The sequence below is a fragment of the Arthrobacter crusticola genome, from assembly GCF_004357995.1.
Classification (GTDB): domain Bacteria; phylum Actinomycetota; class Actinomycetes; order Actinomycetales; family Micrococcaceae; genus Arthrobacter_D; species Arthrobacter_D crusticola.
Genome location: NZ_SMTK01000003.1, coordinates 1 through 224,507, shown reverse-complemented (window position 1 = coordinate 224,507; position 224,507 = coordinate 1). Strand labels below are relative to the sequence as shown.

The window sequence follows — 224,507 nt, the reverse complement described above, 5'->3', positions numbered from 1 at the left end:
CATGAATTTCTTTGAGCCAGATTTCCTGGTTTGCCGGCGTCCCCTTGAAGGCCCGCTCGCTGGTGGAGCGCACCTCATAGATCTTGAAGCCGCGCTTGTAGATGGCCCGGTTCTCGAGTTTCATGAGCCGGCGGGCCGCCTTATGGGCGTCGGCTCCGTGCGCGATCAGCGCCGACGCGCGCGGAACCTGCTGGAGGAAGCTCAGGAGCGGTTTCACACCGTCGGCGATCTGGTCCATCGACAGAGCCCGCTCCTTGCCTTCCTCAAGGAACCATGGGTAGGCGTTCCACGGCATGACCTGCTCGGGGCGCAGGCCGGCGGACTCGTAGATCTCGGCAATCCGCACGGAGGCCGGATCGTCGTTTTCGAACGAGACAAACCCCGAGGGCAGCGACGAACCGGGACTCGAGAAAAGACTGACGATCTTGCAGCCATCGACGTCATGCACCGGGTCGATGTACGGAACGGTTGACCCGGGCTTGAGGGCCCCGAGCGAATCGCACAGCCGGTTCACGTCTTCAATGTTGGGATCGTAGCGCCGCTCCCATTGCTGGGCCTGATAGGTGGGGTCCGCCATACGTTGTGCCAATTCAACCTCCTAGCGGACATCGCCTGGAGTGGCACAAACTTGTCCGCAGATCTCCAGTTTACGCCGCGGGGCGCGTCGGCCCGGCGCAGGGGCCATAATCCGCGCACCTCCGCGCCCCGGGGGCAGGACCGGGGCCGCCCTTCACCGGGAAGTACGGCGGCGTGTCGCGGCGGACACGCCGCCGTCCCGGAACTCATTTGGAGAGAGTCGGCCCGGCGTGAAGCGACCGGACGGAGTGCACTGTTCTCACGTTTGTAGATTACTGCTATCATGAGAAGATGCCCATGACATACGAGGGTGGAGCTCCGGTCATTCGGGACTCCCCGGCCCTGGACCTCGCGAACACCTACTTCGCGGTACGCGGGAAGCCCCGGGAGGGACTTTCGACGCCGGCCGATGTGGCGGCCTGGGTCCTCGAAGTGGCCCCTCAGCTCGACGGGATTGAACTGCCCGCCGAGGAGCTCGCCGAGGCCAGGGAAGGCGACCTCGCACTGTTCCTCGAACTGCGCAGCGCCGTGCGGACCCTCGCCGCCGACCTGACCAAGGGGCTCAGCCCGGCCGACGGGCCCGTCGCGGTCCTGAACCGCGCCGCCGCACTGGCGCCGGCATCCCCGGTACTGACCCTCACGCCGCAGGGCGCATTGTCGAAGTCCACCCGGGCCCGGAGCACCGCCCCCCGGGCGGCGTTGTCCGCGCTGGCCCGGGACGCCGCCGATCTGTTTTCCGGGGAGCGCCTGCACCAGCTGCGCGATTGCCAGGCGCCGGGATGTTTCCTGTTCTTCCTCAAGGACCATCCCCGCAGGGAATGGTGCACGCCGGCCTGCGGGATGCGAGTCCGCGCCTCGCGCGCCTATTACAAGCGCACCCATGCGGACGAGGTGCCCCCGGGCTCATAACCGCCCGGGAACACCGCATCGGCCATCAGGAGCCGTCGAGCTCCCGCCTTGAATCCGCCGCCGTACCGGCCTACAGCCCGTACTGTTCGAGGAGCCGCAGCCAGACCTCACTGACCGTCGGGAACGACGGAACTGCATGCCAAAGCCGCTCCAACGGTACCTCGCCGGCAATCGCGATCGTCGCCGCGTGGAGCATTTCAGCGACGTCCGGCCCGGCCAGGGTCGCGCCGATGATGACCCTGCGGTCCTCGTCGACAATCATCTGCGCCCATCCGGTGTACCCCTCGGAGTGGAGGGCGGAACCGGCCACTGCGATCGGCAGCGAGACCTCCGACGCGTTGACCCCGTCCTTCTGTGCCTGCTCAAGCGTGCGTCCCACCATAGCGATTTCCGGATCGGTGAAGACCACCTGCGGCACCGCATACGAGTTCGCCGTCGCGGCATACCTGCCCCACGGCTCGACGGCATCACCGAGGGTGCCGGCGGCACGGGCCGCGATGGCATCACCTGCGGCACGGGCCTCGTACTTGCCCTGATGGGTCAGCATCACCTTGTCGGCGGCATCACCCAGGACATAGAGCCAGTCCCCTGCGCTGCGGACCCGTCCCGTGTCATCCGAGGGAAGGCCCGTAGCGCTGAGCCCGAGATCCTCGAGTCCGAGCCCGTCCAGTGCCGGCCGGCGGCCGGTGGCCACGAGCAGCTTCTCGGACTCGATGGTGTCGCCGCTGTCGAGGGTGACCGACACTGCGTTTTCGCCGTTCTTGGCGACGGTCCGGACGCCGGTGTTGGTCAGGACGCGGACCCCTTCCTTTTCCAGGGCGTTCTTCACAATGTCGGCCGCCGGCGTCGGAAATTCCCGAAGGATCCCGCTGCGGGCAATAAGCGTCACCTTCGCCCCGAGCCGGGAGAAGGCCTGGGCGAGCTCGGTGCCGGCCACCCCAGCGCCGATCACCGTGATCGACTCCGGAACGTCCTCAGCGGAGACAAGTTCGCGGGTGCCCCAGAACGGAGTCTCATCGAGCCCTTCGATGGCGGGAACCACCGGCACGGACCCGGTGGCAATCACGACAGCCTGGCGGGCCTGGATCGTGGTGACCGTCCCGTCCAGGGCTGTGACCTCAACCTCGCGCTCTCCGGAGATACGTCCATGGCCGCGGGCAAGGGTGATCCCCTGCTGCGCCACCCACTTCGCCTGCCCCGAGTCGTCCCAGTTGGCCGCCATCGCATCGCGGCGGGCTAACACCTGGGCGGCGTCGAGTCTTCCGGTGACCGCTTCGCGCGCCCCGGGCAGGGACAGTGCGGCGGAAAGGGCGGCGCCGGACCGGATGAGCGCCTTGGACGGCATGCAGGCCCAGTACGAGCACTCCCCGCCGACCAGCTCCGATTCAACCAGCACCGCAGTCAGTCCGCCCCGAACCGCCCGATCGGCCACATTCTCTCCAACCGGGCCGCCGCCGATGACGACGACGTCGGCTGTCTTCACTTCAGTCACTTTTCATGCCTTCCACCATGTGGTGCCGGGAGAAACCGGCCCACCGGGCCCGCAATCGGGACCCTGATTTTTGTGCTGCCGCCCGGGAGATCGACTCCCTGCCGCTGTGGTACAAGCGCGGATCTTCAGCGCCCCTGGAACGGCAGACCGCACAGAACCTGCCCGTCAGGATGGAAAGGCCCGCTCCACAGCCAACCCCCGGAGGGGTTGTTTCGACGAGGCCTTCCGCATTCAGATCGTCTAACTGTTAGTGCGCTAAGCTTTATTCCGCAGGAAGTTTTTCTACCTCAGGATGGAGCCATGTCCGCCCCCGACGACGATCTGATGCTTGAGCGCCAGCTCTGCTTTGCGCTGTCCATTGCCTCACGGACGGTGGTCAACGCGTACCGTCCGGTCCTGGATAAGCTGAATCTCACCCACCCCCAGTACCTCGTGATGCTCATCCTCTGGGAGCAGGACAACCGGTCGCTGCGGGAGATCAGCGAGATCCTCATGATGGAACCGGCCACCATCTCGCCGATGCTCAAACGGCTTGAGTCCCTCGGCTACCTCACCCGGAACCGGGTGCCCGGGAACGAGCGGACGCTGGCGGTGCGCCTGACGGAGACGGGCACGGCATTGAGGGCGGAGGCCGTCGGCGTGCCGGGAACCATGCTGGAGCGGCTCGGGCTGACCCGGGACCAGGTCGAAGCGCTTAACGATTCAATGCGCGGGATCATCGCGGCAGCCACCCGGGCCGGCTCCACCGCCGGTTAAGGCCGGCGCGGGCAGGGCCCCTCCCGGCGGGTGTCAGCGCGATACCGGCTCCGTCGCCTCAAGCAGCCCGAGTTCGCTGCGCCGCGGCATCCCCTCCCAGTCTCCGGGCACCAGGCACGCGAAGGCCCCGGTGCGCACCGCCGTCAGCAGGCACTCCCGGGGCGTGAGCCCCCTCAACCGTTCGGCGAGATACCCGGCGACGAAGGCATCACCGGCACCGACGGTGTCGACCGGCTGAACGGGAATGGCGGCCTGTTCGAAATACACCCCGTCCACCAGGGCCACGCACCCCTGGCCGCCGCGCTTGACCACGACCTGCGAGGGCCCGAGCTCGGCGAGCGCGCCGGCGAGTTCCCTGGGATCCTCCGCCGGGCCCACCAGCAGGGCGGCTTCGTCGTCTCCGGCGAACAGGATGTCGGCGCTGCCCGCGAGACTCCGGAGCACGGGCGAGGCGACCTCGGGGCTCCACAGCGCCCCGCGGTAGTTGACGTCGAAGGACACGGTGGTGCCCGCTGCGCGCGCCGTCCGCACGGCGAGGTCGACGGCGTCGGCGGCCGACGCCGACAGCGCGGGGGTGATGCCGGTGACGTGAAGAAGCGCGGCGGCGGCGATCTCTTCCACCGGCACGTCGGCGGGGTCGAGGCGGGAGCCGGCGCTGCCGGCCCGGTAGTACCAGACCTTCTGGTTGTGCTGGGTACGCCGTTCCTTGATCATCAGCCCGGTGGGCGCCGCCGGGTCGCGGATCGCGCGCACCTCGAGGCCTTCGGCGCGCAGCTCGCGGACCACGAGCTCACCCAGGCTGTCCGCACCCACCCGGCCGAACCACGACACCGGGGTGCCGAGCCGGGCCAGGGCGATGGCGACATTGGATTCGGCACCGCCGATGCCCAGGCCGAGTTCGGAGGCGTGGGCCAGCGGCCCTGGCGTCTGTGCCCTCATCAGGGCCATGGTTTCACCGAGGGTGATGACCCCGCCGGACCCGGCGGGGCTCCCGCCGGACACCTCGGTCATTCCTCCGCTCCCTGCGGGGCGGGGGCCGGACGTGACCGGGCCACCAGTTCGGAGACCTCGCGGGCCCGCTGGATCAGGCCTGCCGGGTTTCCCCCGGCGAAGGCGTCCTGCAGGAGCGGTCCGCCGAGGCTGACGGCGAGCGCACCGGCCTCGATCCAGCCGGGCACGTCGTTGATGCCGATGCCGCCGCTGGGAATGACGGAAATGTCAGGGAAGGGCCCGCGCAGCTGGCCGATATACCCGGGGCCCACGGTGGAGGCGGGGAACAGCTTGACCGCCGTCGCCCCCGCGTTCCAGCCCGCCAGCAGTTCGGTGGGGGTCAGGCCGCCGGGGTAGACCGGGATGCCCCGTTCGACGCACAGGCCCACGGTGGGAAGGTCCATCACCGGGGTGACGATGTAGGCCGCTCCGGCATCGATGGCCCGGCGGGCCTGCTCGATCCCGGTGACCGTGCCGATACCGATCTCGGCCGCGGCGCCGAAGCGGTCGAGCAGCCGCGGCAGCTCCTCGAGGGCGCCGGGGGTACTGAGGGTCAGCTCGATCGAGGAGAGACCTCCGGTGAGGAGCGATTCGATCACCGGGGCGTACTGGTCCGCGTGGCCCGCGCGGAGCACCGCGATCACGGGGTTCCGGAGCAGATCCGGGCCGGCGGCGGGACGCTGGAGGGAGGCGGGGGAAGTCATCGGCCCAGCCACCCGCCGTCGATGGGAAGGATGGTGCCGTGGATGTAGTCGGCGGCACGCGAGGAAAGGAACACAACTCCTCCTGTCAGGTCGTCCGGTTTCCCCCAGCGTCCCGCGGGAATGCGCTCGAGGATCTGCGCCGAGCGGTTCCCGTCGGCCAGGAGGGCCTCGTTCATGTCTGTGGCGAAATAGCCGGGGGCGACGGCGTTGACGTTGACCCCCCGGCCCGCCCATTCGTTGCTCAGCGCCTTGGTCAGCTGCCCGACGGCGCCCTTCGACGCCGCGTACGCCGGCACCCGGAACCCGCCCTGGAAGGTGAGCATGGAGGCGAGGTTCACGATCTTTCCTTCGCCGCGCTCCAGCATGGGGGCGCCGAAGCCTTGGCACAGCTGGAAGACGGCGCGGAGGTTGACCTGCATAACGGTGTCGAAGTCCGCCAGCGGGAATTCAACGGCGTCGTGCCGGATCTGCGTGCCGGCGTTGTTGACGAGGATGTGCACCTCGGAGGCGGCCAGGGCGGCGGTGATCGCCCCGGCAATCGACTCCTCGCTGGTGAGATCCACCGGGACGGTGTCGATCCGGCGGCCCAGCCGTTCGGCGGTCTCCTCAAGTTCGGCGGATACGGCGCTGCGCTGCAGGGCGATGACGTCGGCCCCTGCCTCGAGCAGGGCCCGGGCGGTGGCCTGGCCGATGCCGCGGGAGGCCCCGGTGATGGCGGCGGTGCGCCCGGTGAGGTCGAAGGGATTAGACATGGGCCGCCCCGCTTTCTTCACCCGCGGACCCGACGAGGACCTTCAGGACCCCGCCGGCCGACATGGCCTTGGTGAAGGCCTCGGGCACCTCCCCTAGTCCGAAGACCTCGATGGGAAGCCGGTCCAGCTGCAGCACGTCGGCCTCGATCAGCCCCACGGCCCGTTCCATGTCCTGGCGTGTGTAGACCCGCACACCGAGGAGCGTCTGCTCGGAGAAGGTGATTCCCTGGAGGTCGAGCTTCGCGGGCTCCTTGTACACGCCGACGAGCACGATGGTGCCCTGCACGCGGGCCGCCCCCGACAGGGCGGCGGCGACGGAAGGGTGCGCCGCGGAGTCAAAGACGATATCGGCCCCGGCGCCTCCGGTCCTTGAGCGGACGGTGCCGGCGGGGTCCTCACCGGGTGCGAGGACCGGGAAACCGAACCGTCCGGCCGCCTCCCGGCGGTCCTCACTGGGCTCGATCAGGAACACCTCCCCGGCGCCGGCCTCCCGGGCCACAAGGGCCGTGAGCAGCCCGATCGGGCCGGCGCCGAAGACCGCCACGTGCTCACCCCCCGACAGCCCGGACCGGGCGACGGCGTGCACCGCGACAGCCAGGGGCTCGGCGAGGGCGGCCTGCCGTGCAGGCACCTTCGGATCGACGGGCAGGAGCGCCCGCGCCGGGAGGGCGATGTATTCGGCCAGCGAGCCCGGCGCGTCGATGCCGTAGAGGTTGAGGTTGGAGCACACATGGGAATTTCCGCTGGTGCAGGGGCCACAGGTGCCGCAGGCGATCAGCGGCTCCACCACGACCCGGGTTCCCTCGGCCGGGCCGTCCGGAGCGGCGACGGCGACCGTCCCGGTGATTTCGTGGCCCAGGATCAGCGGCGGAGCGGCCCGCGGGTGGGTACCGTGGTAGATGGAGAAGTCGGTGCCGCACAGGCCCGTGTACTCGACCCGGATCAGCGCCCAGCCGTCGGGCACCTCGGGCAGGGGAACCTGCTGCACCGCGACGGTCTCCGGCGCGGTGAGCACGGCGGCCTTCATTGTCGGATTGGAGGGGGTCATGAGAGCACTTTCGGGTTGAGGATATTGCGCGGAACGGTTCCGGAGCAGACATCGAGCACGTTCTCAAGGGTCCGGCTCTTCAGTTCGCCGTAGGACTCCTCGCTGTACCAGGCGGCGTGGGGCGTCAGGACCGCGTTCCCGAGGCCCAGGAGGGGGTGGCCCTCCGGCAGCGGCTCCTGCTCGAAGACATCGAGGCCCGCCCCGGCGAGCTGTCCCGACGCCAGGGCGGCAACCACCGCCGCGGTGTCCACGACCCCGCCGCGGCACGTGTTCACCAGCACCGCGCCGGGTTTCATGGCCGCGAGGGTTCCGGCGTCGATAAGGTGGTGCGTTTCGGTGTTCAGCGGCACGTGGAGGGAGACGACGTCGGCGCGGGCAAGGAGGTCCTCGAACGCGACGACCTCAACGCCGTCGGGGGTGACCGAGCCGGGGGTGAGCCGCGGTTCGTAGCCGATCACCGTGTACCCGATGCCGCGCGCCTTGCGGGCCGTGGCCGAGCCGATGAGCCCGAGCCCGACGATGCCGAAGACCCGGGTGGCGGTCCGGTGCAGCGGCCGCACCGGGGCCAGGCTGGAGTCGCCGGCGCGCATCCGCCGGTCGAGCTGGGTCACTCCGCGGGCCAGGGTGAGTGCCAACGCGATGGCGTGGTCACTGACGTCTTCGGTCCCGTAGTCGGGCACGTTGCACACGGCGACGCCGCGGGCCGTAGCGGCGTCGACATCGACCGTGTCAACACCCACCCCGTACCGCCCGATGGCCTTGAGTCCCGGAAGGGCGTCGAGCACCCGGGCCGTGATGGGGGCGTACTGCACCAGGATTCCGTCGGCACCCGCGGCTGCGGCGATGACGTCGTCCTCGGTGCGGCAGGAGGCCAGGGTGAGGCCGGCGCCGCGGCTGCGGGCCAGTTCCTCCTCAATGGCGATGGAGTCGTGGTCGCAGTCGGTGATGACGATTTTCAGCTGCTCGGACATCTCATCCCTCCACTGACTGGAATGCTAGTGCTTTTCCGCCGGGCCCGAACGCGGGGGGCGCCTTGACGACCACCAGCGCGACGGCGCCGAGAAGGGCCAAGCCCGCGGCGAGGGTGAAGGCTCCGGTCCAGGATCCGAGGTCCTCGATCAGGAACCCCGTGACGATGGGCGCAATGACCCCCGCCATGTTGGCGCAGAAGTGGACGAAGCCGGTGACCCCGCCGAGGCGGGCCGGGTGCACGGCGTCCCGCACGATGGCGAAGAACTGGACGTTGGCCAGGTAGAGCAGGAAGAGGACGACGGCGAACAGACCCACGGCGAAGGCAAGCGAGTTCACTGTCGCCAGCGGAATGCACAGGGCGCCGCTGACCGCGAGGAACAGTGCGGTGGCCCACTTGCGCACTGTGAGCGGCACGGCCGCCCGGCTGGCAAGCCGGTCCGAGAGCACCCCGCCCAGGGCCGTGCCCACGGCGCCGGCCACCCAGGGCAGGGAGCCGGCCCAGGCCAGCTCCTTGAGGTCGATGCCCTGGGTCTGCACGAGGTAGGTCGGGTACCAGGACAGGAACATGAACAGCATCCAGCTGAAACCGAAGAACGCGAGGGCGTTGGCGATGACCGCGGGCTGGCGCAGGTAGTAGGACAGCCGCGGGACGTCCTCGGAGGACACCTCGTCGACGGGCGTCCGGTCGGAGTTGATCAGTGCGAGCTCCTCGGCGGTGATCCGCGGGTGCTGCTCCGGCCGGTCCCGAACGATCCAGTACCAGGCGGCGGCAATGACGATGCCGATGCCGCCGAGCACCAGGAAGGGGACCCGCCAGTTGTTGTTCGACCAGATCAGCAGGGCGCTCACCACAGGGACGCCCAGTGCCGCTCCGAGCGGGTTGGCGGCGAAGGTCAGGCCCATCGCGGTGGCGTATTCGCGCCGTGGGAACCAGTTGCCCATGGTGCGCGCCGTCGTCGCCCCCTGCGGTCCCTCGCCGAGCCCGAAGAGCAGGCGCTGGAGGAAGAAGGTGGCGAAGTTGAAGCAGAAGGCTGCCAGTGCCGTGGCCAGGGACCACCACACGGCCGCGGCGGCCATGACCTTCCGGGAACCGTACTTGTCGGCGAGTGCCCCACCGGCGAAGCAGGCGGGTGCGTAGGTGAAGGCGAAGGCTCCGAGGATCAGGCCCATGGTGCCGGTGCTGAAGCCGAACTCGGAGATGATCAGCGGCGCCGCGACGCCCAGGGCCGCGCGGTCCCCGTAGTTCAGCAGCAGGACCGCGGCATTCGAGCCCATCACCTGCCAGCGCATGCCGGGCACGGGCTTAGAGAACGGGCGGGAACGGAACGGCGGGCGGGCGGGGGCCTGTGCGGCCGTCATGCACGCACCCCTTCGAGGGACGCGAAGTCCAGCTCGACGCCATGGCCGGGAAGTTCGGGCGCCACGGCGAAGCCGTCCTCGATGCGCAGCGGCGCCGCAAGGTAGGCGTCGAGCCCGAATCCGTGGGCCTCCATGTAGGTGCGGTTGGGCGCCGCGGCCAAAGCGTGGACCGTGAGGTCGTGCACCCCGTGCGAGGTGACCGGGAGGTTGTGCGCCTCGGCCAAGGCGCTGACCTTCCGGAACGTGGTGTAGCCGCCGCAGTTGCTGACGTCCGGTTCGGGGAACGTGATGGCACCGGCGGTGATGGCCTGCTGGAATTCGTAGAGGGTGTGGAGGTTTTCGCCTCCGGCGATTGGCTGGCGGCCCTCGCGGACAATGCGGGCGTATCCGGCGAAATCATCGGGAATTGTGGGTTCCTCGATCCAGACCAGGTTGAAGTCGGCGAGCGCATGGGCGGCGCGGATCGACTCGTCGACGCTCCACTTCATGTTCGCGTCGACCATCAGGGGGAAGTCCTCACCGAGGTGCTCGCGCATCCGGGCCACCCGCGCTACGTCCTCGCGCAGCTGCGGCCGTCCAACCTTCATCTTGATCGCGCGGAAGCCGTGCTCCTGGTAGCCGTCGGCCTGGGCGAGCAGGTCCTCGATCGGCAGCTGAAGGTCGATTCCGCCGGCATACACGGGCACCTTGGGGTCGAAGCCGCCGAAGAGGCGCCACAGGGGCTGCTGGGCCTTCTTGCCCTTGAGGTCCCACAGTGCGATGTCGATCGCGGAGATCGCCGAGGTCACATGGCCTCCGCGGCCCGCGTAGTGGAGGGCCCACCACATCTGCTGCCACAGCGATTCAATGCGGTCGGCGTCCTGGCCCTGCAGCAGGGGCGCGAGGTACCGGTCGATCATCACGGCCACGGCCGCGCCGCCGTGGTTGACGGTATAGGTGTAGCCAAGGCCCACGGCCCCGTCGCTGTCGGTCACCCGCACGGTGATGAGTTCAAAATCCAGCATCACTCCGTGCATGCTGTCGGTCAGCGTCTGCTGCAGGGGGATCCGGTAAAGGTCCGTCTGCATTGTTTCGACTTTGGCCATGGTCACTCCTTTGGACATGGGTACCGAGGAGCCGGCCATCCCCCGGAGGGCCGTCCGACGCCTAGAAAACCGGTTTTCTCCGGCGGCGTCCACCCTACGGTGATTCCCGGGTGAGGTCAACATCACACGCGCCGCTATGACAGAATCAGACTGCTGCATGCGTCGAAGGGAGGTTCAGTGCGCGACGCCGACGCTCCGCTTCACCCGAAACAGCGGTCCCGCCTTATTGACGTGGCCAACCATGCCGGTGTCACCAAGTCGGTCGTTTCCCGGGTCCTGAACAACGACCACACCCTCTCCATCCGGGAGGAGACCCGCACGCGCATCCTCGACGCGGTACGGGACCTCGGCTACCAGCCGCACACGGGCGCCCGTGCCCTGGCCGGTGCCAGCACCCGTGCCCTTGCCCTGCTCATCCCCGACCTCACCAACCCGGTCTACTCCCGCATCACCCGCGGCGCCGTGCAGCAGGCGCGGGTCCGTGGCTTTGCCATGCTGCTGGCGGAGGACTCCGCCGATCTAAGCGTGGACCGGCAGTTCGCCGACCTCGTGGCGAGCCACCGCGTGGACGGGCTCCTGATCGCCTCGGCGCGCCCCAACCACCCGCTGCTGGGTATGCTGCCCGATTCCCGGATTCCGCACGTGTTCGTGAACCGCGTGGTCGCAGGCTCCGGGCGGAACATTTCGCTGCAGATCGAGGCGGCCAGCCAGGCCGCCCTCGACCACCTGCTCGCGCTGGGGCACCGGCGGATCGGCCACGTGTCGGGTCCGGAGCAGCTCGCGCCGACGGTCAGCAGGCGGGCCGGGCTGCTCGGCGCCGCAGTGGCGGCAGGAATACCGGAACCCTCGATCGAGTCGGGCGAATTCAACGAGCAGGGCGGCTTCGCCGCTGCCACCCGGCTGCTGGCCGACCATCCCGACCTGACCGCGATCTATGCGAGCACGCTGAACCAGGCGATCGGCGTCCTCTCGGCCGTCCATGCCGCCGGGCTCCGCATTCCGGAGGACATCTCCGTGATCTCCTATGACGACCTCCCCCTCGCCGGGTTCCTCCACCCTCCCCTGACGGCCATCGCCATGCCGCTGATGGAGCTGGGGCAGGCGGCAGTTGACGCACTCTGCGCCCAGCTCGAGGGAGCACCCCCCGAGGATGTGCTGGTGCCGGGCGCGCCGGAGGTGGTGGTGCGCGGGTCCACCGGGCCGCCGCGTTCCGGAGCGCCCGCCGGCGCCGCAAAAGTGCCGTCTTAAAGCGGATCCCTCCTTCGGCGGCGGCCCCTCGGCGGCCCCCAGGCGCTAGTCTTAGCGCACCGGACCGAAGGGACTCGAACCATGACGAAAACGATCTATAGAGCCGCCTCCTCCCTCAACGGATTCCTCGCTGACGGGGAGGGTTCGATGGACTGGCTCTTCGCCGTGGATCAGCCGGAGCCCTACCACCAGGGGCACTTCCTGGACGGCATCACGGTGCTGGTCCAGGGGTCGAAGACCTATGAGTGGATGCTCGAGGCCGAGGGCGTCCTCGAGCGCCCCGGACGGTGGCGGGAGTTCTACGGGAACCGCCCCGCGTTCGTCTTCACCAACCGGGACCTTCCCCGGCCGGAGGGCGCCGATGTGCGGTTCGTCTGCGGCGAGCCCGGCGCCGTCTACCCGCAGCTCCTGGAGGCGGCGGGGGACAAGGACATCTGGCTGATGGGCGGCGGTGACCTCGCCGGCCAGTTCTTCGACGCCAACCTGCTCGATGAGGTGCAGGTGGCCATCGCCCCGGTCACCCTCGACGCCGGGGCGCCGCTGCTGCCGCGCTTTATCCAGTCGGACCGGCTCAGCCTGCGCAGCGCGGAGCAGCTCGCCCAGTTCGCCCACCTGACCTATGAAGTCACCCGCTGGCAGCCCCATCCCGCCTAGGCATCCACCCCACGGCGCCGGATGCCGCGCTTTTCCTGTGCCTTTCCTGCGGATAATCCTCTGGTGCCGCACCCTAGGCAGTCCGAGAATGGAGGGGGCGGCAGCGAACCTGCCCTCCGGCGGCGGCTGCGGCCCCGCTTTCGACAAGGGCAAAACCGGTGCGAGCCGGTGACGCAAAGCCACGGGGCCTTCAGGGTCAGCCGGGCTTCCGAACAGCAAAGGTCTCCCATGCACGACGCCACCCCGGGCACCGCCCTGCCCATCTCCCGCCGGTGGGCGGCGCACCTGCTGCGCACGCTCACCCTCTGCCTTACCGTCATTGTTGCGGTGCTCGGACCCGGGGCGCTCCAGCCGGTGCACGCTGCGACGGCCTCCATCTCCCTCAGCGCCTCCAGCGGGCCCGCCGGGTCGCTGGTCACGGTCTCCGGAACGGGGTTCCCCAGGAAATCGAAGGGCACCCTCACCGCCGGTCCGGCCTCCGTGCCCTTCACCGCCAGCGCGTCCGGGTCCTTCACCGCCGGCATTGTCATCCCCGACGCCGGCAGCCCGGTGCTCATTGAGGCGCGGGCAGGCTCGGGCCTCGCCTCGGCGCCCTTCACCCTGACCTATGCCCCGCCCGCCGGACCCGCCCCCGTGCCGGGTATCCGCACGGCGCCGCTGCGTTTCGGTGCCGGGACCCCCGGCGGTCCGATGGCCGGCGGTGAGCTTGACGAGGTGGCCGTGCTCGCAGGTGAGGCACCGTCGGTCGTCCTGTCCTACAAGGACTTCGCCCAGGCCCCGCCGCTGGCCGAGCTCGACGCCGTCCGGTCCCGCGGCGCCGTGACCCTGCTGACCTGGGAACCCTGGCTCTGGGGCGGCGGCACCGCCCAGCCCGCCTACTCCCTGGACCGCATCGCCGCCGGGGACTTCGACCCGTACCTGCGCCAGTGGGGCTCCGCCCTGGCCCAGTGGGGCCACCCGGTGATGCTGCGCTTCGGGCACGAGATGAACGGCAACTGGTACCCGTGGGCGGAAGGGGTCAACGGCAATGAGGCCGGCGACTACGCGGCGGCGTGGCGCCATGTGCACGACGTCGTGGCCGCCACGGGTGCCTCCAATATCTCCTGGGTATGGAATCCGAACGTCCCGTACTGGGGGTCGACGCCCCTGGACCAGCTCTACCCGGGAACCCAGTACGTCGACGCCGTCGCGCTCGACGGCTACAACTGGGGCGCCTCCGCCTCGTGGAGCACCTGGGTGGAGCCCGATGCCCTGTTCGGAGAAGGACTTGCGGAGCTGCGACGGCTCGCCCCGGGGAAGCAGATCCTGATCGCCGAGACGGCGTCGGCGGAGGCCGGCGGCTCGAAGGCCGCCTGGAACACGTCCCTGGTGCGCTACCTCGCGGCCCAGCCCGACGTCACGGCCCTGGTCTGGTTCCACTTCGCCAAGGAGACCGACTGGCGGATCAACAGCAGCGCCGGCTCCGCGGCGGCGCTGGCACAGGTGCTCGCGGCCCGGCCGATGGGGGGCTGAGCCGTCCCCGGGGCGGACTCACCTGCCGTCCCGGGCGGTCGGCCGGCGGACCGGCCTACCGGATTTCGTGAACTTTCAGTTCTGGACCCGTTCCGGGGCCAGCCGGTATCCGACGCCCCGGACGGTCACCAGCCAGGCGGGCTGGCGGGGATCTTCCCGGAGCTTCTTGCGGAGATTTCCGATATGCACTTCGACGGCCCGTTCGTCCACGTCGCTGACGTAAGCCGCGTCGCGGTACTGCTCGCCGCGCACCACCCGGACTAAATCGGCTTTGGTGCGGACCGAACCGCCGCTGCGCATAAGGTCGTGAAGTAAATCGAACTCGCTCCGCGTTAAACTGATTTCGGCGTCGAACAGTTTGGCTGTGCGGGTTTCCTGGTGGAGCACCAGGCCGTTGTGGCGCAGCACCGGCTGCTGCGGAGCCGTCCCCGCCTCGGGGGATGCGCCCGCCGGCCCTCCGGCCTCCCGCGGGCGCCGGAGCATGGCAGCGACCCGGGCCCTCAGTTCGCGGGGCCGGAAGGGCTTGGTGAGGAAATCGTCGGCGCCGGACTGCAGGGCCATGAGGGTGTCCAATTCATCGGCCCGTGCGGTCAGCATAATCACATAGCAGTCGCTGAACGCCCGGATGCGCCGGAGCACCTCGAAACCGTCGATATCGGGCAGTCCGACGTCGAGGGTCACCACCGTGGGGCTGTTGCCGCGCACCGCGAGGACCCCTTCGCGCCCCGTCGATCCTGAGTGAACCTCGAACCCCGACTGCTGGAGGACAGCGCTCAAGAGATTGCGCACATCTTCGTCGTCTTCAATAACGACGGCAGTCCCCTGCTCACCCATATTTTTCCTTTACGCCGGAGGCCGGGAGCCGTGAAACGTATTCACCATCCGCACCTTGAGACCCGTGATTGTTTTACAGGCTACAAGGGAAGTTCGTGTTAAGTAAGTTACGCAAGATTGCCGCAGTTTCTTTACCGAATTTCTGCACCTCGTTGGCCGTTCAGGAGCAATAATAGGGAAATGTCCTCTCTTCATACGGAACCCGCGCCTCCAGCCTTTCTGTATGAGCCTCCGCCCGTCGAGTCGACTCCGACCACGAAGACGAACCTCTACTTCCGGCGCCTCGGTCCACGGGTCCGGATCGGCCTATGCCAGCTGCCCCTGACGGTCATCGTCATCGGCATTGTGCTGGCCGCGCCCAGCGTCTGGCCGGGACTGCTCAACCTCCCCTGGTTCCAGCTTGGACTCGCCATCCATGCGGCTCTGTTCCTGGCGTGCTGGCTGATCCCCTGGGAGCGCCTGCCCCAGGCCGCCCCCCTGATCATTCCGGTCGGGGACATTCTGGCGATCGCCGTCACCCGCAACAGCGGGCTGGAAATCCTTCCAGGCCTCGGTGCGCTCGCCGTCTTCCCGGTCATCTGGCTGGCCGCCTCGGGCATCCTCGGCTGGCTGGCGGTGCTCATGAGCTTCGTCGGGCCCCTGCTGATCGTGGGGTTTCCGCTGCTGGCCAAGCTCCCGGACGTCACCGCGGCCGAGCTGAGCGGCACGGTCTTCCTCCCCGTGACACTGCTCTCGGTCGCGCTCGCGGTCCGCTTCGCGACCGCCAATGTGGCCCTGCAGCAGCGCCAGCTGATGAAGAAGGATGCCATCCTGCGCGAGCTGCTCAAGTCGAGCAAGGAGCGTGAGCGGCTCCTGCACACGGTGCTGGACACCATCGACGTCGGCGTCGTGGCGGTCAATGCCGAGGGCGAGACGATCCTCACCAACCACCAGCAGAACCTCCTCCACCGGCTCGCCCTGCCCTCCGGAAGCTCCGGCACCGACGAATCCGCGCTCGCACTGTTCGGCCAGGACCAGCGGACGGTCCTGCCGGAGGCCAAGCGCCCGGTGCGCCGGGCGGTCGACGGCGAGTCCTTCGCGGATTACCTGATCTGGATCGGGCAGGGCAGCGACCAGCGGGCCCTCTCCACGGCGGCGCGGGCCATGAAGAGCGACTCCGGCGAGTTCGGCGGCGCCGTCATCGCCTCGAGCGATGTCACCGGCCTGGTCGAGGCGATCGCCGCCAAGGACGACCTGATCGCCAACGTCTCCCACGAGCTCCGGACGCCGCTGACCTCGATCCTGGGCAACCTCGAACTGGCGCAGGACTCCGGCGACGAGGTGCCGCAGCGCACCGCCTACTACCTGGACATCGCCCACAACAATGCCGAACGCCTGCTCGAGATCGTCTCGGACCTGCTGCTGTCGGCCTCCGCCGCGCTGAGCATCCACCCCCGACGCACCGACATCGCGGGCCTCGTCGATTCCAGCGTCGGCTCGCTGAGCGCCCAGGCCCGCGCGGGAGGAATCGCCATCCGGGTGGACGTGCCCTCCCCGCTGTGGGCGCACACCGACCCGCAGCGGATTTCCCAGGCGATCGACAACCTGCTGTCGAACGCCATCAAGTACTCGCCGGAGGGCGGCACGGTCACCATCACGGCCCGGCCCGACGGCGACGAGGTGGTCCTGTCGGTCGAGGACACCGGCTCCGGAATGACCCCGGCGGACGCCTCGAGGGTCTTCGACAAGTTCTTCCGTGCCCGCTCGGCCCGGGAATCGGAGGTCCCCGGCACGGGCCTCGGGCTCTCCATCACCAGGGCCATCGTCGAGGGCCACGGCGGAACGATCTCCTGCAGCAGTGAACTCGGCCGGGGCACCCGCTTCACGGTCACCCTTCCCGATCACCCGGCACCGGCCGACCTCCCGGCCTAGCGGTGCCTCCCGGCGGGCCCCGCCACCTGCGGCCCGCCCTCCGGACCCGTCGGCGTCGGTGGCTGACGCCCCGCCGGAGCCCTCCGGCGCTCGGGTGCGATTGACGCCGGTTCCCGGTTTTGCAGTAGAAATGAGGGATGCAGTCCTCCCCCGTTCTTCACCTTTCACGTTCGGGCACAAGCGTTGTCCTCGACACCACCACCAACGGCCTCCCCGCGGTTCTCTACTGGGGCGAGGCCCTCGGAGACATCGCCGACGACCAGCTTGCCGCCCTCGCAGCGGCCCTCCGTCCGCAGCGGGTATCGGGCGGGATCGACATTCCGGCCCGCCTGACCCTCGTTCCGCAGGAGTCCTTCGGCTGGCAGGGAACCGCCGGCTTCACCGGGCACCGCGGCGGGTCCTTCATCTCCGCGGCGTTCACCACCACCGACCTGACGTCCACGGCCCACGACGTGCGGCTCACCGCCGTCGACACCGTCGCGGGCCTGACCCTCGAAGCCGAACTGACGGTGACCGAAGCGGGCCTGTTCCGCCAGCGCCTCGGCGTCGTCAACACCGCCGACATCGCCTACGAGGTCCGCTCCCTGCTGGCCACCTTCCCCCTTCCGGCCAGCGCACAGGAGGTCCTGGACACCACGGGCCGGCACCTGCGCGAGCGCAGCCCCCAGCGGCACGCCCTCACGGCGGGCAGCTACCGCAGGGAGAGCAGGAAGGGCCGCCCCGGCGCCGACGCGACCCTGCTGCTGGGCGCGGGCGAACCGGCCTTCGGGTTCCAGCGCGGCCTGGTCCACGCCGTCCACACCGCCTGGAGCGGGAACCACCAGCTCCTCGTCGAGAAGACGCCGACCGGCGAGGCCTTCCTTGGAGCCGGTGAGCTGCTGCTCCCCGGCGAGATCGTGCTCGCACCCGGGCAGCGCTACGACGCGCCCGAGGCCCTCGGATCCTGGGGCCACGGGCTCAATGAACTCGCCGCCCGCTTCCACCAGGAACTGCGGCTCCGGGACAACCACCCGCGGCGCCCGCGCCCGGTCACGCTGAACACCTGGGAAGCGGTCTACTTCGATCACAACCTCGAGCGCCTGACCCACCTCGCCGACAAGGCCGCCGCCGTCGGCATCGAGCGCTTCGTGCTGGACGACGGCTGGTTCTCGGGCCGCCGGGACGACACCGCCGGGCTCGGTGACTGGTTCGTTGACCCCGCGGTCTGGCCCGAGGGGCTGACCCCGCTGATCGACCACGTCCGGTCGCGCGGGATGGAGTTCGGGCTGTGGTTCGAACCCGAGATGGTCAACCCCGACTCGGACCTGGCGCGCAGCCATCCGGACTGGATTATCCAGGCCGAGGGCCGCCTGCCCGTGCCCGGACGCCAGCAGCAGGTGCTCAACCTGGCAAACCCCGAGGCCTACGACTACATCCTGAAGTCGATCGACGCGGTACTCACCGAAAACGACATTTCCTACGTCAAGTGGGACCACAACCGTGAGGTGCTCGACGGCGCCGACGCCCGCACCGGACACGCGGTCATCCACGAGAACGTCCTGGCGCTGTACCGCCTGCTCGACGAACTGAAACAGCGCCACCCGGGCCTCGAAATTGAAAGCTGCGCCTCGGGCGGGGCCCGCGTTGACCTCGGCATCCTCGCCCGAACCGACCGCATCTGGACGAGTGACTGCATCGATCCCATCGAACGCCTGCCGAACCAGAAGTACACGGGGCTCCTGGTGCCGCCGGAGCTGATGGGCATGCACGTCGGCGGGCCCGTCTCGCACTCCACCGGACGCGCGCACGGCCTGTCCTTCCGCGCCGCCACGGCCGTCTTCGGCCACTTCGGGGTGGAATGGGACATTTCGGACCTCAGCGCCGAGGACACCGCCGCACTGGCGGAGTGGATTGAGGTTCATAAGGCGTGGCGGGACGTGCTCCACACCGGGCACACCGTCTACGCGGACCTTCCGGACCCGGCGATGGACGTGCGCGGCGTCGTCGCCCGCGACGGCTCGTCTGCCCTGTTCGGCTACTCACTGACCGCCTCGAGCGCCAGCTACCCTCCGGGGCGGATCGTCTTTCCCGGGCTCGACCCCGAGGGCTCCTACAGCATCTCGCTCGCCGCGCCCCACCGCGAGCTGCCGGGAAACGGGCAGTCAGCCCTGGCCTGGGTGCAGGCGGCGGCCGAGGGCTCCCCACTGTCGCTCAGCGGGCGCCTGCTGGGCTCGGTGGGCCTTGAAGCGCCGGTGCTGTTCCCAGAGCAGTCGGTCCTGATCGAGCTCAGGCGGGCCGAGGGCTAGGCACTCCGGGAACTGCTCCCGTTCGCCGGGCCCTGCTCCGTCGGGATCGGGGTATGCGCCCGGGCCGGGTGCGTCCCCCGGCTGCATTCCGAGAATGTATCTGCCCGGTGAGCAATGCCGGTCAGTGGGCAAAACGGGTCAGCCCGGTACAACTGCCGGTGATCAAGGCCCGTCAGTGGGCAGAACCGCGCAACCCTGCACAACTGCCCACTGAACACACGCGATCCGTGCGCGAAGCGGCCCGCGGCCGCCAAAGTCACCCTGGGACGTCAGGAACCAGCAGAATGCCGGGGCAGCCGACCCGGCGCAGCGCAGCTCAGGCCGAACCGCGCCACATGACGACGGTCTCGAGCACGCGCGGCGAGCTGGGCAGGCCCATCAGCTGGGCGAGCACAAGTTCGGCGGCGGTAGTGCCGAGGAGCCCTGCCGGCTGGCGCACGGTGGAGAGCTGGGGCCGGCACCGCAGCGCCCAGCTGCTGTCGTCGAAGCCGACAATGCCGACGTCCTCGGGCACCCGCCGCCCGGCCTCCTGCAGCGCGGTCATGGCGCCGGCGGCCACCGCGTCGGAGGCGGCGAACACGCCGTCGATCGACGGGTCGCGGCGGAGCAGCTTCTGCATGCCCTCGAAGCCGGCTGCGTAGGTGTAGAGGGGGTACTCAACGACCAGACGGGGGTCGTACCGCTCCCCCATTGCGGCCCGGAATCCGGCCAGGCGGTCCTGGCCCGAGTCACGGTCCAGGGCGCTGGCGATCATGCCGACACGCTGGCGCCCGGTGCCGAGCAGCCTGCTCGTGATCGCACGTGCCGCCTCGACGTTGTCGATCGCCGCGTACGGCAGGTCGGGGGTGCCGTCGGGATGCCCGACGAAGGCGGCCGGCAGCCCGATGTCGGCGACAGCGGCAGCGATGGGATCCGAGGCGCGGGCCGACACGATGACGGCGCCGTCGATCAGGCCCCCGCGCAGATGGTCGGCGACCCGGTGGCTGTCGCGGTCGGAGTCGATAATGAGGGTCACCAGCTGGTAGTCGGCCTTGGAGAGCGCCTCGTTGGCACCCAGCAGGATCGAGCCGATGTTCGGGTCCTCGAACAGGAGCGAATGCGGCTCGTGGATGATCAGTCCGATCGCCCGGGACTCCTGGGTAACCAGGTTCCGGGCCGCCGTGTTGCGCACGTAGCCCACCTGGGCGATCGCCGCCTCGACGGCCATCCGTGCCTCCGCCGAGACGTATTTTTCCCCGTTGACCACCCGGGAGACGGTGCCCCGGGACAGCCCCGCGGCGTCGGCGACGTCGTTGATCGTGGCGCGCCGTGCTCGCATTCGGGTGAGGGACATATCTGTACTGTAGCCGAGCCTCCGGCTACTCGGAGGCAGCTCAGCCGTTGACAGCCTCCGGGGCCGTTGCTACGCTGTGAACGCTCCCAGAGATTGCAGAGGACTTCGGTTCCGCGGTTTCTGGGAGCGTTCACAGAGCGTTCAAGGCAACGAGGCCCCTCCTCGTCTTGCACGTGCAGAGCAAGCCGAAGGAGCAGGGTTGAACCTGAACAAATATCCAGTCACGGAGCTGTCCGGCAACGGAAAGCTCGTCTACGGCTGCGACTACAACCCCGAGCAGTGGAGCCGTGAGGTCTGGCAGGAAGACGTCCAGCTGATGAAGCAGGCCGGCGTGAACCTCGTGGCCATCAATATCTTCGGCTGGGCAGAGCTCGAAAGCTCGCCCGGGAACTACTCCTTCGAACGCCTCGATGAAATCCTCGACCTGCTCCACGAGCATGGAATCGGCGTCAACCTCGGCACCGGCACTTCCTCCACCCCCGCCTGGCTGACCACCCTTCACCCCGAGATCCTCCCCCAGTCCGCCGATGGCGTCCGGGCCTGGCCCGGCGGACGGCAGGCATGGTGTTCAAGCTCCCCGGTCTACCGCGAGCACGCCCTGCGCCTGGTCGAGCAGGTCTCCCGCCGCTACGGAGCCCACCCCGCCGTCCGGCTCTGGCACGTCTCGAATGAGCTCGGCTGCCACAACGCCCTGTGCTACTGCGACGTCTCCGCGTCCGCTTTCCGCGGCTGGCTCCGCAACCGTTACGAGACCCTTGATGCGCTCAACGCCGCCTGGGGCACCACCTTCTGGTCGCAGCGCTACTCCGGATGGGACCAGGTCCTTCCTCCGCGCACCACCATCTCCGCGTACAACCCCACCCAGGTTCTGGACTTCCACCGCTTCAGCTCCGATGAGCTGCTCGGTTACTACTCGGCCGAGGCGGAGATCCTGCGGCAGCACAGCACCGTGCCGGTCACCACCAACTTCATGATCACGGCCCACATCCGCACCCAGGACTACTGGTCCTGGGCGCCGCACATGGACGTCATCGCCAACGACCACTACCTCGACCACCGGCTCGAGGCACCGACCATCGAACTCGCCTTTGCCGCCGATGCCACGCGCGGACTCGCCCAGGGCTCGCCCTGGCTGCTGATGGAACACTCCACCTCGGCCGTGAACTGGCAGCCGCGCAACATCGCCAAGGCACCCGGGGAAATGATCCGGAACTCCCTCGCCCACCTTGCCCGCGGGGCCGACGGCCTGTGCTTCTTCCAGTGGCGCGCCTCCGTCCAGGGCAGCGAGAAGTTCCACTCCGCGATGCTCCCCCACGCCGGCACCGACTCGCGGGTCTGGAAGGAAGTCGTCGAACTGGGCGGCATCCTCGAACGCCTCACCGAGGTTGGCGGCAGCACCGTGACCGCCGAGGCCGCCCTGGTCTTCAGCTGGGAGGCCTGGTGGGCCTACGACCGTGAGTCCCACCCGTCCTCGGATATTGCCTACCTCGACCAGGTCCACGCCGCCTACAAGGCCCTGTGGGAGGCAGGCATCACCGTCGACATCGTCGCACCCGGCGCCGACCTCTCCGCCTACAAGCTCGCCGTCGTGCCCGGCCTGTACCTGGTGCGGGACAGCGACGCCGCGGCGCTGGCCGACTACGTTGCCGGCGGCGGCCACGCGCTCGTGACCTTCTTCAGCGGCATCGTCGACGAAAACGAGAAGGTCCGCACCGGCGGCTACCCCGGGGCGTACCGCGAACTGCTCGGCATCCGCACCGAGGAATTCCTCCCCCTGGCCCCCGGCGACACACCGCCCCTGGACAACGGCACCGCGGCGTCGCTGTGGAGCGAAGCGCTGCGCCTCGAAGGGGCCGAGGCAATGGTTTCCTTCACCGGCGGCCACCTCGCCGGCACCGCCGCCGTCACCCGCAACCGGCACGGCGCCGGCACCGCCTGGTACCTCGGAACCGCGCTCGAGCCGGCGGCGCTGCGCGAAACCCTCACCCAGGCCGCCGCCGGTGCCGGGATCACCGTCGCGTCCACCCCCGAGGGCCTGGAGACGGTCGTCCGCTCCAACGGGGACCGGAGCTACGTCTTTTTGATCAACCACTCGCACGAAGAACACAAACACGCAATCCAGGGCCAGGAACTGGTTGTCGGTGAGGAAGTTGCCGACGTCGTCGTGGTCCCCGCAGGCGCCGTACGGGTTGTCCGCACCTCCACCCCCGCCCACCCAACCAATGGCCTCCCCACGGGCTCAAAGGATGTTGAAAGTGACTAGTTCAAGCATTTCTCCGGCGCTGGCCAAGGGGGCGCAGAAACCCCGGAGAACCAAGACCTTCGCGGCCCAGCGCCGCGCCGTTCTCCTCTTCATCGCGCCGTTCGCCGTCCTGTTCCTGGCGTTCTATGCCATCCCGATCGTGTTCGCCGTGGTGCAGTCGCTCCTGACGGTGGAGCGGGAGGGCACCTTCGGGGCACCGCAGGAGGTCTTCGGCGGTTTCGTCCAGTACCAGCAGGTGTTCCAGAACACCGAGTTCTGGCGGTCCGTGGGACGGGTGGTCCTCTTCGGCGTCGTCCAGGTTCCGATCATGCTCGGCCTGGCACTGCTGTTCGCCCTGCTGCTGGACTCCCCGCTGCTGAAGGGCAAGAAGTTCTTCCGCCTCGCGTTCTTCGCCCCCTATGCCGTTCCCGGCGTCATCGCCGCGATCATGTGGGGCTTCCTCTACTCGCCGACGCTCTCTCCGTTCGGGCTGATCACCTCGGAGGTCAACGTCCTCTCCGCGGAGCTCGTGCTGTGGGCCATCGCCAACGTCGTCACGTGGGTGTACGTGGGCTACAACATGCTGATCATCTACTCCTCGCTGCTGGCCATCCCCACCGAAATCTATGAGGCGGCAAAGCTCGACGGCGCCAGCAACATCCAGATCGCCTGGCGCATCAAGATCCCCCTGGTCGTTCCGGCCATCATCCTCACCGGGGTGTTCTCGATCATCGGTACGCTCCAGCTTCTCGCCGAACCGCAGACGCTTCGCAGCTTCAGCTCGGCCATCAGCAGCACCTTCACCCCGAACCTCGCGGTGTACACCACGGCGTCGGTTCCCAACTACCACCTTGCCGCAGCGTTCTCCGTAGTGCTGGCCCTGGCAACGTTTATCCTCTCCTTCGTCTTCCTCAAGGCAACCCAGCGGAAGGTCAGCCAGTGAGCGCAGCAGCAGCGGCCCCAGTTTCCACCCGAAAGTCAATGCGCAGGGGAGACAGCCCGCGCGGGCCCCGGCACAGCATCATGTCCCGTACCGGGGCGATGCTCATCATGGGCGTCTTCACCCTGTACTTCCTCACCCCCATCTGGTGGCTGCTGGTCTCCTCGACCAAGACCGGCGGCCAGATCACCGGCACGGCGCCGCTGTGGTTCACCATGGAGTCGATCCCGACGTTCTTCAGCAACATCGGCAGGCTCTTCACCTACAGCGACGGCGTGTTCGGGCGTTGGCTGCTCAACAGCGCAATCTACGCCGGTCTGGGCGCGCTCCTTGGCACCATCATCGCCGCCATGTGCGGCTACGCCCTGGCAAAGTACGAGTTCAAGGGCCGCGAGGCCATTTTCAACATCGTGCTCAGCGGTGTGCTGGTGCCGGCCACGGCCCTGGCCCTGCCCCTGTTCCTGATCTTCAGCGAGGTCAAGCTCACCAACACTCTGTGGGCCGTGTTCCTCCCCAGCCTGGTCAGCCCGTTCGGCGTGTACCTCGCCCGCATCTACGCGGCGGCCAGCGTCCCCGGCGAACTGCTCGAGGCCGCCCGGCTCGATGGCTCCGGGGAGATCCGGACGTTCTTCACCGTGTCCACGCGCCTGATGGCGCCGGCCCTGGTGACGATCTTCCTGTTCCAGTTCGTCGCGATCTGGAACAACTTCTTCCTGCCCCTGATCATGCTCCGCGACCAGACCCTGTTCCCGGTGACCCTGGGCCTCTACGCGTGGAACAGCCAGATCAGCCAGATTCCCGAGCTGAGGGTCCTCGTGATTGTTGGTGCCCTCGTCTCGATCGTCCCGCTCATTGCAGCGTTCCTTGCGCTCCAGCGTTTCTGGAGCAGCGGGCTGGGTGCCGGAAGCGTCAAGTAGCTTCCAGCGCCAACACCTCCACCAACCCGCCCCGCGGCAACCGCCGCGTGGCAACCCCACCGATAGGAAAAGAAAATGCGCGCGCATTACGGAAAAGCCACCGCCGCCTTTGCCATGGTCTCAGCGCTCACCCTCGCCGGCTGCGCAGGCGGCGGCGGCGACTCCACGGCCGGCGGTGAAGGCGGCAGTTCGTGCGAGCCGTCGTCCGGTCCCGTCGACCTGACCTTCACCACCTGGGTTCCGGGCATGGACAAGGTTGTCGACCTGTGGAACGAGGAAAACCCCGACATTCAGGTCAAGGTGCAGACCGGGCCCAACGGCAACTCGGGCACGTACCAGAACTTCTTTAACCAGCTGCAGGCCGGCAACGCGCCGGACCTCGGCCAGATCGAGTACGACGCCCTGCCGAACTTCCGCGTCCAGGACGGCCTCGAGAACATCGCGGCCTGCGAGAACGTCTCCGACGCCGAGGACCAGTTCGTTGACTGGACCTGGGGCCAGGTGACCTTCGGCGAGGACGACGCCGTCTACGCGGTGCCCCAGGACAGCGGCCCGATGGCCATGTTCTACCGCAAGGACCTGTTCGAGCAGGCCGGCATCGAGGTTCCCACCACCTGGGAGGAATACGCCGCCGCAGCGGAGGAGATCAAGGCCCAGGGCTCCTACATCACCAACTTCCCCCGCGGTGACGTGAACTGGTTCGCCGGCAATGTGTGGCAGGCCGGCGGTCAGTGGTTCTCCAACGACGACGAGGGCTGGGATGTGAACCTCACCGGTGAGGAGTCCGAGCAGGTCGCCAACTACTGGCAGGACCTGCTCGAGAAGGACCAGGTCTCGACCCTGCCCTCCTTCTCGGATGAATGGAACGCCTCCTTCAACGAGGGCGACCAGTGGACCTGGATCTCCGCGGTCTGGGGTGCCTCAACCTTGGCAACCGGCGCCCCCGACACCTCGGGCAAGTGGGCCGTGGCCCCCATGCCGCAGTGGGAAGACGGCGGAACGGCCGCAGGCAACTGGGGCGGTTCCTCCACGGCGGTCCTGAAGGGCTCCGACCACCCGTACGAGGCGGCGCAGTTCGCCCTGTGGCTCAACACCGACCCCGAGGCCCTGGCCCTGGCGAACGAACTCGGCGGGCTCTACCCGGCCGCGAAGTCGGCCACGGACCTGGAGGCCTTCAGCGGCGGCGTTGAGTACTTCGGCGGACAGAAGATCTACGATGTGTTCGCAGAGGCCTCCTCGAACGTCGACCCCAACTTCACCTGGGGCCCGACGATGACCCAGACCTACACCGACGTCTCGGACGGTTTCGGCAAGGCCATCGGCGGCGAAGGCACCCTCATGGACGCCCTCACCGCCGGTGAGGAAGCGACCGTCGAGTCCCTGAAGTCGCAGTCCATCCCCGTCAAGGAGTAACGACCGGCCGCCCCGCGGCCAGCTCGACAGGGAGGCCCCGTCCCGGGGCCTCCCGCCTCCCGGATCACCACCTCCGCCGCACCGGCCGGGGTGGTGATCTGTTTTGCACGCAGTATCCCTGCCGAAACCTTCTCCCGCGGCCCTGCCTTAACGGAAGCACCTCCCCTAAACTGACCCTTGTGGTGACGCGCCGCGATTTTCTTTTGGGGGCCGGCCAGTGTGCGCTGCTGACAGCCGTTATTGGATGCGGACCTCCGGGAGGAAGCGTGCAGAATCAGGACAATCCGGCGCTGCTTTCGGCGCGGCCCGACCCGGACGCGCGGCACGACCGGACGATGAAGGGGGTCCATCCCCTGGGGCTTGAGCCACGGCGGGATCCCCTCGTGTACGTGCCCGAAGGTCTGCGGCCCGACCGGCCCGCTCCGCTGCTTCTTGCCCTGCATGGCGCGGGGGGTGACGCCGCCGGCGGGCTGGCCCTGCTGCGCCGCATCGCGGACCAGTACAACATCGTGGTCCTCTCCCCCGCCTCCCGGGGCTCGACCTGGGACGCCATCCGGGAGAGCTACGGGCCCGACGTCGGAGTCATCAACCGGTCCCTGCAGGAGGTCTTCGACCTGGTCGCCATCGATCCGTCGATGGTCGGGATCGGCGGCTTTTCCGACGGCGCCTCCTACGCCCTGGGACTGGGCCTGGCCAACGGCGGCCTGTTCCGGCGCATCGTCGCCTTCTCCCCCGGCTTCATCCCGCCGGCCCCGCGCAGCGGCGAACCGGCGATGTTCATCTCGCACGGCACGGGCGATACGGTGCTTCCGATCTCCTCGACGAGCCGCCGGGTCGTCCCCGCGCTCGAGCGGGAGGGCTACGAGGTGGTGTACCGCGAGTTCGACGGGCCCCACACCGTCCCGGCAGGCGTCGCTGAGGAAGCCGCCTCCTGGCTGAACTGGCACCAGCGCGTCTAGTGGGATCAGGGGCCTCATTACGTTCCACTGCGGCAGGGAGGAGAAGGCCATGAGCGGGGATCAGCGGCTCGAAGCTGTCGTTTCCGGTGAGGTGCAGGCGGTGGGCTTCCGCTACTGGACCCGGCTGCAGGCGGAGCAGCTCGGCCTCGTCGGCACCGCGGTGAACCGCGACGACGGCTCCGTGGACATTGTCGCCGAAGGACCGGAACCGGCGCTCCAGGAGCTGCTGCGCCGGCTGCGCTCGGGGAGCACCCCGGGCCGGGTGAGCGGCGTCGAGGCGGTGCTCACCGCCGCCTCCGGGGGACTGACCGGATTCCGCGGATACTGACCCGGCGCCGGAGGGCGATCAGGGCTGTGCGGTGTCCTCCTCCACGAGAACGGCATTGAGCGCAACGGCTGTGCGGTAGGCGTCCCCGGCGGCCGACATCAGCTGGGCAGCGGGATCGGTGACGTTGCCCACCGCCCACACCCCTGCCACGCTGGTGCGGCCCACCCCGTCGACGGCCACACAGCCGTCCGCGCGCAGCGTCCAGCCGAAGGCGCCGGTCAGCGCGGCATCCACCCGCGCCTCCGGTTCGCAGAAGAGCCCGTCGCAGGCCACGGCGGCCCCGGAGTCCAGCTCCACCGAGACCAGTCCCTGCGCCCCGCCGGCGAGGGCCTTCACCTTCCCTTCGATCACCGGAACCCCGCGCTCCTTGAGCTGCAGCCGGTCCTCCTCGGCGAGCCCTTCGAGGGTGTGAGTGAAAAACGCTACGTGCGGTGACCACTGGCGCAGCAGGAGTGCCTGATGCACCGAGGATTCGGTGGTCCCAAGGACGCCCAGACGGCGGTCGCGGACCTCCCAGCCGTGGCAGTAGGGGCACTGGAACAGTCCCCTGCCCCATGCCTCGTCGGCGCCCTCAAGGTCGGGCAGGACATCCTGCAGCCCGGTGGCAGCGATCACGTGGCGGGCCTCGAGCATCCGCCCGCACTCAAGCTCGATCCGCCAGCCGGTGTCCGTGCGCACCGCGGCCACTCCCGCGCCGTCGACCAGTTGCACGCCGTAGGTGGCTGCCTCTCGGCGGGCCATCGCCACGAGTTCGAGCGGCGGGGCGCCGTCCCGGGTGAGGAACCCATGGGCGGCTTCGGCTGCGGCATTGCGGGGACCGCGGGCGTTCACGACGGCGACGCCGCGCCGTGCCCGGCCCAGGACAAGCGCGGCGCTCAACCCGGCAAGCCCGCCACCGAGAATGACGACGTCGTGCGAGGAAATTGTAGGCATCCTCCATGTCTACCGGAGGGCCGGACAAAAGGCAGCCGGCTTATGATCCGCCCGGGCCCCCGGAAATTCCGCTTGACTCGCCCAGGGCAGCGGGCCGGTGCAGCGCCCGCACCAGGGACAGGAAGCGCTGGTTCTCCGCCAGGTCATCAAGCAGCACGGCCCGGCCCCCGGCGTCGGCCAGCGGGATGCGCCAGTTGGGGTATTCGTTGCTGGTTCCCGGCTGGTTCTGCGTGCGGCGTTCCCCGACAGCATCGGCGAGCGCCACGCCGAGCAGTGCCGACGGCGACTGCGCGATGAACGCATGGAGCGCCTCGACCGTTTCCTGGACCGATGCCTCCCCGCGGGGCAGCAGCCCCCGCTCGCGGAGCATGGCCAGGAAACTCTCCTGGACCGCCGAATCCGCTGCACGCTCCTCCTCGACGGGACGGCTGAGCAGCCCGAGGGACTCGCGCAGCACAACGTGCTCACCGACCAGGTAGCCGGCCGACGGCGGGAGGTCGTGGGTGGTCACGGTGGTAAGGCAGGCCCTGCGGTACTCCTCGGGGGGCCGCGGCCCGCTGCCGGTCTGCTCGAACCACAGGATGGAGGTGCCGAAGATGCCGCGCTCGGCCAGGTACTCCTGGACGCCGGGTTCAAACACGCCGAGGTCCTCGCCGACAACGAGCGCCCCCGCCCGCTCCGCCTCCAGTGCGAGGATCCCGATCAGGGCCTCGTGGTCGTAGTACACGTAGGCGCCACCGCCGGGCGCGGCGCCGGCCGGGATCCACCACAGGCGGAACAGGCCGAGAATGTGGTCGACGCGGATCCCTCCGGCATGTCGGAGGATATTGCGCAGCATGTCGCGGAACGCCGTGTACCCGGATTCGGCCAGCCGCTCGGGGTGCCACGGCGGCTGGCTCCAGTCCTGCCCGTGCTGGTTGAACATGTCCGGCGGCGCACCGACGCTGATCCCCTGGGCCAGCACGTCCCGCAGCGCCCACGCATCGGCGCCGCTTGGGTGCACCCCGACGGCGAGGTCGTGAACAATCCCGATTTCCATCCCCGCATCGGTGGCCTCCAGCTGGGCCTCCTGCAGCTGCTCATCACACAGCCATTGGAGCCACTCGTGGAACTCCACCCGCGCTGCCAGCCGCTCGCGGGCCCGGCGGGCCGCCGGGGAACCCGGCCGGCCCGCGTCCTCCCACTCGGGTGACCCGGGTTCCAGGGTTTCGGCCAGGGCGGACCAGAGCGCGAAGTCGTCGAGCCCCTGGCCCTGCCCGGCACAGTAGTCTTCGAAGTCGGACTGCCGCTGGGCGGGCCGTTCCACCGCAAAGATCAGTTCGAGCGCCGTGAGCTTTGCCGCGAAGGACGCGTCGCGGTCCAGCAGGTCCGTGGTGGTGTTAGCGGCTTGGAATCCGGCCGCGAGCCCGTCCACGGTCCGGCGCGATTCCGCGTCCAGCCGCGCGTATTCGGGGATGGCCTCGATGCGCAGGTACATCGGGTGGAAGAACCGCCGGGTTGTCGGCAGGTAGGGCGAGGGTTCGACCGGCGGTTGGGGCTCGGCGGCGTGCAGCGGGTTGACCAACACGAAGCCGGCGCCCTGTTCGGCGGCCACCCCGGCGAGCTGGCCCAGGTCCGCCAGATCGCCGATCCCCCAGGAGGTCGAGGACCGAACGGAGTACAGCTGCGCCATCAGGCCCCAGTTCCGAGAGTTCAGCAGCGCGGTGGTTCTCGACAACCGGTCAGGGGTGACCACCAGCGTGCAGCTTGCGGTGCGTTCGCCGGCGCGGGCGTGGAGGGTGTGCCAGCCGAGCGGCAGCGAGTGTGGGAGGGTGGCATTGACCCGCTCTATGGGAATGCCGTCGAGGGTGCGGAAGCCGGCCGGGCCCCCGTCAACGCTCCCGGTGTAGCGGAGCCCGTCCTCGGCGTCGACCCACACCTCGACGTCGGCGCCGGCCGGGATGGAGAGGGGGACAGGCTCCACGGCGCTGGCACGGACGACGACGACCGGCGGCAGGAGGCTGCGCCAGGGGGCGTCCTCAGCCTCGGCGAGCGAGGCGTCGACCGCCTCGGGGGTGTCAGCAGCGACGCCAAGCGCGGCAAGGACCGCCACGAGGGTTTCGGGCCGGACCTGCTGGAGCGACCCGTCCCAGCCCTGGAACGTGGCTCCCACCCGGTGCGCCTCGGCCAGCCGCTGCAGTGGGGTGGGTGAATGCAGGGGGACCGTTTCGGATGGACTCATTGTCCCAATGTAGGCGGGCGGACCCGGACCGCTCCACCCGACACAGGAGTTTCATCAGCCGACTTAGCATTTTCCCATACACTTCCCTAGTGACCATTTTTGAGCTACACAGCGAGACTCGACTCAAGCGCACCGTAACCGGGCGGCTCCTCTTTTTCTTCATCCTGGGGGACATCCTCGGCGCCGGCGTGTATGCCCTCGTGGGCGTGATCTCGAAAGAGGTTGGAGGAGCCCTCTGGGTGCCGCTGATGGCTGCACTGGGACTTGCACTGCTCACGGCAGGCTCCTATGCGGAGCTTGTGACCAAGTATCCCCGTGCCGGCGGAGCGGCAGTATTCGCCGAGCGGGCTTTCCGCCGGCCGCTCATCTCCTATCTGGTCGGATTCTGCATGCTCGCGGCGGGGGTGACGAGCGCGGCCGGCCTTGCCCTGGCGTTCACCGGGGACTACCTCGCCGCCTTCGTGGATGTCCCCGCAACTCCGGCCGCCCTCGTGTTCCTCGCGCTCCTGGGGCTACTTAACGCCCGCGGGATTCGGGAATCGGTGAAGAGCAACCTCGTCATGACCGTCATTGAGGTGTCCGGACTCCTCCTGGTGATCGGCCTGGTGGCGTTCTACGTCCTGACCGGCGGCGGCGATGTCTCCCGCGTGAGCGAGTTCACCCCGGGCGTCAATCCGGCCGCGGCAGTGCTCGGAGCCTCACTCATTGCGTACTACTCATTCGTCGGGTTCGAGGTGTCGGCCAATGTGGCCGAGGAGGTGCGCGGGATCAGCCGGGTGTATCCGCGGGCGCTCTTCGGCGCCCTGCTCACCGCCGGGGTCGTCTACCTCCTGATCGGCCTTGCGGCCTCCGCCGCCTTACCGGCGAAGGCCCTCGCGGGGTCCTCCTCGCCCCTGCTCGACGTCGTCGCCGCCACCGGGGCGGGCATCCCGCCATGGCTCTTCGGCCTCGTGGCGCTTGTCGCGGTCACCAACGGCGCGCTGCTCGCCCTTGTCATGGCCAGCCGCCTCACCTACGGAATGGCCGGACAGGGCCTGCTTCCTGCCGCGCTGGGACGGATCCTGCCGAACCGGCGGACCCCCTGGGTGGCGATCGTCGTCACCACGGGTGCCGCCATGGTGCTCACGCTCACGGGAGATCTTGCCTCCCTTGCCGAGACGGTGGTGCTGCTGCTCCTGTTCGTCTTCCTCTCCACCAATATCGCCGTCCTGGTGCTCAAACGCGATCGGGTGGAGCACGCCCATTTCAGCATCCCGGCCCTCATCCCCTACCTCGCCATCGGCTCCTGCGTCCTGCTGCTGAGCCAGCAGGACGGCGCGATCTGGCTGCGCGCGGCCATTCTGCTGGCGGTCGGGCTGGTGCTGTACGCCGCCGGGCGCTTCGTGGGGAGCCGCCGCAACCTCCCCGCCTGACGGCCCGGGTAAATGCGGCCGGGGCCGGCCGGACCGCATCCCTACCCGACGGTAACTTGTCGGCCCAGGTCCTTGCTAAGTTACTGCCCAGTAGTTTACAAATGTAACTTGAATCACATCGGTTCACCGTGTACGCCTCCAGCCCTCCTGGTTTGGGGCGTGCACGTACTGCTCAATGACGAGCGCACCCGGCACGCGATCCATCCGTCCGCGCCTCGTCATCGGCTCTCCCGATTCGAGAACGGACTTGTCGCACATGCTCAGATCCATCGCGCCCACCTCCCACCACCGCCTGCACGCGGTGGTGACGGTCTTCCTTTCCCTGCTCCTCGTGGCACTTCTCGCCTTCTTTGCCCTCTTCACCGGCAAGGTGGCCAACGGGGCCGGTCAGCTTTCCGAGGGGGCGGGGCGGGCCAACGACGGCTCGGCCGCACTCAGTGCCGGGGCAGCATCGGCGCGTGACGGATCAAAAAAACTGGCCGAGGGAACGGCATCCCTCGACAAGGGCACCGGCGAGCTCTCCAGCGGGCTGAAGAAGGCCGGAACCGGGGCAGCGTCCCTGTCGACCGGCGCCGCCGACCTCAACGAGGGAGCCGGCTCACTGAGCGCGGGCGCTGGTGCTGCGGCAACCGGAGCGGCCGAGCTGCACGCAGGCACGGCCCGGCTGACCGTCGGCGCGCAGAAGCTTGCCGACGGCACCGCCCAGGCCCAGGCCGGCGCGCAGCGGGCAGCCGACGGCGCCTCGCGGCTCGCCGCCGGCGCCGGCCAGCTGGCGGCGGGAACGCGTGCTGCCCTCGAGGGCTCCGCGGCCCTTGGCACGGGGGTCTCGGACATTATGGCCGAGACCGAGGTCTCGATCCCCGACGCCGCCCTGCTGGCCGAGGGGGCCGCCAAGACGGCGGCCGGAGCTGCGGCCCTGCGTGACGGCGCCGTCGAGCTCGACGCCGGTGTGGACCGGCTCAACGCCGGTACGATTCAGGCCCGGGACGGATCGGCCCAGCTGGCCGCGGGCACCCATGACCTCGTGGCCTTCGCGGAGGCCAATCCTCTCGTCCCCGTCGGCGCCCTGCTTGAGAAGCTGAAGACACTCGATGCCGGCGCAGGCGGCCTCAACGCGGGCCTGGTCGAACTCAGCACCGGGAGCGGCAACCTCGCGCTGGCCACCGAGCACAAAGTGGTCCCGGGCACCCAGGCCCTGGCCAACGGCACGGTCCTGGTCCACGAGGGCACCCTGAAGTCGCAGGCCAAGCTGAACCGGCTCTACACCGAGGGGCTGACCCCGCTCAAGGCCGGAACGGACAAGCTCACGGCCGGCATGCAGCAGCTCGACGCCGGTTTCCAGGGATCACCGGACCAGCCCGGACTGCTCAGCGGAGCGGGCCAGCTCGCCGCAGGCACCACCGCGCTCAACGGCGGACTGATGCAGCTGAATGCCGGATACCAGGGAACCGCCGTCGAACCCGGGCTCCTCGCCGGGGCCGGCCGGCTCAACGAGGGTGCGGCCGCATTGAGCGGCGGCAATGCCCGCCTGGCGGAGGGCGCCCTCAAGCTCGCCGAGGGATCGACGCAGCTCGCCTCGGGAACCAGCAGCCTGAAGGACGGCATGGGCAAGCTCACCGAGGGAGCCGCACGCCTCGACACCGGCGCCGGCGACCTCAATGCGGGTGCGGCTCAACTGGCCGACGGCAACGCCAAACTCGCCGACGGCGCCGCCCAGTTGGCCGAAGGCAACGGGAAGCTCGCCGAAGGGACCGAAAGGATGTCCGCCTCCACCTCGGCGATGACTCCGGCGTCCGTCGCCACCTCGCCCGGGATCCTTGCCGTGGCCCTGCCGCTGCTGATCCTGGCCGCCCTGGTGGCCATGATGCTCGCATCCCGTCCGCGCCGCTCCCACTAGGTCCGGCGGGAAAGCCTCCAAAGCCCGGCGGGGAAGGGACCGCGAGTGTCCCTCCCCGCCGATCGGCGTTCGGCACCAACAGCTCCGAAAGTCCATAGTTTAGGCAGTCCGCATCTCAGGAAATCCGAACCCGTGCCCGTCCCGTGCCGCTGACAAGGCGGCGGCACGGCCGGTTCCGGCGTCGAATCCCTTCCTCAGGCCGCCCAGGAATGCGGTGCGGGGCGGCGCCTCCCCGGCAGGGCATTGTTCAGCCTCCACTGGTGGATCCAGTCAGGCAGCACCAGGTCGGCCGGCGGACGCCCGAACTCCTTGAGGATCTCCTCGTTCTCGACCGGCCCGTCCGCGGACACCAGCCGGGTGGCGATGAAGGCCCGGGCATAGATTTCGCCGTCTGCCACCATGCGCTGCTCGAAGTAGACGGCGCGGTCGTCAAGGCCGATGATCCTCGTCTCGATCGAGTACCGCTGGCCCAGCCGGAGCGACTTGCGGAAGCTGATGGTCTCCCCCGCCGCCACCGGACTCCAGCCCCTGCGCCGCATCCTCGACCAGACCCCGCTGCGGACCATGAGGTCGAAGCGGCCGAGGTCCATGAGGGAGAAGTACATGCCGTTGTTGACATGCATGGCAATGTCAATGTCCGTCGGCAGGACGCGCAGCGGAAGGGAGGACCGCCCCCAGACATCCAGTGCGGGCCGGCGGCGTGAGGTCAGGAGCAGGAGGAGGGTGCGCAGGAGTAAGTGCATCGGGTCATATTACTAGCCGGTAACATCGAGTGTCACGGGCCCGGCGGAGGAACCCTCCGGGTCCGGCCGGCCCCGGGGAGACGGAACAAACCGCCGCCTCCATCAGTTGCGCCAGAGTCGACCCCGTCCATCCCAGGGAGCCCGTCCATGACCACCAGTACCCAGATCCAGCTGATTGCGCGGCCGGTGGGAACCCCCACCCCCGACGATTTCCGCGTCGTCACCGAGGAACTGCCCGCCCTCGCGGACGGTGAGGTACGGGTCGGCAATGAATTCATTTCCGTCGACCCGTACATGCGGGGCCGGATGAATGACACCCCCTCCTACATCCCGCCCTTCCGGCTCGGAGCGGTGATGACCGGCGGCGCGGTGGGGCGGGTCATCGAGTCGGCCGCGGATTCGCTTCCGGTGGGCACGCCCGTCCTTTCCTTCCTCGGGTGGCGCGACATCGCCCAGGGCCCGGCCGACCAGTTCACTCCCCTGCCCGAGACCGACCTCCCTCTTTCCGCGTACCTTGGCGCAGCGGGCATGACCGGCCTGACGGCCTATGCCGGCCTGCTGCGCATCGCCGGGCTGCGGACCGGAGAGACGGTGTTCATCTCCGGGGCCGCGGGGGCCGTCGGGTCCGTCGCCGGGCAGCTTGCCCGCCTCCTGGGCGCCTCGAAAGTCATCGGATCGGCAGGGTCGGCGGAGAAAGTGGCCCTGCTCAAGGACAGGTACGGATTCGACGAGGCGTTCAATTACCGGGACGGAGCCGTCGTTGACCAACTCCGCGCCGCGGCCGCCGATGGCATCGACGTGTACTTCGACAATGTAGGCGGGGAGCACCTGGAGGCGGCCCTCGACGTTCTCAACCGCGGGGGTCGGGCCGCCCTGTGCGGAGCCATCTCCGCCTACAACACGGAGGGTGAGCCGACGGGGCCGCGCAACATGGGGAACATCGTGACCCGGACCCTCCGCCTCGAGGGGTTCCTCGTGGGGCAGCATTCGGACCTCCAGCCCGAATTCGCGCAGCGGATGGCCGCCTGGCTCAGCGATGGAAGCGTCGTCTTCGATGAGACCGTCGTCGATGGCATTGAGAACTCGGTCCAGGCCTTCCTAGGCATGATGAAAGGCGCCAACACGGGCAAGATGGTGGTGCGGGTCTAGCCGACCTCAGGGCCACAGCCGGTCGGTCCGCCAGGAATCCCCGGTGCGGGTGTAGCGGAGCCGGGTGTGGCGCCGTTCGGGGTCCGCCTGCCAGAACTCGACAACTGCCGGTTCCACGGTGAACACCGCCCAGGTCTCCGATCCCAGCTCGGGCCGGGCCTCAAGCTGCGCCAGCTGCCTCCCGACGGCGGCCTCGACCGCATCGGGCGTCTCGAGGACCTGACTTTGCCGTCCGGCAAGCACCAGTGCCCGGGCCGAGGGGTGCCGACGCTGGAAATCCTTATCGTTTTCCTCGGGGCCGGCGACTCGAACGGCTCCCCGCACCCGGACCTGCCGCCCCAGCCCGGGCCAGAAGAAGGTCAGCGCCGCCGAGGGATTGGCGGCGAGCTGGCGGCCTTTGGGGCTGTCGGTGCTTGAGGCGACCGACCACCCCGAAGCGTCGACGTCCTTGAGGATCACGATCCGCGCGTCCGGGAGACCATCCTCGCCGACGGTGGCAAGGTTGACGGCGTGCGGGGCAAGAACCCCCGACCGGACGGCGGCCTCGAGCCACTCAAGGAAGAGCGGCAGGGGTGACGCCGGTGCCGACGCTGGCTCGAAGGACGGCATGTCCTGCGGGAAGACAGGAGCGGTGCGCAGGAGGTCGGCAGCGGGGGTCAGGTCGGTCATGCGGCCAGCCTAGCGGCACCGGCGGCACCCGGGGGAGGAGTTCACCGAGCGTGAGCCGGCGTGCCAATCCTCCCGCTCCGTCGCTAGAGTCGAACCATGACCCCGGAGGAGAACCAGTACGTCGGCCCGAGGGACGTGACCCGCTGGGTCACCCCGGCGGGCAGGTGGCTCGTGCGCATGATCTCACCGCTGGTGCGCTGGGTCGGACCGCACTGGGCCCTGCTGCTTATTCTGGTCATCGGTGGCGGCCTGGCCGCCGCCCTGACTGCGGCCTCCTCGGAGGTGTACGAGTCCGTCGTGGAGTCCGACGGTGTGGCGGCCCTCGATCAGCCGGCCCTTGACCTTGCACTGTCGCTCCGCGAGCCCTGGCTCGATACGTTCATCACCGGCTATACGCACATCGGCGGCCCGGTCGGCATGCCGATCCTCACGGTGGCGGTCATGACGCTGCTGGCGCTGCGCCGCCGGTCCTGGACCCCGGTCATCATCATCGCCGCAGCGGCCTTCGGGTCGCTGTTGATGACCATCGCTGGCAAGGAAGCCGTGGGCCGGCTCCGGCCACCCCTGGACGCGGCGGTCCCGCCCTTCGAAAGCTCCCCGTCCTTCCCCAGCGGACACTCCCTCAATGCCATCGTCATTGCCGGGGTGGTGGCCTACCTCCTCGTCCTGCGCCGGTCGCGAAGACGGCGCGCCCCCGTCCTGACCGTCGCTGCGGCCATCCTCTTCGCCGTCACCATGGGTCTGAGCCGCGTCTACCTCGGCCATCACTGGCTCACCGACGTTATCGTTGCCTGGACCCTCGGCCTGGCCTGGCTCGCCGTGGTGATCACCATGCACCGGCTGCTGCTGACGGTACGCCGCCGCCGGGTACCGGCAGAGCCGTGACCGGCCCTGCCGGCTCCCTCTTTCCACGGGAGCGCAAGGAAGTCGCGCCCGGGGCGGTGCACGTCCCGGACTGGCTCACGCTCGAGCAGCAGCAGGAGCTCGTGGCAGCCTGCCGCGGCTGGGCGGCGGGTCCGGTCCCAATGCGTGCGGCACGGATGCCCAACGGCGGTGCCATGTCGGTTCGGACGGTGTGCCTCGGCTGGCACTGGCAGCCCTACCGGTACAGCCGGACCGCCGACGACGCCGGGGGCGGCCGGGTCGCTCCATTCCCGGATGCCCTCGGCGTGCTGGGGCGGGCGGCGCTCGACGCCGCGTACGGCACGGGCAGCGGGGACGCCTACTCCCCTGACGCCGCGCTCATTAACTTCTATGACGCGGCGGCAAAGATGGGAATGCATCAGGACAGGGATGAGCGCTCCGACGCCCCCGTGGTGTCCCTCAGCCTGGGCGACGAATGCGTCTTCCGTTTTGGCAACAGCGAGAACCGGAACCGGCCCTGGCAGGACCTGGTGCTCGCGTCGGGCGACCTGTTCGTCTTCGGCGGACCGTCACGGTTCGCCTACCACGGGGTGATGGGGACCCGCGCCGGCACTGCCGATCCGCGCCTCGGACTCAGCGGGCGGCTGAACATCACGCTGCGGGCCACGGGACTTCAGCAGCGCTGACGGAGCGGGAAGGATTCCTGCGCAGTCACTGGTGCCGGGGAGTTACCGCCGGCCCTCCTGCGCCGCTGACTTGGCGGCAGAAATAACCTTGAAACGGCGGCGCTGCCTCGGCGGAAGCAGTGCGAGGTAGTGGGGGTTCGCCCGAAGGAACTCCTGAGCCTCGGGACAGTACGGCGTGATGGCCAGGCGGCGCCGGTGGGCGTTGAGCAGGACCGACTGCATGAGGAAGGGCTCAAGGCCCAGCTTGCGGAAACGCGGGTCGACCACCGCGTGCAGCAGCAGGACGTCGCCGCCCCTCATCTCATACTGGACGTAGCCGGCCATCACCCCGTTGCGGTAGAGCTCGAACCGGGAGAACAGCACATTGTCCCGGAAGACCTCCCGCATCCCTGCGGGCTCGGCCTGCGCCTCGACGGCGGACTCCCTCCGCTGCAGTTCCTCGACGAGCTCCTCGTACCGGTCCCGCGTCTCCATGGTCGGGTAATCGCAGTCGAGGAGCTGGTAGATCCGGTTGCACAGCGCACGAAGCTGCCGCGTGGGGACTTCGGAAAGATCGGCGGGGTACTCCGCGTCGTCCACCTGACGCGTGGCGCCGAGCGCGAGCCTGGAAATCCGCGGAAGCGACCCGGGGTCCGAGACAGCCGGACGGGTGCTGCCGGGGTGGTCCAGTACTTGGGCGTTTTCATCCATGGTTCTGCTCCACTGTGGTGGTTCCATGGCCTCCTGCTTGACCAGTCCGTGCAGTCTAGTAGAGAACCGGGAAAAGGGAAACCTCAGGGCACTGACGGTCATTTCGCCGTTTCAGCGACCCTCCACGGGGCGCCGCCCGTCCCTCGGACCGGCATTGCGCAGGCTCCTGTCCCCCGCGTAGTCTCTGGTGCCCAGCAGACGGCCCGGCACCAGCAAAGGCACTTCCATGCAGCCGAACACTCCTCCCGCCCTTCGACGCCGCATCCCCCGCACGGCCGACCTCGCCCCGCTCCTGCAGTTCCGCCGCCCGCAGTTCGGCACGGCGTCCCGGCTCCGGCGCGCCAACACCATCGAGGACCTGCGCGCACTCGCCAAGCGCCGCACCCCGACCGCGCCGTTCGACTACACGGATGGAGCGGCGGAGGCGGAAATCTCCCTGGCCCGGGCCCGCGACACATTCCATAATCTTGAGTTCCGGCCCTCCATCCTGCGCAATGTCGGGACGGTCAGCACGGCCACCCGGATCCTGGGCGGCACGGCCGCCCTGCCCTTCGGCATCGCACCGACCGGTTTCACGCGCATGATGCAGTCCGAGGGGGAGTACGCCGGTTCCCGCGCCGCCGAAGCCGCGGGCATCCCCTACACGCTCTCCACCATGGGCACCGCCTCGATCGAGGACGTCGCCGCGGCCGCCCCCGCGGGACGCAACTGGTTCCAGCTCTACCTGTGGACCGACCGGGACCGCTCCCTGGAGCTGATCGAGCGGGCGGCGGCCGCCGGCAATGACACCCTGATGGTCACCGTCGATACCGCCGTCGCGGGCGCAAGGCTTCGGGATGTCAGGAACGGACTGACCATCCCGCCGGCGCTGACCCTCAAGACGGTCGCCGACGCCTCCTACCGGCCGGGCTGGTGGTTCAACTTCCTCACCCACGAGCCGTTGTCCTTCGCCTCGCTGTCCCACTATCCGGGAACCGTGGCCGAACTGATCAACTCGATATTCGACCCGACCCTGACCTACGAAGACCTCGATTGGCTGCGCGGGGTCTGGAAGGGGAACCTCGTCGTGAAGGGCATTCAGACCCTCGAGGACGCCCGCCGGGTGGTTGACCACGGCGCCGATGGCATCGTCCTGTCCAACCATGGCGGACGGCAGCTTGACCGGGCACCGGTCCCCCTCCAGCTGCTCCCGCAGGTGGCGGACGAGTTGAAGGGCAGGACGGCCATCATCCTCGACACCGGCATCATGAGCGGCGGCGACATCGTTGCCGCGCTTGCCCTCGGCGCGGACTTTACCCTGATCGGCAGGGCCTACCTCTACGGCCTGATGGCCGGGGGCCGCGCGGGCGTGGACCGGGTCATTGAAATCCTGGCCGCCCAGACCGTGCGGACCCTGCAGCTGCTCGGCGTGAACCGGGTTGAGGACCTCGGCCCCGAGCACGTGAAACTGCCGGCCGGAACCTCCACGGGGCAGGAAGGTCTCAATTCCATCTCGAACCTCCGAAACCGGGGAGGAGGCCGCTAGTATTCGGAGGGTGGCCCGTGGGGGTGCGGGCCACACCAAAAGTCTGGGGAGACATAATGCAGCGTGAACGGGTGCGGTATCCGTTGAGCTACCGGCGTGCCCGCACCGCACTCTTCGCCGTCGGACTGTTCTGGCTGTGGCTGGGGCTGGGCAGCGCGGACTTCGTCGCCGGCCTTTCCGAATCCCCGATCCATGCCTTCATTGCCATCTACGCCCTCGCGGTGGCCGCCCTGGTCTCGCTTCCGGCGGCGCTGCTGGCAGGCGCGCGCATGCTGCTCGCCCGGCCCCGGCGGGCCGGCGAACTTCTCCACCTTCCGGTGCGCGGCGAGGCCTCCGACACGGCCCCCGCCCACTGGTGGTACGGCTCCAGGGCCTCCTAGCGGCGGGGCCCACCCGCGACCGCTAGCCTTCGCATTCGTTGCAGTAGGCCAGGCCGTTCTTCTCGAGTGCGATCTGGCTGCGGTGGCGGACCAGGAAGCACGAGGCGCAGGTGAACTCGTCATCCTGCGGCGGAATCACCTGGATCAGGAGTTCCTCGCCGGAAAGATCCGCCCCCGGCAGATCGATGCCCTCGGCCGTGTCACCGTCCTCAATGTCAACGGATGAGGACTGCGCACTGCTTCCACGGTTCGCCTGAAGCGCTTCGAGGGACTCCGCTTCCTTGTCCTCGTCGTTGTTGCGGGGTGCGTCGTAATCCGTTGCCATGGTGGAGCCGTTCTGATGGGGGTGTCGGAGCTGGGAAGCCTGTTGCAGCAACCGAGTCTAACGGGAAATCGGGATGGCTTTGACATGATAGGTGCTTTATGCCGGGATGCTTGTCATATTCACGGAAAAGGGGCCACGACAGATCCACGAGGCGCGCTGCCGAAGGGGCCAACAGCGCTCTCCCGGGGTCGATCCGGGGCTCCGCGCCCACGGAATGGACGCCTCGGCCCCCTCACTACCAGATGGTCTAGCATTGCGCTATGGCACAGCAGCGTCCCAGACCTTCATCCGGCTACTGGTACGCCCCGGAGCCGGACCTGGAGCGGGGCCTGGACGTCCTCAACGCGCTGCGGGACTACCGCAGCGCAGAGACCGCGATGCGGCGACGGACCCGGGATTCCATGGGAATGAACGAAACCGATCTGATCGCTGTCCGGTTCCTCCTGCAGGCCGAGCAGGCAGGTGAGCGGATCGGCCCGAAGGACCTCGGAGCGAAGCTTGGCATTTCCTCCGCCTCGACGACCACCCTCATCGACCGGCTCGTGGCCAGCGGACACGCCCGCCGGGAGGACCACCCCACCGACCGCAGGGCCTTGGTGATCCGGCCCACAACGGACTCCGATACCGAGGTCCGCGCCACCCTGGGCGGAATGCATGCCCGCATGATGGCGGTGGCGGCAGCGCTCAGCGACGCTGACGCCCGTGCGGTCATCGACTTCCTCACCCAGATGCGCGAGGTCCTCAATCAGGACGAGCACCAGGCCCCTCCGGTCGGAACCACGACGCAGGGCGCCACAGGAGGCACCGGCCCCTCGGCCTGACCCCGCCGCTGCACCCGGCCGGCTCAGCGCCGGTCCTGCGCTGTGCGGAAAGCTGACAGCAGGCCGGGCCACCGGAACGCGTAGGGTTAAGGAAGAGCCCGGCTGCTTCTCCCGGAGCGGGCGGCCGAATTGACCGGCAAGGGGGCATATGGAATCCGAGACGACCTACGGCGTCGAACCGGGCGAAGGATTCTACGCCTGGCCCCGGCCGCTGCCGCCGCCCGCGCTGCGGGTCCTTAAGAAGGGGTTGCTGCTGGCGGCCGCCCTGCTCACCGTCCACCAGTTCATCCCGGCAGGAAGCGCCGGATCCCTGGTGAGCGAGGTCTTCACGATCGCGCTCGTGATGTCCTGGCTGGCACCACTGGGCCGGATGTACACCCGGCTGGCCGGCCGCCGCGGCGACCGTTCCGGCTGAGCCGGACAGCGCGCCGCGCCCTGGCCGGAAGGGGCCGGGTCCCTGGTCAGCCGGGATCCGCCACCACCAGCAGCTCGCCCACCTGGCAGTCGAGCACCTCGCACACCGCGGCCAGGGTCGAAAAGCGGATCGCCCGAGCTCTGTCGTTCTTGAGGATCGAGAGGTTGACCAGGCTTACTCCGACCCGGCGGCTGAGCTCGGTCAGGGTCATCTCCCTGGCTTCGAGCAGTTCATCGAGGCGGCAATGGATGCGCTCCCCGGACTCGGCGGGCATCAGACCAGCCCGACGACGTCGTCCTGGAGCCGCCGGCCGCGGTGCACGAGCGTCGCAAAGAGCGTCATCACCAGCCCGATGACCACCGGAGTTGGGTTGAACTCAAGGAAGAAGACGGTCCGGTCGTCCGCCCCGGGGAACAACCCCGAGTACCCAACAAGCCGATCCTTCCCGGCGGAGCCGAGCGCCTGGGCCAGCGTGCCGGCGACCGCCACGAGGATGCCCACGACGCCGATGGCCCCTTCCGCACCCCGGGTGAACGTCCGGTCCGCCACGACCCGCCGGCACAGGACCCACACCATCACGCAGACGGCGACAACGATCAGGGCCTGGAGCCCGGCCGAGACGGCGAGCAGCAGGCCCTCGGTGGCGGGCACCGACTCGAAGTCCACCTCGACACTGCTGTAGCGCGCGCCCCTCACTTCCTCGATCACGCCGTCGATCCGGGGTGTGACGACATTCCGAAGGGGCAGGTCCAGGGTCACCGGCCCGGTAAGGAGGGCGCGGATCTCGGCGAGCGCGAGGGCCGTGGCCGCGACTCCAACAACGGCAGCCACGACCATCAGAAACATGGCCTCGACGCGGGAAACCGCCAGCGCGGGCTTCCGCTTCGGCCTCGATGGCGATTTCCGACCCGCTACTGCCATATCTCCACCCTTTATCGAAATTCGTTGTTTATGAATGTCGATAAACTAGCGCCGCCCGCAGCGGCCGTCAATAGCCCCGCGGCCGACGCACCGGCACGGGGTGATTCAGGGCTTGGCCAGGTACTCGTTGCGGACATCGATGAGCTTCTGAAGATAGGCAGCCAGGAAGACCCGTTCGGCGGCGCGCCCCAGCGGGCGCAGCGGCGCCGAGAACTCGATGCGGTCGATCATCACCGACCCACCGGGTTCCCCGCGGAATTCGTGCTCGTGCCGGAAGCTGCGGAACGGCCCCCGGACCTGCTCGTCAACGAACCGGTGAGGCGGCTCCATTTCGGTGATGCGGCTGGTCATGGAAATGGGGAGGCCGAAGTGCCACGCCCGCCAAGTCACCTGCTCGCCAAGGGAAATCGTTCCGGAGGTCACCCCTGCCACCGCCCGCTCCCGGGAGTGGGCCATCGATTCCCGGTGCGCATCGATGCTGCGGGACCGCTCAAATAGCTCCCGCACGGGCAGCGGCGAGCGGGTGGTGCGCTCGAAGTAGACGGTCATCCCCCGAGTATGGCATTCCACCCGGGCACACCCCGACGTGCTGTATTGTCCCGAGGAAAAGCGTTGATCACATGGGGGAAGTGCAATGGGGGTTGCCGTCAATGTCCGCGTGCCGGCGGGGTATTCAAGGCTGCTGGGGGTTCTGCTGGTTTTCGGGTTGTTGGGCCCACTGTCGGCGTGCAGCTTCTACCGGGACGTCCCGGTTCGCGATAAAACAGGCGCCGTGACTGAGGAGCTGGAAACGAACCCGTTCTCCATCACGACAGGTGACTGCATCATGGACCCGGGCGACGGCGACATCTACGAACTCACCGTGGTTCCGTGCACCGAGACGCACGACCTCGAGACCTACGCGGTGACCTATCTTCCCGAAGGGGAATACCCCGGCGAGGACGCGGTCCTCGAAGCCTCCGATGCCTTCTGCCTCGACGAGTTCGAGCGCTTCATCGGCCTTCGGTACGAGGAATCGGTACTCGACATGTACACCTTCTACCCCACGGATCAAACCTGGACCTGGAAGGGCGACCGGGAGGTTATCTGCCTCGCCGGCGAATATGAGGGGGCCTCGGCCCCGGGATCCCTGAAGGGCGCCGGCCGGTAACAGCCTGGATGCCATCATCCCGACCAAATGGCAAGGGGTGCCCCTCAGCGAATAGTTGGTGCGTTCCCTGAACCCTCCGGATAGGGTAAGGTCCGCAGGGCGGAGGCCCCTGCAGTCTGGGGAGTATTCGGTGCGTAAGGCTGAGAGCTGGCTGAAATCGGCTGCGGGAGCAGTGGCGCTGAGCGCGGTGATCCTTCTGGGATCCCCCGGCGTGAGCGCGTACGCCGTCCAGGTGGCAGCGGAAAAGGACGGGGGCGTGCCGCCCGGGCAGCAGAAGGGCCAACAGGAGCCGCCGGGTGAGCCGGCACCGCCCACCGATCCAGGGCCGTCGGATCCCGACCCCCAACCCACGACGGACCCTCCGCCCACGACTCCGGTGGAACCGACGACTCCACCGCCGACGCAAGTCCCCAGCCCGGAGCCGACGCCCGAGCCGACGCCGGAGCCGACGCCCGAGCCGACGCCGGAGCCGACGCCCGAACCGACCCCGGAACCGACGCCCGAAGCGCCACCGGCGCCCGCCCCGGTGGCACCGGTCGTGCAGCAACCGCCGGTTTTGCTGCCCGTGGTTCCCGCTCCCCAGATCCTCCCGGCAGCACCCGCCGCGCCCAAGATGGTCGTTCCGCCCAAGCTCAAGCCCAGCGCGCCCAAGTTTGCAACCGCACCCTTCGCGACGGCACCGTTCGCCAGCCAGCTTCCCGAAGGATCAGCGGCCCCGTCGGAGGAAGAGGCCGCCGAAGCGGCTGCGCCCGACACTGCGGCCGCCAGCACGGCGAAGGTCAGCCGGGTGGCGGGGATCGCCGGGACGCTCATCCTGCTTGCGGGCGCCGTCGTCGCTTTCGCCCGCCACCGGCCCCGGGACTAGCTGTACTGCCCGGGCGGGTTGGTGGCGTATCCGCAGGCGGGAATCCGCTGGACCTAGCGGTCTATTTCCTGCTGCGCGAGTGCCGCGAGGGATTTCAGGTTGGCTGCGTCTGTGTCGCTGAACGCCCGCGGCTTGTCGTCGATGACGCACAGGCTTCCGATCCTCCAGCCGCCCGGACCGGTCAGCGGGTGGCCCGCGTAGAAACGGATGTGCGGTTCCCCCTGGACCAGCGGACTTGAGCTGAAGAGGGCGTCATTGAGCGTATCCGGGACGACGAGCATCCTGTCGGCGCGAATGGTCTGGTTGCAGAAGGCGATTTCGCGGGGCAGGTTCTGGCCGATGGGCCCGGCGAGGGACTTGATGAACTGGCTGTCCCCGGTGATCAGGGCAATCGAGGACGAGCTGACACCGAACTGGCGTTGGGCGCGCCGGGTGATCCGGTCGAACCGCGGCTCCCCCGGGGTGTCGAGAAGCCCGGTGCGGCTCAGTGACGCGAGCCGCCGCAGCTCCGCTTCGCGTTGAACGGCCTGGATAGCGCCGGCGGTACCGAGGGTGCTGAGGGCCGGGTCGAGCCAGCCGCCGGGCTGGCCGGAATAGCCGGCGGCCGCCGACACCTCACCCGTGCTGTAGGGCGCCGGCTGAACAGTGGAGCCGCGGTCCTCGAGCATCTCATTGATGGCGTGGGCAACGAGGTCCCGCTCAAGGGAGGGCAGTACCAGGAGCCCGTAGAGGTAGGCCTCGACGTCGAGCGGGTCGAGACGGCCGCCCATCCCTGCGTAATTGAGCCACAGGTCATAGGAGTCAAGCCCGGCGGCCGACGCGCTTTCGATGCTCAGCCACTGCTGGGCATACCTGTCCATTGCAAACACCCGCCACCCCACCTTTCACTCCAGTAAAGTTTTGTCTATCCGTCAACCGTAACTGAAAGAGGGCGGACGGAGGAGAGAAAGCGGGAACGCGTCGCGGTCGGTGCCGTCACCCGGGGCCGTTCCCCCCGGCGCCTGCAGCGAAACCGTCAACTCTAGGGCTCCCGCCCGGAGCGGTCCATGACTTTCCTTTCCAGCCCCGACATGTACTCTGGTGCAGCGTCCATTCCTAGAAGAAAGCAATTCCCCCATGGCAACCGATTACGACGCTCCCCGCGTCGCGCAGGAAGACCAGCCGGCCAACGAATCGCTCGAGGCGATTCAGGCCCAACGCAGCGCCACCACGCAGACCGCGTTGATCGACGTCGAGGACGGCGACACCGCCGAGGGCTTCGATCTTCCCGGAGCTGTCGTCGATGACGAACTGCTCGTCGAGGTCGTTCCCGTCCAGGAGGACGAGTTCACCTGCATGTCCTGTTTCCTCGTCCACCACCGCAGCCAGCTGGCGCTGGAAAAGAACGGCGCCAAGTACTGCAGGGAGTGCGAAGGCTAAAGGCGGAGTTTCCCCGACCGGCCCCTTGCGGCGTCGGACCCGCGCCCATCCGGAGGCGGGTTCGGCGCCGAATTGTCAGTGGCAGCACATAGTCTGACTACGACGTTTAGGCCGGGCCACCGAGGAACACCATGAACACCGCCGTCCTTCCCGCACCGCAAATCTTCGATCGCCCCTGGACACGCGAGCAGCTTCTTGGCGCCGCCGAGGCTTCCCGGGAGTCCGAGGAACACACCGATTACCGCGGGGCCGCCCGGGCGATGGCTGGCCGAGGCCGGTCGGTGGACCTGCCCCGGATCAGGGCTTTGGTCAGCACCGTCATGGGCGGCACCGATGGGACCTACTTCATCTGCTGCTCCCTCTACGGCGCCCACCTGGCCATCAGCTTCCCCGAACTTTTCACCGACCGCCAACGCCAGCTGCTCCTGGCGCCGCTTGCGGCCGCCGACGCACTCGTGGGTTCAGGCGCGCTCGGGCGTGCGGCTTAGGCCTCCACTGTTAGCGTCAATCGCACCCGGCTTTGAGACCGGCTCCGTTTCCGGCACCGTCGTCATTTATCCGGGACCCTTCCCCGGGCCGGGCCGCTAGGTCCGCGGCGATGTCTTTGTGGGGCGGGCGCCAAAGCTCTCGGCCAGGTCGAAGGTGAAGTCGATGAGCAACCCGATCACATAGACACAGTCCCGCCGGTCTTCAAGCTCACCCTTCATTCTGGTCAGCGCGGCCAGCAGGTCCTCAGTGGACCGGCCGTCCTCAAGGTAGCGGTCAACGGCCGCGGCGAGGGCGGCGGCGCCCTCACCCTCTTCGATGAAACGGTAGGGCTCCCAGTTGAGATGGTCCCACTGTGACGCCAGCTCGTTGGACATCCATGGCACCCCGGCCTCCTCAGCGCGCGGTCGGACGGCCGTTTCGAGGACATCCCGCGTGCTGCTCACCTCGGCCATCACGCGCTCAGGATCCGGCGGCGTGAACGCTTCGAAGCGGTCGAGCGCCGTCCTGGCCTCCTCCACCGCCAGGCGCAGCCTCTCCTCGAAGCTGGGGCCCTCGTAGGGAGCCCGCCCCGACCCGCCGAGATCCAGCACCAGGGCGGAAACGTCGGCGTAGGCGCGGTCGAGCCGGTGGTGCACCCCGGCGACGTCCTGGTCGCCTCCGGCAAGTTTCCAGGCCTTCTCGTGAAGCGTGACGGCGGTGTCAATAGCCAGCATCCTGGCACTCACGGCGACGGCCTTCTTTGCCCTGCGCCCGGCCAGCAGCCGCACGCCGACCAGCCCGGTCGAAATCACCACGGTGAGGACCGACAGGGCCAGGACAGCGGGATCGCTGTCCTGCTCCCGCCCGGCGCTTCCGGACCCGCTCAACCTTGTCTCGGCCACGATGCCTCCTCGGGGTTTGATTGCACATTCTTTCACGCAATTCCATTACCCGGGAGGGAGGGCCCGAAAGCTTCAGCCGGAACGCGAACCCGTCCGGTCAGGCCGGAGCGACGACGTCGACGGTCGCGTGCCTCTTAGCCTCCTCCTGGAACGGCGGGGACCAGACCAACACTCCGTAGCGGCCCGGGGCGAGGTCGGCCGACAACGTGACCTGCATCGAGTAGCGGCCGTTCGCGTCGGCAGTGACCACAGGAGCATTAAGGAGGTCAGTATCGGTCTGGTACCGGAGTAGCCACACATGGATTTGTGCACCCGGTTCATAACCGCCTCCGGAGATGGTCCAGGTGGAACCTGCCATACGCTCCACCCGGGGCTCGTCAGCGGCGGTGGCGGGAACCAGGTCGGGGTACACCGGCGCGGGAGGCTGGGCCACGGGGGCTTCGGAGGTGGGCGCAGGGGGCGGTGTCCATGCCGCAGGGGCCTGTGGTGCTGTGGGCTGTGGTGCCTCCGGAATGAATGGTGCAGGGTCCGGGGCCGCCGGCGGCGCAGAAGCGGTGGCGGGTGCGGGCGGTGGAGCCGGTGCGGAGGACGGAACCGGCGGGGGAGTCGGGTCCGCGGACACGGCCGGGGCCTCCGGCTCCTCACTCTGAGTCGGGGGGACGGAGGAGGTCGAAGGTCTGGGTGCGGGACGTTCGGCGGGCCCAGAGGCGGTCGGTGCGGCGCACCCCGCCAGCAGCATCGCCGTGATTGAAAAGGAGAGGAGGAACCGAGTGTTCACTGTAGGCACTTTCATCTGGAAGGGAGGCCCCTCTGACAAACGGCCCTCCGCATCAAAGCGGGCGGAGGGATCCGAAACTCGTTGAAGCCCAATTGGGGCTGTTCCTGGCCGCCGCACACCGTGCGTCACCGTCCGCGGCTGCCCCCACAAGCCGCGCGATAGGAGGACCATACAGCCGCACAGCCACAAGCAGCAGGTGCTGCTGGTCACGGTCGTACAACGCTTTGCGAGTGCGCCTGTGACGGCCCCGGCCGGCGCCGATTTCCCGCCGCGGACGCATGCGCGGTCCGGAATCGACCCTCCCCGAAGGAATAGGTGGCCGCCGCCATTCTCCGCTCGGTATGGTGACGCTCTAGGGTCCAACGAGAGGAGATCCCATGCCCAGGGGAGACATTGAGACGTTCCACGACGTGGGCTTGTGGATGAACCGGCGCCAGGCGGTCGACGACAAGCCCTGGGGCCTTTCTGCCACCAAGGAGGAGGCGGCCGGGATCGGCCGGAGTGTCGCCAAGGCGGAGAAGGTGGAGCACATCATCAGGAATATCGACGGGACGATCGGGGAACGGAACTCCTACGGGAACGACCCCAGCAGCGTCAGCGGCTGAACGCTGCTGCCCTCGTGCCGCACGGCCGATACCGACGGGGCGGACACGGCTCGTTACCTGAGGATCGGCTCCTGCTGCATCGCCATTTCCTGCCGGAACTTATTGACGTGCTGCGGGCAGAAGGACGCGACACCGGCCCCGGAGATGGTTTTCAACTCCTCGGGGGTGTATGAACCTGATGCGTCCCCTGCACGGATCAGGCTGTTCGCATCCTGCGCGGCCCCGCCCTGGTCGTACATCCTGCAAAAGCTCATGGCGATGGTGATGATCTGGTCGCCCTTCATGAACTGCAGGTCGGGGTGCTCCCGGCGGACGTAGTCGAGGAACGCCTTCTCGTGCAGTTCCTCGTCCGTCAGCGCCGAGACGGCCACCTTGACCCCCGGTGTGAGGTAGTCGGCAGTCGCGTCTGTCCGGGAGTCGGCGCCGCACCCGGCGAGGAGAATTCCCGCGATGCCGAGCGCTACAACCGCGGGGTGTTTCAAGGGTCCTCCTAGGAAGTATTCGACTCTGATTCTAGTGCCAGGTCAGCGTGCTCCCGCTGCCTGTCGGCCATGAAGCCATCCCGCCGGGCAGTTCCGCGATGCCGGGCTTCGGCTTCCGGAAAAGTCTTCACTTGAGTTTCGTGTCGAGGACTGACGCGCCGCGTGAGATGCGGCACGCTGATCTTTCACCCTGCGTTCCCCGAAGGAGATCCGTGAAATCCCGCCACGCCACTGTCGTCGTGCTGACCGCGCTCGTCGCAGGTTCCGCCACGTCGTTACCTGCCCACGCCGCCGCGAAAGACCCCGGCTCCCCTCCCGCCGTCGCGCAGCACTCGCTGCGCACCGCCGTTACCGATGAGAACTTCTACTTCGTCATGGCCGACCGCTTCCAGAACGGCAGCACGGCCAACGACGACGGCGGACTCGGCGCCGATCCCTCCGTCTCCGGTTTCGATCCGACCCGGAAGGGCTACTACAACGGTGGGGACCTCCAGGGCCTGCTCAAGGAACTCGACTACATCCAGGGAATGGGCACCACGTCCATCTGGCTGACCCCGAGCTTCAAGAACCGCGCAGTGCAGCCCGAGGACAACTCCGCGGGGTACCACGGCTACTGGATTACGGACTTCACGCAGATCGACCCGCACCTTGGCACCAACGAAGACCTCAAAACGCTCATCGACGCCGCGCACTCACGAGGCATGAAGGTCTACTTCGACATCATCACCAACCACACCGCCGACGTGATCGGCTACGAAACCGGCGAGCGCGCGCCCTACGTCTCCAAGGACGAGGAGCCGTACCGCGACGCCGACGGCAACGAGTTCGACGACCGTGACTATGCGGGCACCGGCACTTTCCCCGCCCTCGACCCGGCGACCTCGTTCCCCTACGTGCCCGTGGTGCCGGAGGCCGACCGGGACCTGAAAGTCCCCGAGTGGCTCAACGATTCCACGCTCTACCACAACCGCGGAGACACGACCTTCACCGGGGAGGACTCCCATTACGGCGACTTCTTCGGCCTCGACGACCTCTCCACGGAGCACCCCCGCGTGGTCGACGGCATGATCGACATCTACAAGACCTGGATCGCCGACTTCGGTGTGGACGGCTTCCGGATCGACACCATGAAGCACGTGAACGACGAGTTCTGGCAGGCGTTCGGCCCCGAGGTGCTGGGCTATGCCCGGGAGCAGGGCAAGGACGAGTTCTTCATGTTCGGCGAGGTTTTCGACACCACCAAGTCCTTCACCTCGCAGTTCACCACCCGCAACAGGATGCAGTCCGTGCTCGACTTCCCGTTCCAGGCCGCCGCACGCGGCTACGCGTCGCAGGGCGCGCCGGCGACCGACCTCCAGAACTTCTTCGCCGGCGACGACTGGTACACGGATGCCGACTCGAACGCCTACAGCCTGCCGACCTTCCTCGGGAACCACGACATGGGGCGCATCGGCAGCTTCCTGGCCGCGGACAACCCAGGGGCCCCGGAGGACGAACTGGTGGCCCGGGACACCCTGGCCCATGAACTCATGTACTTCTCCCGCGGCAACCCCGTGATTTACTACGGTGACGAGCAGGGCTTCACGGGACCCGGCGGCGACCAGGACGCGCGCCAGACGCTGTTCGCGAGCCAGGTGCCCGAGTACCTGGACGATGACCTGCTGGGCACCGTGGCGACGCACGCCACCGACAACTTCGACGCAGACCACCCCCTCTACCAGAGCATCGCCACGCTGGCCGACGTCACCGCCGACCATCCCGCGCTGCGGAACGGCGCGCACCAGCACCGGTACGCGTCCGACGGCCCGGGCATCTACGCGTTCTCCCGCGTGGACGCCGAGAACCGGCGGGAGTACGTGGTGGCCCTCAACAACAGCACCGAGCCGCAGACCGCGGCGATCCCGACCTACGCGGTCAAGCGCAGTTTCAGCCTCGTGTACGGCGACGCCCCGAAGCGCGCCCGGTCGGCCGCCGACGGCACCCTCAGCGTCACCGTGCCAGCCCTGTCCACCGTGGTGTACGAGCTCTCCGGCGCGATTCCGCGCTCCGGCAAGGCCCCGGACATCAGCCTGCAGCAGCCCGCTCCGGCCGCCGAGGACAACGGCCGCATGAGAGTCGCCGCCGACGTCGCCGGTTCCTCCTTTTACGAGGTCACCTTCGAGGCCCGCACTCCCGGCACCGGGTGGACGAGCATCGGCACCGATGACAACGCGCCCTACAGCGTGTACCACGACACGAGCGCGCTGGCGGCGGGCTCCGTCGTCGAGTACCGCGCCGTCGTCCTCGACAACGGCCGCCACACGCGGACCTCCCCGTCGGCGTCGGCGGCCGTGCCCGCACCAAAGCTCACCATGGGGCTACCAGCCGAGGGCACGCAGGTGCAGGGTGACGTCGAGGTGACCGCGACCGCGAGCCCGGAGGACTCCGACTACGCCGTGACGCTCGAGCGGAGCGTGGACGGCGGTGCGTGGACCGCTATCGGCACCGACGACTCGTCGCCGACCTACACGGCCGTCGACGACCTGGCGGCGCTCGGGCTCCCCGAGGGGACGCAGGTGCGGTACCGGGCGGTGCTCGGCACCTCCGTCAGCGACATTCGAACCGTGACGGTCGGGTCGGTCATCGAGCAGCCGGACACGGTGGCGGTGGCCGGCAGCCTCGATTCCGAACTGGGGTGCGGCGCGGACTGGGATCCGGCGTGCGACCAGGCGCAGATGAGGTTCGACGACGCGTCGCGGACCTGGATCCTCGAGGTCGCCGACCTGCCCGCAGGCAGCTACGAGTACAAGGCGGCCCTCAACCGCAGCTGGACCGAGAACTACGGTGCCGGCGGCGGCCGTGACGGCAGCAACATCGCCCTCAACCACGCGGGCGGTCCGGTGACCTTCACCTACGACCACCGCACACACGTGATTACGACGCGCTGACCGAAGAGGACGGCGGCGGCCGGGACCTCAGGGTCCCGGCCGCTGTCATGTCGAGGCTCCCTGGCGCCGGCCCCTGCGCTTGAACGCCCGAAAGAGCCCGCGTCCCGTACTGGAGATGAGGAGCAGTGCGAAGGGAGAGTCGAGAACCCGCTGGAGTTCGGCTCAAGCCCGACAAGGGACACCACGATCCGCGGTAACAGTGGAGCTTAGGGGAATCGAACCCCTGACCTTTTCTCAGGGGACGGCTTAGTTCGACACTTGCCAGAGCCTGTCATTGTGCAGATAATCCGCGGAGTTTAGGCGTTTTCGACGACATGAATGCTCCATGACATGTTGAAGTTTTTCATCGTTTCCGTGTGGTAAACGTGTGACGGACCACGCCCTTTTTATGAGCCCCAGCGCCACGGGCTGCAACTACGTTTCCGTCGCCGGATCTCGGCCGGACCTGCCGCAGTGCGCGGGCCACCGCCTCGGCGTAACTGGCATTCTTGATCTATGAATCTCAACGAACGCATTACGGCGAGGCTCGACGCAGGTATTGACGCCAACGTGTTCGAGCGGTGTGCTCTGGCACTGATGGCGAACCACTATGAGAACGTGATTCCCATTGAAGGTGGCAGTGATGGAGGTCGTGACGGTGACATAATTGCGCCCATTGCTGACGAGCCCGACTCTCGCGGGAGGATTTTGGTGACGACGGGGGACCCCCTCAGTAACCTTAAGAGCAGCCATAAGACGTGGAGAAAATTCTGGGGTGCGGGCGAGGCGTTCCGGGTTGACCAACTCGTGATGATCACATCCAATAACCTTTCGGACACCAAGCGCCGCAACATCGAGACCTACTGCAGGACCCACGACCTCCCGGTTCCGCGCATATATGCAAGGCAGTGGCTGGTTGACTCCCTGCGCCGCGACCCGGACCTTCGTGTTGAGCTGACCGGGGTCCAGGGCCGTCTTGAATCGCTGACGGCCAAAGCGCCCGAGCCATCATCGTTCACCGGCCTGTTCGGGCGGGACGATGAGCTGGCGCACCTGCGCGCCGCGGTAATGCTGACGACCGACGTCTCGATAGTAGGGGTGCCTGGTGTTGGCAAGAGCCGCCTGCTGGCGGAGCTCGAAGGCAGTGTGCACTTCGTCGACCGCCTTGCCCGCGATCACCTTGTCGACGACCTGTTCGCCATAGAACCATCGACCGTGGTGCTGGACGATGCGCACCTTGACTTGGAGCTCCTCGAACAGCTGGTCCGCATTCGCAGCAAGGAACGGTTCGGCTTCACCATAGTCGCTGCGACGTGGCCGGGAACCGAGGCTCCGGTCGAGGCGCTGCTCAATGATCCGACGCGAGTCGAGGTGGACCGGCTTGCACGAGCCGCACTCGATCAGATGATCCAAGCGCTCGGAGTCCGCGGTGTCCGCGCGCGTTCATTAGTGCTCGAGCAGTCCGACGGCCGGCCGGGCTGGGCGGTTATTCTTGCTCGCTTGATTATCAACGGTGCAGGCGACGACCTCGCTACCGGTCAGTCACTTCTCGATCAGGTCGCAGGCCTGGCCACCGCTATCGCCGGCAGCGCCGTTCTCAATGACGCGCTGGCCTGCATCGCCGCACTTGGTGCAGCCTCCCTTGAGGACATCGAGGTTGTCGCGACCCATGCTGGCGTTCCGTATGCCGATCTAATCGCTTGGCTCGAGGTCACTGCCCAAGGAGGTCTCGTGGAGCGGACGAACGACAGGTGGTCTGTGCTCGCTCCACTCCGCTCGTTGATTGTCGCGTCGACCTTCTTTGGGGTACGAAAGCGAAGGAGTTGGGTCTCGTTCGCTGAAAAGTTTCCCCACGACGAGCGATTGGACCGCACAGTCCTCAATGTCGCCAACGATGTACCAGACACAGGGGTTCGGACGTTGGCAAATACCTGGTTCGCCGACATTGCCGCGAAGAAGGTCGATGAAATTCCTTTGGCTTTAGTCGAGATTTACAGTGGCATCGACGAAGCCTCGGCTGACCGCGCTGCCGTCCTCGCCCGTGCTGTCCTTGACTCGCCGCGTGAGCCTCAAGCCCTGTACGGCGATGTCAGCTACGACCCCTATGGCGCAGCTGCAGAGAGAATCCTCCGCGGCGCTTTCCGCCGTTCATGCTCCCGCGAGGCCTTCCGTGGCCTGCTCAACCTGGCACTCGCGGACGATCGGCCTCGACACCAGTATCCGGACCACCCGATGCGAGTCATTCAGGGCATGGCGCAATACCTCGACCCTGACCTAGGACCCGTTGATACCCTGCGCGACCGCATCCTAAAATATGCGCTGGAGTGGTTCGACGATGACCCCGACGAGGCCCGGTGGCAGGTATTCGCGGAGGTCGCGTATTACGTATTCGACCCCATTGTGGAGGGCAACTGGAGCGACCCGAGCAGCCATCTCTCCTTTACCATGTCGCAGGGCGTCATGACACCGGGGGCGATGGAATCGCTGCTCGCGCTATGGGACACGATCGATTCAAGGGTCCGCGGGGAGGCAGCTTCGAACATCACCCATCGCGCAGTGGCACAACTTTGCAAAATCTTTGATTCGTGGTCCGCGCTTGCCGGAGGCATCACCAACCATGCGGGTGGCGCCTCGACCGAGGACAGAGTTGTCGCCGCGAGTGGCGCCGAACTGGTGCTCAGCACTTTGAAGGTGCTGGCAAAACGCTTCCCAGCGGTACCGATTAGGGTCAACAAGCGAATCGCCCTCGTCTCAATGTGGAACGGTGGGCCTACGTCGTTGGAGGAGCTTCCGGTCGGCGATGATCGCCTCGCCCGCTTCGTGGGAGTGCGAGAGCCCGACGACGACGACATCGACGTTTGGAGTGCCGACCGCTGGGAACAGTGGACTTATCTGGCCCGTGAGCTGGACAAGCTAACTGCCGCGGAAGGCGTCGCTGAGTACCGCCGGCTTGTCGTCGAGGCATCGATTCTCGACGGCAACCATGAGGGTGCTCCATTCGCAGGCACGCTTGCCGAGCACGTAACCGACCCTGGTGCTTGGGTGCAGGCCGCGATTGAGGCGCGCGCGCGCCCGCTCATCGCACCGTTGATAGCCAAGGCTCGCTTAGATGGTGCCGATATCGGCGACTTGGTCATGTCGGCTCTCGAGGTGACCGAGCTGCGCCCCGAGGCTCTGCGCGCAATCATGTACGAAGACCGCGAGCTGGATGATGTGGCACGCACTGTCATCCGCGGTTTGACAGATGATGACGTACCGTTCATCGGCGACCTGTGGATCCATGAGTCGGTGACTCCAATCCTGCGCGAACTACTCATGCATACGCGCACGGCGGTACGGGCCCTTGCTGCCGTCACCTTCGGAGAGGGAGCACGAGGTCATGGACCGGCGTTGCCCGAGGAGCTTAGGCCGGCCTGGCGCTTGGCACTCGTCGGGGCTGTTCCCGAGCAGCTGCCACAGCGCTCACGATGGCGCCTTGGCGAGATGCTCAAGCACGCCGTCGCCACCGACCCCGAGCTCTGCGCAGACTGGTTCATCGCGAACGTCGAAACGGCTAAGTTCTCCTCGCGTGCGCGCCGACTGGTCGAGTCGTTCCCTGATGTGTTGCGAAACCTTCCGCGGGATCAAAAGCGGCGGATTGTCACGACCCTCGGTGCCGAAAAGCTAATTCACAGCGGTTACGCAGCAGACGTGCTCGGTGCCGACACGGAGCTCGCCTCCGATCTGCTGGCCGTGGGTGTTGTAGATGGAGCAGTCCTACTCAGATCGATGTCGGGCTACCGCGATCACACGGTCGAGGCTCTCGCACCAGTCCTCTTGGCTGCACACGTTGCTCCAAACCACATCGTCGCCCGGGCGCTTGGAGGGCGCAACTGGACTGGTCACGAGTCGGATGCGATTCTCAGTGACCTTAAGTTCTTCGCGACGTTAAGGGAGCGACAGCCCGAGCTTGCAGAAGTCTGCGATCTGGCAGCCGAAGAACTAGGTAAAGAACTCGAGGCCACACGGGCGAAGGAAAAGGAGGACCGACGTCGCGGCTGGTGAGTATCTGCAGGCAATGACTCTCACCCAGCGGAGCGACACCTTGCACTCACGAAAATCGACCGATTCGAGAGATCACTACCTGATGTCCTTGACATCATCGAGGACCTGACCAAGCAGATGGTCAAACTCAGCATGGAGGCCAGCGTGCAGGACTCCACCGGCCCCGTTGGCCGGCTGCTATTCAACGCCTTGCCCATCGTCCCCGAATTCGAGTCCGACCTCATCCGTGCCCACACCCGCCTGCAGGTCACCAAAGCTAAAGGCAGACCGCGCGGCCAACAACCCAAACCCAAAAGTTTCAAGGAGCCCACCTCATGTCCCTGCATAGGGCACGCCATCACCGAGATAGCGGAGCCGTTCAAGGTCGCCAGACCCACGGTGTACCCAATCCGGCAGCAGACACCTTACGCACCTTAGGAAGCATGAAAGGGCAATTCCGGTAGCGAAAGCTAAATTTTCTCGCGACGTGCCGAGTGAGCCTCCGAGTAGACGAACTATTTTCGGACAAGCTTGGAACCTACACAGGAGGCAGGCGTGCGGCTTGAGCATATTTCCATCACCGGGTTTCGTTCGATCGAGAGCCTGGAACATCTAAAAATCGGCGCCCCGACCCTTCTGACAGGTCACAACGATGCGGGAAAGTCGGCTTCTCTCGACGCTGTTCGTTTCTTGCTGAACGCCTATCCTTCGAATGACAGAGATAGAACCTACCTCTCTGAGGAAGATGCATCGCCCAACGAAAACGAGGCGGGCAAGGAATCTTCAGTCCGGCCGACCAACAGGGTCCCGCTTACGTGCGTCGAAGGGCAGTTTTTACTTGATGCAGAGGAACAAGTAGAGCTAAGTCTTCCAGCAACTATTCAAATCCGACGACGCTTTCAAACCGATGGACCCGCAGTCTACGAGAGGTTCTGCGAAGTCCCCCTTGACTCCCGACTCCGAGCTTTCTCAACCCTGAAAGTCGATGGCCTGAAGGACCTTGTCGCTGAACTTGGGTTAGACCCAGAGGGCAAAACAAAACCATTCCTACTGAAGTCACTTGAGACGGCCGCTGAGCTTGCTGAAAAGTTATGGCAGTGGGAACCAGTCCCGGCATCCCTAGTCAAGGCACTTCCCAAAGTCCTGAGCTTCGATCAGGCCGGTCAGAATGACGCTGAGCAGACAATTAAAGCCGCATTGCAAGCTGCATACGAAGCTCACGCCGGTCAACCGGACCTAAAGGGTAAGCTCGGCACGCTCGAAGTCGAGCTACAGGAAAAGCTCGCCAAGGACGCAGCTCAGATTCGCCAGCACATTATGGACAGATGCACTGACATCGGCCAAGTCACCATCGTTCCGGAAGTCAGCTTCACTTCTGGCCTTAAAGCAACTCAGGTCAGCGTGACGGCTAGAGAAGGAGAAGGTGTAAGGCTTGGCGAAGCGGGGGCCGGGAGAGCCCGACGCGTCGCCCTGGCTGTGTGGGAGTACACGCGGGGTTTGCTCGCTGGACCCGGTGTCGGAAACGTCGTTCTTCTTTACGACGAGCCTGATACACACCTCGATTATGCACATCAACGAGACCTGATGAGGCTCTTCCGCGAGCAATGCGAACTCCCGAATATCCAGATGGTCATTGCAACCCACTCAATGAACCTCATCGATGGTGTCGACATCAGCGACGTCGTACATGTAAGACACGAAGGACACCGAACGGTGATCGACCGGCTTGCCGATGAATCCGATGTTGGTCGACATTTAGGATCAGTCGCGGCTTCCCTTGGGCTGAGAAACACTGTACTTCTTCACGAGCGATTGTTCGTCGGGGTAGAAGGAGTATCCGAACAGGGCGCTTTCCCCGTTCTATTCAAATTGTCCATGGGAAGGCATCTGGAATCGTGCGGAATCGCGCTGTGGGCCTGCCGCAACAATGAGGGGGCGACTGACTTCGCAAAGTTCCTAGTCCAGCACGACCGCGAAGTTGCTTTCGTCATTGACGCCGATTCGAAGACTGCAGGCAAGAACGCTTTGTCAGACAAACGCCTCGAAGCGAAGGGGCTCGATCCGAATAAGCACGCGCTGTACATTGGCAACCCCAAAGAATTTGAAGACATCTTTTCTGATGCCCAGTGGGCCAACGTTGCTAACTCAAAATGGCCGCGTGCTGACGAGAGGCCGTGGGTTGAGAAAGACATCAGCGTTCTGAGGAAGTCGAGAAAATTCAGTGATGAATTGCTGTCCATGTTCAAGACGGAAAGCTTGTCCGGCCCTATGCGAAAGCAGCAACTCACTATGGAAATGGCCATGAGCCTCACTACGCCCGAAGACGTCCCGGAAGACCTCCGGGCCGTCTTCGATGAGTTACTGAGCAGGGCGGCGTAGCAACTCGACGCGCCTTAGGAGCTAAGCAGCCGTGCTCGGGCTAGCATCCGGGCCTTGCGCTGCTTGTCAGTCGGTGGCTCCCAAGGATGCAACCCCGTTGCCCGACAGAACTGGAAACCGTGCGCGCGCAATTCATGTCCACATCGCCTACAGCCGTTGGGCGAGGGGGCCGTGTTGTGACGTACCCGCGTCCGCATTGCATCCATGGCTAACCTTCCCTCCTGCATCGAGAACTGACAGTCTTACATCAGGCACCGACGTTATTGCATAGCTCGATTCGGGCTATGGGCATGGTTCACCCATTACCCCCTCGTGCAGGCACCGGCAGCCCTAGAATTCGATGGGCCAACGAGGGCTGAAGTCGTTCCCCGTCGGCTCGGATTTCTGAATGTTTGAGATGCTCCAGCTTCTTATTGCGTTTCGCGTCATGCACCAACCGAAGAGCCGCTGCTCAGCACCCTGCTTCCCAGGGCGGAGACTGTATGGCTCAATCTCGCGCGTTTCTACGGATCCATCTGATTCAGCGGCGGTTATGAGTACCGTCCTTTGAGCACGGGCTTCTTTCATCAAGATTTCCATCGGCGTCATCTACGTAGTGTGCCAGACATAACGAATCTTAAGGTTCGGCGCTCGACGAGACGCCGACATAGCGCATATGCCGCCAAACTTGGACGTGGCAGCCCCTTCAGTGAAGATCCCGACAAAGGTTGGCTAGACCTGAAGTCCGCCACCACCAGCTCCACGGAGCGATCTCGTTCGAAGCCCGTCCACGAACGCACCAACCACCTCACACCTCTGGCATCCAAGGCAATCGCCGTGAGTGCCGACTCACGCCCAGTCATATGGCACGTTTGATATGCACTCTTCCCGAGCACGTGCAGGGCCCCGGTGGCGCCGCTGGCGTCAACCTTTCAAGTGTCCGTCATGCCGTCCCGACACCCTGCTCCCATGAACGGGGAACAGACCCTGCCCTTGGGCCGGCAACTACGACGGAAAGAATTTCATGACGACCACCCCAGAAAGCAGCAGCACTGTGGAAGCTGCCGACGATCAGTGGCTGACCCCGAAGGACATTTGCACCCAGCTACAGATTCCAGAGCAGACGTTTTACCAGTGGCGGGTCAAACACCTCGGCCCCCGCGCGTATCGGATCGGAAGGCATCTCCGAATCAGCCGCACCGACTACGACTCCTGGCTGTCTTCTCGATTGGAAGCCTAAATGTCACCCAGGCCTCCTCTACCGCTCGGAACATGGGGGAAGATCAGCCGGAAAAAACACCCGAATGGCCGCTGGCGTGCGACGACAAGATACCGCGACACCGACGGCGTCACCCGCACCGCCGAAGCCTGGGGAACCAGCGGAGCCGCCGCCGAGCGGACCCTTGTCACTTCATTCCAAGATCGGCGAGCCCCTACCTCAAGTGAAATTTCCAAAACCACTCGGCTATCCGAGCTCAGCGATCTGTGGTTCGAAGAGATTGAAAACAATGGTCGCGCGGGCCGAAGGACCATCGATGGCCACCGTGACACCTACAGGCGTGTCATCGAACCCGCACTGGCCGGGCTCCGGCTGCACGAGCTGAGCACCGGCCGTATCGACCGGTTCCTCAAAAACGTCGCCGCAGACCACCCTGCCACCGCACGTCATCCAAAATCGTTCTGACCGGCATGATCGGTCTCGCGCTCCGGCACGATGCCCTGCGCAGTAATCCAGTCCGGGATGTCGGACCCATTAAAATCGCCAGGAAAGACGTCAAGGCACTGTCCGTCGAAGACGTTCGGAAGCTCCGGACTGTCATTGCCGCGTGGCAAAAGGACCCCGCCCACCAGGGGCGGCCACGCGCGGCAGACCTACTGGACGTTCTCGATATCTTCCTTGCCACGGGCGCCCGAATTGGTGAGGTCCTGGCCATCCGTTGGCAGGACGTGGATCTCCAAGCGGAACCGCCCACCATTACCATCTCGGGAACCGTCGTCATGGAGAAAGGCCGCGGCGCCTACCGGCAAGACCATCCGAAGACAAAAGCGGGCTTCCGCACCATGAGGATGCCGCCCTTTGCCGTGCAAACACTCCAACGCAGGTATTCGGCCGATCAGCCCAAACCCGAAGACATGCTGTTTCCGTCCTCCACGGGGACAGTGCGCAGTCCCCACAACTTCCGCAGGCAATGGCGGGACGCCCGCGCGGGATCGCCCTACGAATGGGTCACTCCGCATGTCTTCCGTAAATCAGTTGCCACTCTCATCAACCAGGAGTACGGCTCCAGGCAAGCCGCCGCCCAACTGGGTCATTCCGGGACGGCAATCACAGAGAAGCACTACATCGCCAAGGCGACCGAGTCACCGGACCTCACGGCGACCCTCCAAAAGTTCGGCACGGAGTCACCACCCGGTCCGGAACATATGTCTATGTGAATGGCAGCTACCACAACGAAAGTTCGGGACGGACGGAACTCAACGCCACCGGCCCAACCCAACGTCGACGAAAGCGTGTGGTTTCCGTGTGGTTGAGCCTCCGCGGGCCAGGAGAAAAGCCCTTCGTCCCGACGTTTCCGCAGGCCAAAGGGCCTTTGCAGTGGAGCTTAGGGGAATCGAACCCCTGACCTTTTCATTGCGAACGAAACGCTCTACCAACTGAGCTAAAGCCCCGACCCCCTCACTCTAGCGAATAGTTCCCGGTTTGCTCAAAGCCGGCCCGGAAGCACCCGCGGTGCCCGCTCCCGGCTCCGACGGCCGGTGCTGGCGGGTGGGTCCTTCGGGAGGCGCACGTGAGGGAGACCATTCAATTTCTACAGGCTGTAGAAATTTACTAGAGTGGGACCAGTCCCCGCGCCAGCCGACGCCTCCGCGCCGCTCCCGCCCGGCCCCAAGGACCTCTGCGGTCCATCATTTGCGTCGAAGGAAAAACACCAATGTTGTCCGATCAGTCTCGCCCCGTGATCGCTGCCACGCTTCCCGTGGTCGGCGAAAATCTCGGAGAGATCACCCAACGGTTCTACACTCACCTGTTCGAAGCACACCCGGAGCTGCTCGACGGCGTCTTCAACCGGGGAAACCAGGCCGGCGGCCGCCAACAGGAGGCCCTCGCAGGCTCAATTGCCGCCTTCGCCGGGCATCTGCTGAACAAGGCGGACGAGCTGCCCGACCAACTGCTGGCGCGCATCTCACATAAGCACGCCTCCCTGGGAGTCCGCCCGGAGCAGTACGGGCTCGTACACGAGCACCTGATGTGGGCCATCGTCGACGTCCTGGGCGCGGCGGTGACGGCCGACGTCGCGGCGGCGTGGGACGAGGTGTACTGGCTCATGGCCAACGTCCTGATCAACCAGGAACGGGACCTCTACCGGACCGCCGGCCTTGCCAGCACGGAGGTCTGGCGCGAGTGGACGATCACCCGGAAGACCGCCGAGACCGAAGGTGTCGTCACGCTGGTGCTTGAACCGGCCGACGGCGCCGCCGCCGCGGCCTCGCTGCCGGGCCAGTATGTCTCGGTGCGGATCCCCATGCAGGACGGGCTCCTCCAGCCCCGGCAGTACAGCCTGTCCCGGGCCGACGACGGGAGCACCAGGCAGATCACCGTCAAGCGCGAACGCCCCGCAACGGGCCCCCAGGGGGAGGTGTCGGCCGCCCTCCACGACCGCTTCCACCTCGGCGACCGCGTACAGGTCTCCGCCCCGTTCGGGGAAGTGGTGCTGCGGCCCTCCGACCGGCCGCTCGTCCTTGCCAGCGCCGGCGTCGGCATCACCCCGCACGCCGGCATGCTGTCCCACCTGGCCCGCACCGGGAGCCAGCGCAGCGTCACCTTCCTCCATGTCGACCGGAACCCGGGCCCCGCCATCCTCCAGCGCCAGATCCAGGAAGACCTGGCCGGAGTCCCCTCCGCCCGGTTCGTGGCATGGGACTCGACCAGCGGCGCCTTCAGGGGCGGAAGCCATGACCGCCGGCCGGGGCGCATGAACATCGATCCGATCGCCCTTCCCGAGGGGGCCGAATACTTCCTCTGCGGCCCGCTGCCCTTCATGCAGGGCATCCGCACCTCGCTGCTGCGGCGCGGGGTCTCGCCGCGGGACATCCACTACGAGGTTTTCGGCCCTGACCTCTGGATCGCCGACGACGTAGCCCAGGCGGCATAACCGGGCCGAAGCCCCGGGGTGCGGTGGGGCGCCGCACCCCGCCCGGGACGGAACAAAGGGACGAGCGGAGGTCCGGCGGGCCCGGCCCGGTCGACCGACCGGAGCCGGGCCCCCTACGGCCGGTGGCCCGGGTATCAGCGCGGGTTTCGTCGGCGCACAGGAGTAACCTGTGAACCATGCCCCGCGACGAACCGGTAACCGCCCAGCCGACTTCCGAGGGCGGGGACATCCGGCCCTGGCCCGCCCTGTGGTCCCTCGTCATCGGGTTTTTCATGATCCTCGTCGACTCGACGATCGTATCGGTGGCGACCCCGGCCATCATGGAGGGCCTTGGCGCCTCCCTGGACGAGGTCATCTGGGTCACCAGCGCCTACCTGCTGGCGTTCGCCGTACCGCTGCTCATCACCGGCAGGCTGGGTGACCGCTTCGGGCCGCGCCGGATCTATCTCGTGGGGCTCGTGGTCTTCACCCTTTCCAGCGCCTGGTGCGGGCTTGCCGATTCGGTCGGAACCCTTATTCTTGCCCGCGTCCTCCAGGGCCTGGGGGCCGCCTTCATGACCCCCCAGACCATGTCGGTGATCACCCGCATCTTCCCGCCGGAACGGCGCGGCACCGCCATGGGACTGTGGGGATCGGTGGCCGGCGTGGCCACCCTCGTCGGCCCGGTCCTCGGCGGTGTCCTGGTGGACAGCCTGGGGTGGGAATGGATCTTCTTCATCAACCTCCCGGTGGGAGTGATCGGATTCATTCTGGCCTACCGGCTCGTGCCACGACTGAAAACGAACAGCCACCGCTTCGACCTCCTCGGCGTGCTGCTCAGTGCGGCGGGGATGTTCTGCCTCGTCTTCGGCATCCAGGAGGGGGAATCGTACGGTTGGGGCACCATCGCCGGGCCGGTGACCGTGTGGTCCCTGATCATCGCCGGGCTGGTCCTCCTCACCGCCTTCGTGCTGTGGCAGCGCCTCAACCGGGCGGAACCGCTGCTTCCGCTGCGGCTGTTCCGGGACCGCAACTTCTCCCTCGCGAACACCTCGATCACCGCCATGGGCTTCTCGATCACCACCATGGCCCTGCCCCTGATGCTCTACGCCCAGAACGTGCGGGGGCTCAGCCCGACGCAGGCGGCCCTTCTGCTCACTCCGATGGCCGTCGTGTCCGGTGTCCTGGCGCCGTTTGTGGGCAGGTTTGTCCAGCGCAACAACCCCCGCCTGATGGCGGTGCTCGGCTTTGCCGGGATGTCGGCCGCCCTGTTCTGGCTGGGAGCGATCCTCACCCCGGATGTCCCCCTGTGGCTGATCCTGCTTCCGGTCTCGCTTCTCGGACTCTCAAGCGCCGGCATCTGGGCCCCGGTCTCCCTCACCGCCACCCGCAACCTGGACCCGTCACTGGCCGGGGCCGGCTCGGGTGTGTACAACACCACGCGGCAGGTCGGCGCGGTCCTCGGCAGCTCCGCCATCGCGGCGATGATGCAGGCCCGGCTCAGCGCCAACCTCGCCGGCGGATCCGCGGGCGCCGGGTCGGCCCTGCCCGAGGCGGCCCAGGCCGGCTATGCGCTCTCCATGGGGCAGGCCCTCTACCTGCCGGCCACGGTCATCCTCATCGGCCTGGCGGCGGCGCTGTTCTACGCGCGGCCGCACCAGGGCACCGTCTGGACGGGCGAGGCGCCCAAGGCCGCCCGGCGTCCCGCCCAACCTGTGGACTCCTAGTGGTTGCCTGAATCAACGACGGCTAGGCTCGTGCCATGGCTGATGACCCGACAGGAACCCCGACTCCCGCCGACCCGCCCACCGAATCGAAGGACGTCAGCGACGACTTCGTCTCACGCGGCCATACTTCGCCGTCGGGCCTGAAGTACACGACGACCACCGGACGGCTCGTGCTGCGCCGGGAGGAAACCAAGGACGGCAGGGCCGACGGCTTCCGTCCCAAGGCCGAAATCTTCGTGGCTGCCTACACCAAGGACGACGGCGAGCCCGGGCGGCCGGTGACCTTCGCCTTCAACGGCGGGCCGGGGTCCTCCTCGGTGTGGCTCCATCTGGGCCTGCTCGGGCCGCGGCTGGTGGACGCCGGTGACGTCGGAGCGATGACCCCCGCCCCCTTCGGGCTGGTCGACAACCCCGGATCCCTGCTCGAAACCAGTGACCTCGTGATGATCGACCCGGTCAACACCGGCTTCTCGCGCGTCGTGGAGGGGGAGAAGACCGACGAATTCCACGCCTTCATCGAGGACCGGGACCTCGTCGCCGAGGTGATCCGCCTCTGGACAACCCGCAACAACCGCTGGCTGTCGCCCAAGTACCTCGTCGGCGAGTCCTACGGCACGCTGCGTGCGGTCGCCGTCGCCGGCCGCCTGTTCGACGCCTATGGGATGGCGGTGAACGGCCTTGGCCTGATTTCCACGGTGCTCAATATGTCGACCCTGCGCTTCTTCCCGGGCAGCGACCTGCCCTACGCCCTCCACCTTCCCACCTACGCCGCCATCGCCCACTTCCATGGCCGACACGGCGGGCGGGACCTGGCCGAGGTGGTGCGGGACGCGGAGCAGTTCGCCGCCGCGGACTTCGGCTACGCCCTCACCCAGGGCAACCGGCTCACCCCGGCCGAGTATGACGATGTCGTCGCCCGCCTGAGCGCCCTCACCACCCTCGATGAGGGATTCATCCGGCGCACCAACCTGCGCTGGGACTACTCCGAGTTCGCTGCCGAACTGCTGCGCGGGGAAGGCCTGGCCGTCGGCCGGATTGATGGCAGGTTCACCGCCCCTCCGGAAAACCTCCAGAACTCGGACTCCTGGGACGATCCAAGCATGCGGGCGATCACCGGGCCCTTCGCGGCGGCGATGAACCACTACGTGCGCGCCGAACTGGGCTATGAGAACGACCTCCCCTACGAGATCCTCACCGCCAGGGTGCAGCCCTGGAGCTACCGCACCTTCGAGGGGGCGCCCGTGGATGTCTCGAACGTGCTCGAACGCCTCCTCGTCCACAACCCCGCCCTCCGCGTGCACGTCGATTACGGCTACTACGACGGCGCCACCCCGCACTTCGCCGCCGAATACGTCTGGGCGCACATGGCCGTCAGCGACCAGGCGAAGGCGCGCTTCTCCCACCACTTCCACGAAGCCGGCCACATGATGTACCTGAACCCGGAGGTGCGCCGGACGCAGCTGGCGGCACTGCGGGATTTCGTGACGAACGGTCCCTCGACGGACGATTAGTCAGTAGGATTAGTATCGATGCCGATTCCGGCTCCGGACGAAAGGACAAACCGTCATGCTCAAGCGAATCCTCTGGGCGCTGGCCCCGATTGTTGTCTCCAAGGTGATGCAGAAGCGCGGCGGCGCGCAGAGCCGCCGCCCCGGCTCGTACAACCGCGCCGACAAGACCCGCTACGGGAAGAATTTCGGCAGGTAGCCACGGCTTCTGGCCGCTCCAGGCAGCCAAGGCACCCGATAACGACAAACGCACCCGAATTATCGGGTGCGTTTGTCGTTATCAGGCCCCTTGGGCGCTGTCGGGTGCCTTGGGCGTTATCGGGTGGGTTGAGCGCCGGACTCAGGCGAAGTGCACCCAGACGCCGAGGATCCAGGTGGTGCCGGCGGCGAAGGCGAATCCGAGCTCGGCCAGGATGCCCAGCCCGGTGGCCTTCAGGGCCTGAAGGCTTGAAGACAGGGCGGACCGGGCGTTGCGCTGCCGCTGGTATTCACTGGCGAACAGCCCCAGTGCGAAGCCCAGGAACAGCCCCACCACCGGGACGGCGAACATCCCCACCACGCCGATGATCAGCCCGATCGTCACCGAGCGGCCCGGAATCTGCTGGCGTTTCAGGGTCCTTCCGGTCAGAACCAGGCCGGAGAGCAGACCGGCCACGGCGAACAGGGATCCCAGGACGAAGACCACCCATCCCACGGCGCTTTCGACGGCGAAGGCCCACAGCAGCAGCGATCCAACGATCAGCACGCTGCCGGGCAGCACCGGAACCACAACGCCGGCAGTCCCCACCGCAATGAGCAGTCCGCTCACTACCGTCATCAATACCTGGAAGTCCATGCGCCCAGTCTCCCACCCGGGACCGGCGCGCCCCGACACCGTAGAGTTCCACAGCGCGGCCTGCGATACTAAGGTGACTGAGTAAAATTCGGTTTTGCAACAGGAGGACGCATGAGTACGCCAGGAACAGGGGACACCGACGGAGCTCTGCGGCGCCCCCGCGGCACCGACCAAGGGCAGGGAGCGCACACCCCCGGGAACGACACGCAGCACTCCGGCGCGAGCAGCGTCGGCGAGGCACCATCCGATGACACCGCCACCCGCGAGCACACCCGCGCACACCGGGTCGGCGACACCGGGGCCGATGACACCGCCACCCGGGCGCACACCCGCGCTGTCCCCGTCAGCGCGACCAAGGACTCCGGGTCCCACTCGCTGGATCCCGACGAGGATCCGCAGCGCAACCGCAACGACCGCCACTCAGTGGCTGACGACGCCATCCCGGCCGCCGCCGACCGCCGCGCCCTCCACCAGCGGGAAAAGGAAGAGTTCGGCGGCATGAAGTTCGGCTCCGCCTTTTTCGGCTGGCTGACGGCCACCGGTATGGCGGTGCTGCTGACCGCCCTGCTCGCGGCGGCCGGCGCCGTTTTCAGCCTTTCGACGAACACCAACCTCAATGAGGCCGCCGACCAGGCATCTCAGGACGCCCAGACGGTAGGAGTCACCTCCGCCATCGTGCTGCTGGTGCTGCTGCTGGTCTCCTACTTCGCCGGCGGATACGTCGCCGGGCGGATGGCAAGATTCGACGGAGCCAAGCAGGGCATTGCGGTGTGGCTGTGGGCCCTCATCATCGCCGTCATCGTGGCCATCCTCGGCGTCATCGCCGGCAGCCAGTTCGACATCCTCGCCAACCTCAACAGCTTCCCGCGGCTGCCGATCAACGAGGGCGACCTGACCACCGCCGGAGTCATCTCCGTCGTGGTTGCCGCCCTTGCGGCACTGATCGGCGCAATCCTCGGCGGCCTCGCCGGGATGCGCTACCACCGCCGGATTGACCGCGCGGACTACGACGAACTCGGCCGCAACTAGGCCGTCAGGACCGGCTTCGGCCGGGTGCAGCAGCACAAAGCCCCGGGATCCAAGGAACCCGGGGCTTTTGTGTGCCTCATACCGCTGGGTGCTCAGCACGGCTGGGCGCTCAGGGCGAGGGCATCCCGCCGTTGACGTTGAGGGTCTCCCCCAGGACGAAGCTTGACTCCGCGGAGGCCAGGAAGACATACGCCGGCGCCAGCTCGGTGGGCTGGCCCGCCCGACCCAGGGGCGTGCTCTTCCCGAACTCCGGCAGGGCCTCCTTGGGCTGGCCGTCGGAGACCTGCAGCGGCGTCCAGATAGGGCCCGGGGCCACGGCGTTGACCCGGATGCCCTTGGGCGCGAGCTGCTGGGCCATGCCCTTGGTGAAGTTATTGATCGCGGCCTTGGTGCTGGCGTAGTCGATCAGCGTCGGGGAGGGCTCGTAGGCCTGGATCGAAGTGCTGTTGACGATCGAGGAGCCCGGCGGAAGGAACTTGAGGGCCTCGCGCGTGATCCAAAAGAACGACTGGATGTTCGTCTTATACGTGTGCTCGAGCTGCTCGTCCGTCAATTCCTCGAGGGACTCGACCGCCACCTGCTTGGCCGCGTTGTTCACGAGGATGTCGAGGCCGCCCAGCTGTTCGGCGGCCTGCTGCACCATGGAACGGCAGAAGTCAGGGTCCTTGACGTCACCAGGGAGCTTCACTCCCCTGCGCCCGCTCTCCTCGATCAGCCGGATCACGGTGTCGGCGTCCGGCTCCTCCTCCGGCAGGTAGCCGATGGCGACGTCAGCGCCCTCCCGCGCGAAGGCGATGGCGACGGCGGCACCGATTCCGGAGTCCGCCCCGGTAATCAGGGCCTTGCGGCCCTCGAGCCGGCCGGTGCCGCGGTAGGAGGTCTCCCCGCGGTCCGCGTGGGGCGCGAGATCCCGGTCCAGTCCGGGCTCCGGCTGGTCCTGCTTCGGCGGAGCGATGCTTTCGAACCGCGTCACGGGGTTCTGGAACGTGTACTGGTCGCTGGTTGCAGACTGTGGATTCATTTTTTTCCTCCGTTGCCGGTTAATTTCCGGGCCTCCGAGGCGACCCGGACGAAGGCCTTCGCCAAAAGCTAAGCCTGCTTATTACCTTAGGCCGCCCGGCGGGAGGGAGACAAGGAGGCTCAGAAGACGGCGGAAAAGAACCCTGCACCCACGCTGAGGATCAGGGCCACGACGAGGAGCCAGACGATGGGGGTGCGGTACTTGGCAATGGCGCGCATAACACCCAGTCTAGTGCGGAGGCCTCCGCCGGGAACCGGTCCGGCCGGAAGGCGCGTATAGCAGGGGCGTGTGACGAAAGCAACCAGAGTGAAATGGCACACGCTATTCACAGGGAGTACGCGTACAGTGGAGGAATCTGTGGGGCTTGCCTCAGTCGATGGCTGGGAAGCCGCCCCAACCCCAGGGATATTTATGAGCGTCACAGCCGCCGGCCGCAAAGTCCGGATCGCCAAGCCCAATGACGTTGTTGCGTCCTATTCGGTCCTGTTGAAGCAGGTCCGCAAGGAGGGCCTGCTGACCCGGCGCCGGCGCTTCTACGTCTCGGTGTTCGCCCTGCTGGCCCTGGCCATGGGCGCGGCCTGGACCGGCTTCGCCCTGCTGGGCGACACCTGGTTCCAGCTGCTGATCGCCGCGGCGCTCGGAGTGGTCCTGACCCAGACCGCGTTCCTGGCCCACGAGGCCTCCCACCGCCAGATCTTCAAGACCCGCGGCGCCAACGACTGGTCCGGGAGGGTGCTCGCCGCCGGCGTGGTCGGCATCAGCTACGCCTGGTGGATCGATAAGCACACCCGCCACCACAACGACCCCAACACCCGCGGCAAGGACCCCGACATCGAGGTCGACACCATCTCCTTCCTCGAGGAGGACGCCGCCAAGGCCCGGGGCCTGCAGGCCTGGATCACCCGCCGCCAGGGCTACCTGTTCTTCCCCCTGCTCACCCTGGAGGGCCTGAACCTGCACGCCCGCTCCTTCGGAACCCTGTTCCGCCGCGGCACCGTCACCGGCCGCTGGGTCGAACTGACCCTGCTCGCGGTGCGCTTCACCGCCTACCTGGGCATCCTCTTCTGGTTCCTGCCCGTGGGCATGGCCTTCGCCTTCCTCGGCGTGCAGCTGGCCGTGTTCGGCGTCTACATGGGCGCCTCGTTCGCCCCGAACCACAAGGGCATGCCGATCGTGCCCGAGGACAGCAAGCTCGACTTCTTCCAGAAGCAGGTCCTGACCTCGCGCAATATCCGCGGCGGAGCGTTCGTGAACAACGCCTTCGGCGGCCTGAACTTCCAGATCGAACACCACCTCTTCCCCGACATGCCCCGCCCGCACCTGCGCCGGGCCGCGGTGATCGTGCGCGAGCACTGCGAACGTCTCAAGGTCCCCTACACCGAAGTCGGCGTCGGAGCCTCCTACGCCGCCGTGGTGTCCTACCTCAACCGGGTCGGCCTCGCCGCCCGCGACCCCTTCGACTGCCCCATGGTCAACAAGTACCGCCGGCAGTAGCCTCTGCCTTCCAAGGGCGTCCCGCACCCCCCGGTGCGGGACGTTTTGGGTTAAGGCACCCGGACGGGCGGCGGCAAGTCAAATAATCAGCATGCTTCCTATTTCGTTCGGACTGCGGGTAGCGTTGACCCCTTGGACCAACTCCGCGCCATCGAAGGAGCACAATGTTTTTCCTGTTCGGCCTTACCTCCCGGGAGCGCGTCCTGTTCTCCCGCTCAGCCAGCTGCCACTTCTGCGGGCGCTTCGCTCCGCAGCAGGTTATTCAGCGGGCCACGAAGTTCACGGTGTTCTTCATCCCGCTGCTGACAGTGCGCAAGAGCCGTCTTCTGGTGTGCACCAACTGCGGAGGTGCCTCGCCGCTCAGCGCGCAACAGCAGCGGGCCATGGCAGTCTAAGACGCCGGCCGGAGACCTACCGGCTCAGGCGTTCCAGAGTCCGTAGGAGTCGGCGAGCGAGGAGATCTTCTGCGCCCGCGCCAGCCGCGGGAGGTAGGAGCCATCTCCCACTACGGCGCCGGCGGCATGGGCGCTGAGCAGCTCCACGGCCCACTGGATCTCCGATTCACTCGGGGAAAGCGCCCTATTGATCGTGTCGGTCGCGTCGGGTGAGAGGCACAGTTTGCCGGTCATCCCCATTGAGGCTGTGACCCTGCTCGCCTGAAGCAGCTCATCACCGAGCGCCCCCACGGTGGGGCCGTCAATGGGGCCCGGAAGCTGGCCGACGCGGGACGCGACGACGAGCTTCGACCGCGCATAGGCCAGAGCCATGGGGTCGTCCGACGCGCCGGTGTCCCGGCGGAAGTCGCCGACACCAAAGGCCAGTCGGAACGTTCCCGGAGCACTCGCGATGGCCGTGGCGTTTTCGATGCCGAGCGCCGATTCCACCAGGGCCAGGACCGGGGTTCCGGCCTTGAGGCGCATCGCGGTATGGGTCACCTGCTCGGGCTTTTCCGTCATGGCGAGCATGACCCCACGCAGCCCCGGGAGCCCGGAGAGTGCCGCGAGATCATCGGCCCAATAGTCGGTTTCGATCCCGTTGACGCGCACCCACGCAGTCATGCCGCTGGAGAGCGCCTGAACGACCCTCTCCCGCGCCTCAACCTTCGAATCGGCGGGCACCGCATCCTCCATATCGAAAATGACGGAGTCCGCCTCGGAGGCAAGCGCCGGGGCGAAGTTGGCCTCCGAGGCCGCTGAAGCCAGCAGCCAGGATCGGGAAAGTTTGGCTGGGAGCGCGGCGGCGCGGCTGTTTCGAAGGGAGGCCATAGGGAAACACTACTGAGGGGGACGGCCCATTATCCAACGGGGACGGAACCGCCCCCGGAAAATCACCCGCGCCGTCCGCGGTCATGGCGTTGTGGCGCCGCTGCGCCCGCATCGGGAACGGGCAAACTCGCCGGGACGCACCGGGTCCGTGCCCTGCCGGGCCGGACGGGCACGGGCTCCTGCGGTTCGTAGGGAATTGAGCCGGGGGCTGTTCATCATTGGCCCGGCTACGGCGGTACGGGTCCGGCCTCGGTAGGCTTTCTGGCATGGCTAAGGATGAGACCGTTCTCGACCTCCTCGGAATCGACGAGGCCAGCGAACGCATCTACCACCTTGCGCTGCGGCAGGGGGCGGCGAGCGTCCCCGTGGTGGCGGAACAGCTCGGAATTTCCCATGCGGAGGCCGAGGACCGCCTCGATAGGCTGCGCGGGATGGGCCTTGTCGCCCGGCGGGCCACCGAGGACGGCGACTACGCGCCGGTCGATCCCCGGTTCGCCCTGCGGATCCTCACCGACCGGCACAGCGACGGCCTGGCCCGCATCCGCGATCACATCGGTGTGCTGGCGGACCAGTTCGACGCCGGCCGCTCGAGCCAGGCCGACGCGCCCCAGACCCAGGTCCTGAGTGGTGCCGATGCGCTGGCCGCCTGGTACGTGCGGCTGCAGCACCAAGCGGGCAGGGAATTCCTTGCCTTCGACCGACCTCCTTACGTGTCCGCATCCTCGAACCCGCTCGAACCCGTGGTGCTCGACCGCGGCGTGTCGTGGCGGGCCATCTACTCGGCCGCCAGCTTCGAACATGAAGGCAGCTGGGAGGAGGTCCAGCGCCTTGTCGCCCGCGGGGAACAGGCGCGGGCGACCCCCGAGCTTCCCCTGAAACTTGCCATTGCCGACCGCTCGGTCGCCATGGTGTCCCTCACCCTGGAGGGGGAACGCTTCGACGCCCTCGTGACCGAGTCTCCCCCGCTGGTTGAGGCCCTCTGCCAGCTGTTCGAGTTCTACTGGCGCTCCGCCATCCCGGTGGGGGAAACCACCGGGACACTCTCCCGGGACCTCAAGACGCCAGGGCGCCGGCCGGAGCGGGCACCGACCCCTGAGGAGCATGCGATGCTCACCCTGATCGGCGCCGGCCTGAAGGACGAAGTTATTGCCCGTCAGCTCGGTATGTCGGCGCGCACCCTGCGCCGCAGGAGCCAGGACCTGATGGCGGAACTGGGAGCCGCCAACCGGTTCCAGGCCGGCGCGGAGGCGGCACGACGCGGGTGGCTGTGACGGATCGATGACACAAAGCACCGGCACCGATGTAAATTTTTGACCTCCTGCGGCCAGAGGCCGCTTGCGGCCATTCATTCGGGAGATCCGCCCGTAGAGTTACGGCACGCCAAAAGGCGATCGTGACGAAGGATGTCCATGTCGATACTCGGTTCCCGTTCCTTAACCCACCTCGCCGGAGGCACCGCGGTCCTCGCGGTCCTCGCCGGCGGCCTCGCAGCCGTTGAGGCCCCTCCCGCCTCCGCAGCCAATAAATCCCAACGTGTCATCATCGAATTCGAGGGCGAGCACGCACTCGCCCGGCTCGGTAATGCCGAAACCAACGCACTGCGGAAGGGATCGGGAAACGCCCGTTCCGCGGCGCAGAGCGCCTACCGCTCGGCCCGCGCCGAGGTAACCGAGGCGCAGGAGGGCGTCCTCGCCGAAGCGGGCGCCCGTGGCATCCGGATCGAAGAAACCCGGCACGTCACCGGCGTGCTCAACGCCGTCATCGCCACGGTCGATCCGGGCCAGCTCGAGGCACTCCGCGGAATTCCCGGCGTGGCCCGGGTGAACCTTGACCGCCGCGTCCACTCACTCGAGACCGCCCCGGCACCGGAACCGGCCGAACCTTCCGAAGGTGCGGAGGCGACGACTGCACCGACTCCGCCCGCCGAAAAGCCGATTCCTCCAGCCGACCCCGCGGCCCCCGCGCCCACGTTGGAGGCGACGGCGAAGCCCTCGGCGAAGCCCGCTCCCAAAGACGCAGCGACTCCGGCCAAGAGCGCCGAGGCGGATGATGCCGGTGCTCCCACAACGGCGGACGCCGCCGCCGGGAAGGGCTCGGTCGTCGCGGTCCTCGACACCGGAATCGACTACGGGCTGCCGGAACTGGGCGGTGGATTCGGTGAGGGATTCAAGGTGGTGGACGGGTACGACTTCGTCAATGACGACGACGACCCGATGGACGATCACTACCACGGCACGCACGTCGCCGGCATTGTCGCAGGGACCGGCGCGGCACCCGGCGTGGCACCGGAGGCCTCCCTCACCGCCTACAAGGTACTCGATGACCAGGGTGAGGGGTGGGAATCGACGATCATCACCGGCATCGAGGCTGCGGCCGACCCGCTCGGTGAGCACCCGGCCGATGTCATCAATATGAGCCTCGGCGGGTCCGGAGATGGAACCGACCCGGTCGGCAACGCCGCGTCAAACGCCACTCGGAGCGGCGCCCTGGTGGTCGCCGCCGCCGGAAATGAAGGCCCGGGGGAAGGAACCATCGGAACGCCCGCGGCGGCCCCGGAGGTCCTCGCCGTCGGCGCGTCCGTGACCGACTACCGCGTCGCCACGGCGGCGCTCGCCGCCCCCGTGCAGCGCACCCTCACCACCTGGCGGGCACCCTTCAGCGCGAATCCGCCTGAGCAGGACTTCACCGCACCGGTGGTCGCCGTGGGCGGGCCAGGAGCTCCCGAGGACTTCGACGCCGCCGGCGATATCACCGGTAAGGTCGTTGTCCATCTGGGCGGCCTCCCGCGGGACCCCGCCCAATCCGCCGGCCGCCTCCCTGCGGTCGCCCGGCTCGCCGAGGAGCGCGGCGCTGCAGCCATCATCTTCTACAACGATCCTCCCGCCACCGAAGCACCCCCCGTTTTCGGGCCCGGTGATCCCGCGGGTCCCGGGGTGGATCCGGGTATCACCGAGGCCGCACCGAGCGCTTCCGGACCTCTCACCCAGAGCGCCGATACACGGTTCGACTCGATCGTTGTCCTCGGGATGACGAACTCCGAATACGGAGCCTTTGCTGGAGCGGTAGAGGAGGGAACCGCGCGGATCACGATCTCCTCGGTCGACGCAACCGACACCATCGCCAGCTTCAGCTCCCGCGGACCGACGGCCCGCGCCCAGCTCAAGCCCGAGATCGTCGCTCCCGGCCTGGACATCCTCTCCACTGTCCCTGCCGCTCAAGGGGTGCCCGGCAATGTCTTCCGGCTCTCCGGAACGTCGATGGCCTCGCCCTTCGTCGCGGGAGCCGCGGCCATCGCGAGCGCCCAGCATCCCGACCTGGACCCGGCATCGCTTCGCTCGCTCCTCGTGGGGAGTTCCAAGGAGCTCGCGGGCGCGTCGGCGCGGCTCTCCCCCACTCTTCAGGGCACCGGCCGGGCCGACGCGGGCACGCCGCAGAAGGCAAGCGTCCTCGCTTCGCCGTCGTCCCTCGGGTTCGGCCAGGCCGACGCCCGGGGTGGCCGGCCCGTTCCCCTTGAATTCGCCCTGAAGAACCTCTCCACCGAGCCGGTATCCGCCCGGCTTGAGGTCCTGCCCTCAAACCGCAGCGCCGGCGAGCTGACGCTCGGCAGCACCGACGTCACCATCGCACCGGGTGCCTCCGTGCCGGTGGAGGCGGTGGCCTCCGCCGCTGTGTCCGAGGCCGACTCCGAGCTCTCCGGGGTCATTCTCGCCCGCATGAGCGACGGCACCGAGGTGCGCATCCCCTACCTCCAGCTCTCGCGCCGCCTCTCGGTCACCGCTACGCCACAGCCCGCGGCTCCCGGCACGACGAGGGTCCTGATTTCCTCCTTCCTCCGCCTTGACGAGGCGCCGACCCTGACGGTGTCCGGCAACGGCGGGACGGGTGGACCGTTCACCCTCGCCACGGTTCCGTCCCCTACGATGCCGGGCTGGTTCAGCGCCGACGTCGAGGCCCGCGATATCGGTGCCTACACGCTCACGGCCACCGGCATCACCGGCGGCCGGCAGATCGCAGGTTCGGGCTCGATGGAAGTCGTCTCCGGCGAAACCACCGGGGACACCTGGAAGCAGGTGGGGCGCAACGCCAGTTCGGAACAGCTCGCCGTCTCGCCGGCCGCGCCCGGAACGGCCCTGCAGACGACGTCAACGTCGGTGCGCCCCTTCATCACCACCGACCACGGTGCCTCCTGGCGGCAGGTGCAGTCCCTGCCGGTGGCCGACGGTGCGGGCACCCCCATCGCCGACCCCAAGAACGGCAAGGCCTTCTGGTACGCCGTCAACGGCGGAGGGACCAATCCACCCCTGGACCCGAGCTACGCCGGGCGCCTGCTGCGCACGGAGGACCTCGGGAAGACCTGGAGCGTCCTGCCGATGCCCGACAAGCACGTCTCCGCGGTCGTCAATGACGGCAGCAGGCTTGCCGTCCTCACCGCCGACGGAGTCGAGATCAGCCTCGACGGCGGGGCCACCTGGTCCCACGAGCCCTTCCGCTGGGCCGGAGCGGTGACCGGTGCCGCGTTGCAGAACGGCACCCTGCTGGTCTCCGGGTATGAGCAGGTCTGGCGGGTGGAGGGCATCTTCGAAAGCCCCGGCACCCCCGACGTGGTGTACGAATCCCCTGACGGGAGCATCACCGGGGTCGTCGCGACCGGCTCGGTGGTAGCCGTCAGCGAACGCGACCGGGTCACCACCTCCACCGACGGAGGCTCGACCTGGCGGACGTCCGAGCCGCTCGGGTCCTTTGCCATCGACGTCCACGCGGTGGGCGATGAACTCATCCGGGCCACCAGCAACAACGGGTATGCCCGCTCCACCGACAACGGCGCCACCTGGCAGGACTTCCCCTATCCAGGTGACGGCCGCGGCGTCGGCAGCGACTTCGGCCGGTGGCCGGACGATCGGCGTTCCCTGCTCGTGGCGATGGAAGCGGGCGGTCTTTACGGTTCACGCAACGACGGCGAATCCTTCAAGCGGCTGGGCGTTGCAGCCACCACCATCTCGGACGTCATCGCGTCAACCGACGCCACCGGCGCCCCGCGCCTGTTCATCTCCGACGACCATGGCTCCACCTCGCGCGAGCTTCCGGCCGGCCGGAAGCTCCCCGCCAATATTGTCGAGTGGGGCGCCACGGGCGGGGAGGGCATGTTCGGGGTCCGGAGCACCGAGCTGGCGCAGGACGCGGGAAACCGGAATACCCTGTGGCGGACCCGGGTGGATGCCTGGCACGACCATCGCATCGAGGTGAGCACGGACGGCGGAACGACCTGGAAGCAGGCCGGCAGGGCCTCCCTCGACCAGCTGATCCACGACCTGGAAGTCAGCCCGACCACGACGGCGCACGGCGCGGCGAGCTACTCGGACGATGGGGAAAGGGGCCTCCTCGTCACCGGCGACGCCTGGCAGACCTGGAAGACGTACGAGCACCCGGTCACCATCCGCAACATCGCCATCGACCCTTCGAACGACTCCCGGATGTGGCTTGCCGCCGATGAGGGACTCTACGTCTCGGAGGACCACGGCGTCACGATCCGTCAGGTGCAGGAGGGTGAGACCTCGACCGTCTGGGTCGATCCGGCCGATCCGCTCCACATCGTCACCGGCGGCCGGGGCATCTCCGTCTCGACCGACGGCGGGAAGAGCTTCACGCGCTCGGACGTCGGCGGGATCGACATGTACACCAGTTCGATCACCGAGGCCGTGGTGAAGGGTAAGCGCGGAAACCAGACCGTCCTGTTCGCCGGGTCGACCACCTTCCGCCCCTCCCCCCTGTGGGTCCACGGCCGCGGGGTGCTCGCCAGCCTGGACGGGGGTGTCACCTGGAAGAACGTGTCAGCCGGGCTGGCCTCCACCTCGGTCACCTCACTTGATGCGAGCGACGATGGGAAGTGGCTGTTCGTCGGCACCCGGCAGGGCGGACTGTTCCGTGCCGACACCGCCGAACTGATCAAGGCCGCCGGCTGATCAGTCCCCACGCCGATCGAATCGCGGGCTGGTCAGCCCCACGCTGATCAGCCCGCAGCAGGGCCCGTCCGGCAGCAGCCGGGCGGGCCCTTTCGTCCCTGCCCCGCGCATGGCGATCCCCGAGGCGGGCGGAGGGCGGGCTGGAATCAGCCAAGCACCTCGTCGAGGTAGCACCACCGCCACGACTCGCCCGGCTCGACGCTGCGCATCAGCGGATGCCCCGTGTTCCGGAAGTGCCGGTCGGCATGCAGGCCGGGCGAGGATTCACAGCACGCGACCTCGCCGCACTCAAGGCACATCCGCAGGTGCACCGGCGTCGTGCCCTCACGCACGCACTCAAGGCACCGGAGGTCCGCCGGCGCCTGCCGTTCGGGAGCGTCCTGCAGATGCGCACACCTGCCCCGGACGGGCCGGTTCCGCGGATCCGCCAGGGCGGCCGGGCCCACGGCAGGAACGGTCCCCCCGGCTTCGTCCGCTTCCTCGGCGAGGAACGTTTCAAGCATCGCCTCCTCGGAGTCGAGCCGCTCAAGGACCTCATCGACCACTTCGGCGGCATAGAGGCCCTGCCGGCGCAGCTTCAGCACCTCCCGGCGTTCGGCGTCGAGCATCACCATCCGCAGTTCGAAATACCGCTGGCTCGGTGTCTGGAGCTGCTCCTCGGGCGGCCCGAGGCGCTCCCAGGCCGCGGCGCTCCACTCCTTGGTGCGGCGGCGGAGCATCCCCAGCAGCTCCGGGGAATCCTCGGCGAGGATGCGCCCCTCAAGCTGTCCCAGTCCGGCCGCGGTGGATTGGCGCACCAGCAGGGCCCGCTGCAGTGCGTCCTCGCGGCGGTCGGGGCCGCGCAGCCCAAGCCGGCGCACCACCCAGGGCAGGCTGAAACCCTGGATCGCCAGGGTGCCGGCGGCCACGACGAGGGCGGCGAGGATGAGCACCGGCCGGTGCGGAAGGTCCTCCGGGAGGACGAACACCGCCGCCAGCGTGACCACTCCGCGCATCCCGGCCCACGACACAACGGCCGGGAACTGCCAGGGCAGCGGAGGTTCGCTGGTCTTGATCCGCGGGAGGAGCCGGGGCAGGTAGCTGGCGGGGAAGACCCAGACCGGGCGCAGCACGATGACCGCCAGCAGGATGATGCCGCACACTGTCCAGACCCTCGCCGGGCCCATCGGGTCCATCAGGGCGGCGTCGACGATCGAGCGCACCTGCAGCCCGATGAGCAGGAACACCGCGTTCTCAAGGAGGAACTGGACCGTCGCCCAGTTGGTGCGCTGGCTCAGCCGTGAGGCGCTGCCGGGCATCGAGGGGGTCCGGGTGCCGATGATCAGGCCGGCCACGACGACCGCGAGCACCCCGGAGGTATGGAGGGCCTCGGCGGGAAGGAACGCGACGAAGGGTGCGGCCAGGGACATCGCCGTGTTGATCGGCACGCTCCGCACGCGCTTGCGGATTCCCAGCAGCACCATGGCCACGCAGGCGCCGATGAGCGCACCGCCGGCGGCGGCCACCACGAATTCGAAGGCAATCTCGAGCAGGCTGATGCTCCCCGCGAGCGCGGCGACGGAGGAGCGCAGCAGCACCAGGGCGGTGGCGTCGTTGACGAGGGACTCCCCTTCGAGGATCGCCACCGCCCGGCGGGGCATGCCCACCCGCCGCGCGATGGAGGTCGCGGCCACCGCGTCCGGAGGCGCGACGACGGCGCCCAGGGCGAAGGCGGCCGGCAGGGGCACCTCGGGGACCAGCCACACGACCAGGAGTCCCACGGTGACCGTACCGAAAATGACGTAGCCGACCGAGAGCAGCGCAATGGGGCGTTTGAGGGCCCGGAACTGCACGACGGGGGTCCGCAGCGCGGCCGCATAGAGCAGCGGCGGAAGGATGCCGATCAGCACCATCTCGGGGATGAGGCGCACCGGTGGGATGAACGGCAGGTAGGACCCGATCAGGCCAAGGACCACGAGCAGCAGCGGAGCCGACATGCGCCACCGGGTGGCCAGGGCGCTGCCGGCGCAGATGACGGCCACGATGGTGAGCAGGGTCAGGGCGAGGTTCATCCGGAAACGGCCCGGGGTTCTTGCGCCCGGGCGGAGCCGCGGCCGCCCTCCGCGGCCTGCCGCAGCGGCAGCCGCACCTGGAACGCCGTGGCCGGGTCGCTGATGAGCTTCAGCGACCCATGGTGCTTGTTCACGACGATCCGCCAGGAGATGTCGAGGCCGAGTCCTGTGCCGCTGCCCACGGGTTTGGTGGTGAAGAAGGGCTCGAAGATCCGCCCCCGAAGCTCCCGGGGAACGCCGGGCCCGGAGTCCCCGATTTCCACGAGCACCGTGTCGCGCTCGCGGACGGCGGTCACGGTCAACCGGCCCCGACCTTCCATGGCGGCCACGGCGTTGTCGATGAGGTTCGTCCAGACCTGGTTGAGTTCTGCCGGGTAGCACTGAAGCGTCGGCAGGTCGGGGTCGTAGGTCTTCTCGACGGTGATCCCGGCACCGATGCGCTGAGCCAGCATGACCAGGGTGCTGTCGAGCAGCGTCCGCACGTCGGCCTCCTGGTAGGGCGCGCGGTCGAGCTGGGAGTATTGGGAGGCCGCTTCGACCAGGGTGGAGATCCGGGAGGTCGAGTCCTGGATCTCATTCATCAGCTGTTCGGTGACGATCACGTTGGCCAGCCAGTGGAGGACCCCGTTGATGTCGCCGTCGGGAGCGGCCGTCGCGGCCTCCCTCAGCCAGTCCTCGCCGACGCCGGCCTGGACGAAGGTCGCGGCGAGCTCCCAGCTGCCCTGGACACCGTGGTCCTCGAGCCAGTCGGCGAGCGCGTCCTCCCGGTCGGAGACCTCAAGCGGGCCGAGGGTTCCGACGTGCGCGGACCGGCGCAGTGCCTCCTCCTGCAGGACGACGAGGCGCTCGAGCGCCTCCGGGGAGACTGTCAGGCCGGCGGCGAAATGGATCGTGTCGCGGAGGGCGGCTACCCGTTCCCGCAGCACGGAGGTGGCCCGCAGCGCCGACGCGGCCGGGTTGTTGAGCTCGTGGGTCAGTCCGGCCGAGAGGGAGCCCAGGGCCATCAGCCGCTCCCGCTGGGCGATCACCTCGCGGGTGTTCTCCATGCCGAGGAACAGTCCCTCAAGCAGGTGCAGCGCCATGGGGAACCAGTCGCCGACGAGGTTGCCGAAGTCTTCGGCCCGGATCTCGAGGAACCGGCTGGGCCTGCTCGTGCGGAAGGACGTCGAATAGACCTGGGGTACCCGGTCCCCGAGGTAGGCCTGCACCGCACCGGCGTACACGCCCCGCTGGCTGGTGCGGATAAGCTCGACGTCGTCGTCGCCGACGCGGCGCGTCAGCACCACCTCGCCGTCGAGCAGGACGTAGAACACCTCCGCCGGCGTGTTTTCGCTGTAGATTGTCTCGGCGCCGTAGGAGCGGACGGTGCCGATCCCGCAGATCCAGGCGAGCTGCTCCTCGGTGAGCTTCTCGAACAGGAAGAGCGTGCGCAGCTCCTCCGGATCGCACCGCTGACCCCCGTTCACTGCGCGGCCAGGTAGCGGTGGGCGAGAGTGACGGCCATGGCGCCTTCGCCGACGGCCGAAGCCACCCGTTTCACCGACCCGGCGCGCACGTCGCCTGCGACAAACACTCCGGGGATGCTGGTCTCAAGCGGGTACGGCATGCGGTCGAGTGGCCAGTCCGCCGGGGGCCGGCCGTCGGTCAGGAGGTCGTTGCCGGTCACGATGAACCCGCGGCTGTCCCGGACCACGGCCCCCTCGAGGTTTTCGGTGTGGGGATCGGCCCCGATGAACACGAACAGCCAGTTTGTCGCCACCTCGTGGATTATGCCCGTCGCCCGGTTGCGCAGGGTCAGCCCTTCGAGGTGGTCCTCGCCGCGGGCCGCCGCCACCTCCGTCTGGAGCAGGAGCTCAATGTTCGCGGTCGCCTCGATCTGGTCGATGAGGTAGGAGGACATCGACGCCGTCAGGCTCGAGGCACGGATCAGCAGCTTGACCGAGCGGGCCGTCCGCGCGAAGTAGACGGCGGCCTGCCCTGCGGAATTGGCACCTCCGACGATGTAGACGTCTTCGCCGGCGAGGTCCGCAGCGGAGGCGGTTGCCGCGCCGTAGAAGACACCCCGGTCGGTGAGATGCGGGAGCCCTTCGCCGGCCAGGGTCTTGTAGGCCACGCCCATCGCCAGCACCACCGCATGGCCGGCGATTTCCGTCCCGTCTTCGAAGGTCACGACGCGCGCCCCGCCCCGCGCCTCAAGCCCGGTCATGTTGCGGGTGGTCAGGACCTCGGCGCCGAACTTCGAGACCTGGCGCCGGGCCCGGTCGGCCAGCTGGGCACCGGACACCCCGTCCGGGAAGCCCAGGTAGTTTTCGATCCGTGAGCTCTGCCCTGCCTGCCCGCCGGTGGCGTTCTTTTCCACGAGGACCGTCCGGAGGCCCTCGGATGCACCGTACACCGCGGCCCCCAGGCCCGCCGGGCCCCCGCCGACCACCACGAGGTCGTAGAAGTCCTTGAGCGGGGCGGTGCTCAGGCCGACGCGTTCGGCCAGGACGGTGTCGGTGGGGGCGATGAGGGCGTCCCCACCGGCGGTCACCACCACCGGAAGGACCGAGCCGTCGGTGCCTGCCGCCGCCAGGATCCGCTGCGCCTCCGGTTCCGTGACCGGCAGCCAGCGGTAGGAGACCTGGTTCCGGGCGAGGAATTCGCGCACTTCGACGGACCGCGCGGACCAGCGGTGGCCCACGAGGGTTGTGGTGTGGACGGGGCGGCGGTCCGAGGTCCGCCAGGACTCAAGGAGGGAATCGACAACCGGGTACAGCTTCTGCTCGGGCGGGTCCCACGGCTTCAGGAGGTAGTGGTCGAGGTCCACGACGTTGATCGCGTCGATGGCTGCGCTGGTGTCGGCGTAGGCGGTGAGCAGCATCCGGCGGGCCGCCGGGTAAATGTCGATGGCCGCCTCGAGGAACTGGATGCCGTTCATCTCGGGCATCTTGTGGTCGGCGATGAGCAGGGCGACCTCATCGCCGCGGAGCTTGAGTTCGCGCAGCGCCTCGAGCGCCTCGGCCCCCGAATCGGCGCGCACAATCCGGTACTGTTCCCCGAAGCGCCGGCGCAGGTCCCGGGCGACGGCCCGGGAGACGCTCGGTTCGTCGTCGACGGTGAGGATGGCGGTAAGCCCCCTGGCGCCGTCGGACCTCCGCTGGCCCGCCGCTGGGGCAGTCACGGCCGCCCCACGGCCGGCCGGCAGCCCGGCCCGGCACCTTCGTGTTGAGCAGCTTTCCTGCTCCCGCCCCATGGAAAAGTTGATCCCATGACTGGGCCTCCCACGTCCGGTGCGCCTCGGGGCGCACGCGATTATCGAATCATCTGTGCCGGGGAGGGTCAATAGCGCCTGCGCCGGCCCCGCCGCGCCCTCCCGGTTTCCGGGACGGCGCGGCGGGGCGCGGCGGGCGGTGGAGGGGCCGGCGGGAGGCGGCCGGAGCCTAGAGGTTCGCCTCAGCGTAGGCCTTCAGGGCATCGCGGACGAACCCGGCCTTCTCCGGTCCTCCGTAGACCGCGCTGAAGCGGGGGTCGGCGACGTACATCTCCCCGAGCCCGATCACATAGTCCTTCGCCGGCCTGCCGCCCTCGCGGGGGATCCCCGGCGCCTCGGACAGCCAGTCGAAGTGCCGGGCGGCGAGCTCCTGCGCACGTGGCCCCTCGGGGCGCTCGCCGCCGGACGCCGCGGCCACCCAGCCGTCGGCGAGCCGCTTGGCCGCCGCCGCGTAGTCCTTCCGCTCGGCATCACTCTTCGCCCGCCACCAGGAGTCTCCGGCGGCGTACGCGTCGGCGCCCCACCGCTGCTCCACCTCCTCCTTGAACCGGGTGTGGTCGAAGCCGTCGAACATGTTCTCGGCCATCAGGGGTTCCCCTCTCTCAAGACTCCGTACGGTGCCCAGCACCGATTCGATCTGTTGTCCGATCCGCTGGTGCTCCCGGCGCAGCTGTCCCAGGTGGGTGCGCAGGGCAGCGGCCGGTTGTTCGCCGCCATCGAGGATGTCCCGGATGGCGGGCAGTGCCAGCCCGAATCCGCGCAGGAGGAGGATGCGCTGGAGGCGCACCAGGGCGTTGTCGTCGTAGTACCGGTAGCCGTTGGCGCCTACGCGCGACGGCTCAAGGAGGCCCAGCTGCCCGTAGTGGCGCAGGGCCCTGCTGGTGGTGCCGGCGAGTCTCGCGACGTCCTGGATCGACCGTTCCACGTTTGTTCTCCTGTGTTGGATTCTGTGCCGGATCCAGCGTAGGAGTTGACGCAGCGTCAAGGTCAAGGCCGGTGCATGGGGAAGGGAAACCGGCCCTGGGAGGTCAGCTGTACCAGAACCAGTGCGGCGGGCTCCAGTCCGCCGGCACCGTATGCGCAGCGAAACCGCCGCACTCCGAGCAGGAGTAGCCCGCGCTGGCGGGAAGGATCGCTCCGCCGCCGCTCGGGAGCCGGGGCGGGACGTACTCTTCGAAAATCAGGAAATCGTCGGTGCCGCAGCGGTGGCACCAGGGGCGTTCGCCGGTTTCGGCGGGGGCTGCCGCCGACCAGGCGGCGCCGGGCGTGGAGTTGATTGTGGTCATTGCCTTCACCATCTCGCTTCAAGCGGCCGACATTGGCCGCGAACGGAAGTAAGGATACTGATCAACCTAGGATACTACCGGTCCAGACCACCGGATAGCCCGCGCACCTCATCGGTGCCGCCCGGCCGGGCGCAAGCTTTGGAATTCGGGAAGGCCTCAGAACCCGCAGGGCGCCCATCTTTGGCACAATGTCCCCATGCCGCCACGAGCCCCCCGAACCACCGATGCGCTGCCCTCCGCCGAGGCCGCAAGGCTCGAACGGGCGCTGGCCGACAGCTCCGACATCACCATCTTCGTTGACGGGACGGCGTTCCGCCTGCCCGCCGGTGCACGTGAGGCGGTGGTCGACCTGCTCGCACGGCTCGGAGCGGGCGACACCGTGCAGTGCTCCTCGGTGGCCGAGCTGCTGACGACCTCGCAGGCCGCCGAACTGGCCGGGATCTCCCCGACCTACCTGCGCAACCTCACCGACGCCGGGGACATCGCCACCGAGTACCGCGGCTCCCACCGGCGCATCCGCCGGAGCGAGATCGAACATTGGCTCCGCCGCCAGGGCTCCCGCCGGGCCGGTTCAGAACCTCGGACGGAGCATCCAGCGGCGGGCCTTTAGGGCGAGGTGCAGTTCGAGCCGCACCGCACCGCCGAGCGGATCGGCCCCGATGATGGCCCGGATCCGGGCGAGGCGGTTGTACACGCTGCTGCGGTGCAGGTGGAGCTGCGCCGCGACATCCTGCACAGACCCGTTCTTGTCGTACAGCAGCTCGAGCACCGGCAGCAGCTCCCCGGCCCGGTCCTGCTCCTCCAGCTCGGCGAAATAGATGCTCCGGGCCGCCGCGGCCTGCCAGCCCACGGCGGCGAGCATCTGATAGGCCCCGATCGAGCGGTACTCGACGATGGTGCCGAGCTGCGGCTCGACGCCGGCGGCCTGCGCGGCGCAGCGGGCCTGGCCGTAGGACTCGGCCAGGCGTTCAAGGCCCGCGAAGGACTCCCCCAGGCCCAGGACCAGGTGTGCGGCCGGGCGCCCCGCCCGCTTGGCCAGGCCCTCCCCGTACCGGCGCAGGACGTCCGCGTGGGGGGCATAGCCGACACCAGCGCGCAGCAGGAGGACCGCATGTGTTGGCGCACCGGCGCTGAAGAGGAACGGTTCGACGCCGACCGTCGCCTGCAGTGCGGCGGCCCGGTGCATCAGCGTGCCGGCTTCGGGATCGGCCGGCCGCGCCCGCGGGCTTCCGGCGTCGGCGATCACGCCCAGCTGCCACGGGCCACCGTCGTCGACCTCCGGCCACCCCCTGAGGTCCTCGAGGGCGGAGGCGGTGCCGCCGCAGGCGGCCAGGAAGTCCGCCTCCCGGCGCGTGCGGTGTTCGGAGTCGGCCGTATTGCCCTCGAGCAGGAGCTCGGCGAGCCGGTCCAGGTCCGGGCGGACCCGGGGAAGGGCGGCGAGGATGTCCGCGGCGGGATCGGCCTCGGACTCCTGCTGCACCCACAGGTACCCCACCCGGAATCCCTTGACCAGCAGGGGCACGCACACCCGCCCCAGCATCCCCAGATCGGCGTTGGCCGGGACCGCCACCGGCCGCACCGCGGTTCCGATCCCATGCCGCAGCTGCCAGGCACCGACGTCCGCGGGAACCTTTTTGCTCAGCAGGAAATTGACCCGGACCCGGTCCGCGGAACTCTGGTGGCTGCTGTAGGCCACCAGCACGCCGTCGAGGTCCTCGAGTGAAAGACCCCGGCGCAGCGTCCCGGCGATCCGCTCGACGGCGTCCTCGATGGCGGAGATGTGCATCCCGCCAGCCTAGGGTCTGCACCGGCAGCGGGGCGACATTTGCCGCTCCCGAACTCGACAGATGTCGATTGCTTTCACCGACCCCCACTGCTAGTGACCTGGGACACAAAGACCGCGGCAGCCCCGGCGTTCCGCACCAGCGCGGGCACGGGCACGGCCGGGACTCCGGCCCGGCAGGCAACGCTCCGCGCGGCATCCCACCGACAGCCGGCGCGCAACTCCGGCGAAGCAGCAGACAGCGGTATGGGCGCCGCTCATACTTGAAGCACGCCCCACCGGGCGCCTGCCCGAACGACACCTGGAGAACCCCATGATCATCGGCGTCCCGAAAGAAGTTAAGAACAACGAGTACCGCGTCGCCATCACGGCCTCGGGAGTGCACGAGTTCCAAACCCACGGGCACACAGTGCTGATCGAGAGGGGCGCCGGAACCGGCTCCAACATCACTGATGCGGAGTACCGGGCCGCCGGCGCCCAGATCCTTGACGACGCCGACGAGGTCTGGGGGCGGGCCGACATGGTCCTCAAGGTCAAGGAGCCGATCAAGGAGGAATATCACCGCTTCCGCGAGGGCCTGATCCTCTTCACCTACCTGCATCTCGCCGCCGAGGCCGAACTCACCCGGAACCTGCTGGACGCCGGGGTTACCGCCATCGCCTACGAGACCGTGCAGGACGGGCGCGCCCTTCCGCTGCTGGCCCCGATGTCGGAGGTCGCAGGGCGGCTCTCAGTCCAGGTGGGCGCCCAGGTCATGACCGCCCCGGCCGGCGGCCCTGGCCTGCTGTTGGGCGGGGTTCCGGGGGTGCGCCCGGCCAAGGTCACCGTGCTGGGCGCCGGTGTCGCCGGCACCAATGCCACCGCCATGGCAGTGGGCACCGGAGCGGAGGTCACAATCCTCGATATCAACATCGCCCGGCTGCGCGAGCTCGACGCGCAGTACGCGGGGCGGATCAAGACCGTCGCCTCGAACGCCTTCGAGATCGAGAAATCCGTGCTCGAGGCGGACCTCGTCATCGGTTCGGTCCTCATTCCGGGGGCGAAGGCCCCCAAGCTCGTCACCAACGACATGGTCTCGCGGATGAAGCCCGGCAGCGTGCTGGTCGACATCGCGGTGGACCAGGGGGGCTGCTTCGAGGACTCGCACGTCACCACCCACCAGGAGCCGACCTTCAAGGTCCACAACTCGCTGTTCTACTGCGTCGGCAACATGCCCGGTGCCGTCCCGAACACCTCAACCTATGCGCTGACCAACGTCACCCTGCGCTACGCGGTGGCCCTGGCCAACCGGGGCGTGCGGGCGGCGTTCGAGGCGGACCCGGCCCTGGCCCGCGGGCTCAACGCCGCCGCCGGCCGGGTGGCGCACTCCTCGGTCTCCGAGGCGCACGGGCTTGAGCTGGCCGCTGACTGGCGGGAATTGATCTAGCCGCCCACCAGCCGGTGGGCCTGCTCGATGAGGCGCAGGCCCGCCAGGGAATCCTCCGGATCCACCGGAACGGTTCCGCCGCTGCGGAGCGCACCGGCGAGCTGCCGGTAGAACCCGCCGTAGTCGCCCCGCGCCGTCTCCACTGGCTCCGTCGACGGATCGTGGCCGAGCCGCCCCCACAGCTCCTCCGGTTCGTGCCCGTACCGGGGATCCCCGGGAAGCATTCCGGCCTCGATCGAGGCTTCCTGCGGGTCGACGCCCCACTTGGTGTAGGAGGCGTCAGTCCCGGTGAGGCGGAACCGGGGTCCGGCCTGCGGAGCGAGGAAGTTCATCGCCAGGTGGGAGGTGACTCCCTGGTCGTGGCGCAGCACCACGAAGGCGTCGTCGTCCGGACCCCCGCCGGAGCGGGCCGTGGCCAGCTCCGCATGCTCAAGGGTCGCCGGGCCGAACAGGCGCAGGGCCTGATCGATCAGGTGTGGGCCCAGATCGTAGAGGATGCCTCCGCCCTGGTCGGGGCCGGCGCTCTTTTTCCACGGCTTGGCAACCTCGGGCTTGAAGAACTCCATGCGGGATTCGAACCTCCGCACCCGGCCCAGTGCGCCGTCGCGGACCAGCCGCTCCACGGTGAGGAAGTCGCCGTCCCAGCGCCGGTTCTGGAAGACCGTCAGCACCCGCGAACGGGAGGCGGCCAGGTCGACCAGCCGCGCTCCCTCGGCGCTGTCGACGACGAAGGGTTTGTCGACGACGACATGGAGCGAGGCCTCCAGTGCCGCTCCGGCCAGCGGGGCGTGGGTGGCCGGCGGGGTGCTGATGACGGCCAGGTCCAGGTCCGTGGCGGCGGCGAGGGCCTCCTCGGCGGAGGAGACCACGGCGGCTCCCGGGTAGGCCTGCCGGGCGGCCGTGGCGCGACCGGGATCGGAGGTGACGATGACCTTCAGCTCGAACCGGGGGTCAGCGGCAAGGAACGGGGCGTGGAAGACCCTTCCACCGAGACCGAAACCGAAGAGCGCCGCGCGGATCTTATGCATGGCCCCAGCCTACCGGGGTGCATCCGCCGGCCCGGGACGGGCACGCCCTGCGGCCCGTCCCCGGGCGTCAGCCGGCTACCTCGGCAGGAAGCGCTCAACCATCTCGTGCCAGCCGGCGAGGAGGCGCTCGTGCGGCATCCGGCGTTCTTCCTTCAGGTGGATCAGCAGCCCGGCATTGAGGTAGGCGGCGAGTTCGTACGCAGCAAGTTCGAGGTCGCCGGTGGTTCCGGCCTCACGCAGCAGAAGCCCAAGGTGCTGCCGGGCGAGCCGCTGGGTAGGGTGGCTGAGCGCCTCCGGGCCCTCCTGCGCGGCCCGCAGCAGCTGGCCCTGGAAGTCGCACCGCCGGATCGATGCCTCACCGAAAGCCCTCAGCCGGTCCACCGGAGCAGCCCCCGGGCCGAGGGGAGGCGGCCCGAACATGAAGGCGGCCTGGAAGTCCTTCCCGGACTGATCGAGCAGCGCATGGATCAGCCCCGTCTTGTTCCCAAACCGGCGGAACAGCGTGCCCTTTCCCACGCCGGCGTGGCGGGCCACCTCGTCCATGGTGAGGTTCTCCGCGCCGTGCAGCTCCACAATGAGGGCGGCGGCCTCCAGCAGGAGCCGGCGGTTGCGCGCGGCATCGGCCCGCTCGCCGTCGTTGCCGGAGAGCCGGAGCAATGAATCACCGTCCGACATAGTTCAAGCATAGAGCGGAATAAAGTGGACCGCGGTCCGGTTACACTGGACAGCGGCCTGAGGGCCGGCCCCCATTACCCCCACAAGGAGTACCCATGACCACGACCATCCTCACCCTCGTCGGAAGCCTCCGCGGAGATTCCCACAACCGCCAGATCGCCGAAGCTGCAGCTGCGGTTGCCCCGGGTGACGTGAGCATCGTGACCTATGACGACCTCACCAGCCTCCCGTTCTACAACGAGGACATCGACGTGCCCGGCGCTGTTCCGGCCGCTGCCGAGAAGTTCCGTGCCGCCGTGGCCGAGGCCGACGCCGTCCTGCTCGTCTCCCCCGAGTACAACGGCACGATTCCCGCCGTGCTGAAGAACGCCATCGACTGGGCCTCCCGCCCCTACGGCGAGAGCTCCATCTCGGCCAAGCCCGCAGCCGTGATCGGCTCCTCTATGAGCCCCTACGGTGCGGTGCGCGCCCACGACGACGCCCGCCGCTCGCTCGGCGTTGCAGGCGCCTCGGTGCTCGAGGACGCCCAGCTGTCGGTCGGGACGAGCATGGACCGGTTCGCCGAGATCCACCCCAAGGATGACGCCGAGCTCGTCGAGCAGATCACCGCGATCCTCAACGCGCTCTCCGGTGCCGCCAAGGAACCGGCCGCCGCGTAACAGAGCTCATCGCTGGTTTTAACCAGGAAGGCCGGGCAGCTGCCCGGCCTTCCGCCGTTAAGGGGTACCGGCCGCGCCGGTGTTCAGTGCCACAGGCTGTCGGCCCATGCGGCGTCCCGGAGGTAGTCCCTCGCCGGGCCCACCTCCCAGAGCTCACCGGAACTTGCGAGGACCCCGCTGTCCCTCAGGGACGCAAGCGCCGCAGCGGAACATCCAAGGGCCACTGTCAGATCACGATCGTCGGCGGCGATGACGAAATCACTGCGGTCGCTCATGGGAACCTTCTTCTGGTGGGGGCGCTGAGGGTCGTGGCGGTCAGGAGGTGCTGTACTGTCGGCGTCGAGCCCCCGCCTGCACCTGCGGGCTCCAGGTCCGGGCGTGAAGTCCGAGGGCCGCCTCCTCCCGGGGAAGGAAACCCAGCCGGTTGAGCGTCATGTGGGCCTGGTACACGGTCAGGTGGCGGGCGCCGCGGCTCACGCCGGCCTTGTCCGCGCTGCTCAGGTAGCCGTCGAGGGCCGAGAACCACCGCCGGCGCCAATGCTGGACTGTCGCTTCAGCCGCCGTGGCCCCCATGAGGCTGTGGAACGCCGGGCTCTTGGCGCGGACCTGCTCGGTCATCGCGTGCCGGACGGCCGGCGCGCGCACGCCCAACTCGGCGGTGCAGGCCGCAAGGTGGTGGTCCCAGTAGGAGTCCCAGGAGTCCCGCCGCCGCTCGGGCCAGGTGCCCGAGCGCGGCCCGCGCATCATGGCCTGGGTCGAATCGAAGAGAATCAGCGCCCCCAGCGCCGAGCGGCTCTGCATGCGGGTGAACCGCTGCACAGCCCACAGGGCAAGGTCCGAGCTGAGTTCGAAGACCTGCTCTGCCAGTTCGAGCCCGGCCGCACCGCCGTAGGTGATGAGGTCGGCCTCGAGTTGCGGATCGGGTTCCCCGACTCCGCCGAAGTAGTAGAGGTCCACCGCCGGGCTTGAGGTGTGCTGCCGGATCGAGACCTTCGGTCGAGCGGCGCTGCGGTGAATCCGCTGGTCGCGCTGGAGGCCCTGAAGTTTCTCGAGGACGCGGGGATGTGCCTGGATGTTCACCCGCACCTGGGTGGCCGGGTCGCCGCTGCGGGAAAAGTACCAGCGCTTGGCTCCCAGCGAACGGGCCTGCGCCACCAGGGGGGTAACCAGCTCTTCGATGATGCCGTCCGCTACATCGAAGCCACCCGTGGTGAAGGTGAGGTGCCACCATTGAGTGCTCCCGGCCGTTCGTGAGGCGGTTCGAACGGTGGTGAGCTGACTCATGGGCCCTCTCCTTCAGGGTTAGTGGTTACCCCGCTGGGGCGGGATCGGGGGGAACGCCGCCGTACCAACACGCACGGCGTTCCGTCTTACTTCGGCCAGTCCCAACTGCCGGCGACGATTTCTCCACGCGGCGACTCGGCGCTGCCTGCCGCGAGGGCCGGGCCCGCCGGTGACACCGCGCCCATGAGGATGAGGATTCCGGCGGCTGTGCCGAGGAGCTTCTTCATGGAGATCACCTTTCGCAGTGGGACTGTTTTCGGAAGGGGTGGCCCACGAACCTGTCGGGCCTCTCGATGCCGCCGTTCGACCAGCACCGCCTTTCCGGTCTACCCAGAATGGTCGGAGTGTCCCCGCGTGTCCAGCCTCCCGGATGGCCGCTTCAGGACATGGCCGGAACCGGACTTCCGGTGGTCCGCGCGGCCACCGTCGCCCCGAGACTGCCCGCGGGATTTCCCGGCAGCGCGCGGCAAATCCCAGCGCCAACGCCGGCGGGTTGCCGCTCCGTCCGCAGTGTCATTAACTGGACATGCCATGTTTTTCGTGCTGTCCGGCCGGGGCGAGCGCCACCGCGCGAATGGCGGGGCGGCCCGGGCTCCTCTGTACTCTGGGGAGGGGCGGGCCGCCGACGCGCCGCCCGGTGTCCGTCCAGGAGGAGGTCTCATGCTCGATGGTTCATGCCTTGAGTTGTACCGCTACGCCGTCGGCCATCCCGGCTGGACCAAGGAGCAGGCATCCGAGGCGCTGGGGCTGACGCTGCGTGAGATCGACAACGCCATGACCGAGCTTCAGGCCCGCAGGCTCCTCGGCCCTCAGGCGGCCGGCATCGCCGGATTCGTCGCGGTCTCACCCGACGTCGCCCTTGCGGACCTCGTCGACGCCGACGAACGATCCCTGCAGGAGCTGAAGATGCGCATCAGCTCACGCCGCCGGGAGCTTTCAAGCCTCGTGCCGATCTTCCTCGAGGCACGCAAGCAGAGCGTGTCGAGCACCTCGGTGGAAACCCTTGAGGATCCCCACCTGATCCACCGGGTGCTGATCGACTACGGCAGGGACGTCTCCGAGAAGGTCCTGATCGCCCAGCCCGGTCAGGGCTCCACCGCCGATGTGCACGAGGAGAGCATCCGCAAGGACCTCGACCTACTCAACCGTGGCGTCCGGCGCCGCACGCTCTACGACGTCAGCACCCGTGACCACGTACCCACCCGCAAAGCCGTCACCGCCATCCAGGCCGGCGGCGGTGAATTCGGGGCGCTTCCCTTCGTACCGCTGCGCATGATGATCTTCGACCAAAAACTCGCCCTCGTGGCCCGGCAGCTCGACGCCGGCGACAAGGCGGCGCTGGTGATCCGCGACCCCAGCCTCATCCATATCTTCACCCTGCTCTTCGATGTGGCGTGGGAACTGAGCGAGCCGTTCCTGGCCCCGGGTCCGACGCAGACCCCCCTCAACAGCATGCAGCACGCGATCCTCCAGGGGCTGGCCGCCGGCCTGTCCGATGAGTCGATCGCCCGGCGCCTCGACATCAATGTGCGCACCTGCCGGCGGCACATCGCGTGGATGCTCGAGACGCTGCGGGCCGACAGCCGCTTCCAGGCGGGGGTGAAGGCCCGCGACGCCGGCTGGATCTAGCGCGGGCAATGCGGCCCGGCTGCCGGACGGCTGTGTCCGGGCGTAGCACGGGCGCGGCGGAGGCACCGCGGGCGGAGGGAAGGGATGGCCGGAACGGGACGGGACGCTGTGGTTGTCGGGGGCGGCATCGCCGGGCTGGCCGCCGCCTGCTCCCTGCTGCGCCAGGGATGGACTGTGACCGTGCTCGAGCAGGCACGCCGGTTCGCGGAGGTCGGGGCCGGGCTGGCCCTGACGCCCAACGGCCTCTCCGCGCTCTCGTCGCTCGGGCTCGATGCACCGGCGCGCGGGGCGGGCCATCCTGTGCAGATGGCGGGCACCCAGGACCACCGCGGCAGGTGGCTGGTGCATATCCCCTCCGGCAGCCCCCGGCGCCCGCCCCCGACGGCCTACGGCATCCACCGCAGGGAACTGCACCGCCTGCTCCTGGCATCCGCCCGGGAAGCCACCCTTCTGCCCGGCGTACGCATGGTGGGCATCGATCCGGGGCGGCCGGACGGGCCAAGGGCAGTTGTGTTCTGCACCTCCGACACGGGGGACCTGGCCCTCGACGCGGATCTTATCGTGGGGGCCGACGGCCTGCGCAGTGCCTGCCGTCAACAGCTCGCACCGGCGGCGGCACCCCGGTACAGCGGGAAGTCCGCCTGGCGGGGCGTCGTCCAGGAATTCCCCACCGCGGCCAACGGCTTTGCGGTGCGGTTGGGCCCGGGTACCGAATTTGGGGCACTGCGGATCGGGGCCGGTTCCGTGTACTGGTACGGGTACACCTTTTCCGAGGAAGGCCATCAATGGCCCGATGAAAAGGACGCCGCGATGGAGCACTTCGCCGGCTGGGCCGAGCCGGTCCCTTCGCTGATCGAGGCGACGCCCCCGCCGGCGATCCTGCGCCATGACGTCTACGCGCTCGCGCCGGCCCTTGCGACGTACGTCTACGGGCGCGCCGTGCTCATTGGGGACGCCGCCCACGCGATGGTGCCCACCCTGGGGCAGGGGGCCAATTCCTCCCTTGAGGACGGGGCGTGCGTCGGTCTCCTCATCGCCCGGGCGGTCAATGAGGGTGCCTCCCTGGCCGCCGCCCTCGGCAGCTATGACAACCAGCGCCGCCCCCGCACCCAGCGGATCGCCCGCCGGTCGGCCACGGCCGGCCGGCTGGGAGCGGACGTCAGCGCGCCGACCGGCGTCGCCGCCCGGAACGCACTGCTGAGGCTCCTCCCCGGCAGCCTCGCTGCCCGCGCCGGCTCGTCCGCCGTGGCGTGGCGGGCACCAGCGTGAGCGGTTTGCCGGCCGACCAGGGACGTGCTCCGCCGCAGATGGGCAACAGCTGTTGCCCCCCGGTGAACCCGCCGCCTAGACTCGGGGGGTGACGAACTCCAGTGACTCAAGCCACGAAGTGATTCCCGCCGAAACCGAAGCAGCCCTGGAGCGGGTGGCCGACTATGCGGCCCGCCACGACGTGCTCTACTCGGCCCGTGCCGCCAACATCAAGCAGTCGGCGGTCCGCGATGTCTTCGATATCTCCATCCGGCCCGGCCTCGTATCCCTTGCCGGAGGCAGCCCGTACCTGCGGTCGCTGCCCCTCGACGACCTGGGCCGCACGGCCCAGCGGATCATCGCCGAGCAGGGCCTCGAAGCCCTTCAGTACGGCGGCGGCCAGGGCATGGAGGAGCTGCGCGAACTGATCTGCGAAGTGATGGCCGCCGAAGGGATCACCGACGCCGACCCGGCCGACATCGTGGTCACCACCGGCTCCCAGTCGGCCCAGGACGTCGCCGCCAAGGTCTTCTGCAACCCCGGCGACGTGATCCTCTGCGAGGATCCCACCTACGTCGGGGCCCTGAACACCTTCGAGGCCTACGAGGTCGACGTCGTCACCGTCCCCATGGACGACAAGGGCCTCATTCCCGAGGAGCTCGAACGCACCATCCTCCGGCTGAAGGAGGAGGGCCGCTCGATCAAGCTGCTCTACACCATCCCCAGCTTCAACAACCCCAGCGGGGTCACGATGGAGGCCGGCCGGCGCCAGCGCGTCGTCGACATCTGCCGGGACAACAACATCCTGGTGCTCGAGGACAACCCCTACGGCATGCTCCGCTTCGACGGCCACCCCCTGGCGCCGATGCGGGCGGGCAACCCGAACGACGTCATCTACCTCGGCTCGTTCTCGAAGATTTTCGCCCCGGGCGTCCGGCTGGGCTGGGCGCTGGTTCCGCGCCACCTGCACCGCCGCTTCTACCTGGCCTGTGAGGCCGTGGTGCTCTGCCCGTCGCCGCTGACCCAGATGCTGGTGAGCGCCTACCTGACGGACTACGACTGGCGCGGCCACCTCGAGACCATGAGGGTGCTGTACCGGGAGCGGTGCGAAGCGATGCTCGCCGCGCTGGCCGAGCACCTTCCGGAGGGCGTGCACTGGACCACGCCCGAAGGCGGCTTCTTCGTCTGGGTGACCCTCCCCGAGGGGATCGACACCTATCCCCTGCTCTACGAAGCGATCGACGCCGGCGTTGTCTTCATTCCCGGTGCGGCCTTCACCCCCTCGGACGAGGCATCGAACAAGCTCCGCCTTGCCTTCAGCGCGGTCTCCCCCGAGGACATCGCCGAGGGCGTGCGACGGCTTGCACCCATCCTGCAGCGGGCCCTGGCGTCGGTTCCGCCGCAGGACGCCGCCCATTCAAGAAATTCCTGACGCCCTGCAACTCCGAATGCCCAGAGGCTGCCGCGTGGACGCGGCAGCCACCGGGCCTCGGGGCTAGTCGAGCAGCAGTGCCGGCTCCTCGAGGATCGAGGCGACGTCGGCCATGAAGCGGGCGCTGAGGTCGCCGTCGACCACCCGGTGGTCGAAGGATCCGCCGAGAGTGGTGATCCACCGCGGAATCACCTCGCCGTCGAGCACCCACGGCTTCTGCTTGATGGTGCCGAACGCCACGATCGCCACCTCGCCGGGATTGATGATCGGGGTTCCCGTGTCGATGCCGAGGGCGCCGATGTTGGTGATGGTCAGGGTGCCGCCCTGCATCTGGGCCGGCTGGGTCTTCCCGGCCCGCGCCGTCACTGCCAGGTCGTTCAGGGCCAGGGCAAGCTCCTTCAGGGACAGGTTCTGCGCGTCCTTGATGTTGGGCACCATCAGCCCGCGGGGCGTCGCAGCGGCGATCCCGAGGTTCATAAAGTGCTTCACGAGGATCTCGTCGTCGGTCCAGGTGGCATTGACCGAGGGATTGCGGGCCGCCGCCCAGATCACGGCCTTGGCCAGGATCAGCAGGGGTGAGACCTTGATGCCCTCGAAGTCGCGCGAGGCCTTGAGCCGCTTGACGAACTCCATGGTGCGGGAGGCATCGACGTCGACGAAGATGCTGACGTGCGGAGCGGAGAAGGCGCTCTGCACCATGGCCTTGGCCGTGGCCTTGCGCACCCCCTTCACGGGGATCCGCTCGATCCGGCCGGCACCGTGCTTTTTCCGGTCGTCCCAGAACGAATCTGCACCGTCCTGTTCGGCGTCGCGCTGGGCCTGGTAGCTCATCAGGTCCTGCTTTGTCACCTCACCGGAGGACCCGGTGGCCGGAACATCGGCGAGGTTGATCCCGAGGTCCCGCGCGGCCTTGCGCACCGGGGGCTTGGCCAGGACGCGGTTGAGCAGCTGGTTCAGCGGCCCGGGCCGCGGGTCCGGCCGGCCCGCAGCGGGACCGGTGCCGTCGGCGCCGGCCGCCGGGAGGGCGGCCGGAACGGCAGGAGCAGGCGGTGGCGCGGGCGCCGGCTCCGGCTCCGGAGTGTTCGCGCCGGCGGCACGCCGCGGCCTGCGGCGGACCGCATCGGCCTTGGGCCCGGTTCCAACGAGGGGTCCGTTCTCCGGTCCGGCCGCCGGCTCAACCGGCGGCGGAGTGGTCAGCTCACCGGGCATCTCGGGGGCCGGCGCCTGGGCGGCCGGGCCGCCGGAGGTGGGCTCCCCGGGAGCCGGGACGGCGTCCTCGACGGCGATGATCGCGGTTCCCACCTCGACGGTGTCACCCTCGGCCACCAGCAGGGCCGAGACCACGCCGGCGAACGGCGAGGGCAGTTCGACCAGCGACTTCGCCGTCTCGATCTCGACGATGGTGTCGTTGACGGCCACGACGGCGCCGGGCTGGACCTTCCAGGAAACGATTTCGGCCTCGGTGAGCCCCTCGCCGACATCCGGGAGGTGGAAAGTGTTCAGTGCCATTCGGTGTCCTTAGTAGGCAAAGGCCCGCTCAAGGGCCTCGAGGATTCGGTCGATATCGGGCAGGTACTGTTCCTCGGTGCGCGCCACGGGGTAGGGCATGTGGAAACCGCCCACCCGGATGACCGGCGCTTCGAGGGAGAGGAAGGCACGTTCTGAGATGCGGGCGGCGATCTCCCCGCCGATGCCCCCGAAGGTCGGCGCCTCGTGGGCCACCACCAGCCGGCCGGTCTTGGCCACGGATGCGGTGACGGTGTCGAAGTCGATGGGCGAGATCGAGCGCAGGTCGATCACCTCGACGCTGTGCCCGTCCTGCTGCGCAGCCTCCGCCGCCGCCAGGGCCACCGGGACCAGCGGGCCGTAGGCCACGACCGTTGCGTCGGAGCCCTCCCGCAGGACCTGCGCCGTGAACGGGCTCGGCGGGGCATTGACGGTGTCGACCTCGCCCTTGAGCCAGTACCGGCGCTTGGGTTCGAAGACGATCACCGGGTCCTGGCAGTCGATGGCCTGCTGGACCATCCAGTAGGCATCCTGCGGATTCGACGGGGTGATGATCCTCAGCCCGGCGGTGTGCGCGAAGAGCGCCTCCGGTGACTCCGAGTGGTGTTCGACGCTGCCGATTCCGCCGCCATAGGGGATGCGGATGACGACCGGCGCGCCCAGCATTCCATCGCTGCGGGTGCGCAGCTTGGCCAGCTGGGTGGTGATCTGGTTGAAGGCCGGGAACACGAAGCCGTCGAACTGGATCTCGCACACGGGCCGGTAGCCGCGCAGCGCCAGGCCGATGGCCGTACCGATGATGCCGGACTCGGCCAGCGGGGTGTCGACGACCCGGTTGGCGCCGAAGTCCCGCTTCAGGCCCTCGGTGATGCGGTAGACGCCGCCGAGCTCGCCGATGTCCTCGCCCATGAGCAGCGTCTTCGGGTTGTTCTCAAGGGCGGCACGGAGCCCCTCGTTGATCGCCTTGGCGACCGTCATCACTGCCATCAGGACGTTTCTTCCTCTCCAATGAAGCCTGCTTCGTAGTCCCGCCACGCCTGCAGTTCCTCCTGCACCAGCGGATGCGGCTCCGCATACACGGTGTTGAAGCGTTCCTCGAGTCCCGGCGGCTGCATGGCCTGCACGTCGCGCCGCAGCTCGACGGCCATGGCCTTTGCCTCCTTCGTCAGCTCGTCGAAGAAGGCATCGCCGGCCTTCCCGGTGGTGCGCAGGTGCTTCTCCAGGCGGGCGAGCGGGTCCCGGGGGTGCCAGTCCTCCTCCTCGCGCGAGAGCCGGTACTTCGTGGGGTCGTCGGCGGTGGTGTGCGCGCTCATCCGGTAGGTGAACGCCTCGATCAGGACCGGACCCTTGCCGCTGCGGGCGTGCTCCAGTGCCCAGTTGGTGACGGCCTCGACGGCGACGACGTCGTTGCCGTCGACCCGAATGCCCGGGAAGCCGTACCCTTCGGCCCGCTGCGCCAGCGGCACCCGGGTCTGTACCGAGGAGGGCACCGAGATGGCCCAGTGGTTGTTCTGGCAGAAGAACACGACGGGGGCGTTGAAGGAGGCGGCGAACACCATCGCCTCGTGCACGTCGCCCTCGGAACTCGCCCCGTCGCCGAAGTAGGCCACCGACGCCGCCGGCGCCAGGGTGGGGTCGGCGGCCTGGTCGCGCTGGAGGCCCATGGCGTAGCCGACGGCGTGGAGGGCCTGGGCGGCCAGGACGAGGGTGTAGAGGTGGAAGTTGTTTTCGCGCGGGTCCCACCCGCCGTTGGTGATGCCGCGGAACAGGCGGAGCATCTCGGAGAGCCGGACGCCGCGGGTGAGTGCCACGCCGTGTTCCCGGTAGGTCGGGAACACGTAGTCCTGGGCCTGGAGCGCCCGGCCGGAGCCGATCTGGGCGGCCTCCTGGCCGGTGAGGGGCACCCAGAGCGCCAGCTGGCCCTGCCGCTGCAGGGCGGTGGCCTCCTGGTCGAACCGGCGGATGAGGTACATGTCCCGGTAGAGGGCCTTGAGCCGCTCCGCACCGGTGCCACTGGAGAAGCCGCCGAATTCGGGATGGTCGTTCAGGCGCCCGTCGGGGTCGAGGAACTGGACCATGTCCGGGCCGCCGTCGGGCCCCGGCGGGGCGGAGGCGAGGGCAATCTCCTCCGATTCAAATTCAGCCGCAGGCAAACGGGTGCCACTCATGACCACTCCTCAGTCGAAGTATGCCCCTATCGGAATGCTTTGGGGACGCATACACCGGGATACATATGTTCGTTAAACGTACGGCTCCCACACTAGCCAGTGACGGCGGTTAGACCTATTTATGTCTGGTCAGCACCCGCCGGGCGCCACCGGGTATCCTGCACACAGCGCCAGGAACCGGGTGTTTGCCTCGGGTTCCCCGATGCTGACCCGGACGCCTTCGGTGCCGAAGGCGCGCACGGACAGGCCCTGCAGGTCGGCCTGCGCCGCGAAGTCGGGAGTTGACTCACCGAGGGCCAGCCAGACAAAATTTCCCTGCGCCTCGGGGATCTTCCAGCCCAGCTCTCTAAGGCCCTCCACCACGCGCACCCGTTCATCAACAATGCCCTGGACCCGCTCTGCGACCTCGTCGAAGTGCTGGAGCGAGGCCACAGCGGCGGTTTCTGCGATCTGCGACACCGCGAAGGGCACCGCGCTCATCCGCAGGTGCGCGGTCAGTCCGGGCTGGGACACCGAATACCCCACCCGGAGCCCGGCGAGCCCGTGCGCCTTGGAGAAGGTGCGCAGCACGATGACGTTCGGGTACCTGCGGTACATCTCAAGCCCATCCACGACACCGGCATCGCGGACGAATTCCTGGTACGCCTCATCGATTACGACGACGACGTTCGCAGGCACCCGGATGAGGAACTCCTCGACCGCGGCGGCCGGCAGCGCCGGACCGGTGGGGTTGTTGGGGGTGCACAGCAGGATCACGCGGGTCCGGTCGGTGACAGCGGCGGCCATGGCGTCAAGGTCGTGGGTGCCGTCGACGCGGACCGGCACCGGCCGGGACTCCGCACCGGCGAGCCCGACGCAGATCGGGTAGGCCTCGAAGGAGCGCCAGGCGTAGATGACCTCATCCGGGGCATCGAAGTCGTTCTGCCCGGCGAAGGCGGCGAGGATCTGGTTGAGCGCGCCAAGGCTTCCCGCGCCGGTCACGATGTCCTCGGCCGGCACGCCGAGGAAGGAGGCGAGTTCTCCCCGCAGCGAGGTGGTGGCCGGATCCGGATACCGGTTGATGTCGGTGCGGTCGCGGATGGCGGTCAGGACGGCCGGCAGCGGCGGCAGGGGGTTCTCATTCGAGGAGAGCTTGTAGCTCTGCACCCCCTCCAGAACCGTGGGCGGCTTGCCCGCGGCGTAGCGCGGAAGTTTTCCCAGCACGCTGCGCGGGGAGATGCCTGCGGCGGCCTCGGTGCTCTGGCTGTTGTTCGACGTCATGCCCATAGCCTAGCGCCGGGGCGCCGATGGAGGGCCGGCCGGGCCCGGGCGGGCCGGCCCCTCCCCCCGGCCCGGTACCGGAACGCCCACCGGCGGCCCGGGGAGGCCGGTCGGCCGGGTGCCGCCCGGCGCCGCAGCCGGGCGTTCCGCAGGGAGCCGGGCAGCCCGGTAGAGGTGGCGCCGGGCACCTCCGCCGGTTGCGGCAAGAACTGCCGCCGCCGGGGCCAGGGACGGAAGGGCGCTGGCGTCGACGAGCACCGCCGCCTGCGCATAGGTGGCGAGCTTGTGCGCGCCCCCGAGGCCCTTGCCCTCGGCGCCCGGTCCGGTCGGCGCGGTCGAAACGGGGAAATCGACCCGCACGCTGACGCGATTGGGCTCGTCCGGGGCGGGGCCGCCGTCGAGGGCGGGCACTGTGTCGGCGGCGTGTTCGAGGTGGAGATACTCGGCCGTCCCCGTCGGCTCCCAGCCCGTCGGGGAACCCGCGGTGAGTACCAGGCGGACGTCGTAGGTGCCGCCCACGGTGCCGCCGGCGGCCAGGTTCATCGCGTGCATTCCGCCCTGGCTGTAGCCGGCGAGCAGGACGGCGTCTCCCGGCCGGGCGCCGGCCTCCCGCAGGGCCTGCGCCACCGCGGCCCCGACATGGCGGCTGTCCTCATTGACGGCCTCCGCGATGCCGGTGGCGTCGAAAGGATTGCCTGGCTCCGAGAGCTGCGTGCCGGGGAGGATCACGAGGTAGGCCGGTCGGGTGGCCCCGTCGATGCGCAGGATCTCGAAGGAACCGGGCGCGGCCGCCTCGACGGCGGCAAGGCGGTCGGTGACAGCCTCCACGGTTCCCCCGAAGTCCACCTGTTCCACCTCGGCCGGCGCGGTGAGGGCCAGCGGGCCCGGGACCAGCAGCCCCTCCCGGGCGGCCGTCGAAGCGGCGGCGCGGGCCGAGAGTTCCACCGACTCCGTGGCGCCAAGGACCGCGGCCCGCGCCGCGGCGTCAGCGGCGAGATAGGCGAGGCGGGCCCGGGTGATCCGGTCGGCGGTCTCCTGCAGATCGTCGCCGGAAGCGGAGGTGTGCCGGCGGGCGGCGTCGAGCGCTTCGGCGGCGGCCCGCCCGGCGGCACCGGCATCCCGGGCGCCGGGGAACCACGCGCCCGCCAGGCGGGTGCGCTCAAGCTCGATGCTGAGGTACAGCAGGGCGGCTGAGACCTCCCGCACCGCGCCGGCCAGCCCGCCGAGTTCGACCGCCGCCCGCTCGAGTTCCACCCACTGGAACCGGATGCCGCCCACGCCGCCGCGCACACTCAGCCCGGGTCCGGAAGGGGAAACCGGGGCCGGATCGTAGCCGCCGGCCGGGCTCACCGCCAGGTGCCCCCGGCCAGGGGCGCGTCACCGCGTTCGGCGGCGTACTCCTCGGCCAGCCGAGCCGCCTGTTCAAGCAGTTCGGCCGCGGCCCCGACCGCGGCGGCGCGCCCGGCCAGGTACTGCCGGAAGTTGCGGCCCGCCGGGGACTCCCAGTCAAGGGCCGCCACCACGGCCGCCCGGTGGCGGATGTCCTCGAGCTCGCGGGCCTGCCGCAGCAGCCTGCCCCCGAGGTCGGCCGCATCCCCGGTGTTGGGGAGCCCGAAGATCCCCGGTGCTGCCATGGCGCCCTCCCTGTGCTGCTGCCCGATGTCAGGATGCTAGAGCCCGGGCAGTGCCGGGGGTGTCCTCCGGCCGCCGATGTGGATGCACGCGGCAGTTGCCGCCCGGCGTCCGGCCTCATCCGGGCCGTGAAAGAATCGGTGCATGGCTGATACCTCCCCGACCCGTGTTGACCTTGCTTCCATCCCCCAGGGAGAGGCCCCCTCACTGGCCCTCGGGCCGCTGGACGGCCGGTACCGGGAGGCGTCCGCACCCCTGGTGAACCACCTGTCCGAGGCGGCCCTGAACCGGGACCGCCTCCACGTCGAGGTCGAGTGGTTCATCCACCTCACGCGAAACTCGGTCGTCCCGGGCGCCGGCCCGCTCGACGCAGGGCAGGAGGAGGCGCTGCGCGCCATCGTGACCTCCTTCGACGCCGCCGCGGCCGCGGAACTCGCGGACATCGAGAAGGTGACCGTCCACGATGTGAAGGCCGTCGAGTACTTCATCGGACGCCGGCTTCCGGGCATGGACCTTGAGCGCCTGAAACCCCTCGTGCACTTCGGCTGCACCTCTGAGGACATCAACAACCTCTCCTACGCACTGGGCATCAAGGGCGCCGTCCGGGACGTGTGGCTTCCCGCGGCCCGCCGCCTGGTCGGGGCCATCGAGGACCTGGCCCGGGACTCCCGGTCCGTCGCGATGCTCTCGCGCACCCACGGCCAGCCGGCCACGCCGACCACCCTGGGCAAGGAGATGGCCGTCACCGCCCACCGGCTGTCCCGGCAGCTCCGGCGCATCGAAGCCACCGAGTTCCTCGGGAAGATCAACGGGGCCACCGGAACCTACGCGGCGCACTACGCCTCAGTCCCCTCCGCGGACTGGGAGCAGGTGGCACGCAGCTTCGTCGAGGGGCTCGGCCTGTCCTGGAATCCGCTCACCACGCAGATCGAATCCCACGACTGGCAGGCGGAGCTGTACTCCGACATTGCCCGGTTCAACCGGATCCTCCACAACTTCTGCACCGATGTCTGGAGCTACATCTCCATCGGGTACTTCGCGCAGGTCCCGGTCGCCGGAGCCACCGGGTCCTCCACCATGCCGCACAAGGTGAACCCGATCCGGTTCGAAAACGCCGAAGCGAACCTCGAGATCTCCTCGTCCCTCCTTGACGTGCTCGCCTCGACCCTGGTCACCTCCCGGTGGCAGCGCGACCTCACCGACTCCTCGAGCCAGCGCAACATCGGGGTGGCCTTCGGGCACTCCCTCCTGGCGGTGAGCAACGTGCTCAAGGGCCTGCAGCGGCTGGACGTGGCCGGGGCGGCAATCGCCGCGGACCTCGAGGACAACTGGGAGGTGCTCGGGGAGGCCATCCAGATGGTGATGCGCGCCGAGGCCGTCGCCGGCACCGCCGGCCTTGACGACCCGTATGAGCGGCTCAAGGACCTGACCCGGGGGCGGCGGGTCGACGCCGCCCGCATGCGCGAGTTCGTCTCGGGCCTCGGACTCGGCCCCGAGGCGGAGCAGAGGATGCTCGGGCTGACCCCGTCGACCTACACCGGGATCGCCGACCGGCTGGTTGACCATCTCGGGTCCTGACGCCGCCCGGCCGGCGCCACGGCAGAACCCGGGGTGCCCCTATCCGCTGAGGTCGACCGTCACCCTCGCCGCGCTGTCCCACCGGCGCGCGGCCACCGCGGTGGCGGCCGCCGGTTCGGCCTGAACGGCTCCAAGCGCGAGTGCCATCTGGTCGGCCGAGAGGCCGCGGGCCAGGGTGACGTGCGGCGTCCAGTTCCCGGTGAGGGTGGTGGCGAACTGCCCCGGCAGGCCGCTGAGGGCTTCCCCCACCCGCCGGTGCAGGTCCGTCAGCGCCGCCGAGACCACGATCGAGCGCACCAGGATGAAGGTCCGCCGCCCTCCCCCGAAGAGCAGGAGCCCGCCGAAACGCACCTCCTGCGGCAGGTCCCGGACCGCGCCGCGCAGGGCGGCATCGAAGGTTCCGTCGATGGCCGGTGCGGCCGCGAGGGTGATGTGCGGCCGGTTGCTCGCAGAGGTGTGCCGCGCCTGGCTGGGCAGGCCCAGCTCCAGCAGCCTCACCCAGTCGCGGCGCACCGCCTCCTCCGCGGCGGAGTCCAGGAGCAGCTCGACGCTGTCGCTCACGCTCTCAGCGCGGAGGCCGCCGCGGATCGCCGATGCCGACGGATCCGTCCTGTTCGGTCACCCCGGTGCGCGGGTTGCGCTGGGGCCGCTGATAGGCGAACTCCCCGCCGTTGCGTCCGCCGAAAGGACGGCCGTGGTCGGCATATTCCTCTCGGAAGAAGGCAAGGCACCAGGATCCCAGCTGGACCCGTGCCCCGGTGCGCAGCACCGCGGGCCCGCCGCCGACGCTGCCGGTGACGGCGCCGTGCGGGACCAGGACGTACTCGTCATTGGCGTCGTGGAGGATCTCCGCGTGCAGCTCCTCAAGGCCGGGCAGCTGCAGGTCCGAGTCCGCGGACGCGCCGATCGTGGTCCGCTCCTGCCCGAGCACGAACTCCCGAGGCACCTGACCGTTCCACCGGGCAGAGTCCTGAACGAAGATCAGCCGCGGCCGGCCCCCGCCCGGAGCGTAGTGGGTGGTGGTGATCCGGCGGCTGATCCGCCGGTTCACCGTGGGCACCAGCGGCAGCGGCGTGGACGGGGGCAGCAGGCTCGCCGAGCCGGAGCGCTCGAGCGACCGCCGCCCCAGGTGCACCAGCGGGGCCAGGGCGGAAGGCGAGCCGAGCCGCAGGTGCGGTGAGCGCGTCAGGAGCCGCTGCGCCATCGAGGTTTCGACGGCGCCCAGGCTGATCAGCGGGCCCCGCGGGCCCGTCACGGTCACGTCCAGGCCGGCGTCGGCGAGCAGCTTCGCGAAGGTCCGCACCCCGGAGACGGAGGGAAGGTTTCCGCCGAAGGCGCCGGGGTTGTCGCAGAAGATCGAGATGCTCGATCCGGCCGCCGTCACCGTTCCGGAGATAACCTCGTCGGGCCCACCGTCCGGACCGGGTTCGGTCAGGGAGAATGCGAGGTCGATGTCCAGTTTCAGTTGTGCCACCACAACGGTGCCTCAGCCGCGGTGGGGATCGGAACCGGGGGCGTCGTTGTCGCTGGTGGTGACGCGCAGGGTGCCGTTGAATTTCCAGGTGGCGCGCGGGGCATCGGGGCCGACGTCGCGCGGGACCTCGACTGTCATGTCGATGAGGCTGTAGTTGACCGCGGCGCCCTTGCCGGTGAGGTAGCTCCACATTTCTTCGGCGAGGTCCGCCCAGTCGCGGATGGAACGCTCCTCCCGGCCGGCGGCGGAGAGGGACGAGGTGAATTCAGTCATGGTTGATTCCTTAGCTGGATCGAACGATGACAGACGTCCTCTAACTCCGTCTGACGGGTGGTTCAACGATAGCCGACCGTGCCGCGGCAGGGAACCCCCACCGCGGCCTCCACGGCTCACCAGCGGGAGTGGACCGTGGGCCGAAAGCGGCGGTCGTACAGCTCGGTGACACCGTCGTGAATCGCGCGCCCGAGGTCCAGCCGGTCGGCCGCGGCGGCGTTCGCCCGGGCCTGGGCGGCATTGCGGGCCCCGGGGATGACGGTGCTGACCCCCTCCTGGGCGATGATCCAGGCGAGCGCGCCCTGTGCGGGTTCCATCCCGGCGGGAAGCAGCTGCGCGAACTCCTGCGCGGCCGCGAGCCCCGTGTCGTAATCGACGCCCGAAAAGGTCTCACCAACGTCGAACGCGGCGCCGGAGCGGTTGTAGTTGCGGTGATCGTCGGCCGGGAAGACGGTGGAGGTGCTGTATTTGCCGCTCAGCAGCCCCGAGGCGAGCGGCACCCGGGCGATGATGCCGACCCCGGCCGTCCGGGCCGCCGGGAGGACGGCGTCGAGCGGCTTGAGCCGGAAGGCATTGAGGATGATCTGCACCGTGGCCGTGTTGCCGCGGTCGATGGCGGCAAGGGCCTCGTCGGCGCGCTCGACGCTGACCCCGTAGTGGCGCACAGCGCCCTCCTCGACGAGGGTGTCCAGCGCGTCGTATACGGCCTCGGTGGTGTAGACGTCCGAGGGCGGGCAGTGGAGCTGGATCAGGTCGAGGGTCTCCATGCCGAGGTTGGCGCGGGAGCGGTCCACCCAGGAGCGGAAGTTCGCCAGGGTGTACTGGGAGGGGTCCTGCTCCACCCGCCGGCCCATCTTGGTGCCGATCACCAGGTCCAGTGCAGGGTTGGCCCTCCGGAAGGCCCCGATCGTCTTCTCGCTCCGGCCGTCCCCATAGACGTCGGCGGTGTCGAAGAAGGTGGTGCCGGCCTCAGCTGCGGCCTCAAGGACCTCCAGTGCGTCCCTCTCCTGGACCTCGCCCCAGTCCGCGCCGAGCTGCCATGTTCCGAGGCCGATCACCGAGACCGGCCGGCCGGTTCTGCCTAGTGTGCGCTGTTCCATCCTCCGACTATAGGCGGTGGCCCTCCCTTGACTGTAAGCATGATTAGTAGTGGGGTGGGAACCACCTACGGAGGGATGACGATGAGATCACTGTGGTTGGATACCGCGCCGGAGATACCTGCGGAGCCGTTCTCCCCCGGGGCCGGATTCGACTCGGTGGTGGTCGGCGGCGGACTGACCGGCATGACCACCGCACTCCTGCTGGCCCGTGCCGGGCACAAGGTGGCGGTGCTTGAGGCCCGCCGTGCCGGCGCGGTCACCACCGGCAACACCACAGCCAAGCTCTCACTGCTGCAGGGCACCGGGCTATCCCGGATCACCTCCCACCACGACGCCGAGCTGGCGCGGGCCTACGTCACGGGCAACCGTGAGGGGCAGAGCTGGATCCTCCGTTTCTGCGACGAAAACGGGGTGGGGTACGAGCGCCGGGACGCCGTGAACTACGCGGTGACCGACAGCGGCGCGAAAAGCCTGGACGCCGAACACGAGGCCTGCACGCAGGCGGGCCTGGGGACCGAGCTGGGCAATGCCTCGACCCTTCCGTTTCCGGTGCGGCGCACCCTGAGGCTGGCGGACCAGGCGCAGTTCCACCCGTTGGAGGTTCTCGCGGCGCTGGCCTCGGAGCTGCGCCGCCACGGGGGGCGCCTTTTCGAGGGCGTGCGGGTCCAGGGCGCCTCAACCCCCAAATCCGGCGGCGTGGAACTCACGACGGACGCCGGAGCCGTGACGGCCCGCAATGTCGTCCTGGCCACCGGCATCCCCATCCTCGACCGGGGCGGATACTTTGCCGTCCTCAAGCCGCAGCGGTCCTACTGCATCGCCCTCGAGGTGACCGACCGGGTGCCCCCGGAGATGTACCTCTCGGTGGACACCCCCACGCGTTCCCTGCGCACGGCCCGGGTGGGCGGCAGGGACTACCTCATCGTGGGCGGCAACGGCCATAAGGTCGGCCACCACTCAAACACCCAGGGCCTCGTCGATGATCTGACCCGCTGGGCCCGCGAGTATTTCCCGACGGCCCGCCCCGCCTACTCCTGGTCGGCCCAGGACTACCAGCCGGCCGCCGCGGTTCCCTACGTCGGCAAGGTCCCGGCCGGCGGCGGGCACATCTATGCCGCGACGGGTTACAACAAGTGGGGCATGACGAACGCGGTGGCCGCCTCGCTGGCACTCTCGGCCAAGATTCTGGGCGGGCACATGCCGTGGGCCGACACCCTGTACAGGACCCGGGTGACCCCCGTTGACGCGCTGTCGACGGCGCGGGTCAACGCCGAGGTCGGGCTGGAGATGCTCACCGGCTGGGTGTCGGGCCTGGCGAAGACGGCCCCTGCGTCCCCGCCGGAGGGGCAGGGCGTCGTGGTCCGGGAGGGCAGGAGCCCGATCGGGGTCTGCACCGTCGACGGCGTCGAGCACCGCGTGTCGGCGGTGTGCCCGCATCTGCGCGGCATCGTGAGCTGGAACACCGCCGAGCGGACATGGGACTGCCCCCTGCACGGGTCCCGGTTTGCCGCCGACGGAACGGTGCTTGAGGGGCCGTCAACGTCGAATCTGGGCAGTGGGATCTAACCACAAGCGCGGCCTTGGTGCCATAGGGCGGAGCGCCTATGGGAAGATGGGGGTAACTGTTAAGATGCCTGTCACCCTGCTGACACTGTCGCGCATAGGATAGATATATATAATGACCACCCACGTCGGGCCCGAACGCCCACCATGGCGCCGACTGTTCGGCGTTCCCCTGATCGTGACCCTTGCCTTCGCCGGTTTGATGGTGCTGACGGCCGTGCTGACCGGGCTGCCCCTTCGTGACCCGGAGGGCTTCCTCGGCCCCAGCTACGTCCGGCTGCCCCTGACCGTGCTCGGCGTCATCGCCGCCGACGTCATTCCGCGGGTGCTCCTGCAGCGCCCCGCTCCGCGCGACCTTGTGCGCGTGACCCGCAGGATTTTCAAGCAGAGGTGGACCGGGCACCGGATGTCGGTTGCGGCGGCGGGCCTGGCGAGCTTCTATCTCGCCTACGTGGCGTACCGGAACCTCAAGAGCTTTCTGCCCTTCCTTCAGGACCACCTGGCCGACGCCGCACTGGTCGAGACGGACCGCTGGTTCGGGGGCGGCGGCAACCCCGCCGACGTGCTCCAGCAGCTGCTCGGCACCGGCATCACGGCGGAGGTCCTTTCCTTCGTCTACATGATCTTCCTGATCTTCGTGCCGATCTCCCTCGCCGTGGCCCTCGTCTGGTCCAAGGACCTGTCCCTGGGCGCCTGGTATGTGGGCGCGCTCTGCTTCAACTGGGTCATTGGAACGGTGACCTACTACGCGGTTCCCTCGCTGGGCCCGATCTACGTGCAGCGCGCATCCTTCACCGACCTCCCGGACACTGCAGTCTCAAGCCTTCAGGAAGCGCTGTACCGCAACCGGTTGACGGTGCTTGCCGACCCGCATTCGACGCAGTCGGTGCACGGCATCGCGGCCTTCGCCTCGCTGCACGTGTCCATTGTCTTCACCGCCGCGGTGATCGCCCAGATGGCGCGCCTGCCCCGGGTGGTCCGCTGGGTGATGTGGATCTACTTCATCCTGACGGCCGTGGCCACCGTCTACTTCGGCTGGCACTACGTCGTTGATGTCTTTGCCGGCCTTGCGGTGGGCGGCCTGTCGGTCTGGCTTGCCGCGGTGTCGGTCGGCAGGGCGAGCCTGCGCTTCGGGGCGGGCAAGGACCAGAACCTGCTCGACGCACGCACCGGGACCGCCGCGCTGCGCTGACGAACTGCCCGGGCGTGTCCGGCGCCCGGCCGCAAGGGCGGGTGCAACCCGCCGGCTGGCTCCGAGAGGGCCGGCATACAAGCTGATCCCGAAAGGGCCGGCGCCCTTGGGCGCCGGCCCTTTTTCAGTTCCTGCCGGTTTCAGTTCCTGCCGGTTTCAGTTCCTGCCGGTTTCAGTTCCTGCCGGTTTCAGTTCCTGCCGGTTTCAGTTCCTGCCGGTGGAATCCGCGAGCTGCCGGAGCAGGTCCCGCATCTCGATCAACAGCGCCGTATCCACGGGAACCGGCTGCTCCTCCGTCTCCGCGGCGGCCGTCCGCGCCCGGGCATGGGCATTGATCCGGTTCATGGGAAGCACGACGCCGAAGTAGACGACCGCGGCGGTGATCAGGAAGGTCACGGCGGCGGTGAACACGGCGCCGAGGTCCACGAAGGTCTCGGGGTTGCCCGGCCAGATGCGGAACCCGAATCCCTCGGCGCTGACTCCGCCGCCGGCGGCGGCGATCAGCGGCCGCAGCAGGTTGTCCGTCACGGACCCGACCAGGGCCGTGAAGGCCGAACCGATGACGACGGCGGTGGCCAGTTCGACGACATTTCCGCGCAGGATGAAGTTTCGGAAGCCCTTAAACATCGGCGGCACCCCGCGGGATGCAGTGGTTGAGCACGATCAGGTCGACCACCGAAAGGACCCGTTCGAGGTCCTTCTCACTGGGGCCCGCGGCGCCCTCGCCCCGGAAGAACGCCGCCTCGTAGTAGAGCCCGTCACCGAGGAGCTTGATGGCCAGGGCCGCCGTACGGTCCCCCAGCCGGTCCTCGAGGGTGGTCAGCCACAGCTCCTGGATGCGCGAAAGCGTCCGGCGGGCCACCGGGTGGCCCTGCTGCGCCAGTCGCGCCATGGAGACGAGTGCCCGGTCCAGCGGGCTGTCCTCATAGACCGAGGTCCGGACGTAGTAGCGGCCGGGACCCTCGGGGTCGGCCGACATCTGCTCCCGGTCCTTCTCGACCAGGGCCAGCAGCCGTTCGGCGAGGGCCTCGACGAGGGCCTCCTTGGCCGGGAAGTGGTACAGCAGGCCGCCCTTGGAGACCTCAGCGGCCGCGGCTACGGCCTCCATGGTGGCGGCCCGTTCCCCGTCGCGGATCAGGGTGTCTTCGAAGCTGTCGAGGATGCGTTCTCGTGAACTTGGCATTCCTCCATGATAGGGGTCACTAAAGTTGCACTGTACCGGCTGGACGGTATAGTATCCTCGACATGACTTCGTCCATCTCCACTTCCGCATCCCCGGCCGGGGTGAGCTCAGTGCTGTCACCGGCCTCCACCCGCACAGGGGTGAAGGGTTGGATCTCCCTCGCTGTCCTGATGCTCCCCGTGCTGCTCGTAGCGGTGGACAACACGGTGCTCAGTTTCGCCATTCCCGCCATCTCACTCGCGTTCGCCACCAGCGGAGCGACCCAGCTGTGGATCATCGACAGCTACCCGCTCGTGCTGGCCGGACTGCTCGTGGCCATGGGCAGCCTCGGTGACCGCTTCGGCCGCCGCCGCCTGCTCATCATCGGCGCCTGGGGCTTCGCCGCCTTCTCCATTGCCGCAGCCTTCGCCCCGAGCGCCGGGTTCCTCGTCGGAGCCCGGGTCGGCCTCGGAATCTTCGGTGCGATGCTGATGCCCTCCACGCTGTCCCTGATCCGCAACATCTTCACCGACCGCGACCAGCGCCGCCTCGCCATCGCCGTGTGGGCCGCGGGGTTCTCCGCCGGGGCCGCCCTGGGCCCCCTGCTCGGTGGCGCGCTGCTTGAGCACTTCTGGTGGGGCTCGGTCTTCCTCCTGGCCGTGCCCGTGCTGGTGCTGATGCTCATCCTCACCCCGATCTTCGTCCCCGAGTCCCGCGATCCGAGCCCGGGGCGTATCGACATCCTGAGCATCGGGCTCTCGGTCGCCGCGATGCTTCCGGTCGTCTATGCCATCAAGGACTTCGCCATGGAGGGCCCCAACCCGGTGGCCATCTCCGCTGTGGTCGTCGGACTCACCGCCGGCGTCGTGTTCGTGCGCCGGCAGCTGCGCCGGCCCGGTCCGATGCTTGACGTGCGGCTGTTCACCGTGCGCGCCTTCACCGGCGCCGTACTGGTGAACCTGCTGGCCATCTTCTCGCTGGTGGGCTTCTTGTACTTCGTCTCGCAGCACCTGCAGCTCATCCTGGGCTACAGCCCGCTTGAGGCCGGAGTGATCCTGCTGCCCGGGCTCCTGATGACCATCGCCGCCGGTTTCGCCGTCGTGCCCGTGGTCAAACGGGTCCCGCCGCACATCGTGGTCCCGGTGTCGCTCGGGTTCTCCGCCGCCGCGTATGCCTTCGTCGCCTTCACGGGCGAGTCAGCCATGGCGCTGCTGTTCGCGTTCATCCTGCTGGGCATCGGCGTCGGGGCCTCGGAGACCGTCTCGAACGACCTGATCCTCTCGACCGTTCCCCCGGCGAAGGCCGGGGCGGCCTCGGCGGTCTCGGAGACCGCCTACGAGGTCGGTTCGGTGTTCGGCACCGCGGTGCTCGGCAGCATCCTGCTCGCCTCCTACCAGGCCCACCTGAGCCTGCCGGCCGGGCTGAGCGCCGGGCAGGTGGCCGAGGCCACCGAAACCCTGGGCGGGGCGGTCAACACCGCGGCCCAGCTGCCGGCGGCGAACGCCTCCGCGCTGCTCGAGTCGGCCTTCTCCGCCTTCGACAGCGGAGTGATCCTCACCTCAGGGATCGGGGCCGTGCTCATGGTGCTGGCCGCCGGCCTCGGCTGGTGGTCCCTGCGCCCGACCGCCGCGCGCTGACCGGGTTCCTCCTGACGCCGCTCCTCCTGACTGGGTTCCGCCGGGCGGGCGCTGCCCGCCCGGCGGACCCCCCAGCTCCGTGCCCCGTCGGCCCCGGCGGGGCACGGACAGCCGATCAGCGACAATGGAGTGTGCCCGTTCTTACCGAATCCCTCCCCACCGATCCCGCGGCCGTCCGGCGTGAAGCCTCCCGGCGCCGCACCTTCGCCGTGATTTCCCACCCCGACGCCGGCAAGTCGACCCTGACCGAGGCCCTGGCCCTGCTGGCCCGCGCCATCCAGGACGCCGGGGTCACCCACGGCAAGTCCAGCCGCCACGCCACCGTCTCTGACTGGATGGGCATCGAGCAGGAGCGTGGAATCTCGATCAGCTCGGCAGCCCTGCAGCTGACCTACCGTGACACGATCCTCAACGTCGTCGACACCCCCGGCCACGCGGACTTCTCCGAGGACACTTACCGGGTGCTCGCCGCCGTGGACTCGGCCGTGATGCTCATTGACGCCGCGAAGGGCTTCGAGCCGCAGACGGTGAAGCTCCTGGCCGTCTGCAAGGCCAGGAACATCCCCATCATCACGGTCATCAACAAGTGGGACCGCCCCGGCCTCGACGCGCTGGGCCTCATCGACGACATCGGCGAGCGGACCGGCATGACGCCGGTGCCTCTGACCTGGCCCGCAGGGATCGCCGGAGACTTCCATGGGCTGCTCGATATCCCGGGCAAGCGGGCCTTCCGGCTCGAGGCCGTCGACGGCGGCGCCCAGGCGGCGACGGAGACCGAGGTGCGGCCCGCGGAGCTCGACCCGATCGAGGCTGCGCGGTGGGTCGAGGCCGAGGAGGAGGCCGGGCTCGTCGAATCCTCGAACGGTGCCTTCGACACGGCCGAGTTCGCCGCGGCCCGGCAGACCCCGGTCCTGTTCGCCGCCGCCGCAAAGAACTTCGGCGTCTCCCAGCTGCTCGACACCCTTGTCGACCTGGGCCCGGCACCCTCACCGCGGGAGACGCTCACCGATGAGCCCCGCCCGCTGGAATCCCCGTTCTCCGGCTTCGTCTTCAAGGTCCAGGCCGGTCAGGACAGCTCCCACCGCGACCATATCGCCTACCTGCGGATCTGCTCCGGCAGCTTCGAGCGCGGCATGGTCATCACCAACCAGCGCACTGGCAAGCCCTTCGCCACCAAGTACGCCCACCGCGTCCTGGGCCGCAGCCGCGAGGTCGTCGACACCGCCTGGCCGGGCGACGTCGTCGGGCTGGTCAACGCCACCAGCCTGCGCGTCGGAGACAGCCTCTTCGCCGAGGAACCCGTGCGCTTCCCCGACATTCCCCGGTTCTCCCCCGAGCTGTTCGCCGTCGCCCGGGCGAAGGATCCGGGCCGGTATAAGCAGTTCCGCCGCGGGATCGAGCAGCTCGAGCACGAGGGCGTGGTCCAGGTGCTGCGTTCGGACCTTCGTGGCGACCAGGCACCGGTGCTCGCCGCGGTGGGCGCGCTGCAGTTCGAGGTCGCCGCGCAGCGGCTGGGCACGGAGTTCAACGCGCCCACCTCGCTCGATCACCTCACCTACACCCTGGCCATGGCCGTGGCCCCCGGAAGCACCGGGGTCCCTGAGACCTTCCGCGGCGGGGAGATCCTGCGCCGCGCCGACGGCGAGGTCATCGCCGTCTTCGGCGACAAGTGGAAGGTCGGGCACTTCCGCAAGGACTACCCGGGTGTGGTGCTTGAGCCGATCGGCGCCGCCATCGACTAGGCCGCCGTCAACCACAACGGCATCGAACAGAACGGCGGGCCCGGTTGTCCCGGGCCCGCCGTTTTCTGTGCTGCTACTTCGCTGTGCTGTTGCTTCTACGCCCTGTTACGGGGTGATGCCGCCGGAGCAGGACGCACCGGGCTCGGGGGTCTGCTCGCCCTGGATGTACTTTTCCATAAACGCCGCCAGCCGGGGATCGTCGGCGGAGTCGACCTCAAGCTGCAGGCCCCACGCGGTGGCTGCGATCGGGGATTCCTGGTCGGCGTGCGGGCTCAGGACCACGTAGCTGCGGGAGCCGACGAGGTCGGTGAGCGCATCGATCTCGGCCTGGGCCAGATCGGGCTGGTAGCTGATCCAGACGGCGCCGTGCTCGAGGGAGTGGACGGCGTTCGTGTCGGGCACCGTTTCGGTGTACACGCCGCAGTTGAGCCAGATGGGGCTGTGGTCCCCGCCGACCGGAGGGGACTGCTCGTAGGTGACCTCTTCGTCGGTATGCTCCCGGCCCAGGTCCTCGAAGGTCGCCACGCCCTCGATCGGCTTGGCGGCGGCCTCCTTGGCGGCGTTGTTGGCCTGGACCTGATTGACGATCACCAGGGTCACCGCGATGATGATCGCGAGGATGACAGCGCCGATGCCGCCGAAAATCAGAGCGCTGCGCTTGCGTTCACTGGCCCGCTGCTGGGCCTGAATGGCGGCAAGCCGTGCCTGGCGGTCCGAGTTCTGCTGGGCTCTCTTCTTGTTCAACGGTTATCTGTCCTTCGTGGCGGAATGGGGAGCGCCCTGCGCGGGCGCACCGGCTGTAGTCCAATCTACCGCCGGTGCCGGCTAACGCCGGTCAAGCAGGTCCTTCAAGGCGCCGATTTCGGCCTGCTGCGCCGTGGCCATCTTGGTGGCCAGGGAGCGCACCTGGGCGGTCTCGGCCAGTTCGGCGCCGGCCTCGGCCATCTCGGCGCCGGCGGTGTGGTGGTCGATCATGAGTTCGAGGAAGAGGCGTTCGGCCTCGACGCCGGAGGACGACTTCAGTTCTGCGAGCTGCTCCGGGGTGGCCATGCCCGGCATGAGCGCTCCGGCGGTGTGCGCCGGGGCGCCGTCCTGCCCGCCGTGGTGGCCGCCGGCGGAGGAGTCAAGCCATGCCATCGCGGGCGCGGAGCTGCTCTGGGGCAGGCCCCACTCCTCAAGCCAGGCGTACATCTGGCCGATCTGGTGCTGCTGGGTGAGCGCGATGTCGTAGGCGACGGACCGCAGGTCCTCGTCGGTGCTGCGGTCGCGGATCAGCAGGGACATCTCCACGGCCTGGGCATGGTGCACCTGCATGTCGCGGGCGAAGCCGGCGTCGGCGCTGCTCCCGCCGGGGTGCTCCTGCCCGGCGGACACGCGCCCGGCGGTGAAGACCAGGCCCATCAGGGCCAGCACGGCCACTCCGGCCAGGATGAGCAGCAGCCGTTTTTGCCAGAACGGCAGGGAGTTCGTCATGGGTTTCCTCGCTGGGCGGTGGGTTCAACCTCCCACCGTAGGCCATCATGCTGGGCGTTACCTTAATGCCGGCTGCCCCGTGGTGGGGGCCGCCCGGCCGGGTACACGGTGCGTCCGCGGCGCCGCCCGGAAGCGGTGCCGCGGACGCGCCGGGCTGGGCCCGTTGCCCTATTCGGCCCGGCCGGGAACCAGCCGCAGGGTGCGCTCAGCGAGTTCGTCGATGGTGATGTGGTCGTAGCCGCGCACGTCGCTGCGCACGTGCTCGTGCGTGGTACCCACGAGTTCGGCCGGAACCGCCTGGTCCCCGTGCAGGGCACCGTAGGCGCTGCCCACGGTGGCCGCGGTGGAGTCGGTGTCGCGCCCGCCGGAGATCGCGATGGCGACGGCGCCGGCGAAGTCCCTGCCCCACAGCAGGCCGATCGAGATCAGGGCGGCGTTGTGGATGGTGTGGACCCAGCTGTAGTGGCCGAGCGTCTCGTCCACCCAGTCCAGGGCCTCCTCGGAGGACGCGCCGCCGTCGAAGAGCTCGACGACCCCGCGGAGGGCCTCGGCCAGCCGGGAGCGCGCGGGGACAACGCGCAGCGCGGTGCCCAGGGCCTCCCGCGCCGAGTCGGTCGCGAACGCCGCCGCCAGGAGCGCCGCGGCCCACATCTCGCCGTAGACGCCGTTGGCGGTGTGGCTGAGGCGGGCGTCCACGAGGGCCAGCCTAGCGGCCTCCGCCGGGTCCCCGGGGTTCACGTACCCGAAGATGTCCCCGCGGATGAGCGCGCCGATCCACTCCCGGTAGGGGTTGGCCTCGGTGGCGGTGGCCGGCGCCTGCAGGCCGGAGATGAGGTTCCGGTAGGCGGCGCGCTCGGCCGTGTAGATCTGGGTGAACGGCATCCGGCCCAGCCATTCGGCGGCGATGTGTTCGGTCGTCAGGCCGCGCCCGTGGGTTTCGAGCAGGTTCAGCCCCAGGATGGTCCAGTCGATATCGTCGTCGCGGGGCACTTCGGTGAAGCTCCCGGCGGATGCGGTCGGGGCCGAGGGGTGGAGCCGCTCGACGCCGGCGGGCAGCGGGTCCAGCAGCTTGATGTAGCCCGTCTGGGGCCACTGGCCGGCGGCCCGCAGGTAGGTCTCCACCTCGCGCCGGGTGAGCCCTTCGATCGGCTTTCCCATCGTGTTGCCCACAGCCCGGCCGAGCCAGGCCCCCCGGATGCGCCCGGGGAGTTCGGACGGCGCATAGGCGGTCTTTTCCACCGTGCCGGCCAGGGCGAGCAGGGCGTCCTCATCGCCGGGCTCGTCGTAGGCCCAGTCGGAATCCCGCTCCAGCCCGGCGAGGGTCTGCGCGATCGAGGCGAGGCGGGGAAGGTCCGACGCCGCCGCCGCCTCCCGTGCCTGCTGTTCAAGGTCGCCGACGGCGTAGCCGGAATGGGCCAGCTGTTCGGCCTCGTCGGGGACGATGTCGCGGGGGTCGAGTACGTCGTGCATGTTTTCCTCGTTGCTGTTCGGGGGTGTGTGGGGGTGCCGGTGGTTCAGGGGGCCGGCGGTCGGGAACGGCCCGCCCGGGCGGGCGGGCCGTCCCGGGGTTCTACTTCTTGAAGGCGGCGTCGAGGTCGGCGGCGACGTCCTGGGCGCTCTTTTGGTCGGTCAGCATGCCCTGCACGCCCTTCCACATTGCGTCATTGAAGACGTCCGTCGACAGGACGTCGACGTTGGAGCCGAATTCGCCGGTGCCGTCCGAAATCTTCGAGGCGTCCTCGATGACCTGGGCGAACAGGGGATCGGCGTCGATGCCCTCGGTCTCCACCGGGAACGGCGGGATGGTGTTGAAGTTCTCAACGGTCCACCGTCCGTGCTCGGGGGTCACCATGTAGTCGAGGAACTTTTCGGCCGCCTCGGTGTTCTTGGACGCGGCCGAGATGAACGGGCCGGACCCAAGCCCGCCGCTGAAGATTCCCGGACCGTCCTCGGCGGGGAAGGGAATGAAGCCGACCTCGAAGTCGGTGTTCTTGGCGATCTCGTCGGTGGCCCAGCTGCCGGTGGGCAGGATGGCGGCCTCCCCCGAGTAGAAGAGGGCATTGGCGCCGTCGTAGGTCAGGGAGGTGGGGAAGTCCGGGAGGTAGCCGGCGGCGTTGAAGGACTTCCACGTGTCCAGGGCCGCGACGACCTCAGGGGAGGTCCAGGGCATCTCGCCGCTGAGCAGCTTGTCCACGCCATCGGCGCCGACCCGGCTGGACAAGGCCATGCTCAGCAGGTGCCCGCCCTGCCAGCCTTCCTTGTCACTGGCCGCGAACGGGGTGATTCCCTTCTTGGCGAGGGTCGCCGCGGCGGCCTCGAGTTCCCCCAGGTTCGTGGGCTCGCTGATCCCGAGCTCGTCGAAGACCTGCTTGTTGTAGAAGAGTCCGACGGTTTCGATGTCCCCGGGCACCCCGTAGACCTTGCCGTCGAAGGTCACGCGCTCCTTGGCGAACTCATAGACGGGCCAGTCGTACTCCTCGTAGGCGTCCGTCAGGTCGTGGAGCAGCCCGGCGTCGGCCAGCGCCCCGGCGTAGCCCGGGCCGGAGCCCCAGTTGAAGATGTCGGGGCCCTCGCCGGAGCGCAGCTGGGTCTGGAGCACAGTGCGCATATTGTCAGTGGGCAGGACCTCGAGTTCGACGTCGATGCCCGGGTTCTGCTTCTCGAAGACCGCAATGTCCTCGTTGATCAGGTCGACGGCGGCCGAGTCCTCGGGCTGCTCGATGAGGTAGCGGATCTGCTCGCCTCCCCCGCTGTCCTTCTCCGCGGCCGACGAGGTGCCGGTGCATCCCGTGACGGCGAAGGCGAACGCGGCGGTGACCGCAGGGATCCGGAGAGCTGCAAGGCGTTTCATGGAGTGCTTTCTTGTCGAATCGGTGGGGTGCGTACGGGTGAGCCTGATGTCCCGGCCGGTCAGGCCGGGGAGTCCTGGAACCAGCCGCGGGACGGGTTGGTGACCGCGGGCGGTGTCCGACCGGCCGCGGTCTGCGCCGCCCAGCGGACGCCGTTGGCCAGGACCCTTCGGATCTGGGGATGGTAGTAGACGGGATACGCCTGGTCTCCGGGGCTGAAGTAGAAGATGCGTCCGCGCCCCCGGGTGAACGTCACTCCCGAGCGGAAGACCTCGCCGCCGCTGAAGGAGCTGATGAACACCAGGTCATCCGGGGTGGGGATGTCGAAGAACTCCCCGTAGGTTTCCTGTTTATCGATCACCAGGGGACCTTCGATCCCGGCCGTGATGGGGTGGGCGGGGTTTACGTTCCAGACGAGTTCCCGTTCCGCCCCGTTGCGCCACAGCAGGGAGCAGGTGGTGCCCATCAGCCGGGTGAAGATCTTGGAGAAGTGGCCCGAGTGCAGCACGAGCAGGCCCATCCCGCCCAGCACGTGCCGCTGGACCCGCTCCACCACCTCGTCGGACACCTGGTCGTGGGCGATGTGGCCCCACCACAGGAGGACGTCGGTCTCCGCGAGGACCTCCTCGGTGAGCCCGTGCTCGGGGTCGGCCAGGACGGCCGTCCGGATCACCGGGTCCCCGTCGAGCAGGAGCCGGAGACCGTCGGCGATGGCGCCGTGGATGCCCTCGGGGTAGATGGCGGCGACCCCCGGTTCGGTTCTCTCGTGGATGCCCTCGTTCCAGACGGTGATCCGCAGGGGCGGGATGGTGCTGTGCTGCATGAGAATCCGTTCGTCGCGGCTTTCGCCTAGTTCTTCAGCAGGGCAGGGCTCTTCAGCAGGGCCGAGACCTTTGGGAGGACGTCCCGGACCGGGCCGCTGAGGCGGCACTCCATGGCGAGCCATCCGTCGTAGCCGATCTCCTCCAGCGCGGCGAGCGTCGCGGGCCAGTCATAGTGGCCGGCACCCGGCTCAAGCCGGTTGCTGTCGCCGAGCTGGACGTGGCGGATATGCTTCCCGGCGGCCCGGATGGAGGCGGGGATGTCCGCCTCCTCGATGGACATATGGAAGGTGTCGGCGATGACGGCGACACCCGGAGACGACACCTCCTCGACGATGGAGACGGCGTCGGCGAGGGTGTTGACCATAAAGTCCTCGTACCGGTTCAGGGGTTCGAGCAGGACCAGGGCGCCTTCGGCGGCGGCGTGCTCCCCAAGCTCCGCCAGGGCCTCGACGAGGACCGCACGCGATTCCTCGTCGCTGCGGGGCGGCTCGAACGGGGGAAGCCGGCGGCTGAACAGGGCGTAGGCGTTGGGCGTGACGGCGCCGAACCCTCCGGCCTCGGCGATGCCCGAGAGCAGGTGCTTCATCTGCTCTCGGGCATCCTTGGCCCGGCCGGGATCGAAGTCACCGATGAAGTGGTCCATGTTCACGCAGACGCTGGGCATTACGACCCCGGCGGCGCGGGCCTCACGGAGTTCCGCGGAGCGTCCGGCGAAGATCCCGTCGCCCTTGCCCAGCAGCTCGATGCCGTCGAAGCCGCGCTCCTGCGCGAAGTCGAACTTCTCCATGAGGTTCCTGCCCTCAAGGAAGTGTTCCTGGATTGCGAGCCGAAAAGTCACTTGTTCTCCTCAAAGCTGAGGACGACCTGGAGGGCGTCCTGCGGGTTTTCATCGAGCATGCTGAAGGCGGCCGCGGCGTCGGCCAGGGGGACGGTGTGGGAGATCAGGTCCACGAGGTTCAGCTTCCCGGTGACGGCCAGGTCGATGGCGGTGGTGTTGAGCCGGTAGGTGTCCCACCGGTGCTGCAGGGCCGGGGACACCCCGGAGATCTGCGAGGAGATGACCTGGATGCGGTTGTGGTGGAACTCCTCGCCGAGGCGCAGGCCCATACCGTCGCCCTGCAGGAAGCCCGCGGCGCAGACGCGTGAGCTGTAGGCCACCGAGCGGATCGCCTCGTGGAGTGCCCGGTGGTTGCCGGTCACCTCGAGGGCGGCGTCGGCGCCGCGGCCTCCGGTGAGCTCGCGGATGCGTTCGGCGACGTTCCCGTCGGCCGGGTCGAGGACGATGTCCGCACCGAGTTCCTCGGCGAGCTTGCGCCGGCCGGCGATGCCGTCGACGGCGATCACGCGGGCGCCGTTGAGCCGGGCCAGCTGCGCGACGATCTGGCCGGGCACTCCCAGCCCGAAGACGGCGACCGTCTCGCCCACGTGGATGTCGGCGTCGAGCACGACGTTCAGGGCGATGGCCCCGATCTGCGAGAAGATGCCGATCCTGGGATCCGCGGAGGGGTCGAGGATTCGCGCGGCGGCGTACTCCTCGGTCTTCACGGTGGAGGACCGGTGGCCCCAGGTGCCCCAGATGCGGTCGCCGAGGGCGACGGTGGTCACGTCGGAGCCCAGCTCGACGACCTCGCCGACCTCCTCGTAGCCCCAGCCGTGGACCGGGTAGGAAAGGGTCGATTCGCCGTCGACGAACAGGCGCCGCTCGGGGCTCCACTTCTTCTGCAGGTAGGGGTTGCTGCCGCGGTAGGCGGTGAGCTCGGTGCCGGCGGAGATGCCCGAGTAGAGGGTGCGGATGCGGACCTCGTTGCCGGCGAGTGCGGCTTCGGACTCGTCGGTGATTTCCGCAACGCGCGGAGAGGTGAAACTGACAACGGATGCCATGGAGCGCATGTCCTTCGTGTTGGTGGTGCTGGTTTTGGAGAGGGAGGTTGGTACCGGCTCAGCCCTTGACGGCGCCGGAGATGAAGCCTTCGGCGACCTGGCGCTGCATGACCAGGAACAGGACGACGACGGGGATGATCGTGATCAGGGTTCCGGCCGCCAGCGGGCCGATGTCGAGGGAGCGTCCGCCGGTGAACTGGTAGAGCCCGGTGGTGAGGGGTCGGAACTCCCCGCCCGGCAGGTACAGCAGCGGCACGAGGAAGTTGTTCCAGTTCTGGATGAAGGTGAAGACACCGAGGGCGCCCGCACCGGAGGAGACCAGCGGGAGCATGACCTTCACGAAGATCTGCCACTCCGACGCCCCGTCCATCCGGGCCGCCTGCTCGAGTTCAAGGGGGAGGTCCGAGAAGAACGCCCTCATGAAGAAGGTTCCGAAGGACACCCCGGTGGAGGTGAGCACCAGGATGGCCCCGGGAAGGGTATCGAGGAGCCCGAGCCCGCGGAGCTGGAAGTACAGCGGAATCATGTAGGCGAAGAACGGAACGAGGAGCCCGAGGACCACCAGGTAGAACGCCACGGTGCGCCCGCGGAAGGGAAGCCGGGCGAAGGTGTAGCCGGCCATCGTGGAGAGGACGACCACGAGCAGGGTGCTGGGCACGCTCAGCAGGATGCTGTTGAGCAGGTAGCTGCCGAAGTCTCCCACGACCCACGCGTTCTGGAGGTTCTCCAGGGAGAACGAGGTGAACAGGCTGAACGGGTCGGTGCGTACCTCGGCTTCGGATTTCAGCGCCGTGGAGATCACCAGGATCACCGGGAAGAGCGAGACCGCCGAGAGCACGATCAGCAGGAGGTGTTTTCCGGTCAGCGCGGTCCGGCGCCGAGGGGACATTCCGTTGTCTTTCCGGGATACCCGGGCCGTCCGCCGGGGCGCGGGGTCCGTCTCGATGTGCTTCAGTGCCGTTGTGGTGGTCATGCGCCTGTTCCTTGGAGAGAGAGCCGCCGCTGCAGCCGGTTGAGCGCCACGGCGAAGGGCACCGAGAGCGCGGTGATCAGCAGCGCGAGGGTCGTGCCGTAGCTGATCTGGCTGAGCTGGAAGGCATTGGTGTAGGCGTAGGTGCCAATGACGTTCGTCGCATTGGCGGGGCCTCCGCCGGTCATGATGAAGATGATGTCGAAGACGCTGAACCCGCCTACGAGGGTCACGGTGGTGACCATGAGGAACACGGGCATGATCTGGGGCAGGATGATGTACACCAGCTGCTGGACGGCGTTGACGCCGTCGAGCCGGGAGGCGTCCATGAGCGCCCCGTCAACATTGCGCAGCGCGGAGAGGAAGATGATGAGCACGAAGCCGGTCGTGGCCCAGATGGCGGTGGCCAGGACCGCGTAGAGTGCCGTGTTCGGGTTGCCCAGCCAGCCGGTGGCCAGGGAGTCCAGCCCGACGACCTGCAGCGCCTTGTTGACCCACCCGCTGACCGGATCGTAGATCCAGCCCCAGACGATGCCGATGGCGACCTGGGGAAGGACGTACGGCAGGAAGAACGCGAGCCGGTAGAACACCCCGGCGTGGCGGACCTTCCAGAGCAGCAGCGCCTGCGCGAGGCCGATCAGCAGCGGACCCGCCGTGCCGATGACGATCCAGATGGCGTTGTTGCCCAGGGCGTGCCACACCTCGGGGTCGGTGAGCAGCCGGGTGTAGTTCTGCAGGCCCACGAAGGCAGGCGTCGGGTCGATTCCGTCGAAGTCGACGAAGGAATAGTAGATGGCGTTCCCGAGCGGGAAGAGGAAAAACACAATCACCAGGAGCATCAGCGGGCTGATGAGCGCGATGCCCAGGCGGGTCTGGGCCCGCCGGGTGACCTTGGGAGTCGTCATGGAAATGGGTGTGCTCATGTCACTTGTCCTCGGCAGCTTGCTTGCTTGCGGTCTGGAGGTCCTGGGCGACGGCCTCGGCGGTCTTCTGGCCTGTGAGGATGCCCTGGAAGCCGTCCCACATGGTCTTGTTGAAGGTGTCGGTGGTCAGGACGTCGATGTTGTAGCCGAACTCGCCCGAGCCTTCGGCGATCTTCGCCGTATCCTCGATGACCTGGGCGAACAGCGGGGAAACCTCGAGCCCTTCGGTATCCACCGGGAAGGCCGGGATGGTGCCGATGGTTTCGACCTGCCAGCGCCCGTGCTCTTCGGACTGGAGGTAGTCCAAAAGTTCGACGGCGCCTTCGGGGTTTTCCGTATCGGCCGAGACGAAGCTTCCGCCGCCGAGGCCGCCGGTGAAGATGCCGGGGCCGTCCTCGGCGGGGAAGGGAAGGAACCCGACCTCGAAGTCCACCGTCTCCTGCAGTGAGGAGATGAGCCAGCTGCCGGTGGGGTTCATGGCGGCGTCGCCCTTGTAGAACAGGGCGTTGCCGTTGTCGTAGGTCAGGGCGTTGGGAGAGTCGGGCAGGTGTCCGTCCTTGGCGAAGCCGCTCCAGGTCTCCAGGGCGGCAACCACCTCCGGCGAGGTCCACGGCATGCTGCCGTCGAGCAGCTTCTCCATCCCGTCCGGACCGACGCGGCTGGACAGGGCCATGCTGAACAGGTGGCCGCCCTGCCAGCCTTCCTTGTCATTGACGGCGAAGGGGGTCACGCCGGCCGCGGTGAAGGTTTCCGCGGCCTTTTGGAGGTCGGAGAGGTTCTTCGGCTCCTGCACGCCGTGCTTTTTGAACAGGTCCTTGTTGTAGAAGATGCCTACCTCCTCCAGCTGGGTCGGCACGCCGGAGATCTTCCCGTCGAAGGTGACCCGCTCCCGGGCGAAGTCGTAGATCTTCCAGTCGTTATCCTGGTACGCGTCGGTGAGGTCGTACAGGAGTCCCGCCTCGGCGAGGGTGCCGGCGAAGCCGGGGCCCGTGTCGTAGTTGAAGACGTCCGGGCCTTCACCGGAGCGAAGCTGCGTCTGCAGGACGGTGCGGAGGTTCTCCAGCGGCAGGACGTCGAGGGTCACCTCGATTCCGGATTCCTTCTCGAACTCCTCCAGGTCGGACCGGATCGCATCGAGTTCCGAGGGTCGTTCCGGCTGGCTGATGAGGTAGCGGAGGCCGTCGGACCCCTTTTCCGCAGCATCCGGCGCGGCTCCGGTGCATCCCGTCACTGCCAGGGCCAGGATTGCGGCGGCGGCGGCCGCCGCCCGGGTCGAAGCTGGTTTCTTCATCGTTGACTTCCTTGTCGTGGTGTTGTGCATGGAGGAACGCTGAGGGAGCTGCGGACGGTTAGCTTTCCGGCAGGGAGGCCCCCGCCGCCGACGCGGTGAGCAGCGCCGGGGAGAAGTCCCCGACCCGCACCCAGGCGCCGCGCTCGGCGGAGGCAAGAACCGCCTCGGTGATCGCCGCTGCCCGGAGTCCGTCCTCGAAGGTCGGCATCCGGCCCACGGCGGCGCCGTGGGAGACGCTGGCGTAGACATCGGCGACAAAGGCCCGGAAGGCGTCGTGGTAGCCCTGGGGGTGCCCGGCGGGAAGCGTCGACAGTTCGGCCGCCTCCGGGGAGAGGGTGTTCGGGTCGCGGGTGAGAACCTGGTTCCCTTCGCGTCCACCCACCCACAGGGTCTCGGGCTGTTCCTGGTCGAAGCCAACGCTCACATTCGCCGTGCTGATCTCGAACCACAGCCTGTTTTTGCGCCCCGGCGACACCTGGCTGATTATGACCGAACCGACGGCGCCCCGATCGGTGCGGAAGGCGACGCTTGCGATGTCTTCAGTGGAGACCGCTCCGGGCGCGGTTCCGGCCGCACCGGGCCGTTCCGCGTAGGCCGTCTTGGTGAGTGCGGAAACCTCCTGGATGCGGTGGCCGCTGACCCACTCCACGAGGTCGCACCAGTGGGAGCCGATGTCGGCGAAGGCCCGCGACGCGCCGCCCTTTCCGGCATCCACGCGCCAGTTGGTGTCCTCCGGGTTGGAGAGCCAGTCTTGGAGGTAGGAGCCGTGGATGAGGTGGATGCTGCCCGCCGAACCGGCCTGAACCCGCGCCCGGGCCTCGGCGACGAGCGGGTGGTAGCGGTAGATGAACGGAACGGCTGCGGTCAGCCCCGACGTGCGGGCGCTGCCGGCGAGGGCACGGGCCCCGGCAAGGTCCAGGGCGAGGGGCTTTTCGCAGACAACGTGCTTGCCGGCCTCGAGGGCCCGCGCGGCGAGCGGCTCATGCAGGTGGTTGGGCACGCAGAGGTGCACAACATCGATGTCCGGGTGGGTGATGAGGTCCTCGACCTCGAGGGCTGCGCTGCCCCCGGCCCATTCCCGCACGGCCCGCTCGGCCGAGGTGCGTGAGGATCCCGCGACGGCAACAACGCGTGCACCGACCCGGCGCGCGGCGTCTGCGTGGATTCGGCCCATCATGCCCGTTCCCACAATGCCAATACCTAGCTGTGTCACATGGCTCCCAAAGTCGAATGGTTTCCTGAAGTATCACTGGTATCACCAGTACCACTCTGAGCATATGTTCTGTTTGATATGTAGACAAATGGTTAAAGTTATTCAAAAATTGGCTAAACAATGGCAGGATACTTCCATGACCTCCCCTACCGGACGCCCCGCGGCCCTCCCGTTGGCGCACGCCGACCTCAGTGCCCTCCTGCACGCCATCGCCCGGCAGCCCCGGTGCACCCGGGCCTATCTGACCCGGCTCACGGGCCTGTCCCGCGGGACGGTGGCGACCCGGATCGAGGAGCTGATCGCCGCGGGCCTCGTGGTCGAGGAGGCAGGCGCCTCCAAGGGCGGCAGGCCCCCGGGGGAACTGCGGCTCAACGGGGCCGCCGGCGTGATTCTGGGGGCGGACCTGGGATCCTCGCACTGCCGGGTCTCGGCGAGTGACCTCGCGGGCGTTCCCCTCGCCTCCGCTTCCTACGACCTGCGGATCGCCGACGGCCCCGCAGCGGTCCTGGGGGGCCTTGACGAGGCATTCCAGGGCCTGCTGTCCTCCGCGGGAAAGCGTCCCTCGGAGGTCCGCGCCATCGGGATCGGCGTCCCGGGCCCGGTCGAGCACAGAACCGGCACCGTGGTGCGCCCGCCGATCATGCCGGGCTGGGACGGGTTCGCCATCCCGGAGTTTTTCGCGGACCGATACGGCGTCCCGACGCTAGTGGACAATGACGCCAACCTCGCGGCGCTGGGTGAGTACTGGGCGCGCAAGGAGGACTCCGAGCACATCCTCTACGTCAAGATCAGCACCGGCATCGGCTGCGGCATCGTCAGCGGAGGCGCCCTGCACCGGGGCGCCCAGGGCGCGGCCGGGGATATCGGCCACATCCGGGTGCCCGGCGGGGAGGACCTGCTGTGCTCCTGCGGGAACATGGGCTGCCTCGAGGCCGTCGCGGGAGGAGACGCCCTGGCGCGCCGGCTGCGGGCCCAGGGAGTGGCGGAGGCGCGGACCAGCCGGGACGTGACCCGGCTGGCGGCCGAAGGCAACCCCTTCGCACGGCGGGCCGTGCGCGAGGCCTCCGAGAGCATCGGAAGGGTGCTCGCGACGCTCGTGAGTTTCTACAACCCCAACGCCATCGTGGTCGGCGGGCCGTTCGCGGAACTGAATGAGGAACTCCTGGCCGGGATCCGCTCGGCCATCTACCACCGCGCGCTGCCCCTGGCCACCCGGTCGCTGCGCGTTGAATCAAGTTCCCGCGCTGAGACGGTGGGTGTCCGGGGCGCCGAGGTCCTGGCGCTCCAGCAGGCACTGTCCCCGGAAGGACTGCAGCAGCTGCTGACCGCGCGCGTCGGCTCCTGAACGGCATCGAACAAAGGACCCGCAGCCCGCGCCCTGCGGGCCGGCCCCGGCGCACGCTTTCCCTCCGATACCCCCTCGGGGTATGATTGACCGGAGGAGGCACCATGACCCAGGAAATCACCACAGCATCCGCCGCCGCGCCGGCAACGCACGGCTACAGCGGCGAGAAGGACGCGTACCTTAAACGCCTGAAGCGCATCGAGGGACAGGTCCGCGGCATCGCCCGCATGGTCGACGAGGAAAAGTACTGCATCGACATCCTCACCCAGGTGGCGGCGATCAACAAGGCCCTGCATGCGGTCAGCCTGGGCCTGCTCGAGGACCACATCGCCCATTGCGTCGTGGACGCGGCCCAGGAGTCCCAGGCCACGGGGAACCCCGATCTCGTCCAGGACAAGGTGCAGGAGGCGGCTGCCGCCATCGGCCGCCTGCTGCGCTGAGTCCCACCCATCACCAGCCAAGGAGCACACCATGACAACCACCACCGTCAGCATCTCCGGAATGACCTGCGGCCACTGCGTCGATGCCGTCACCAGCGAACTGCAGTCCCTCGACGGGGTTCAGGGCGTTGAGATCGACCTGAACAAGGACGGAATCTCCACGGCCACCGTCACTTCCGCGGGTCCGCTGACCCCGGCCTCCATCGGCGAAGCCGTCGCCGAGGCCGGCTACCTCCTGGTCTCCAACGACGCATGACAACCCGAGCTGACAGGCCGGCGCCGGCCCCGGAAACCCGGGTGGTCGAACTGGCCATCCAGGGAATGACCTGCGCCTCCTGCGTCAGCCGTGTCGAGCGCAAACTGGGCAAACTCGAGGGCGTCGAGGCCAGCGTCAATCTCCCACTTGAGTCTGCCGTGGTGCGCGTTCCGGCCGGCGTGCCGGACCAGGTGCTGCTCGACACCGTCAAGGCCACGGGCTACTCCGCCCACCTCAAGGACCCCGGGGAGCCGGGAGTCCAGGACGGCGAGGACGGAGCTCCCACGGCCGCCCGCCTGCGCCCCCGCCTGCTCACCGCCGCCGTCCTGACAGTGCCCGTCCTGCTGATCTCGATGGTTCCTGCACTGCAGTTCCCGGGATGGGGCTGGATCGCCTTCGCCCTGTCGGCGCCGGTGGCCACCTGGGCCGCCTGGACCTTCCACCGCGCCGCCCTCGTCAACGCCCGCCACGGCGCCTCCACCATGGACACCCTGGTGTCCATCGGGGTGGCCGCAGCCTTTGGTTTCTCGGCGTGGCAACTCCTCTCGGAGCCGGATCTGACCGCCCACCCCGGCATGGACATGGGGGCACACGCCCTTTACTTCGAGGTCGCCGCGGTTATCGTGACCTTCCTCCTGCTCGGCCGCTACCTCGAGGCCAACGCCAAGCAGCGGGCCGGGCACGCCCTGACGTCGCTGCTGAACCTCGGAGCGAAGGACGCCCGCGTACTGCGCACCGTCGACGGCGAACGCATTGAACTCGGCATCCCGGCCTCCCAGCTCATCCCGGGGGACGAGATCGTGGTGCGCCCCGGCGAGAAGATCCCCACCGACGGCGTGGTGGCCCACGGGCACAGCGCCGTCGACACCTCCCTGTTGACCGGTGAGTTCCTCCCGGTGGAGGTCGGGCCCGGGGACCGCGTCACCGGTGCCACCATGAACACCTCGGGCCGGCTCGTCGTTCAGGCCACCCGGGTCGGCAGCGAGACGACGTTGGCGCGAATGGGCCGGCTGGTCAGCCAGGCCCAAAGCGGCAAGGCCCGGATCGCGCGCCTTGCCGACCGCATCAGCGCCGTCTTCGTGCCGGTCGTCCTCGGTATCGCCGTCGTCACCTTCACCGCCTGGATGCTCCTCACCGGGGACCTCCAGGGCGCCTTCACCGCAGCGGTCGCCGTACTGGTCATCGCCTGCCCCTGCGCGCTCGGCCTCGCCACGCCGACGGCATTGCTGACCGGTTCCGGGCGGGGCGCGCAGCTTGGCATCCTGATCCGCGGCCCCCAGGTGCTTGAGGACACCCGCACCATCGACACCATCGTGCTGGACAAGACGGGCACCATCACCAGTGGCCGCCTGTCCGTCAGCGGGGTCGAGGTCCTCGGCCGCTACGGATCCGACGAGCTGCTGCGCCTCGCTGGAGCGGTCGAAGCCGCCAGTGAACACCCGATCGGCGCGGCCATCGCCGCCCGCACCAGCGCCCTGCCCGCGGTCACCGCGTTCACCAGTGCCCCCGGCGGCGGCGTCCGCGGCACCGTCGAGGGGCTGGACGTGGTCGTGGGCCGGACCGGCTGGCTTCACGAGCACGGCATTCTCCCCGGAGCCGCCGAGTCCGGGGTGTTCGGGGTGGCCGAGAGCGCGGGCGCCACGGCCGTCTGGGTCGCCGTGGACGGCGCCGTGGCCGGAGTGGTCTCCCTCACCGACACGGTGAAGGACGGGTCGGCTCGGGCCGTCCGGCAGCTGAAGGAGCTGGGCCTGCGGCCGATCCTGCTCACCGGGGACAATGCGGCCGCCGCGGCCCGCGTGGCCGCTGAGGTCGGCATCCCCCCGGCCGACGTGCGTGCCGGCGTGCTGCCGGAAGGCAAGGTGGCGGTGATCCGTGCACTCCAGCAGGAGGGTGCGACAGTCGCCATGGCCGGGGACGGCGTGAACGACGCGCCGGCGCTCGCCCAGGCCGACCTCGGGATCGCGATGGGCTCGGGCACCGACGTGGCCATCGAGGCCGCGGACATCACCGTCATGGGAAGCAGCCTCGAACAGGTGGCCCAGGCCGTCCGGCTGTCCCGCCGCACCCTGGCCACTATTAAGACGAACCTTTTCTGGGCCTTCTTCTATAACGTGATCGGAATACCGATTGCCGCGCTGGGCCTGCTGAACCCCATTCTGGCCGGCGCCGCCATGGCGGCGAGTTCGGTGCTGGTGGTGGCCAACTCGCTGCGCCTGCGCCGCTTCGGCCGTTGAACCGCTGACCACAGACGCCCCGGCCGGCCGCCGGGGTGCGCGGGCGGCTCCTGGTATTCACTGGAGCTTCCCCCACCGGCCACCTTCCGGACCCGGCCCATCACCGTAGGAGTGCGACGGTGATCCGGTGAGGATCGTGGTCGTCGCCGAAACATTCCTGCCCGCCGTCAATGGGGTCACCCACTCCGTACAGAAGATGCTCGAGCATTTCGCCCTGCGCGGAGACGAGGTCCTGGTCATCGCGCCCTCCGCCGGCGGCCTTCCGGGGCCGGTGCCGGAGGCCGCCGCCCGGGTTGTGCTGCTTCCATCGGTTCCCCTGGCCCGGTACGCCAGCGTCCGGATCGCGGTGGGCGGCGTCGCTCGAATCCGTCGGGTCCTCGCCGAATTCGCTCCGGACGTGGTGCACCTGGCCTCCCCCTTCGAACTGGGCTGGCGGGCCGCCCGCGCCGCCGAGCAGCTGGGACTGCCGGTCATTGCCGTCTACCAGACCGACATTCCCGGCTACGCGGCCAGGTACGGCGTGCCGTTCCTTGAGAACTGGGCCTGGCAGCGGGTCGAGAACATCCACGGCGGTGCAGCACGAACCCTCGCACCATCGAGCCCCGCCGTTGCCCAGCTGCAGGACCGGGGCATTCCGAGGGTCCGCCTGTGGCGGCGCGGCGTCGACACACACCGGTTCCACCCCTCTCGACGCAGCACCGTCCTGCGGGCCGGCATCGCCCGGGACGGAGCCCGGCTCATCGGCTATGTGGGACGGCTCGCCGCCGAGAAACAGGTGGAGGACCTGCGGGCCCTGGCCGGTATCGACAACACCCGCCTCGTCATCATCGGCGACGGGCCCCAGCGGCCGGCTCTTGAGGAAATGCTTCCCGAGGCCGCGTTCCTGGGGTTCCTTGGCGGGGATGCGCTGGCCGAGGCGATGGCCAGCCTCGACCTCTTCGTCCACCCGGGTGAGCTTGAGACGTTCTGCCAGACCATCCAGGAAGCGATGGCCTCGGGCGTCCCTGTCGTCGCCACCGCCCGGGGCGGTCCGGTGGATCTGGTCGACAACTCCCGCACGGGCTGGCTCTACGAACCGGGCAACCTCGCCGAGCTCCGGCGCCATGTGGAGGACCTGGCCGGAGACGACGCGAAACGGGCGGCCTTTTCCGCCGCTGCATTCGCAGGCGTCCAGGGGCGCACCTGGCCGGTCCTGTGCGAACTGCTGATCCAGCACTACGAAGAAGCCATCAATGACCACGCCCTCCTTCACTTCTGAGCTTGGGGAACACCATGAAGATTTCCGTCATCGGATGCGGCTACCTGGGTGCCGTCCACGCCGCCGCACTGTCCTCGCTGGGTCATACCGTCACCGGCATCGACACCGACCCGGCCCGGGCCGCGCAGTTGGCGGCCGGGTCGGCGCCCTTCCACGAACCCGGGCTTGAGCCGCTGCTGCAGGGAGGACTCCGGGACGGCACGCTGCACTTCACTCCGGACCCCGCCGCGGCGGCCGGCGCCGACGTCCACTTTCTCTGCGTCGGCACCCCCCAAGAGAAGACAACCCGGCGCGCCGACCTGGGCTACCTCACCTCGGCGGTCGAGGACCTCGCCGCCCACCTGCGCCCGGGGTCGACCGTGGTGGGCAAGTCGACGGTCCCCGCAGGGACCAGTGCCATCCTCACCCGCCTCCTCGCCGGCACCGGGGCGGACCTGGGATGGAACCCCGAGTTCCTCCGCCAGGGCACTGCGGTCTCCGACTCCCTGCAGCCGGACCGGCTGGTCTACGGCGTGCCCGACGGCACGGCGGGAGCCCAGGTGGCCCGCGTCCTCGACGAGGTCTACGCTCCCCTGCTCCACGACGGCGTGCCCCGCCTCATCACCGGGCTCGCGACGGCCGAACTCACCAAATCGGCGGCCAACGCGTTCCTGGCCCTGAAGATCTCCTACCTCAACGGCATCGCCGAGCTGTGCGAGAACGCGGGCGGCGACGTCGTCCACCTGGCCCAGGCCCTCGGCCTCGATGCCCGGATCGGTCCCAGGTACCTGCAGGCCGGCGCCGGCTTCGGCGGCGGGTGCCTTCCGAAGGACATCCGCGCCCTGCAGGCCCAGGCCGAGGACGCCGGTGCCGGCTCCCTGGGACGGCTGCTGGCCCTGGTCGACACCCTGAACACCGAAACCCGGCACCGGATCCACGAGTCGGCCCGCCAGATGTGCGGAGGGCAGCTGGCCGGGCGCCGCATCACGGTCCTGGGCGCCGCCTTCAAGCCCGACACCGATGACATCCGCGACTCCCCTGCCCTCGACATCGCCCTTCGGCTCGCCGGCTCCGGTGCGGTGGTGACGGTCACGGATCCCCGGGCGGCAGGCCAGCCGTGGTTCCGCTACCCGGAGCTTCGCTTCGAGCCGGAGACGGCGGCGGCGCTGCGCGGTGCCGAGCTGACGGTCCTGCTCACCGAATGGGCCGAGTACCTCGCGCTCGACCCACGCGGGGTCTCATCCCTGGTGGACCGGTGCGCTGTCCTGGACGGACGCAATGCGCTCGACGCCGCCGCGTGGCGGGCGGCGGGTTGGTTCCACCGGGGCATCGGGCGCGGCCGGCGGGCCGGACTCTCCACCATCGACGCGGCCCACTCGGGCGTGGGGTCCTGAGGCCGGGGCCGCACATGCACCTCCGGCCTCCGGGGCTCCCGGGGCGCTATGTCGCTCTCGGCGATTCCTTCACCGAAGGGGTGGGGGATCCGAGCAGGATCCTCCCCAACGGCGTCCGCGGCTGGGCGGACCGGGTGGCTGAGCGGCTCGCGAAGTCTGCGCCGGGATGGGAATACGCGAACCTCGCCATCCGCAGCAAACGCCTGCGCCATATCGCCGCCGAACAGCTCGGCCCCGCCCTGGCCATGGAACCCACCCTGATCACGCTGTACGCCGGAGGAAACGACATTATGGACGCAGGGACCAATGTCGTCGAACTCCTCTCTTCCTACGAGCGGCTCGTCGCCCCCCTGTCCGCGACGGGGGCCCGGCTCCTGCTCTTCACCGGCTACGACGTCGAGGTCTCCCCTGCCCTGCGCCTGCTAAGGAAACGCAACCACGCCTACAACGACGGGGTCCGCGCCATCGCCGAACGGCATGGTGCGGTCCTCGTCGACTTCTGGGCCATGGACGCCTACCGGGACCGGAGGATGTGGGCGGCCGACCGCCTCCACATGTCGAAGGCAGGACACAAATACATGGCCGCACAGGTGCTCGACCTGCTGGGGGTGCGGCACTCGCTCACACCCAAGGAGTGGGACCCGGCACCCCGGCAGACGCTCCGGGAATGGGAGTACGCCCAACGCCGGTGGGTGCACGACTGGGTCCTTCCCCTGGCGCAGCGGAAGCTCCGCCGGGTCACCCTTGGCGATCACCTCCAGCCCCGCTGGTCGGAGCCGGTGCGGGTGCCGCCGAAGGGCGGGCTCCGCAGGCTGGTCAAGGCGGCGCGGTGACGCCGCGCGGGTCGGCCGTCCTGACCGCACCGCCCCGCCCGCCGGCCCCCGCAGCGGCGCCGCCGTCGACCACACCGCCCCGGCGGGACCTCCCTCCGCGCATCGACAGCGGAATGTGGCGCGCCGGGCACGTCCAGGGCATCGCCGTCGACACGGCCCAGGGCTTTGTCTACTTCTCCTTCACCACCCTGCTGGTGAAAACCGACCTTTCCGGCACCGTCATCGGTTCGGTCACGGGGTTCACGGGCCACCTGGGCGACGTGGCGTTCAACCCGCACGACCACCGGGTCTACGCCTCCCTTGAGTACAAGGCGGCGGAGTCCTTCTATGTGGCCGTCTTCGAGGTGGACCGGGTGACCCGCCGGGGAATGGATGCGGAATCCGACGGGGTGGTCACCACCGTGTACCTGAAGGAAGTCGCCGACGATTTCACGGCGGCCGGCCGGACCGACGACGGACGGCACCTGCCGCACCGGTACGGCTGCAGCGGGATCGACGGCATCTCCTTCGGCCCCACCCCGGGCGATCCCGGCGGCCACTGGCACCTTATGGTGGCCTACGGCATTTACTCGGACACCAGCCGGAACGACAACGACCACCAGGTGCTCCTGCAGTACGACCCGGCGGCGTTGTTGCCCTACAAGCGGACCCTGCAGCAGGACCGGCCCCACCGGAGCGGTCCGGACCGGCCCCAGGACAAATTCTTCGTCCGCACCGGGAACACCCGCTTCGGAGTGCAGAACCTGAAGTACGACCCGCACACCGGGCACTGGTTCCTCGGCGTGTACCAAGGGGCCAAGGACGGCTTTCCCAACTACCGCCTGTTCCTGGTCGATGGAACGGTGCCGCCGGTGCGTGCTCCGCTCGGGACGGGTGCCACGCCGGACCACGGCCGGATGCTGCAACTGCACCCGTCCGGGCTCCACCATCCCGCCTCGGGCATCAGCGGCTGGGATTTCCGCGCCGACGTCGGATTCGAGGCGCTCGGTGACGGGTACTACTACGTCTCCGAGCAGCGCACCGGCCCGGCGGGCAACGGAAGCCTCCTGCGCCTACACCGGTGGACGGGGAACCCACCGGCACCGTTCGACCCGCTGGACCGGACGGCCCGACCGGCGCCGGCTCCGGTCGGGCCCTCGGACCCCATGCCGGCCCGGCCGACGGTCCGGTCCGCGGTGCCCGTCGACGGGGGTCTCAGGCGCGCGGCAGCGGCTCCACAACATTCGGCTGGTTGAGCGGAGCACGCTCCGCCCTCCCTGCGGCACGCTGTTCATCCACCCGGACGCATACCACGCCGGCAACGATCAGGGCGCCGCCGGCGAGCTGTATCAGCCCCGGGAGCTCGCCCAGGATCAGCCAGGCCGCAAGGACGGCGAAGACCACCTCGGTGAGTGCGGCGAAGGACGCCACTTTGGAGCCAAGCCGCTGGGCGGCGACGATGCCCACGACGTACGCGGCCACCGTGGAGATGAGGACCAGCCCGGCCACCGGCACCAACCAGGATGTCTCCCAGCCCGCCAGCACCACGTCGGTGAACACGAAGCGGAACGGCATCAGGCCGGTCAGGCCCAGGACCAGGATGGTGAGCGCGCCGGCCACCATACCGCCGCCGGCCATGACCAGCGGCGGGAGGGAGTCCTGCACCCGGGCCGACATGAGGAAGAAGACCACCAGGCAGACCGCCGCGGCAAGTCCGAAAAGCACCCCGACGGGGTCGAGCCGTTCCTCCGCGCCCAGGTCGAGCACCAGCAGCAGGCCGAGGACGGCGACAACGGAGCCCATGGCTGTCAGCCGGTGCGGTGCCCGCCCCGAACGGATCCACAGCCAGCCCACCAGCAGCACCGGAGCCAGGTATTCGAGCAGCAGCGAGACCCCGACCGACATCCGGGCGACCGCGTTGAAGTAGAAGAGCTGGCACAGGGCGATCGCCGTGACGCCGTAGATAGCCAGGGTCAGGGCGTTGCCGCGCAGCGTTGACCAACGCCCCCGCAGGGACACGAACGCCGGCACCAGGAGCACCAGGGCCGCACCGCCGATGCGCACACCGACGGCGGCACCGGGGCTCCAGCCGATCTCGAGCAGGGACTTGGCGAACGGTCCGGAAACCCCGAAGGTTGCCGCGGACAGCAGCGCCACCCAGATACCGGACGGTGGACGCTGTGCCATACGCTTGCCCCTCAGGTGACGATCCGCGGGATGCCCCCGCAAACGGTGGTGTAATGACCAAAATATGGTTATGGTCGTGACACTAGCGGGCCGATTTGTCAGGAGTCAAGATGTCTTTTGCCTATGACACGGAAGTTGCGTTGGTGTCCGCTGCGGCGCTCATCAACACGGCAGCAGAGGTCCCGGATGGGCTTTCCACGCTGGCCGACCTCGACGCATTCCTTGCCGCCCAGCAGTTCTCCGGCTCCCGCACCCACACGCAGGCGGAGCTGGACGACGTGCGCAGGCTCCGCACCGAGCTAGAGGCTATCTGGCATGCCCCCGAGGACGAGGCGGTCGAGGGCGTCAACCGCATCCTCCGCGCGGCGCACGCGCTGCCGCAGCTGGTGCGCCACGACCACTGGGACTGGCATCTTCACGCCACGGGGCCGGAGGCGCCCCTCGCGGACCGGATGGCCACCGAGGCCGCGATGGCCCTCGCCGACGTGATCCGCGGGCACGAACTTGAGCGGCTGCGCACGTGCGCGGCGGAGGACTGCGCGGCCGTGGTCCTTGATCTCAGCCGCAACCGGTCGAAGCGCTTCTGCGACACCGGAAACTGCGCGAACCGGACGCATGTGAAGGCCTACCGGGCCCGCCGCGCGGCGGGCTAGGCTGGACGCCGCCCAGGTGCGGCGGGGTCAAACTTCCGGGCTGCGCTGCCCGTAGCGCGGCTCGTCTGTGCCGGACTCCGGCGCCGTCTGAGTGCCCGCGGCCCCGGACATTCCAGGTCCGCCGGCCGCGGCCGAGGACCGGTTCACCCCGGAACCCTTGCCCAGGTGTTCCGGGTTGGGCTTGGCGGAGATCATGAGCATCGCGCAGATGACCAGGGACACGATGAAGGCGATGCCCGCCGCCGTGATGCCGAGATCGACGCGCAGAACCCTGCTTCCCCCGCCGGTCGCGAAAACCGTCGTGGCGGCGCCCGCCACGACCGCAAGGACCGCCGAAAAGACGAGGGGGCCCTTCACGCCGAGGCGTTCGCTGCCCTGGCCGGGCTGCCCCGGTTGGCTCTTAGCCACTGTCAATCCTTCCGGTGGAGCATAGATGGTCGGGGCTTCTACGACCAGTAGAAGCACCCCTCCTAGTTTACGGCGTTCCCGGCGGGGTGCGCACCGGCCTCCCCCGACCCCGGCCGGCCGGCATCCTGCCGGTAACTCAGGGCGGCGATGCCCAGCACGACGGCGGTCAGCAGCGCTCCCCCGCCGGCCACGCCGAGGAGCGCATGGGCACCAAGCGGCACGACGAAGGGCAGGGCCACCGCGGTGAGGACGGAGACCGCGCCGACAAGGATCAGGTCGTTGCCCGCCGGCCGGGTGCGGCGCAAGCGCGCCCCGGTGGCGAGTTCGACGGCTCCGGCGGCGGCGAGGGCAACCCCGGCGGTGGCGGCGAAGAGGTGTTCGTCATGGACCACCAGGTCGGCGAGCCCTGCGGCGGCCAGCAGGCCACCGGCCAGCGCGGCGGCGGTACCTCGGGTCCCGGAGGCCCGGGTGGAACGCGCGGTCCACGCGAGGCCCGCGCCCAGGACCAGCAAGTATGCCCCACCGGCGATGGACAGGACGTGGACGGACGGATCCTGCCAGAAGATCGTGAGCAGGCCGAAGACGGCAGCCCCGGCGGCCCGGAGCAGGAAGGGTTTCCAGATGGAGGACCCGTCCCGGCTCGGCGGCGCGGAGGCGCCGTCGGCGCGGGAAGTCGCGGTCATTCCGCTCTACCTTTCAGGGGGAACCGGGAGGGAAAAAGACGCCTCCGGCACCGTCAAGTGTAGGGGGCCGCACGGGCCCGGTCACGCCGCGCGGCCACCGGGGCCGGTGACCATCCACCGGTCATCGCGCACCCGCCAGCTTAGGGTGGCGGCCCGTGCCGCCATGTAGCCGAAGGCGAAGGCGGACCACAGCCAGACCAGGCCCGCCCCACCGGTGAGCGCGGTGCTGTGCAGCCAGGCGAGCAGCGGAAGATAGACGATCAGATTGAGGACTCCGGCGAGGGCGAGGTAACGCGCATCACCGGCTCCGATCAGAACGCCGTCGAGCACGAACACGAACCCGCACACCGGTTGGGCGGCCGCAAGCACCCAGAGTCCCGCAGCGAACGCCGCCTGGACCGATTCGTCGGGGGTGAAGATCCAGCCGGCAAAGGGCGCGGCCAGGGCAAGCAGGGCGCCGGTGACCACGCCGAAGCCGACGCCCCACACGATCATGCGCCGCGTGAGGGCACCGGCGAGGGTCTTGTTTGCCGCGCCGAGCTCCTTCCCGATCAACGCCTGGGCCGCAATGGCCAGGGCGTCGAGGGCGAAGGCGAGGAACGTGAACACCGTCATGACCAGCTGGTGGGCCGCGAGGGACACCGGACCCTGGGCGGTGGCGACGAAGACCGTGGCCAGGATGGCGAGGCGCAGGCTGAGCGTGCGCAGCATCAGCCACGAGCCGACGGTGGCGGTGGACCGCACCCCGCGCCAGGACGGCCGCAGCGGCACCGCGCCGGCGCGTGCGGAGCGGAAGATGACCACCAGGAACGCCGTGGCCATGCCGCACTGGGTGAGGCTGGTACCCAGGGCGGAGCCGGCGACCGACAGTCCCGCTCCGTACACGAGCAGCAGATTCAGCACGATGTTCACCCCGAAGCCCACCGCGGCGACGATCAGCGGTGTCCGGGTGTCCTGCAGGCCGCGCAGCACCCCGGTGGCGGCAAGGACCACGAGGATCGCGGTGAGTCCGGGCATGGACCAGCGGAGGTAGTCGACGGCGAAGGCGTGCACCTCACCCCGTGCCCCCAGGCCCGCGGTCAGCGCCGGGGCAAAGATCCAGCCGGCGGCGGAGAGCGCAACACCCAGGAGCACCGCCAGGCCGATGCCGTCGCGCCCGGCGGCCAGGGCTTCCTGGCGCCGGCCGGCGCCAAGGAGGCGGGCCACGGCCGGGGTGGTCGAGTAGGCGAGAAAGATCATCAGGCCCACCCCGGTCTGCAGGACGGTGGAGGCGAGGCCGACGCCGGCGAGCTCGGCGACGCCCAGATGCCCGACGATGGCCGAGTCGGCCAGCAGGAACAGGGGTTCGGCGATGAGCGCGCCCAGCGCGGGCACGGCCAACCGGAGGATGCTGCGGCTGAGCTGCCGGTTTCCGGGGAGGGTTTCACTCACCGGCTCAGCCTATAAGCCCGGCTGGTTCCTTACCGTCCCGCTACCGCCCGGACAGTTCTCCCCCGACAGGTGTTGGACCGATACACTCGATCTGCCGCGTTCTGGGCGAGGGTGCGCCGCAAGGGCGTACCGGTGCCTCCACGCGGTGGCGGGGGCCGAACCGGCGCAGCCAAAGAACACGGGAAATGAAAATTGTGGGGGTGGAGCAGTGGTGCATCCGGTCGGCCGGCGCAGGCTTTTCGTAGCGGGAGCGGTCACCGCGGCCCTGGTGGGAGGACTGACCAGCTGCTCGGACTCTCCCGATGCGGAAGCGGGCAGTGTCGTTCGCGTCGTCGATGGGGACACGCTTGTCATCAAGGTGGGCGGCGATGAAAAAACCGTCCGACTCCTCAATATCGACACGCCCGAGACTAAGCACCCGGACAAGCCGGTTGAGTGCCTTGGCCCCGAGGCGACGGAGTTCCTCAAGAAGTTGACACCGCCAGGCACGCAGGTCGGCCTCGACTTCGATGTGGAGCGGGAGGACCGGTACGGCCGGACCTTGGCAGCAGTGTTTCTGACGGACCGGACCTTGGTTAATGCCGAAATCGCCCGCCAAGGGTTCGGCGTGCCCGTGGTGTTCGAGCCGAACCGGAAGTACCTTGACGAGGTTGAAGCCGCGCACAGTGAAGCCAAGGCAGACCGTGCAGGGCTCCACAGCCCGCAGACCGAATGTTCCCTTCCCGCCCAGGTGAAGGATGCCACCCAGGCTCTGGCCGAAGCGTCGGCGGTGCCGGTGGGCGGAACGGCGGCGACAGCAGCAGCGGCGGCAGCAGGTCTCGCTGCCGCCCTGGCCAGTGCCAAGGCCGTGCAGGAAACTCTCGCGCTGGAGAAGAAGTCTGTGCTCTGGCTCGCCCTTGGCAGCGCCAGGGCGAGTTCCCTGACCGCCGGCCTGACCGCTGCGATCAGTACCGGAGAGTCGGAACTGCGCGCCCGGGAGGAGGCCGGAGGGGAGTTCGCCCGGACGGAGGCCCGGGCGGCCCAGAAGGCCAAGGAGGCTGCTGAAGCCAAAGCCGCGGCGAAGCGCCAGCAGGAGGCCGACCGGATCGCGGAGGCGGAACGAGTTGCGGCCGCAGCAGCCGCAGCAGAGGCCGAACGTATTGCGGCCGAGGCGGCGGCCGCCGCGGAACGTGACCGGATCGCGAATCTTCAGCCGGCCCCGGATCCATATGTTCCGCCGGCTCCGGCGCCCTATGTTCCCGCCCCCGCTCCGGCGCCGGCTCCCGCACCTGCCAACCCGTACCCGGGGTACAACGGCCCCCGCTGCTATGCGCCCGGAGGCCTCACCTGGAAGCCCTGCTGATCGACCACCACCGCCGCAGCCATGTGAACCGACGTCGTGCGGACCCGGCCAGGACCTCCGCCAGGAGTGCGGGACGGTTGGTGATGATGCCGTCGACTCCCAGGGCGATCAGCTCGCGCATGCGGCGGGGGTTGTCGACCGTGTAGGGCCACAGGACCATCCCGCCGCTGTGAACGCGGTGGACGAGGTCGGCCGTTACCTTGGTGTTCTTCGGGTTGATGCAGTGCGCCCAGCCCGCCGCGCCGTCGATCTCCTGCGGGGGCGGCGGCCCGCCCAGCAGACCCACCGGGACCCCCGGCAGGAGCAGGTGGAACGCGTTGACGAATTGCCAGTCGGCGGACTGCACGACGAGCGGCCCGGCCGGTCCGCCGCCCAGCCAGCCCGCGGCGTCGAGCACGGCCCGGAGGTCGGCGGCGATGCCCGGGGCGGACGCGGGATCCTTGACTTCAAGCAGCAGCCCCGCCCGGCCGGCGAGGGCGGTGAGGACCTCATGGAGCGTGGGGACCCGGACGCCCGCGAAGGCGGGCCCGAACCAGCTTCCCGCATCGAGGGACCGGATCTCGGCCAGGGTGAACCCTGCGACGTCGTACCGGGCGCGGCCCGGAAACGCCCTGGCCGCATCCGTGGTCCGCTCGAGGGTGGGGTCGTGGATGACGGCCAGCTCCCCGTCCAGCGTCCTGCGCACGTCGATCTCCACCAAGTCCGCGCCGTGTTCGACGGCGAGGTCGATCGCCGGCAGGGTGTTCTCCGGGGCATGGGCGGACGCGCCGCGGTGCGCGATGACCTTAACTTTTCCCACGAAGCCGCTGTCCTCCCGCTGTATCCAACCGCCGGGGCATCGCCCACCCCGGACAGGGCACAGCCTACCCGTCCACTGTGGGCGGACGGGTAGGCGGCGGTGCGGGGTCAGGGCAGCCGGGTGGCCCGGCGCAGGGCCGGAACATGCGCCTGCCCGGGCTCCAGCGGGACGGGGCTGACCAGCACGGCCGGACCGCGGTGCAGCACGCCGTCCGAGAGCACCTGGCAGCGGATGCCCCCGCGCCCGCGCATCGCGGAGTGCACGCCGGGTGCCATCACCCGGTCCATCCAGACACAGGGGTGGGCCGGCCGCCCGCCTCGAAGCCTCGCGGTGTCACCACCGGATTCGAGCGCGAACTCCTCCCCGACCAAGGGTGCGAGCTGGGCGCCCCGAAGGATCACGTTGCGCCGGGGAAGCAGCGGGTCGAAGTGCTCGACCCCCAGTTCGTCGGCAATGGCATCGAGGGCCTCGACCGCCATCAGCGTCACCGCCGCATCCATGTGCGCCGCCTTGCCGAAGAACCGGTCGCCGATGATCCCCTTGCCCGCCACGAGGTCAACCCGGTCGGCGTCCGTCGTCGGGACGTCCGCCACTCCGTCGCGGGCGCGGCCGAAGTAGGCGTGCGCCGGCGACACGAGCAGGTGCAGCACCTCCACGTCGTACCGAAACGATGTCGTCATGACCTCGAACTATCTCCGCGAGCCCGCCGGCACGGCATATGAGGCATCGCGGCCGAACACGCCCTGCGGATCCACCCGCCGGCGGACCGCCTCGACCTGCTCCGCCACCGAGGCGTCGAAGGAACGCTGCGGTCCATCGAAGCGGTCAACGAAGCTTGGAGCGGTCAGGCCGGTGTCCCAGGGCTCAAGCACCGCACGCAGTGCGGCCAAGCCGGCCTCCACCCCCTCGAGGGCGTCAGGGCCGGCGAGGATGCCTATGCTGAGCGAGCCGTACGCACCGGACAGGGAATTCACGATGCCGCCCCGGGGATCGGCGACGGCCAGTGCCCCGCCCAGCTGCCGGAGCTCAACGATCGTCAGGTGGGCTCCGGCGGCCGTGCCTGCGATCGACAGCAGCGCCTGGCGCCCGGCGGCACCGAGAGGTTTGAGCATCTGGTGGTCGCCCACGAACGGTGCCGGGTCCGGGGGATCCATGTGGGTTGCGGGCACGTCGGTGGGGACCCCGGGGTGCCAGGTGTCGAGGATCGGTGCGACCCGTCGACGGAGGGGTTCCAGCAGGTCCGCGGCGATCTCCGCCCCGGAGCGCCCCTCCCCGTCGAGTACGGCTCCGTCAATACACACGACCGGGCCCGCCGTGAGCGCCGGTGGGATCCCGGGCAGGGGCGGCAGGTTCATGACGCGGAATGCCGTGGAGGCCTCGGGCGGGGCCGTTTCGGCCCATTCCTCCCACGCCTGAAGCAGGAACGGGGCCTCGGCGGCCGGCCAGAACGCGGCACCGGTGAACACCGAGTCGATGGCAAAGAGGGACACCGTCACCGAGACGACGACGCCGAAGCCACCGCCACCGCCGCGCAGCGCGTCGAACAGTTCACGGTCATGGTCGTGGTTTACCGTGACGACGGCACCGTCCGCGGTGACCAGCGTGATCGAGGTGACCGAGTTCGAGGCGAGACCGTACCGCCTGCCGTAGAAGCTCAGCCCCGTCCGCAGCAGGTAGCCGACCGCCCCCACCGTCGGGGAGGACCCGTGCAGCGGAACCAGTCCGTGGGGAGCGGAGGCGGCCAGGACCTCCCCCCAGGGAGTGCCCGCCGGAATCACCGCCGTCCGGGCCTCCGGGTCGACGGCGACCCCGCCTTCCAGCCGCACCCGGATCAGCACGTCGTCCGCCCCGTAGGGGAGCGCGGAGCCCGCGGCATGCCCGGTGGCATGCACCCGCACCGACAGGTTTTGTGCCCTCGCCTCCCTGAGGATGGCCTGGACGTCGGCGACGGTGGTGGCGGTCGCGGCGAACAGCGGACGGATCTCCACTGCAAGGTTGTAGCTGGAGGTGGCGGCTGCGTAGGCGCTTTCCCCGGCGGCGGCCAGGATGGGGGCGGTGGCGGCTGGATTCGGTTCTGCGGTCACTATGGTCTCCTGAAATTCCTGGTTCCTGGGTTTCCTAGATCCCCTCGGAAGGGCACTCGTGCCCGGGCAGGCCGTCATCGGCCGCCGGTCGATACGCGGTCTTGAGGGGGAATGGGTTCAATCGGCCCGGGATGCCGGCTTAGTATCCCGGGACCTCCGACGGAGCAGCCGTCTGGGCGGCCTTCTTTCCGGTTCCGTCGATCGTGAACCAGGTGCCCCCAATGCCCTGGCCAAGCGCCTGACCCGGGGCTGTATCCCCGGCGAAGTAGTAAACGGGCCATCCGCCAATGGTCACCTGGCAGGTCCCGTCGGACCGTTCGACGTAGCCGATCAGGCTGGCGTCGACGTTCTCAGTGTAGATTTTGGCGGTGCCGTCCACCAGTAGCGGCGGCCAGTTCACCGCGCAGTCATCGACACAGGTGGTCGTGGACGGGTTGGCGGTGTCATTGTCGAAGCGGTAGAGGGAAAACCCACCCGCGTCCGTCACGGCAGTGCCGGCCGCCGGTCCCGCCGTGAGCTGGATGGCGTTCCTGGCGCTGTACCGGTCGGCGGTGTCCAGCAGGGTAGGGGCTGCGCCCTCGAAAATCTGCACAGCGCCCTGCGTGCGCACCAGCGTCGGAGCCTGTGCAGGCGCCGGGGATTCTTCGACCGGGGCGGGTGCGGCCGTCGAGATCGGCGCGGGCTGGGCGGACGAGGCCGGTTCGGCGGCGGTGCTGCAGCCGGCCAGCGTGGCCAGGAGAACGGGGATCAGTGCTGCTTTGAGGGCGGTGCGGTTCACGGTCATTCGATCGTCCTTCGACTGAGGGGAGGCGATGGGGAATCCATCACCCACCACACGCACCCCGGCGCCGGACGGTTCACCAGGCGGCTGCGGCCGTTCCGCGGCCGGGAACCGGGTAAAGTAGTGGGGTCCCGGACACGCAGTCCCCGCATCACCGGTTCGGGATCTTTGTTCGGAAGGCGCAGCACCTGAATTCCAGATTTCTCCAGCACAACGGAACAAGAGTTTTACGGTCTGTCGTGGGTCGACTCCATGTTTCGTAGCCCGGGAGGGAAGTTCAAGGCTCCCGCCCTTGCCTTCCTCCTTGCCGTTCTCGCCGCGCTCACCGCGGGGTTGCTGCTCCTCCCGGCGGCCGCAGGCCCGTCACCGAGCGCCGCTGCATACGAGCCGATTTCGAAGGCTCCCCGTGTCGCCTCCGCCCCCGAAGCGCAGCCCGGGGCTTCGCTCGGTTCGTTCACCGTCGACTGCGGAGTGAACAGCGGCAAGGTGCGGAACTCCGACAACCTCGTCGTCAGCCCCGGCAAGCGGGGCGCTGCGCACCACGTCCACGATTACGTCGGCAACCTCTCAACCAACGCCTTCTCCACCGAGGAGAGCCTCACGGCGGCCGGGACCACCTGCACGAACGGTGACCGGTCGTCCTACTACTGGCCCGTGCTCCGGGTCGGCCCGGGGGCCATGCACGGCACACACGGCCCAGCGGCCGACGACGACGGCATCCTCACCCCGCGCTCGGTCCGCATCGAGTTCCGGGGCAGCCCTGCCGGCAACGTCGTGCCGTTGGCCCCGAATGTCCGCACCGGCGCAGGAAACGCCCACGGGTACACCCAGGCCGGGGCGGGGACGGACCACCTGCGGTGGTCCTGCTCGGGCAGCCCCGACCTCGCCAGCCGGCACTATCCGCTCTGTCCCGCGGGCGAAGACACGGTGCGCATCTTTGAGTTCCCAAGCTGCTGGGACGGGCGGTCGGTCGACAGCCCCAACCACCGCTCCCACCTCGGCTATCCGGACGGCGCCGGCTTCTGCCCGCCGGGTACGTTCCCGGTGCCGCAGCTCCACCTCGAGTTGGCCTACGCCGTGCCCGACGGCGCCCGGTATGTTGTCGACGCGTTCCCCGAGGAACGCTCGAGCCCTGTCAGCGACCATGCCCACTTCATCAACCTGATGTCCGCCGGGCTGATGGACAGCGTCGTCCGGTGCCTCAACGAGGGACGGCACTGCGTCCCCGACTAGGCCGTTCCTTCGGCGTCCACGCGCGGACCCCCAGGTATTTCACGATCCGCCGTCCGCCTGTTGAACCGGTTCGGCCCGGGGCACGTGTTCCCCTGTGTACCGCTGAAAAGAAGCTGAGGAGTGACATGCACGCGTCTGCGCGACAGAACGCTGCGCCCGGAGTGGGCAGGGGCCGGACACGGGGGCATTCCGCCTGCCGGCCGATCCCAATGAATGGACAGGGCGAATGATCCTGCGGCGGCGGGCCCCGGTGGATCCGGGGGACGAATTCATCCGCGCCCTCTTCCGAGAGCACGGCAACGCAATGCTCGCGTACGCCACCCGCCTCACCGGGGACCGGGCCGCCGCCGAGGATATTGTGCAGGAAACACTGATCCGGGCGTGGAAGCACGAGGAAACCCTCGGCAACGGCAAAGGGTCCGTGCGCGGGTGGCTCCTCACAGTGGTCCGCAACATCATCACCGACCGGATAAGGGCGCGTAATGCCCGGCCGCTCGAGGTTGCGGAGAATGAAATGACGGTGCCGCTGGAACCCGACCATTCGGCGTCGGTGGTGACCACCATGGTGACCATGGACGCGCTGGCACAGTTGTCCTCCGACCATCGTGATGTGCTGAGATGCGTCTACCTTGAGGGGCGGACGGTTGGAGAGACGGCGGAGCGGCTCGGCATTCCGCCGGGCACCGTGAAATCCCGAACGTACTATGCCCTGCGCACTCTGCGGGAGCGCTTCAATGATCTGGGGCTCAACATGGAAGGAGTAGCCCATGAACATGTTTGATGCCCACCTCGATGTCCAGGCAGTGTGGATGGACGAGCTGACCGGCGAGGAGGAGAGGCACGCGCGGGACCATCTTGCTCAGTGCCTGGCCTGCCGGGACGAGCTCGCTTCCCTGCGGGCGCTCGAGGGCTCCCTGCGCTCCCTCCCCCCGGAAGCCCTGCTTGACGGACCGCCGCCCGACGCCGATCTGCTGCTGCAGCGCACCCTTCGGCAGCGCCGAACCCTCGCCGCACCGCACGCACGTGCCGGACGGCGGCGGGTGGCCACCTTCGCGGCGGCCGCAGCCCTGGTGGCGTTCGTCGCGGGAGTCAGCGGGACTGTGGGTTACACGATGAACGCCCCGCAGGCATCCGATCCCGTTCCGCCCGCACCGCCGGCGGCCACCGCTCCCGCCACCGAGGTGCCGGGAACCCGGTATGCGAGCACCGTCGACGCGGCCACCGGCACCCGGCTCACGGTGAGCGTGCAGCCGGCGGCCGGGTTCGTGAAGGTCAACGCGGCCGTGACCGGCATCCCCGCGGGGGAAAGGTGCCGGCTCATCGTTGAGGGCATTGACGGGAACCGGGAGATCGCCGGTAGCTGGGTCATCTCCGAGAAGGGCGCGGCCGAAGGGGCGACGATCAACGGAAGCGCGATCTTCGATCCTTCGAAGGTCCGGGCCGTCATGATCGAGAACTCGGACGGCAAGCGGTTCGCGGCGGCGACACTCTGACCCGCGCTGCGGGCGCCGGTCGAACGGCCTCCGGCTTCCCGGCGCGGGGCGTCGCGTCGAGGGTGATACGGTCTGCCGCTGATGCCCGTGTCAGCCTTTGTGAGTCGAGCCGCCCGGCAGGATGAACCGGTGCCGGATCGTCCTTCCTGTATAGGCGGCCCATGCAAACAGGGGCCACATCGCGACGGCGAAGACCGAGGGCACCCACGCCCTCAGAACCAGGAATAGCCCGACCGAGATCAGGGTCGCCACCAGCAGGCGGGCCCACCACGGCATGCGCCGCAGGTGTTCGATGGACGCCCGGAAGGACGGCGTCCGCTGGGGCCGTACGCCGGGGTTCGCACCCTGCAGGACCCGCCCGAACTCGGCGAGCGCCGCGGCGCGCGCCGGACGGTCCTCCTCGAACCACCGTTCCAGTTCCTCGCGGGATTCGACGATGGCAAGGGCCCGGGCGACCACCGCCGGCGAAGAATGCCCCCTCTCGTGATGGACTGCGGCAAGGCCGAGCCACACATCGTTGTCCTCCGCGCCGCGGGAGTGCAGGGATCTATCGGCAAGGCCGAAATCCCGGCGGATGCGGGCGGTGGCCTCCTCCGGAGTGGCTCCTTCCGCAAGGTGTTCCTCGAAGTCGCCCCGAACGTCCAGAGCATCGTCGTTGTCGAAAATTTCCGTCCCCCAGGAGCCCATCCGATGAGCCTAAGGGCGGAAAATCCCCGGGCAGCCCCGGTGGGTGAAAATTGCGCAAATACTGCGCCGCGCGCCACTGCAGCGGACGGCCGGCACCTTCGAGGCGGGGGTCCGGAATCGACGGCGGCACCCAGTGCGGGATCTGGAGTTGGCCCGCACGCACCGGAAGCGGTGTAATGAGTCAAACGACCAGTCGACGATGCCTGGCGCTATCCCTGCGTCCCATCCGGCTGGATGAGTACGCGCCGGTACTCCCGGCGCAGTGAGGGACACAGTTGACGCACCACGATCCGACCACGAGCCGCGGGACCTGGATGGACCGCGAGGCGCTCGCCGAAGCGATGATCCCGCTGATCGGCCGCCTGTACCGCACCAACAATGTAGTTACCAGCATCCACGGCCGCAGCCTCATCAATAAGTCGACAATGAACATCCTCAAGGCGCACCGGTTCGCGCGGCGGATCAGCACGGAGGAACTCCGCCTCGAGGACACCCTGCCGATGCTCGAGATCCTCTCGCGCCTCGATCTCGGCGCGGCGGCGATCGACATCGCAAGGCTGCGCTCGAAGTACGACCTCGAAGGTGGAAGCCGCTCACTTGAGGACTTCCTCCGCGGCGAACTCGCAGACGTCGTGGGCAAGGGCGGCCGTGACGAGCGGACCAGCACCGACGTCGTCCTCTACGGTTTCGGCCGGATCGGCCGCCTCCTGGCCCGCCTGCTCATCGAAAAGGCCGGCGGCGGCCATGGCCTGCGGCTGCGCGCCATCGTCGTCCGCCGCGGCTCCGACAACGACCTCATCAAGCGGGCGAGCCTGCTGCGCCGCGATTCGGTCCACGGCTCCTTCGAAGGCACCATCCAGGTGGACGAGGAAGCGGAGATCATCACCGCGAACGGGATCCCGATCCAGGTGATTTACTCGAACGACCCCTCCACCATCGACTACACCCGGTACGGAATCCACGACGCGCTCGTCGTGGACAACACCGGCCGCTGGCGCGACGCCGAAGGGCTTTCCCAGCACCTGCGCAGCAAGGGTGCGGCGAAGGTCCTGCTGACCGCGCCGGGCAAGGGCGCGCTGAAGAACATCGTGCACGGCATCAACCACGGCACCATCAGCGGCGAAGACACCATCATCACCGCGGCATCGTGCACCACGAACGCCATCACGCCCGTCCTGAAGGCCGTCAACGACCGGTTCGGCGTGGTGCACGGGCACGTGGAGACGGTCCACTCCTTCACCAACGACCAGAACCTGATCGACAACTTCCACCGCGGGGACCGGCGGGGGCGGTCGGCGGCGCTGAACATGGTGCTCACGGAGACCGGTGCGGCGAAGGCCGTCGCCAAGGCGCTGCCCGAACTTGACGGGAAGCTGACCGGCAGTTCCATCCGGGTCCCCACCCCGGATGTCTCCATCGCGATCTTGAACCTCACCCTGCGCACCGGCACGACGAAGGAAGAGGTCAACGCCTACCTGCGGGAGATGTCGCTGCAGTCGGACCTGCGCAAGCAGATCGACTACATCGACTCGCCGGAGGTTGTCTCAACCGACTTCGTCGGCTCGCGGCGCGCCGGAATCGTCGACGGCCTGGCGACCATCGCCAATGACACCTTCCTGGTGCTGTACGTCTGGTACGACAACGAGTTCGGCTACAGCTGCCAGGTGGTGCGGGTGATGGAGGAGATGGCCGGGGTCCATCCTCCGGCCTTCCCCGCGAAGGAAGCCGACGCGCGGGTCGCCGTCGGGCGCTGAACCCGGGCGCCAGGGAGGGCGGGCGGAATCCTTTACAACTCCGCCCGCCGCGCGCAAAATATTCCGCATACCAGCCTCCACTGCTTCGACAGCGCGCTGCCTCTCCCTCCCCGAACAGCAGAAGGCAGAACAATGGATGACGTGAAGAGTGCGTCCGACGCGGACCGGGCGCTCAAGCAGAAGCACCGCGCCATGTGGGCCTCGGGCGACTATCCCACCCTGGCCAGCGACCTCATCTCCGAACTCGGAGCGGTCCTCGTCGAAGCGTGCGGAATCCGGCCCGGACAGCGGGTCCTTGATGTGGCGGCCGGTGCGGGCAACGCGGCCATCCCGGCGGCCATGATGGGCGCGGAGGTGATCGCGAGCGACCTCACACCGGAACTGTTCGATGCCGGCCGCGACCAGGCGGCCGCCCGGGGCGCCAGCCTCGAATGGCGGGAGGCCGACGCCGAGGCACTGCCCTTTCCGGACAACGAATTCGACGTGGTGATGTCCTGTGTGGGGGTGATGTTCGCACCGCACCACCAGGCGGCCGCCGACGAACTGGTTCGGGTGTGCCGGCCGGGCGGCACCATCGGCCTGCTGAACTGGACCCCCGGGGGGTTCATCGGAAGGATGTTCTCCACCATGAAGCCGTTCGCTCCCCCGCCCCCGCCCGGCGCCCAGCCGCCGCCCCTGTGGGGCAGCGAGGACCACGTCCAGGAGCTCCTTGGGGCGCAGGTCACCGATCTCCGGGAGTTGACCCAGACGGTGGTCATCGACAAGTTCCCCGGGCCGCGGGAGTTCCTTCACTACTTCAAGGACTTCTACGGACCGACGATCTCGGTGTACAAGTTCATCGCCGAGGACCAGGAGAAGGTCGACGCCCTGGACAACGCCCTGATGGAACTGGCTGGCAGCTTCAACACCGCCGACCCGGGGGCGCCGATGCGGATGGAATTGGAATATCTGCTGCTCACCGCGAGGAAGATCGGCGCCGAAGGATAAGCTGGCCTACCGGGCCCCCACCCCGGGAGGTGGGGAGGGTGCCGGTGGACGTTCGACGACGCAAAGCCCCTGCCACGGCCGCCGGCCGGGTGGGCGGATGAGCCGCGGCCTGCCGCTGGGGGCTGCCGCGATTCTCGTGACCTCCTTCCTTTGGGGCACGACCGGCACGGCCGCGACCTTCGCCCCCGGCGTGGGGCCCCTGGCGATCGGGGCCGCAGCCCTAGGCATCGGCGGTCTCCTGCAGGCGGTGATTGCCGTCCCGGCACTGCGCCGAGCCCGCCCCGGCCTGCGCCGCCATGCGTCCCTGGTCGCCGCCGGCGCGCTGTCAGTCGCCGTCTACCCCTTGGCCTTCTACAGCTCGATGCACCTGGGCGGGGTGGCGATCGGCACGGTGGTGTCCCTCGCCTCGGCGCCGCTGGCCTCGGGCGTGCTCGAACGGGTCCTTGAGGGCCGCTCCCTCAGCCGCTGGTGGATGCTTGCCGCGGCGCTGGGCATTGCGGGAAGCATCCTGCTCTGCCTGTCCAGGCTGGAAGGCTCACCGGCCGCCGTCCTCCCGCTGGCGGGAAGCATCGTGCTCGGCCTGGTCGCCGGGGCCACCTATGCCACCTATTCCTGGGTGGTGCACCGCCTGATGGCCTCCGGCGTGGAACGGGCCGCCTCCATGGGCGCGGTGTTCGGAACCGGCGGGGCGCTCCTGCTGCCGGTGCTGCTCCTCACGGGCGCACCGCTGCTCGCCACAGGACAGTCGATCGCAGTTGCGGCATATATGGCATTGGTGCCGATGTTCCTGGGGTACCTGCTGTTCGGTTACGGCCTCACCCGGGTGCGCCCGAGCACCGCCACCACGCTCACCCTCAGCGAGCCGGCCGTTGCGGCCCTCCTTGCGGTCCTCGTCGTGGGCGAACACCTGACGGCGGCCGGGTGGGCCGGACTGGCAACCATCGCCGCGGCCCTGGTGGTGCTCGCCGTGGCCCCGGCCACCAGCGGGCCGCGCCCGGACGCTGCGGAACCTGTGGGCGGCCGGGATCCGGACGATGAGGGACTCAGGGGTGTTCCTGTCCCGCCCCATCGACGGTGATGACACCCTCCGTACCGTCGATCCTGCGGCCCGCCTCAATCGACGCTCCCGCGTCGACGATGGCCATTGTGACCTCCGCCCCCGCGGCAACGGTGACGCCCTCGAGCAGCACCGAGTTCCGGACCACTGCGCCGGATTCCACCACGGTGTCGGGGCCGATGACGCTCCCGGCGACGTGGCCGTGCACCGTGGATCCGGGGGACAGCAGCGAATTCTCGATGCGTGCGCCCGCGGCCACGAAGGCCGGCATCCTGCGCGGAGCTCCGGTGAGCATGGGCCATTTCGGGTCGTCGAAGTCCAGGCCGTTGCCGTCGAGAAGGTCCATATGGGCGCGGTGGTAGTTCTCCGGCCGCCCGAGGTCCCGCCAGTACCCTTCGAGCCGGTGCTCGGCAACCTTGGCGTTCTTCACCAGGTGGGGGACCAGCTGATGGCCGTAGTCCTTCAACTCCCCCTCCGTCTCCTGCAGCATCGCCAGGGTGTCAAGGAGCGTCGAGGCGTCGTAGAGGAAGATCTCGGCTGCGACGAGGTCCGTCGCGGGCTCGTCCGGCTTGTACTGGAACCCGGTCACCAGTCCGTTCTCCGCTTCGACCACCCCGTGCTGGGAGGCGTCTCCGTCGAAGCGGGTGGTGACCATGGTCAGCACCGCCCCGGAGTCGAGGTGGGTCTGCACCACTTCCCGGTAGTCCAGCTGGTAGAGGTGATCGGCGCTGAGGACCAGCACGAGGTCAGGGTCGTACTCGCGGATGAAGTCCGCCTGCCTGTAGATCCCATCGGCGTTGCCTTCGGCGAATCCCTCGCCGTCGTTGCCTTGGAAGGGCGGCAGTACCCGAAGGCCTCCGTTGGTCCGGTCAAGGTCCCAGGGCCGACCGCTGGCCAGGTGGTCGTTGATCGATTTGGGTTGGTACTGCTCGACGATCCACACGTCGGCATAGCCGCTGTGATAGAGGTTCGACAGGGGAATGTCGATCATCCGGTAGGTGCCGCCAACGGGAAGCACCGGTTTAGCCCGGTGGTCCGTCAGGACACCCAGCCGGCCGCCGGCACCTCCGGCGAGGATGAGGGTAAGGACCCTGGGCTGATGCATGTGCTCTTCCTCCCGCTCCGATTCCCCATCATCCGATTCCCCAGTGACAGTTACATTGCACCAAACGGGGGCCGATAAGGGCACCCCTTTTCCCGCGGCATGGATCAGGTGAGGGCGGCGCTCGCCGCCTCGATGGCTTCCGGCGAGAGGACGTGGGCGATCGCCATGACGGCGGCGCCGAGCACCCCGGCGCGCTGGCCGGCGAGGGAGGGCACCACCCGCAGGTGTTCGGTGGCCAACGGCAGGGACCTCCGGTACACCACCTCCCGGATTCCGGCCAGCAGGTGCTCCCCTGCCTGCGCGAGGCTGCCGCCGATGACGATGACCGAGGGGTTGGTCAGGTTCACGCAGGTCGCCAGGACGTCCCCGATGTCCCGGCCGGCCTGCCGGATCACCTGGATTGCGGTGCTGTCCCCGGACCGGACCAGCCGGATGACGTCCGCGCTGGAGGAGAGCGTCAGCCCGGTCTCGGCGTTGAGGGCCGCGGCGAGCGCAGGCCAGCCGGCCAGTGCCTCGAGGCAGCCGGTATTGCCGCAGCGGCACCACACCTCTCCGCCGCGGGGCACCCGGACGTGGCCGAGGTCCCCGGCCGTGCCCTGGGCTCCACGCTGGATGGAGCCGCTTGAAATAATGCCGGCCCCGATCCCGGTGGCCACCTTGATGAACATGAACTCGGTGATGTCGGGCCAGTGGAACCGCTGCTCCCCCAGCGCCATGATGTTCACGTCATTGTCTACGAGCACCGGAACGGAATAGCTCCGCTGCACGAGGGCGGGGACATCGATGCGGTCCCATCCGGGCATGATCGGCGGGTTCATGGGCCGGCCCGTCTCGTGCTCGACCGGCCCCGGCAGCCCGATGCCGATGGCGGCGAGCTCGGCGACGCTGCGGCCGGTACGGGCGAGGAGCGCCCCGATGGTCTCCGTGAGCCAGCCCAGGACGCGCTCCGGTCCGTCGGTGATCGGGAGGTCCGCCTGGGCGCTGTCGAGTTCGGTGCCGGAGAGGTCGCTGAGGATCACCCGGGCGTGGGTGGCCCCGAGGTCGGCGCCGATGACCACGCGCGCTCCGGGGTTCAGGGCAAACAATGAGGGCGGACGGCCGCCGGTGGAGGCAGCACCCCCGTACGGGGCGACGAGGCCGAGCCGGATCAGGGTGTCAACACGTGAGGCGACGGTGGAGCGGGCGAGGCCGGTCAGCTGCGCCAGTTCGGCCCGGGTACGCGGCTGCCCGTCCCGGAGCAGCTGGAACACTTCGCTCGCCCCCGGTGCGGGAACCGTCGAGGGCCGGGCTCCCGTCCATGGAAGCGCTGGAAAAGATGACACGCGTTCAGTAAAGCACGCGCACTTTCACTCGTCACCTCGGCAGGTATCGAGCAAGTAGTACGCGACTTTTGAACGAGTATCGACAGAAGTTGTGAGCTCTGTCACAGTGTTTCCATGAACGGGATTCTCCACCGGCCGGTGCTCCGCGTGACCGGTCTCTCCAAGGCATTCTTCGGGGTGCCGGTGCTCCAGGAGGTGGGCCTCGAGCTGCGCGCCGGGGAAGTCCACGGCCTCGTCGGCGAGAACGGGGCCGGCAAGTCGACGCTGATGAAACTGCTGGCCGGTGTCTACCAGCGTGACGCCGGAACCATCGAAATCGACGGAGAGCCGGTGGAGTTCCACCACCCCACCCAGGCCCACCTCGCGGGCCTGTCCACGGTGTTCCAGGAGTTCAACCTGCTCCCCGACCGAACCGTGGCGGAGAACATTTACCTGGGCCGGGAGCCGCGCCGGGGCCTCCTCGTCGACACGAAGGCGATGAACCTCAGGACGTCCGAACTGCTCGACCAGCTCGGCATCGGCAACATCCGGCCCACCGCGGCGGTCAGCTCCCTGTCGGTGGCCCAGCAGCAGATCGTCGAAATCGCCAAGGCCGTCAGCTACGACGCCCGCATCATCTCCATGGACGAACCCACCGCCGCCCTCGCCGGCGCGGAGGTCGAACTCCTCTACGCCATCGTGCGCCGCCTGAAGGAACGCGGGACGGCCATCCTCTATGTCTCCCACCGGCTCAAGGAGATCTTCGATCTCTGCGACACCATCACGGTGCTCAAGGACGGGCGGATCGTCGGCACCCAGCCGGCCGCCGAACTCAACGACGCCGCCCTCGTGCGCATGATGGTGGGCCGTCCCATTTCTGCCTACTACCCTGAGGAACACCCGGGCACCACTGTGGGACGGATCCTGCTGAGCATCGAGGGAGGCGGCAACCACCAGCTCGATGCCATCGACCTCGATCTGCGGGCAGGGGAGATCGTCGGGGTGGCCGGGCTGCAGGGCTCCGGGCGCACCGAGCTGGTCGAGGCGATTTTCGGCGCAGCACCCTTCACCCGCGGCCGGGTGGAACTGGACGGCCAGCCCTTCACCGCGACTTCCCCGCGCGAGGCCATCCGGCGGCGCATCGCCCTGATCACCGAGGACCGCAAGGCGCAGGGGCTGAGCCTGAACCAGTCAATCCTCAACAACGCCCTCGGCGTCATCCGGTCGGTCTTTCCGCGGCGCACCCCCGAGGCGCGCGCGGCGACCCCCGGCATCCTGTCCTCCCTCGAGGTCGTCGCGCGGGACCTCGACCAGGAGGTGCAGTACCTCTCGGGCGGCAACCAGCAGAAGGTGGTGCTGGCCAAGTGGCTCGCCATCGACCCGCTGGTGGTCCTGCTCGACGAACCGACCCGCGGCATCGACGTCGGGGCCAAGCTCGCGGTCTACAACCTCATGCGGGCCCTCGCCGCCGAGGGCCGGGCGCTGCTCATGGTCTCCAGCGAACTGCCCGAACTGCTCGGCATGAGCAGCCGCATCGTAGTGATGCGCGACGGCCGGATCGCCGGCGGACTGCCGGCGGGCGCAAGCGAAGAACAGGTCCTCCAGCTCGCCACCGGGGCCCGGAACGAAACGGCACTTCCATGAAAATCACCTCCCGGCTCACCTCGACCCACATCGTCTACCTCGTGGTGCTGCTGACCATCATCGCCGGCACCATCCTCGTGGCCGCCGCCGGGCGCAGCTTCTTCAGCGCCGGCAACATCTCCTCGATCCTCACCGGCACCAGCGTGCTGGGCTTCATCGCCATCGGCCAGACCCTGGTGATCCTCGTGGGAAGCCTCGACCTCTCCGTGCCCTACGTGGTGAGCCTTAGCAGCCTGCTCGCGGCCGGGATCATGGCCAACCAGCCGGCCAATATCCTCCCCGGCGTCCTCCTCGCCCTGGCGGTGGCCGCGGTCATCGGCCTCATCAACGGGCTCGTGGTGTCCGGGCTGAAGGTCCACGGCTTCATCGCCACCCTGGGCACGGGCCTGATCATCAGCGGCTATCTGGCCACCAACTACAAGGGCAGCTCCGGGCAGGCACCGCTGTCCTTCCGGCTGGTGGGGGCCACCGGCCTCGGACCGGTGCCCATCTCCACCCTGATCATGCTCGCCTGCGCCGCCGTCGTCCTGCTGGTGCTCGACCGCACCCGGCTCGGGCACTCGATGTACGCCGTGGGGGGCGACATCAACGTGGCCCGCATGTCGGGCATCCGCACCAGCACCCCCATCATCGCCGCCCACATCATCTGCTCCGTCCTGGCCGGCATGGCGGGACTGCTGCTGGCGGCGCGGCTCGGCGTGGGCAGCCCGACCATCGGCAGCCAGGGCGGCTACGACCTGCTCTCCATCGCCGCCGTCGTCCTCGGCGGCACCCTGCTGGCCGGCGGGAAAGGGTCGCTCGTGGGAACCCTTGGAGGCGTCCTGATCTTCGCGATGATCGACAACATCATGAGCGTTCTGCAGATCAACCCCTTCCTCAAGGATGTGGTGCGCGGCATCGTCATCGTGGCCGCCGTCGCGGTCTACGCCGGGCGCCGGGTGGTCAACCGGACCGCCCGCTTCGATGACACCCCTCAGGAAACCGTTTCGACCCGGCAGGAGGTCGGCGCATGAGCACCCTCGCCCCGGACCGGAAGGCCGAACTGCGGCGCGACCGTTCTCCACGAAAGGACCGCCTGCTGCGCGGCATGCGCACCCCCGGGGGCGCGGTGTTTCTCCTGCTGCTGGTCCTGCTCGCCGCCGTCATCTTCGTCAACCCCTCCTTTGGCGAGCCGGGTTCCCTGATCCGCTTCATCGGCCGCACCGCACCGATCGCGATCGCGGCGATCGGGCAGTACTTCGTCATCGTCTCGGGCGAATTCGACCTCTCCATGGGCTCGGTGGTCACGGCCCAGGTCATCATCGCCGGGAACCTCATCGGCCAGGACGACGCGAAGGTCCTTCCCGTGCTGCTCCTGATGCTGGTCTTCGGCGCGCTCATCGGCCTGATCAACGGTCTGGTGACGACGCTGCTGAAGATCCCAAGCTTCATCGTCACCCTCGGCATGATGCTCGCACTGCTGGGCCTGGTGCTCTACTGGACCGGTGGCGCCGCCACCGGAAACCCCGCTGACTCCTTCCGCCAGATCGGCCGCGGCGGCATTGAGAACATTCCGGTGCTGGAGATCCTGCCCTACCCGGTGCTGATCCTCCTGGCCATCGCCGCCGGGGCCTTCTGGCTGATGCGCCGGCCCTACGGGCGCACCCTGGTCGCCGTCGGCGACAACGCCCGCGCCGCGGCCCTGACCGGGGCCCGCGTGTGGTGGATCCGCACCCGCGCCTTCATCCTCTCCTCGCTCGCCGCCACAGTCGCCGGCATCATTCTGGTCGGTTATGCCGGGGTGCACCCCTCGGTGGGGCGCGGCTACGAGTTCACGGCCATCACCGCCGTCGTCCTCGGCGGGGTGGTCCTGGGCGGCGGACGCGGCTGGGTGCTCTCCGCGGCCGCCGGGGCCTTTGCCCTGGAGATGCTCTTCGCGCTGCTGAACTTCGCCGGCGTCGCATCGACCTGGCGCGACACCGTCCAGGGCATCATCATCGTCGCCGCGGTCGCGGCCGGAGCACGCACCTGGGAGCGCCGCCGGCGCGGGGCATCCAGCGCCACCCACGACAAGCAGACACCAATCGCACAGCCGCCCGCAGTGGGCGCCAATGAGGGAGGAAAATGATGCGCCGAAGCATCCAGTCAAAGGTCACGGTGGTCGCAGCGGCAGCGCTGCTCGCCCTGACCGCGTGCACCACCGATCCATCCATCGAGAATCCGCCGGCCGCCGAGACCGAAGGCGGGGAGGCGGCGACCACCCCGGCCGAGGAGTGGTTTGACCAGGAGGCGTTCGACGAGCAGTCCGAGCAGCGTTCGGCGAGCTTCATCGGCGACCCGGAGCAGCCGTGGCTCCAGTACCTCGAGGGGGAAATGACCGACACCTCCGAGTTCGCCTCCGAGGGTGCCAAGAAGGTGTGCTTCGCCAACGCCTCGATCTCCAACCCGTGGCGCCAGACCGGCTGGATCACCATGAACCAGCAGCTCGAGGTGCTCCAGGAGCAGGGCGTGATCTCCCAGATGGAGACCCGGGATGCACAGGACGACGACAACACCCAGATCGCCGACATCGACTACTTCATTGCCGAGGGCGACTGCGACGCCTTCATCATCTCGCCCAACTCCACCGCCGCCATGACCCCGGCCGTCGAGCGGGCCTGTGAGACCGGGAAGCCCGTGATCGTCTTCGACCGCGGCGTCGACACCGACTGCGCCACCACCTTCATCCACCCGATCGGCGGTTTCGCCTGGGGCATCGACACCGCCGAATTCCTTGTGGACAACCTCGAGGAGGGCGACAAGGTCGTGGCCCTGCGGATCCTCCCCGGCGTCGACGTGCTCGAGCAGCGCTGGGCGGCGGCGGAGAAGATCTTCCAGGAGAACGGCATCGAGGCGACCGACTACTTCACCGGGGCCGACCCGACCGAGATCAAGAAGATCATCTCGGATGAGCTGGCCACCGGCGACGTGCAGGGTGTATGGATGGACGCCGGCGACGGCGCCGTCGCGGCCATCGAAGCCTTCGAGGACGCCGGCAAGGACTACCCGGTCATGACCGGAGAGGACGAGATGAGCTTCCTGCGCAAGTGGGAGGAGACCGGACTAACCGGACTCGCGCCGGTGTACTCCAACTTCCAGTGGCGCACCCCGCTGCTGGCTGTCGAGCGCATCTTCGCCGGCGAGGAAGTGCCCAAGGAATGGGTGCTTCCGCAGACCCCCATCCCCGAAGAGGAACGGGCCGACTTCCTTGCCTCGAACGAGGGCATGCCGGACGGCCATTACGCCAAGTTCGGCGGCACCGACCTCCCGGGCTACCCGGAGGTCTGGCAGGAACGCCAGATTCCGTAACCGGCCGGCAGCACTTTCAGGAGGCAGGGCAGCATGCACCGCAGCATCGGCGTCAACACCTGGGTATGGGAATCCCCGCTCACAGACGCCACCCTGCCTCCGCTGCTTGCCCGCATCGCCGCCATGGGCTTCGATGCGGTCGAACTGCCCCTTGAGAACGCCGGGGACCTTACCGCGGAGGCGGTGCGGGCCGCCCTTGGCGGACTGCAGCCCTTCGTGGTCGGGGCCATGGCCCCGGGCCGGGACCTCGTCCTGGCCGAGGAGCCGGTGATTGCCCGGACGCAGGGCTACCTGCGCGCGTGCATCGCTCTGGCCCGGGACATCGGTGCCGGGGCGGTATGCGGGCCGTTCTACTCCTCCACCGGCCGGCTCTGGCGGATGGACGAGGCGGCGCGGCGGGACGCCTACGACCAGCTGCGCCGGAACCTGGCCCCGCTGGCCGAGGAGGCGCTGGAGTCCGGCGTCGTGCTGGGAATCGAACCCCTCAACCGGTACGAGACCTCGCTGCTCAACACCACCGCGCAGGCGCTGGAGGCGCTCGGGCCGCTGCTGGGCCGGGGCGTGGGCCTGGCCCTGGACACCTACCATCTGGGCATCGAGGAGCGCTCCTCGGCGGACGCCATCCGGGCCGCCGGGGAGCATCTGGTGCACCTTCAGGTCTGTGGCAACGACCGGGGCGCCCCGGGCGGCGACCAGACCGACTGGACCGGCATCTTCACGGCCCTCGACTCCATCGGTTACCGGGGCGCGGTCAACATCGAAAGCTTCACGGCGGACAACGCCAGCATCGCCACGGCCGCCTCCATCTGGCGCCCTCTCGCGGAGTCGCAGGACGCCCTGGCCCGGGACGGCCTGCGGTTCCTGCGCTCAGTCCACGCCGCCGCCCTCTAAGGAGATTCCTACATGACCACCACCGTTCCGGCACCCGCCCCTTCCCCGTCCGGCGTTTCGGCGGACCCCTTGGGGGTGGCGGTCCTCGGCTATTCCTTCATGGGCAAGGCCCACTCCAACGCGTGGCGCAATGTGAATGCCTTCTACCCCTCGCCGCGGGTCGCCCAGAAGGTGCTGGTGGGCCGGGATCCGGCGCAGGTCCGGGAGGCCGCGCGGCAGTTCGGCTGGGAGGAGAGCGCCACGGACTGGCGCTCCGTGCTCGAGCGGGACGACATCGCCATCGTTGACATCTGCACTCCCGGGCACCTCCACGCCGAGCTCGCCATCGCCGCCCTGGAGGCGGGCAAGCACGTCCTCGTGGAGAAGCCGCTCGCGAACTCCGTGCCGGAGGCGGCGCTCATGGCGGCGGCCGCGGTGGAGGCCCGCTCCCGCGGCGTGCAGTCGATGGTCGCCTTCAACTACCGCCGGCTGCCGGCGCTGGCCCTGGCCCGTAAGCTCATCGCCGAAGGCCGGCTCGGGGAGGTCCGGCAGGTGCGCCTGAGCTACCTTCAGGACTGGCTCTCGGACGAGGGCGCTCCGATGTCCTGGCGCCTGCGCAGGGAAACCGCCGGCTCCGGCGCCCTCGGCGACCTCGCCTCCCACGCCGTCGACCAGGTGCTGTTCCTCCTCGGGACGCCCATCGTCTCGGTGTCCGGAACCGTGAACACCTTCGTTCCAACGCGGGAGGGCGGGCACGGACCGGAACCGGTCACCGTCGATGACGCGGCCTGGGCGACGCTGCGGCTGGGCAGCGGCGCCGTGGCCAGCCTCGAGGTCTCCCGGGTCGCCACCGGCCGGAAGAACGCGCTCCAGATCGAGGTATTCGGCTCCCGCGGCGGGCTGCAGTTCGACCTGGAGCGGCTCAACGAGCTGAGGTTCTTCGACGCCGGAGCCCCGGCCGAGGCCCAGGGGTACGGCACGATTCTCGCCACAGAGCCCTCCCACCCCTACCTCGAAGCGTGGTGGCCGCCCGGCCACCTACTAGGCTGGGATTCGACGTTCACCAGCCAGGCCGCGGACCTGCTCCGGGCGATCGAGTCCGGGACGGCGCCGTCCCCCTCGTTCGAGGACGGGCTCGCGGTGCAGCGGGTGCTCGAGGCCCTGCAGGTCAGTGCGGCCCAGGGCAGCCGGGCGGTGGACCTGTAACGCCGGAGGCCGGGCCCCACGCCCGCTTCCCGAACCGAGGAGATGCTGAGTGGGACGAAACTACACGCTGTTCACGGGCCAGTGGGCCGACCTGCCCTTCGAGAAGGTGGCCGAACTGGCCGGCCAGTGGGGGTACGACGGGCTGGAGATCGCCGTCTCCGGGGACCACCTCGACGCCTGGCGGTGGGACGACGACGCCTACATCCAGGACCGGCTGGACATCCTCGAACGCAACGGACTGAAGGTCTGGGCCATCTCGAACCATCTCAAGGGCCAGGCGGTGTGCGACGACCCGATCGACTTCCGGCACGAGGCAATCGTGGGGCCGAAGGTCTGGGGCGACGGCGACCCCGAGGGCGTGCGCTCCCGGGCCGCCGAGGAGATGAAGCTGACTGCACGCCTGGCGCAGCGGCTCGGCGTGAAGACCGTCGTGGGTTTCACCGGATCCTCGATCTGGCAGTACGTCGCGATGTTCCCGCCGGTCTCCGCCGAGGTGATCGAGGCCGGGTACCGGGACTTCGCGGACCGGTGGAACCCCATCCTCGATGTGTTCGACGAGTGCGGCGTCCGCTTCGCCCACGAGGTGCACCCGTCGGAGATCGCCTACGACTACTGGAGCACCCAGCGTGCCCTGGAGGCCATCGGGCACCGCGAGGCGTTCGGCCTGAACTGGGATCCGAGCCACTTCCTGTGGCAGCAGATCGATCCTGTGGGGTTCATCTCCGACTTCGCCGACCGGATCTACCACGTGGACTGCAAGGACACGAAGATGCGGATGGGCGGCGGGCGCAACGGCATCCTCTCCTCGCACCTTCCCTGGGGAGACCAGCGCCGGGGCTGGGATTTCGTCTCGACCGGCCGCGGGGACGTGCCCTGGGAGGCAAGCTTCCGGGCCCTGACGGCCATCGGCTACGACGGGCCGATCTCGGTGGAGTGGGAGGACGCGGGCATGGACCGCCTGCAGGGCGCCCCTGAGGCGCTGGCCTTCCTGAAGTCCTTCGACTTCGCCCCTTCCGGCGCCTCCTTCGACGCCGCCTTCAAGCAGTAGCAGGGCCCTGACGTCGAGACTGCAGCTCACCACGCTCTCCCTGGCTCGGAGCGTGGTGACCTGCGGTTTCGGCGAGGAACGGAGCCGACAGGGAAGGGGCCCCGTACGTCGGCGGCGGGGCCGTCTCCCGCCGAGTGTGCAGATCACCACCTTTTGCCGCACCCAGAGGGTGGTGATCTGCAGTTTCGGCGGTCCGCACAGGGGTCCCTCCCCCGCGCCCCGCCCCGCGCTCCACCCCGCCACGGGCGCCCCGCCCAGACGCGCCCGGTCCCGCCTGCCTCGCCGCCTTCCACCCCCTCACCGGCGCCGCAACCCATCCCGCTGCCAGCTTTTCGCCTTGACAGCCTTGTCCTCCGCTGTAATCTGGATCACAGCAGAAAACCGGTTTTTCAGCCGCATCAGGCGGAGGGCGCGCTCCGCGCCGCCGGAATACTACTGAGGAGACACACATGGGATCACTTGAGGGCAAGGTAGCACTCATCACCGGCGCCGCTTCCGGAATGGGCAAGGCGATGGCGGTCGGGTTCGCCGGAGAAGGCGCGCATGTCGTTATCGCCGACCTGAACCTGGACGGGGCGAAGGAAGCCGCCGAGGCCATCCGCGCCACAGGAGGATCGGCCTCGGCCGTGTCCCTGAACGTCGCGGATCCCCAGCAGTCCAAGGCCGTCACCGAAGACATCGTGAACGAGCACGGCCGGATCGACATCCTGGTCAACAACGCGGGCATCGGCCTGATCAAGCCGCTCTGGGAGACCACCCCCGAAGAGTGGGACCGCATCATGAACGTCAACGTCAAGGGCCTGTTCTTCCTGACCCAGGCGGTGTGCGAACCGATGCGCAAGCAGCGCAGCGGCAAGATCATCAACATGGCCTCCATTGCCGGCCGCCGCGGCGAGGCGCTCGTCGCCGCCTACTGCGCCTCCAAGGCCACCGTCATCTCCATCACCCAGTCCACTGCCATGGCCATGGCCGAGTACGGCGTCAACGTCAACGCGATGGCACCGGGCATCGTCGACACCCCCTACTGGAAGGAAGTCGACAAGCAGTTCGGCGAGATCACCGGAAAGGCCGAGGGCGAGACGTTCAAGAGCGCCGCCGACAACATCCCGCTGGGCCGCACCTCCGTTCCCGAGGACGTCGTGCCGCTGGCGATCTTCCTCGCCGGCCCCGGCTCGGACTACATCACGGCCCAGACCTACAACGTCGAGGGCGGAATGGTCATGAGCTGAGCCTTCCGGCTCAACCCCATCCCCAACCTGTTCCCGAAAGGACAGTCGTGAGCTTTTCCCTCCTGAGCGAGAACTCCCTGCTTGGATCAACACCCGCCATGCTGGTCGGCGGACGGTGGGTCTCCACCGACGAAACCCGGCCGGTCGACAACCCGGCCACCGGCGACGTGCTCACCGAAGTGCCCGAGGCCGGCCCGGAGCACCTCGAGGAAACCCTCGCCGTCGCCTACAAGGCCCAGAAGGACTGGGGCCGGCGCACCTACGCGGAGCGCGCCGATGTCCTGGCCGCCGTCATCGACACCGTCGAGGAGCACGCCGAGGAACTGGCGCAGATCGTCGTTGCCGAACAGGGCAAGACGATCACCGAGGCGCGCGGGGAAATCGGCGGGGTCAAGGCCTTCTTCGACTTCGCGCTCACCCAGAAGTACCGCAACGTCGGCGAGGTGGTCGCCTCCTCGGCGGCCAACCGCCAACTGATGGTGCGCGAGGAACCCATCGGCATCGTCGCGGCGATCATCCCGTGGAACTTCCCGGCGGCGATCTTCGCGCGGAAGGTCGCCCCCGCCCTGATGGCCGGCAACGCCATCGTGCTCAAACCCAGCGAGCTGACCCCCCTGTCGGCCCTCGCCATGGCGAAGGTCTGCGAGAAGGCGGGCGTCCCGGCCGGCCTGGTGAGCGTCCTCACCGGCGGGGGCCGGAGCATCGGCAAGGCCCTCGTCGAGCACCCGCTGGTGGGCATGGTCACCGTGACCGGATCGACCCGCGCGGGCCGCGAAATCCTGGCCCAGGCGGCGCACAAGGTGATCCCGGTGTCCCTCGAGCTGGGCGGCAAGGCCCCCGTCATCGTCTTCGACGACGCCGACCTCGACCTGGCGGTGCAGGAGGCCTTCGAATCGCGGTTCTGGAACTGCGGGCAGGTCTGCACCTGCAACGAGCGCACCTACGTCCAGCGGGGCGTGCACGACGAGTTCGTGCGGCGCCTCCTGGAGAAGGTGAACGGGCTCGTGGTCGGCGACCCGCTGGACGAGGGCAGCCAGATCGGCCCCAAGGTCTCGCAGGCCGAATGGGACAAGGTCAAGGCCTTCGTCGACGGCGCGGTCGACGCCGGTGCGCGGCTTGAGACCGGCGGCGGCCGGCCTGAGGACCTCGCGGACGACAAGGGGTTCTGGTTCGCCCCCACCGTCCTGACCGGCGTCAGCAATGAAATGGACATCGTGCAGCAGGAAGTGTTCGGCCCGGTGCTCCCGATCATCCCCTTCGACACCTACGACGAGGTGGTGGAGTACGCCAACTCGACCGACTACGGCCTCACCGCGTACGCCTACACCGAGGACTTCCGGACAGCCCTCTCGCTCACCGAGGACCTCGAGTTCGGCGAGGTGTACATCAACCAGACCGGCCCCGAGCAGGTGCAGGGCTTCCACACCGGGTGGAAGATGTCAGGTCTGGGCGGCGACGACGGCCAGCACGGCTTTGAGCGCTACACCCGCAAGAAAACTGTCTACCTGGACTACCGGCGCGGCAGCTAGCCGCGTCCGTCTTTTGAGGCCCCGCCACAGCTGTCGGGGCCGCAGCCGAGCACGAAACTCAACAAGGAAGTTGGAATCATGAATCTGCACGCCACCCCGATCCTCAAGTCCCTGGCCTGTGCCGCAGTGCTGGGCTTCGCCCTGACCGGCTGCACCAACACGGGGACCACCACCGGGGGCTCCGGAGGCGGCTCCGAGACCCCTGAGGGAACTCAGCAGTCCGTCGCCTCCTCCGAGGGCCCAACCTGCTCCATTGAGGACTACGGAGCCGAGAAGATCGACCTGAAGGACGCCGTCGTCGGGTTCTCCCAGTCGGAGAAGGAAGACAATCCCTTCCGCATCGCCGAGACGCAGTCGATCAAGGATGAAGCCGAGAAGCTGGGGGTGAAGAAGCTGATCACCACCAATGCGCAGTCGACCCTGTCCAAGCAGATCTCCGACATCCAGGACATGATCTCCCAGGGGGCCCAGGCGCTCATCGTCGCTCCCCTGAACTCCGACGGCCTGGAGCCTGCCCTGCAGGCGGCCCGGGACAAGAACATCCCGGTCATCACCATCGACCGCAAGGTCAACGCGACCCCCTGCGAGGACTACGTCACCTTCCTGGGCTCGAACTTCGTGGAGCAGGGCAAGCGCGCCGCCGACCAGCTCATCGAGGGCACCGGCGGCAAGGCCAAAGTCGCGATCCTCCTGGGGTCCTCGGGCAACGCCGTGACCACCGACCGGACCAAGGGGTTCAAGGACCAGGTTGCCGCTGAAGCCCCCGACGTCGAGATCGTCGCCGAGCAGACCGGCGACTTCGCCCGTGACAAGGGCCAGTCGGTCACCGAGCAGCTGCTGCAGGCCAACCCGGACATCACGGCCATCTACGCCGAAAACGACGAGATGGGCCTGGGTGCCCAGGCGGCGATTGTCGCAGCGGGCAAGACCCCGGGAGAGGACATCCAGATCTACTCCATCGACGGCACCCGGAACGCGGTCGAACAGATCACCGCCGGCTCCTACAACGGCGTCATCGAATCCAACCCCCGCTTCGGTCCGCTGGCCTTCCAGACCCTTGTCGACTTCATGGACGGCAAGCCGGTGGGGCAGAACATCATCATCGCCGATTCGGAATACGACCCCTCCAACGCTGCCGAGCGGGTCAACTCCGCGTACTGATTCCCCGGGGGCGGGGCCGCACCGGTCCCGCCCTCCACCAACGTCACACGAAAGGCAGCAAACGTGACAGAGCAGCTCAGCACCGCCGCGCCAGCGCCCGTGCTCGAAGCCCGCGGGGTGGGCAAGACCTTCACCGGAGTCACAGCCCTGCAGGGCGTCGACTTCACCCTCCGCGCTGGTGAGAGCCTCGCCCTGATGGGAGAGAACGGCGCTGGGAAGTCGACGCTGATCAAGGTCCTCACCGGGGTGTACCAGCCGGACGAGGGCGAATTGTTCCTCCACGGCGAGCCGGCCAGCTTCGCCAAACCGGTCGACGCCCAGCACGCCGGGATCAGCACCATCTACCAGGAGGTCAACCTCGTCCCCCTGATGACGGTGGCCCAAAACATCTTCCTGGGCCGCGAACCACGGAACCGGTTCGGCCTGATCGACTTCCGTAAAATGCAGGAGGACGCCCGCGCCCTCCTGGCGACGTACGACATCCACGTCGACGTGCGCCGTCCGCTGCGCAGCCTGGCCCTGGGCATGCAGCAGATGGTCGCGCTCGCCCGGGCCGTCTCCATCGACGCCCGCGTGGTCATCATGGATGAACCGACGTCGTCGCTCGAGGCCCGCGAGGTGGAGACCCTCTTTCGGGTGATCGGGATGCTCCGCTCGCAGGGCATCGCAATCGTCTACGTCAGCCACCGGATGGACGAGATCTTCACCATCTGCGAAACGGTCACGGTCCTGCGGGACGGCAAAGTGGTCCACAACGGGCGCCTGGCCGACCTGTCACGGGTCGAACTGGTGGCGCTGATGCTCGGCCGGTCGGTGGAGAAGGTCAAGCGCGGCGGCGTGACCGCCTTCGGCGAGGTCAAGGAGGGCGAGGGCGAACCGGTCCTCACCGCCCGGGACATGAGCCGCAAGCACCAGATCAGCGGCATCGGCCTGGACATCCGCCCCGGCGAAGTGGTGGGCCTGGGCGGCCTGCTCGGCTCCGGGCGCTCCGAGACGCTCAAGGCGATGGCCGGGGTCATGCAGCTGGACGAGGGAAGCCTCACCGTGGACGGGAAACGCGTCCGCAGCGGATCGGTCGCGGCCGCCATCAAGGCGGGCGTCGTCATGCTCCCCGAGGACCGGAAGGCCGAAGGCATCATTCCGAACCTCTCCATCCGCGACAACATCGTCCTGGCCGCCCTGCCGCGCCTCTCGCGTGCCGGGTTCACCTCTCGCGCCAAGCAGGATGCCATCGTCGACGTCTTCATGAAGCGCCTCCGCATCAAGGCCGCGAGCCCCAACCAGGTGGTGTCGGAGCTGTCCGGCGGCAACCAGCAGAAAGTCATGATCGCCCGCTGGCTGGCCATGAACCCGAAGGTCCTGCTGCTCGACGAGCCCACCAGGGGAATCGACGTCGGCGCCAAGGCGGAGGTCCAGGCGCTCATCAACGAGCTGGCCGACGAAGGCCTGGCGATCGTCCTGGTCTCCTCCGAACTCGAGGAAGTCGTCGAGGGATCCGCGCGCGTCGTCGTCCTGCGCGACGGTTCCGTCGAGCGGGAGCTGCGCGGCAGCGAGGTCACCGAGCACCACCTCATGGCCGCGCTGGTGGGAGAAAACCACTCACCGGCCGAAGAGTCACCAGCTGAGATTAAGGAACGCCTGTGAGTACCGTAACGTCCGCTGTCCGCCTGCCGCAGAAGGGATCGGCGCTGGTCTTCCTCCAGCGGTACGGCGTGTACCTGGCCATTGCGCTGCTCCTGCTGTTCAACCTGTTCTTCACCCCGAACTTCATGACGATCGATAACTTCCGCGTCCAGTTCATCCAGGTGGTTCCGGTGCTCATCGTGGCCCTCGGCATGGCCCTGGTGATCGGCACTGAGGGCATCGACCTCAGCGTCGGTGCCGTCATGGCCCTCTCCGCCGCGGTGATCCCCCTCTACATCGGGTACGGCCCGCTGCCGGCGGCGATCCTTGCGGTCCTCGCCGGCTGCCTGATCGGCCTGGCCAACGGCACAATGATCGCGCTCATCGGGGTACAGCCGATCGTGGCGACCCTCTCCCTCATGGTCGCCGGGCGCGGCATCGCCCTGCTGGTGGCCGACGAGCAGCTCAAGTCCGTCATCGACCCGGGCTTCCTGGCCCTGGGCCGTGGAACCATCGCCGGGGTGCCCTACAGCGTCCTGCTCGCCTTGGTCCTCGTGGGCCTGGTGGCGGTGCTGGTGAACCGGACAACCTTCGGCAAGCAGCTGGTCTCCATCGGCGGAAGCCGGCGGGCCGCCGAGCTCGCCGGACTGCCGGTAAAGCGCGTGCTGATCACCATCTACATCCTCGCGGCCGCGCTCGCCTCCATCGCCGGCATCATCCAGACCGCACGGCTCAGCGCCTCGGTGCCCTCGACGGTCGGGAACCTCATCGAACTCTCGGCGATCACCGCCGTCGTGATCGGCGGCACCCCGCTCAGCGGTGGCCAGGTGAAGGTCCTGGGGACCGTCGCCGGCGCCCTGCTCCTTCAGCTCATCGCAGCGTCGCTGATCAAGCACAATGTGCCCGATGCGTACTCCCAGATCACCCAGGCCGTCATCATCCTCCTCGCGGTCTACCTCCAGCGTGGAAAGGCGGTGCTCAAGTGAGCCTGGCCCTTGAACCCAGTGTCGGACCGGCAACGACCAAGCAGGTCACCCGCGAGCGCATCGCCGGGAACGTGCAGCGCTACGGGGCGGCAATCGTCCTGGGGCTGCTGCTGGTGGTCGGCAGCTTCGCCTTCCCGACCTTCCCCACCCTGAGCAACTTCACGAACATCGCCACCCAGTCCTCGTTCCTGCTCATCGTCGCCGTCGGCATGACCTTCGTCATCCTGACCGGCGGGATCGACCTCTCGGTCGGATCCGTTTACGCGCTCGGCGGCATCCTTGCCGCCTACGGCTCCACCTGGGGGATCGCCGGCGCCGTGCTCCTGCCGCTGCTGGTCTGCGGGGTCGTCGGCATTCTCCAGGGGCTGCTGATCGCCTACGGCGGGATGGCGCCCTTCATCGTCACGCTGGCAGGCCTGCTCGGCATCCGCGGCCTGGTCTTCGCGCTGACCAATGAGGGCGCCAACACCCCACTGATCAAGGACGCCGCGGTGACCGCCCTGGGCCAGGGCGGCATCCTCGGCCTGCGCTGGCCGGTGGTGATCGCCGTGGTCGTCGTGGTCATCGGGTCGGTGCTGCTCGCCCGCGGCAGGGGCTCACAGACGGTCCTGGCCGTCGGCGGCTCCGAGAGCGCGGCGGTGCTGATGGGCCTGCCGGTGGCCCGCGTGAAGTTCAGCGTCTACGTGGTGAGCGGCCTGTGCGCCGGCCTCGCCGGGGCGCTGAACGCGGCCTACTCCTCCTCGGGCGTGCCGACCGTCGGCGTCGGGCTTGAGCTGAGCGCGATCGCCGCCGTCGTCATCGGCGGAACGCTCCTCACCGGTGGCCGCGGCAACCTGATCGGGACGACGGCGGGCGTGCTGCTGCTGACGGTGATCCAGAACCTGATCAACCAGGTCGGCTCCCTCACCTCCTCGGTGCAGGCGGTGGTCTCAGGGATCTTCCTGGCCGTCGTGGTCATCATCCAGACGGTTCTCTCCCGCACCCAGCGGTTGTAGCCGGGCACGCGGTTGTCGGGGCGTCCTACCAGCGGTCAGCGCAGGTAGGACGCCCCGTTTGCGTCAACCACGGTTCCGCTGACCCACTCCGGCGCCTCGGTCGCCAGCCACAGCACGACGGCGGCAACCTCCTCCGGCTCGGCGACCCGGCCGAACGGGCTCTGGGCGCGGACAGCGTCGCCCTGGGCACCCTGCAGCACCGGCCGGCCCATCCTCGTGTCGACGAAACCGGGGGCGACGGCGGCGGCGACGATGCCGTGCGGGGCCAGGGCCACGGCGAGCGACTGGGTCATTGAGTGGAGCGCTGCCTTGCTCGCGCCGTACGCGGGGGTGCTCGGTTCGCCCCGGTACGCGCCGCGGGAACCGACACTGATCAGCCGCCCGCCGGCGGGCCCCCGGGAGCGGTGGATCAGGTGGTCGGCCATCAGCCAGGACAGATTGGCCGGCCCCATCAGGTTGACCTCGAGGGTGTGCCGCCAGGCCTGCTGCCAGTCGGCGTAGGAGGTGCCGTCCACGGGGTGTGAGGAAAAGACGCCAGCGTTGTTGACCAGCACGTCGATGCCGCCGAGCTCCCGTGCCGCCTCATCGAAGACACGCCGGCAGGCCTCGGGCGAGGCGACGTCGCCGACGACGACGGCGTGGCCGTCACCGGGCAGCCCGGCCCGCACCCGCTCGGCGGAATCGGCGTCATGCCCTGCGTGCACGGCCACCCGGTGGCCGGCGCCCGCGAGCGCGTTTGCAATGGCGGCGCCGATGCCGCGCCCGGCGCCTGTCACGAGGCTTGAGGTTGTCTGGGTCGATGTCGTCATTCCGGCGACGATACCGAACCGGGACCCGGGGTGCCATCGGATTCCCCGGAGGTGGCGTTCCGCGCGAGTTCCACGGCGGCGGCGGACATTTCGTCGGAGAGTTTGAGGACGTCCCACACCCCTGTGAACCGCAGATCACCACTGAAGGCCGTCACGGTGGTTCCGCCGCCGGTGTGCTCGGCGAAGAAGTGGAGAAAAACCGGCTGCTTCAGGTAAACGGACGCCTCCTGGTGCCGCAGCCCCGTGGTGTCCCAATCCTTGCCCAGCTCCACCCAGAGCGAGGATTCAACCTTCCGGGCGGTGGCACCCGGCCGGGCGAACTCGGTCCGCAGTGTCGAGAGCGCTTCGGAAACCTCCTGGGGCGAGGTCCAGGATTCCCTGGTCGAGAACCGTCCGGCGGCCGTGCTCTGCATGACCTCAGAGGGCAGCCGGACCGGCCTGCGCAGGTAGCCACCCCGGGTGAAGAGCACTGCAAGCACAAAGATCGACGGGTAGAAGAAGAGCCCGGGAAGCAGGCCCAAAAGCAATGAATCCCCTGCCGTCTCCGTCCAGGCGGTAAGGGCAAACCACGCGCCGACCACCACCAGCACCGCCATTGTCCGGCGCAGCGGCGTGGTGAAGTACAGCATCAGCCGCTGCACCCAGCTCAACTCCTCGCCGGGCGGCCCGCCGCCGGCGCCCCCATTCGGCCGGTCCGAAGTCATGCGCCAGTGTCGCACGGGCCGGGCATTTCCGGCAGGGGGAAACCTGCACGGAGACCCGGCCCGCGGCCGACACCTCCTAGGAGGACGCCTTGGCTTCCTTGTACTGGTGGGGCAGCTTCATCGACTTCCCGGCGAGGACCGCGCGCAGCCGGTCCGGGTAGTCAGTAATCAGCCCGTCGATGCCGAGGTCGATCAGGCTGGACATGGTGGCCTCGTCGTTCACCGTCCAGGGGATGACCTGCATTCCCGCAGCGTGCGCCCGCTGGACCATGTCGGCGGTGACGTAGGGGACGTAGTTGCCGTCGATGACCGTGCCGTTCTGCGGCGAGCCGTGCACCGGTGAGACCGCGTCGAAGCCCAGGAAGGAGGCCGCCTGGACGAGATCCCCGCCGAAGTCGTCGGCGTCGATGCCACCGAGCCAGGGCGAGGCGCCGGGCTGTCCGACCTGCAGGAAGTCCTTATTGGTGAGGGCGACGGTCGGAATCTCCGGCGCCTGCTGCTGCACCAGGCGCAGGGCGCCCCAGTCGAAGCTCTGGATGGAGGCCCGGCGCTCCATGCCGGCGGCCCGGATTTCCCGCAGCGCCACCTCGACGAACTGCTCCCGCGGGGCGGTCTGTTCCGGGGCGCCTGCCTCCACCTTGGTTTCGATGTTGAACTCGACCTGGCTGGCCCGGTGCGCCCTCACCAGGGCGAATAGTTCGGCCAGGGTCGGCATTTTCGCGCCCGGCACCGTGACCTGGCCGGGGTGGGAGGGGTGCGCCTGGGATCCGCAGTCGAGGGTGCGGACCTGGTCGAAGGTGAGGTCCTTGACGTACTTGCCGGCGTAGGGGAACTGCGGGTCGCCGGGGACCACGGGCGCGGTGTCGGCGCACTTCCGGGGATCGATCCGGCGGTCGTGGGTGATCACCTCCCGGCCGTCCCGGGTGATCTGCAGGTCAAGCTCGAGCGTCGAGACCCCCGTGCGCAGCGCGGCGGCGAACGCCGGGAGGGTGCTCTCCACGGTGAGGCCGATCCCGCCGCGGTGGGCCTGGAGGTCGAAGTGGGCGCCGGCGGCCGGCGCGGAGTGGCCGTTGGTGGCCGGAGCGGGAGCGGTCTGTGCGGCGGCGGGGGCGGCGGTGCCGAACGCCAGGGCGAGGCAGAGGGCCGCTGTGGCGGGAAGGTGTCGTGGTTTCACTGGAGCTCCTGGTCGGGGGCAATTTGCCCTTCCACCGTCGCGGGGATCGGCGAACGGACCGGGTCCGGAAGGTGACCGGGGCCCCGACTCCCCCTTAACATCCGGCTAACCGGCCGGGATCCCCGCGGCGGCCGTCAAGGTCCGGGCCGGGTGGCGCGCACGGTGCCGGCCCGGACACAATGGCGGTACATCCTGCCTAAGGCGAAGAGGAGCCGTGACAGCTGAAACGATCAGGGCCGCGGGCCCCGGTGACCTGGAGCGGTTTCTCCCGCGGTCCGTCGACGGCGGGCGGACCCTGCTCGGCATCACCGGGCCGCCGGGCGCCGGAAAGTCGACGCTCGCCCGCGCACTGGTGGACGCGGAACCCGGCCGGCGCGGTTACGTGCCGATGGATGGATTCCATTTTGCCGATCAGGAGCTGGTGCGCCAGGGCCTGCGTGATCGGAAGGGCGCCCCGGAGACCTTCGACGCCTACGGGTACGCCGACCTGCTGGCCCGGTTGCGCGGCCGGCCGGCCCACACCATTTACGCGCCGGTCTTCGAGCGGAACCTTGAACAGCCCCTCGCCAACGCCCTTCCGGTGGCGCCCGGACTTGTGCTGCTCATCACCGAGGGCAATTACCTGCTCCTCGATGCTCCTGGGTGGCGGGAGGTTCACGGGCAGCTGAGCGAGGTGTGGTTCGTCGACGTCGATCCCTCCGTGCGGGTGCAGCGCCTGATCGACCGGCATGTCCGGTTCGGCAAGTCCGAGGACGCCGCCCGCGCCTGGGTGGAGCAGGTGGATGAGCCGAACGCCCGCCTTATCGACGCGACGAGGGCCGCCGCCGACCGGGTGATTGACCTGACCGACTTCGCCGTCCCCGGCGCCGGCTCCCCGGTGGAGCACCGGCCCATGGACAGCTAGGGCGACGTGCGGCAGGTTCCGGGGCCGCTCACGGTCGCAACCGTGCGGAATGGGGGTTGGACTACGCGGTGTCGAGGTGACGCTTGAGGGAGCCGAGAATGTCCGCCAGGGACTCCAGTTGCTCCGGCGTGAGCGCATCGGCGAACAGGGCCTTGACGGCCTTCAACTGCGGCACGGACGCGCGGCGGAAGGCGTCGGCGCCGTCATCAGTAAGGCACACGATGGCACCGCGGTTGTCCGTCGGGCACTCCTCACGGCGGACGAGGGCCCGCCTTTCCATCCTTCCGATGTGGTGCGAGAGCCTGCTCCGCTCCCAGTTGACGGCCGATGCCAGTTCGGAGGAGCGCATGCTGCGGTCCTCCGCCTCGCTGAGAGCCATCATGATCTCGTAGTCCTGCGCGGAGAGGTTCGACGCGCCCAGGACCCCACCCATCCGGCGCGAGAGCGCTGCGGTCGTATCGTGCAGTTCCCGCCAGGCGATGAGTTCCGCTTTCTTCAGGGCGCGGCGCGGGACAGCGGCGTCCTTGACGGTGGCGCCTTCGGTGTTGGTGGTCACGGTTCCTCCTTCGCCCTCCCGTTGGGGATGTTCCAATATAGGCCCCCGGGGTGTCATTCGAGCGACACGGCGGTTCCTCGAAGACTCGAAAGTCACAGCGAGGATCAGGACCTCATCGGCCCAGGAGCCGGTGTCCTGCGCTAGGCCTCAGCCGAAGCGTCCTTCGCGGCGGCACTGGCCTTGCGCTGCCGGTAGGAGCGCATCGCCATCTTCGTGCCGCAGGGGTTGGCCCTGCAGTAGGCTCCGGCCCCATTGCGGGTGCGGTCGTAGAACGCCGTCTTGCACTGCGGATTACCGCAGGCCTTGACCCTGTGCCACCGCTCTTCAAGCGTGGTGACGGTCAGGGCTGCCACGACCTGGCCCAGGACCGCCGCGAACCCGGACTGCAGGGGGACGAGCTTCTCCCGGGGCGAGAACGGCATGGCCGTAAGGGGGTGCGCCGCGCCGATCTTCGCGATGGCGTCCTGCGCCCGCGCCACCTCCTCCTCCGAGACGGCATGGCCGGCGTTGTGCAGCATGCTCACGACCAGGGCGTCACGGAGCTCCTTCGCGGCGGCGAGGTCCGCAGGTGTGAGGGCCAGGCCCTCGGGGGCCCCCATGCGCTGGGAGAGCCAGTGGGAGAGCTGGTCTGGACTCCCCCATTCCTCGCCTTTTTCCGCGGTCGCCTTGGTATTGGTGAAGGCCATGAGTGCCTCCACTCCTGGAGTAGCGGTTAGAACCGACGGGCTGGATGATGTGCTCACGCGTCAAGTATACACCCCTTTGTTACGTCAAATTACTTTGAACATAACAAGAGAGCGAGAAGGGGTTGTATGTAATGTGCTAAAGCGCTATGATCATAACATGATTACTTCACAGACGCCCACCGAGGCGAAGACATGGTTTATCACTGGCGCATCGAGCGGCATTGGCCGTGAGCTTGTTCTCGCGGCTCTGGGTCGGGGCGATAGTGTCGCTGCACTGTCGCGGAAGACCGCGCCGCTGGATGATCTGGCGCGCGAGTACCCGAACCGCCTGCTGCTGCTGAGCGCCGACGTGGCGGACGAAGCGGCGGTCACCGCCGCCGTATCGCGCACCGTTGAGAATTTCGGGACGATCGACATCGTGGCGAACAACGCCGGTTACGGGCTGTTCGGCGGCGTCGAGGAGGCAACCGATACGCAGGCGCGTGCCATCTTCGACACGAACGTGTTCGGCGTGCTCAACGTCCTGCGCGCGACCCTTCCCGTACTGCGGGCCCAGCGAAGCGGCCTGATCCTCCAGGGTTCATCGCTCTACGGGCAGTTCGCGCACCCGGGTGTCGGAATGCTCGCCGCGACCAAGTTCGCGGTCGAAGGTCTCTCCGAGGCCCTGGCGCAGGAGGTTGCCCCTCTGGGCATCAAGGTCAGCATCGTCCAGCCCGGCGCCACCGAGACGCCGTTCCTGGCGAACCTTGCCTTCGCCGAGCCCATCGAGGCCTACGACGGAACCGTGCGGGCCGTGCAGAAGGCCATCGGTGAGATCCCGGCCGGATCCGGCATCGACCCGGCCGCCGCCGTGGCTGCCCTGATGGCCGTCGTCGACTCGGACACCCCCCCGCTGCGCATCGCCCTGGGCGAAGCGGGTGCAGACCAGATGCGTGCGGCTCTGAACGGCCGCCTCACCGAACTGGACGCCTGGTCCACCGTGACCGCTTCGGCCGACAAGAAGTAACACTCCCACCAACCCCCACTCAACCCGACCGGTCGGCACCCATGGAGGTGCCGACCGGTCGCCGCGTTCATGGCACCGCACCTCCGGTGCAGCACCGCAGGTGCGCGTCGTCACCGGCGCAGCCCGTCCGGGTCCGCGGCGGGGGAAAGCGCCGTTTCCGGTCAGGCAGTCCGGAAGGCCGGGGTGGCGAAGACCCCTGCGGGGTCGGCCGCGGCCCGGATTTCGGCCAGCCGCTTCGCGTTCTCGCCGAAGTAAGAGGTCCCCGGATCGGTGAGGGTGGAGTCGGAGTAGTTGAAGTAGGCGCCTTCACCCCAGAACGGGACCATGCTGGCGCGGGACTGCCGGACAAACTCATCGAAGGGAACGGGATCCCCGCCCTCCTCATAGGTGGCGGTGTACTGGACGGTGGCGTAGGCGCCGCGGTGCCCGAAGGCGGTCGAGTCGGCCGGCAGCTCGCGCACCGCGCCCCCGAGGGCATCCAGCGACACCCCCGTCTCGATGGCTCCCAGCCGGTGGCCGAGCACGCACCGTTCCACCAGCACGGCGGCGCCGTCGGCGTCCAGCAGGTCGTAGGGGACATGGGAGGTGGCGCTGAAGGCTTCCCGCCGGAGCGCCCCGCCGTCACCGGTGGTGCACTGATCCACGGGAACCCCGGCGCACCCGGCGTAGGTGAACATCACCTCCGTGTAGGTCCGGTCGGGCCGCACGCTGTTCACCAGCGGCAGGACTCCGGCCGCCTCGTGGAGGCCCGCGACCTGGGCGTCGAGTTCGGCGGAGGGACCCGTCCAGGTCACGGTGAGCTGGATGGTCGGCCCGTCGTGCCGGGCTCCGCTGAGCAGCTTGAGCGTTGACCAAAGCCGGGGATCCGCCTCGGGAGCCCACTGCTGCCACGCAAGGATGACGGGCACGGCATCGGTGAAGGCCCATTCGAGGAACACGGTGGTGATGGTGGGAGCTGGGACCGTCTCGAAGGTCAACGATGTCACGATGCCGACCTGCCCACCTCCTCCGCGGCAGGCCCAGAGGAGGTCCTCGTTCTCGTCGGGGCTGGCAGTCAGGATCTCCCCGTCGGCCGCCACGAGCTCCACCGCCCGCAGCGCGTCCGAGGTCAACCCGTACGCCCTGGTCAGCACTCCCACGCCGCCGCCCAGGGTCAGCCCGGCGACGCCGACCGTGGCGCAGGAGCCGCCGGCCACCGCGCGTCCCCTCGCGCCCACCGCGCCGTAGACCTGAATCAGCGATGCGCCGGCCCCGACGACGGCAGCGCCCGAGTCCTCCACCGTGATGCCGGAAAGACCGCGCAGGTCGATAACGAGCGAGGGTGCCAGGCCCGCCTGCTCCACGTCTCCCGAGGAATACCCTGAGTAGCTGTGGCCCCCGGCCCGGACGACGAAGGGCACGTCCGCCTCCCCTGCGAAGCGGACCGCCTGTGCGACGTCGTCCGCGGTGGCCGCCGCCAGCACGGCGAGCGGCAGGGCGCCGTCGAACCGTGGGTTCTCGACCCTCTTCGCGTCCTCGTAGCCGTCGGCACCCTCCAGGTACAACGACCCGGAGATCCTCGACCGGAGGCTCTCCCAATCCGGAGCGGCCGGCGGTGGCGCCACGGTGGGCGGCGAGGTCTGCACGACCGTCGGCGTTGCAGGCCGGGAGCAGGCCGCCAGCACAGCGGCGGCTCCGCCAAAGGCCACCGCAGCGAGGAAAGTCCTCCGGTCCACAGAACTCATCAGTCGAGCCTACGCTTCCGGAGCCAAGCCCCCGTGTGCGCAACATGTGGGAAGCGCCGCCGTCAGCTCAACCGCCGACGCGGTGGATGGTGAAGGCGGTGAGGAATCCGACGGCCGTGGTGAAACCGGTGAGGTTGTGATGTTCCTCAAAGGCCTCCGGGATCATGGTGTCTGCCAGCATGGCGAGGATGCCTCCGGCGGCGATGGCCGTGATGAAGGCGATCAGCGCGGCCGGGGCGTTCTCCAGGGCGGCGTATCCGAGCAGTGAGGCCAAGCCACAGAGCACCGCGATGGCCGTCCACACGCCGAATACGTATGCGGGCCCGCGGCCGGCCTTCTTCATGCCGGCCGTACTCGAAAGGCCTTCCGGGACGTTGGAGATGAACACCGCCGCGAGCATGGCCGGGCTGATGGTTCCCGAGGCGACGAGGCCGACGCCGAGTACGACGGATTCGGGAATACCGTCAATCAGGGCACCGATGGCGATAGCCGTCCCGCTGCCCGGTGCGTCCTTCTCCGAGGGCTGCTTCTGCCCGGACCGTTTGCGATGCTTGGCCCCTGCGCGGGCCAGGAGGATGTTCGAGCCGACGAAGATCACCGCACCGGTGAGGAAGCCAATGACCGTCGGCAGCAGCCCCCCGCTGTCGACGGCTTCCTGAACCAGTTCGAAGGCCAGCGCCGAGATCAGGACACCGGCTCCGAAGGCCATGATGGTGGCCACGAGCCGGGAAGGAACCTTCCATAGCCAGGCGATCGCTGACCCCAGCACGAGGGCCCCGCCGGCGAGGGTTCCCCACCCCAGGGCCTGCAGCCACATCGGCATGTGCCACTCCTCCACTTCCCCGCCGCGAATCGAAAAGGCCGTGGCCTCCGTGTCCCCAGCGGAGAATATCAACCGGGCGCCGCTGGGTGTTCAGAGGCGGGACATGAGCCGGTCGACGCGGGGTTTCACCTCCGTCGCAAGAAGCTCGATGGATTTGAGGAATTGTTCCTGCGGCAGACCGCCGAGATCCATCTGGAAGAAATGGCGCATACGACCGATTTTCTGATGGAGGTCGACGATGCGTCGCGCTACATCGACGGGGTCGCCGACGTAGTAGGCGAACGGCGGCTGGACCTGTTGCTCGGAGAACTTCCGGTCCGGGCCGGGCCATCCGCGGCGTTCGATCGCCAGGATCTGGATGTTCCTCCAGCCCGGGTCGTAGCGCTCCACGGCTTCTCCCTTGGCGGGTGCGATGAGTCCCAGCGTGCCTACGGAGACCTTGATTCCGGCACCGCTGTGTCCTGCCTGTTTCGCAGTGGCCCGGTACAGCTCGGCGAGGCGCGGGAACCTTGAGGGGAAACTGTAGACGCCGAGTTCCATGTGCTTCTCCATCGTGGGTTGTGGACTACGAGACCCTCGCGAGGAGCCGCTCCACCCGGGGCTTGACCTCTGTTGCGAGGAGAGTCAGGGATTCCAGGAAGTGGTCCTGAGGGAGGCCGCCGATGTCCATTTGAAGGAAATGGCGGACGTGTCCCATGTAGCCGTGCAGGTGGACAATGCGCTCGGCGACATCGTCCGGATCCCCCACGTAGTAGGCGCCGGGAGCGTGTGCCTGGGCAAGGTACGCCCCGTCGTCCGGCGCGGGCCAGCCCCGGGTCTTGCCCGCCTGGATGCTCATGTTCCTCCAACTCGGGTGAAACCGCTCCAGTGCTTCCTTCTTCGTCGGGGCGACGAGGCCCAGGGCTGCAACCGAGACCTTGATGTTCGGACCCGAGTGGCCGTACTGCTGGGCCGTCCGCCGGTAGAGCTCGGCCAGGGGCGCGAAGCGGTGGGGAGCGCCGCCGATAATCCCGTAACTGACGGGCAGTCCGAGGCGCCCGGCCCGCACCGATGAGGGTGCGTTGCCTCCGGTTCCAACCCAGATCGGCATGCTTCCTGCGACGGGGCGTGGAACGACAAGGAGGTTATCGAGCGCGGGACGTCCGGCGCCCCGCCAGGTCACCGATTCGTTCTTATTGATCCGGATGAGCAGTTCAAGCTTGTCCTCGTAGAGGCGGTCATAGTCTTTCAGGTCGTAGCCGAAGAGTGGGTACGAGTCCACGGAGGAGCCGCGTCCCGCCGTGATCTCGACCCTGCCGCCCGAGATCGCGTCGGCCGTCGCGAACTGTTGGAACACCCGCACCGGGTCGTCGGTGCTGATCACGCTCACTCCCGAGCCGAGACGGATCTGTGTGGTTGCGGCCGCGGCTGCCGCAATGAGTGCCCCCGGTGATGATGCGGGCATTTCCAGCGTGTGGTGCTCACCGACCGCGAAATAGTCGAGTCCGGCCTTGTCCGAGACCACGATTGCGTCGAAGAGGTTCTGGATGGCCTCCGTCGTCGACCGCTGAGTGCCGTCGGGGTTTCGCTGGGTGTCACCGAAGCTGTAGGCACCGATTTCCATGGGAGATCTCTTTTCTAAAGAAGGAGTGATTGGCGTCATGCGCTGAGGCGGGTGCCGTTGGCGTGCCCGAGTTCACGCTCGAAGGCCTCCCGTGCGAAGGCGCCGTTGAAGATTTCCGTCCCGGGTTGGAACGCCGCCCCGGTGCTCAGCGGCCCGGAGTAGACGGGGTCGTATCCGAAGCGGTCGATCAGGTCCATCACCGCCCGGGCGGCGGGTTCGTCGTCGCTGGCGACGCCGAGCGCGCGTCGTCCTGGTGTTCCCGGCGGGGTGCGGTGGTCCTCAAGATCGTGGTATCCGATGTGGTTGAGGGTCTTCACCAGCCGGGCACCATGAAGATGGCGGGTGACGATTTCGCTGCTCGTCAGGCGGCTGTCCTCAAACTCTGCGATCGGACCATCGGCCGGCGCCCAGTAGTTCATGGCGTCCACGACGACCTTGCCCGCCAGCGGGCCCGGGTCCACCGTCCGGTACTTGCTCAGTGGAACGGCGAGAATGACCATGTCGGCATCCTCCACGGCAGCCTCCGCCGACATGGCTCGCGCGCCGGGAATGACGATCTCCGCCAGCAGCGCGATATCCTCGACTGCTCCCGAGCCGGCGACCCGCACGTCGTAACCGCCCTGCAGGGCCGTGCGCGCCACCGCCGCACCGACCCGACCCACTCCTAAAACCGCTATGGCTGTCACGCCATGCCTCCTCAAAACCTTGAATCCACTGTTGATCCCAGTCTGGGGAGCGGAAGGACAAGTTGCGAACCGCCCGTATGTTACTTACCATTAGTAAGCATGAAGGCCGCTCCGAACCAGTCCCTGCGAAATGAGTCATCGCATATCGATGACGAGGCCTGCCGCATCTTCCAGCGCTCCGCCGAGCTGGCGGGCAAGAAGTGGAACGCGGCAATCCTGCTGGCTCTTGCCCGGGGGGCTGATCGCTTTTCGGATATTGCGCACTCCGTCGACCGCATCTCGGACCGCCTGCTGGCTGCACGCCTGCGTGAACTCGAACAGCGCAGGCTCATTGTGCGTGAGGTCATCCCGACCACCCCTGTGCAGATCCGGTACCGGCTGTCGACTGCGGGCGAGGAACTGATCCGGATCCTGCACCCGCTGGTCCAATGGGCCGAGCGCTGGGAACCCCGCCTCAAGGACTGAGAGGCGCCCGCGGCCGCTTGACCGCAGCAGTGCCATAGGGGGGGGCGGCCGCCCGCCAGGCGGCTGCGGATGACCGTAACCTTCGGTGTCATTGTGGCCCTGGGCCTTGTCGCGCCTTTAACCTCGATGCATAGGTTTCGTCAATCGAAATATCCGCCCCGACGACGAGTTTCAGATTCTGATGACCCTGCGCAGACCGCGCCCGGGCCTCACTCCTGGAGTCGGCAGCTCACCGTGTTGCTGTCACCACGAGCACGGATGGAACGTCCTTCGCTGCAGGGGCGACCGCGTCCCGTGGAACACTCAACGATTCCACCCGGTGTTATCTGCCGTGCGTAAAACTGCCGCAGGAGGTTGAAATGAGCGTGTATTTCATTACCGGAGCGTCCCGGGGTTTCGGGGCCGAGTTGGTTCGCGAGGCATTGTCGCGTGGGCATCAGGTGGTCGCCACGGCCCGCAACCGGCAGGCCGTTAGTGACACTTTCCCCGATGCCGGGGATCGGCTGCTGGCCGTGTCTCTGGATGTAACGGATGAGGCCGCAGCCAGAACCGCCGCCGATGCGGCGGTGGACGCGTTCGGCCGCGTCGACGTGCTGATCAACAATGCGGGTCGTGGCCTTGTCGGTGCTGTGGAGGAGGCCAGCGACGTCGAGGTTCGCGCCGTCTACGAGACGAATGTCTTCGGCCTGCTGTCGGTGACCAGGGCCATTGCGCCGGTGCTGCGGCGGCAGCGGTCCGGGACGATCGTCAATATCAGTTCGATCGGTGGTTTCCGGTCGTCCGCCGGGTGGGGTGTCTACTGTTCGACCAAGTTCGCTGTCGAGGGCCTCTCGGAATCACTCCATGCGGAACTGGAACCGCTTGGAGTGCACGTCATGGTGGTTGAACCGGGCTATTTCCGGACCGATTTCCTGGATTCGAGCAGCCTGCACGTCGAGGATCAGGTGATCGATGATTACCGGGAGGGGCCGGCCGGCCAGATGAGGCTGCGGGCAGCGGAGGTTAACCACTCCCAGCCGGGGGACCCGAGGAAGGCAGCAAAGGCCATCGTGGACGTCGTCGGAGCCGAGACGCCGCCGCTACGGCTTCTTCTCGGCCGCGACACCCTCGGCGCGGTCGAGGCCAAGATCGATCATGTCCGGGAAGAACTCGAGCTCTGGCGCGAAGTTTCAGTTTCCACGGACCACGAGGACGTCACCACGTAGCTCAGGACTGCGCGGGACCGCCGGCCTCCCGGGGCGGAATCTCCTGGAGGACCCAGCGGTTGCCGTCCGGGTCGGCGAAATAGGCGAACAGGAACCCCCCAAGGTCCTGCGGCTCGCTGATCGGGGCTCCGCGGCCGACCAGTTCGGAGCGCGCAGCCGCCATGTCCGGCACCACGAGCTGGAGACCCTCAAGGCTTCCGGGAACCATGCCGGTCATCCCGGTGCCGATCACGATGGAACAGGACGATCCCGGCGGAGTGAGTTGGACGACCCGCATCCCGGGGATGTGCTCAGCGTCGTGGTCGAGAACGAAGCCGAGGGCGTCGACATAGAAGGCCTTGGCCCTGTCCACATCGGAGACGGGCACCTGGACAACCTCGAGGCGGAGTTCCATGAGCGCCACCCTACGGGACAAGGGCGCACGGCGGGGTGGATTCCGGGCATGAATTGTCCGCCCGCTCACTCCGGCCGGCCGCCCCGCCGGGCCTCAAGCCGCGACAGGAATCCGGAGACGGGTCCCAGATTGCAGAACCCGCTTCCGGCACCCGCGTATTCGGCGGCGGCGGGAAGCAGTTCCTTGTACGCCCTGCCCATGGTGTCTTCCTCCCCGAGTTGAAGCGCCGCCTCGGCGATCAGGCACCAGAGCGTTTCCCGGTGATGGGTCGGCTCCGGCTCCGGAACCCCGCGGAGGACGGCGAGCGCTGCCTGTCCCTCTCCCCTGGCCAACAGGACCAGGGGTTCGGCCCAGGGCCGGTACGGGCCCCAGTCGATCCCGTCCTCCGCGGGCGCAGGCCGCCCGTGCCGAACCCGCAGGCACAGCAGGGACAACGCCAGTGCGCCCTGCTCAACCCCGGGCATGCCGGCGCCGCGCAGTAGGCCCGCCGCCGCCCGGTAGGCGGCCGCCACCTCGGTGGGCGCCCCGCCGGTCAGGTCCATCCGCAGGGCGCGGTACCAGGTGGTGAAGACAGCCACCAGCGGTGATTCATACTCCGCCGCCAGCCGGTCGGCCTCGGCGGCATGGTGATCGGCGGAGGCCACCTCCCCCAGTGCGGCGCCTGCCTGCATCCGGATGAGGTGGCCCAGAAGCGCAGAGGTGGGCAGGTCGTGCTGTCCGGCGAGCTCGAGGATTTCGGAACCGAGGCTCGCCCGCTCCGGGGCCAGCCCCGATCGGGAGAACGACTGAAGAAACGACCCGTTCAGGGCGAATGCCAGCAGCGCCGGGTCGTTCCGGCCGCGGGCCAGCTCCTCCGCCTCCTGAGCGGCCTCCCGTCCCCGGGTTCCGGGCAGTCCCCGGGATTCGACGGCGATCGTCGTCAGCAGCCGCGCCCGGAGGGTCCCGTGCGTTCCGGGGGGCAGCGCGGCGAGGGTTCTCTCGGTGAGGGCGAGGATGTGTGCCGCCTGGTCAGGATCATCGGACCTCGTCCACAGGGCCGGCACGTCGTAGGCGCCGATCACGCGCGCCGTCAGGTCCACATCCGCCAGCCCGTCGGCCGCGACCACCGCCGCCAGGCGCTGCCTGCGCGCGGTCTCGAGTCCGCCGCCCCCGGTGATGGCCAGCTGGCGCAGCAGCTCCACCGTCGAGCGGAGCCGCCCCTTGGCCCCGACGCCGGAATTCCGGCCGTAGCCGGACAGCGTCCGGTGCCACACCAGCTCCGGGGCCTCCGAAAGAGCCGGGTCCTGGTCGAGCCCGGGCGACTGGTGCAGGATGTCGTGCTCGAGTGCACGGAGCACCGAATGCGGGGACAAGCCCAGCTTGTCATTCAGCAGGGCGCGGGCCCGCCGCAGCACCTTCAGGGCTTCGTGCTGGCGGCCCGACCGGTAGAGGGCAAGCGCAAGGAGGCGCCATCCCTCCTCCCGCCAGGGGTGCTCCTCCACGAAAACCTCGAGGTCGGGCACTGCCTGGGCTGCCCGCCCTACCCGAAGCTGTTCCGCCGCGCGGGCCTCCACCGCCCCGAGGCGGAGTTCCCCGAGCCTCCCTCGTTCGGTGAAAGTCCACGGCTCGTCGGCAAACTCGGCGTAGGCCGGGCCGCGCCAGCGGGACAGGGCCTCCTCGAGGGCGGCCAGCGAGAGTGTGCCGGCACCGGCCCCCGGCCTGAGGGCGTCTTCGAACAGGAGGGAGTCCACCTCGCAGGAATTCAGCTGCAGGGCGTACCCGGAACCGGCCGACACTACGACCCGGGGTCTGCCCCGGGCGGGGCGCTCTGGTTCGAGCGCACGGCGCAGAGCGCCGATGTAGGTGTGGACCACTCCGGTGACGTTCGCCGGGGAGTCCTCCCAGAGGTCCCCGATGAGCGTCGCCAGCGCGACGGGGCGCCCCCGCGCCGCGGCGAGCCGGGCCAGCAGCGCACGCTGCCGCGGGCCGCCCAACGGGATCGGGTCACCGTCGGCATCCCAGGCCGCCGTCGTCCCCAGAACGCCGATCGTCACACCCATGCCCGGACCACCTTCCACACCGCCTTCATCAAGTGTGACTGACTCACCCGCCGGCGCCGGACGCCATTGAGAACCCGTTGAGTCGGTGGTGCGAGCCTTGGGCTGCATCCTGATCCCGACCCAAGGACTCCTCCATGACCCCCACGATCGAAAACTTCACCTACTCGAAGGTGACGGTGGCCGCCGGCGTCGAGTTGAATGTCGCCGTCGCCGGCTCGGGCAGCCCCGTCGTGCTGCTTCACGGCTTTCCCCAGACCCACCTGATGTGGCGGCACGTCGCCGCCGCTTTGGCCGAGGACCACACCGTGATCTGCCCGGACCTGCGGGGATACGGCGACAGCGGCAAGCCCGCCGAGACCGGCCCGGACGTATATTCCAAACGCACGATGGGTCGGGACGTCGTCGCCCTGGCCGCCGCGCTGGGCCACGGGAGGTTCGCCCTCGCCGGTCACGACCGGGGAGCCCTGGTCGGCTTCCGCACCGCCATGGACCACCCCGACGCCGTCACGCACTTCGCCAGCCTCGACGTCCTGCCGACCCTGGATATGTGGAACGTGCTGCACGGGCAGTCCGCCGCGGTCGGGTTCCACCTCTACCTGATGGCCCAGCCCCCGGGTCTGGCCGAGGAGATGATCTCCAACAGCGCCGACACGTTCTTCTCCTACTTCCTGGACGCGTGGACGAAGGACTCCAGTGCCATCCCGGCAGACGTCCGGTCGGCCTACCTCCGTGCCAGCGCCGACGCGGTGCCCTCCATCGTGGCCGACTACCGGGCCTCCGCCGGGATCGACGTCGTCCACGACCAGGCGGATCTGGACGTCGGGAACATGCTCCGGATGCCGGTGACCGTGATCCAGCAGGACTGGGGCTCCGCGCTGGGCTTCGACGCCGCCGCGCTGTGGAAGGCGTGGGCTCCGGACCTTGAGCATTTCAGCACCCAGGCCGGGCACTTCATGGCCGAGGAAACCCCGGCGCAGATCACGCAGGCCATCCGCGACCTGCTCCTCCGCTAGGTCGGGCACGGCCGCCGCTGCCGGTGGAGAGGATCCGCCAGCAGGTCCTGTAATCAGGATGTAACCCGTTGACCCGCCGAATCGGCGGGCCGGATAATGGACCCGCCGCGTTTCCCCGCGGACTCACACGGAGCCCCGACGCGGCCGGTCGGTGAATCATGCACACTCCCCTGATGCCCAGTCATGACGGCGCGGCGGCCGCCGTCCTCGCCCTCACCGCGGAAACGTCAGGGGAGGTGATCGACGAAGCCCACCCGGAGTACGACGACGCCCGGCGCGTCTGGAACGCCATGATCGACCGCCACCCCGCCGCGATCCTCCGGGTTTCGGGGGAAGACGACATCGCCGCCGCCATCCGGTGCTCCATCGAACACGGGATCCCGCTTGCCGTCCGCGGCGGAGGACACAGTGTGGCCGGTAACGGCACGGTGGACGGCGGGATCGTGCTCGACCTCAGCGCCCTGTCCGCGGTGGACGTCGACGCCGACCGGGAATTGGTGCGGATCGGCGGCGGTGCAACGCTGGCGCAGGTGGACGCGGCGACCGAACCCCACGGACTGGCGGTGCCGCTGGGAGTCGTGTCGGCGACGGGCGTGGGCGGACTCTCCCTGGGCGGGGGCATGGGATGGCTGACGCGGCCCTACGGGCTGAGCATCGACAACCTGGTCTCGGCGCGGGTCGTCACCGCGTCGGGGAAGGTGGTCGAGGCCGATGACCGGCAGAATCCGGAACTGTTCTGGGGCCTGCGGGGCGGAGGCGGCAACTTCGGCGTCGTCTCCTCGTTCACCTTCCGGGCCCACCGCATACCGCAGCCCCTCTACGCCGGCAACCTCGTCTACACCCCGCGGACGTGGGACACGGCCCTGGCCGCCTACGCCGCCTGGACGCAGACGCTGCCCGATGAGCTGAACAGCATCCTGACCTTCATCACCCCGCCGCCGCACTGGGAGATGGGAACCGATCCGCTGATGATCGTCGGGTTCGTCTGGGCCGGCAGGGACCAGAGCGTCGGGGAGGCGCTCATCGCCGACCTGCGTGCCGCGGCCCCTCCCGAGATGGAAGAGGTGGAGGCTGCCACCTGGACCGGATGGCAGTCCGCCGTCGACGAGCTTTTCCCCAAGGGCGTGCGCGCCTACTGGCGCAACTCCGCGCTGAAGCATCTCTCACCGGAAGTCCAGGAGATCCTCCTCCGCCGGGCCGCCGAACAGACCTGGCAGGGCACGGGGTTCGACATCCACCACATGGGCGGAGCGGTGGCCCGGGTGCCGGCCGGCGCCACCCCGTTCCCCGACCGCCAGTCGCCCTACTGGCTGAACATCTACGGATTCTGGACCGACGACGGCGACGACGAGCGGAACGTAGGGTTCGTGAAGTCGTTCTCCGGGGACATCGCCCCGCACGCCGCGCCCGGCCGGTACGTCAACTTCATGGGCGCTGAGGAACCGGCCGCGCCCGACCCGGGGACCCGCGCCCCCGACGACGCGGCGGTCTACCGCGGGGAGGTCTTCGACCGGCTCACCGCGCTCAAGACGGAGGTTGACCCGCGGAACGTCTTCCGGCTCAACCACAACGTCGCGCCCCGCTGACCCGGGGCAGGTGGTTCAACGGGGAACGACTGAACGCAGGGAGCCGTCCCCGCCGGGGCATGCCTTCCACCCGAAGCCGGACGCATGCGCCCCGGACGCCGTCAGGCCCGCGGTTCCGCCGTCGGAGCCGCAGCGAGCTGGGAGCCATGCCGCAGCAGGGTCTCGAGCGCGTCGGCGAGGTTGTCCACCTGCTCATCGCTGAGCGCGTCGGCGAACCACTTCTGCGCCGACCGCAGATGCGGCCCGAGGGCGCGCCGGTAGGCGGTGCGGCCCTCGTCCGTGAGGGCGATCAGGGAGGCTCGGCCGTCGGTGGCCTCGCTCGCCGCTTTTTCGACCAGCCCACGCTTCTCCAGCCGGCGGAGCTGGTGGGCGAGGCGGCTTGAGTCCCAGCCGATGGCGCGTGCGCACTCGGACGGCCGCGCAGTGCCCTTCGCAGCCATCGACAGATGGGCCAGCACCGTGAACTCGGCCTCCGAGAGCTTCGCGTCGTTCCACAGGTCACGGCCAACCTCGCGCCGAAGCAGCTCGGTGACCTCCTGAAGGTTCTCCCACGTCCTGAGCTGACGCTCGGTCATATTTGCTGACATATCAGGGAGTCTACCGGTCCAGGCTCCAGCCACTCCGTCACTTAAGCCGAGGGCATGCGGTACTTGCCAGGTTACTGACGCGTCAGTTACTGTTTAATGTTGCTGACACATCAGCATCTTTGACCCCGGCAGCCGTCACCGCCCGAGGCGGGCAGAGCAGGCGGGCATTCCCGAAAGGCTTCTCATGCCGTCCATCCTCCAACCCACCCTCCACGACCGAGCCACCCCGCCGCCGCCCAACCTCGAGAATCCCCGCCGGAGGGCAAGGGCTGTGCTGGCCCTGCTGGCGGCGGCCCAGTTCCTGGTGGTGCTCAACGCGAGCAGCGTCAATCTGGCGCTCCCCAGCCTGATCGGCGATCTCGATGCCTCCGCATCGCTGTCCGTGTGGGTCGTGTCGGCCTACCTGCTGACCTTCGGCGCACTGCTACTGTTCGGCGGACGGCTGGGTGATGTCATCGGCCGGCGCCGGATGTTCTCGATCTCGGTGGGACTTTTCGGTGCGGCGGCCCTGGCCGGCGGGCTTGCCCCGACTCTTGAGACCCTCATCGCCGCCCGTGCCGTACAGGGCGCCGCCGCCGCCGGCCTTGCTCCAACTGCGCTGTCGCTGCTGACGACCCTCTTCACCGACCCCACGGCCCGACGGCGCGCCATCGGCGTCTGGGGAGCCGTCGCCAGTTCCGGCGGAGCGGCGGGCGTCCTGGTCGGCGGAGGCTTCACGGCGGCCTGGGGTTGGCGCGCGGTGCTGCTGGTGAACGTTCCCCTCATCGTGCTGATGCTGGTGGCCATTCCCCTGCTGATTCCCGCCATTCCGCGGGGAGGGGCCCAGCGCCTGGACGTTTCCGGTGCCGTGCTGTCCTTCCTCGGAATCTCCGCACTGATCGGCGGCCTAACCCTCGGCAATGAGCAGGGCTGGCTCTCCCCGATCACTCTGGGGCTGTTGGGCGGCGGAGCCGTCCTGCTCACCGCCTTCGGCCTCACGGAACGGGGAAAACCGGCTCCGTTGATACCCGCGCACCTGCTCAGGCGCTGGCCCTCGACCGGCGGGAACATCGGCATGGTCCTCGTCGCCGTCGCCCTGTACCCGACGATGCTGCTGCTCTCACTCATTCTCCAGGGACCCCTCGGTTTCTCGCCGATCGGCGCCGGGCTGATGATGCTGCCCATGTCCCTGGCCACCATCGGGGCCGCGCTGTTCACCCCGCGGCTTGTCGCCGTGCGGGGCCCGCTGGCCTCCCTGTTCATCGGGCTTGCGCTGCTCGGCCTGGCCAGCGGGGTCCTGGCGCTGGCGAGCGCTCTCGGTGCGCCGCCCGCCGTTTTCGTCCCGGCGACCGTGGCCTTCGGTGCAGCGGTCGGCATTGCGGTCACCTCGGCGACCACTCAGGCCCTTGCCGGTGCCAGCCCCCGAGAGGCCGGCGCGGTCAGCGGCCTGATCCAGACCGCCCAGCAACTGGGCGGCGCGGTGGGGCTCACCGTCATCGGCGCCATCGCCGCAGCGGTGACCGGATCCCTTCGCGGAAGCGGACCCGGCGCCGTCGACACCGGGTACGGTGCCGCGCTCGGGGCGGCCGCCGTCATCGTTCTCGGCGGGCTGCTGGCACTGGCCGTTCGGCAGCGGCGTTTCGCGCAGGCATCCACCGACCCGGCCCGCGCATGAGTTCCGCACCGCTCCGCGGCATGGCCGGCGGCATTACCCGCTCGTCGCTGCCCTCCTCCCTCCGGGAGGGCCTGGTCCTTCCCTCCGACCCGGGGTACGGGCAGCTGCGGCACACCTACTCCTACAGGGGATCACCGGCGGCCGTGCTGCACCCGCGCACGGCCGGGGCCGTCGTTGACGCGCTGTCCTATGCGGCGGCGTCGGCCCTCCCCCTGAGCGTGCGCAGTGGTGGCCACGGCATCAGCAGCGCCTCCACCAACGACGGCGGGATCGTCCTGGACCTCTCGGCGATGAACGCGGTCGAGGTCCTCGATCCAGGCACAGGGCGGGTGCGCATCGGCGCCGGCGCCCGGTGGGGAGACGCCGCGCGGGCCCTCTCCCCGGCCGGCCTGGCGGTCAGCTCGGGCGACTCCGGCGACGTCGGGGTGGGCGGGCTCGCCACGGCCGGCGGAATCGGCCTGATGGGACGCAAGCACGGGCTGACCATAGATTCGATGGCGGCGGCCACCATCGTGACCGCCGACGGCGCCGTACGGACGGCGAGCGCGGCCGAGAACCCGGACCTCTTCTGGGCGGTCCGCGGGGCGGGAGCGAATTTCGGCATTGTGACGGAGTTCGAGTTCACAGCAGCCAAGGTCCCCGGCGTCATCTCCACCACCGTCCAGTACGACACCTCGGACACCACCGGGTTCCTGCAGCGGTGGGGCGACGCGGTCGAGGCGGCACCCCGGGAGATGACGGCGTTTCTTTACCTGTTCGCCGGGTCCACCGCCGGCATGGCAAGCATCGTTTACGCGGGGCTGGACGCGGACGCCGCCCGGCGGGCGCTCGCACCGTTCCTCGCGCTGGCCCCGCTCCTCGGCGGGCAATCCCAGGCCATGCCCTACGCCGAACTGGTCGCCTCCCCCCACGCCGCGCACACCGGTGCGGTGTCGCTGCAGACGCGAAGCGGGCTCGCGGTCCACCTCGACGCCCCGATCGCCGTCCGGCTCGCCGGGATGGTGGCCAGTGGAACCGCGGCCACGCTGCAGATCCGCGCGGTCGGCGGGAGGATCAACGACGTCGACGCCGGCGCCACCGCCTATGCGCACCGGCATCAGAACTTCTCCATTTTCGTCGGTGCCGACCCTGCCCACCGAGGAGAACTCTGGCGGGAGTGGGATGGGCTCCATCCCCACCTCGATGGGCTGTACCTCAGCTTCGAGATGGACAAGGATCCGCGCCGGCTCGCCGACGCCTTTCCCACCGCGACCCTGGCCCGGCTCCGAGACCTGAAGGCCGTCTACGACCCGGCGGGGCTCTTCAACACCAACTTTCCGTTGAGGGCATGACCCTCCAAGAGCTTCCCGCACTGCCCAAGGACAAACGATGAACACGCTCACCCTGCCCGCCTGGGCCCACCCGCACACCGACCTCACCGGCAGGACCGCGCTTGTCGTGGGAGGTGCAGGCGGTGTCGGTGAAGGCGTTGTCCGGGCCCTCCTCGACGCCGGCGCGCGGGTCGTGGCCGCGGGCCGGAGCAGCACCCGTCTCGATGAGCTTGCCTCCCGGCTGCGCTCCCCGCGGCTGCACACCACGGTGCTTGATGCCCTGGCTGAGGACCTGGACCAGGCGGTGTCGGCCCTTGCGGCCGAACACGGCGGGTTCGACGCCGTCGTCGTGAGCGTCGCGTCGTGGGGGGATCAGGGCCGCAAGCCCCTGCTGGCCCTGACCGACGCCGAATGGGACGCCCTCGTCGCGGCGAACCAGACCAGCGTGTTCCGCCTGTACCGCGCCCTGGTGCCACACCTCGGAGTGGACGGCGTGCTGGTGCAGCTCAACGGGCTGAGCGCCGACCTTCCCTTCCCCTGGGCCGGCGGCGTCGCACTGACCGCCGCGGCGACGAAGTCCCTCACCCGCACCCTCGCAGCCGAGCTCGCCGGGCGTGGACCGCGCATCTACGAGGTGATTCTCGGCGTCGTCCGCACCCGGGCGCGGCAGTTCGCCGGCGTCGACGACCCGCGCGGGATCGAGGGCGCCGAGGTCGGAATCCACCTGGCCGAACTCGTCGCCGGCTCAAGCCCCCTGACCGGCGCGGCGCTTCACTACTTCGTCGACAAGGCCGCGGGCCCCTCGGGAAGCGCGCCGGAGCGTCCCTGAGCCAGACGCACTATTCGGACCCGAGGCGCCCCGGACCGCCCGGTTCGCTCGAGCCCCCTCGGTGTCCGAAGGGTAATGTTGCGGTGATCTCGACGGGCCCTTGAGGTCCGGCCGGAATAATGTGCGTCAGTCACTGGTTCCAACAGCATGAAAGAAAACGGGGTCGACCACATATATTCGAATGAGTGGTCGGCCACCTTGCGGGATGCAGACCCAGACCCGCAGCTTCTTCCGCAGCCCGTGAACGAACTCCAGACCGAAGGACCCATCATGAAAGCGCATCTCCTCAACAGCTATGGCCCCGACTCCATCGTCCTCGGTGAGGCCGATGAGCCCACCGCAGCCGCCGGGCAGGTAAAGGTGGCCGTCGAAGCGATCGGCATCAACCCGCTGGACTGGAAGTTCAGCAACGGCTACCTCGCCGAGATGTTCCCGCTGCCGCTGCCGGCGGTTCTGGGGACGGACATCGCCGGCACGGTGCTCGAGGTCGGCGACGGCGTCGAGGGATTCACTGTCGGGAACCGGGTTGTCGGTTTTGCCGACAGCGGAGCCTTCGCGGAGAAGGCCGTCACCGGCGCCGCCCGGCTCGCGGTGATCCCGGACGGCCTGACGGCCGAGCAGGCCGTCACCCTGGCCACCTCCGGTGAAACCTCACAGCGTGGCCTGTCCCTGCTGGCGCCGGCGCCAGCCTCCACCGTCGTCGTCAACGGTGCGGCCGGTGCCGTGGGAAGCGCCGTCGTGCAGATCCTCGTCGCCGACGGCCACAAGGTCATCGGCACCGCCAGCCCCGACAACCACGATTACCTCCGCTCCCTCGGTGCAACCCCCGTGACCTACAGCGAGACCATGGTCGACGAGATCACGGCCGCGGCGCCCCAGGGAGTGGACGCCGCCTTCGACACCGCTGGCCAGGAATTCATTGCCCGCGTCGCCGGGCTCGTGCCGGCATCCCGGATCGTCACCATCGTCGACTTTGCCGCCGGGGCCCAGGGCGCGATCGTCGCCGCAGGCGATCCCACCGCTCTCACCGCCGAAACCCTCCCACCGGTGCTCGACCTCGCCGCCCGGGGCGCCTTCCGGACCGAGATCGCCCGGAAGTTCCCCTTCGAGCAGGTTCCCGAGGCCCTCGCGCTCAGCCAGGGCGGACACCTCCGCGGCAAGATCGTCGTCTCCGGAGCCAACCTGGCCTGAGCGCTCCATCCCTCCTCCACCTACAGCTTCCTAAGGAAAAAACCATGACAACCGCCCCAACCGCCCCCGCCCGCCCGCCGTACGATCCCGAGCTGGCCGAGCTGCTCGACAACAGCCCGTTGCCCTCAACGGTCACCGCCGACATGATCGATTTCCTTCGGGCCAATCCGTTCGGCCCCACCCTTGAGGACCTCCTCGCCACCCGCCCCATCTCACACCGCGAGTACACCATCGCCCGCCCGGGCAGCGAGATCATCGCCTCGGTCTTCACCCCCGCCGATAAGGACGCCTCAGCTCCGGCCATCTACTTCCTGCACGGCGGCGGAATGATCATCGGCAACCGCTTCACCGGCATCGGGCACGTCCTGGACTGGGCCGTCGAGCACCGGGCCGTCGTCGTCTCGCTCGAATACCGCCTCGCACCCGAGAGCCCTGCACCGGGCCCGGTGGAGGACGCCTACGCAGGGCTCCTCTGGCTGGTTGACAACGCCGGGGAGCTCGGAGTCGACAGCGAGCGCATCCTGATTGCCGGAACCTCCGCCGGCGCCGGCCTCTCGGCCGGCGTCACGCTGCTGGCCCGCGACCGGAAGGGCCCGGCCCTGATCGCCCAGATGCTGCTGAGCCCCATGCTCGACGACCGCGACGCCACCGCGTCAAGCCACCAGTACACGCAGACCGGCTCGTGGAGCCGCGAAAGCAACGCCACCGGCTGGGACTCCCTGCTCGGGGACCGCCGCGGGACCGACGCCGTCGACATCTACAGCGCACCGGCCCGGGCGACCGACCTGACGGGCCTGCCGCCGGCGTTCATCGATGTCGGGTCGGCCGAGGTCTTCCGCGATGAGGACGTCGCCTACGCGTCCCGCCTGTGGGCGGCCGGAGTGCAGGCCGAGCTGCACGTCTGGGCCGGCGGCTTCCACATCTTCGACGGAGCGGCGCCGGACGCGCTGCTGTCCGTCGCCGCCGTCGCCGCGCGGGACTCCTGGATGGGCCGCACCCTCGGGCGGCTCCCGGCGGCCGCCGCCTGAGGACTCCTTATCCGTCGCCGGCGGGTGGCCGATAAAACCTGCGACTGGCATCAGAGCCGGCATCGACCGGTGGAGGAGAGGGCTGATCATCACTGCGGGCGCTGGTTCTCGAACCAGCACCCGCAGTGTCGTTCGCAGCAACCGACGGCGCGGTGATCAGGCCATATCTCCCGTGACGAGTCGGGCTGCCATCGGCAGGCCATGTGCTCCTGACCGTGCGTAGGCGTCGAGCTCGGCGACATCCTGACCGAGCGTCGTCATGGCTTCGGTGAAGATGTCCATGTCGATGACCTGCAGCGTCCTCAGGTGCTCGGCGTTATCGGTGGTGACGGCCCCGGCGAGCGCTTCCAGGGCGAAGCTCCGCGCGGTCCCGGCGAGCAGCAGGCTCATCAGCGCACCGAGGTCCAGGTTGAGGCTGCGGGCCAGGACCAGGATGTCCTGTACGTTGCGCTGGTTCATCATGAGCAAAGCATTGTTGATGAGCTTCCCGGTCTGGCCGGTGCCGGTGGGCCCCATGTGGGCAATGGTCGCCGAGAACGACTCGAGCACGGGCCGGACCTTGTCCAGTGCCTGCTCCGGTCCTCCCACAATCGTGGTGAGGCGCTTGGCTTCGGCTCCTGGCCGGCCGCCGCTGACGGGGGCATCAAGGACGACGACCCCGGCGCGTGCGGCACGGTGGGACAGGGAGGAAGCGTAGCCCGGCAGACCTGTTCCGTGGTTGATGAGGATCGTCCCGGGTTTCAGGCTGGCCAGGAGCCCACCCGTGGTAAGGACGTCCTCGATGTCGGAGTCCTCGCGCAGGCACAGTCCCACGATGTCGCTGACTGCCCCGACGTCCGCGAGGGTTGCGTGTCGGATGTACGGCAGCCCCTCAAGGGCGGCTAGGGAGGTCTCCCGGCGCACCCAGATGTTCAGCTCGAAACCCGCTTCAATAATTGCGCGGGCCATTGGTGCGCCCTGGTCGCCGAGCCCTATCCATCCGACGCGGAGGGCGACGGCATTCGAGGTTGGGTTGGCAGTGACGGTCGTCATGATGGTGTCCTTCGTCGTCGGGGGATCAGGCAGAGTGCCGGGCGAGGAGCTCCAGGGAGAGGTCCCAGAGCCGGTCGGCGTTCGCGGCGTCGAGGGCGTAGGCCGCGACACCGGTGTAGTCGGGGCCGCGGTGGTGAACGACGGGCGCTTCGTTGACGTCCTCAAAGTAACGTCCGCCGATGCCCTCAAGGTCCGGTGAGGTCGCCACGTACAGGGTGCTGGCGGCTCCCTGCTGAGGTGTCTTCTGGCGCTCGACCGGTGTACGCAGGCCGCCCGTGTGGCGCTGCAGGTTGGTGGCGATGGCGCCCGGCATGACGGCGTTGGAGGTGATGCCGTCCTTCGCCCATTGACGGGTCACCGCCACGGCGAACAGGGCGGAGGCGGTCTTTGACTGGCCGTACGCGAGGAACGAGTCATAGGGGATGAAGTTGAAGTGCGGGTCGTCGAAGAGGACCGGGGCGAACAGGTGGCCGCTGGAGCTCAGCGATACGATGCGGGCGTTGCCCGCTGCGGCCAGTGCCGGGTGGAGTGCCTGGGCGAGGGCAAAGTGGCCGAGGTGGTTGGTGGCGAACTGCATCTCCCACCCCTCGGCGGTGCGCTCCAGTTCGGGCAGTGCCATGATGCCCGCGTTGTTGACGAGCACATGCAGGGGCCCGGTCCACCCGTCAGCGAATTCAGTGATCGAGGTGAGGTCGGCGAGGTCGAGACGGCCTAGGAAGATGTTCGGGTTGCCCGTCGAGGCACGCAGTTCCTCGGCGACCGGGGCAGCCGCCTCCAGGTTCCGGACGGCGAGGGTCACCTCGGCACCGATCTTGGCGAACGCGCGGGCTGTTTCAATGCCGATGCCGGAGGCGCCGCCGGTGATGACGACACGCCTGCCGGTGAAGTCGATGCCTTCGGTGACATCCGAGGTGGTCGAGGAGAAACCGAACGGGGTGGTGATGCGGGTCATGATGGAGGACTTCTTTCGTCGAGAGAGGTGGTTCATCGTGCGGAGGGTCCGCTGTCCTGCCGGTCCCAGCCGGAATGCGCTGGTGGGCGGCGTGACGGGCTCCGGATATGAGTGTGCTCTTACGCGAAAGCGGTAGGTAGAACCCTGTCTTTCATAGGAATGGCAGGGCCACCTTCGGCGCTGACCCTCCTCAGGACAGCAGGTCGACTCCTACCGGCCCGAGTTTGCTGCTACAGGGCGGCGAGCCGTTCCAGGGCTGCGGCGGAGGGGCTGCCGGGCGCGGCGTGGTGGACGACGAGCAGGTGACCGTCGGTTCCGGTGACGGCGAGCTTTTCGTGGAACAGTTCAAGGTCGCCGACGACCGGGTGGTGGAGAATGCGGTGCCCGGCGACTTTCGGGCGCACGTCGTGCCGGTTCCAAAGCTGCAGGAAATACGCGCTCCGTTCGGAGAGATCAGTGACCAGGCGCACGAGGCGGGGATCGTTCGTCCGTTCTCCGACCGATGCGCGCAGCCCTGCCACAGCTTCACCCATCACCTGGTCGTAGTCCTCATAGAGGTCACGTTCGGCGGAATCGAGGAACGCCTCCCGCAGGACGTTTTTGCCGGGTGCGTTACGGGGTGAGAGCGCGATCGCGAACGGATTGGCGGCCAGCACGGTCATGAACCGGTCCTGCACGAAGGCCGGCACGTTGATCGTCCCGAGAAGATGCGTGAGCCCCGGCGCAACGGTGCCCGAAGCCGCCATGTCTTCTGTGGTCAGGATGGAGCCGGAGGGTGGCTGGGCCAACCGGTGAAGGTGCAGGGTGGAGGGTGGGTCGAGCATCAGCGCCCGCGCCAGTGCATCGAGGATCTGAGGGGACGGATGGTGGTCCTTGCCCTGCTCGAGGCGCACGTAATAGTCAACGCTGATCCCTGCCAGCTGCGCTACTTCTTCACGCCGCAGCCCGGTGACACGACGTCGGCCATAGGTGTGGAGATCGACGTCCTGGGGACGTACGAGCTTCCTCCTCGCCTTGAGGTAGTCGCTGAAGGCCGGGTTCTTCTGCACGAACCCAATCTAGACCTGCGTTGGGGCCCATCGCTGCGCTTCGGGCGGGTCGGGCAGGCGTGACCCTGGGCGCCGCGTACCGCCGATTGGCTCTTGTCCACTCTGCGCCAAAGGCCGACACTTGGCTACGGGGGCCGTCCAGCCCTGCCGGCCGACGGCGGCGGGAGTGAATAAGGCGGGTCCAGCGATTCATTATCAGGGAGGTAGCGGTGTCGAATTTTGGGAAGAAGCGGCAGATCACCGACCGGGAACCGGTGCCGGCAGCCGATATTGCCGAGGCGCTCACGGCCGGGAGCTTCCTCTACGATGACGGAGCCACTCAGACGTTCGATGAAACCGGCACGACAGTCTACGTCGAGCACGGCCGCCCGACCCAGGGCGAGTGGTACGTCGATGACAAGGGACGATTCTGCTCCTTTTGGCCGCCGAGCTACCGCGCCTGCTACGAGCTCCGGTACCTGGTCGAGGACGGGGAGGTCATCGGCCTCGAATTCACCGAGCTCAACCGTGGATCGACGTTCACCGGACGCTACTCGCAGCCGGGCTTGTCCTGACCACCGGCTGTCGTCACGCAGCTCCCTGGTCCGCCGGTAGGCGGCCCGCTCCCGCCGGGCTGGCGGCTCTTTTGCAATGGCTGGCCGAGGTCTAGGCTTGAGTTGCGCCTTGAGAGGCGTTTCAGGAATGGCTTTGCTGGGAAGTCCGGACCGACCACGTAAAACTGCATCAGATGCACCAGACATGAACGGATCCCGGTCACGGACGCCGGGTCCACTCAAATTTAGGTGCATCCGCTTCGGGCAAAAGCGGACGGACCCGCCGGACATCCAGCCGCAGCGTTGATCACGCGACCCTCCCCATCACCACCCCGGCGTAGGCGGAAGTAGAAAACCATCATGAAAAAGTCTCTCAGCTGGCGGCTGTTGGTCCTTGTTGCCGGGATGCTGCTTGGCCTGCTTGCGGGCCTGGGGCTGTCGGCTCCCGCAGTTGCTGCCCCCGTTCAGACTGTGGCCGCTACGGATTATTCCAAAGACAAGGACAAGGACAACGAGCTCACGTTGAAGGTCGACCGCGACGGCAAATTGAAGGTCATCGGCAAGGGTTACGAGGCCAACAGAGTCAAGGTGATAATCGTTCAGACGAATCACAAGGACAGGGAAAAGGAAATCTACAACGAAAGGGTGTGGACCGACAAAGGCCGTTTCGAGGTCGAGAGCAAGAAGGCCAAGTGCGGCAATGAATACCGGGCTTACAGCTACAGCAAGAAAGACGGCTTGGACAGGAGCAAAATCCTTCGGATCGACTGCCGCAAGGGCGGCGGCCATTAGAAGTAGTTCACACCACGGTCAGGCCTCCTGAATGGCCTGCCGGGCATTCCTTCGCCTACAGAGCGGACAGGATGCATCACCTCACCACCGTGGTCCCGGTGGAGGGTCCTCAAACCTCCCGCCGGGACCACGCCATTTCCAGGGCGGGCCCCGCCGGAGTGTCAGAAGTCCGTAACCCGGGCGGCCTCGACCGTGACGTGGCCGCCCCGCCTTGCTAGCCTGTGGCGCATGCCCATCAAACTCGAGAATGTCGGCATCGCGGTCCGCGACCTCGAAGAAGCTATCACCTTCTTCACCGACCTCGGGCTCACCGTCCTCGGCCGCGACACGGTCAGCGGAGAATGGGCCGACACCGCCGTCGGCCTCGACGGCAACCACGCCAGGATCGCCATGCTGCAGACGCCGGACGGCAACGGCCGCCTCGAACTCTTCGAATACCTCCACCCCGAGGCCATCGAGACGGAGCCCACCCTGCCCAACGAGATCGGCATGCACCGCGTCGCCTTCTCGGTCGACGACATCGACGCGGCCCTCGGGATCGCCGCCAGGCACGGATTCCATCCGCTGCGCGGCGTGGCCACCTACGGGGATATCTACAAGCTCGCCTACGTCCGCGGCCCCAGCGGCATCCTGGTGATGCTCGCCCAGGAACTGCACAAGAGCTGATCTGTCGCTACCTCGGCGTTGATGAAAGGGATTGAGTGGCGCGTGCCGCTCCTGCCGCAGCCGAGTTGCCCAGATCGCCTCCGGGCAGTTTCTGCTGGGCGGTCAGGGCTGCTGTCCAGGCGTCCGTGGTGTCGACTGCGGCCCAATTGGAGTTCAGCAGTGCGAGCAGGGTCATGTGCACGGTCCTGGCGTCAGCGAAACCGGCGTCGTTGGCGATGTTGATCGCACCTGTGGCATCGGAGAGGACCTCGGTGCTGAAACCGAGGGCTTCGGCTTCGACGGCCGAGCCGAGGATGCAGTTGTTGGTCATGTAGCCCACGAGGGTGACGGTGTCGACCCCGTTCTCCTGCAGCCATGCGGTGAGGTCGGTGCCGGCGTACACGGAGCCGTACTGCTTCTCGACGCTCTTCCACGCGTCGGTGCGCCGGCTCTGCACCTCGGGGTGCAGCTCGAACTCCGGGGTCCCCGGGGCGAAGACGGGAGCTCCCTCGCCGGCGGTGTGCTGCACGACGGCGATGGGGATGCCTGCCGCGGTGGCCGCATCAATAGCTGCGGTGATGCGCGGCAGGGACTGCTCGTGCGGCGGGTACTGGACCTCGAGCAGACCGCTGAAGTACTGCTGCTGGACATCGACGAGGACGAGGGCGCGGCGGGGTGTGCTCATGGTGAGGGATTCTCCTGGGTGCGGGAGGGCGGTGATCGCCGGTCGGCAGTGATTCCATCCTGCACCGTGCGGCGGCGGGACAACAGTGGCACGCATGCCTATGTACGACGGAATCAGGCCACGGGAAATTTCATGCGGATTGCGGTGTACGCCTTCGACGGGGTGACGATGTTCCACCTCGCCGTGCCACAGATGGTCTTCGATGAGGTCACGCGGCAGGGACTGGCGGAGTGGACGACCACCCTGTTTTCGGACCTCCCTGGCGCGGTCCGGACAGCCGAGGGCTATCAGCTCGCCGGAATTGACGGCCCCGACGCCGCGGTGGGCGCGGATGTTGTGGTGGTGCCATCATGGTTCGACGACGGGCGCGTCCCGAGCGACACCCTGCGGACCGTACTGCAGGATGCGCACCAGCAGGACGTCGCAATCCTGGGCCTGTGCCTTGGTGCGATTGCCGTGGCGGACGCAGGCCTGCTCGCCGGCCGTCAGGCCGTCACGCACTGGCAGGCCTTCACCGCCCTGACCGAGCGGCACCCTGACGTCCTCCTCGACCGCTCCGTGCTGTATATCGACCACGGGGACGTTCTGACTTCGGCGGGAACCGCATCGGGCCTGGACGCATGCCTTCACCTGGTGCGGACCCGTCTGGGGGCCGACGCCGCAAACAAGGTAGCGCGCAGCCTCGTCGTCGCACCGCACCGCGAGGGCGGACAGGCACAGTACATCGAGCATCCAATACCCCAGCGATCCACCGCCGACCCGGTTGCGCGTTTGCTCGAGTGGGCGCTGGGCAATCTCCGCGAGCCGCTCACCATCGATCAGCTTTCACAGCGGGCGCACATGAGCCGGCGCACTTTTGTCCGCGCCTTCCGGGCAGCGACCGGCACAACACCGTCGGCCTGGGTGCGGTCCCGCCGGCTCGATACTGCCCGCCGCCTATTGGAAACCACCGACCTGTCGATCGATCAGATCGCCGCGGACTGCGGGTTCGGCAACGCGGTCACACTCCGCCAGAACTTCGCGGCCGCGTTCTCGACCACCCCGACGGACTATCGACGCCGCTTCGACACCCGCCCCTCCACACCAACCCTGCCCTGACGCCGGGCGGAGACAACCATGGCCCCTCCCTGCTGGGGTGCGCCGGAACGGGCAACAGGTGAAGCTGCAAGTGGTCCTTCCGGATTAGCCCTCGTGGGGGATCCACCCGGAGTGCGGCTCTCGCTACACTACGCAGGGACGATCCGGAGGGTGCTGCTGTCGACATGCCGAACATTGTGAACCGATTCCTGCCTGCAACGGGTTCCGAGGAGAGTCGGTGGGAGCGGCCCGGTCCCACCCCCGACCAGCAGCGCAGGGATGTCATCGGCGTCCTCATTGTCATCCTTGTGAGCGCCGTCGCACTCGAGCTAAGCCGCGGCGCGGGAGCGATGGCCGAGGAACGCAGTCCGATCTGGCTGCAGCACGCGGTCCTTGCCGTGATGATCCTTCCGCTCATGCTGCGGCGTCGGTTTCCGGTCGCCGTGATGCTCGCAATGTCGGCCCTCTTCATCGCCCTGGGGCTGTGGATTCCCGCTCTTTCGCTTCAGCTCTCATTCCAGGTGGCGTACTTCGCCTCGCTCTACTCGGCGGTGGCCTGGGCGAAGGACCGCCGGGTGCTGTGGCTTGGGACCACCGTGGTGGTGGTGGCGATGGCGCTGTGGCTGATTCTCGCACTGACCGTGTCATCGACGTTCGACGGGCTGATCGAGAGCATTCAGGAGGGCGACGAAACGTCGAGGGGCATCCTTGATCCACTCACCTCAATAGCGCTCTACAACTCGATCGTGAATATCGCATACTTCGGAGGTGCCATCCTCGTCGGTCTGTCCTCCTGGCGGAACGCCCTGCAGCGGGCGCAGCTGGCGGAACAGGCCGAAAGGATCACCCGCCAGTCCGCGGAGCTGGCCCGGCGGGCGGTCATCGAGGAACGCCTGCGGATTGCGCGGGAACTGCATGACGTGGTCGCGCACCATGTGTCGGTCATCGGGGTCCAGGCCGGAGCTGCCCGCCGCGTCCTGGAGCGGAAGCCCGAGGTTGCCGCCGAAGCCCTCCGCACGATCGAGCAGGTCAGCCGCGAGGCGGTGACGGATATGCGGGGCCTGTTGGGAGTGCTCCGCTCGGGAGCCCTCGACGAAGACCCCAAAGAGAATGAAGGACGCCATCCCGAGCCGGGCCTTGCCGACCTTGATGCACTGGCCCAGAGCCAGCGTGCCTTCGGCCTGGAGGTTGATTTCGCCCGGGTCGAGGATGTTCCGGGGGCCCTTGAGGAGGTGTCGGCGCCGCTCGCCCTGTCGGTGTACCGAACCGCCCAGGAGTCCCTGACCAACATCCGGCGCCACTCGACCGCGTCGGCCGCCGTGCTCACCCTGCGCGCCGGACGATCGGGCGGGCAGCGCTGGGTCGAACTTGAGACGGTGGACAACGGCAGGCCGCGCCAGCGCGCGGAGTCCGGCTCCGGGTATGGGCTGCAGGGAGTCCGCGAACGCGTGGCACTGCACCGCGGCACTGCGGAAATAGGACCCCGGTCCAACGGCGGGTGGCGGGTCCGTGCCCGTTTCCTGCTTCACTGAATCTGCAGAGCGCAGCCGCCCCGCCGACGACCTCCACCCCATCGGGAAAGACCGAAATGGACACAATTCGAGTACTGCTTGCCGACGACCAACGCCTGGTCCGCGCAGGTTTCGCCACCATGCTCTCCGTTGAGGACGATATTGAGGTGGTGGGCCAGGTGACCAACGGGCAGGAGGCGGTGGACTTCGCGGCCTCCCAGGACGTTGACGTCGTCCTCATGGATGTGCAGATGCCGGTGATGGACGGCATCCGGGCAACCGAACTGGTCACGGCGGAGGGGCGGGGGAAGGTCATCATCCTCACCACCTTCGAACGCGACGATTACCTATTCGATGCCATCCGGGGTGGCGCGAGCGGCTTCCTCCTGAAGAACGCCGACCCCGAGGATCTCGTGGCAGCGGTGAGGGCGGTTGCGGGCGGATACGCACTGCTCGCACCCGAGGTCACGGTGCGGGTGATTCAACAGTTCGCCAGCCAGCTCGGCGGCCGGAACTCTCCACCGGCGCAACGGCAGCCCAGTCCGGAACAGCAGCAGAAACAGGCCTTGCTCGCTCCCCTGACCCAGCGCGAGAAGGAAGTCCTGACGTGCATGGCGGCGGGCCTGAGCAACGCGGAACTGGCCACGAAGCTGTCCCTTGCCGAGGCGACAGTGAAATCCCACGTCTCTTCCCTGCTGGCAAAGATCCAGGTGCGCGACCGCGTCCAGGCAGTGGTCTTCGCCTACGAGAGCGGGTTCATCCGTCCGGGTGAATGAAAGTTCCACCTTTCGGCTCATCCCTCCCGGGGCCGGTCTCTATAGATTGAGTGAAGGACGCGATCCCACGGCCCAACGGAGGAATCCCATGCTGCAGGTGCAGAACCTGACCCGACGCTTCGGCGAGCACACCGCCGTCGACGACGTCACCTTCTCAGTCCCGTCAGGGAAAATGACCGGGTTCGTCGGCGCGAACGGCGCAGGAAAGACAACGACCATGCGCATGATCATGGGGGTGCTGACGGCGCACGCCGGGGCGGTGCTGCTCGACGGCCGCCCCGTCACCGCCGACGACCGGGCGAGGTTCGGGTACATGCCCGAGGAGCGCGGCCTCTACCCCAAGCAGCCCATCATCGATCAGCTCATCTACCTCGGACAACTGCACCGGATGAGCCAGGGGGATGCACGATCCCGCGCCCAGGAACTGCTCGAACGTTTCCAGCTCGGTGACCGCCGGAAGGACAAGCTGGAGTCGCTGTCACTGGGCAACCAGCAGCGGGTCCAGATCGCGGCCTCACTCCTGCACCGGCCGTCGGTGCTGATCCTGGATGAACCATTCTCCGGACTCGATCCCGTCGCCGTTGACTCAATGGTGGAGCTTCTCCGTGAGCACACCGCCCAGGGGGTGCCGGTCCTGTTCTCCAGCCACCAGCTCGACCTCGTGGACCGCCTGTGCGACAACCTCGTGATCCTGCAGCGGGGCCGGCTGGTGACATCCGGCAGCGGTGATGAGCTCCGTGCCGCCGCCCCACGCCGCCACCGGCTCACGGTGTCACCCGACGCCGGGTGGGTGCGGGAGGAGGCAGGGGTGAGGGTCATCGACGTCGCGGGCCAGGACGCCGTGGTGGAACTGGACAACGACGACGACGCGCAGCGGCTCCTTACTGCAGCCATGGCACGCGGCCGCGTGCACGAATTTAGCCGGATCCGGCCAAGTCTCAGCGAAATCTACCGGGGGGTATCCCAGTGAGCACTCTAACGAAACTCCAGCACACCGGGCACCAGCCCGAAGGTGCTCCGCCCTCCGTCCCGCGCAACACCCAGCCGGCCTGGCTGATCGTCACGCTGCGCGAGGTAATGGTGAAGACGAAGGACCGAGGTTTCGCGATCTCTACCCTGGTGACCCTGGTCCTGATCGTCGCGGGCGTGGTGTTCAACGCCTACATGGACAACCGCGGCGACGACTTCGCCGTCGCCGTCACCTCGGACGCAGGCCGCTCCGTGGTGGCGCTCGCGGACGAGGAAGGCAGGGCCGACGACGGCAACGCCACCTTCGAGGCGGTGGTTGCCGGGTCTGACGACGCCGCCCTGGACCAGGTGCGCAGCGGGGACGTCGACGCGGCGCTCCTGCAGAACGAGGATGGTCTGTGGACGCTGACCGGCAAGGAGGAGGTCTCCCCCGGACTCAGCGGCGGGCTGGGTGCCGCGCTGGAGAGCTTCGTCCTGAGCACCAACGCCGCTGCCACTGGAATCTCCCCCCAGGAACTGCTCGCCGGGTCGGAGCTCGAACAATCGCTGCTTGAGGGCAGCACCGAGAACCAGGCCGTCGCCTCCGTCGCGGGGTTCGCTTTCGGCTTCCTGTTCTACATGGCGGCAATTATCTTCGGCCTGCAGATCGCGAACTCGGTCGTTGAGGAGAAGCAGAATCGGGTGGTCGAAATCCTCGCCACCGCCATTCCCATCCGGCAGCTGCTGTACGGGAAGGTCCTGGGCAACACCATCCTCGCCATGGTGCAGCTGGCGCTGTACGGCGGAGCGGCGCTGCTCGCGCTCAACCTTACGGGCACGTCCGACCTCGTGGGCGGCATCATCCCGGCCTCCGGCTGGTTCCTCGTGTTCTTCCTCTTCGGATTCCTGATCCTCGCGGCGATGTGGGCGGTGCTCGGATCGCTGGCCAGCCGGCCGGAGGACCTGAACAACAGCTCGGCGCCGGTGCTGGCGCTGATCCTCGCGGCGCTGGGCGCCGGCCTGTTCGCCACCGGACAGTTGCTGGTCGTTGCCTCCTATGTGCCCGTTGTGTCGTCCGTCGCAATGCCCATCCGCATGCTCAACACCGAGGTGGCCCTGTGGGAGCCGATCCTCTCACTGGTGATCGCGCTGGCGGCCGCGGCCGCACTGATTCACCTCGGTGAGAAGATCTACCGCCGTGCGGTGATGCAGCCCGGCGCCCTGTCCCTGCGGAAGGCGATGAAGCTGGAGCAGTAGGGGCACGCCCCTCGGGGCGGAAGCCATAACAATCGGCCCTCGGATTCCGTCTGGCTCGGCGGAGCATTTCGCCGCTCGCGGAGGTGGTGTGCCCCCGCTTCAGGATGCGGCTGCTAGGCCGGGCCCTCCGTTGTGCTGACCCATCGTGTCTCTGCTGATTCGACGAGGCTGAGCGTGGGCAGCTTAGCCACCCGTCCGTCGCCGGATGATCGCCCTCGGATACGGCGGTTGACCCAAGGCAGCACGTAGAACCACCACCACTGTGCTTCTGTGCGGAACGTTCGCGGAGACCGTGTTCCCTCCAGTGCCGCGTTCCAGTCAGAAGCACCCGCAAGACCCAACGCATCAGCCGCCCCCAGAGCGAGACGTTCGTGTCCCAGCTGGGAAAGATGGAGGCGGTCGACAGCCCAGGCCCTGGGGTCCTCGAAGACTGTCCCCTCGGTGCCGGCGAGCGAAACGGCACCCCATTGGTCGGACAACTGCCGGTAGATGGCGTTCAGGCGTCGTCGCCGGATGTCGATGAGGCTTCCTGCCGGCGACACTCCCTTCAGATCAGGGATCGGAACGAACATGACGTCGGCGCCTGATTCCCTGAACGCCGTGACCAATCCGGCGAGGCTGGCTTGCAGGGCATCGAAGTCGACACGCGGACGCAGGATGTCATTCATACCGGCCGTGATGGTGACGAGATCCGGAGCGAGACCGAGTGCCTGGTCCAGCTGATGTTCGCGGACCTGGTCGGTCCTGTATCCGCGGACGGCAAGGTTCGCATACTCGACGGGGCCGTGCTGAACGGTAAGCAGACCCGCGAGGCGGTCCGTCCATCCGCGGGGCGTTCCGCCCGGCCAGGGAAGGTCCCCAACCCCTTCGGACAAACTATCCCCGATCGCGATGTACCGATAACTCATGGTGGTTCCCTTGGTCGGAGGTTCCGGACGCCAGGCGGCCTTGTATCGGATCCCGGCGAGGAACCGGCCCGATCTGTCTCGAGGTGTGGAGTAAAGACTCTTCCGGACAGGCGCAGCACGCCCTTCCAGACTATGCCCTGATCAGACCGAGTTGCAGCCGGTCAAGGGACTTTGTCAGCTTCCGATCTGCTGCATGAGCAGGATGACGCCCAGCACAATCAAGGCCCTGACCGACCCATTTGTGGTGCTCGCCATCGCGCTCTCCCAGCAGTGGCCACCCGTTATCGACCCGCTCGTCGCCGGCGGTGGGGCATTCCTCGGCGCTCGTAGGACCGGTCGCCGGTGGCTTCCCCGCCCGCAAGGCGATGCGCATCGAACCCGCCGCAGCACTGCGGGGCCTGAGGGACACCGCGGCATGGGAACTCTTCCGTCCTAGGAGGCCGGCGGGATCGATGCAACGATGAATGGGTGGCAGCCGCAGATTCCTCCGTATGGGTCACCTCGACCGCTCTGACTCGATTCCGGCTTGCTCCCAATCCCGGACCGATGAGCCTCGAGGGAACCAACTCGTATCTGATAGGTGCTGACGGCAGCGCGGGAGCGGCCGTGGTGGATCCCGGCCCGCTGGACGAGCAGCACCTCGAGGTGCTTGCCGCCGGCCCCGTGGAACTGATCCTGATCACGCACCGCCACGCCGATCACACTGCCGGGGCAGCGCGCCTGCACGAACTGACGGGAGCGCCGGTCCGGGCCGCCGACCCGAAGCATTGCATCGAGGCACAGCCGCTGGGGGACGGCGAGGTCCTCCTGGTTGCCGGAACGGAGATGCGGGTGGTGGCCACGCCCGGCCACACCTCGGATTCGGTCTGTTTCCACCTTCCTTTCGACGGCCCGGCGGGATCGGTCCTCACCGGCGACACCATTCTGGGCCGCGGAACGACGATGCTCGACCATCCCGATGGCCGCCTCGGTGATTACCTTTCCTCACTGAACCGGCTCGGACTGCTCGGACCGGCCACCGTGCTGCCAGCCCACGGCCCGGTCCTGCCGGCACTCGACTCCGTCGTGCGCGCCTACCGCGCGCACCGCCTGGACCGCCTCGCGCAGATCCGCTCCGCCGTAACGCGCCTCGGACCGGAGGCGGGGGTAGGACAGATCGCTGACGCCGTCTACGCCGATGCTGACCCCTCGGTGCGGCGGGCGGCAGAGAGCTCGGTGGCAGCCCAGCTGGAGTACCTCCGTACCTTGCTGTGACGACATCCCGGAACCGGGCGGCGTCGACCTTGGCCTGGCGGAGGTCAGGCACACATCCGAGTCGCGCTCCCTAGGATAGGGAATGCAGTCGCGGACACGAATCGACGTGTCCGTCCAACAGCAAGGAGAACCATGGCTACCGTTCGCACAGCCCACACCATCTGGAGTGGCGATCTCGCCTCAGGCTCGGGACAGGTCACCCTCGATTCCTCCGGCATCGGCACCTACGACGTCACCTGGAAGGCACGCGCCGAGCAGTCCGAGGGCAAGACGAGCCCTGAGGAGCTTATCGCCGCAGCCCACTCGGCATGCTTCTCGATGGCCTTCAGCCACGCCCTGGGCGAGGAAGGTAAGACCCCCGAGCGCGTGGCAACCAAGGCGGAGGTCGACTTCCAGCCCGGCACCGGGATCACGGCGATCCGGCTCACGCTCGACGCCACCGTGCCTGGAATCTCGGAGGAGGATTTCCAGCGCCTTGCCCAGGCCGCCAAGGAGGGCTGCCCGGTCTCGCAGGCCCTTGCCGCCGTCAAGGACATCTCGCTGACAGCCACCCTGCACGGCTGACGGCACAGAGCCGAACAGGAGGACCCCGGGCACCGTTCCGGGGTCCTTCTGCCCTCCATGCCACGGGGTGCCCGGCGGAGTCCCGGGCCACCCGCTGCGCGGCGTGGCCCTCCACCGGCCCGTCACCGGCGCGGCGCGGGCGACGCGCAGCAGGCGTCAGTGGGCCGCCGATCCGACGGGTCCACGTGGGTCTGTCTCCGAGAGAATCTGCGCGAAGGATGCCCGCAGGCGGCTCTCGCCTTCCCGGTTGGCCCCGAGGCGGTCCAGGCCCAGCAGGGCGGCGCCCACAATCGGCGCCGACCCGGTGGTGTGCGCAGCGGCCAGCGGCGCGGTGTCCCGAAGACCACGGCGGATCCCGGCGTGAAGGAGGTCGTTCCCGCTGGTGAGCACCCCTCCTCCGAGGACCACGGTGGTGGGCTTTTCCAGCAGCTCCAGCCGCCGCAGCGAGGCAAGGACGAGGACGACCACTTCCTCCGCCTGCCGCTCGACAATCCGGACGGCGATGGCGTCCCCTTCCGAGGCCGCCTGCAACACCACCGGCGCCAGCATCCTCAGGTCGCCGGTGTGCAGCCGGCCGTAGTGGAGGCCCTCGATCACGTCCTCGAGCGAGTCGGCCTGAAACCGTTCGGCGATGAGGTGAACCAAGGCAGTGGGCTCGCCCCTGCCGTCGACCGCCCGCGCCGCCCACCACAGGGCTTCGTCGCCCAGCTGCATCCCACCGCCCCAGTCGCCGGAGATCCGTCCAAGTGAGGGAAAGCGCGCCTGCCGTCCGTCCCGCGACACCCCGACACAGTTGATTCCCGCCCCGCAGACCACGGCCACCGCATCACGGTCATCGGTTCCGGCCCGCAGCAGTGCGAACGTGTCATTGTCCACGACCGTCTCGCGTGCCCAGCCCCTGGCCGTCAGGGCCTTCGTCAGCTCCGCCGTTTCACCCGGCAGGTCCGCTCCGGCGAGATAGGCACCGGCGGAATCCGCCACCCCCACGGCTCCCTCGAAACCGGCCTGGGCAGCGGCTCGTGCGACGAGTCCGTCGAGGAGATCGGCGCAGCCGTCGATGCCCAGGAAGTGGGGCGAGGACCCGGGCCCCCGCACGTGCGCGAGGACCTCCCCTGAGGGAGCCACCAGCGCGACATCCGTCTTGCTGTTGCCGCCGTCGATGGCCAGCACCGCCGCGTTCATCATGCCCAGGCCAGGTGCTGCCGGTTCGCGCTGAGCAACCGGTCGGTCAGCTGATCGGCGAGGTTGATCTGCCCCACAAGCGGGTGGGCGAGCAGGGCGCGGAAGACGCGGTCCCGCCCGCCCCGCAGCGCGGCATCCAGTGCCAGTTCCTCGTAGGCCGACACGTGGGAAATCAGTCCGGCATACAGCGGATCCACCGGTTCCACCTTCACCGGGGCCACCGCCCCGGAAGTGACCGTCCCGGGCACCTCGATGACGGCCTCCGCCGGGAGGAACGGGAAGGTTCCTTCATTGCGGACATTGACCACCTGGACATCGCCGCGGTCGCTCATCAGTGAGGCGACCAGGTTGATGGCCGCCTCGGAGTAGAACGCCCCACCGCGTTCGGACAGCAGCGCGGGCTTCTCATCCAGCGTCTCGTCCGCATACATCCGCAGGAGCTGCTCTTCAATGTCCGCCACCCGCTGCCCGCGGGAGGGTTCCCTGCGCTGCTCCTCAACCACGGCATCGTGCTGATAGAAGTAGCGGAGGTAGTAGGACGGGATGGAACCGAGGCGGGTCAGGACGCTCTCGGGGAGGTGAAGATGCCCTGCGATGTCGGCCGCATGGCGATCGAGGAGCCGAGGCAGCTGGTCCACGCCGTCGAGGCGCACCGCCCGCTCCCAGGTCAGGTGGTTCAGGCCGACGTGGTCCAGCTCGACGCGCTCGGGGGCAACCTCGAGCAGCCGCGCGAAGTATCGCTGCAGCCCGATGGCCACGTTGCAGAGCCCGACGGCGCGGTGGCCCGCGTCGAGCAGGGCGCGCGTCACGATGCCCACAGGGTTGGTGAAATCGACGATCCATGCACCCGGTGCCGCAAGCCGGCGCACCCTGTCCGCGACGTCGAGCACCACGGGAACCGTGCGAAGTGCCTTCGCGAGGCCTCCCGCACCCGTGGTCTCCTGTCCAAGACAGCCGCAGTCGAGGGGCCAGGTTTCGTCGCCGATCCGGGCCGCCTGCCCTCCGACGCGCAGCTGGATCAGGACAACGTCGGCACCCGTTACAGCGGCATCGAGGTCGGTGGTTGCGGTCACCCTGGCCGGGTGGCCCCCTCGAGCGAGGATCCGGCGGGCCAACCCGGCCACCAGTTCCAGTCGTTCGGCGGCTGGGTCGGTCAGCACCACTTCGTCGATCGATAGCGATTCCCGAAGCCGCGATATGCCGTCGATCAGTTCGGGCGTATAGGTTGAGCCCCCGCCGACGACCGTCATTCTCATCTTCAACCGCTCCTTATTGAACCAGCTCGTCTTCGGGCCGGGGATGATCGCTCCATCGCATGATCATCGGATGGTAATCCTGCGGAGGCAGCCCGATTCAGGAGTCTAGCCGACGCTCCAGGCAGGCACGGCTCGGCGGTTTCTTCACTCCTGCACAGGGGTGAGCAGAATCAGCCGCCCACCGATCACCCATTCCGACACGGCAATGCTGCCTGAATCGTTGACCGCGATTCCATGAGGACTGCGGAACGTGCCGGCTTCGAGCCGTGGGCGTTCAACGACCTCGCCGTCCAGGGCATTGGGCCAGCCGTCCTCGCTCGATTGGAGCCCGGACCCCAGCACGGCTGCCAGGCGGTCGTGACCGTCAAAGGCGACGATCGCGCCGAACAGCTCGGTCACCCACAGCAGGTTGCCGTGGATGGCGAAGCCCGAGGGGCTCGTCAGACTCCCCGCGCCGAACGTCCGCAGGAACGTCCCGTCCGTACTGAGCACGACGATCCGCTTGTTTCCCCGGTCGGCGATGAGCAGTTCCGGAACGACCGGGCGCGTGTCGAGAAGTATTCCGTGCGGGGAATTAAAGGCCGTCCCGCTGTCGCGCCCGTCCGAGCTCCAGAGCAGGTTTCCTTCCCGGGAAAAACAGTGAACGAAGCTTCGTCCGTACCCGTCGGCGACCCACACCCGCCCGCCCTGTTCCCGGGCTTCGCTCGTCACTCCCGTCGGCCGCCACCCCATCGCCCGGGCGGGAAGCTGGCGGGAATCCAGTCTCTGAAGAACCCGTCCCGATTGGTCCGTGCGGATGACCTGACCGGGGCGGTCGGTCTCGAGGTCATTGCCACGATCGCGGTAACCGTACTTGTGGCCGTTGTCTGCGATCCAGATGGAGTAGGTGGAATCGAACGCGTCCACGCTCATGCCGTGGCATTCGGTGACGTCGAGATCCTCCGAACGCCGGGCGGTTCCCCGGTTCAGGTGGACAAGGGCGCGTCCGTCCGGAGAGGCGACGATGAAGCCCTCGCCGTCGGGGCCGACGACGACTCCGTGGTGCGACCACGCCCGGGTCGGCGTCGGATGGGTTGTGTATTCGGTCCAGCGATACCGCCGACCGCCCAACTCGACGTCGACCGCGGCGGATGGCGCTTCCGCGTTCCACCGGCCGGCCACCGGAGTTGTGGAGTCGATGCCGGTGCCTCCGGCTGATCCGGCTGGCGCCCTCACAGTCCGTCATCCTCGTTCCAGTGCTCCTGCCAGCGCCAGTCGATCGGCTCCGATGCCCGCTGATAACGGATGTCGGTGGACAGCCGCACGCGGTTCTGCAGGTCCACGTTGTCGGTGCTTGCGTGAACGACGTAGGAGGAGTGGACCATGACGTCGCCGGCCTTGTAATTCGCCATCAGCCAGCGGGAGTCATGTTTGTCTGCAAGTCCCGGCAGGTCGGCGGTGATGGAGGCCGCAGGACGCCGGTCCCCCCGGTCACGCTCATCGGCCATCGCCCAGTGATGGCTGCCTTCCAGGTAGGTGAGGCCGCCCTGTTCGGCCGGGCAATCCCCGAGCGGAATCCACATCGAGAGAACCCGCTCGCTCCCCTCGCGCAGGTACACCAGGTCGTAGTGGGCCTGCGTCGCGGTTCCGATGCCCGACTCCCCCGGGCGGATGTGGCGGATGATTTTGCGCTTATGGAGGTGAACCCCGTCGCCCAGGAACCACTCAAACCAGCCCTTGATATCGGGGTGCGTGGTCAGCGCCTCGTACCGCTGGCCGGGCACGATGCCGTTGAAGAGCACGTCACGGATCATCGCTCGATCGAGCTCGCCGGCAGCGCCGACTCCGACGGCAGGGTTCGTTCCGCGCTCAACGAGGCCGGTGTCGGACAGCATGGTGAAGTAGTACTCGCGGAAGCTGTTCACCAGGTCCGGATCGAGCTGCTGCGGCAGGTACAGGTACCCGTCGCGCCGGAGCCTCGTCCACAGCGCATCCTTGTCGTGGCGGATGGAGTCCGGGACCGGTTCGATCCACCCGAGCCGGGCCGGCGAATCATCGAGGGTGTATCCGTTTGAGGTGAACATAAATCCACAATTGACGGAATCTGGATTATTCTCCATAGACTTTTCCGTCTAATTCTTGGATTTTTGCATCCGTTGAGATGGGTTTGGAGTTTAGCCCACGCTGTTTCTAGATTGCTGTGCACGGAAGACGGTGGGGGACATGCCGATCCGCCGGGTAAAAATCCGCGAGAAGTATGCCGGATCGCCGTACCCGACGCTGCTGGCGATCCTGCCGACATCGAGCCGGGTTTCGGCCAGCAGGGCCTGGGCTTTCGCCAGCCGCACCTCGATCACGAAGTCGTTGAGGGTAAGGCCGGTGGCGGCCTTTACGGCGTCGCCAAGTTCCCGCACCGAAACCCCGAGTGCCCGGGCCCGCTCCGGTACTGACATGGGTCGGGTGGCGTCCCGGGCGATGGAATCAACCAGGGACGACCGATCCTCGGTGCCATCCCGGTCGCCCACGGCATGCAGGACGGCGAGCAGAAATCGCTGGATGGCGAGCGATGCGGCGATCTCGGACCGCGCCCCGACCGTCTCCACGAATCCACGGAGCTCGCCGAAGAGAGCCTCCGTTTCGATGAGCTGGAACAGCGGGAGCACCGGCCGGTGCCGGCTGCCGAGCCCGAGCTCTTCGAACGCGGCGAACGACTGCCCGGTGAACAGGATCCAGTGCTCGCTCCACCCGCCCGGATCCGGGCCATACCCGTGTTCCACGCCCGGGACAAGCCAGATGACCGCCGGCGCCTCCACAGGTACCTCGATCCTGCGTGGATGGTATTCGATGTAGGTCCCACGACCCTTCGAGATGTACACGAGGCCGTGGCTGGGGAGCCTTCTGCGGGTGAAGGGCGGCACGTGTCCGACTTGCTCGCCTGCTCCGTGGCAGGCGAGCAGGAACTGTCGCAGGGCGATCCGGGGTGAGGCATAGCGGGACCAGTGCTCAGCGGGAGCATCACCGCTCACTGCGACACCCCGGACCGGACCCCCGGACGCCGATCGGCCACCGCCACCGCTCCGCGCCCCACGTGCCGGGTCGCAGCGCCCTCATCGATCAAGCACCCTGCCTCACCGCGCGGAGGTACCGGTAGACAGTCGGCTCGGATACCTCGAGAACCAGCGCCGCGCGTGCGACGGCGCCCTTCAGGAGGAAAACGCCTGCCCGGTCGAGGTCACCCACCACGGCGATCTTCTCTTCGGCCGTCATCCGCAGCGGTGAGACGTTCTGCGCGCTCACTATGCGGCTGATGCTGTCGAGGGTGAGGTCGTCGACGCTGGTGCTGAGGCGCTCCATGACGCGTCGGACCGGGAGGGCTGCCAGAAGGTCGGCGTCCGGCAGCTCCTCGGTTCCGGCCGGTTCGGAATCCTTGGTGATGTCGACGGTCGCGGTGGTCGCTGCCAGCGCATCACGCGCCGCCACAAGAGCCGTGTCGTCGATATTGATGCACAGCATCCCAATCACCGACCGTTCGGCATCACGGATGAAAAAGGTCGAGGACCGGAAGCGGCGGCCGGCGGTGGATTCGGCGAGGTAGTTCGCGAGGTAGTCCGCACCGTGACCCTCATGATTGCGCAGCACTTTCAACACCAGGTCGGTGGCCGGGGCGCCGACCGCCCTACCGCTGACATGACCATTCGTCAGGGCGACCACTGATCGGGACAGGTCACTGGTGTCGTGCAGCACGATCTCGCTGCGGGGCCCCAGGAGGGCGCCGAGAAAGTCCATGATGGCGAGGAAGGGTCCGAATTCGGGGCGCAGGACCCGCCCGGGGTCGACCTGCGTGGCGCCCGTCGTTGTCATGGCAGTCCTCATCCGCTCGCTCTCCATCCGGTGGGCACATCGTACGAGGACATCCTCCCAGTCCACCATCTGAGATTCTGCGAAACGCGGGGCGTCAATTGTGTTAACAAATGTCTATCATGACGATAACGTTCTATCACCCGCAGCGAAACCCGGCTACGGTGCAATGACCAATGACGCTCTGAAGGGAACAACCATGAAAAGAATCCCGTCCCGTACCCTGCTTGGTACGGCTGCCGGCACTCTGGCTCTCGCCGCGCTTCTGACCGGCTGCTCGGGATCAGGAGCGGCTTCGGAACCCGCTTCCGGCGCTTCCGGCTCGACCGGCGGCTCGATCATTCCCGACAACTCAGCCCTCCTCGAAGGCGTGAAGGTCGATGAATCCCTTGCCGGCATGGTGCCTGCCGCCATCTCCGACGACGGCGCACTGACGGTCGGCTCCTACGTGCAGTCTCCTCCTAACAACTTCTTCGCCGAAGACGGCACGACCGTCATCGGAAACGATCATGACCTCATCACCGCGGTGGCGAAGAAGCTCGGCCTGGACGTCAAGTACGAGAACCTCGAATTCCAGGCGCTCATCACCAGTCTGCAGACCGGCCGCGTGGAGACGACCATCGCCGCCATGAACGACTCCGCGGAGCGCCAGGAGGCGATCGACTTCGTGGACTACCTGACGTCGGGAATCACCCTCATGGTGCAGAAGGGAAATCCCGCCGGGATCACCGGGCCCGATACGCTCTGCGGCAAGGCGATCGCCGTCGTCACGGGAACCAGCCAGCAGGAATTCGCCCAGCGGACGAGCGATGAGTGCACCAGCGGGGGTGAGGACGCTGTCAAGATTGTGGTGACCGACAGTGACAGCCAGAACCAGACCCAGCTGCGCACCGGGCGCATCGACGCAATCGTGAATGATCTTCCCACCGCCGTCTACGTATCCAAGACGACCAAGAACGGTGAGGCGTTCGAGGTCGTGCCGGGCGACGTCATCGACGGCGCCCCCTACGGTATCGGCGTCAACAAGGAGAACCCCGAGCTCCGCGACGCCATCGCCGGCGCCCTCGATGCCCTGATCGCCGACGGCACCTACAGTGAGATCCTCGATTCCTGGGGCGTCACCGACGGTGCCGTCGATGCCGCAACGGTCAACGGCGGGGTATGAGCACTCCGGGCACCCACGGGGAGCGGCTGGCCACCCGCTCCCCCCTTCCCCAGGTGCACCTCAAGCACACCGGCCGGTGGATCAGCGCCGTCATCGTCCTGGCGCTGCTCGTGCTGCTCGCGATAGGGGCATCGCAGGGCGATATCGATTACGCGGCGATTCCCTCCTACCTCGTTTCTCCGGTGATCCTGGAGGGGTTGGTCAACACCCTCATCCTGGCGGTGGTCGCCCAGGTCTCCGCCATCGTCATCGGGGTGTTCATCGCCCTGATGCGCATCTCGCAGAACCCCGTGGCGAGCGCCTTCGCCGCGGGCTACACCTGGCTGTTCCGCGGTCTTCCCGTGCTGCTGCAGATCCTGCTGTGGTACAACCTGGCACTGATTTTCCCGCGTCTGCAGCTGGGCATCCCGTTCACCGACATCGTCTTCGTCGACCTCAGCACCAACGCGGTCATGACGACCTTCGTGGCGGCGTTTCTCGGCCTGGCCCTGAACGAGAGCGCCTACATGGCCGAGATCGTGCGGGCGGGCCTGAAGAGCGTCGACCGCGGACAGATCGAGGCGGCGCAGTCGATCGGTGAAACCCCGGCCCAGCGGATGTCACGCATCATCCTGCCGCAGGCTATGCGGGTGATCATTCCCCCCACGGGCAATGACTTCATCAACATGCTGAAGGGCACGGCCCTGGCATCGGTCATCGGGTACATGGAACTCATCAAGGCGGCGAACAATATCTCCTCCTTCAACCTCCAGGTGATGGAGACCCTCATCGCCGCGGCAATCTGGTACATGGTCGTCGTCAGCGTAGCGAGCGTCGGCCAGTACTACCTTGAGCGGGGATTCGACCGCCAGGACCGCCGCCCCGGGGGCCCCCCAAAAGCCACGTCCCTTCGCCGTCGCGTGGCCGCCGACCTCGGCCGCGCACCAATGATCCGGAGCACACCATGACACAGGCACTGCGGACCACCGATCCGGCACCGGTCCTGGAAGCCGTTGCAATCGACAAGTACTACGGCAGCAACCACGTTTTGAAGAACGTCTCCCTCGAGGTGCATCCCGGCGAGGTCGTCTGCATCATCGGACCCTCCGGGGCAGGCAAGTCGACCTTCCTGCGCACCCTGAACCGTCTGGAAGTACCCGACAGCGGCGAGGTCTGGGTCGGTGGACAACCGATGGGCTTCGAGCTCAGGGGCGGCAAACTGTACGAGCTCACCGAGCGCCGGGTCGCCGCCCAGCGGGCCCGGACCGCGATGGTGTTCCAGCACTTCAACCTCTTTCCCCACCTCACCGTTCTCGAGAACGTCATTGAAGGACCGGTCCAGGTACAGCGGCGCAAGGCCCGGGAGGTGCGCTCTGAGGCGGTGGCCATCCTCGAGCGCGTCGGTCTGGGCGACAAGATCGACCAGTATCCCGGCCAGCTCTCGGGCGGACAACGGCAGAGGGTCGCCATCGCGCGCGCGGTCGCCATGAGGCCACTGTTCCTCCTCTTCGACGAGCCCACCTCCGCCCTCGATCCCGAACTCGTCGGCGAGGTGCTTGAGGTGATGGCCGACCTGGCCCGGGATGGAATGACAATGCTCGTCGTCACCCACGAAATGGCGTTCGCCCGCCAGGTCGCCGACCGGGTGGTGTTCATGGCGGATGGCGCCATCGTCGAGCAGGGTCCGGTCGCCCAGGTGCTCGAAGCGCCGCGGGAACAGCGAACCCAACAGTTCCTTCAACGGGTTCTCGCATGAGCGGAACCCCCTCGGACCTTCGACTGGACGGCACGGGCGCGCAGCGGGCGCTGAACGAGTATTTGGGGCGGTTCCGCGAAGACGCCGGATACCTCAACTTCGCCAGTTACGGTCCCCCGTCACGGCAGGTCGTGGGCGAAGCCCACCGCCTGATGGAACTCGCCGCATCCGGAGCAGACTCAACGACCCAGCTGCATTCGGTGGATCAACGGGCGATCGCCGCCGCGTCCAGGCTGAGTGGCTTCCCGGAAGGCTCCATCGACCTCCTGCCCAGCACCTCGCACGGGTTGTTCCAACTGGCCTTCGGACTGGCCGGGGGTGGTGAGGTGCTCGTTGCGGCCACGGAGTTCCCGGCGAACCTCTATCCGTGGTGGCGCGCGCAGGAAGCGGGCCGGATCACCGTGCGTCTCATGGGCGCGGGATTCCCGGCGTGCGATCCGCCCCCGGTGACACCCGAGCTGATCCGGGCGCATCTGACTGAGGCCATCACCGCCGTCGCCGTGAGCGCGGTGGACTTCCGCACCGGGTTCCGGGTCGACCTTCCGGGGATCCGGGAGGCCGTCGGCGACCGCCTGCTCATTGTTGACGGCATCCAGGGGTTCGGGGTGAGCGACCTGCCGTGGACAGCCGCCGACGCCGTGGTCGTCGGCGGCCAGAAATGGCTGCGCGCCGGATGGGGCTGCGGGTTCCTGGCCTTGTCCGACCGCACCCTGGACCGCCTCGACAACACGCTGGGCGGGTGGACAGGCGTCCAATCGCCGACGCACTACGACGGCCTTGAGCATCCGCCGGCCGACGGCGCACGGCGGTTCTCCGTCACCAATGGGTCGCCCTTCGCGTCGGGCGGTCTGGCCAGTGGACTCGAGCTTCTAGAAACGGTGGGCGTGCCTGCCCTCGAGGAGCGGATCGCCGGCCGGACAACACGCTTGCTCGAAAGCCTGCAGGGCTTTGGCGTGGCTGTGGGTTCTCCCCTGGAACCCAGCCGGCGCGCAGGGATCGTCGTCGCGAAATCCACGGGAGCACCGGCCAAACACGTGCACACACAGCTCGCCGAAGCCGGCATCACTACCACCCTCCACGCACCGGACCGCATCCGCGTGTCTCTTCACGCCACCACGACTGATGCGGCCATCGACGAAGCGTCGAGCATCCTGAAAGGACTGTCATGACCTACACCAGCAACGCGTCGATCACCTCCATCAGCACCCCCGGGGCTCCCGCGGCCATCGGAGCCTACTCGCAGGCGGTCCGTGTCGGCGACCTCGTGTTCGTCTCGGGACAACTGCCCGTCGACCCCTCGACCGGGCGGCTCGCCGGCCCCGGCGTCGCCGATGAAGCCGCGCAGTCGCTGCGCAACGCGGAAGCCATCCTCGAGGCCGCCGGCACCACCATGGACCGCGTAGTGAAAACCACGGTGCTGCTTGCCGACATCGGCGACTTCGACGCGGTCAACGAAATCTACGGGCGGTTCTTCACCGGCGCTGTCCTCCCTGCGCGGGCCACCTACGCCGTCGCGGGCCTACCCAAGGGGGCCCGCGTGGAGATCGAGATGGTCGCCGCCGCATAACGGCCACCGGGGGCCCCTGCTCCTCGCGGGGCGCAGCCACCGCCCCCAGTGGAGTGGCCGGACCCACCGCGCCCTGACTAGGGTGGAACCGGATGGCGCACGAGCGCCATCCGATGGAGGGAAAATCGCCGGATGCACGCTGCCGCCCGGAACGCACCAGACCGCACTGCCAGGTTCGGCTTCGCCTTCATCGGTGTCCTGCTCATCGCAGTCAACCTCCGGGTGTCCTTCGTCAGCGTCGGACCGGTTCTCGCGAACATCAGTGCAGACCTTGACCTCCCGAGTGCCGCAGCGGGATTCCTGACAGGGCTTCCCCTGATCGCCTTCGCCGTCTTCTCACCCGTGGCGCCCGGCTTTGCCTCCCGGCTGGGCCTGGACCGGGCCCTGTGGATGTCCCTGCTGATTCTCGCCTCAGGCATCGTGCTTCGCTCCCTCCCCGTGCCCGGCTTCATCTGGGGAGGCACCGCACTGATCGGCCTGGCCATCGCGTTCCTCAATGTCCTGGTGCCCTCCGTCGTGAAGCGGGACTTCCCACGGAGGGTCAGCCAGGTCACCGGGAGCTACACCGCCACCCAGGCCGCGTTCGCCGCGGTCGGGGCCGCCGTCGTCGTTCCCGTGGCGCAGACGTCCCCGGCGGGTTGGCGGCTTGCCCTCGGAATCTGGGTGGGGCTGGTCCTCATCGCCTTGGCGGTGCTCCTGCCGTGGCTGCGCCGGCACGGGGCAGCCACCGCGCACGCCACCGCACCGCAGGTCCCCTTCCGCTCACCCTGGGCCTCGGCCCTTGGCTGGCAGGTGACGATCTTCATGGGCCTGCAATCGATCGCCTTCTACATCCTGATGGCCTGGCTGCCCACCATCGAACAAAGCCGGGGCATCTCCGCCACCACGGCGGGCATCCACCTTTCCGTTTTCCTGCTGGTCAGCGTGTTCGCCAGCCTCGCCACCGGACGGATCCTGCACCGGGGACCGGATCAGCGGCTCGTCGCCTTCACCACCAGCGCACTCATGTTCGTGACCTTCCTCGGTCTCGCGCTGGCGCCGGGGCTCATCCTGCTGTGGGTGATTCTGGGGGCAATCGGGTGCGGAGGCCTGATCGTCATCGCCCTGTCCCTCTTCAGCCTCCGCACGGTGAACTACCCGCAGGCGGCCTCACTGTCCGGCATGGCGCAATCGGTCGGCTACGGTCTGGGAGCGGCGGGCCCGGTGATCTTCGGCGGCCTCCGCGACGTGAGCGGAGACTGGACGCTTCCGCTCCTGGCCACCGCCGTCGTCATGGCGGTGCTGGCCGGCACCGGTGTGCTTGCCGGCCGCGACCGGGTGATCAGCGTCCCCGAACGACCTGGAAACTGATGAGTTTTCGCTGAATCTCCTGCCGACGGCGGGCATCGCCAACGCCCGACGGAGCGTCCTAGACTTTCTGCATGGCGGTGCGTGGCGGATTCCCCATCCTTTCAACCCGGGACCTTGAGCGACTCGTGAGCTTTTACGAGTCAGCATTCGACGCCGAGCGCACGTACGGGTACCCCGGGCCCGATGGAAACGATGTCTTCGTCTCCCTTCGCGTCGGAGGAGCCACCGTCGCGATCGCAGCAGACGAGGTACCCACCGCCGCCGCCGACCGGATAGCACTCTGGTTCTACGTCGACGACGCCGATTCCGCCTACGAGCAGGCTCTTCGAGCCGGCGGCCAGCCGGTGAGGGCGCCCGCCGATATGCCGTGGGGCGAGCGGGTTGCCAGCATCAAGGACCCCGACGGCTTCCTGATCAGCATGGGCGCCGAAAAGCGCAGCTCCCAGCATAGGTAAAGGCGCGAAGATCGAGCGGCATGGTGGGACGCACCGGAATCCGGTGGCCCGTCACGGCGGCGAACCTGTGCGGGGCGGGCGGCCCTAGACCGAGGTCGAGACCCGCTCCTCGCGCCTGCGGCCCGCGCGGGCGGCGAGGAACAGCAGCGAACCGACCACAATGTAGGCGATGGCACCGAGCCAGATCACACCGGACTGCTGGGCCAGCAGCACAATGCTGGCGATGGTCGCGAGGATCGGCACAATCCGGGGAACCGAGAAGTGCTCGTGCTCCACCTTGTCCTTCTTGAGGACGAGCACGCTGACATTGGCCGAGAGGAACACCAGGAGCAGCAGCAGCACGGTGGTCTCGGCGAGTGAGTTGACGTTTCCGACAAGGGTCAAAATGATCGTCAGAACGGCGACGACGATGATCGAGACAAACGGAGTGCGCCGCTTCGGCAGCACCCGGCAGAACGCATCGGGAAGAAGTTTCGCTTCCGAGAGGCCGTAGCCGACACGGCTGGCCATGACCATGAACAGCAGGGTGCCGTTGGCGATCGCGACCAGGGCGATCAGGCTGAACAGCCAGAGTGGGATCCCGACGCCGCTGGCCCGGACCACGTCGAGCAACGGGCCGGTGGATTCGGCCAGTTCGGCCGGAGGCAGGACGATCACCGCGCCGAGTGCGATCAGGAGGTAGACGACCGCCGCGGTGCCGATGGCTCCGAAGAGGGCCCGCGGGTAGGCCTTGGAGGGGTTGCGCACCTCCTCCGCCATGTTGGCGGCCGCCTCGAAGCCAAGGAAGGAGAAGAAGGCGATGACGGATGCCGCGAAGGCGCCGCCCAGCGGGGACACGCCCGGAGCGAATTCGACCAGCCGGCCCGGTTCCCCGTTGCCGCTGCCGAGCACGATGGCGGCAACCACAATGACGAGCACCAGGCCGGTCACCTCGATGATTGAGGCAACGAGGTTGGCGCCGAGGGATTCCCGGACGCCGCGGAGGTTGATCAGCGTCAGCAGGATGATGAAGACGACGGCCGCCGGGCCGGCCGGCACGTCGATGAGCGCGGCAAGGTAGTCACCGGCGAAGGCGTTCGCCAGGGCCGCTGCCGTGGTGATGCCCGAGGCCATCATCAGGAACCCGACGAGGAACGACACGTAGGGGACCTTGAAGGCGCGCTCGGCGTACCGCGCGGCTCCACCGGCGTGCGGATACTTGGTGATGAGTTCCGCGTAGGTCCCCGCAGTAAGGAGTGCCACGACCAGCGCGATAAGCAGCGGCAGCCAGATGACGCCCCCGACGTCGGCGGACATGGAACCCACGAGGGTGTAGATGCCCGCCCCGAGAGTGTCCCCCACGATGAACGCAAACAGCAGCGGCGCACCGACGGCCCGCTTCAGTCCGATGTGCTCACTGGGTGTGGCCGTGCCGGTTTTTTCACTCATCGCACCATTGGAGTCCTTCTTCGGCGATGACGCAAGAGACAGTGTGGGATGGCCTTGTTTTAAAACCGCTGAAACGGTCCTTCCGCCGGCGGTGATCCGGCAGCGCAGGCCCCCGGTTCTGGGTCCGCCGCCCGGGATCTACGGCCCTCGTACTGGGCCGCCTGGTCAATAAACGGTAGGCTCACTCCATGGGCAGACCGCGCAAATTCCTTGAAACCGATGTCGTCCACTCCGCGGGCAAGGCCTTCTCTGATCACGGCTACGGAGGCACGACCCTCGAGGACCTGGTCGGGGCAACCGGCCTGGGGAAACAGAGCCTGTACAACGCGTTCGGCGGCAAGCGGGAACTGTTCCTGCGGGCACTGAACTCCGACACCGCGGACGCCGTCGCGGCCCTCGATGCGGAACTCGGCGACGAGTCCGCCACGCCGCTGGAGCGGATCCGCGGCCACCTGATCAAACTGGCAATCACCCTCAGTGACGGCGACAAGGGCATTCTCTTCACCAAGGCCACGGTGGAATTGGGCGATCGGGACCCCGACGTCGCCCAGGCCGCCCTCCAGGGCTTCCACGATCTCGAGCAGATCTACCGTCAGTGCATCATTGACGCGCAGGACTGCGGAGAGCTCGACCCGGCCGCCGATGCGTCAGCTCTGGCATCTTTCTTTGTGGCCCTGACCCGCGGCATGGAGGTCCTGGGCAGCGCCGGCGTCAGCCGGACCGAACTTACGGCCATCGCCTTGACCTCGATCAAGGTTCTCCCCGTACTGGGGGATGTGCCGGCCTAAGGGCCCGCCCGCCGCGTCATCGACCCGGCCCGCTCCAGAAAAGAACCCCCACGGCGTCATCCGCGGGCTCAACCGCAGGTCCACGGTGACCGGGCGGTCCTTCGCCATGCCACGGAGCCCCAGCAGGCTCCTGCCGGACGACTCGCACCAGATGCAGCGGCAGGACGGACCAGATCTCAGTTCTAACGTTTAGGTCGATTTGGTTCCGTGAGAATTAAGAGTAGTATCTTTCTCACGCCAGGAAATAAGTTCTAGCGTTAGAAATCTGGAGGAACCATGACCCGCATGCCGCTCATTGAACTGGACGAAGCCTCAGGCACCGCACAGGAGCTCCTGACCCAGGTGAAGAAGGGGATGGGTGCTGTACCCAACATGACCAAGGCCATGGCGAACAGCCCGGCGACCCTGAAGGGGTACCTGGCGCTGTCCGGCGCCCTGGCCGGGGGCGTCCTCGGCCGCAAGACCCAGGAACGCCTGGCCCTCAACCTCGCGCAGGCCAACGGGTGCGACTACTGCCTCTCGGCCCACACCTTCACCGCACCCCGGGTAGGACTCACCGAGCAGGATGTCCTGGATGCACGTCGCGGCACTGCGGCGGATGCCAAGTCCGACGCCATCCTCAAGTTCGCCGCCGCGGTTCTCGAGAGCCGCGGAGCCGTGTCCGAGCAGGACATTGCCGACCTCCGGACCGCTGGAGTTTCGGATGAGGAGATGGGCGAGATCGTGGCCAACATCGCACTGAACGTTTTCACCAACTTCTTCAACAGGGCCGCCGATGTCGAAATCGACTTCCCGGTCGTCGACTCCTCCGCCGTCACCGTCTCCTAGGTACCTGCGCCGCTGGCTCCTCCCCTCGGGGTGGAGCCATTGGCGTTTCCGGTTTCACCCGTGCGCAGGGATTCCTGCCGACCCCGGGTTCGCGCGGACCACCGGCCCCTTCGCCAGGGACGGCGGACATGCGATCCTTTCCTGAGGGGACAAGGCACCGATACCGTCCACGGTTTCCGTTGGACAGCGGCCGCACGCTAGCGCACCTTCACTGACGCTTCGCCGATGGGGTGGGGCGCCGATCAATATCCCCCATCTCCTAAGGAGAACCACAATGACCACCCGTGTAGCCATCAATGGATTCGGACGCATCGGACGCAGCTATTTCAGGGCCGCCCTCGAACAGGACGCCTCCTTCGAGATCGTGGCCGTCAATGACCTCACCGACGCCGAGACGCTGGCCCATCTCCTGCGCTACGACTCCGTCGTCGGCAAACTGCCCGTCCCAGTGGAAGTGAGCGGCGGCAATCTCATCGTCGGCGGGCACACCGTGCGCACCTTCGCGGAAAAAGATCCGGCGGCACTGCCCTGGGCCGAACTGGAGGTCGATATTGTGATCGAATCGACCGGCTTCTTCACCAAGGCCGCGGACGCCGGAAAGCACCTCACCGCCGGTGCCAAGAAGGTCATCATCTCCGCTCCCGCAACCGATGAGGACGTGACGCTGCTGCTGGGAGTGAACGAAGGCGACTACGATCCGGCCAAGCACCACATTCTTTCCAACGCTTCCTGCACGACGAACTCGGTGGGCACCCTGGCCCGCGTCCTGCACGAGGCGTTCGGGATTGAAAAAGCGCTGATGACGACCATCCACGCCTACACCGCGGACCAGAACCTGCAGGACGGACCGCACCGGGATCTTCGCCGGGCACGCGCCGCGGCCATCAACATCGTCCCGACCTCAACCGGCGCGGCGAAGGCCATCGGCGTCGTCATGCCCGAACTCAAGGGCAAGATCGACGGCTACGCGATGCGCGTCCCCGTACCGGTTGGCTCCGCCACCGACCTCACCGCGACGATCAGCCGCGAAGTCACGGCCGAGGAGGTCAACGCGGCCTACAAGGCTGCTGCCGAATCGGGCCCGGTGAAGGGTTATTTGACGTACACAGACGAGCCGATCGTCTCCTCGGACATCGTGGGAAATCCCTCCTCATCGATCTTCGACGCCGGGCTCACCAAAGTCATCGGCAACCAGGTGAAGGTAGTTGCCTGGTACGACAACGAGTGGGGTTTCTCCAACCGGATGGTGGACCTGACCAACCTGGTGGCCGATTCCCTGGCCTGATCGGGGAGGAGCCATGGGGGCGCACGGCCCAGCGGCCGGCGCCCCATGGCCGGTCGGCAGGAGCAGGCATGCTCCAGGTTGTGGCCGGGCGGCACCAGAAGGTCTACCCTCGGGAGCTATGAGCGAGGAATGCGTTTTCTGCGCCATTGGCGAGGGCCGGCTCGACGCCTTGGTGGTTGGAGAGAATCCGCGGGCGCTTGCCTTCCTGGACAGGCACCCCATCAGCGACGGCCATACGCTGGTGATCCCAAAGCACCATTCGGAAAACTTCCTCGACATGCCGGCCGAGGACCGGACGGCGGTTGCCGATCTTGCCCACGACGTCGCCTACAACCTCTCGCACACCCTGCCGCGCTTTGAGGGGTTCAACCTGCTGATGTCCAACGGGCAGGCAGCGGGCCAGACTGTCTTCCACACGCACCTGCATGTGTTCCCGCGCATGGCCGGGGACGGCTACCACCTCGAGCAGAAACCGGAGCGCGTACCCTCGGACGAGGAACTCCGCGCCGTTCAGGCCCTGCTCCTGGCGGGAGTGCCGGCCCGCAGTGACGACTGATCCGCCGGCGGTTGTAACCCGAGATCGGTGAGGCTGGGGGGGTCGGCCGGGCGCGGGCCGGACCGGTCCCAGTGGAGTATCCGGTCGGCTTCGTCACTGGCCGGGTCATTGATGCTCGCGAGCCGGTACCGCAACAACCCCTCGGAACGCCCACTGCCGCGCCGGCCGGGAATAGAATTTTCTTCCCTCCGTTATATTGACCGAAAAGTATAAAACTCGGACCCCGGCCGGAAGATTCTGCGGCGGTACAGCGGGCCCTCCCCCAGATTGGAAGCCATGCGATTTATCAATGATCCGTCCACCGACCTGACCTATGCCGATGTGTTTTTGGTGCCCTCGGCCTCGGAGGTGGTCTCGCGTTTTGACGTGGATCTCTCCAGCGCCGACGGGACCGGTTCCACGATTCCGTTGGTGGTGGCGAACATGACCGCGGTGACCGGGCGGCGGATGGTCGAGACCATGGCCCGGCGCGGCGGGCTGGGGGTGCTGCCCCAGGACGTGCCGGTGGAGGTCATCGCCGAGGTCACCGGCT

213 protein-coding genes, 1 tRNA gene, 1 pseudogene and 1 riboswitch (1 of these 216 running past the window's edge) are annotated in these 224,507 nt (G+C 68.3%); of the genes and pseudogenes, 116 read left to right on the top strand and 99 right to left on the bottom strand.

Annotated features, from left to right (window positions below; genetic code table 11):
* Positions 1 to 589, bottom strand: the 5' portion of a protein-coding gene (locus E2F48_RS08785) for a uracil-DNA glycosylase family protein (protein ID WP_246018716.1). It extends 56 nt beyond the left edge of the window; only the first 589 of its 645 coding nucleotides appear in the window; the start codon lies at positions 587 to 589; its stop codon lies off the left edge, out of view.
* Between the two features lie 284 nt (positions 590 to 873).
* On the opposite strand from E2F48_RS08785, the gene E2F48_RS08780 reads away from it, so the two are divergent.
* Positions 874 to 1,485 carry an ABATE domain-containing protein gene (locus E2F48_RS08780; RefSeq protein WP_165968731.1) on the top strand — a complete coding sequence of 204 codons (612 nt, stop codon included), beginning with the start codon at positions 874 to 876 and terminating at the stop codon, positions 1,483 to 1,485.
* A gap of 70 nt (positions 1,486 to 1,555) precedes the next feature.
* Here E2F48_RS08780 and E2F48_RS08775 read toward each other — a convergent pair whose 3' ends face one another.
* Entirely contained in the window at positions 1,556 to 2,977 is a 1,422-nt protein-coding gene (locus E2F48_RS08775; RefSeq protein WP_133403632.1) for a dihydrolipoyl dehydrogenase family protein, read from the bottom strand.
* A 300-nt stretch (positions 2,978 to 3,277) separates the two neighbouring features.
* Between E2F48_RS08775 and E2F48_RS08770 the strand changes: the two genes are divergently transcribed.
* The gene (locus tag E2F48_RS08770; protein ID WP_133403631.1) at positions 3,278 to 3,733 is read left to right on the top strand and encodes a MarR family winged helix-turn-helix transcriptional regulator; all 456 of its coding nucleotides are present in this window, start codon (positions 3,278 to 3,280) and stop codon (positions 3,731 to 3,733) included.
* Between the two features lie 33 nt (positions 3,734 to 3,766).
* Here E2F48_RS08770 and E2F48_RS08765 read toward each other — a convergent pair whose 3' ends face one another.
* Genes E2F48_RS08765 through E2F48_RS08735 form a run of 7 tightly spaced genes read right to left on the bottom strand, consistent with a single transcriptional unit; the run spans position 3,767 to position 10,643 of the window.
* Positions 3,767 to 4,744, bottom strand: a complete 978-nt coding sequence (locus E2F48_RS08765) for a sugar kinase (protein ID WP_133403630.1) — start codon at positions 4,742 to 4,744, stop codon at positions 3,767 to 3,769.
* Positions 4,741 to 5,427 carry a bifunctional 4-hydroxy-2-oxoglutarate aldolase/2-dehydro-3-deoxy-phosphogluconate aldolase gene (locus tag E2F48_RS08760; protein WP_133403629.1) on the bottom strand — a complete coding sequence of 229 codons (687 nt, stop codon included), beginning with the start codon at positions 5,425 to 5,427 and terminating at the stop codon, positions 4,741 to 4,743. Before E2F48_RS08760 ends, E2F48_RS08765 begins: the two co-directional genes overlap by 4 nt.
* Positions 5,424 to 6,179, bottom strand: a complete 756-nt coding sequence (locus E2F48_RS08755; protein ID WP_133403628.1) for an SDR family oxidoreductase — start codon at positions 6,177 to 6,179, stop codon at positions 5,424 to 5,426. Before E2F48_RS08755 ends, E2F48_RS08760 begins: the two co-directional genes overlap by 4 nt.
* Positions 6,172 to 7,227, bottom strand: coding sequence for a zinc-dependent alcohol dehydrogenase (locus E2F48_RS08750; protein ID WP_133403627.1), 1,056 nt, complete (start codon positions 7,225 to 7,227; stop codon positions 6,172 to 6,174). The genes E2F48_RS08755 and E2F48_RS08750 overlap by 8 nt, the downstream gene beginning before the upstream one ends.
* Positions 7,224 to 8,198: a C-terminal binding protein gene (locus E2F48_RS08745; protein ID WP_221411660.1), complete on the bottom strand. Its 975-nt coding sequence runs from the start codon at positions 8,196 to 8,198 to the stop codon at positions 7,224 to 7,226. The genes E2F48_RS08750 and E2F48_RS08745 overlap by 4 nt, the downstream gene beginning before the upstream one ends.
* Position 8,199: 1 nt before the next feature.
* A complete protein-coding gene (locus E2F48_RS08740) occupies positions 8,200 to 9,558 on the bottom strand; it encodes an MFS transporter (protein WP_133403626.1) in 1,359 nt (452 codons plus the stop codon).
* Complete coding sequence (locus E2F48_RS08735; protein WP_133403625.1) at positions 9,555 to 10,643, bottom strand: mandelate racemase/muconate lactonizing enzyme family protein; 1,089 nt, start codon at positions 10,641 to 10,643, stop codon at positions 9,555 to 9,557. The genes E2F48_RS08740 and E2F48_RS08735 overlap by 4 nt, the downstream gene beginning before the upstream one ends.
* A 177-nt stretch (positions 10,644 to 10,820) precedes the next feature.
* On the opposite strand from E2F48_RS08735, the gene E2F48_RS08730 reads away from it, so the two are divergent.
* The 3 genes from E2F48_RS08730 (at position 10,821) to E2F48_RS08720 (ending at position 14,057) form a co-directional block, all read left to right on the top strand.
* Positions 10,821 to 11,891: a LacI family DNA-binding transcriptional regulator gene (locus tag E2F48_RS08730; protein ID WP_221411659.1), complete on the top strand. Its 1,071-nt coding sequence runs from the start codon at positions 10,821 to 10,823 to the stop codon at positions 11,889 to 11,891.
* A gap of 81 nt (positions 11,892 to 11,972) precedes the next feature.
* On the top strand, positions 11,973 to 12,545 hold the full coding sequence (locus tag E2F48_RS08725) for a dihydrofolate reductase family protein (RefSeq protein ID WP_133403624.1): 573 nt from the start codon (positions 11,973 to 11,975) through the stop codon (positions 12,543 to 12,545).
* Positions 12,546 to 12,683: 138 nt separating this feature from the next.
* Positions 12,684 to 12,758: riboswitch (cyclic di-GMP riboswitch) on the top strand.
* A 15-nt stretch (positions 12,759 to 12,773) separates the two neighbouring features.
* A complete protein-coding gene (locus E2F48_RS08720) occupies positions 12,774 to 14,057 on the top strand; it encodes a glycoside hydrolase family 26 protein (RefSeq protein WP_133403623.1) in 1,284 nt (427 codons plus the stop codon).
* Positions 14,058 to 14,132: 75 nt separating this feature from the next.
* Here the strand turns inward: E2F48_RS08720 and E2F48_RS08715 are convergent, their stop codons facing one another.
* The gene (locus tag E2F48_RS08715; RefSeq protein ID WP_133403622.1) at positions 14,133 to 14,891 is read right to left on the bottom strand and encodes a response regulator transcription factor; all 759 of its coding nucleotides are present in this window, start codon (positions 14,889 to 14,891) and stop codon (positions 14,133 to 14,135) included.
* Between the two features lie 180 nt (positions 14,892 to 15,071).
* Between E2F48_RS08715 and E2F48_RS08710 the strand changes: the two genes are divergently transcribed.
* Together E2F48_RS08710 and E2F48_RS08705 are read left to right on the top strand one after the other, a co-directional pair.
* Positions 15,072 to 16,802, top strand: a complete 1,731-nt coding sequence (locus E2F48_RS08710) for a sensor histidine kinase (RefSeq protein WP_133403621.1) — start codon at positions 15,072 to 15,074, stop codon at positions 16,800 to 16,802.
* A 137-nt stretch (positions 16,803 to 16,939) separates the two neighbouring features.
* Positions 16,940 to 19,087, top strand: coding sequence for an alpha-galactosidase (locus E2F48_RS08705; protein ID WP_133403620.1), 2,148 nt, complete (start codon positions 16,940 to 16,942; stop codon positions 19,085 to 19,087).
* Positions 19,088 to 19,403: 316 nt separating this feature from the next.
* On the opposite strand, the gene E2F48_RS08700 is transcribed toward E2F48_RS08705, so the two are convergent.
* Positions 19,404 to 20,420 (bottom strand): LacI family DNA-binding transcriptional regulator, encoded by a 1,017-nt coding sequence (locus E2F48_RS08700; protein ID WP_120167500.1) that lies wholly within the window; start codon positions 20,418 to 20,420, stop codon positions 19,404 to 19,406.
* Positions 20,421 to 20,619: 199 nt separating this feature from the next.
* Here E2F48_RS08700 and E2F48_RS08695 point away from each other — a divergent pair, with 199 nt between their 5' ends.
* From E2F48_RS08695 to E2F48_RS08670, 6 genes are all read left to right on the top strand, one after another.
* Entirely contained in the window at positions 20,620 to 22,683 is a 2,064-nt protein-coding gene (locus tag E2F48_RS08695; protein WP_133403619.1) for a beta-galactosidase, read from the top strand.
* Positions 22,667 to 23,605: a carbohydrate ABC transporter permease gene (locus E2F48_RS08690; protein WP_133403618.1), complete on the top strand. Its 939-nt coding sequence runs from the start codon at positions 22,667 to 22,669 to the stop codon at positions 23,603 to 23,605. The genes E2F48_RS08695 and E2F48_RS08690 overlap by 17 nt, the downstream gene beginning before the upstream one ends.
* A gap of 80 nt (positions 23,606 to 23,685) precedes the next feature.
* Positions 23,686 to 24,519, top strand: a complete 834-nt coding sequence (locus E2F48_RS08685; RefSeq protein ID WP_133404113.1) for a carbohydrate ABC transporter permease — start codon at positions 23,686 to 23,688, stop codon at positions 24,517 to 24,519.
* Between the two features lie 75 nt (positions 24,520 to 24,594).
* Positions 24,595 to 25,932, top strand: a complete 1,338-nt coding sequence (locus E2F48_RS08680) for an ABC transporter substrate-binding protein (RefSeq protein WP_133403617.1) — start codon at positions 24,595 to 24,597, stop codon at positions 25,930 to 25,932.
* Positions 25,933 to 26,198: 266 nt separating this feature from the next.
* A complete protein-coding gene (locus E2F48_RS08675) occupies positions 26,199 to 26,891 on the top strand; it encodes an alpha/beta hydrolase (RefSeq protein ID WP_221411658.1) in 693 nt (230 codons plus the stop codon).
* A gap of 49 nt (positions 26,892 to 26,940) precedes the next feature.
* On the top strand, positions 26,941 to 27,219 hold the full coding sequence (locus E2F48_RS08670; protein ID WP_133403616.1) for an acylphosphatase: 279 nt from the start codon (positions 26,941 to 26,943) through the stop codon (positions 27,217 to 27,219).
* A gap of 18 nt (positions 27,220 to 27,237) precedes the next feature.
* On the opposite strand, the gene E2F48_RS08665 is transcribed toward E2F48_RS08670, so the two are convergent.
* The gene (locus E2F48_RS08665) at positions 27,238 to 28,152 is read right to left on the bottom strand and encodes an NAD(P)/FAD-dependent oxidoreductase (RefSeq protein ID WP_133403615.1); all 915 of its coding nucleotides are present in this window, start codon (positions 28,150 to 28,152) and stop codon (positions 27,238 to 27,240) included.
* A 40-nt stretch (positions 28,153 to 28,192) separates the two neighbouring features.
* A complete protein-coding gene (malQ, locus tag E2F48_RS08660; protein WP_133403614.1) occupies positions 28,193 to 30,373 on the bottom strand; it encodes a 4-alpha-glucanotransferase in 2,181 nt (726 codons plus the stop codon).
* An 89-nt stretch (positions 30,374 to 30,462) separates the two neighbouring features.
* Here malQ and E2F48_RS08655 point away from each other — a divergent pair, with 89 nt between their 5' ends.
* Together E2F48_RS08655 and E2F48_RS08650 are read left to right on the top strand one after the other, a co-directional pair.
* Entirely contained in the window at positions 30,463 to 31,785 is a 1,323-nt protein-coding gene (locus E2F48_RS08655; RefSeq protein WP_246018714.1) for an APC family permease, read from the top strand.
* Positions 31,786 to 32,041: 256 nt separating this feature from the next.
* On the top strand, positions 32,042 to 33,682 hold the full coding sequence (locus E2F48_RS08650) for a hypothetical protein (RefSeq protein WP_165968730.1): 1,641 nt from the start codon (positions 32,042 to 32,044) through the stop codon (positions 33,680 to 33,682).
* A gap of 194 nt (positions 33,683 to 33,876) precedes the next feature.
* Here E2F48_RS08650 and E2F48_RS08645 read toward each other — a convergent pair whose 3' ends face one another.
* Positions 33,877 to 34,425, bottom strand: coding sequence for an acyl-CoA thioesterase (locus tag E2F48_RS08645; protein ID WP_133403611.1), 549 nt, complete (start codon positions 34,423 to 34,425; stop codon positions 33,877 to 33,879).
* Positions 34,426 to 34,572: 147 nt separating this feature from the next.
* On the opposite strand from E2F48_RS08645, the gene E2F48_RS08640 reads away from it, so the two are divergent.
* Positions 34,573 to 35,574 carry an NADP-dependent oxidoreductase gene (locus E2F48_RS08640; protein WP_133403610.1) on the top strand — a complete coding sequence of 334 codons (1,002 nt, stop codon included), beginning with the start codon at positions 34,573 to 34,575 and terminating at the stop codon, positions 35,572 to 35,574.
* A gap of 6 nt (positions 35,575 to 35,580) precedes the next feature.
* On the opposite strand, the gene E2F48_RS08635 is transcribed toward E2F48_RS08640, so the two are convergent.
* Positions 35,581 to 36,243, bottom strand: coding sequence for a pyridoxine/pyridoxamine 5'-phosphate oxidase (locus E2F48_RS08635; protein WP_133403609.1), 663 nt, complete (start codon positions 36,241 to 36,243; stop codon positions 35,581 to 35,583).
* A gap of 96 nt (positions 36,244 to 36,339) precedes the next feature.
* Here E2F48_RS08635 and E2F48_RS08630 point away from each other — a divergent pair, with 96 nt between their 5' ends.
* Entirely contained in the window at positions 36,340 to 37,128 is a 789-nt protein-coding gene (locus E2F48_RS08630; protein WP_133403608.1) for a phosphatase PAP2 family protein, read from the top strand.
* Positions 37,125 to 37,793, top strand: coding sequence for an alpha-ketoglutarate-dependent dioxygenase AlkB family protein (locus tag E2F48_RS08625; protein WP_133403607.1), 669 nt, complete (start codon positions 37,125 to 37,127; stop codon positions 37,791 to 37,793). Before E2F48_RS08630 ends, E2F48_RS08625 begins: the two co-directional genes overlap by 4 nt.
* Before the next feature lie 42 nt (positions 37,794 to 37,835).
* Here E2F48_RS08625 and E2F48_RS08620 read toward each other — a convergent pair whose 3' ends face one another.
* Positions 37,836 to 38,483, bottom strand: coding sequence for a GNAT family N-acetyltransferase (locus E2F48_RS08620; RefSeq protein WP_133403606.1), 648 nt, complete (start codon positions 38,481 to 38,483; stop codon positions 37,836 to 37,838).
* Between the two features lie 226 nt (positions 38,484 to 38,709).
* Between E2F48_RS08620 and E2F48_RS08615 the strand changes: the two genes are divergently transcribed.
* Both E2F48_RS08615 and E2F48_RS08610 read left to right on the top strand, forming a co-directional pair.
* Positions 38,710 to 40,008 carry an alpha-hydroxy acid oxidase gene (locus E2F48_RS08615; protein WP_133403605.1) on the top strand — a complete coding sequence of 433 codons (1,299 nt, stop codon included), beginning with the start codon at positions 38,710 to 38,712 and terminating at the stop codon, positions 40,006 to 40,008.
* 56 nt (positions 40,009 to 40,064) lie between these two features.
* The gene (locus tag E2F48_RS08610; protein WP_133403604.1) at positions 40,065 to 40,388 is read left to right on the top strand and encodes a hypothetical protein; all 324 of its coding nucleotides are present in this window, start codon (positions 40,065 to 40,067) and stop codon (positions 40,386 to 40,388) included.
* 22 nt (positions 40,389 to 40,410) lie between these two features.
* On the opposite strand, the gene E2F48_RS08605 is transcribed toward E2F48_RS08610, so the two are convergent.
* Complete coding sequence (locus E2F48_RS08605; RefSeq protein WP_133403603.1) at positions 40,411 to 40,713, bottom strand: DUF4193 domain-containing protein; 303 nt, start codon at positions 40,711 to 40,713, stop codon at positions 40,411 to 40,413.
* Between the two features lie 260 nt (positions 40,714 to 40,973).
* Between E2F48_RS08605 and E2F48_RS08600 the strand changes: the two genes are divergently transcribed.
* Together E2F48_RS08600 and E2F48_RS08595 are read left to right on the top strand one after the other, a co-directional pair.
* Positions 40,974 to 41,534 (top strand): MarR family winged helix-turn-helix transcriptional regulator, encoded by a 561-nt coding sequence (locus E2F48_RS08600; RefSeq protein ID WP_133403602.1) that lies wholly within the window; start codon positions 40,974 to 40,976, stop codon positions 41,532 to 41,534.
* Between the two features lie 148 nt (positions 41,535 to 41,682).
* Positions 41,683 to 41,949 carry a hypothetical protein gene (locus tag E2F48_RS08595; RefSeq protein WP_133403601.1) on the top strand — a complete coding sequence of 89 codons (267 nt, stop codon included), beginning with the start codon at positions 41,683 to 41,685 and terminating at the stop codon, positions 41,947 to 41,949.
* A gap of 46 nt (positions 41,950 to 41,995) precedes the next feature.
* Here E2F48_RS08595 and E2F48_RS08590 read toward each other — a convergent pair whose 3' ends face one another.
* The 3 genes from E2F48_RS08590 to E2F48_RS08580 form a co-directional block, all read right to left on the bottom strand.
* The gene (locus E2F48_RS08590) at positions 41,996 to 42,223 is read right to left on the bottom strand and encodes a helix-turn-helix domain-containing protein (RefSeq protein ID WP_133403600.1); all 228 of its coding nucleotides are present in this window, start codon (positions 42,221 to 42,223) and stop codon (positions 41,996 to 41,998) included.
* Complete coding sequence (locus tag E2F48_RS08585; RefSeq protein ID WP_133403599.1) at positions 42,223 to 42,870, bottom strand: hypothetical protein; 648 nt, start codon at positions 42,868 to 42,870, stop codon at positions 42,223 to 42,225. The genes E2F48_RS08590 and E2F48_RS08585 overlap by 1 nt, the downstream gene beginning before the upstream one ends.
* Positions 42,871 to 42,975: 105 nt before the next feature.
* Positions 42,976 to 43,419, bottom strand: coding sequence for an SRPBCC family protein (locus E2F48_RS08580; protein WP_133403598.1), 444 nt, complete (start codon positions 43,417 to 43,419; stop codon positions 42,976 to 42,978).
* A gap of 223 nt (positions 43,420 to 43,642) precedes the next feature.
* Here E2F48_RS08580 and E2F48_RS08575 point away from each other — a divergent pair, with 223 nt between their 5' ends.
* Together E2F48_RS08575 and E2F48_RS17415 are read left to right on the top strand one after the other, a co-directional pair.
* On the top strand, positions 43,643 to 44,020 hold the full coding sequence (locus E2F48_RS08575; RefSeq protein WP_165968729.1) for a septum formation family protein: 378 nt from the start codon (positions 43,643 to 43,645) through the stop codon (positions 44,018 to 44,020).
* Positions 44,021 to 44,150: 130 nt separating this feature from the next.
* Positions 44,151 to 44,885: a hypothetical protein gene (locus E2F48_RS17415; RefSeq protein ID WP_185149804.1), complete on the top strand. Its 735-nt coding sequence runs from the start codon at positions 44,151 to 44,153 to the stop codon at positions 44,883 to 44,885.
* Positions 44,886 to 44,938: 53 nt separating this feature from the next.
* On the opposite strand, the gene E2F48_RS08565 is transcribed toward E2F48_RS17415, so the two are convergent.
* A complete protein-coding gene (locus E2F48_RS08565; RefSeq protein WP_133403596.1) occupies positions 44,939 to 45,745 on the bottom strand; it encodes a GAF domain-containing protein in 807 nt (268 codons plus the stop codon).
* 256 nt (positions 45,746 to 46,001) lie between these two features.
* On the opposite strand from E2F48_RS08565, the gene E2F48_RS08560 reads away from it, so the two are divergent.
* The gene (locus E2F48_RS08560; RefSeq protein WP_133403595.1) at positions 46,002 to 46,304 is read left to right on the top strand and encodes a DUF4193 domain-containing protein; all 303 of its coding nucleotides are present in this window, start codon (positions 46,002 to 46,004) and stop codon (positions 46,302 to 46,304) included.
* Positions 46,305 to 46,435: 131 nt separating this feature from the next.
* The gene (locus tag E2F48_RS08555; RefSeq protein WP_133403594.1) at positions 46,436 to 46,792 is read left to right on the top strand and encodes a hypothetical protein; all 357 of its coding nucleotides are present in this window, start codon (positions 46,436 to 46,438) and stop codon (positions 46,790 to 46,792) included.
* Positions 46,793 to 46,888: 96 nt separating this feature from the next.
* Here E2F48_RS08555 and E2F48_RS08550 read toward each other — a convergent pair whose 3' ends face one another.
* Both E2F48_RS08550 and E2F48_RS17310 read right to left on the bottom strand, forming a co-directional pair.
* The gene (locus E2F48_RS08550) at positions 46,889 to 47,674 is read right to left on the bottom strand and encodes a hypothetical protein (protein WP_133403593.1); all 786 of its coding nucleotides are present in this window, start codon (positions 47,672 to 47,674) and stop codon (positions 46,889 to 46,891) included.
* A 97-nt stretch (positions 47,675 to 47,771) separates the two neighbouring features.
* The gene (locus E2F48_RS17310; protein ID WP_165968728.1) at positions 47,772 to 48,107 is read right to left on the bottom strand and encodes a hypothetical protein; all 336 of its coding nucleotides are present in this window, start codon (positions 48,105 to 48,107) and stop codon (positions 47,772 to 47,774) included.
* Positions 48,108 to 48,829: 722 nt separating this feature from the next.
* Here E2F48_RS17310 and E2F48_RS08540 point away from each other — a divergent pair.
* Positions 48,830 to 49,057 (top strand): DUF2188 domain-containing protein, encoded by a 228-nt coding sequence (locus E2F48_RS08540; protein WP_133403592.1) that lies wholly within the window; start codon positions 48,830 to 48,832, stop codon positions 49,055 to 49,057.
* Positions 49,058 to 49,110: 53 nt separating this feature from the next.
* Here the strand turns inward: E2F48_RS08540 and E2F48_RS08535 are convergent, their stop codons facing one another.
* Positions 49,111 to 49,539 (bottom strand): DUF732 domain-containing protein, encoded by a 429-nt coding sequence (locus tag E2F48_RS08535; RefSeq protein ID WP_165968727.1) that lies wholly within the window; start codon positions 49,537 to 49,539, stop codon positions 49,111 to 49,113.
* A 167-nt stretch (positions 49,540 to 49,706) separates the two neighbouring features.
* On the opposite strand from E2F48_RS08535, the gene E2F48_RS08530 reads away from it, so the two are divergent.
* The 4 genes and pseudogenes from E2F48_RS08530 to E2F48_RS08515 all read left to right on the top strand — a co-directional run bounded on the left by E2F48_RS08530 (position 49,707) and on the right by E2F48_RS08515 (position 58,847).
* Positions 49,707 to 52,466 (top strand): alpha-amylase family glycosyl hydrolase, encoded by a 2,760-nt coding sequence (locus tag E2F48_RS08530; RefSeq protein ID WP_133404111.1) that lies wholly within the window; start codon positions 49,707 to 49,709, stop codon positions 52,464 to 52,466.
* Positions 52,467 to 52,961: 495 nt separating this feature from the next.
* The gene (locus tag E2F48_RS08525; protein WP_133403590.1) at positions 52,962 to 56,489 is read left to right on the top strand and encodes a P-loop NTPase family protein; all 3,528 of its coding nucleotides are present in this window, start codon (positions 52,962 to 52,964) and stop codon (positions 56,487 to 56,489) included.
* 45 nt (positions 56,490 to 56,534) lie between these two features.
* A pseudogene (locus E2F48_RS08520) lies at positions 56,535 to 56,906 on the top strand (recombinase family protein); the annotation flags it as partial.
* Positions 56,907 to 57,023: 117 nt separating this feature from the next.
* Entirely contained in the window at positions 57,024 to 58,847 is a 1,824-nt protein-coding gene (locus tag E2F48_RS08515; protein WP_165968726.1) for an ATP-dependent nuclease, read from the top strand.
* Between the two features lie 330 nt (positions 58,848 to 59,177).
* On the opposite strand, the gene E2F48_RS17780 is transcribed toward E2F48_RS08515, so the two are convergent.
* Positions 59,178 to 59,414, bottom strand: a complete 237-nt coding sequence (locus E2F48_RS17780) for a WYL domain-containing protein (protein WP_425455771.1) — start codon at positions 59,412 to 59,414, stop codon at positions 59,178 to 59,180.
* Between the two features lie 436 nt (positions 59,415 to 59,850).
* On the opposite strand from E2F48_RS17780, the gene E2F48_RS08505 reads away from it, so the two are divergent.
* Genes E2F48_RS08505 through E2F48_RS08495 form a run of 3 tightly spaced genes read left to right on the top strand, consistent with a single transcriptional unit; the run spans position 59,851 to position 61,262 of the window.
* The gene (locus E2F48_RS08505) at positions 59,851 to 60,066 is read left to right on the top strand and encodes a helix-turn-helix transcriptional regulator (RefSeq protein ID WP_133403587.1); all 216 of its coding nucleotides are present in this window, start codon (positions 59,851 to 59,853) and stop codon (positions 60,064 to 60,066) included.
* A complete protein-coding gene (locus tag E2F48_RS08500) occupies positions 60,067 to 60,510 on the top strand; it encodes a hypothetical protein (protein WP_133403586.1) in 444 nt (147 codons plus the stop codon). It begins immediately after the preceding gene.
* Positions 60,511 to 60,515: 5 nt separating this feature from the next.
* The gene (locus E2F48_RS08495) at positions 60,516 to 61,262 is read left to right on the top strand and encodes a tyrosine-type recombinase/integrase (RefSeq protein WP_133403585.1); all 747 of its coding nucleotides are present in this window, start codon (positions 60,516 to 60,518) and stop codon (positions 61,260 to 61,262) included.
* A gap of 161 nt (positions 61,263 to 61,423) precedes the next feature.
* Here E2F48_RS08495 and E2F48_RS08490 read toward each other — a convergent pair.
* Positions 61,424 to 61,496 (bottom strand) — tRNA-Ala (locus E2F48_RS08490).
* A gap of 263 nt (positions 61,497 to 61,759) precedes the next feature.
* Between E2F48_RS08490 and E2F48_RS08485 the strand changes: the two genes are divergently transcribed.
* The 4 genes from E2F48_RS08485 to E2F48_RS17305 all read left to right on the top strand — a co-directional run bounded on the left by E2F48_RS08485 (position 61,760) and on the right by E2F48_RS17305 (position 66,393).
* Entirely contained in the window at positions 61,760 to 62,980 is a 1,221-nt protein-coding gene (locus E2F48_RS08485; protein ID WP_133403584.1) for a globin domain-containing protein, read from the top strand.
* Between the two features lie 176 nt (positions 62,981 to 63,156).
* On the top strand, positions 63,157 to 64,686 hold the full coding sequence (locus tag E2F48_RS08480) for a DHA2 family efflux MFS transporter permease subunit (protein WP_133403583.1): 1,530 nt from the start codon (positions 63,157 to 63,159) through the stop codon (positions 64,684 to 64,686).
* A 35-nt stretch (positions 64,687 to 64,721) separates the two neighbouring features.
* Positions 64,722 to 66,197: a S10 family peptidase gene (locus E2F48_RS08475; RefSeq protein WP_133403582.1), complete on the top strand. Its 1,476-nt coding sequence runs from the start codon at positions 64,722 to 64,724 to the stop codon at positions 66,195 to 66,197.
* Between the two features lie 55 nt (positions 66,198 to 66,252).
* A complete protein-coding gene (locus E2F48_RS17305; protein ID WP_165968725.1) occupies positions 66,253 to 66,393 on the top strand; it encodes a hypothetical protein in 141 nt (46 codons plus the stop codon).
* Positions 66,394 to 66,534: 141 nt separating this feature from the next.
* On the opposite strand, the gene E2F48_RS08470 is transcribed toward E2F48_RS17305, so the two are convergent.
* The gene (locus E2F48_RS08470) at positions 66,535 to 67,029 is read right to left on the bottom strand and encodes a DUF456 domain-containing protein (RefSeq protein WP_133403581.1); all 495 of its coding nucleotides are present in this window, start codon (positions 67,027 to 67,029) and stop codon (positions 66,535 to 66,537) included.
* A gap of 111 nt (positions 67,030 to 67,140) precedes the next feature.
* On the opposite strand from E2F48_RS08470, the gene E2F48_RS08465 reads away from it, so the two are divergent.
* Positions 67,141 to 68,058, top strand: coding sequence for a hypothetical protein (locus E2F48_RS08465; RefSeq protein WP_133403580.1), 918 nt, complete (start codon positions 67,141 to 67,143; stop codon positions 68,056 to 68,058).
* Positions 68,059 to 68,167: 109 nt separating this feature from the next.
* Here the strand turns inward: E2F48_RS08465 and E2F48_RS08460 are convergent, their stop codons facing one another.
* Positions 68,168 to 69,079 carry an SDR family oxidoreductase gene (locus E2F48_RS08460; RefSeq protein WP_133403579.1) on the bottom strand — a complete coding sequence of 304 codons (912 nt, stop codon included), beginning with the start codon at positions 69,077 to 69,079 and terminating at the stop codon, positions 68,168 to 68,170.
* A 411-nt stretch (positions 69,080 to 69,490) separates the two neighbouring features.
* On the opposite strand from E2F48_RS08460, the gene E2F48_RS08455 reads away from it, so the two are divergent.
* Entirely contained in the window at positions 69,491 to 70,573 is a 1,083-nt protein-coding gene (locus E2F48_RS08455) for a fatty acid desaturase family protein (RefSeq protein WP_133403578.1), read from the top strand.
* A 164-nt stretch (positions 70,574 to 70,737) separates the two neighbouring features.
* On the top strand, positions 70,738 to 70,968 hold the full coding sequence (locus E2F48_RS08450) for a zinc-ribbon domain-containing protein (RefSeq protein ID WP_133403577.1): 231 nt from the start codon (positions 70,738 to 70,740) through the stop codon (positions 70,966 to 70,968).
* A gap of 24 nt (positions 70,969 to 70,992) precedes the next feature.
* On the opposite strand, the gene E2F48_RS08445 is transcribed toward E2F48_RS08450, so the two are convergent.
* Complete coding sequence (locus E2F48_RS08445; protein ID WP_133403576.1) at positions 70,993 to 71,838, bottom strand: HpcH/HpaI aldolase/citrate lyase family protein; 846 nt, start codon at positions 71,836 to 71,838, stop codon at positions 70,993 to 70,995.
* Positions 71,839 to 72,104: 266 nt separating this feature from the next.
* On the opposite strand from E2F48_RS08445, the gene E2F48_RS08440 reads away from it, so the two are divergent.
* Both E2F48_RS08440 and E2F48_RS08435 read left to right on the top strand, forming a co-directional pair.
* Positions 72,105 to 73,109, top strand: coding sequence for a LuxR family transcriptional regulator (locus E2F48_RS08440; protein WP_133403575.1), 1,005 nt, complete (start codon positions 72,105 to 72,107; stop codon positions 73,107 to 73,109).
* 138 nt (positions 73,110 to 73,247) lie between these two features.
* Complete coding sequence (locus E2F48_RS08435; RefSeq protein WP_165968724.1) at positions 73,248 to 77,798, top strand: S8 family serine peptidase; 4,551 nt, start codon at positions 73,248 to 73,250, stop codon at positions 77,796 to 77,798.
* Positions 77,799 to 77,944: 146 nt separating this feature from the next.
* Here E2F48_RS08435 and E2F48_RS08430 read toward each other — a convergent pair whose 3' ends face one another.
* The 5 genes from E2F48_RS08430 to E2F48_RS08410 form a co-directional block, all read right to left on the bottom strand.
* Positions 77,945 to 79,849, bottom strand: coding sequence for a Na+/H+ antiporter (locus E2F48_RS08430; RefSeq protein WP_133403573.1), 1,905 nt, complete (start codon positions 79,847 to 79,849; stop codon positions 77,945 to 77,947).
* Positions 79,846 to 81,315, bottom strand: a complete 1,470-nt coding sequence (locus E2F48_RS08425) for an ATP-binding protein (RefSeq protein WP_133403572.1) — start codon at positions 81,313 to 81,315, stop codon at positions 79,846 to 79,848. Before E2F48_RS08425 ends, E2F48_RS08430 begins: the two co-directional genes overlap by 4 nt.
* Positions 81,312 to 83,012, bottom strand: coding sequence for an NAD(P)/FAD-dependent oxidoreductase (locus tag E2F48_RS08420; protein ID WP_246018712.1), 1,701 nt, complete (start codon positions 83,010 to 83,012; stop codon positions 81,312 to 81,314). The genes E2F48_RS08425 and E2F48_RS08420 overlap by 4 nt, the downstream gene beginning before the upstream one ends.
* A gap of 259 nt (positions 83,013 to 83,271) precedes the next feature.
* Positions 83,272 to 84,027, bottom strand: coding sequence for a MerR family transcriptional regulator (locus tag E2F48_RS08415; RefSeq protein WP_133403570.1), 756 nt, complete (start codon positions 84,025 to 84,027; stop codon positions 83,272 to 83,274).
* A gap of 103 nt (positions 84,028 to 84,130) precedes the next feature.
* Complete coding sequence (locus tag E2F48_RS08410) at positions 84,131 to 84,388, bottom strand: hypothetical protein (RefSeq protein ID WP_133403569.1); 258 nt, start codon at positions 84,386 to 84,388, stop codon at positions 84,131 to 84,133.
* Between the two features lie 196 nt (positions 84,389 to 84,584).
* Between E2F48_RS08410 and E2F48_RS08405 the strand changes: the two genes are divergently transcribed.
* Entirely contained in the window at positions 84,585 to 84,998 is a 414-nt protein-coding gene (locus E2F48_RS08405) for a helix-turn-helix domain-containing protein (protein WP_133403568.1), read from the top strand.
* Here E2F48_RS08405 and E2F48_RS08400 read toward each other — a convergent pair.
* Entirely contained in the window at positions 84,960 to 86,174 is a 1,215-nt protein-coding gene (locus tag E2F48_RS08400; protein ID WP_133403567.1) for a PucR family transcriptional regulator, read from the bottom strand. The genes E2F48_RS08405 and E2F48_RS08400 overlap by 39 nt on opposite strands.
* Positions 86,175 to 86,484: 310 nt before the next feature.
* Here E2F48_RS08400 and ald point away from each other — a divergent pair, with 310 nt between their 5' ends.
* Entirely contained in the window at positions 86,485 to 87,597 is a 1,113-nt protein-coding gene (gene ald, locus E2F48_RS08395; RefSeq protein ID WP_133403566.1) for an alanine dehydrogenase, read from the top strand.
* Here the strand turns inward: ald and E2F48_RS08390 are convergent.
* Both E2F48_RS08390 and E2F48_RS08385 read right to left on the bottom strand, forming a co-directional pair.
* Positions 87,594 to 88,625 (bottom strand): Gfo/Idh/MocA family protein, encoded by a 1,032-nt coding sequence (locus E2F48_RS08390; RefSeq protein WP_133403565.1) that lies wholly within the window; start codon positions 88,623 to 88,625, stop codon positions 87,594 to 87,596. The two genes, ald and E2F48_RS08390, sit on opposite strands and share 4 nt — an antisense overlap.
* Before the next feature lie 75 nt (positions 88,626 to 88,700).
* Positions 88,701 to 89,300 carry a TetR/AcrR family transcriptional regulator gene (locus tag E2F48_RS08385; protein WP_133403564.1) on the bottom strand — a complete coding sequence of 200 codons (600 nt, stop codon included), beginning with the start codon at positions 89,298 to 89,300 and terminating at the stop codon, positions 88,701 to 88,703.
* Positions 89,301 to 89,395: 95 nt separating this feature from the next.
* On the opposite strand from E2F48_RS08385, the gene E2F48_RS08380 reads away from it, so the two are divergent.
* A complete protein-coding gene (locus tag E2F48_RS08380; protein ID WP_133403563.1) occupies positions 89,396 to 89,959 on the top strand; it encodes an NADPH-dependent FMN reductase in 564 nt (187 codons plus the stop codon).
* 83 nt (positions 89,960 to 90,042) lie between these two features.
* Here the strand turns inward: E2F48_RS08380 and E2F48_RS08375 are convergent, their stop codons facing one another.
* From E2F48_RS08375 to E2F48_RS17300, 3 genes are all read right to left on the bottom strand, one after another.
* The gene (locus E2F48_RS08375; RefSeq protein ID WP_120166358.1) at positions 90,043 to 90,234 is read right to left on the bottom strand and encodes a hypothetical protein; all 192 of its coding nucleotides are present in this window, start codon (positions 90,232 to 90,234) and stop codon (positions 90,043 to 90,045) included.
* A gap of 40 nt (positions 90,235 to 90,274) precedes the next feature.
* Positions 90,275 to 91,243 (bottom strand): lantibiotic dehydratase C-terminal domain-containing protein, encoded by a 969-nt coding sequence (locus E2F48_RS08370; RefSeq protein ID WP_133403562.1) that lies wholly within the window; start codon positions 91,241 to 91,243, stop codon positions 90,275 to 90,277.
* Positions 91,244 to 91,329: 86 nt separating this feature from the next.
* The gene (locus tag E2F48_RS17300) at positions 91,330 to 91,470 is read right to left on the bottom strand and encodes a hypothetical protein (RefSeq protein ID WP_165968723.1); all 141 of its coding nucleotides are present in this window, start codon (positions 91,468 to 91,470) and stop codon (positions 91,330 to 91,332) included.
* Between the two features lie 433 nt (positions 91,471 to 91,903).
* On the opposite strand from E2F48_RS17300, the gene E2F48_RS08365 reads away from it, so the two are divergent.
* The 3 genes from E2F48_RS08365 (at position 91,904) to E2F48_RS08355 (ending at position 95,552) form a co-directional block, all read left to right on the top strand.
* A complete protein-coding gene (locus E2F48_RS08365) occupies positions 91,904 to 92,872 on the top strand; it encodes a LuxR C-terminal-related transcriptional regulator (RefSeq protein WP_133403561.1) in 969 nt (322 codons plus the stop codon).
* 84 nt (positions 92,873 to 92,956) lie between these two features.
* The gene (locus E2F48_RS08360) at positions 92,957 to 94,141 is read left to right on the top strand and encodes an FAD-dependent oxidoreductase (protein ID WP_133403560.1); all 1,185 of its coding nucleotides are present in this window, start codon (positions 92,957 to 92,959) and stop codon (positions 94,139 to 94,141) included.
* An 88-nt stretch (positions 94,142 to 94,229) separates the two neighbouring features.
* On the top strand, positions 94,230 to 95,552 hold the full coding sequence (locus tag E2F48_RS08355; protein ID WP_133403559.1) for an aminotransferase-like domain-containing protein: 1,323 nt from the start codon (positions 94,230 to 94,232) through the stop codon (positions 95,550 to 95,552).
* 63 nt (positions 95,553 to 95,615) lie between these two features.
* Here the strand turns inward: E2F48_RS08355 and E2F48_RS08350 are convergent, their stop codons facing one another.
* The 6 genes from E2F48_RS08350 to E2F48_RS08325 all read right to left on the bottom strand — a co-directional run bounded on the left by E2F48_RS08350 (position 95,616) and on the right by E2F48_RS08325 (position 102,120).
* A complete protein-coding gene (locus E2F48_RS08350) occupies positions 95,616 to 97,061 on the bottom strand; it encodes a dihydrolipoamide acetyltransferase family protein (protein WP_133403558.1) in 1,446 nt (481 codons plus the stop codon).
* 9 nt (positions 97,062 to 97,070) lie between these two features.
* Positions 97,071 to 98,045, bottom strand: coding sequence for an alpha-ketoacid dehydrogenase subunit beta (locus tag E2F48_RS08345; protein WP_133403557.1), 975 nt, complete (start codon positions 98,043 to 98,045; stop codon positions 97,071 to 97,073).
* The gene (gene pdhA / locus E2F48_RS08340; protein ID WP_165968722.1) at positions 98,045 to 99,226 is read right to left on the bottom strand and encodes a pyruvate dehydrogenase (acetyl-transferring) E1 component subunit alpha; all 1,182 of its coding nucleotides are present in this window, start codon (positions 99,224 to 99,226) and stop codon (positions 98,045 to 98,047) included. Before pdhA ends, E2F48_RS08345 begins: the two co-directional genes overlap by 1 nt.
* A 129-nt stretch (positions 99,227 to 99,355) precedes the next feature.
* Positions 99,356 to 100,486: a histidinol-phosphate transaminase gene (locus E2F48_RS08335; protein ID WP_133403556.1), complete on the bottom strand. Its 1,131-nt coding sequence runs from the start codon at positions 100,484 to 100,486 to the stop codon at positions 99,356 to 99,358.
* 9 nt (positions 100,487 to 100,495) lie between these two features.
* On the bottom strand, positions 100,496 to 101,836 hold the full coding sequence (locus tag E2F48_RS08330) for an alpha/beta hydrolase (RefSeq protein ID WP_133403555.1): 1,341 nt from the start codon (positions 101,834 to 101,836) through the stop codon (positions 100,496 to 100,498).
* Entirely contained in the window at positions 101,833 to 102,120 is a 288-nt protein-coding gene (locus E2F48_RS08325; protein WP_133403554.1) for a hypothetical protein, read from the bottom strand. The genes E2F48_RS08330 and E2F48_RS08325 overlap by 4 nt, the downstream gene beginning before the upstream one ends.
* A 142-nt stretch (positions 102,121 to 102,262) precedes the next feature.
* On the opposite strand from E2F48_RS08325, the gene purB reads away from it, so the two are divergent.
* Positions 102,263 to 103,696 carry an adenylosuccinate lyase gene (gene purB, locus E2F48_RS08320; protein ID WP_133403553.1) on the top strand — a complete coding sequence of 478 codons (1,434 nt, stop codon included), beginning with the start codon at positions 102,263 to 102,265 and terminating at the stop codon, positions 103,694 to 103,696.
* A 39-nt stretch (positions 103,697 to 103,735) separates the two neighbouring features.
* Here purB and E2F48_RS08315 read toward each other — a convergent pair whose 3' ends face one another.
* From E2F48_RS08315 to E2F48_RS08300, 4 genes are all read right to left on the bottom strand, one after another.
* Positions 103,736 to 104,257, bottom strand: a complete 522-nt coding sequence (locus E2F48_RS08315) for a 2'-5' RNA ligase family protein (RefSeq protein ID WP_165968721.1) — start codon at positions 104,255 to 104,257, stop codon at positions 103,736 to 103,738.
* Positions 104,258 to 104,261: 4 nt separating this feature from the next.
* Complete coding sequence (locus E2F48_RS08310) at positions 104,262 to 105,173, bottom strand: FHA domain-containing protein (RefSeq protein WP_342772588.1); 912 nt, start codon at positions 105,171 to 105,173, stop codon at positions 104,262 to 104,264.
* A gap of 9 nt (positions 105,174 to 105,182) precedes the next feature.
* A complete protein-coding gene (locus tag E2F48_RS08305; RefSeq protein WP_120166332.1) occupies positions 105,183 to 105,443 on the bottom strand; it encodes a hypothetical protein in 261 nt (86 codons plus the stop codon).
* 116 nt (positions 105,444 to 105,559) lie between these two features.
* Entirely contained in the window at positions 105,560 to 106,543 is a 984-nt protein-coding gene (locus E2F48_RS08300; RefSeq protein WP_133403550.1) for an aldo/keto reductase, read from the bottom strand.
* Between the two features lie 39 nt (positions 106,544 to 106,582).
* Between E2F48_RS08300 and E2F48_RS08295 the strand changes: the two genes are divergently transcribed.
* The gene (locus E2F48_RS08295; RefSeq protein ID WP_246018710.1) at positions 106,583 to 108,109 is read left to right on the top strand and encodes an FAD-dependent oxidoreductase; all 1,527 of its coding nucleotides are present in this window, start codon (positions 106,583 to 106,585) and stop codon (positions 108,107 to 108,109) included.
* A 112-nt stretch (positions 108,110 to 108,221) separates the two neighbouring features.
* The gene (locus E2F48_RS08290) at positions 108,222 to 109,298 is read left to right on the top strand and encodes a phosphatase PAP2 family protein (protein ID WP_133403549.1); all 1,077 of its coding nucleotides are present in this window, start codon (positions 108,222 to 108,224) and stop codon (positions 109,296 to 109,298) included.
* Positions 109,299 to 109,502: 204 nt separating this feature from the next.
* On the opposite strand, the gene mscL is transcribed toward E2F48_RS08290, so the two are convergent.
* Positions 109,503 to 109,925, bottom strand: a complete 423-nt coding sequence (mscL, locus tag E2F48_RS08285) for a large conductance mechanosensitive channel protein MscL (RefSeq protein ID WP_133403548.1) — start codon at positions 109,923 to 109,925, stop codon at positions 109,503 to 109,505.
* Complete coding sequence (locus E2F48_RS08280; protein ID WP_133403547.1) at positions 109,918 to 110,481, bottom strand: TetR family transcriptional regulator; 564 nt, start codon at positions 110,479 to 110,481, stop codon at positions 109,918 to 109,920. The genes mscL and E2F48_RS08280 overlap by 8 nt, the downstream gene beginning before the upstream one ends.
* 62 nt (positions 110,482 to 110,543) lie before the next feature.
* On the opposite strand from E2F48_RS08280, the gene E2F48_RS08275 reads away from it, so the two are divergent.
* Complete coding sequence (locus E2F48_RS08275) at positions 110,544 to 112,097, top strand: MFS transporter (protein ID WP_133403546.1); 1,554 nt, start codon at positions 110,544 to 110,546, stop codon at positions 112,095 to 112,097.
* 131 nt (positions 112,098 to 112,228) lie between these two features.
* A complete protein-coding gene (locus E2F48_RS08270) occupies positions 112,229 to 113,839 on the top strand; it encodes a peptide chain release factor 3 (RefSeq protein WP_133403545.1) in 1,611 nt (536 codons plus the stop codon).
* 105 nt (positions 113,840 to 113,944) lie between these two features.
* Here E2F48_RS08270 and E2F48_RS08265 read toward each other — a convergent pair whose 3' ends face one another.
* From E2F48_RS08265 to E2F48_RS08215, 11 genes are all read right to left on the bottom strand, one after another.
* On the bottom strand, positions 113,945 to 114,583 hold the full coding sequence (locus E2F48_RS08265) for a thioredoxin-like domain-containing protein (protein ID WP_133403544.1): 639 nt from the start codon (positions 114,581 to 114,583) through the stop codon (positions 113,945 to 113,947).
* Between the two features lie 81 nt (positions 114,584 to 114,664).
* Entirely contained in the window at positions 114,665 to 115,312 is a 648-nt protein-coding gene (locus E2F48_RS08260) for a DUF305 domain-containing protein (protein WP_133403543.1), read from the bottom strand.
* Between the two features lie 168 nt (positions 115,313 to 115,480).
* Positions 115,481 to 116,782 carry an ADP-ribosylglycohydrolase family protein gene (locus E2F48_RS08255; protein ID WP_133403542.1) on the bottom strand — a complete coding sequence of 434 codons (1,302 nt, stop codon included), beginning with the start codon at positions 116,780 to 116,782 and terminating at the stop codon, positions 115,481 to 115,483.
* Between the two features lie 100 nt (positions 116,783 to 116,882).
* Entirely contained in the window at positions 116,883 to 118,163 is a 1,281-nt protein-coding gene (locus E2F48_RS08250) for an ABC transporter substrate-binding protein (RefSeq protein WP_133403541.1), read from the bottom strand.
* 59 nt (positions 118,164 to 118,222) lie between these two features.
* The gene (locus E2F48_RS08245; RefSeq protein ID WP_133403540.1) at positions 118,223 to 118,984 is read right to left on the bottom strand and encodes a ThuA domain-containing protein; all 762 of its coding nucleotides are present in this window, start codon (positions 118,982 to 118,984) and stop codon (positions 118,223 to 118,225) included.
* A gap of 26 nt (positions 118,985 to 119,010) precedes the next feature.
* Entirely contained in the window at positions 119,011 to 119,823 is an 813-nt protein-coding gene (locus tag E2F48_RS08240) for a sugar phosphate isomerase/epimerase family protein (RefSeq protein ID WP_246018708.1), read from the bottom strand.
* The gene (locus E2F48_RS08235) at positions 119,820 to 120,866 is read right to left on the bottom strand and encodes a zinc-binding dehydrogenase (protein ID WP_133403539.1); all 1,047 of its coding nucleotides are present in this window, start codon (positions 120,864 to 120,866) and stop codon (positions 119,820 to 119,822) included. Before E2F48_RS08235 ends, E2F48_RS08240 begins: the two co-directional genes overlap by 4 nt.
* Positions 120,867 to 120,924: 58 nt before the next feature.
* Positions 120,925 to 121,839 carry a carbohydrate ABC transporter permease gene (locus E2F48_RS08230; protein WP_133403538.1) on the bottom strand — a complete coding sequence of 305 codons (915 nt, stop codon included), beginning with the start codon at positions 121,837 to 121,839 and terminating at the stop codon, positions 120,925 to 120,927.
* Positions 121,836 to 122,759 carry a carbohydrate ABC transporter permease gene (locus E2F48_RS08225; protein WP_133403537.1) on the bottom strand — a complete coding sequence of 308 codons (924 nt, stop codon included), beginning with the start codon at positions 122,757 to 122,759 and terminating at the stop codon, positions 121,836 to 121,838. Before E2F48_RS08225 ends, E2F48_RS08230 begins: the two co-directional genes overlap by 4 nt.
* Before the next feature lies 1 nt (position 122,760).
* The gene (locus E2F48_RS08220; RefSeq protein WP_165968720.1) at positions 122,761 to 124,050 is read right to left on the bottom strand and encodes an ABC transporter substrate-binding protein; all 1,290 of its coding nucleotides are present in this window, start codon (positions 124,048 to 124,050) and stop codon (positions 122,761 to 122,763) included.
* A 58-nt stretch (positions 124,051 to 124,108) separates the two neighbouring features.
* Positions 124,109 to 125,239 carry a Gfo/Idh/MocA family protein gene (locus tag E2F48_RS08215; RefSeq protein ID WP_425455770.1) on the bottom strand — a complete coding sequence of 377 codons (1,131 nt, stop codon included), beginning with the start codon at positions 125,237 to 125,239 and terminating at the stop codon, positions 124,109 to 124,111.
* A 160-nt stretch (positions 125,240 to 125,399) separates the two neighbouring features.
* Between E2F48_RS08215 and E2F48_RS08210 the strand changes: the two genes are divergently transcribed.
* The 8 genes from E2F48_RS08210 to E2F48_RS08175 all read left to right on the top strand — a co-directional run bounded on the left by E2F48_RS08210 (position 125,400) and on the right by E2F48_RS08175 (position 134,237).
* Positions 125,400 to 126,608: an ROK family transcriptional regulator gene (locus tag E2F48_RS08210; RefSeq protein ID WP_133403534.1), complete on the top strand. Its 1,209-nt coding sequence runs from the start codon at positions 125,400 to 125,402 to the stop codon at positions 126,606 to 126,608.
* A gap of 104 nt (positions 126,609 to 126,712) precedes the next feature.
* Positions 126,713 to 127,048, top strand: coding sequence for a metal-sensitive transcriptional regulator (locus E2F48_RS08205; RefSeq protein ID WP_133403533.1), 336 nt, complete (start codon positions 126,713 to 126,715; stop codon positions 127,046 to 127,048).
* Positions 127,049 to 127,079: 31 nt separating this feature from the next.
* Positions 127,080 to 127,304: a heavy-metal-associated domain-containing protein gene (locus E2F48_RS08200; protein ID WP_133403532.1), complete on the top strand. Its 225-nt coding sequence runs from the start codon at positions 127,080 to 127,082 to the stop codon at positions 127,302 to 127,304.
* Positions 127,301 to 129,538 (top strand): heavy metal translocating P-type ATPase, encoded by a 2,238-nt coding sequence (locus tag E2F48_RS08195; RefSeq protein WP_133403531.1) that lies wholly within the window; start codon positions 127,301 to 127,303, stop codon positions 129,536 to 129,538. The genes E2F48_RS08200 and E2F48_RS08195 overlap by 4 nt, the downstream gene beginning before the upstream one ends.
* Positions 129,539 to 129,665: 127 nt before the next feature.
* Positions 129,666 to 130,796 carry a glycosyltransferase family 4 protein gene (locus E2F48_RS08190; protein WP_133403530.1) on the top strand — a complete coding sequence of 377 codons (1,131 nt, stop codon included), beginning with the start codon at positions 129,666 to 129,668 and terminating at the stop codon, positions 130,794 to 130,796.
* Positions 130,797 to 130,810: 14 nt separating this feature from the next.
* A complete protein-coding gene (locus E2F48_RS08185; RefSeq protein WP_133403529.1) occupies positions 130,811 to 132,169 on the top strand; it encodes a UDP-glucose dehydrogenase family protein in 1,359 nt (452 codons plus the stop codon).
* A 14-nt stretch (positions 132,170 to 132,183) separates the two neighbouring features.
* A complete protein-coding gene (locus E2F48_RS08180; protein WP_133403528.1) occupies positions 132,184 to 133,002 on the top strand; it encodes an SGNH/GDSL hydrolase family protein in 819 nt (272 codons plus the stop codon).
* Positions 132,999 to 134,237 carry a hypothetical protein gene (locus E2F48_RS08175; RefSeq protein ID WP_133403527.1) on the top strand — a complete coding sequence of 413 codons (1,239 nt, stop codon included), beginning with the start codon at positions 132,999 to 133,001 and terminating at the stop codon, positions 134,235 to 134,237. Before E2F48_RS08180 ends, E2F48_RS08175 begins: the two co-directional genes overlap by 4 nt.
* Here the strand turns inward: E2F48_RS08175 and E2F48_RS08170 are convergent.
* Positions 134,197 to 135,168 (bottom strand): EamA family transporter, encoded by a 972-nt coding sequence (locus tag E2F48_RS08170; protein ID WP_133403526.1) that lies wholly within the window; start codon positions 135,166 to 135,168, stop codon positions 134,197 to 134,199. The two genes, E2F48_RS08175 and E2F48_RS08170, sit on opposite strands and share 41 nt — an antisense overlap.
* 110 nt (positions 135,169 to 135,278) lie before the next feature.
* On the opposite strand from E2F48_RS08170, the gene E2F48_RS08165 reads away from it, so the two are divergent.
* Entirely contained in the window at positions 135,279 to 135,821 is a 543-nt protein-coding gene (locus tag E2F48_RS08165; protein WP_133403525.1) for a CGNR zinc finger domain-containing protein, read from the top strand.
* A gap of 27 nt (positions 135,822 to 135,848) precedes the next feature.
* On the opposite strand, the gene E2F48_RS08160 is transcribed toward E2F48_RS08165, so the two are convergent.
* From E2F48_RS08160 to E2F48_RS08150, 3 genes are all read right to left on the bottom strand, one after another.
* Positions 135,849 to 136,229, bottom strand: coding sequence for a hypothetical protein (locus E2F48_RS08160; protein WP_133403524.1), 381 nt, complete (start codon positions 136,227 to 136,229; stop codon positions 135,849 to 135,851).
* A 62-nt stretch (positions 136,230 to 136,291) separates the two neighbouring features.
* Entirely contained in the window at positions 136,292 to 136,912 is a 621-nt protein-coding gene (locus tag E2F48_RS08155) for a hypothetical protein (RefSeq protein ID WP_133403523.1), read from the bottom strand.
* Positions 136,913 to 136,993: 81 nt separating this feature from the next.
* The gene (locus E2F48_RS08150) at positions 136,994 to 138,343 is read right to left on the bottom strand and encodes an MATE family efflux transporter (protein ID WP_133403522.1); all 1,350 of its coding nucleotides are present in this window, start codon (positions 138,341 to 138,343) and stop codon (positions 136,994 to 136,996) included.
* 208 nt (positions 138,344 to 138,551) lie between these two features.
* Here E2F48_RS08150 and E2F48_RS08145 point away from each other — a divergent pair, with 208 nt between their 5' ends.
* Positions 138,552 to 139,685: a thermonuclease family protein gene (locus E2F48_RS08145; protein ID WP_246018705.1), complete on the top strand. Its 1,134-nt coding sequence runs from the start codon at positions 138,552 to 138,554 to the stop codon at positions 139,683 to 139,685.
* Here the strand turns inward: E2F48_RS08145 and E2F48_RS08140 are convergent.
* The 4 genes from E2F48_RS08140 to E2F48_RS08125 all read right to left on the bottom strand — a co-directional run bounded on the left by E2F48_RS08140 (position 139,666) and on the right by E2F48_RS08125 (position 143,352).
* Positions 139,666 to 140,484: a glycerophosphodiester phosphodiesterase gene (locus E2F48_RS08140; RefSeq protein ID WP_133403521.1), complete on the bottom strand. Its 819-nt coding sequence runs from the start codon at positions 140,482 to 140,484 to the stop codon at positions 139,666 to 139,668. The two genes, E2F48_RS08145 and E2F48_RS08140, sit on opposite strands and share 20 nt — an antisense overlap.
* A 107-nt stretch (positions 140,485 to 140,591) precedes the next feature.
* Positions 140,592 to 141,164, bottom strand: coding sequence for an MOSC domain-containing protein (locus tag E2F48_RS08135; protein WP_133403520.1), 573 nt, complete (start codon positions 141,162 to 141,164; stop codon positions 140,592 to 140,594).
* A 9-nt stretch (positions 141,165 to 141,173) separates the two neighbouring features.
* A complete protein-coding gene (locus E2F48_RS08130) occupies positions 141,174 to 142,568 on the bottom strand; it encodes an FAD-binding oxidoreductase (RefSeq protein ID WP_221411656.1) in 1,395 nt (464 codons plus the stop codon).
* Between the two features lie 139 nt (positions 142,569 to 142,707).
* Positions 142,708 to 143,352 carry a COG4315 family predicted lipoprotein gene (locus E2F48_RS08125; protein WP_133403518.1) on the bottom strand — a complete coding sequence of 215 codons (645 nt, stop codon included), beginning with the start codon at positions 143,350 to 143,352 and terminating at the stop codon, positions 142,708 to 142,710.
* A gap of 249 nt (positions 143,353 to 143,601) precedes the next feature.
* On the opposite strand from E2F48_RS08125, the gene E2F48_RS08120 reads away from it, so the two are divergent.
* From E2F48_RS08120 to E2F48_RS08110, 3 genes are all read left to right on the top strand, one after another.
* Positions 143,602 to 144,582 (top strand): DUF1996 domain-containing protein, encoded by a 981-nt coding sequence (locus tag E2F48_RS08120; RefSeq protein ID WP_133403517.1) that lies wholly within the window; start codon positions 143,602 to 143,604, stop codon positions 144,580 to 144,582.
* Between the two features lie 226 nt (positions 144,583 to 144,808).
* The gene (locus E2F48_RS08115) at positions 144,809 to 145,363 is read left to right on the top strand and encodes a sigma-70 family RNA polymerase sigma factor (RefSeq protein ID WP_133403516.1); all 555 of its coding nucleotides are present in this window, start codon (positions 144,809 to 144,811) and stop codon (positions 145,361 to 145,363) included.
* Positions 145,350 to 146,075 carry an anti-sigma factor family protein gene (locus E2F48_RS08110; RefSeq protein WP_133403515.1) on the top strand — a complete coding sequence of 242 codons (726 nt, stop codon included), beginning with the start codon at positions 145,350 to 145,352 and terminating at the stop codon, positions 146,073 to 146,075. Before E2F48_RS08115 ends, E2F48_RS08110 begins: the two co-directional genes overlap by 14 nt.
* Positions 146,076 to 146,165: 90 nt before the next feature.
* Here the strand turns inward: E2F48_RS08110 and E2F48_RS08105 are convergent, their stop codons facing one another.
* Complete coding sequence (locus E2F48_RS08105) at positions 146,166 to 146,762, bottom strand: hypothetical protein (protein WP_133403514.1); 597 nt, start codon at positions 146,760 to 146,762, stop codon at positions 146,166 to 146,168.
* Positions 146,763 to 147,037: 275 nt separating this feature from the next.
* Between E2F48_RS08105 and E2F48_RS08100 the strand changes: the two genes are divergently transcribed.
* From E2F48_RS08100 to E2F48_RS08090, 3 genes are all read left to right on the top strand, one after another.
* Complete coding sequence (locus tag E2F48_RS08100) at positions 147,038 to 148,516, top strand: glyceraldehyde-3-phosphate dehydrogenase (RefSeq protein WP_281274796.1); 1,479 nt, start codon at positions 147,038 to 147,040, stop codon at positions 148,514 to 148,516.
* Between the two features lie 132 nt (positions 148,517 to 148,648).
* A complete protein-coding gene (locus E2F48_RS08095) occupies positions 148,649 to 149,503 on the top strand; it encodes a class I SAM-dependent methyltransferase (protein ID WP_133403513.1) in 855 nt (284 codons plus the stop codon).
* 97 nt (positions 149,504 to 149,600) lie between these two features.
* Entirely contained in the window at positions 149,601 to 150,581 is a 981-nt protein-coding gene (locus tag E2F48_RS08090; RefSeq protein ID WP_133403512.1) for a DMT family transporter, read from the top strand.
* Here the strand turns inward: E2F48_RS08090 and E2F48_RS08085 are convergent.
* Complete coding sequence (locus E2F48_RS08085) at positions 150,547 to 151,665, bottom strand: glucose-1-phosphate adenylyltransferase family protein (protein WP_133403511.1); 1,119 nt, start codon at positions 151,663 to 151,665, stop codon at positions 150,547 to 150,549. The two genes, E2F48_RS08090 and E2F48_RS08085, sit on opposite strands and share 35 nt — an antisense overlap.
* A 104-nt stretch (positions 151,666 to 151,769) precedes the next feature.
* A complete protein-coding gene (locus E2F48_RS08080) occupies positions 151,770 to 152,987 on the bottom strand; it encodes an ROK family transcriptional regulator (RefSeq protein WP_133403510.1) in 1,218 nt (405 codons plus the stop codon).
* Positions 152,988 to 153,101: 114 nt separating this feature from the next.
* Between E2F48_RS08080 and E2F48_RS08075 the strand changes: the two genes are divergently transcribed.
* From E2F48_RS08075 to E2F48_RS08015, 13 genes are all read left to right on the top strand, one after another.
* Complete coding sequence (locus E2F48_RS08075; protein WP_133403509.1) at positions 153,102 to 154,610, top strand: sugar ABC transporter ATP-binding protein; 1,509 nt, start codon at positions 153,102 to 153,104, stop codon at positions 154,608 to 154,610.
* On the top strand, positions 154,607 to 155,623 hold the full coding sequence (locus E2F48_RS08070) for an ABC transporter permease (RefSeq protein ID WP_133403508.1): 1,017 nt from the start codon (positions 154,607 to 154,609) through the stop codon (positions 155,621 to 155,623). The genes E2F48_RS08075 and E2F48_RS08070 overlap by 4 nt, the downstream gene beginning before the upstream one ends.
* Positions 155,620 to 156,717 (top strand): ABC transporter permease, encoded by a 1,098-nt coding sequence (locus E2F48_RS08065; protein ID WP_133403507.1) that lies wholly within the window; start codon positions 155,620 to 155,622, stop codon positions 156,715 to 156,717. The genes E2F48_RS08070 and E2F48_RS08065 overlap by 4 nt, the downstream gene beginning before the upstream one ends.
* Positions 156,717 to 157,937, top strand: a complete 1,221-nt coding sequence (locus E2F48_RS08060; RefSeq protein WP_133404104.1) for a substrate-binding domain-containing protein — start codon at positions 156,717 to 156,719, stop codon at positions 157,935 to 157,937. The genes E2F48_RS08065 and E2F48_RS08060 overlap by 1 nt, the downstream gene beginning before the upstream one ends.
* 33 nt (positions 157,938 to 157,970) lie before the next feature.
* The gene (locus tag E2F48_RS08055; protein ID WP_133403506.1) at positions 157,971 to 158,828 is read left to right on the top strand and encodes a sugar phosphate isomerase/epimerase family protein; all 858 of its coding nucleotides are present in this window, start codon (positions 157,971 to 157,973) and stop codon (positions 158,826 to 158,828) included.
* A 12-nt stretch (positions 158,829 to 158,840) separates the two neighbouring features.
* A complete protein-coding gene (locus tag E2F48_RS08050; RefSeq protein ID WP_133403505.1) occupies positions 158,841 to 160,013 on the top strand; it encodes a Gfo/Idh/MocA family protein in 1,173 nt (390 codons plus the stop codon).
* A gap of 49 nt (positions 160,014 to 160,062) precedes the next feature.
* The gene (locus E2F48_RS08045; RefSeq protein WP_133403504.1) at positions 160,063 to 161,061 is read left to right on the top strand and encodes a sugar phosphate isomerase/epimerase family protein; all 999 of its coding nucleotides are present in this window, start codon (positions 160,063 to 160,065) and stop codon (positions 161,059 to 161,061) included.
* Between the two features lie 449 nt (positions 161,062 to 161,510).
* Entirely contained in the window at positions 161,511 to 162,290 is a 780-nt protein-coding gene (locus E2F48_RS08040) for a glucose 1-dehydrogenase (protein WP_133403503.1), read from the top strand.
* A gap of 47 nt (positions 162,291 to 162,337) precedes the next feature.
* On the top strand, positions 162,338 to 163,819 hold the full coding sequence (locus E2F48_RS08035) for an aldehyde dehydrogenase (protein WP_246018697.1): 1,482 nt from the start codon (positions 162,338 to 162,340) through the stop codon (positions 163,817 to 163,819).
* Positions 163,820 to 163,897: 78 nt separating this feature from the next.
* Positions 163,898 to 164,980: an ABC transporter substrate-binding protein gene (locus E2F48_RS08030; RefSeq protein ID WP_133403502.1), complete on the top strand. Its 1,083-nt coding sequence runs from the start codon at positions 163,898 to 163,900 to the stop codon at positions 164,978 to 164,980.
* 63 nt (positions 164,981 to 165,043) lie between these two features.
* Positions 165,044 to 166,624, top strand: coding sequence for a sugar ABC transporter ATP-binding protein (locus tag E2F48_RS08025; protein WP_133403501.1), 1,581 nt, complete (start codon positions 165,044 to 165,046; stop codon positions 166,622 to 166,624).
* A complete protein-coding gene (locus E2F48_RS08020; protein ID WP_221411655.1) occupies positions 166,621 to 167,589 on the top strand; it encodes an ABC transporter permease in 969 nt (322 codons plus the stop codon). The genes E2F48_RS08025 and E2F48_RS08020 overlap by 4 nt, the downstream gene beginning before the upstream one ends.
* Positions 167,586 to 168,584, top strand: a complete 999-nt coding sequence (locus tag E2F48_RS08015) for an ABC transporter permease (protein ID WP_133403500.1) — start codon at positions 167,586 to 167,588, stop codon at positions 168,582 to 168,584. The genes E2F48_RS08020 and E2F48_RS08015 overlap by 4 nt, the downstream gene beginning before the upstream one ends.
* Positions 168,585 to 168,619: 35 nt before the next feature.
* Here E2F48_RS08015 and E2F48_RS08010 read toward each other — a convergent pair whose 3' ends face one another.
* From E2F48_RS08010 to E2F48_RS08000, 3 genes are all read right to left on the bottom strand, one after another.
* Entirely contained in the window at positions 168,620 to 169,393 is a 774-nt protein-coding gene (locus E2F48_RS08010) for an SDR family NAD(P)-dependent oxidoreductase (RefSeq protein ID WP_133403499.1), read from the bottom strand.
* Positions 169,390 to 170,097: a hypothetical protein gene (locus E2F48_RS08005; protein ID WP_133403498.1), complete on the bottom strand. Its 708-nt coding sequence runs from the start codon at positions 170,095 to 170,097 to the stop codon at positions 169,390 to 169,392. Before E2F48_RS08005 ends, E2F48_RS08010 begins: the two co-directional genes overlap by 4 nt.
* Before the next feature lie 76 nt (positions 170,098 to 170,173).
* Entirely contained in the window at positions 170,174 to 171,271 is a 1,098-nt protein-coding gene (locus E2F48_RS08000) for a glycerophosphodiester phosphodiesterase (protein WP_133403497.1), read from the bottom strand.
* 214 nt (positions 171,272 to 171,485) lie between these two features.
* Here E2F48_RS08000 and E2F48_RS07995 point away from each other — a divergent pair, with 214 nt between their 5' ends.
* Complete coding sequence (locus E2F48_RS07995; protein WP_133403496.1) at positions 171,486 to 172,175, top strand: nucleoside/nucleotide kinase family protein; 690 nt, start codon at positions 171,486 to 171,488, stop codon at positions 172,173 to 172,175.
* 61 nt (positions 172,176 to 172,236) lie between these two features.
* On the opposite strand, the gene E2F48_RS07990 is transcribed toward E2F48_RS07995, so the two are convergent.
* On the bottom strand, positions 172,237 to 172,731 hold the full coding sequence (locus E2F48_RS07990) for a MarR family winged helix-turn-helix transcriptional regulator (RefSeq protein ID WP_246018695.1): 495 nt from the start codon (positions 172,729 to 172,731) through the stop codon (positions 172,237 to 172,239).
* A gap of 140 nt (positions 172,732 to 172,871) precedes the next feature.
* Positions 172,872 to 173,474, bottom strand: coding sequence for a CGNR zinc finger domain-containing protein (locus E2F48_RS07985; RefSeq protein WP_133403494.1), 603 nt, complete (start codon positions 173,472 to 173,474; stop codon positions 172,872 to 172,874).
* A gap of 100 nt (positions 173,475 to 173,574) precedes the next feature.
* On the opposite strand from E2F48_RS07985, the gene E2F48_RS07980 reads away from it, so the two are divergent.
* The gene (locus E2F48_RS07980; RefSeq protein ID WP_133403493.1) at positions 173,575 to 174,423 is read left to right on the top strand and encodes an SDR family NAD(P)-dependent oxidoreductase; all 849 of its coding nucleotides are present in this window, start codon (positions 173,575 to 173,577) and stop codon (positions 174,421 to 174,423) included.
* A gap of 161 nt (positions 174,424 to 174,584) precedes the next feature.
* Here the strand turns inward: E2F48_RS07980 and E2F48_RS07975 are convergent, their stop codons facing one another.
* The 5 genes from E2F48_RS07975 to E2F48_RS07955 all read right to left on the bottom strand — a co-directional run bounded on the left by E2F48_RS07975 (position 174,585) and on the right by E2F48_RS07955 (position 179,259).
* Positions 174,585 to 176,147: an FAD-binding oxidoreductase gene (locus E2F48_RS07975; protein WP_133403492.1), complete on the bottom strand. Its 1,563-nt coding sequence runs from the start codon at positions 176,145 to 176,147 to the stop codon at positions 174,585 to 174,587.
* A gap of 67 nt (positions 176,148 to 176,214) precedes the next feature.
* A complete protein-coding gene (locus E2F48_RS07970) occupies positions 176,215 to 176,970 on the bottom strand; it encodes a ZIP family metal transporter (protein WP_133403491.1) in 756 nt (251 codons plus the stop codon).
* A 90-nt stretch (positions 176,971 to 177,060) separates the two neighbouring features.
* A complete protein-coding gene (locus E2F48_RS07965) occupies positions 177,061 to 177,522 on the bottom strand; it encodes a hypothetical protein (RefSeq protein WP_133403490.1) in 462 nt (153 codons plus the stop codon).
* 13 nt (positions 177,523 to 177,535) lie between these two features.
* Positions 177,536 to 178,573: an LLM class flavin-dependent oxidoreductase gene (locus E2F48_RS07960; protein WP_133403489.1), complete on the bottom strand. Its 1,038-nt coding sequence runs from the start codon at positions 178,571 to 178,573 to the stop codon at positions 177,536 to 177,538.
* Between the two features lie 35 nt (positions 178,574 to 178,608).
* Positions 178,609 to 179,259 (bottom strand): NADPH-dependent F420 reductase, encoded by a 651-nt coding sequence (locus E2F48_RS07955; RefSeq protein ID WP_133403488.1) that lies wholly within the window; start codon positions 179,257 to 179,259, stop codon positions 178,609 to 178,611.
* Between the two features lie 99 nt (positions 179,260 to 179,358).
* Between E2F48_RS07955 and E2F48_RS07950 the strand changes: the two genes are divergently transcribed.
* Positions 179,359 to 179,724, top strand: coding sequence for a winged helix-turn-helix transcriptional regulator (locus E2F48_RS07950; protein WP_133403487.1), 366 nt, complete (start codon positions 179,359 to 179,361; stop codon positions 179,722 to 179,724).
* A gap of 359 nt (positions 179,725 to 180,083) precedes the next feature.
* A complete protein-coding gene (locus tag E2F48_RS07945; protein ID WP_133403486.1) occupies positions 180,084 to 180,929 on the top strand; it encodes an oxidoreductase in 846 nt (281 codons plus the stop codon).
* Position 180,930: 1 nt separating this feature from the next.
* On the opposite strand, the gene E2F48_RS07940 is transcribed toward E2F48_RS07945, so the two are convergent.
* Positions 180,931 to 181,323 (bottom strand): VOC family protein, encoded by a 393-nt coding sequence (locus tag E2F48_RS07940; RefSeq protein ID WP_133403485.1) that lies wholly within the window; start codon positions 181,321 to 181,323, stop codon positions 180,931 to 180,933.
* A 65-nt stretch (positions 181,324 to 181,388) separates the two neighbouring features.
* A complete protein-coding gene (locus E2F48_RS07935) occupies positions 181,389 to 183,362 on the bottom strand; it encodes an AfsR/SARP family transcriptional regulator (RefSeq protein WP_133403484.1) in 1,974 nt (657 codons plus the stop codon).
* 134 nt (positions 183,363 to 183,496) lie between these two features.
* Between E2F48_RS07935 and E2F48_RS07930 the strand changes: the two genes are divergently transcribed.
* On the top strand, positions 183,497 to 184,375 hold the full coding sequence (locus E2F48_RS07930) for an alpha/beta fold hydrolase (RefSeq protein WP_133403483.1): 879 nt from the start codon (positions 183,497 to 183,499) through the stop codon (positions 184,373 to 184,375).
* A gap of 173 nt (positions 184,376 to 184,548) precedes the next feature.
* Positions 184,549 to 185,961 (top strand): FAD-binding oxidoreductase, encoded by a 1,413-nt coding sequence (locus E2F48_RS07925; protein ID WP_133403482.1) that lies wholly within the window; start codon positions 184,549 to 184,551, stop codon positions 185,959 to 185,961.
* A 101-nt stretch (positions 185,962 to 186,062) separates the two neighbouring features.
* On the opposite strand, the gene E2F48_RS07920 is transcribed toward E2F48_RS07925, so the two are convergent.
* Entirely contained in the window at positions 186,063 to 186,548 is a 486-nt protein-coding gene (locus E2F48_RS07920; RefSeq protein WP_133403481.1) for a MarR family winged helix-turn-helix transcriptional regulator, read from the bottom strand.
* A gap of 184 nt (positions 186,549 to 186,732) precedes the next feature.
* On the opposite strand from E2F48_RS07920, the gene E2F48_RS07915 reads away from it, so the two are divergent.
* From E2F48_RS07915 to E2F48_RS07895, 5 genes are all read left to right on the top strand, one after another.
* Entirely contained in the window at positions 186,733 to 188,202 is a 1,470-nt protein-coding gene (locus E2F48_RS07915) for an MFS transporter (RefSeq protein ID WP_133403480.1), read from the top strand.
* Positions 188,199 to 189,533 (top strand): FAD-binding oxidoreductase, encoded by a 1,335-nt coding sequence (locus tag E2F48_RS07910; protein WP_221411653.1) that lies wholly within the window; start codon positions 188,199 to 188,201, stop codon positions 189,531 to 189,533. Before E2F48_RS07915 ends, E2F48_RS07910 begins: the two co-directional genes overlap by 4 nt.
* A gap of 37 nt (positions 189,534 to 189,570) precedes the next feature.
* On the top strand, positions 189,571 to 190,341 hold the full coding sequence (locus tag E2F48_RS07905) for an SDR family oxidoreductase (RefSeq protein WP_133403479.1): 771 nt from the start codon (positions 189,571 to 189,573) through the stop codon (positions 190,339 to 190,341).
* Positions 190,342 to 190,611: 270 nt separating this feature from the next.
* A complete protein-coding gene (locus E2F48_RS07900) occupies positions 190,612 to 191,532 on the top strand; it encodes an NADP-dependent oxidoreductase (RefSeq protein WP_165968719.1) in 921 nt (306 codons plus the stop codon).
* 44 nt (positions 191,533 to 191,576) lie between these two features.
* The gene (locus tag E2F48_RS07895; protein ID WP_133403477.1) at positions 191,577 to 192,560 is read left to right on the top strand and encodes an alpha/beta hydrolase; all 984 of its coding nucleotides are present in this window, start codon (positions 191,577 to 191,579) and stop codon (positions 192,558 to 192,560) included.
* A 156-nt stretch (positions 192,561 to 192,716) separates the two neighbouring features.
* On the opposite strand, the gene E2F48_RS07890 is transcribed toward E2F48_RS07895, so the two are convergent.
* From E2F48_RS07890 to E2F48_RS07880, 3 genes are all read right to left on the bottom strand, one after another.
* Positions 192,717 to 193,592 carry an NAD(P)-dependent oxidoreductase gene (locus E2F48_RS07890; protein ID WP_246018681.1) on the bottom strand — a complete coding sequence of 292 codons (876 nt, stop codon included), beginning with the start codon at positions 193,590 to 193,592 and terminating at the stop codon, positions 192,717 to 192,719.
* Positions 193,593 to 193,617: 25 nt separating this feature from the next.
* Positions 193,618 to 194,544, bottom strand: coding sequence for an SDR family NAD(P)-dependent oxidoreductase (locus E2F48_RS07885; protein ID WP_133403476.1), 927 nt, complete (start codon positions 194,542 to 194,544; stop codon positions 193,618 to 193,620).
* A 230-nt stretch (positions 194,545 to 194,774) separates the two neighbouring features.
* The gene (locus E2F48_RS07880) at positions 194,775 to 195,593 is read right to left on the bottom strand and encodes a helix-turn-helix transcriptional regulator (RefSeq protein WP_133403475.1); all 819 of its coding nucleotides are present in this window, start codon (positions 195,591 to 195,593) and stop codon (positions 194,775 to 194,777) included.
* A gap of 209 nt (positions 195,594 to 195,802) precedes the next feature.
* Here E2F48_RS07880 and E2F48_RS07875 point away from each other — a divergent pair, with 209 nt between their 5' ends.
* From E2F48_RS07875 to E2F48_RS07865, 3 genes are all read left to right on the top strand, one after another.
* Positions 195,803 to 196,147 (top strand): hypothetical protein, encoded by a 345-nt coding sequence (locus E2F48_RS07875; protein ID WP_133403474.1) that lies wholly within the window; start codon positions 195,803 to 195,805, stop codon positions 196,145 to 196,147.
* A 339-nt stretch (positions 196,148 to 196,486) separates the two neighbouring features.
* Positions 196,487 to 196,918, top strand: coding sequence for a hypothetical protein (locus E2F48_RS07870; protein WP_133403473.1), 432 nt, complete (start codon positions 196,487 to 196,489; stop codon positions 196,916 to 196,918).
* Positions 196,919 to 197,146: 228 nt separating this feature from the next.
* Positions 197,147 to 197,584, top strand: a complete 438-nt coding sequence (locus E2F48_RS07865) for a VOC family protein (protein ID WP_133403472.1) — start codon at positions 197,147 to 197,149, stop codon at positions 197,582 to 197,584.
* A 7-nt stretch (positions 197,585 to 197,591) separates the two neighbouring features.
* Here the strand turns inward: E2F48_RS07865 and E2F48_RS07860 are convergent, their stop codons facing one another.
* On the bottom strand, positions 197,592 to 198,248 hold the full coding sequence (locus E2F48_RS07860; protein WP_133403471.1) for an isochorismatase family protein: 657 nt from the start codon (positions 198,246 to 198,248) through the stop codon (positions 197,592 to 197,594).
* Positions 198,249 to 198,380: 132 nt separating this feature from the next.
* On the opposite strand from E2F48_RS07860, the gene E2F48_RS07855 reads away from it, so the two are divergent.
* The 5 genes from E2F48_RS07855 (at position 198,381) to E2F48_RS07835 (ending at position 203,817) form a co-directional block, all read left to right on the top strand.
* The gene (locus tag E2F48_RS07855; protein ID WP_133403470.1) at positions 198,381 to 199,346 is read left to right on the top strand and encodes a GlxA family transcriptional regulator; all 966 of its coding nucleotides are present in this window, start codon (positions 198,381 to 198,383) and stop codon (positions 199,344 to 199,346) included.
* A gap of 164 nt (positions 199,347 to 199,510) precedes the next feature.
* Positions 199,511 to 200,857 (top strand): sensor histidine kinase, encoded by a 1,347-nt coding sequence (locus tag E2F48_RS07850; protein ID WP_133403469.1) that lies wholly within the window; start codon positions 199,511 to 199,513, stop codon positions 200,855 to 200,857.
* Positions 200,858 to 200,913: 56 nt separating this feature from the next.
* Entirely contained in the window at positions 200,914 to 201,612 is a 699-nt protein-coding gene (locus tag E2F48_RS07845; protein WP_133403468.1) for a response regulator, read from the top strand.
* Between the two features lie 88 nt (positions 201,613 to 201,700).
* Positions 201,701 to 202,582, top strand: a complete 882-nt coding sequence (locus E2F48_RS07840; RefSeq protein WP_133403467.1) for an ABC transporter ATP-binding protein — start codon at positions 201,701 to 201,703, stop codon at positions 202,580 to 202,582.
* Complete coding sequence (locus tag E2F48_RS07835) at positions 202,579 to 203,817, top strand: ABC transporter permease (RefSeq protein WP_246018679.1); 1,239 nt, start codon at positions 202,579 to 202,581, stop codon at positions 203,815 to 203,817. The genes E2F48_RS07840 and E2F48_RS07835 overlap by 4 nt, the downstream gene beginning before the upstream one ends.
* A gap of 113 nt (positions 203,818 to 203,930) precedes the next feature.
* Here the strand turns inward: E2F48_RS07835 and E2F48_RS07830 are convergent, their stop codons facing one another.
* On the bottom strand, positions 203,931 to 204,725 hold the full coding sequence (locus E2F48_RS07830) for an SGNH/GDSL hydrolase family protein (RefSeq protein ID WP_133403466.1): 795 nt from the start codon (positions 204,723 to 204,725) through the stop codon (positions 203,931 to 203,933).
* A gap of 468 nt (positions 204,726 to 205,193) precedes the next feature.
* Here E2F48_RS07830 and E2F48_RS07825 point away from each other — a divergent pair, with 468 nt between their 5' ends.
* Positions 205,194 to 205,979 (top strand): MBL fold metallo-hydrolase, encoded by a 786-nt coding sequence (locus E2F48_RS07825; protein ID WP_246018677.1) that lies wholly within the window; start codon positions 205,194 to 205,196, stop codon positions 205,977 to 205,979.
* Between the two features lie 132 nt (positions 205,980 to 206,111).
* Positions 206,112 to 206,543 carry an OsmC family protein gene (locus E2F48_RS07820; protein ID WP_133403465.1) on the top strand — a complete coding sequence of 144 codons (432 nt, stop codon included), beginning with the start codon at positions 206,112 to 206,114 and terminating at the stop codon, positions 206,541 to 206,543.
* A 156-nt stretch (positions 206,544 to 206,699) separates the two neighbouring features.
* On the opposite strand, the gene E2F48_RS07815 is transcribed toward E2F48_RS07820, so the two are convergent.
* The 6 genes from E2F48_RS07815 to E2F48_RS07790 form a co-directional block, all read right to left on the bottom strand.
* Complete coding sequence (locus E2F48_RS07815) at positions 206,700 to 207,728, bottom strand: N-acetylglucosamine kinase (RefSeq protein WP_221411652.1); 1,029 nt, start codon at positions 207,726 to 207,728, stop codon at positions 206,700 to 206,702.
* A complete protein-coding gene (locus E2F48_RS07810; RefSeq protein ID WP_133403464.1) occupies positions 207,725 to 208,981 on the bottom strand; it encodes a 6-phospho-beta-glucosidase in 1,257 nt (418 codons plus the stop codon). The genes E2F48_RS07815 and E2F48_RS07810 overlap by 4 nt, the downstream gene beginning before the upstream one ends.
* A 144-nt stretch (positions 208,982 to 209,125) precedes the next feature.
* Positions 209,126 to 210,196, bottom strand: a complete 1,071-nt coding sequence (locus E2F48_RS07805; protein WP_133403463.1) for an NHL repeat-containing protein — start codon at positions 210,194 to 210,196, stop codon at positions 209,126 to 209,128.
* Positions 210,193 to 211,044, bottom strand: coding sequence for a phytanoyl-CoA dioxygenase family protein (locus E2F48_RS07800; protein WP_133403462.1), 852 nt, complete (start codon positions 211,042 to 211,044; stop codon positions 210,193 to 210,195). Before E2F48_RS07800 ends, E2F48_RS07805 begins: the two co-directional genes overlap by 4 nt.
* A 90-nt stretch (positions 211,045 to 211,134) precedes the next feature.
* Complete coding sequence (locus E2F48_RS07795) at positions 211,135 to 211,986, bottom strand: helix-turn-helix domain-containing protein (RefSeq protein WP_133403461.1); 852 nt, start codon at positions 211,984 to 211,986, stop codon at positions 211,135 to 211,137.
* Positions 211,987 to 212,074: 88 nt separating this feature from the next.
* Entirely contained in the window at positions 212,075 to 212,821 is a 747-nt protein-coding gene (locus tag E2F48_RS07790) for a helix-turn-helix transcriptional regulator (protein WP_165968718.1), read from the bottom strand.
* 196 nt (positions 212,822 to 213,017) lie between these two features.
* On the opposite strand from E2F48_RS07790, the gene E2F48_RS07785 reads away from it, so the two are divergent.
* The 7 genes from E2F48_RS07785 (at position 213,018) to E2F48_RS07755 (ending at position 219,090) form a co-directional block, all read left to right on the top strand.
* Positions 213,018 to 213,983 carry an ABC transporter substrate-binding protein gene (locus tag E2F48_RS07785; protein ID WP_133403459.1) on the top strand — a complete coding sequence of 322 codons (966 nt, stop codon included), beginning with the start codon at positions 213,018 to 213,020 and terminating at the stop codon, positions 213,981 to 213,983.
* A complete protein-coding gene (locus tag E2F48_RS07780; protein WP_221411651.1) occupies positions 213,980 to 214,930 on the top strand; it encodes an amino acid ABC transporter permease in 951 nt (316 codons plus the stop codon). The genes E2F48_RS07785 and E2F48_RS07780 overlap by 4 nt, the downstream gene beginning before the upstream one ends.
* The gene (locus E2F48_RS07775) at positions 214,927 to 215,718 is read left to right on the top strand and encodes an amino acid ABC transporter ATP-binding protein (protein WP_133403458.1); all 792 of its coding nucleotides are present in this window, start codon (positions 214,927 to 214,929) and stop codon (positions 215,716 to 215,718) included. Before E2F48_RS07780 ends, E2F48_RS07775 begins: the two co-directional genes overlap by 4 nt.
* Entirely contained in the window at positions 215,715 to 216,887 is a 1,173-nt protein-coding gene (locus E2F48_RS07770; RefSeq protein WP_133403457.1) for an aminotransferase class V-fold PLP-dependent enzyme, read from the top strand. Before E2F48_RS07775 ends, E2F48_RS07770 begins: the two co-directional genes overlap by 4 nt.
* Entirely contained in the window at positions 216,884 to 217,285 is a 402-nt protein-coding gene (locus tag E2F48_RS07765) for a Rid family detoxifying hydrolase (RefSeq protein WP_133403456.1), read from the top strand. Before E2F48_RS07770 ends, E2F48_RS07765 begins: the two co-directional genes overlap by 4 nt.
* Before the next feature lie 132 nt (positions 217,286 to 217,417).
* The gene (locus E2F48_RS07760) at positions 217,418 to 218,635 is read left to right on the top strand and encodes an MFS transporter (protein WP_133403455.1); all 1,218 of its coding nucleotides are present in this window, start codon (positions 217,418 to 217,420) and stop codon (positions 218,633 to 218,635) included.
* A 71-nt stretch (positions 218,636 to 218,706) separates the two neighbouring features.
* Positions 218,707 to 219,090 carry a VOC family protein gene (locus E2F48_RS07755; protein ID WP_133403454.1) on the top strand — a complete coding sequence of 128 codons (384 nt, stop codon included), beginning with the start codon at positions 218,707 to 218,709 and terminating at the stop codon, positions 219,088 to 219,090.
* A gap of 84 nt (positions 219,091 to 219,174) precedes the next feature.
* Here the strand turns inward: E2F48_RS07755 and E2F48_RS07750 are convergent, their stop codons facing one another.
* The gene (locus E2F48_RS07750) at positions 219,175 to 220,518 is read right to left on the bottom strand and encodes an APC family permease (protein ID WP_133403453.1); all 1,344 of its coding nucleotides are present in this window, start codon (positions 220,516 to 220,518) and stop codon (positions 219,175 to 219,177) included.
* 188 nt (positions 220,519 to 220,706) lie between these two features.
* Between E2F48_RS07750 and E2F48_RS07745 the strand changes: the two genes are divergently transcribed.
* The 5 genes from E2F48_RS07745 to E2F48_RS07725 form a co-directional block, all read left to right on the top strand.
* Entirely contained in the window at positions 220,707 to 221,306 is a 600-nt protein-coding gene (locus E2F48_RS07745; protein WP_133403452.1) for a TetR/AcrR family transcriptional regulator, read from the top strand.
* Positions 221,307 to 221,582: 276 nt separating this feature from the next.
* Positions 221,583 to 222,134, top strand: coding sequence for a carboxymuconolactone decarboxylase family protein (locus E2F48_RS07740; protein ID WP_133403451.1), 552 nt, complete (start codon positions 221,583 to 221,585; stop codon positions 222,132 to 222,134).
* Positions 222,135 to 222,408: 274 nt separating this feature from the next.
* Complete coding sequence (gene gap / locus E2F48_RS07735; protein WP_133403450.1) at positions 222,409 to 223,419, top strand: type I glyceraldehyde-3-phosphate dehydrogenase; 1,011 nt, start codon at positions 222,409 to 222,411, stop codon at positions 223,417 to 223,419.
* 118 nt (positions 223,420 to 223,537) lie between these two features.
* Positions 223,538 to 223,975 (top strand): HIT family protein, encoded by a 438-nt coding sequence (locus E2F48_RS07730; RefSeq protein WP_165968717.1) that lies wholly within the window; start codon positions 223,538 to 223,540, stop codon positions 223,973 to 223,975.
* A gap of 276 nt (positions 223,976 to 224,251) precedes the next feature.
* Positions 224,252 to 224,507, top strand: a 256-nt coding sequence (locus tag E2F48_RS07725; protein ID WP_185149803.1) for an IMP dehydrogenase, incomplete at its 3' end; no start/stop codon positions are given.

Coding starts and splice junctions, on each gene's coding strand:
- E2F48_RS08780 (WP_165968731.1), top strand. CDS start 874: ATGACATACGAGGGTGGAGCTCCGGTCATTCGGGACTCCCCGGCCCTG.
- E2F48_RS08770 (WP_133403631.1), top strand. CDS start 3,278: ATGTCCGCCCCCGACGACGATCTGATGCTTGAGCGCCAGCTCTGCTTT.
- E2F48_RS08765 (WP_133403630.1), bottom strand. CDS start 4,744: ATGACCGAGGTGTCCGGCGGGAGCCCCGCCGGGTCCGGCGGGGTCATC.
- E2F48_RS08760 (WP_133403629.1), bottom strand. CDS start 5,427: ATGACTTCCCCCGCCTCCCTCCAGCGTCCCGCCGCCGGCCCGGATCTG.
- E2F48_RS08755 (WP_133403628.1), bottom strand. CDS start 6,179: ATGTCTAATCCCTTCGACCTCACCGGGCGCACCGCCGCCATCACCGGG.
- E2F48_RS08750 (WP_133403627.1), bottom strand. CDS start 7,227: ATGACCCCCTCCAATCCGACAATGAAGGCCGCCGTGCTCACCGCGCCG.
- E2F48_RS08745 (WP_221411660.1), bottom strand. CDS start 8,198: ATGTCCGAGCAGCTGAAAATCGTCATCACCGACTGCGACCACGACTCC.
- E2F48_RS08740 (WP_133403626.1), bottom strand. CDS start 9,558: ATGACGGCCGCACAGGCCCCCGCCCGCCCGCCGTTCCGTTCCCGCCCG.
- E2F48_RS08735 (WP_133403625.1), bottom strand. CDS start 10,643: ATGGCCAAAGTCGAAACAATGCAGACGGACCTTTACCGGATCCCCCTG.
- E2F48_RS08725 (WP_133403624.1), top strand. CDS start 11,973: ATGACGAAAACGATCTATAGAGCCGCCTCCTCCCTCAACGGATTCCTC.
- E2F48_RS08720 (WP_133403623.1), top strand. CDS start 12,774: ATGCACGACGCCACCCCGGGCACCGCCCTGCCCATCTCCCGCCGGTGG.
- E2F48_RS08715 (WP_133403622.1), bottom strand. CDS start 14,891: ATGGGTGAGCAGGGGACTGCCGTCGTTATTGAAGACGACGAAGATGTG.
- E2F48_RS08710 (WP_133403621.1), top strand. CDS start 15,072: ATGTCCTCTCTTCATACGGAACCCGCGCCTCCAGCCTTTCTGTATGAG.
- E2F48_RS08705 (WP_133403620.1), top strand. CDS start 16,940: ATGCAGTCCTCCCCCGTTCTTCACCTTTCACGTTCGGGCACAAGCGTT.
- E2F48_RS08700 (WP_120167500.1), bottom strand. CDS start 20,420: ATGTCCCTCACCCGAATGCGAGCACGGCGCGCCACGATCAACGACGTC.
- E2F48_RS08690 (WP_133403618.1), top strand. CDS start 22,667: ATGTTGAAAGTGACTAGTTCAAGCATTTCTCCGGCGCTGGCCAAGGGG.
- E2F48_RS08685 (WP_133404113.1), top strand. CDS start 23,686: ATGTCCCGTACCGGGGCGATGCTCATCATGGGCGTCTTCACCCTGTAC.
- E2F48_RS08680 (WP_133403617.1), top strand. CDS start 24,595: ATGCGCGCGCATTACGGAAAAGCCACCGCCGCCTTTGCCATGGTCTCA.
- E2F48_RS08670 (WP_133403616.1), top strand. CDS start 26,941: ATGAGCGGGGATCAGCGGCTCGAAGCTGTCGTTTCCGGTGAGGTGCAG.
- E2F48_RS08665 (WP_133403615.1), bottom strand. CDS start 28,152: ATGCCTACAATTTCCTCGCACGACGTCGTCATTCTCGGTGGCGGGCTT.
- malQ (WP_133403614.1), bottom strand. CDS start 30,373: ATGAGTCCATCCGAAACGGTCCCCCTGCATTCACCCACCCCACTGCAG.
- E2F48_RS08650 (WP_165968730.1), top strand. CDS start 32,042: ATGCTCAGATCCATCGCGCCCACCTCCCACCACCGCCTGCACGCGGTG.
- E2F48_RS08645 (WP_133403611.1), bottom strand. CDS start 34,425: ATGCACTTACTCCTGCGCACCCTCCTCCTGCTCCTGACCTCACGCCGC.
- E2F48_RS08640 (WP_133403610.1), top strand. CDS start 34,573: ATGACCACCAGTACCCAGATCCAGCTGATTGCGCGGCCGGTGGGAACC.
- E2F48_RS08635 (WP_133403609.1), bottom strand. CDS start 36,243: ATGACCGACCTGACCCCCGCTGCCGACCTCCTGCGCACCGCTCCTGTC.
- E2F48_RS08630 (WP_133403608.1), top strand. CDS start 36,340: ATGACCCCGGAGGAGAACCAGTACGTCGGCCCGAGGGACGTGACCCGC.
- E2F48_RS08620 (WP_133403606.1), bottom strand. CDS start 38,483: ATGGATGAAAACGCCCAAGTACTGGACCACCCCGGCAGCACCCGTCCG.
- E2F48_RS08615 (WP_133403605.1), top strand. CDS start 38,710: ATGCAGCCGAACACTCCTCCCGCCCTTCGACGCCGCATCCCCCGCACG.
- E2F48_RS08610 (WP_133403604.1), top strand. CDS start 40,065: ATGCAGCGTGAACGGGTGCGGTATCCGTTGAGCTACCGGCGTGCCCGC.
- E2F48_RS08605 (WP_133403603.1), bottom strand. CDS start 40,713: ATGGCAACGGATTACGACGCACCCCGCAACAACGACGAGGACAAGGAA.
- E2F48_RS08600 (WP_133403602.1), top strand. CDS start 40,974: ATGGCACAGCAGCGTCCCAGACCTTCATCCGGCTACTGGTACGCCCCG.
- E2F48_RS08595 (WP_133403601.1), top strand. CDS start 41,683: ATGGAATCCGAGACGACCTACGGCGTCGAACCGGGCGAAGGATTCTAC.
- E2F48_RS08590 (WP_133403600.1), bottom strand. CDS start 42,223: ATGCCCGCCGAGTCCGGGGAGCGCATCCATTGCCGCCTCGATGAACTG.
- E2F48_RS08585 (WP_133403599.1), bottom strand. CDS start 42,870: ATGGCAGTAGCGGGTCGGAAATCGCCATCGAGGCCGAAGCGGAAGCCC.
- E2F48_RS08580 (WP_133403598.1), bottom strand. CDS start 43,419: ATGACCGTCTACTTCGAGCGCACCACCCGCTCGCCGCTGCCCGTGCGG.
- E2F48_RS08565 (WP_133403596.1), bottom strand. CDS start 45,745: ATGGACAGGTATGCCCAGCAGTGGCTGAGCATCGAAAGCGCGTCGGCC.
- E2F48_RS08560 (WP_133403595.1), top strand. CDS start 46,002: ATGGCAACCGATTACGACGCTCCCCGCGTCGCGCAGGAAGACCAGCCG.
- E2F48_RS08555 (WP_133403594.1), top strand. CDS start 46,436: ATGAACACCGCCGTCCTTCCCGCACCGCAAATCTTCGATCGCCCCTGG.
- E2F48_RS08540 (WP_133403592.1), top strand. CDS start 48,830: ATGCCCAGGGGAGACATTGAGACGTTCCACGACGTGGGCTTGTGGATG.
- E2F48_RS08530 (WP_133404111.1), top strand. CDS start 49,707: ATGCGGCACGCTGATCTTTCACCCTGCGTTCCCCGAAGGAGATCCGTG.
- E2F48_RS08525 (WP_133403590.1), top strand. CDS start 52,962: ATGAATCTCAACGAACGCATTACGGCGAGGCTCGACGCAGGTATTGAC.
- E2F48_RS17780 (WP_425455771.1), bottom strand. CDS start 59,414: ATGAAAGAAGCCCGTGCTCAAAGGACGGTACTCATAACCGCCGCTGAA.
- E2F48_RS08505 (WP_133403587.1), top strand. CDS start 59,851: ATGACGACCACCCCAGAAAGCAGCAGCACTGTGGAAGCTGCCGACGAT.
- E2F48_RS08500 (WP_133403586.1), top strand. CDS start 60,067: ATGTCACCCAGGCCTCCTCTACCGCTCGGAACATGGGGGAAGATCAGC.
- E2F48_RS08495 (WP_133403585.1), top strand. CDS start 60,516: ATGATCGGTCTCGCGCTCCGGCACGATGCCCTGCGCAGTAATCCAGTC.
- E2F48_RS08485 (WP_133403584.1), top strand. CDS start 61,760: ATGTTGTCCGATCAGTCTCGCCCCGTGATCGCTGCCACGCTTCCCGTG.
- E2F48_RS08480 (WP_133403583.1), top strand. CDS start 63,157: ATGCCCCGCGACGAACCGGTAACCGCCCAGCCGACTTCCGAGGGCGGG.
- E2F48_RS08475 (WP_133403582.1), top strand. CDS start 64,722: ATGGCTGATGACCCGACAGGAACCCCGACTCCCGCCGACCCGCCCACC.
- E2F48_RS17305 (WP_165968725.1), top strand. CDS start 66,253: ATGCTCAAGCGAATCCTCTGGGCGCTGGCCCCGATTGTTGTCTCCAAG.
- E2F48_RS08470 (WP_133403581.1), bottom strand. CDS start 67,029: ATGGACTTCCAGGTATTGATGACGGTAGTGAGCGGACTGCTCATTGCG.
- E2F48_RS08465 (WP_133403580.1), top strand. CDS start 67,141: ATGAGTACGCCAGGAACAGGGGACACCGACGGAGCTCTGCGGCGCCCC.
- E2F48_RS08460 (WP_133403579.1), bottom strand. CDS start 69,079: ATGAATCCACAGTCTGCAACCAGCGACCAGTACACGTTCCAGAACCCC.
- E2F48_RS08455 (WP_133403578.1), top strand. CDS start 69,491: ATGAGCGTCACAGCCGCCGGCCGCAAAGTCCGGATCGCCAAGCCCAAT.
- E2F48_RS08450 (WP_133403577.1), top strand. CDS start 70,738: ATGTTTTTCCTGTTCGGCCTTACCTCCCGGGAGCGCGTCCTGTTCTCC.
- E2F48_RS08445 (WP_133403576.1), bottom strand. CDS start 71,838: ATGGCCTCCCTTCGAAACAGCCGCGCCGCCGCGCTCCCAGCCAAACTT.
- E2F48_RS08440 (WP_133403575.1), top strand. CDS start 72,105: ATGGCTAAGGATGAGACCGTTCTCGACCTCCTCGGAATCGACGAGGCC.
- E2F48_RS08435 (WP_165968724.1), top strand. CDS start 73,248: ATGTCGATACTCGGTTCCCGTTCCTTAACCCACCTCGCCGGAGGCACC.
- E2F48_RS08430 (WP_133403573.1), bottom strand. CDS start 79,849: ATGAACCTCGCCCTGACCCTGCTCACCATCGTGGCCGTCATCTGCGCC.
- E2F48_RS08410 (WP_133403569.1), bottom strand. CDS start 84,388: ATGACCACAATCAACTCCACGCCCGGCGCCGCCTGGTCGGCGGCAGCC.
- E2F48_RS08405 (WP_133403568.1), top strand. CDS start 84,585: ATGCCGCCACGAGCCCCCCGAACCACCGATGCGCTGCCCTCCGCCGAG.
- E2F48_RS08400 (WP_133403567.1), bottom strand. CDS start 86,174: ATGCACATCTCCGCCATCGAGGACGCCGTCGAGCGGATCGCCGGGACG.
- ald (WP_133403566.1), top strand. CDS start 86,485: ATGATCATCGGCGTCCCGAAAGAAGTTAAGAACAACGAGTACCGCGTC.
- E2F48_RS08390 (WP_133403565.1), bottom strand. CDS start 88,625: ATGCATAAGATCCGCGCGGCGCTCTTCGGTTTCGGTCTCGGTGGAAGG.
- E2F48_RS08385 (WP_133403564.1), bottom strand. CDS start 89,300: ATGTCGGACGGTGATTCATTGCTCCGGCTCTCCGGCAACGACGGCGAG.
- E2F48_RS08380 (WP_133403563.1), top strand. CDS start 89,396: ATGACCACGACCATCCTCACCCTCGTCGGAAGCCTCCGCGGAGATTCC.
- E2F48_RS08375 (WP_120166358.1), bottom strand. CDS start 90,234: ATGAGCGACCGCAGTGATTTCGTCATCGCCGCCGACGATCGTGATCTG.
- E2F48_RS08370 (WP_133403562.1), bottom strand. CDS start 91,243: ATGAGTCAGCTCACCACCGTTCGAACCGCCTCACGAACGGCCGGGAGC.
- E2F48_RS17300 (WP_165968723.1), bottom strand. CDS start 91,470: ATGAAGAAGCTCCTCGGCACAGCCGCCGGAATCCTCATCCTCATGGGC.
- E2F48_RS08365 (WP_133403561.1), top strand. CDS start 91,904: ATGCTCGATGGTTCATGCCTTGAGTTGTACCGCTACGCCGTCGGCCAT.
- E2F48_RS08360 (WP_133403560.1), top strand. CDS start 92,957: ATGGCCGGAACGGGACGGGACGCTGTGGTTGTCGGGGGCGGCATCGCC.
- E2F48_RS08350 (WP_133403558.1), bottom strand. CDS start 97,061: ATGGCACTGAACACTTTCCACCTCCCGGATGTCGGCGAGGGGCTCACC.
- E2F48_RS08345 (WP_133403557.1), bottom strand. CDS start 98,045: ATGGCAGTGATGACGGTCGCCAAGGCGATCAACGAGGGGCTCCGTGCC.
- pdhA (WP_165968722.1), bottom strand. CDS start 99,226: ATGAGTGGCACCCGTTTGCCTGCGGCTGAATTTGAATCGGAGGAGATT.
- E2F48_RS08335 (WP_133403556.1), bottom strand. CDS start 100,486: ATGACGTCGAACAACAGCCAGAGCACCGAGGCCGCCGCAGGCATCTCC.
- E2F48_RS08325 (WP_133403554.1), bottom strand. CDS start 102,120: ATGGCAGCACCGGGGATCTTCGGGCTCCCCAACACCGGGGATGCGGCC.
- purB (WP_133403553.1), top strand. CDS start 102,263: ATGGCTGATACCTCCCCGACCCGTGTTGACCTTGCTTCCATCCCCCAG.
- E2F48_RS08305 (WP_120166332.1), bottom strand. CDS start 105,443: ATGACTGAATTCACCTCGTCCCTCTCCGCCGCCGGCCGGGAGGAGCGT.
- E2F48_RS08300 (WP_133403550.1), bottom strand. CDS start 106,543: ATGGAACAGCGCACACTAGGCAGAACCGGCCGGCCGGTCTCGGTGATC.
- E2F48_RS08295 (WP_246018710.1), top strand. CDS start 106,583: ATGATTAGTAGTGGGGTGGGAACCACCTACGGAGGGATGACGATGAGA.
- E2F48_RS08290 (WP_133403549.1), top strand. CDS start 108,222: ATGACCACCCACGTCGGGCCCGAACGCCCACCATGGCGCCGACTGTTC.
- mscL (WP_133403548.1), bottom strand. CDS start 109,925: ATGTTTAAGGGCTTCCGAAACTTCATCCTGCGCGGAAATGTCGTCGAA.
- E2F48_RS08280 (WP_133403547.1), bottom strand. CDS start 110,481: ATGCCAAGTTCACGAGAACGCATCCTCGACAGCTTCGAAGACACCCTG.
- E2F48_RS08275 (WP_133403546.1), top strand. CDS start 110,544: ATGACTTCGTCCATCTCCACTTCCGCATCCCCGGCCGGGGTGAGCTCA.
- E2F48_RS08260 (WP_133403543.1), bottom strand. CDS start 115,312: ATGACGAACTCCCTGCCGTTCTGGCAAAAACGGCTGCTGCTCATCCTG.
- E2F48_RS08255 (WP_133403542.1), bottom strand. CDS start 116,782: ATGCACGACGTACTCGACCCCCGCGACATCGTCCCCGACGAGGCCGAA.
- E2F48_RS08250 (WP_133403541.1), bottom strand. CDS start 118,163: ATGAAACGCCTTGCAGCTCTCCGGATCCCTGCGGTCACCGCCGCGTTC.
- E2F48_RS08245 (WP_133403540.1), bottom strand. CDS start 118,984: ATGCAGCACAGCACCATCCCGCCCCTGCGGATCACCGTCTGGAACGAG.
- E2F48_RS08235 (WP_133403539.1), bottom strand. CDS start 120,866: ATGGCATCCGTTGTCAGTTTCACCTCTCCGCGCGTTGCGGAAATCACC.
- E2F48_RS08230 (WP_133403538.1), bottom strand. CDS start 121,839: ATGACCACCACAACGGCACTGAAGCACATCGAGACGGACCCCGCGCCC.
- E2F48_RS08225 (WP_133403537.1), bottom strand. CDS start 122,759: ATGAGCACACCCATTTCCATGACGACTCCCAAGGTCACCCGGCGGGCC.
- E2F48_RS08220 (WP_165968720.1), bottom strand. CDS start 124,050: ATGAAGAAACCAGCTTCGACCCGGGCGGCGGCCGCCGCCGCCGCAATC.
- E2F48_RS08210 (WP_133403534.1), top strand. CDS start 125,400: ATGACCTCCCCTACCGGACGCCCCGCGGCCCTCCCGTTGGCGCACGCC.
- E2F48_RS08205 (WP_133403533.1), top strand. CDS start 126,713: ATGACCCAGGAAATCACCACAGCATCCGCCGCCGCGCCGGCAACGCAC.
- E2F48_RS08200 (WP_133403532.1), top strand. CDS start 127,080: ATGACAACCACCACCGTCAGCATCTCCGGAATGACCTGCGGCCACTGC.
- E2F48_RS08195 (WP_133403531.1), top strand. CDS start 127,301: ATGACAACCCGAGCTGACAGGCCGGCGCCGGCCCCGGAAACCCGGGTG.
- E2F48_RS08185 (WP_133403529.1), top strand. CDS start 130,811: ATGAAGATTTCCGTCATCGGATGCGGCTACCTGGGTGCCGTCCACGCC.
- E2F48_RS08180 (WP_133403528.1), top strand. CDS start 132,184: ATGCACCTCCGGCCTCCGGGGCTCCCGGGGCGCTATGTCGCTCTCGGC.
- E2F48_RS08170 (WP_133403526.1), bottom strand. CDS start 135,168: ATGGCACAGCGTCCACCGTCCGGTATCTGGGTGGCGCTGCTGTCCGCG.
- E2F48_RS08165 (WP_133403525.1), top strand. CDS start 135,279: ATGTCTTTTGCCTATGACACGGAAGTTGCGTTGGTGTCCGCTGCGGCG.
- E2F48_RS08155 (WP_133403523.1), bottom strand. CDS start 136,912: ATGACCGCGACTTCCCGCGCCGACGGCGCCTCCGCGCCGCCGAGCCGG.
- E2F48_RS08135 (WP_133403520.1), bottom strand. CDS start 141,164: ATGACGACATCGTTTCGGTACGACGTGGAGGTGCTGCACCTGCTCGTG.
- E2F48_RS08125 (WP_133403518.1), bottom strand. CDS start 143,352: ATGACCGTGAACCGCACCGCCCTCAAAGCAGCACTGATCCCCGTTCTC.
- E2F48_RS08120 (WP_133403517.1), top strand. CDS start 143,602: ATGTTTCGTAGCCCGGGAGGGAAGTTCAAGGCTCCCGCCCTTGCCTTC.
- E2F48_RS08115 (WP_133403516.1), top strand. CDS start 144,809: ATGATCCTGCGGCGGCGGGCCCCGGTGGATCCGGGGGACGAATTCATC.
- E2F48_RS08110 (WP_133403515.1), top strand. CDS start 145,350: ATGAACATGTTTGATGCCCACCTCGATGTCCAGGCAGTGTGGATGGAC.
- E2F48_RS08105 (WP_133403514.1), bottom strand. CDS start 146,762: ATGGGCTCCTGGGGGACGGAAATTTTCGACAACGACGATGCTCTGGAC.
- E2F48_RS08095 (WP_133403513.1), top strand. CDS start 148,649: ATGGATGACGTGAAGAGTGCGTCCGACGCGGACCGGGCGCTCAAGCAG.
- E2F48_RS08090 (WP_133403512.1), top strand. CDS start 149,601: ATGAGCCGCGGCCTGCCGCTGGGGGCTGCCGCGATTCTCGTGACCTCC.
- E2F48_RS08085 (WP_133403511.1), bottom strand. CDS start 151,665: ATGCATCAGCCCAGGGTCCTTACCCTCATCCTCGCCGGAGGTGCCGGC.
- E2F48_RS08075 (WP_133403509.1), top strand. CDS start 153,102: ATGAACGGGATTCTCCACCGGCCGGTGCTCCGCGTGACCGGTCTCTCC.
- E2F48_RS08070 (WP_133403508.1), top strand. CDS start 154,607: ATGAAAATCACCTCCCGGCTCACCTCGACCCACATCGTCTACCTCGTG.
- E2F48_RS08065 (WP_133403507.1), top strand. CDS start 155,620: ATGAGCACCCTCGCCCCGGACCGGAAGGCCGAACTGCGGCGCGACCGT.
- E2F48_RS08060 (WP_133404104.1), top strand. CDS start 156,717: ATGCGCCGAAGCATCCAGTCAAAGGTCACGGTGGTCGCAGCGGCAGCG.
- E2F48_RS08055 (WP_133403506.1), top strand. CDS start 157,971: ATGCACCGCAGCATCGGCGTCAACACCTGGGTATGGGAATCCCCGCTC.
- E2F48_RS08050 (WP_133403505.1), top strand. CDS start 158,841: ATGACCACCACCGTTCCGGCACCCGCCCCTTCCCCGTCCGGCGTTTCG.
- E2F48_RS08040 (WP_133403503.1), top strand. CDS start 161,511: ATGGGATCACTTGAGGGCAAGGTAGCACTCATCACCGGCGCCGCTTCC.
- E2F48_RS08030 (WP_133403502.1), top strand. CDS start 163,898: ATGAATCTGCACGCCACCCCGATCCTCAAGTCCCTGGCCTGTGCCGCA.
- E2F48_RS08010 (WP_133403499.1), bottom strand. CDS start 169,393: ATGACGACATCGACCCAGACAACCTCAAGCCTCGTGACAGGCGCCGGG.
- E2F48_RS08005 (WP_133403498.1), bottom strand. CDS start 170,097: ATGACTTCGGACCGGCCGAATGGGGGCGCCGGCGGCGGGCCGCCCGGC.
- E2F48_RS07980 (WP_133403493.1), top strand. CDS start 173,575: ATGATTACTTCACAGACGCCCACCGAGGCGAAGACATGGTTTATCACT.
- E2F48_RS07975 (WP_133403492.1), bottom strand. CDS start 176,147: ATGAGTTCTGTGGACCGGAGGACTTTCCTCGCTGCGGTGGCCTTTGGC.
- E2F48_RS07970 (WP_133403491.1), bottom strand. CDS start 176,970: ATGCCGATGTGGCTGCAGGCCCTGGGGTGGGGAACCCTCGCCGGCGGG.
- E2F48_RS07965 (WP_133403490.1), bottom strand. CDS start 177,522: ATGGAGAAGCACATGGAACTCGGCGTCTACAGTTTCCCCTCAAGGTTC.
- E2F48_RS07960 (WP_133403489.1), bottom strand. CDS start 178,573: ATGGAAATCGGTGCCTACAGCTTCGGTGACACCCAGCGAAACCCCGAC.
- E2F48_RS07950 (WP_133403487.1), top strand. CDS start 179,359: ATGAAGGCCGCTCCGAACCAGTCCCTGCGAAATGAGTCATCGCATATC.
- E2F48_RS07945 (WP_133403486.1), top strand. CDS start 180,084: ATGAGCGTGTATTTCATTACCGGAGCGTCCCGGGGTTTCGGGGCCGAG.
- E2F48_RS07940 (WP_133403485.1), bottom strand. CDS start 181,323: ATGGAACTCCGCCTCGAGGTTGTCCAGGTGCCCGTCTCCGATGTGGAC.
- E2F48_RS07935 (WP_133403484.1), bottom strand. CDS start 183,362: ATGGGTGTGACGATCGGCGTTCTGGGGACGACGGCGGCCTGGGATGCC.
- E2F48_RS07930 (WP_133403483.1), top strand. CDS start 183,497: ATGACCCCCACGATCGAAAACTTCACCTACTCGAAGGTGACGGTGGCC.
- E2F48_RS07925 (WP_133403482.1), top strand. CDS start 184,549: ATGCCCAGTCATGACGGCGCGGCGGCCGCCGTCCTCGCCCTCACCGCG.
- E2F48_RS07920 (WP_133403481.1), bottom strand. CDS start 186,548: ATGTCAGCAAATATGACCGAGCGTCAGCTCAGGACGTGGGAGAACCTT.
- E2F48_RS07915 (WP_133403480.1), top strand. CDS start 186,733: ATGCCGTCCATCCTCCAACCCACCCTCCACGACCGAGCCACCCCGCCG.
- E2F48_RS07910 (WP_221411653.1), top strand. CDS start 188,199: ATGAGTTCCGCACCGCTCCGCGGCATGGCCGGCGGCATTACCCGCTCG.
- E2F48_RS07905 (WP_133403479.1), top strand. CDS start 189,571: ATGAACACGCTCACCCTGCCCGCCTGGGCCCACCCGCACACCGACCTC.
- E2F48_RS07900 (WP_165968719.1), top strand. CDS start 190,612: ATGAAAGCGCATCTCCTCAACAGCTATGGCCCCGACTCCATCGTCCTC.
- E2F48_RS07895 (WP_133403477.1), top strand. CDS start 191,577: ATGACAACCGCCCCAACCGCCCCCGCCCGCCCGCCGTACGATCCCGAG.
- E2F48_RS07890 (WP_246018681.1), bottom strand. CDS start 193,592: ATGACGACCGTCACTGCCAACCCAACCTCGAATGCCGTCGCCCTCCGC.
- E2F48_RS07885 (WP_133403476.1), bottom strand. CDS start 194,544: ATGACCCGCATCACCACCCCGTTCGGTTTCTCCTCGACCACCTCGGAT.
- E2F48_RS07870 (WP_133403473.1), top strand. CDS start 196,487: ATGAAAAAGTCTCTCAGCTGGCGGCTGTTGGTCCTTGTTGCCGGGATG.
- E2F48_RS07865 (WP_133403472.1), top strand. CDS start 197,147: ATGCCCATCAAACTCGAGAATGTCGGCATCGCGGTCCGCGACCTCGAA.
- E2F48_RS07860 (WP_133403471.1), bottom strand. CDS start 198,248: ATGAGCACACCCCGCCGCGCCCTCGTCCTCGTCGATGTCCAGCAGCAG.
- E2F48_RS07855 (WP_133403470.1), top strand. CDS start 198,381: ATGCGGATTGCGGTGTACGCCTTCGACGGGGTGACGATGTTCCACCTC.
- E2F48_RS07850 (WP_133403469.1), top strand. CDS start 199,511: ATGCCGAACATTGTGAACCGATTCCTGCCTGCAACGGGTTCCGAGGAG.
- E2F48_RS07845 (WP_133403468.1), top strand. CDS start 200,914: ATGGACACAATTCGAGTACTGCTTGCCGACGACCAACGCCTGGTCCGC.
- E2F48_RS07840 (WP_133403467.1), top strand. CDS start 201,701: ATGCTGCAGGTGCAGAACCTGACCCGACGCTTCGGCGAGCACACCGCC.
- E2F48_RS07830 (WP_133403466.1), bottom strand. CDS start 204,725: ATGAGTTATCGGTACATCGCGATCGGGGATAGTTTGTCCGAAGGGGTT.
- E2F48_RS07820 (WP_133403465.1), top strand. CDS start 206,112: ATGGCTACCGTTCGCACAGCCCACACCATCTGGAGTGGCGATCTCGCC.
- E2F48_RS07815 (WP_221411652.1), bottom strand. CDS start 207,728: ATGATGAACGCGGCGGTGCTGGCCATCGACGGCGGCAACAGCAAGACG.
- E2F48_RS07810 (WP_133403464.1), bottom strand. CDS start 208,981: ATGAGAATGACGGTCGTCGGCGGGGGCTCAACCTATACGCCCGAACTG.
- E2F48_RS07800 (WP_133403462.1), bottom strand. CDS start 211,044: ATGTTCACCTCAAACGGATACACCCTCGATGATTCGCCGGCCCGGCTC.
- E2F48_RS07790 (WP_165968718.1), bottom strand. CDS start 212,821: ATGACAACGACGGGCGCCACGCAGGTCGACCCCGGGCGGGTCCTGCGC.
- E2F48_RS07785 (WP_133403459.1), top strand. CDS start 213,018: ATGAAAAGAATCCCGTCCCGTACCCTGCTTGGTACGGCTGCCGGCACT.
- E2F48_RS07780 (WP_221411651.1), top strand. CDS start 213,980: ATGAGCACTCCGGGCACCCACGGGGAGCGGCTGGCCACCCGCTCCCCC.
- E2F48_RS07775 (WP_133403458.1), top strand. CDS start 214,927: ATGACACAGGCACTGCGGACCACCGATCCGGCACCGGTCCTGGAAGCC.
- E2F48_RS07770 (WP_133403457.1), top strand. CDS start 215,715: ATGAGCGGAACCCCCTCGGACCTTCGACTGGACGGCACGGGCGCGCAG.
- E2F48_RS07765 (WP_133403456.1), top strand. CDS start 216,884: ATGACCTACACCAGCAACGCGTCGATCACCTCCATCAGCACCCCCGGG.
- E2F48_RS07760 (WP_133403455.1), top strand. CDS start 217,418: ATGCACGCTGCCGCCCGGAACGCACCAGACCGCACTGCCAGGTTCGGC.
- E2F48_RS07755 (WP_133403454.1), top strand. CDS start 218,707: ATGGCGGTGCGTGGCGGATTCCCCATCCTTTCAACCCGGGACCTTGAG.
- E2F48_RS07750 (WP_133403453.1), bottom strand. CDS start 220,518: ATGAGTGAAAAAACCGGCACGGCCACACCCAGTGAGCACATCGGACTG.
- E2F48_RS07745 (WP_133403452.1), top strand. CDS start 220,707: ATGGGCAGACCGCGCAAATTCCTTGAAACCGATGTCGTCCACTCCGCG.
- E2F48_RS07740 (WP_133403451.1), top strand. CDS start 221,583: ATGACCCGCATGCCGCTCATTGAACTGGACGAAGCCTCAGGCACCGCA.
- gap (WP_133403450.1), top strand. CDS start 222,409: ATGACCACCCGTGTAGCCATCAATGGATTCGGACGCATCGGACGCAGC.
- E2F48_RS07730 (WP_165968717.1), top strand. CDS start 223,538: ATGAGCGAGGAATGCGTTTTCTGCGCCATTGGCGAGGGCCGGCTCGAC.